The organism is Streptomyces sp. NPDC088197, from assembly GCF_044741185.1.
GTDB lineage: Bacteria > Actinomycetota > Actinomycetes > Streptomycetales > Streptomycetaceae > Actinacidiphila.
Genome location: NZ_JBIUSD010000015.1, coordinates 1 through 189,827, shown reverse-complemented (window position 1 = coordinate 189,827; position 189,827 = coordinate 1). Strand labels below are relative to the sequence as shown.

General features: G+C 72.6%; 152 protein-coding genes, 5 tRNA genes, 1 other RNA gene and 3 pseudogenes. 89 read left to right on the top strand and 72 right to left on the bottom strand.

Going from position 1 to position 189,827, the window contains the following annotated elements; translation table 11 throughout:
• Nucleotides 1-132: 132 nt before the first annotated feature.
• Together ACIOC1_RS29290 and ACIOC1_RS29285 are read right to left on the bottom strand one after the other, a co-directional pair.
• Nucleotides 133-1,533: an extracellular solute-binding protein gene (locus tag ACIOC1_RS29290; RefSeq protein WP_355342949.1), complete on the bottom strand. Its 1,401-nt coding sequence runs from the start codon at nt 1,531-1,533 to the stop codon at nt 133-135.
• Between the two features lie 524 nt (nt 1,534-2,057).
• Complete coding sequence (locus tag ACIOC1_RS29285) at nt 2,058-5,324, bottom strand: FtsK/SpoIIIE domain-containing protein (protein ID WP_401856917.1); 3,267 nt, start codon at nt 5,322-5,324, stop codon at nt 2,058-2,060.
• Between the two features lie 686 nt (nt 5,325-6,010).
• Here ACIOC1_RS29285 and ACIOC1_RS29280 point away from each other — a divergent pair.
• From ACIOC1_RS29280 to ACIOC1_RS29265, 4 genes and pseudogenes are all read left to right on the top strand, one after another.
• Nucleotides 6,011-7,705 carry a protein kinase gene (locus ACIOC1_RS29280; protein ID WP_401856915.1) on the top strand — a complete coding sequence of 565 codons (1,695 nt, stop codon included), beginning with the start codon at nt 6,011-6,013 and terminating at the stop codon, nt 7,703-7,705.
• 2,035 nt (nt 7,706-9,740) lie between these two features.
• Nucleotides 9,741-11,063: pseudogene (locus ACIOC1_RS29275) on the top strand (serine/threonine-protein kinase); the annotation flags it as partial.
• Between the two features lie 1,023 nt (nt 11,064-12,086).
• A complete protein-coding gene (gene prfB, locus ACIOC1_RS29270) occupies nt 12,087-13,205 on the top strand; it encodes a peptide chain release factor 2 (RefSeq protein WP_355342958.1) in 1,119 nt (372 codons plus the stop codon).
• Nucleotides 13,206-13,490: 285 nt separating this feature from the next.
• The gene (locus tag ACIOC1_RS29265; protein WP_391163983.1) at nt 13,491-14,132 is read left to right on the top strand and encodes a hypothetical protein; all 642 of its coding nucleotides are present in this window, start codon (nt 13,491-13,493) and stop codon (nt 14,130-14,132) included.
• A 143-nt stretch (nt 14,133-14,275) separates the two neighbouring features.
• On the opposite strand, the gene ACIOC1_RS29260 is transcribed toward ACIOC1_RS29265, so the two are convergent.
• Nucleotides 14,276-14,467, bottom strand: coding sequence for a hypothetical protein (locus ACIOC1_RS29260; RefSeq protein WP_355342964.1), 192 nt, complete (start codon nt 14,465-14,467; stop codon nt 14,276-14,278).
• 331 nt (nt 14,468-14,798) lie between these two features.
• On the opposite strand from ACIOC1_RS29260, the gene ftsE reads away from it, so the two are divergent.
• From ftsE to smpB, 4 genes are all read left to right on the top strand, one after another.
• Nucleotides 14,799-15,488 carry a cell division ATP-binding protein FtsE gene (gene ftsE, locus ACIOC1_RS29255; RefSeq protein WP_188284086.1) on the top strand — a complete coding sequence of 230 codons (690 nt, stop codon included), beginning with the start codon at nt 14,799-14,801 and terminating at the stop codon, nt 15,486-15,488.
• Between the two features lie 72 nt (nt 15,489-15,560).
• A complete protein-coding gene (gene ftsX, locus ACIOC1_RS29250) occupies nt 15,561-16,478 on the top strand; it encodes a permease-like cell division protein FtsX (protein ID WP_188284085.1) in 918 nt (305 codons plus the stop codon).
• A 159-nt stretch (nt 16,479-16,637) separates the two neighbouring features.
• Nucleotides 16,638-17,921 carry a S41 family peptidase gene (locus tag ACIOC1_RS29245; RefSeq protein ID WP_401856911.1) on the top strand — a complete coding sequence of 428 codons (1,284 nt, stop codon included), beginning with the start codon at nt 16,638-16,640 and terminating at the stop codon, nt 17,919-17,921.
• An 18-nt stretch (nt 17,922-17,939) separates the two neighbouring features.
• Nucleotides 17,940-18,419 (top strand): SsrA-binding protein SmpB, encoded by a 480-nt coding sequence (gene smpB / locus ACIOC1_RS29240; RefSeq protein ID WP_355342970.1) that lies wholly within the window; start codon nt 17,940-17,942, stop codon nt 18,417-18,419.
• 126 nt (nt 18,420-18,545) lie between these two features.
• On the opposite strand, the gene ssrA is transcribed toward smpB, so the two are convergent.
• Nucleotides 18,546-18,915, bottom strand: a transfer-messenger RNA (tmRNA) gene (gene ssrA / locus ACIOC1_RS29235).
• Nucleotides 18,916-19,192: 277 nt separating this feature from the next.
• On the opposite strand from ssrA, the gene ACIOC1_RS29230 reads away from it, so the two are divergent.
• The 7 genes from ACIOC1_RS29230 to ACIOC1_RS29200 all read left to right on the top strand — a co-directional run bounded on the left by ACIOC1_RS29230 (nt 19,193) and on the right by ACIOC1_RS29200 (nt 31,545).
• On the top strand, nt 19,193-23,104 hold the full coding sequence (locus ACIOC1_RS29230; protein ID WP_401856909.1) for a S8 family serine peptidase: 3,912 nt from the start codon (nt 19,193-19,195) through the stop codon (nt 23,102-23,104).
• 224 nt (nt 23,105-23,328) lie between these two features.
• Nucleotides 23,329-24,333: a helix-turn-helix domain-containing protein gene (locus ACIOC1_RS29225; RefSeq protein ID WP_391117364.1), complete on the top strand. Its 1,005-nt coding sequence runs from the start codon at nt 23,329-23,331 to the stop codon at nt 24,331-24,333.
• Nucleotides 24,334-24,836: 503 nt separating this feature from the next.
• On the top strand, nt 24,837-26,012 hold the full coding sequence (locus ACIOC1_RS29220) for a uroporphyrinogen-III synthase (protein WP_401856907.1): 1,176 nt from the start codon (nt 24,837-24,839) through the stop codon (nt 26,010-26,012).
• A gap of 108 nt (nt 26,013-26,120) precedes the next feature.
• Nucleotides 26,121-26,738 (top strand): ABATE domain-containing protein, encoded by a 618-nt coding sequence (locus ACIOC1_RS29215; protein WP_355342982.1) that lies wholly within the window; start codon nt 26,121-26,123, stop codon nt 26,736-26,738.
• Nucleotides 26,739-26,899: 161 nt separating this feature from the next.
• Nucleotides 26,900-29,164 (top strand): HelD family protein, encoded by a 2,265-nt coding sequence (locus ACIOC1_RS29210; RefSeq protein ID WP_401856905.1) that lies wholly within the window; start codon nt 26,900-26,902, stop codon nt 29,162-29,164.
• Nucleotides 29,165-29,595: 431 nt separating this feature from the next.
• Nucleotides 29,596-31,041 carry a malic enzyme-like NAD(P)-binding protein gene (locus ACIOC1_RS29205; protein ID WP_391047160.1) on the top strand — a complete coding sequence of 482 codons (1,446 nt, stop codon included), beginning with the start codon at nt 29,596-29,598 and terminating at the stop codon, nt 31,039-31,041.
• Nucleotides 31,042-31,263: 222 nt separating this feature from the next.
• Nucleotides 31,264-31,545 carry an HU family DNA-binding protein gene (locus tag ACIOC1_RS29200; RefSeq protein ID WP_355342991.1) on the top strand — a complete coding sequence of 94 codons (282 nt, stop codon included), beginning with the start codon at nt 31,264-31,266 and terminating at the stop codon, nt 31,543-31,545.
• A gap of 63 nt (nt 31,546-31,608) precedes the next feature.
• Here ACIOC1_RS29200 and murA read toward each other — a convergent pair whose 3' ends face one another.
• On the bottom strand, nt 31,609-32,958 hold the full coding sequence (murA, locus tag ACIOC1_RS29195; protein ID WP_355342994.1) for a UDP-N-acetylglucosamine 1-carboxyvinyltransferase: 1,350 nt from the start codon (nt 32,956-32,958) through the stop codon (nt 31,609-31,611).
• A 279-nt stretch (nt 32,959-33,237) separates the two neighbouring features.
• Here murA and ACIOC1_RS29190 point away from each other — a divergent pair, with 279 nt between their 5' ends.
• The 7 genes from ACIOC1_RS29190 to ACIOC1_RS29160 all read left to right on the top strand — a co-directional run bounded on the left by ACIOC1_RS29190 (nt 33,238) and on the right by ACIOC1_RS29160 (nt 42,585).
• Nucleotides 33,238-33,816: a YqgE/AlgH family protein gene (locus tag ACIOC1_RS29190; protein WP_188284071.1), complete on the top strand. Its 579-nt coding sequence runs from the start codon at nt 33,238-33,240 to the stop codon at nt 33,814-33,816.
• 11 nt (nt 33,817-33,827) lie between these two features.
• Nucleotides 33,828-34,127: a DUF3039 domain-containing protein gene (locus ACIOC1_RS29185; protein WP_093716639.1), complete on the top strand. Its 300-nt coding sequence runs from the start codon at nt 33,828-33,830 to the stop codon at nt 34,125-34,127.
• A 36-nt stretch (nt 34,128-34,163) separates the two neighbouring features.
• Nucleotides 34,164-35,435 (top strand): hypothetical protein, encoded by a 1,272-nt coding sequence (locus tag ACIOC1_RS29180; RefSeq protein ID WP_355343000.1) that lies wholly within the window; start codon nt 34,164-34,166, stop codon nt 35,433-35,435.
• A 312-nt stretch (nt 35,436-35,747) separates the two neighbouring features.
• On the top strand, nt 35,748-37,379 hold the full coding sequence (locus ACIOC1_RS29175) for a beta-N-acetylhexosaminidase (protein ID WP_401856901.1): 1,632 nt from the start codon (nt 35,748-35,750) through the stop codon (nt 37,377-37,379).
• Between the two features lie 267 nt (nt 37,380-37,646).
• Complete coding sequence (locus tag ACIOC1_RS29170; RefSeq protein WP_355343006.1) at nt 37,647-38,519, top strand: FAD binding domain-containing protein; 873 nt, start codon at nt 37,647-37,649, stop codon at nt 38,517-38,519.
• Nucleotides 38,516-40,279 (top strand): 2Fe-2S iron-sulfur cluster-binding protein, encoded by a 1,764-nt coding sequence (locus ACIOC1_RS29165; protein WP_401856899.1) that lies wholly within the window; start codon nt 38,516-38,518, stop codon nt 40,277-40,279. Before ACIOC1_RS29170 ends, ACIOC1_RS29165 begins: the two co-directional genes overlap by 4 nt.
• Complete coding sequence (locus tag ACIOC1_RS29160; protein WP_355343012.1) at nt 40,276-42,585, top strand: xanthine dehydrogenase family protein molybdopterin-binding subunit; 2,310 nt, start codon at nt 40,276-40,278, stop codon at nt 42,583-42,585. The genes ACIOC1_RS29165 and ACIOC1_RS29160 overlap by 4 nt, the downstream gene beginning before the upstream one ends.
• Nucleotides 42,586-42,779: 194 nt before the next feature.
• On the opposite strand, the gene ACIOC1_RS29155 is transcribed toward ACIOC1_RS29160, so the two are convergent.
• The 4 genes and pseudogenes from ACIOC1_RS29155 to ACIOC1_RS29140 all read right to left on the bottom strand — a co-directional run.
• Complete coding sequence (locus ACIOC1_RS29155) at nt 42,780-43,535, bottom strand: isocitrate lyase/phosphoenolpyruvate mutase family protein (RefSeq protein WP_401724182.1); 756 nt, start codon at nt 43,533-43,535, stop codon at nt 42,780-42,782.
• Between the two features lie 44 nt (nt 43,536-43,579).
• Nucleotides 43,580-44,026 carry a carboxymuconolactone decarboxylase family protein gene (locus ACIOC1_RS29150; protein WP_355343018.1) on the bottom strand — a complete coding sequence of 149 codons (447 nt, stop codon included), beginning with the start codon at nt 44,024-44,026 and terminating at the stop codon, nt 43,580-43,582.
• A 109-nt stretch (nt 44,027-44,135) separates the two neighbouring features.
• Nucleotides 44,136-44,819, bottom strand: a complete 684-nt coding sequence (locus ACIOC1_RS29145; RefSeq protein WP_401856896.1) for an NADPH-dependent F420 reductase — start codon at nt 44,817-44,819, stop codon at nt 44,136-44,138.
• 231 nt (nt 44,820-45,050) lie between these two features.
• Nucleotides 45,051-45,206, bottom strand: a pseudogene (locus tag ACIOC1_RS29140) (protein-L-isoaspartate(D-aspartate) O-methyltransferase); the annotation flags it as partial.
• A 201-nt stretch (nt 45,207-45,407) separates the two neighbouring features.
• Between ACIOC1_RS29140 and ACIOC1_RS29135 the strand changes: the two are divergent.
• Complete coding sequence (locus ACIOC1_RS29135; protein WP_401856894.1) at nt 45,408-46,388, top strand: twin-arginine translocation signal domain-containing protein; 981 nt, start codon at nt 45,408-45,410, stop codon at nt 46,386-46,388.
• A 132-nt stretch (nt 46,389-46,520) separates the two neighbouring features.
• Here the strand turns inward: ACIOC1_RS29135 and ACIOC1_RS29130 are convergent.
• Nucleotides 46,521-46,595 (bottom strand) — tRNA-Cys (locus tag ACIOC1_RS29130).
• A gap of 312 nt (nt 46,596-46,907) precedes the next feature.
• On the opposite strand from ACIOC1_RS29130, the gene ACIOC1_RS29125 reads away from it, so the two are divergent.
• The 4 genes from ACIOC1_RS29125 (at nt 46,908) to ACIOC1_RS29110 (ending at nt 52,542) form a co-directional block, all read left to right on the top strand.
• Nucleotides 46,908-48,320 carry an MFS transporter gene (locus ACIOC1_RS29125; protein ID WP_401856923.1) on the top strand — a complete coding sequence of 471 codons (1,413 nt, stop codon included), beginning with the start codon at nt 46,908-46,910 and terminating at the stop codon, nt 48,318-48,320.
• Between the two features lie 180 nt (nt 48,321-48,500).
• Nucleotides 48,501-50,291 (top strand): DEAD/DEAH box helicase, encoded by a 1,791-nt coding sequence (locus ACIOC1_RS29120; protein ID WP_355343030.1) that lies wholly within the window; start codon nt 48,501-48,503, stop codon nt 50,289-50,291.
• Between the two features lie 242 nt (nt 50,292-50,533).
• Nucleotides 50,534-51,274, top strand: a complete 741-nt coding sequence (locus tag ACIOC1_RS29115; RefSeq protein WP_355343033.1) for a helix-turn-helix domain-containing protein — start codon at nt 50,534-50,536, stop codon at nt 51,272-51,274.
• A gap of 473 nt (nt 51,275-51,747) precedes the next feature.
• Nucleotides 51,748-52,542, top strand: coding sequence for a S16 family serine protease (locus tag ACIOC1_RS29110; protein ID WP_355343036.1), 795 nt, complete (start codon nt 51,748-51,750; stop codon nt 52,540-52,542).
• Nucleotides 52,543-52,549: 7 nt separating this feature from the next.
• Here ACIOC1_RS29110 and ACIOC1_RS29105 read toward each other — a convergent pair whose 3' ends face one another.
• From ACIOC1_RS29105 to ACIOC1_RS29075, 7 genes are all read right to left on the bottom strand, one after another.
• Complete coding sequence (locus tag ACIOC1_RS29105; RefSeq protein WP_401856892.1) at nt 52,550-53,875, bottom strand: MFS transporter; 1,326 nt, start codon at nt 53,873-53,875, stop codon at nt 52,550-52,552.
• Between the two features lie 176 nt (nt 53,876-54,051).
• Complete coding sequence (locus ACIOC1_RS29100) at nt 54,052-54,663, bottom strand: helix-turn-helix domain-containing protein (protein WP_188284047.1); 612 nt, start codon at nt 54,661-54,663, stop codon at nt 54,052-54,054.
• A gap of 143 nt (nt 54,664-54,806) precedes the next feature.
• Entirely contained in the window at nt 54,807-55,778 is a 972-nt protein-coding gene (locus ACIOC1_RS29095) for a glycine betaine ABC transporter substrate-binding protein (protein WP_391163964.1), read from the bottom strand.
• Complete coding sequence (locus ACIOC1_RS29090) at nt 55,775-56,722, bottom strand: ABC transporter permease subunit (RefSeq protein WP_391163963.1); 948 nt, start codon at nt 56,720-56,722, stop codon at nt 55,775-55,777. The genes ACIOC1_RS29095 and ACIOC1_RS29090 overlap by 4 nt, the downstream gene beginning before the upstream one ends.
• Nucleotides 56,719-58,014: a betaine/proline/choline family ABC transporter ATP-binding protein gene (locus ACIOC1_RS29085; RefSeq protein WP_355343048.1), complete on the bottom strand. Its 1,296-nt coding sequence runs from the start codon at nt 58,012-58,014 to the stop codon at nt 56,719-56,721. Before ACIOC1_RS29085 ends, ACIOC1_RS29090 begins: the two co-directional genes overlap by 4 nt.
• Entirely contained in the window at nt 58,007-58,654 is a 648-nt protein-coding gene (locus tag ACIOC1_RS29080) for an ABC transporter permease (protein WP_355343051.1), read from the bottom strand. Before ACIOC1_RS29080 ends, ACIOC1_RS29085 begins: the two co-directional genes overlap by 8 nt.
• A 41-nt stretch (nt 58,655-58,695) precedes the next feature.
• Complete coding sequence (locus ACIOC1_RS29075) at nt 58,696-59,166, bottom strand: Lrp/AsnC family transcriptional regulator (RefSeq protein ID WP_093716663.1); 471 nt, start codon at nt 59,164-59,166, stop codon at nt 58,696-58,698.
• A 124-nt stretch (nt 59,167-59,290) separates the two neighbouring features.
• Here ACIOC1_RS29075 and hppD point away from each other — a divergent pair, with 124 nt between their 5' ends.
• Both hppD and ACIOC1_RS29065 read left to right on the top strand, forming a co-directional pair.
• Nucleotides 59,291-60,406: a 4-hydroxyphenylpyruvate dioxygenase gene (hppD, locus tag ACIOC1_RS29070; protein WP_355343054.1), complete on the top strand. Its 1,116-nt coding sequence runs from the start codon at nt 59,291-59,293 to the stop codon at nt 60,404-60,406.
• A 67-nt stretch (nt 60,407-60,473) separates the two neighbouring features.
• Nucleotides 60,474-61,844: an FAD-linked oxidase C-terminal domain-containing protein gene (locus ACIOC1_RS29065; RefSeq protein ID WP_355343057.1), complete on the top strand. Its 1,371-nt coding sequence runs from the start codon at nt 60,474-60,476 to the stop codon at nt 61,842-61,844.
• Nucleotides 61,845-61,869: 25 nt separating this feature from the next.
• Here ACIOC1_RS29065 and ACIOC1_RS29060 read toward each other — a convergent pair whose 3' ends face one another.
• Nucleotides 61,870-62,349, bottom strand: a complete 480-nt coding sequence (locus ACIOC1_RS29060; protein ID WP_355343286.1) for an SsgA family sporulation/cell division regulator — start codon at nt 62,347-62,349, stop codon at nt 61,870-61,872.
• Nucleotides 62,350-62,668: 319 nt separating this feature from the next.
• On the opposite strand from ACIOC1_RS29060, the gene ACIOC1_RS29055 reads away from it, so the two are divergent.
• The 3 genes from ACIOC1_RS29055 to ACIOC1_RS29045 all read left to right on the top strand — a co-directional run bounded on the left by ACIOC1_RS29055 (nt 62,669) and on the right by ACIOC1_RS29045 (nt 65,274).
• Nucleotides 62,669-63,856, top strand: coding sequence for an RDD family protein (locus ACIOC1_RS29055; protein ID WP_401856887.1), 1,188 nt, complete (start codon nt 62,669-62,671; stop codon nt 63,854-63,856).
• Nucleotides 63,857-63,973: 117 nt separating this feature from the next.
• The gene (locus tag ACIOC1_RS29050; protein ID WP_355343063.1) at nt 63,974-64,726 is read left to right on the top strand and encodes an RDD family protein; all 753 of its coding nucleotides are present in this window, start codon (nt 63,974-63,976) and stop codon (nt 64,724-64,726) included.
• A 74-nt stretch (nt 64,727-64,800) separates the two neighbouring features.
• Nucleotides 64,801-65,274, top strand: coding sequence for an RDD family protein (locus ACIOC1_RS29045; protein ID WP_355343066.1), 474 nt, complete (start codon nt 64,801-64,803; stop codon nt 65,272-65,274).
• Between the two features lie 160 nt (nt 65,275-65,434).
• On the opposite strand, the gene ACIOC1_RS29040 is transcribed toward ACIOC1_RS29045, so the two are convergent.
• Nucleotides 65,435-65,779, bottom strand: a complete 345-nt coding sequence (locus ACIOC1_RS29040; RefSeq protein ID WP_391047125.1) for a hypothetical protein — start codon at nt 65,777-65,779, stop codon at nt 65,435-65,437.
• Between the two features lie 316 nt (nt 65,780-66,095).
• Here ACIOC1_RS29040 and ACIOC1_RS29035 point away from each other — a divergent pair, with 316 nt between their 5' ends.
• Complete coding sequence (locus tag ACIOC1_RS29035) at nt 66,096-68,504, top strand: immune inhibitor A domain-containing protein (RefSeq protein WP_401856884.1); 2,409 nt, start codon at nt 66,096-66,098, stop codon at nt 68,502-68,504.
• A gap of 159 nt (nt 68,505-68,663) precedes the next feature.
• Nucleotides 68,664-68,987, top strand: a complete 324-nt coding sequence (locus ACIOC1_RS29030; protein WP_391047122.1) for a hypothetical protein — start codon at nt 68,664-68,666, stop codon at nt 68,985-68,987.
• 17 nt (nt 68,988-69,004) lie between these two features.
• Here ACIOC1_RS29030 and ACIOC1_RS29025 read toward each other — a convergent pair whose 3' ends face one another.
• Nucleotides 69,005-69,595, bottom strand: coding sequence for an isochorismatase family protein (locus tag ACIOC1_RS29025; RefSeq protein WP_355343078.1), 591 nt, complete (start codon nt 69,593-69,595; stop codon nt 69,005-69,007).
• Between the two features lie 163 nt (nt 69,596-69,758).
• Nucleotides 69,759-71,087: a nicotinate phosphoribosyltransferase gene (locus ACIOC1_RS29020; RefSeq protein WP_355343081.1), complete on the bottom strand. Its 1,329-nt coding sequence runs from the start codon at nt 71,085-71,087 to the stop codon at nt 69,759-69,761.
• Nucleotides 71,088-71,240: 153 nt separating this feature from the next.
• Between ACIOC1_RS29020 and clpS the strand changes: the two genes are divergently transcribed.
• The 8 genes from clpS to ACIOC1_RS28980 all read left to right on the top strand — a co-directional run bounded on the left by clpS (nt 71,241) and on the right by ACIOC1_RS28980 (nt 76,709).
• Entirely contained in the window at nt 71,241-71,552 is a 312-nt protein-coding gene (gene clpS, locus ACIOC1_RS29015) for an ATP-dependent Clp protease adapter ClpS (RefSeq protein ID WP_391047118.1), read from the top strand.
• A complete protein-coding gene (locus ACIOC1_RS29010; protein WP_391047204.1) occupies nt 71,552-72,109 on the top strand; it encodes a DUF2017 family protein in 558 nt (185 codons plus the stop codon). The genes clpS and ACIOC1_RS29010 overlap by 1 nt, the downstream gene beginning before the upstream one ends.
• Before the next feature lie 124 nt (nt 72,110-72,233).
• Entirely contained in the window at nt 72,234-73,721 is a 1,488-nt protein-coding gene (locus tag ACIOC1_RS29005) for an amino acid permease (RefSeq protein ID WP_401856881.1), read from the top strand.
• Between the two features lie 84 nt (nt 73,722-73,805).
• On the top strand, nt 73,806-74,216 hold the full coding sequence (locus ACIOC1_RS29000) for a M67 family metallopeptidase (protein WP_355343087.1): 411 nt from the start codon (nt 73,806-73,808) through the stop codon (nt 74,214-74,216).
• 59 nt (nt 74,217-74,275) lie between these two features.
• Nucleotides 74,276-74,380, top strand: a complete 105-nt coding sequence (locus tag ACIOC1_RS28995) for a putative leader peptide (protein WP_317452711.1) — start codon at nt 74,276-74,278, stop codon at nt 74,378-74,380.
• Between the two features lie 101 nt (nt 74,381-74,481).
• Nucleotides 74,482-74,760, top strand: a complete 279-nt coding sequence (locus ACIOC1_RS28990) for a MoaD/ThiS family protein (protein WP_188282154.1) — start codon at nt 74,482-74,484, stop codon at nt 74,758-74,760.
• Nucleotides 74,760-75,710, top strand: a complete 951-nt coding sequence (locus tag ACIOC1_RS28985) for a cysteine synthase (protein ID WP_355343092.1) — start codon at nt 74,760-74,762, stop codon at nt 75,708-75,710. The genes ACIOC1_RS28990 and ACIOC1_RS28985 overlap by 1 nt, the downstream gene beginning before the upstream one ends.
• A gap of 246 nt (nt 75,711-75,956) precedes the next feature.
• Nucleotides 75,957-76,709 carry an MBL fold metallo-hydrolase gene (locus tag ACIOC1_RS28980; protein ID WP_355343095.1) on the top strand — a complete coding sequence of 251 codons (753 nt, stop codon included), beginning with the start codon at nt 75,957-75,959 and terminating at the stop codon, nt 76,707-76,709.
• Nucleotides 76,710-76,788: 79 nt separating this feature from the next.
• On the opposite strand, the gene ACIOC1_RS28975 is transcribed toward ACIOC1_RS28980, so the two are convergent.
• Nucleotides 76,789-78,048 (bottom strand): PTS transporter subunit EIIC, encoded by a 1,260-nt coding sequence (locus ACIOC1_RS28975; protein WP_355343098.1) that lies wholly within the window; start codon nt 78,046-78,048, stop codon nt 76,789-76,791.
• A 211-nt stretch (nt 78,049-78,259) separates the two neighbouring features.
• On the bottom strand, nt 78,260-79,558 hold the full coding sequence (locus ACIOC1_RS28970; protein ID WP_355343101.1) for a PTS transporter subunit EIIC: 1,299 nt from the start codon (nt 79,556-79,558) through the stop codon (nt 78,260-78,262).
• A 216-nt stretch (nt 79,559-79,774) separates the two neighbouring features.
• Here ACIOC1_RS28970 and ACIOC1_RS28965 point away from each other — a divergent pair, with 216 nt between their 5' ends.
• The 3 genes from ACIOC1_RS28965 (at nt 79,775) to rdgB (ending at nt 81,654) form a co-directional block, all read left to right on the top strand.
• Complete coding sequence (locus ACIOC1_RS28965; protein WP_188282159.1) at nt 79,775-80,008, top strand: glucose PTS transporter subunit EIIB; 234 nt, start codon at nt 79,775-79,777, stop codon at nt 80,006-80,008.
• A gap of 156 nt (nt 80,009-80,164) precedes the next feature.
• Nucleotides 80,165-80,896, top strand: coding sequence for a ribonuclease PH (rph, locus tag ACIOC1_RS28960; RefSeq protein WP_355343104.1), 732 nt, complete (start codon nt 80,165-80,167; stop codon nt 80,894-80,896).
• Nucleotides 80,897-81,048: 152 nt separating this feature from the next.
• The gene (gene rdgB, locus ACIOC1_RS28955) at nt 81,049-81,654 is read left to right on the top strand and encodes an RdgB/HAM1 family non-canonical purine NTP pyrophosphatase (RefSeq protein WP_355343107.1); all 606 of its coding nucleotides are present in this window, start codon (nt 81,049-81,051) and stop codon (nt 81,652-81,654) included.
• A 52-nt stretch (nt 81,655-81,706) separates the two neighbouring features.
• Here rdgB and ACIOC1_RS28950 read toward each other — a convergent pair.
• A tRNA-Leu gene (locus ACIOC1_RS28950) sits at nt 81,707-81,793 on the bottom strand.
• A gap of 84 nt (nt 81,794-81,877) precedes the next feature.
• Nucleotides 81,878-82,345: a thioredoxin-dependent thiol peroxidase gene (bcp, locus tag ACIOC1_RS28945; protein ID WP_355343110.1), complete on the bottom strand. Its 468-nt coding sequence runs from the start codon at nt 82,343-82,345 to the stop codon at nt 81,878-81,880.
• Nucleotides 82,346-82,457: 112 nt separating this feature from the next.
• Here bcp and ACIOC1_RS28940 point away from each other — a divergent pair, with 112 nt between their 5' ends.
• Together ACIOC1_RS28940 and ACIOC1_RS28935 are read left to right on the top strand one after the other, a co-directional pair.
• On the top strand, nt 82,458-82,790 hold the full coding sequence (locus ACIOC1_RS28940; protein WP_355343113.1) for a DUF3618 domain-containing protein: 333 nt from the start codon (nt 82,458-82,460) through the stop codon (nt 82,788-82,790).
• A gap of 61 nt (nt 82,791-82,851) precedes the next feature.
• Nucleotides 82,852-83,154 (top strand): co-chaperone GroES, encoded by a 303-nt coding sequence (locus tag ACIOC1_RS28935; protein WP_188282170.1) that lies wholly within the window; start codon nt 82,852-82,854, stop codon nt 83,152-83,154.
• A 110-nt stretch (nt 83,155-83,264) separates the two neighbouring features.
• Here the strand turns inward: ACIOC1_RS28935 and ACIOC1_RS28930 are convergent, their stop codons facing one another.
• Nucleotides 83,265-85,556, bottom strand: a complete 2,292-nt coding sequence (locus ACIOC1_RS28930; protein ID WP_391163951.1) for a transglycosylase domain-containing protein — start codon at nt 85,554-85,556, stop codon at nt 83,265-83,267.
• A 328-nt stretch (nt 85,557-85,884) separates the two neighbouring features.
• Between ACIOC1_RS28930 and ACIOC1_RS28925 the strand changes: the two genes are divergently transcribed.
• From ACIOC1_RS28925 to ACIOC1_RS28915, 3 genes are all read left to right on the top strand, one after another.
• The gene (locus tag ACIOC1_RS28925; protein ID WP_355343119.1) at nt 85,885-86,688 is read left to right on the top strand and encodes an ABC-2 family transporter protein; all 804 of its coding nucleotides are present in this window, start codon (nt 85,885-85,887) and stop codon (nt 86,686-86,688) included.
• A gap of 208 nt (nt 86,689-86,896) precedes the next feature.
• The gene (locus ACIOC1_RS28920) at nt 86,897-87,661 is read left to right on the top strand and encodes an ABC transporter permease (protein ID WP_355343292.1); all 765 of its coding nucleotides are present in this window, start codon (nt 86,897-86,899) and stop codon (nt 87,659-87,661) included.
• A gap of 145 nt (nt 87,662-87,806) precedes the next feature.
• Nucleotides 87,807-88,757 carry an ATP-binding cassette domain-containing protein gene (locus ACIOC1_RS28915; RefSeq protein ID WP_391117272.1) on the top strand — a complete coding sequence of 317 codons (951 nt, stop codon included), beginning with the start codon at nt 87,807-87,809 and terminating at the stop codon, nt 88,755-88,757.
• Nucleotides 88,758-88,871: 114 nt separating this feature from the next.
• On the opposite strand, the gene ACIOC1_RS28910 is transcribed toward ACIOC1_RS28915, so the two are convergent.
• Nucleotides 88,872-90,014, bottom strand: a complete 1,143-nt coding sequence (locus ACIOC1_RS28910) for a N(5)-(carboxyethyl)ornithine synthase (RefSeq protein WP_355343125.1) — start codon at nt 90,012-90,014, stop codon at nt 88,872-88,874.
• A gap of 213 nt (nt 90,015-90,227) precedes the next feature.
• Nucleotides 90,228-91,361 carry an aminotransferase class V-fold PLP-dependent enzyme gene (locus tag ACIOC1_RS28905; RefSeq protein ID WP_401856875.1) on the bottom strand — a complete coding sequence of 378 codons (1,134 nt, stop codon included), beginning with the start codon at nt 91,359-91,361 and terminating at the stop codon, nt 90,228-90,230.
• 365 nt (nt 91,362-91,726) lie between these two features.
• Between ACIOC1_RS28905 and ACIOC1_RS28900 the strand changes: the two genes are divergently transcribed.
• The 4 genes from ACIOC1_RS28900 to rox all read left to right on the top strand — a co-directional run bounded on the left by ACIOC1_RS28900 (nt 91,727) and on the right by rox (nt 96,975).
• Entirely contained in the window at nt 91,727-93,298 is a 1,572-nt protein-coding gene (locus ACIOC1_RS28900; RefSeq protein WP_401856920.1) for a DUF445 domain-containing protein, read from the top strand.
• 33 nt (nt 93,299-93,331) lie between these two features.
• The gene (locus ACIOC1_RS28895; protein ID WP_401856873.1) at nt 93,332-94,228 is read left to right on the top strand and encodes a class E sortase; all 897 of its coding nucleotides are present in this window, start codon (nt 93,332-93,334) and stop codon (nt 94,226-94,228) included.
• A gap of 204 nt (nt 94,229-94,432) precedes the next feature.
• Nucleotides 94,433-95,287, top strand: coding sequence for a fumarylacetoacetate hydrolase family protein (locus ACIOC1_RS28890; RefSeq protein ID WP_355343134.1), 855 nt, complete (start codon nt 94,433-94,435; stop codon nt 95,285-95,287).
• A gap of 260 nt (nt 95,288-95,547) precedes the next feature.
• The gene (gene rox / locus ACIOC1_RS28885; protein WP_391047084.1) at nt 95,548-96,975 is read left to right on the top strand and encodes a rifampin monooxygenase; all 1,428 of its coding nucleotides are present in this window, start codon (nt 95,548-95,550) and stop codon (nt 96,973-96,975) included.
• Nucleotides 96,976-97,087: 112 nt separating this feature from the next.
• Here rox and ACIOC1_RS28880 read toward each other — a convergent pair whose 3' ends face one another.
• Entirely contained in the window at nt 97,088-97,570 is a 483-nt protein-coding gene (locus ACIOC1_RS28880; RefSeq protein WP_355343140.1) for a heme-degrading domain-containing protein, read from the bottom strand.
• Nucleotides 97,567-98,631 (bottom strand): Gfo/Idh/MocA family oxidoreductase, encoded by a 1,065-nt coding sequence (locus ACIOC1_RS28875; protein ID WP_401856870.1) that lies wholly within the window; start codon nt 98,629-98,631, stop codon nt 97,567-97,569. Before ACIOC1_RS28875 ends, ACIOC1_RS28880 begins: the two co-directional genes overlap by 4 nt.
• Before the next feature lie 56 nt (nt 98,632-98,687).
• Here ACIOC1_RS28875 and ACIOC1_RS28870 point away from each other — a divergent pair, with 56 nt between their 5' ends.
• From ACIOC1_RS28870 to ACIOC1_RS28820, 11 genes are all read left to right on the top strand, one after another.
• Complete coding sequence (locus ACIOC1_RS28870; protein ID WP_401856868.1) at nt 98,688-100,232, top strand: ROK family transcriptional regulator; 1,545 nt, start codon at nt 98,688-98,690, stop codon at nt 100,230-100,232.
• A gap of 69 nt (nt 100,233-100,301) precedes the next feature.
• Entirely contained in the window at nt 100,302-101,066 is a 765-nt protein-coding gene (locus ACIOC1_RS28865; RefSeq protein ID WP_355343149.1) for a GntR family transcriptional regulator, read from the top strand.
• A gap of 132 nt (nt 101,067-101,198) precedes the next feature.
• A complete protein-coding gene (locus ACIOC1_RS28860) occupies nt 101,199-102,317 on the top strand; it encodes a TIGR03364 family FAD-dependent oxidoreductase (protein WP_401856866.1) in 1,119 nt (372 codons plus the stop codon).
• 5 nt (nt 102,318-102,322) lie between these two features.
• Nucleotides 102,323-103,093: a phosphonatase-like hydrolase gene (locus ACIOC1_RS28855; RefSeq protein ID WP_355343155.1), complete on the top strand. Its 771-nt coding sequence runs from the start codon at nt 102,323-102,325 to the stop codon at nt 103,091-103,093.
• Entirely contained in the window at nt 103,090-104,247 is a 1,158-nt protein-coding gene (locus ACIOC1_RS28850; RefSeq protein WP_401304888.1) for an ABC transporter ATP-binding protein, read from the top strand. The genes ACIOC1_RS28855 and ACIOC1_RS28850 overlap by 4 nt, the downstream gene beginning before the upstream one ends.
• Nucleotides 104,231-105,238: a 2-aminoethylphosphonate ABC transporter permease subunit gene (locus ACIOC1_RS28845; RefSeq protein WP_401856863.1), complete on the top strand. Its 1,008-nt coding sequence runs from the start codon at nt 104,231-104,233 to the stop codon at nt 105,236-105,238. Before ACIOC1_RS28850 ends, ACIOC1_RS28845 begins: the two co-directional genes overlap by 17 nt.
• Nucleotides 105,225-106,022 (top strand): ABC transporter permease, encoded by a 798-nt coding sequence (locus ACIOC1_RS28840; RefSeq protein WP_401856861.1) that lies wholly within the window; start codon nt 105,225-105,227, stop codon nt 106,020-106,022. Before ACIOC1_RS28845 ends, ACIOC1_RS28840 begins: the two co-directional genes overlap by 14 nt.
• A gap of 60 nt (nt 106,023-106,082) precedes the next feature.
• Complete coding sequence (locus ACIOC1_RS28835; RefSeq protein WP_401856859.1) at nt 106,083-107,171, top strand: 2-aminoethylphosphonate ABC transporter substrate-binding protein; 1,089 nt, start codon at nt 106,083-106,085, stop codon at nt 107,169-107,171.
• Nucleotides 107,172-107,437: 266 nt separating this feature from the next.
• Nucleotides 107,438-108,217 (top strand): HAD-IIA family hydrolase, encoded by a 780-nt coding sequence (locus ACIOC1_RS28830; RefSeq protein WP_355343169.1) that lies wholly within the window; start codon nt 107,438-107,440, stop codon nt 108,215-108,217.
• Between the two features lie 192 nt (nt 108,218-108,409).
• Nucleotides 108,410-109,024, top strand: coding sequence for a hypothetical protein (locus tag ACIOC1_RS28825; RefSeq protein WP_391163940.1), 615 nt, complete (start codon nt 108,410-108,412; stop codon nt 109,022-109,024).
• A gap of 5 nt (nt 109,025-109,029) precedes the next feature.
• Nucleotides 109,030-109,710: a class F sortase gene (locus tag ACIOC1_RS28820; RefSeq protein WP_188283612.1), complete on the top strand. Its 681-nt coding sequence runs from the start codon at nt 109,030-109,032 to the stop codon at nt 109,708-109,710.
• Nucleotides 109,711-109,899: 189 nt separating this feature from the next.
• On the opposite strand, the gene ACIOC1_RS28815 is transcribed toward ACIOC1_RS28820, so the two are convergent.
• Together ACIOC1_RS28815 and ACIOC1_RS28810 are read right to left on the bottom strand one after the other, a co-directional pair.
• Nucleotides 109,900-110,454 (bottom strand): hypothetical protein, encoded by a 555-nt coding sequence (locus ACIOC1_RS28815; protein ID WP_401856856.1) that lies wholly within the window; start codon nt 110,452-110,454, stop codon nt 109,900-109,902.
• A gap of 198 nt (nt 110,455-110,652) precedes the next feature.
• A complete protein-coding gene (locus ACIOC1_RS28810; RefSeq protein ID WP_401856854.1) occupies nt 110,653-111,537 on the bottom strand; it encodes an ANTAR domain-containing protein in 885 nt (294 codons plus the stop codon).
• Between the two features lie 296 nt (nt 111,538-111,833).
• Here ACIOC1_RS28810 and ACIOC1_RS28805 point away from each other — a divergent pair, with 296 nt between their 5' ends.
• Nucleotides 111,834-114,830, top strand: coding sequence for an FAD-linked oxidase C-terminal domain-containing protein (locus ACIOC1_RS28805; protein WP_391163937.1), 2,997 nt, complete (start codon nt 111,834-111,836; stop codon nt 114,828-114,830).
• On the opposite strand, the gene ACIOC1_RS28800 is transcribed toward ACIOC1_RS28805, so the two are convergent.
• From ACIOC1_RS28800 to ACIOC1_RS28785, 4 genes are read right to left on the bottom strand one after another with little or no spacing between them, the layout of a single operon-like run.
• The gene (locus ACIOC1_RS28800; protein WP_355343183.1) at nt 114,817-115,968 is read right to left on the bottom strand and encodes a PP2C family protein-serine/threonine phosphatase; all 1,152 of its coding nucleotides are present in this window, start codon (nt 115,966-115,968) and stop codon (nt 114,817-114,819) included. The two genes, ACIOC1_RS28805 and ACIOC1_RS28800, sit on opposite strands and share 14 nt — an antisense overlap.
• Complete coding sequence (mnhG, locus tag ACIOC1_RS28795; RefSeq protein WP_355343185.1) at nt 115,965-116,336, bottom strand: monovalent cation/H(+) antiporter subunit G; 372 nt, start codon at nt 116,334-116,336, stop codon at nt 115,965-115,967. The genes ACIOC1_RS28800 and mnhG overlap by 4 nt, the downstream gene beginning before the upstream one ends.
• On the bottom strand, nt 116,333-116,788 hold the full coding sequence (locus ACIOC1_RS28790; RefSeq protein WP_401856851.1) for a monovalent cation/H+ antiporter complex subunit F: 456 nt from the start codon (nt 116,786-116,788) through the stop codon (nt 116,333-116,335). Before ACIOC1_RS28790 ends, mnhG begins: the two co-directional genes overlap by 4 nt.
• Nucleotides 116,785-117,327 (bottom strand): Na+/H+ antiporter subunit E, encoded by a 543-nt coding sequence (locus ACIOC1_RS28785; RefSeq protein WP_401856849.1) that lies wholly within the window; start codon nt 117,325-117,327, stop codon nt 116,785-116,787. Before ACIOC1_RS28785 ends, ACIOC1_RS28790 begins: the two co-directional genes overlap by 4 nt.
• A gap of 235 nt (nt 117,328-117,562) precedes the next feature.
• On the opposite strand from ACIOC1_RS28785, the gene ACIOC1_RS28780 reads away from it, so the two are divergent.
• Together ACIOC1_RS28780 and ACIOC1_RS28775 are read left to right on the top strand one after the other, a co-directional pair.
• Nucleotides 117,563-118,972, top strand: a complete 1,410-nt coding sequence (locus ACIOC1_RS28780) for a M1 family metallopeptidase (RefSeq protein WP_401304875.1) — start codon at nt 117,563-117,565, stop codon at nt 118,970-118,972.
• 14 nt (nt 118,973-118,986) lie between these two features.
• Nucleotides 118,987-119,802, top strand: a complete 816-nt coding sequence (locus ACIOC1_RS28775; protein WP_401856847.1) for a pentapeptide repeat-containing protein — start codon at nt 118,987-118,989, stop codon at nt 119,800-119,802.
• A 128-nt stretch (nt 119,803-119,930) separates the two neighbouring features.
• On the opposite strand, the gene ACIOC1_RS28770 is transcribed toward ACIOC1_RS28775, so the two are convergent.
• The 5 genes from ACIOC1_RS28770 to ACIOC1_RS28750 all read right to left on the bottom strand — a co-directional run bounded on the left by ACIOC1_RS28770 (nt 119,931) and on the right by ACIOC1_RS28750 (nt 129,227).
• Entirely contained in the window at nt 119,931-121,610 is a 1,680-nt protein-coding gene (locus tag ACIOC1_RS28770) for a Na+/H+ antiporter subunit D (protein ID WP_391163933.1), read from the bottom strand.
• A complete protein-coding gene (locus tag ACIOC1_RS28765; RefSeq protein ID WP_355343203.1) occupies nt 121,607-122,092 on the bottom strand; it encodes a Na(+)/H(+) antiporter subunit C in 486 nt (161 codons plus the stop codon). Before ACIOC1_RS28765 ends, ACIOC1_RS28770 begins: the two co-directional genes overlap by 4 nt.
• Nucleotides 122,089-125,190: a Na+/H+ antiporter subunit A gene (locus ACIOC1_RS28760; RefSeq protein ID WP_401856845.1), complete on the bottom strand. Its 3,102-nt coding sequence runs from the start codon at nt 125,188-125,190 to the stop codon at nt 122,089-122,091. The genes ACIOC1_RS28765 and ACIOC1_RS28760 overlap by 4 nt, the downstream gene beginning before the upstream one ends.
• A gap of 133 nt (nt 125,191-125,323) precedes the next feature.
• Nucleotides 125,324-125,397 (bottom strand) — tRNA-Lys (locus ACIOC1_RS28755).
• Between the two features lie 83 nt (nt 125,398-125,480).
• Nucleotides 125,481-129,227, bottom strand: a complete 3,747-nt coding sequence (locus ACIOC1_RS28750; protein ID WP_401856843.1) for a S8 family peptidase — start codon at nt 129,225-129,227, stop codon at nt 125,481-125,483.
• A gap of 127 nt (nt 129,228-129,354) precedes the next feature.
• Here ACIOC1_RS28750 and ACIOC1_RS28745 point away from each other — a divergent pair.
• Nucleotides 129,355-129,428, top strand: a tRNA-Lys gene (locus tag ACIOC1_RS28745).
• 130 nt (nt 129,429-129,558) lie between these two features.
• Here ACIOC1_RS28745 and ACIOC1_RS28740 read toward each other — a convergent pair.
• Entirely contained in the window at nt 129,559-130,314 is a 756-nt protein-coding gene (locus ACIOC1_RS28740; protein ID WP_355343212.1) for an IclR family transcriptional regulator C-terminal domain-containing protein, read from the bottom strand.
• A 299-nt stretch (nt 130,315-130,613) separates the two neighbouring features.
• Here ACIOC1_RS28740 and ACIOC1_RS28735 point away from each other — a divergent pair, with 299 nt between their 5' ends.
• The gene (locus tag ACIOC1_RS28735; protein ID WP_401856841.1) at nt 130,614-131,897 is read left to right on the top strand and encodes an LLM class flavin-dependent oxidoreductase; all 1,284 of its coding nucleotides are present in this window, start codon (nt 130,614-130,616) and stop codon (nt 131,895-131,897) included.
• 270 nt (nt 131,898-132,167) lie between these two features.
• Nucleotides 132,168-133,916 carry a glycosyl hydrolase family 18 protein gene (locus tag ACIOC1_RS28730; RefSeq protein WP_355343298.1) on the top strand — a complete coding sequence of 583 codons (1,749 nt, stop codon included), beginning with the start codon at nt 132,168-132,170 and terminating at the stop codon, nt 133,914-133,916.
• Between the two features lie 124 nt (nt 133,917-134,040).
• On the opposite strand, the gene ACIOC1_RS28725 is transcribed toward ACIOC1_RS28730, so the two are convergent.
• Nucleotides 134,041-135,864 (bottom strand): EAL domain-containing protein, encoded by a 1,824-nt coding sequence (locus tag ACIOC1_RS28725; protein ID WP_391047035.1) that lies wholly within the window; start codon nt 135,862-135,864, stop codon nt 134,041-134,043.
• 252 nt (nt 135,865-136,116) lie between these two features.
• Here ACIOC1_RS28725 and ACIOC1_RS28720 point away from each other — a divergent pair, with 252 nt between their 5' ends.
• Both ACIOC1_RS28720 and ACIOC1_RS28715 read left to right on the top strand, forming a co-directional pair.
• On the top strand, nt 136,117-137,460 hold the full coding sequence (locus tag ACIOC1_RS28720) for a M6 family metalloprotease domain-containing protein (protein WP_391047032.1): 1,344 nt from the start codon (nt 136,117-136,119) through the stop codon (nt 137,458-137,460).
• A 4-nt stretch (nt 137,461-137,464) separates the two neighbouring features.
• The gene (locus tag ACIOC1_RS28715; RefSeq protein WP_355343224.1) at nt 137,465-138,763 is read left to right on the top strand and encodes a M6 family metalloprotease domain-containing protein; all 1,299 of its coding nucleotides are present in this window, start codon (nt 137,465-137,467) and stop codon (nt 138,761-138,763) included.
• Nucleotides 138,764-138,783: 20 nt separating this feature from the next.
• On the opposite strand, the gene ACIOC1_RS28710 is transcribed toward ACIOC1_RS28715, so the two are convergent.
• The 11 genes from ACIOC1_RS28710 to ACIOC1_RS28660 all read right to left on the bottom strand — a co-directional run bounded on the left by ACIOC1_RS28710 (nt 138,784) and on the right by ACIOC1_RS28660 (nt 153,310).
• Entirely contained in the window at nt 138,784-139,212 is a 429-nt protein-coding gene (locus ACIOC1_RS28710; protein WP_355343227.1) for an OsmC family protein, read from the bottom strand.
• A gap of 70 nt (nt 139,213-139,282) precedes the next feature.
• On the bottom strand, nt 139,283-140,335 hold the full coding sequence (locus tag ACIOC1_RS28705) for a polysaccharide deacetylase family protein (protein WP_391047029.1): 1,053 nt from the start codon (nt 140,333-140,335) through the stop codon (nt 139,283-139,285).
• A gap of 130 nt (nt 140,336-140,465) precedes the next feature.
• Nucleotides 140,466-143,759, bottom strand: coding sequence for a bifunctional lysylphosphatidylglycerol synthetase/lysine--tRNA ligase LysX (gene lysX, locus ACIOC1_RS28700; RefSeq protein ID WP_391047027.1), 3,294 nt, complete (start codon nt 143,757-143,759; stop codon nt 140,466-140,468).
• A gap of 86 nt (nt 143,760-143,845) precedes the next feature.
• On the bottom strand, nt 143,846-146,458 hold the full coding sequence (locus ACIOC1_RS28695) for a phosphatidylglycerol lysyltransferase domain-containing protein (RefSeq protein ID WP_391047024.1): 2,613 nt from the start codon (nt 146,456-146,458) through the stop codon (nt 143,846-143,848).
• 44 nt (nt 146,459-146,502) lie between these two features.
• Nucleotides 146,503-146,576: transfer RNA gene (locus tag ACIOC1_RS28690), tRNA-Lys, on the bottom strand.
• A gap of 55 nt (nt 146,577-146,631) precedes the next feature.
• Nucleotides 146,632-147,240 (bottom strand): bifunctional DNA primase/polymerase, encoded by a 609-nt coding sequence (locus tag ACIOC1_RS28685; protein WP_391047021.1) that lies wholly within the window; start codon nt 147,238-147,240, stop codon nt 146,632-146,634.
• A 246-nt stretch (nt 147,241-147,486) separates the two neighbouring features.
• Nucleotides 147,487-147,864 (bottom strand): hypothetical protein, encoded by a 378-nt coding sequence (locus tag ACIOC1_RS28680; RefSeq protein WP_355343241.1) that lies wholly within the window; start codon nt 147,862-147,864, stop codon nt 147,487-147,489.
• An 81-nt stretch (nt 147,865-147,945) separates the two neighbouring features.
• The gene (locus ACIOC1_RS28675; RefSeq protein ID WP_355343301.1) at nt 147,946-149,226 is read right to left on the bottom strand and encodes an AAA domain-containing protein; all 1,281 of its coding nucleotides are present in this window, start codon (nt 149,224-149,226) and stop codon (nt 147,946-147,948) included.
• 110 nt (nt 149,227-149,336) lie between these two features.
• Nucleotides 149,337-150,995, bottom strand: coding sequence for a hypothetical protein (locus ACIOC1_RS28670; RefSeq protein ID WP_401856836.1), 1,659 nt, complete (start codon nt 150,993-150,995; stop codon nt 149,337-149,339).
• Nucleotides 150,986-152,188: a hypothetical protein gene (locus ACIOC1_RS28665; RefSeq protein WP_401304852.1), complete on the bottom strand. Its 1,203-nt coding sequence runs from the start codon at nt 152,186-152,188 to the stop codon at nt 150,986-150,988. The genes ACIOC1_RS28670 and ACIOC1_RS28665 overlap by 10 nt, the downstream gene beginning before the upstream one ends.
• A 21-nt stretch (nt 152,189-152,209) precedes the next feature.
• Nucleotides 152,210-153,310 carry a phosphatase PAP2 family protein gene (locus ACIOC1_RS28660; protein ID WP_401856834.1) on the bottom strand — a complete coding sequence of 367 codons (1,101 nt, stop codon included), beginning with the start codon at nt 153,308-153,310 and terminating at the stop codon, nt 152,210-152,212.
• Nucleotides 153,311-153,635: 325 nt separating this feature from the next.
• On the opposite strand from ACIOC1_RS28660, the gene ACIOC1_RS28655 reads away from it, so the two are divergent.
• Entirely contained in the window at nt 153,636-154,325 is a 690-nt protein-coding gene (locus tag ACIOC1_RS28655) for a TetR/AcrR family transcriptional regulator (RefSeq protein ID WP_355343253.1), read from the top strand.
• A gap of 63 nt (nt 154,326-154,388) precedes the next feature.
• Nucleotides 154,389-154,982, top strand: coding sequence for a histidine phosphatase family protein (locus tag ACIOC1_RS28650; protein ID WP_391047011.1), 594 nt, complete (start codon nt 154,389-154,391; stop codon nt 154,980-154,982).
• 53 nt (nt 154,983-155,035) lie between these two features.
• Here the strand turns inward: ACIOC1_RS28650 and ACIOC1_RS28645 are convergent, their stop codons facing one another.
• The 4 genes from ACIOC1_RS28645 to ACIOC1_RS28630 form a co-directional block, all read right to left on the bottom strand.
• Nucleotides 155,036-156,310: an alpha/beta hydrolase gene (locus tag ACIOC1_RS28645; protein WP_401856831.1), complete on the bottom strand. Its 1,275-nt coding sequence runs from the start codon at nt 156,308-156,310 to the stop codon at nt 155,036-155,038.
• A 224-nt stretch (nt 156,311-156,534) separates the two neighbouring features.
• Nucleotides 156,535-157,179, bottom strand: coding sequence for a response regulator (locus tag ACIOC1_RS28640; protein ID WP_391047006.1), 645 nt, complete (start codon nt 157,177-157,179; stop codon nt 156,535-156,537).
• Nucleotides 157,176-159,161, bottom strand: coding sequence for a sensor histidine kinase (locus ACIOC1_RS28635; protein WP_401856829.1), 1,986 nt, complete (start codon nt 159,159-159,161; stop codon nt 157,176-157,178). The genes ACIOC1_RS28640 and ACIOC1_RS28635 overlap by 4 nt, the downstream gene beginning before the upstream one ends.
• A gap of 840 nt (nt 159,162-160,001) precedes the next feature.
• Complete coding sequence (locus ACIOC1_RS28630; RefSeq protein ID WP_401856827.1) at nt 160,002-161,372, bottom strand: tetratricopeptide repeat protein; 1,371 nt, start codon at nt 161,370-161,372, stop codon at nt 160,002-160,004.
• Nucleotides 161,373-161,591: 219 nt separating this feature from the next.
• Between ACIOC1_RS28630 and ACIOC1_RS28625 the strand changes: the two genes are divergently transcribed.
• Nucleotides 161,592-162,059: a hypothetical protein gene (locus ACIOC1_RS28625; RefSeq protein ID WP_401715727.1), complete on the top strand. Its 468-nt coding sequence runs from the start codon at nt 161,592-161,594 to the stop codon at nt 162,057-162,059.
• 85 nt (nt 162,060-162,144) lie between these two features.
• Complete coding sequence (locus tag ACIOC1_RS28620) at nt 162,145-163,014, top strand: spermidine synthase (protein WP_401856825.1); 870 nt, start codon at nt 162,145-162,147, stop codon at nt 163,012-163,014.
• 34 nt (nt 163,015-163,048) lie between these two features.
• On the opposite strand, the gene ACIOC1_RS28615 is transcribed toward ACIOC1_RS28620, so the two are convergent.
• Nucleotides 163,049-163,591: a hypothetical protein gene (locus ACIOC1_RS28615; RefSeq protein ID WP_355336930.1), complete on the bottom strand. Its 543-nt coding sequence runs from the start codon at nt 163,589-163,591 to the stop codon at nt 163,049-163,051.
• 261 nt (nt 163,592-163,852) lie between these two features.
• Between ACIOC1_RS28615 and ACIOC1_RS28610 the strand changes: the two genes are divergently transcribed.
• The 3 genes from ACIOC1_RS28610 to ACIOC1_RS28600 all read left to right on the top strand — a co-directional run bounded on the left by ACIOC1_RS28610 (nt 163,853) and on the right by ACIOC1_RS28600 (nt 167,687).
• Nucleotides 163,853-164,590 (top strand): response regulator transcription factor, encoded by a 738-nt coding sequence (locus ACIOC1_RS28610; protein WP_401856823.1) that lies wholly within the window; start codon nt 163,853-163,855, stop codon nt 164,588-164,590.
• Nucleotides 164,587-165,954 carry a sensor histidine kinase gene (locus tag ACIOC1_RS28605; RefSeq protein ID WP_401856821.1) on the top strand — a complete coding sequence of 456 codons (1,368 nt, stop codon included), beginning with the start codon at nt 164,587-164,589 and terminating at the stop codon, nt 165,952-165,954. Before ACIOC1_RS28610 ends, ACIOC1_RS28605 begins: the two co-directional genes overlap by 4 nt.
• Nucleotides 165,955-166,211: 257 nt before the next feature.
• Nucleotides 166,212-167,687 (top strand): cellulose binding domain-containing protein, encoded by a 1,476-nt coding sequence (locus tag ACIOC1_RS28600; RefSeq protein ID WP_401856819.1) that lies wholly within the window; start codon nt 166,212-166,214, stop codon nt 167,685-167,687.
• A gap of 117 nt (nt 167,688-167,804) precedes the next feature.
• On the opposite strand, the gene ACIOC1_RS28595 is transcribed toward ACIOC1_RS28600, so the two are convergent.
• The 4 genes from ACIOC1_RS28595 to ACIOC1_RS28580 form a co-directional block, all read right to left on the bottom strand.
• Nucleotides 167,805-169,286, bottom strand: coding sequence for a beta-glucosidase (locus ACIOC1_RS28595; protein ID WP_355336938.1), 1,482 nt, complete (start codon nt 169,284-169,286; stop codon nt 167,805-167,807).
• A 101-nt stretch (nt 169,287-169,387) separates the two neighbouring features.
• A complete protein-coding gene (locus ACIOC1_RS28590; RefSeq protein WP_355336940.1) occupies nt 169,388-170,323 on the bottom strand; it encodes a carbohydrate ABC transporter permease in 936 nt (311 codons plus the stop codon).
• Nucleotides 170,324-170,327: 4 nt separating this feature from the next.
• A complete protein-coding gene (locus ACIOC1_RS28585) occupies nt 170,328-171,332 on the bottom strand; it encodes a carbohydrate ABC transporter permease (protein WP_401856816.1) in 1,005 nt (334 codons plus the stop codon).
• Nucleotides 171,333-171,502: 170 nt separating this feature from the next.
• Nucleotides 171,503-172,849: an extracellular solute-binding protein gene (locus ACIOC1_RS28580; RefSeq protein WP_391163913.1), complete on the bottom strand. Its 1,347-nt coding sequence runs from the start codon at nt 172,847-172,849 to the stop codon at nt 171,503-171,505.
• A gap of 297 nt (nt 172,850-173,146) precedes the next feature.
• On the opposite strand from ACIOC1_RS28580, the gene ACIOC1_RS28575 reads away from it, so the two are divergent.
• Together ACIOC1_RS28575 and ACIOC1_RS28570 are read left to right on the top strand one after the other, a co-directional pair.
• The gene (locus tag ACIOC1_RS28575) at nt 173,147-174,193 is read left to right on the top strand and encodes a LacI family DNA-binding transcriptional regulator (RefSeq protein WP_401715871.1); all 1,047 of its coding nucleotides are present in this window, start codon (nt 173,147-173,149) and stop codon (nt 174,191-174,193) included.
• 727 nt (nt 174,194-174,920) lie between these two features.
• A complete protein-coding gene (locus ACIOC1_RS28570) occupies nt 174,921-175,889 on the top strand; it encodes a protein kinase family protein (protein WP_401856814.1) in 969 nt (322 codons plus the stop codon).
• On the opposite strand, the gene ACIOC1_RS28565 is transcribed toward ACIOC1_RS28570, so the two are convergent.
• The 3 genes from ACIOC1_RS28565 to ACIOC1_RS28555 all read right to left on the bottom strand — a co-directional run bounded on the left by ACIOC1_RS28565 (nt 175,859) and on the right by ACIOC1_RS28555 (nt 178,043).
• Nucleotides 175,859-176,293, bottom strand: coding sequence for a hypothetical protein (locus ACIOC1_RS28565; protein ID WP_355336948.1), 435 nt, complete (start codon nt 176,291-176,293; stop codon nt 175,859-175,861). The two genes, ACIOC1_RS28570 and ACIOC1_RS28565, sit on opposite strands and share 31 nt — an antisense overlap.
• Before the next feature lie 69 nt (nt 176,294-176,362).
• The gene (locus tag ACIOC1_RS28560) at nt 176,363-176,635 is read right to left on the bottom strand and encodes a hypothetical protein (RefSeq protein ID WP_401856812.1); all 273 of its coding nucleotides are present in this window, start codon (nt 176,633-176,635) and stop codon (nt 176,363-176,365) included.
• 151 nt (nt 176,636-176,786) lie between these two features.
• Complete coding sequence (locus ACIOC1_RS28555) at nt 176,787-178,043, bottom strand: class I SAM-dependent methyltransferase (RefSeq protein ID WP_401856810.1); 1,257 nt, start codon at nt 178,041-178,043, stop codon at nt 176,787-176,789.
• Between the two features lie 248 nt (nt 178,044-178,291).
• Between ACIOC1_RS28555 and ACIOC1_RS28550 the strand changes: the two genes are divergently transcribed.
• Nucleotides 178,292-178,996: an alpha/beta fold hydrolase gene (locus tag ACIOC1_RS28550; protein WP_401856808.1), complete on the top strand. Its 705-nt coding sequence runs from the start codon at nt 178,292-178,294 to the stop codon at nt 178,994-178,996.
• 66 nt (nt 178,997-179,062) lie between these two features.
• Here ACIOC1_RS28550 and ACIOC1_RS28545 read toward each other — a convergent pair whose 3' ends face one another.
• The gene (locus ACIOC1_RS28545) at nt 179,063-179,935 is read right to left on the bottom strand and encodes a TetR/AcrR family transcriptional regulator (RefSeq protein WP_401856806.1); all 873 of its coding nucleotides are present in this window, start codon (nt 179,933-179,935) and stop codon (nt 179,063-179,065) included.
• Nucleotides 179,936-180,155: 220 nt separating this feature from the next.
• Between ACIOC1_RS28545 and ACIOC1_RS28540 the strand changes: the two genes are divergently transcribed.
• The 4 genes from ACIOC1_RS28540 to ACIOC1_RS28525 all read left to right on the top strand — a co-directional run bounded on the left by ACIOC1_RS28540 (nt 180,156) and on the right by ACIOC1_RS28525 (nt 185,499).
• Nucleotides 180,156-182,516, top strand: a complete 2,361-nt coding sequence (locus ACIOC1_RS28540; RefSeq protein WP_401856804.1) for an MMPL family transporter — start codon at nt 180,156-180,158, stop codon at nt 182,514-182,516.
• Between the two features lie 352 nt (nt 182,517-182,868).
• The gene (locus ACIOC1_RS28535) at nt 182,869-184,233 is read left to right on the top strand and encodes a glycoside hydrolase family 16 protein (RefSeq protein ID WP_401856802.1); all 1,365 of its coding nucleotides are present in this window, start codon (nt 182,869-182,871) and stop codon (nt 184,231-184,233) included.
• 189 nt (nt 184,234-184,422) lie between these two features.
• The gene (locus ACIOC1_RS28530; protein ID WP_391160552.1) at nt 184,423-185,157 is read left to right on the top strand and encodes a D-Ala-D-Ala carboxypeptidase family metallohydrolase; all 735 of its coding nucleotides are present in this window, start codon (nt 184,423-184,425) and stop codon (nt 185,155-185,157) included.
• A gap of 150 nt (nt 185,158-185,307) precedes the next feature.
• Nucleotides 185,308-185,499 carry a hypothetical protein gene (locus ACIOC1_RS28525; RefSeq protein ID WP_401856800.1) on the top strand — a complete coding sequence of 64 codons (192 nt, stop codon included), beginning with the start codon at nt 185,308-185,310 and terminating at the stop codon, nt 185,497-185,499.
• Between the two features lie 66 nt (nt 185,500-185,565).
• On the opposite strand, the gene ACIOC1_RS28520 is transcribed toward ACIOC1_RS28525, so the two are convergent.
• The 3 genes from ACIOC1_RS28520 to ACIOC1_RS28510 form a co-directional block, all read right to left on the bottom strand.
• A complete protein-coding gene (locus ACIOC1_RS28520) occupies nt 185,566-186,315 on the bottom strand; it encodes a VOC family protein (protein ID WP_401856798.1) in 750 nt (249 codons plus the stop codon).
• 135 nt (nt 186,316-186,450) lie between these two features.
• On the bottom strand, nt 186,451-186,624 hold the full coding sequence (locus tag ACIOC1_RS28515) for a nuclear transport factor 2 family protein (protein WP_401715692.1): 174 nt from the start codon (nt 186,622-186,624) through the stop codon (nt 186,451-186,453).
• Between the two features lie 9 nt (nt 186,625-186,633).
• Nucleotides 186,634-187,377, bottom strand: a complete 744-nt coding sequence (locus ACIOC1_RS28510) for an alpha/beta fold hydrolase (protein ID WP_391160546.1) — start codon at nt 187,375-187,377, stop codon at nt 186,634-186,636.
• A 123-nt stretch (nt 187,378-187,500) separates the two neighbouring features.
• On the opposite strand from ACIOC1_RS28510, the gene ACIOC1_RS28505 reads away from it, so the two are divergent.
• Entirely contained in the window at nt 187,501-188,322 is an 822-nt protein-coding gene (locus ACIOC1_RS28505; protein WP_401856795.1) for an AraC family transcriptional regulator, read from the top strand.
• A gap of 126 nt (nt 188,323-188,448) precedes the next feature.
• Here the strand turns inward: ACIOC1_RS28505 and ACIOC1_RS28500 are convergent, their stop codons facing one another.
• Nucleotides 188,449-188,865: an RDD family protein gene (locus ACIOC1_RS28500; RefSeq protein ID WP_401856793.1), complete on the bottom strand. Its 417-nt coding sequence runs from the start codon at nt 188,863-188,865 to the stop codon at nt 188,449-188,451.
• A gap of 395 nt (nt 188,866-189,260) precedes the next feature.
• Here ACIOC1_RS28500 and ACIOC1_RS28495 point away from each other — a divergent pair, with 395 nt between their 5' ends.
• Entirely contained in the window at nt 189,261-189,431 is a 171-nt protein-coding gene (locus ACIOC1_RS28495; protein WP_401856791.1) for a hypothetical protein, read from the top strand.
• A 310-nt stretch (nt 189,432-189,741) separates the two neighbouring features.
• Here ACIOC1_RS28495 and ACIOC1_RS28490 read toward each other — a convergent pair.
• Nucleotides 189,742-189,827 (bottom strand): annotated as a pseudogene (locus ACIOC1_RS28490) (IS5/IS1182 family transposase); the annotation flags it as partial.

The following is a 189,827-nucleotide window of genomic DNA, read 5'->3' as shown; positions in this document are numbered from 1 at the left end:
CGTGGGGGTGGGGGGGGGGGTGGGGGGGGTGGGGGGGGGGGTGGTGGGGGGGGGGGGGGGGGGCCCCCCCCCCCGGGGGGCCCCCCCGCCTCCCGCCCCCGCGGCGGAGTCAGCCATCGGGGGCATCTCGCCTCAGTTCCCGTACGCCTTGGCGGCGTCCGCTTCGAGCTTGGCCTGCACGCCCGCGACATCGGACGGCTTGGAGAGGAAGTCCTGGAGGTCCTTCCACTCGCCCTGGCCCTTGGTCCCGCCGAAGGCGGCCGGAGCCTGGTCCGACATGTCGAAGCGGAAGTCGTCGCCCGCCGCGATCAGCGCCTGCGCGATGGACCGCTGCACGTCGTCCGGGTACGCCGCGAAGTCCAGCGACTTGTTCGGCGACAGGTAACCGCCGCCCTGCGCCCAGATCTTGGCCGCCTCCGGCGTCGCGATGTACGTCAGCAGCGCCTGCGCGGCCGGGCTGTCCTTCAGCGCCACGCCCACGTCACCGCCGCTGACCACCGGCGCCTTGCCGCTGCCCACCGCGGGGAACGGGAAGACCTTCGCGTCCGTGCCCACCTTCGCCTTGGTGTTGGCGGCGATGAACGCGGAGACGAAGTCGCCCTCGTAGACCATCGCGCCGGCCGGCGGGTTGCCGGTGAAGACCTGCGTCACCGACTTCGGGAAGTCGGCGGCGAGCGCGCCGCTGTTGCCGCCCGCGAGCAGGTCCTTCTTGCCGAAGAGCTGCCCGAGCGTGGTGAGCGCGTCCTTCACCGACGGGTCGGTCCACTTGATGGTGTGCGCGGCGAGCTGGTCGTACTTCTCGGGTCCGGCCTGCGAGAGGTAGATGTTCTCGAACCAGTCGGTGAGCGTCCAGCCGTCAGCGCCGCCCACCGAGACCGGCGCGGTGCCCGACTCGAAGACGGTCTCCGCGGTCTTCAGGAAGTCGTCCCAGGTCTTGGGCACCGAGGCGCCCGCGGTCTCGAAAGCCGCGCTGTTGTACCAGATCAGCGACTTGTTGGAGACCTTCGCGTAGATGCCGTACTGCTTGTCCTTCCACGCCCCGAGCTTCTGCCATCCGGGCGAGAAGTTCTTCTGGAGTTGCGCGGTCGCCTCGGGGCCCAGCGGCTTCAGCCAGCCCTTGTCGGCGAATTGGTGCAGCACGCCGTTCTGCGCGAGGAAGGCGACATCCGGCGGGGCGCCGCCCTCGATCTTCGTGCCGAGGAAGGTGGACTGGCTGTCGCCGGTCGGGACGAACGTCGATTTCGCTCCGGTGAGCTTGTCGAACTCGTCCAGCACCTTCTGGAAGTTCTTCTGCTCCGGCCCCGTCCACACGGCGGCCACTTCGAGCTTCTGCCCGTGCAGATCGGGCAGCTTGACCCCCGAGGCGGAACTCGTGGCGGACGCGCTCGGCGATTTCCCGCCGTCGTCCTTCTTGTCGCTGTCACCGCCGCACGCGGCGGCGGTCAACGCCAGCGCGGTCGCCGTCACTGTGGCGAGCGCTATGCGCGTAGTGCGGTTGTTTCGGCTGGTGCGCGGATTCTTCAGCGTACGCATCTGGCCATCCCCTCAGTCCCGTGGCGTCTGTCCTATGCCTTCGCGAACCCCAGCCGCAAGGGAGTACGGGGCTCCGTGACAGCTATCGTGACCATGACGTGATCTTGAGCCAAACGCTTTAACAGGGACGGCTGTTGGAATATCGCCGCTTGTCCGTCACGCGCCTCCCGAATGCCGGGGCACGGGTGTGCCGCATGACGGGGCGTTGGCCAACGCCCCGTCAAATCGGCCTATCCGCACGGGAATCGACGGACGGCGTGCGCGATGACCGTTGGAACATCGCAGATCAGCCGTCTGACGCGGGCCAGTTGACCGCCGTCGGCCACCTGACCGGTTCAGACCAATGACGGTTTCCGCCCGCCGGACGGAATCGGATCGCCGTGCGGGTACGAATTGGCGGACGGGGCAGGATCAGGGCATCCGCGTGAAATCCGCGCGCGGACGCCTCGGACGCTTCCGACGCGTCGGTACGGGCGGATTCGGCGGGATGCCCGTCCGACGGGCCGTCCGACGGGCGCGCGATGTCAGATCAGCGGGCCGGGGGCGGAACCCGGCGCGCTCGCGGACGCGGCGCCTTCCGCGGCGCGCGCGCCCGCCTCCTCGGGCGCCGACTCCGCCGCCCGCTGCAAGGCACTGGCCAGCAGGGCGAGATCGGTCGGGCCGTTGCCCAGCTCGCGGACCTGGCGGCGGGCCGGAGGATCGCCCATCCGCTCCCACTCCAGCGCCACGACGGTCGGCCGGAGCGTCGCCGTACGCGGGATACGGCCGCTGACCCGGCCCGCCTGGAACGCCGTCACCGCGCCGCCGGGCCGCCGCAGATAGCCGCGCCCCGGCACCGTGTCGTCGAGCCCCGCCGGGTCCTCGACATGCACCAGCAGCGCCGCGGACTCCGCGTCCGGCATGCGCAGCGCGATCCGCAGCCGGGACCGCTCGTCGGCCTCGGTGGCCGCCGTACGCTCCGGGCGGCCGGTCGACGCGATGAGGTGCACACCGAGCCGCGCGCCCTCCCTGGCGACCGCCTCCAACGCCCGGACGACACTGCCCGCCGCCGGTCTGCCGGTGCTGCCGAGACCGGGCGCGACCAGCTCGTCGAAGTCGTCCACGACCACCACGAGCCGGGGCAGCACGGGCTGGGTCCGCGCCGTCACCGCGCCCTGACCGGTGGGCTTGCGCGCCCCCGTCTCACCGGCGCGCGCCTCGTTCCGCCCGTCGGACCGGCCGCCTTGGTGCGGCCCGCCCTGGTGCGGCACGGTCGCGGCGACCAGCCGGTCCCCGTGCCAGGCCGCGAAGTCCTGCCCGTCGAGCAGCTCCGCGCGCCGCTTCAGCTCCGCGCCGAGCGCCTGCGCGAACTCCCGCATCCGCAACGGGTCCGAGGCCACCAGATGCGTGCTCACATGCGGCAGGTCGGCGCAGGCGCGCAGGCCCTCGCCGCGGTCCTGCCCCGCCCCGTCCACCAGCACCAGGGACAGCCGCTCGGGGCGGTCGCCCGCCGCGAGCGCCGCCGCGACCGACCGCAGCAGCTCCGTCTTGCCCGAGCCCGGCGCGCCGCCGACCATCGCGTGCGGCCCCTCGGTCACCAGGTCCACCGCGACCCGGCCGCCCGCGCCGACGCCCAGGACGGCCGTCGCCGCCCCGACCGCCGCGGGGGCCGCCGCCCACCGGTCGGCGATCTTCGCGGGCGTGGCCAGCGCCAGGTCCAGCTCATCGAGCAGCCGTACGGTGCCGGGCAGCGCGTGCCGCGAACGGGCGCCGGACACCTCGCCGTCGGCCTCGCGCAGCGGCGCCAGGGCGCGCGCGAAATGCTCGGCCCACGCGGCCGACACGGCGTCCAGCACGATCTCGTCGGCGGCCGGTTCCGGCGGCGCGCTCGCGGCGGCCGGGCCCGCGGGCTCGATCCGCAGCGTCGTCGCCACGTCGCCCGACAGCCGGGCCACCACCCCGGTGTCCACAGCGGGCCGCTCACCGCTCTCGGCCAGGCACAGCACATGCACCCCGACCGAGGGTCCGGCGACGGCGATCCGCGCCACGGTCTGCCGCAGCGTCGTGGACCCCGGATCGCCGTCCACCACCAGGAGCGTGAAGGGCCCTTCGTACGAGGCCGCCGCCGCCGAAGCCGCCTCGGGGGTCGCGGCGGCCCAGCCCGCGCCCAGCGGACCCGCCTCCAGACGGCGCGCCAGCTCGCCGGTGCGCGCGTCCGCCTGGTCCCGGTCGAAGGCCAGCAGCAGCCGGCAGTCCTGGCCGTGCGCGGGGCGCAGATGCGGCAGCCAGTTCAGCCAGGACCACTCCTCGGCGCGCTGGTCGGCGGTGCGGGCGCGGTCGGCGCTCAGCATCACCAGCTCAAGAGCGGCGGGGGAGTGCAGCGCGCACAGCTGTGCCAGGACGGCGCGCGCCAGACCCGCCAGCCGCGGCCGGGGCCCGGCCAGGGTCAGCGCGGCCGTCCGCGGCGCCAGCAGGTCCACGGTGAACGGCACGGCCGTCAGCAGCCGCGTCCCGTCCTCGGACGGCAGATCCGCCGTCCCCAGCCGTACGGTCAGCGCGTCCGGATGGCCGGGACCGCGCTCCCACAGCCGCCGTCCCGGGCCCAGCGCCGTCAGCAGGACGGCCGCGGGATCGGGCCACCGCTCCCGCAGCGCCTCGGCCTCCCCGCCGTCCCCGTCGTCCGCGACGCCCTTCGCCGCGCCGAGCCGCCGCCGCGCCCAGGCCCCTATCGACCCGACGACGCCGCCGCCACCGGGGCGCCGCGCGCTGTCGAATCCGGGCGCCCGGCGCTCACCGGTGGCCCGGCGGCCACTGCCCAGGGGGGCGTCGTCCTCGTCGCCGTCGTCGCCGTACACGTCGGCGGGGGCGCCGGGCGCGTCGTACGGGGCGCCGGGCGTACGGCCGTAGCCCTCGGCCTCGGGCGCCGCCGGGGGACGGCTGTGCGCCGTGCCGGACGTACCCGCGCCGGGGAGGCCGTCCGGCCGCGCACCGCCGAAGGCACCGGGGCCGGTGGCGGCACCCGCGCCTGCGTCGACGGCCGCGCCCAGGGCCAGGCCCGCGCCGTGCGTGACGGTGGACGAGGGGTCGGTGACCGGGAGCGGCGCGGAGGGCTCGCGCAGCGAGACGCGCAGGTGCCCGTCGGCGTCGGGCTCGGCGGCGAGCGCGGAGGGCCCGGTGGGGCTTCCCGACTCCAGGCGGAGCGTCGACTCGCCGATCCGGAGCAGGGCGCCCGGGGGCAGCGCGAGGGGGCGGGGGCCGACGGACCGCCCGGCGAGGGTGGTGCCGTTGGTCGAGTCGAGGTCGGCGACGGTGATGAGCCCGTCCGCGCCGAAGGCGACCTCGCAGTGCAGACGGGAGACGTCCGGGTCGTCGAGCGGCACGTCGGCGTCGGCCGAGCGGCCGATCCTGGCCTGGCCGCCCTGGAGCAGGTGCACACCGCCCGCGTCGGGGCCGCCGACCACATGCAGCCTGGCCGTCTCGGCGGGCGGCTGCCCGTACTGCCCGAACCGGCCGTACTGACCGTGGTCCGCGACATGGCCGCCGCGCTGCTCCGCGGGCGCGTGCAGCGAGAGCAGGGCGCCGTCCACCAGGGGCGGCACGCCCAGCGGCGTGGTCGGCGCGAGCCGCAGCGTCCCGGCGAAGAGCGCGACGGACGCCCCGGCGGACCTGCCCGGCTGCCCGGACCCGGCCGCGGAGGCGAGGGCACCGGCCACCGCGCCCAGCGTGGTCCCCGCGGGCGCGGTGATGAGCACGTCGCAGGCGCGCACGGCCCGACCGCTGCGCGGCCCGAGGACGGTCAGCCGGATCTGCATCTCGTCCGCGCTCCCCTTCTGCCCTGACCCGCGGCGGGAAGTCCCCTCCCCGGCCGCGCGCGGGCGCGTCGACACGTACAAGCACGAGCGGTGGAGCCCCCGTTGCCCCAACCGGACCGTACGGGTGCATCCTCCCACCCGCCACTGACACCCCGTCCCCGGTCCCGTCCCGAGTGATCTTGAAAGTACGGCAGATGATCATCCCGCGACGGAAACCGTCCGGAAAGAGCGCCGCATCCGACCGGAAAGCCGCCGCTCGCGGCCGATCGCCGCCACAAACCGGGCGCGGGCCCTCCGTACGCGATTCACCGCGCGCCACGGCACATGCCCGTGACACCACGTGACGCAACCAACAGCCCGGTCCTCGCGTCCTAGGTCGGACAACTGTTCTCGGACGTTCTCGGGCGTTCCCGGACCCTCCGCGGGCCGTCGCCGGGCCGTCGTCCGGCTGGCGGCGGGCCGGCGGCGGGTCGTGGGCGCGACACCGGGCACGGCACGGAACGCCGGACGGAACGCGGCACGGGCCGATTCCCGTGGCGCGGCCAGGACGCGGGTCCGCCCGGCGGCACTACGCTTGGCCGGAATCAGGGCGAGCCCGCCATGAGTACGGCCATGAGCACCGCCGCGCACGTGCCGGCGGCGCGCATGGTCAGGGCGGACACACTACGGAGCAGGGAGCGCATGACGTGCGGCCGGTAGGCAGCAAGTACCTCCTGGAGGAACCGCTGGGACGCGGCGCCACGGGCACCGTCTGGCGTGGCCAGGTGCGCGGCGAGCAGGGCAGCGCCGTCGCCGTCAAGGTGCTCAAGGAAGAGCTGGCCGGCGACCCGGACGTGGTGATGCGCTTCCTGCGCGAGCGTTCCGTGCTGGTCCGGCTGCGCCACCCGCACATCGTCCGGGTCCGCGACCTGGTCGTCGAGGGCGATCTGCTCGCCCTGGTGATGGACCTGATCGACGGCCCCGACCTGCACCGCTACCTGCGGGAGAACGGGCCGTTCAGCCCGGTCGGCGCCGCACTGCTCACCGCGGCCGTCGCCGACGCGCTCGCCGCCAGCCACGCCGACGGCGTCGTGCACCGCGACCTCAAGCCCGCCAATGTGCTGCTCGCCACGGTCACCGGCGAGGATGGCAACCCGCAGATGCACCCGATGCTGACCGACTTCGGCATCGCGCGGCTCGCGGACTCGCCGGGCCTCACCCGTACCCACGAATTCGTCGGCACCCCCGCCTACATCGCGCCGGAGTCCGCGCAGGGCCGCCCGCAGACCTCGGCCGTGGACGTCTACGGCGCGGGCATCCTGCTGTACGAGCTGGTCACCGGGCGTCCGCCGTTCCGCGGCGACAGCGCCATCGAAGTGCTCCAGGCGCACCTCAACCAGGAGCCGCGCCGCCCCACGACCGTGCCGGAACCGCTGTGGACGGTGATAGAGCGCTGCCTGCGCAAGGAGCCGGGGCAGCGGCCCAGCGCCGAGAACCTGGCCCGCGCGCTGCGCGTCGTCGCCGCGGGCATCGGCGTGCACTCCTCGCCCGCCGCGGCCGAGGCGGCCTTCGCCGTCGGCGGCCTCCTGGCGCCCGACGCGACGCCGACGCTGGTCCCCGGCACCGGCCAGGGCTCCGCCTCCGCCTCCGGAGACGCGGAGCCGACCCAGGTGCTGCCCTCCCGCCAGGGCGCGACGCCTTCCACCTACGACCCGAACGCCTCCACCACCGAACTGCCCGGCGACCCCGGCCCCGGCGGTGCCGCCGCCGAGGGCACCCGCGTCCTGCCGCCCATCCCGGACGAGGGCCCCGGCACCCCCCAGGGCCCGCACCCGTGGGAATCCCAGCTCAGCGCCCTGCGGCACCGCAACGAGCAGACCGAGCTGCGCTACCTTTCCCCCGAACAGGACCCCCTGCGCCGCGAGCCGCGCCGCCGCCCCCAGCCCCAACCCCCACAGCCCCCGCGCCAGCCGCACCAGGGGCAGGGCCAGGGCCAGGGCCAGGGCCAGGGTCGGGGTCGGGGGCAGCAGGGCGGACAGGGCTACGCGCAGCCGTACCAGCAGCCCCAGCAGCAGCGCCCCCAGCCCCCACAGCCGCGCTACCAACAGCCGCAGCCGCAACGCTACGAGCCCCAGCGCCCGCCCGCCCCCGCGCCCGAGCCCCGCCAACGCGAGCCCCGCCAGCGCAGCGCCAACCCCATGAAGATCCCGGGCCTCGGCTGCCTCAAGGGCTGCCTCACCGTCATCCTCGTGATCGTCGTCATCTTCGTCGTCGTCTGGTACACCACCCCCCTCCCCGACTGGGTCAACAGCACCCGCAACCTCTGGGACGCCTCCTCCGGCTGGGTCAGCACCGTCTACGACAAAATCTCCTCGATCACGGGCGACTCCAACGGCAACTAACGGGCTCCGCCCGCCGGTTGACGCCGGTGTGCGCCGCACGACGTCCCTGTAGGAGACGGCCCTGTGGGACAGGGCGGTCCGCCGCTGGGTGCGGCTGCGGGGGAGGGTGCGCCGCGAGGCCAGCGCTACGGGGTGGGGTTCGCTGTTCGGTGCGGCTGCGGGGGAGGGTGCGCCGCCGGGGTGCGGTTGCGCAGGGGGGTTCGCCGCCGGGGTGCGTTTGCGCGGAGGCTGCGCCCTTACGGCACTGCTGCGCGGTGGGGTTCGCTGCTGGGTGTGGTTGCGGGGGGAGGGCGTGCCGCGAGGCCAGCGCTACGGGGTGGGGTTCGCTGCTCGGTGCGGCTGCGGGGGAGGGTGCGCCGCAGGGGCGCGGTTGCGCAGGGGGGTGCGCCGCCGGGGTGCGTTTGCCCAGGGGCTGCGCCCTTACGGCACCGCTGCGCGGTGGGGTTCGCCGCTCGGGTGCGTTTACGCAGATGGGTTCGCCGGTAGCCATGGAGCCGAAGGCGGCGCCGGTGTTGAAAGGGAGAACGCGCACAGTGACCGAGGAACGAGGGAGCGAGCACGATCGACTGTCGACACCGGGTTTAAGCCGCCGGAGGCGAGAGGGCGGCAAAAAAAGGGGATCGCGGTGAGCTGACGCAAGAGGGCTCCCACGCGCGGTGAGGATGCGCGAGGCGGCTAGCCGCACGGTGGGCTCACGCAGGACGGCTCACACGCACGTGTTCGCCGTGGGTGGGTCCGTCTCGCGTGAGGTCGCCGTGGGGTGCGTGCCCTCCGGGGTCAGTTGACCGTGGTGGGTGCCGTCTCGCGCCAGTTCATCGTGCGTGGGTGCCCTCTCGGGCGCCTGAGCGTTGCGGGTGAACGTGGGTGGGTGCCGTCTCGCGCAAGCTCACTCTGCGCGGGTGTCGTCCTGCGTGAGGTCACCGTCGTGCGAACCGTCTCGCGCAAGCTCGCCCTGGGGGTGCCGTGTCCGGTGGGGCCACCATGGTGGGTGCCGTCTCGTACTAGTTCACCGTGGTGCGAACCGCCTCGCGCGAGCTCGCCGTACGTGGGTGCCCTCTCGGCGGGGCCGTGCGCGGGTGCCGTCCTGCGCAAGCTCACCCTGCGCGGGTGCCCTCCCGCGTGAACTCACCGTCGTGCGAACCGCCTCGCGCATGCTCGCCCTGGGGGTGCCGTGTCCGGTGGGGCCACCATGGTGGGTGCCGTCTCGCGCAAGCTCGCCGTGCGCACGAACCCCCTCCCGTCGGCTCAGCGTTGCGGGTGAGGTTAGGTGGGTGCCGTCCCGCGTGAACTCACCGTGGTGCGAACCGTCTCGCGCAAGCTCCCCCTGCGCGGGTGCCCTACCGCGTGAACTCACCGTCGTGCGAACCGCCTCTCGCATCCTCACCCTGCGGGGGAGCCGTCCTTTCTATGCGCACCCCGATCCCCTTTTTTTGCCGCCCTTCCGCCTCCGGGCGCTTAGACCCGGTGTCGACAGTCGATCGTGCTCGTTCCCTCGTTCCTCGGTCACTGTGCGCGTTCTCCTTTTCAACACCGGCGCGCCCTTCGGCTCCATGGCTACCGGCGAACCCACCTGCGCAGCAGTGCCGCAGGGGCGCAGCCTCCTGCGCAACCGGACCCCAGCGGCGAACCCCTCCTGCGTAGCAGCGACCTTGGGGCGCAGCCCCTCGCGCAACCGGCCCCCAGCGGCGAACCGCCCTGCGTGGCGGTGACCTGGCGGCGAACCCTCCTGCGCAGCCGCACCCAGGCGGCGAACCCTCACCCCGCACCCGCACCCGCGCCCCAGCGGCGACCCCCCTGCGCACACGCCCCCCGGCACTCACCCCCTGCGCACCCCCGCACCCGCCCCCGAAGGCGGTGCCCTCTCGGCGAGGCACCCTTGCACCGGTGGGGTGCTTGGGGTGGGGATTTGTCGACTTCTGGAGGGTGATTTCTGTGGCGGAACGGCGCGTGAGGGGGCTCGCGTACCCCGAACGGCCCCTGATCCGCGTAGCTTTGTCGCCAACACGACGGACTGTCGGAGGAGTCGGAGCAAGCCTTGGCCAGGAAGATCGGCAGCCGGTACACCGCGCACCAGGTGCTCGGGCGGGGGTCCGCGGGCACGGTGTGGCTCGGCGAGGGCCCCGAGGGCCCGGTCGCCATCAAGCTGCTGCGCGAGGACCTCGCCTCCGACCAGGACCTCGTCGGCCGCTTCGTGCAGGAGCGCACGGCGCTGCTCTCCCTGGACCATCCGCACATCGTCGGCATCCGCGACCTCGTGGTGGACGGCACCGACCTCGCCCTGGTGATGGACCTGGTCCGCGGCACCGACCTGCGCTCGCGGCTGGAACGCGAGCGGCGCCTGGTGCCGGAGGCCGCCGTCGCCATCGCCGCGGACGTGGCCGACGGGCTGGCCGCCGCGCACGCGGCGGGCGTCGTCCACCGCGACGTGAAGCCGGAGAACGTGCTGCTGGACTCGGCCGTGGCCACGGGCCCCGGCGGCGCGCCGCCCGCGTTGCTCACCGACTTCGGCATCGCGCGGCTGGTCGACACCCCGCGCCGCACCCGTGCCACGCGGATCATCGGCACCCCCGACTACCTGGCCCCGGAGATCATCGAGGGCCTGCCGCCGCGCGCGTCGGTCGACATCTACGCGCTGGCCACCGTGCTGTACGAACTCCTCGCGGGATTCACGCCGTTCGGCGGCGGACACCCCGGCGCGGTGCTGCGCCGGCACGTCACCGAGACCGTCGCGCCGCTGCCCGGTCTGACCGACGACCTGTGGCGGATTCTCGCGGCCTGCCTGGCCAAGGCCCCCGCCTCGCGGCTGACCGCGGGCGAGCTGGCCACCCGGCTGAGGGACCTGCTGCCGCACCTCGCGGGCCTGCCCGCGCTCGATGTCGCCGCCCCCGGCACCGACGACGGCGGACCGGGCGCGGACGACCAGGACGCGTACGACGACGGCTTCGCCGACCTGCCGCCCGGTGCCCCGGAACCGCCCCGCGGCCCCGGCGCCGACCGCCCGCGCGGCGCCGTACCGCTGGTCAGGGGCGCCGCGCCGGACTCCAGCCGGGACACCCACACCAGCATCAAGCTGCCCACGGCGGAGGAGCTGGCCGGTTACGGCGCCGCCTCCCGCAACGGCAAGGGCAGCAAGGCGGCCCGCGACAGCCAGCGCCGCGCCTCGGCGCCGGGCCGCCCGGCCAGCCCCCGGCACCGCGCGGTCTCCGACGCCGTGCGCCAGCGCCGGATCAAGTTCGCCGCCGCGGCCGCCGCCGCGCTCGCCGTCGCGGGCATCGGCGGCTGGGGGATCGCCACCGCGGGCTCCGGCTCGGGCAACGACTCCGGCGGCACCTCGCGGGACGACGCCCCGCCCAGCCCGACGCCGACCGCCACCCGCGGCACCCCGACCGCGCCCACCGCGGGCGCCGCCTCCCCGCAGGGCCGCACCGGCGCGCCGGTCACGCTCCCGCAGTGGTCGTCGTACAAGGACGTACCGGCCGCGGGCGTCAAGCTGCTCGGCGGCCCGCGCGCCCTCACCATGGACGGCGCCACGTACGTCTTCGCCCGCGGCGCCGACAAGAACGTCTGGTACGTAATCCGGGACGGCTCCGGTTACGGCGCGTGGCACAAGCTCACCGGGATAAGCGTGGACGACGACCCGGCGGTGGCGTCCGCGCACGCCGGGCGGATCGACCTGTTCGGGCTCGGCACCGACGGGCTGCTCTACCGCCGCACGCTGACCGACGGCTACTGGAACGCCTGGTCGCAGGTGGACGAGCGGACCCGCTTCGACGCGGCGCCCGCCGCCGCGTCCTCGGAGCCCGGCCGGATCGACCTGGTCGGACGGGTCGGCGGCGACCTGGTGACCGCCTCGCTGGTCGGCGACCGCTGGAACGCCTGGGCGCTGGTGCCCACCGCGGGCCGGATCACCTCGGCCCCCGCGCTGATCTCCCGGTCCCGCGGCTCCCTGGACGCCTTCGTGGTCCGCAAGGCCGACGGCGCCGTGCTGCGGCTGCCGTACTCCGGCGGCGCCTGGCGGCCCAGCGAGGTCATCAAGGGCCTGGACACCTCCGCGCGCCCCGACGCGGTCGCCGCCTCGGGCCGGCTCTTCGCCTTCACGCCCGGCACCCAGGCCGCCGCCGCGCTCGACGGCGACGCCGCCTCGCTGGAGGGCGACTGGGCCACCGCGCCCTTCACCGCGCCCACCGACGCGGCCCTGGGCGCCGCCGCCTCCGCGCACACCCTGGAGCTGTACTCCAGGACGCCGTCGGGCACCCTCACCCGCACCACGGCCCACATCTGACGCGATCCGGCCCGCCCGGCACCGGATCGCGGGCCCTCCCGGCGGCCGGCGGGCTCCCGGCCGGGGCGGGTCCGCTCGACCAGCCGGTAGGCTGGAGCCGTGGCGATCGTCGATGTTTCCGAAGAGCTGAAGTCCCTGTCCTCGACCATGGGGTCGATCGAGGCCGTCCTCGACCTCGACCGGATGCGGGCCGACATCGCCGCGCTGGAGGAGCAGGCCGCGGTGCCGTCCCTGTGGGACGACCCGGAGAACGCGCAGAAGATCACCAGCCGGCTCTCCCACCTCCAGGCGGAGCTGCGCAAGGTCGAGGCGCTGCGCGGCCGGATCGACGACCTGTCCATCCTCTTCGAGCTGGCCGAGAGCGAGGACGACGCCGACGCGCAGACCGAGGCCGAGGCCGAGCTGGAGTCGGTGCGCAAGGCGCTGGACGAGATGGAGGTCCGCACCCTGCTGTCCGGCGAGTACGACGCCCGTGAGGCGCTGGTCAACATCCGCGCCGAGGCGGGCGGTGTCGACGCCGCCGACTTCGCGGAGCAGCTCCAGCGGATGTATCTGCGCTGGGCCGAGCGGCACGGCTACCCGACGGAGGTCTACGAGACCTCGTACGCGGAGGAGGCCGGCATCAAGTCGACCACCTTCACCGTCAAGGTCCCCTACGCCTACGGCACCCTCTCCGTCGAGCAGGGCACCCACCGCATGGTGCGGATCTCGCCCTTCGACAACCAGGGCCGCCGCCAGACGTCCTTCGCGGGCGTCGAGGTGCTGCCGGTCGTGGAGCAGTCCGACCACGTCGAGATCGACGAGTCCGAGCTGCGCGTGGACGTCTACCGCGCCTCGGGCCCCGGCGGCCAGGGCGTCAACACCACCGACTCCGCGGTGCGGATCACCCACATCCCGACCGGCATCGTCGTCTCCTGTCAGAACGAGCGCTCGCAGATCCAGAACAAGGCGAGCGCGATGAACGTCCTCCAGGCCAAGCTGCTGGAGCGGCGCCGCCAGGAGGAGCAGGCCCTGATGGACTCCCTCGGCAAGTCCGACGGCGGCAACTCCTGGGGCAACCAGATGCGTTCGTACGTCCTGCACCCGTACCAGATGGTCAAGGACCTGCGCACCGAGTACGAGGTCGGCAACCCGCAGGGCGTCCTGGACGGCGACATCGACGGCTTCATCGAGGCGGGCATCCGCTGGCGCAAATCCCGCGAGAAGGCCACCGCGTAATCGGGAGAAGGCCACCGCGTGATACGGCCCCGCGCCGTACGGCTGAGAGGGCGATACGGCCCCGCCGTACGGCCGTTGCCTTGATCCCATCTGTCTGCCGTGTCACAGACGTGTGCTGAAGTGCCGGGCAAGACGGGACAGTTGGGGCACTTTGCGCTTAATGACCTTGACGCTCCCGGTGAATGCCACAAAGGTGATGTCCGGCATGCGCGCGAAAGCGGCGTAATCGACCGTGCCCGCAGCGGCGCGTGCTTCAAGCCGACGTCTACCGGGGGTAGTTGAGACATGACCAAGCAGAGCACGAGGGTACGCGTCACGCGCGTGGCGGCCGTCGCGGTGATCGCGGCCGGTGCGTCCCTGACCGTGGCGGGGGCTGCTCAGGCGGCGGTGAGCAGCGACGCGCCGCCGTCGGCCGCCGCGGTGGTGGACCCGCCCACGACGGACCCGACGGACGAACCGACCACGCCGCCGACCGACGAGCCGACGACGCCCCCCACCACGCCCCCGACGACGCCTCCCACGACGCCGCCGACCACGCCCCCCACCACCCCGCCGACGACGCCTCCCACGACGCCGCCGACCACTCCGCCCACCACGCCTCCGACGACCGCGCCCGGCTCCATCGCCGGTGTCAGCGGCGGCAGCGACGACGGGGGTCCGAGCGGTTCGCCGAGCCCCAGCGTCAGCCCGAGCGCGACGGGCAACAGCAACACCTGCACCCTGACCGGTGACAGCGTCGACTGCGGGAACAACAACCCCGGCACCGACAACACCCAGCAGGTCCCGCAGAGCCAGACGACGCAGCAGCTCGCCGAGACCGGCTCCGACGGCACCACGTACATGCTCATCGGCGCCGCGGCCCTCGTGGCGGGCGGCGTCGGCTTCAAGCTGGCCCCGCGCCTGAAGGAGCGCCGCGACGCCTCCTGAGGCGCCGCGCGACCGCACCTGACGCGCACGACGAAGGGCCCGGAACGCGATGCGGTCCGGGCCCTCCGTGATGTCTCAGCTCGCCCACCCGTGAATGTGACGTACCTCTCACGTATTTCTCACGTGCCGCCCGCGGGACTGCTCTACGCGGTCGCGTGCTCCACCACGAGCACCACCGTCAGCAGGGCCACGAGCAGGGCTATCAAGGTGGCGGGGGAGATGTTGGACCAGGGATTCTCCCGCTCCAGGCGGGCGCGGTTCGCCCGGCAGACGGGGCAGCGGCCCTCGCTCACCGGACCCGCGCAATTGGCGCACACCAGCCGGTCGCACGTCATGCGATCTCCTCCTCGTCCGGTGAACGCCCCGGGAGGCCGAAGTGTTCCTTGTTCCACTGTGCCAGCTTCCGCCGGATTCGGCGCGGCCCCCGGTGGACCGGCGGCCCGTACGGCGGCTCCGGCGGGGTCCACGAGAGCGGCGCGGGCGGGGGAGCGGACCTCCGGTGGCGGCCGGCCGCGCTGAGGTGTAAGGGGTCAATGACGGGTTTGTCCGCGTGTGCCCTGTGGGCAAGCCCACCAACCCTCCCCGGCGACTGCGCACCCCTGGCTCGGTCGCGTAGTGTCGCCCCCACATCCCCTGTCCACCCGTCCCCGCAAACCTGGTGCGAACGTGATCCGATTCGACAGCGTCACCAAGACCTACCCCAAGCAGAACCGTCCTGCACTTCGGGACGTCTCGCTGGAGATCGAGAAGGGTGAGTTCGTCTTCCTGGTGGGCTCGTCCGGCTCGGGAAAGTCGACCTTCCTGCGGCTGATCCTGCGCGAAGAGCGCACGGACACGGGAATGGTGCACGTCCTCGGCAAGGACCTCAACCGGCTGTCGAACTGGAAGGTGCCGCAGATGCGGCGCCAACTCGGCACCGTGTTCCAGGACTTCCGGCTGCTGCCCAACAAGACGGTCGCGGAGAACGTGGCGTTCGCCCTCGAAGTGATCGGCAAGGCCCGCGGCACCATCCGCAAAACCGTGCCCGAAGTGCTCGACCTGGTCGGCCTCGCGGGCAAGGAGGACCGGATGCCCGGCGAGCTGTCCGGCGGTGAGCAGCAGCGCGTCGCCATCGCCCGCGCCTTCGTCAACCGGCCCATGCTGCTGATCGCGGACGAGCCGACCGGAAACCTCGACCCGCAGACCTCGGTCGGCATCATGCGCCTGCTGGACCGGATCAACAGGACCGGCACGACCGTGGTGATGGCCACCCACGACCAGAACATCGTCGACCAGATGCGCAAGCGCGTCATCGAGTTGGAGAAGGGGCGGCTGGTGCGCGACCAGTCGCGCGGTGTCTACGGCTACCAACACTGAGAGCCGCGCGTACGGCGTACGTACTGCCGTACAGCAGTAGTCACCACCCCCCTGAAAGGACAACCAGAGACCATGCGCGCCCAGTTCGTCCTGTCGGAGATCGGCGTAGGACTCCGCCGCAATCTCACCATGACCTTCGCGGTGATCATCTCCGTCGCGCTCTCCCTCGCCCTGACCGGTGGCGCCCTGCTGGCCAACAAGCAGGTCAAGTCCATGAAGGGCTACTGGTACGACAAGGTCCAGGTCACCATCTACATGTGCAACAAGGGCGACGCGTCGACGACGCCCAGTTGCGCCAAGGGCGCCGTCACCGACGACCAGAAGGCCCAGATCAAGGCCGACCTGGAAAAGCTCCCGATCGTGGAGAAGGTCTACTTCGAGAACGCCGAGCAGGCGTACAAGCACTACCAGGAGCAGTTCAAGAGCTCCCCGCTCGCGGCCTCGATCACCCCGGACCAGATGCAGGAGAACTACCGGGTCAAACTCAGGGACCCGACGAAGTTCACCGTCGTCGCGAGCGCCTTCGACGGGCGTCCGGGGGTGCAGTCCGTTGAGGATCAACGGGCCGTGCTGAAGAACCTCTTCTCGCTGCTGAACGGTATGACGCTGGCCGCCTGGGTGGTGCTGGCCTTCATGCTCACCGTCGCGATGCTGCTGATCGTGAACACCGTGCGCGTGTCCGCCTTCAGCCGCCGCAGAGAGACCGGCATCATGCGGCTGGTCGGCGCCTCCAGCTTCTACATCCAGATGCCGTTCATCATGGAGGCGGCCTTCGCCGGACTCGTGGGCGCGGGGCTGGCGTGCGGAATGCTGCTCGGCGGCCGGTACTTCATGATCGACGCGGGTCTGAAGCTCCAGGAGAAGATCCCGCTGGTCTCCTTCCTCGGCTGGGACTCGGTCGTCGCGGTGCTGCCGCTGGTGCTGCTGATCGGCGTCGTGATGCCGTCGATCGCCGCCTTCATCGCGCTGCGCAGGTATCTGAAGGTCTGACGCCCGCGGGCCGGGCCCGGCCGTCGCGCCGGGCCCTTCGCGGGGCCGTACGGCGGGGGACGGGTCCCAGGGGGGCGGTGTACCGGGTTGCGGATCATGCCCCGCCGAGGTAGCGGCAACTATCCGTATGCCGCCCGTTTCTGTCCTAGACTTCCGGCCATGTCCGGCCCGTCGCTGTTCGGGACGCCCCGCCGCTTGCGCCGCGGGGCCACTCTGACGTTGGTGTTCAGCACTCTGCTGGCCACCGGTGCGGCGGCCAGCGGACTCACCGCGCCGGACGCGCGGACCGCCGCCCGCGCCACCCGTATCGCCGCCGCGCCGGTCGCCGACGGGCGGCAGGACGACGGCAAGCCGCCGGCCCCGCCCCACGGCGGCGAGCCCGCCCCGTCGTCCCCCGCGGCCTCCGAGACCCCCACGGGCTCGCGGGCGAAGCCGGACGGGACGAACGGCGACCACGTCGACACCGGCCGGATCGCCGAGGAGATCCAGGACGGCAAGGTCGGCCCGCTCGCCGCCGCGAAGCTCGTCAGCCGCAGCGGCGACCGCTGGTCGTCCTTCTACACCGCCCGCGAGTACGCGGGCCTCCAACAGGCGCTCGACGGCCGCTACGTCGGCGTCGGCCTGTCCGTGCGGCGGATCGACGACGGCCGGATCCAGATCGCCCGCGTCCAGCCCGGCAGTCCCGCCGACCGCGCGGGCCTGCGCGAGGGCGACCTGCTGGCCGCCATCGGCCCGGTCAAGTGCACCGGCCTCGCGGTCACCGAGGTCGTCGCGGACCTGCGCGGCGACAACGTCCCCGGCAGCGTCGTACAGCTGGGAGTCCAGCGGGCGCAGCGTAGTTGGACGGTCACGGTACGCCGCGCCACGCTCGACACCGACGCCGTCACCGTGACGCGGTCCGCCGACGCGCCCACGGTCGTCAAGATCGACGCCTTCACGCTCGGCGTCGGCGACCAGGTACGCGACGCGGTACGGGACTCCGAGCACGGCGTGCTGCTCGACCTGCGCGGCAACTCCGGCGGCCTGGTCACCGAGGCGGTCGCGGTGGCCTCCGCCTTCCTCGACGGCGGCCTCGTCGCCACCTACGACGTCCACGGCGAGCAGCAGGCCCTCTACGCGGCCGAGGGCGGCGACACCACCGTCCCGCTGGTCATCCTGGTCGACGGCGGCACGATGAGCGCCGCGGAACTGCTCACCGGCGCCCTCCAGGACCGCGGCAGGGCCGTCGTCATCGGCTCGCGCACCTTCGGCAAGGGCTCGGTCCAGATGCCCAGCACGCTGCCCGACGGGTCGGTCGCCGAGCTGACCGTCGGCCACTACCGGCTGCCGGACGGGCGCAGTGTGGACGGCCGCGGCATCGACCCCGATGTGACCGTCCCCTCCGGTGAGGACCCGCTCGCCGAGAGTCACGAGGTATTCGCTGGCCTCGGACCCCCCTCCTAGTGGGACAATGGCCCGGTTATGGCAAAAGAGACGGGTCGCAAACTGATCGCGCAGAACAAGAAGGCGCGGCACGATTACCTCATCCTGGACACCTTCGAGGCCGGGCTCGTGCTGACCGGCACCGAGGTCAAGTCCCTGCGCCAGGGACGCGCCTCCCTGGTGGACGGCTTCGCGCAGCTCGACGGCGGCGAGGCGTGGCTGCACAACGTGCACATCCCGGAGTACACCCAGGGCACCTGGACCAACCACTCCGCGCGCCGCCGCCGCAAGATGCTGCTGCACCGCGCCGAGATCGAGAAGCTGGTCCACAAGACCCAGGAGACCGGGCACACGATCGTGCCACTCGCCCTGTACTTCAAGGACGGCCGCGCCAAGGTCGAAATCGCCCTGGCCAAGGGCAAGAAGGAGTACGACAAGCGGCAGACCCTGCGCGAGAAGCAGGACCGCCGCGAGTCCGACCGCGCCATCTCGGCCGTGCGCCGCAAACAGCGCGGCTGAGCCGCCCCCGGCCGCCGGCCTCGACGCGTCCGGGGGAGACGCGGGTGACACGACGTCACGACGTCGGCTCGCCCTGAAACGACGAAACGGCACCCTCCCGAAGGAGGGTGCCGTTGTCACATGGGGTGGTGGAGATGGCGGGAATCGAACCCGCGTCCTGTGGTGCGGAATCAGGGCTTCTCCGAGCGCAGTCCGCTGTGCTTTTCTCGGCCCCGGCTGTCACGCGGACAAGCTGCCGACGGGCTCAGTCACTGTTTGATTTCCTTCTGGGGCCCGTGACCGGCCCTAGAAGTTTAGATCCCTTGATGATGCCAGGATCCGGGTCGGGATCACCCCCGGGCTGACACTTCGCAAGTCGCTACTTAGGCAGCGAGGGCGAAGGAATCGCGCTTGGTGTTGGCGATTATTGGTTGCGACATATGGTTAACGAGATCATTGCCGCTTCCTCGGCTCGCTTCCCCTGCTTCGACATCCCCAGTCGAAACCGATCATCCCCATGTTGATTTTTCAAGGTGCACCACCCGAGGGTGGCGGCTGGTTCCATCGTACGGGATCAACGGTCACACGGGCCAGCGCATTCCCCCGTGGGTGGCCCGGCGCACGCCCGGGAGCAAGCGCGCGGCCACCCGGCCGTCACCGGGGAGGGGGCGGCGGCGCGGGTGGCGCCGTTGTGCCACGTCACATCCGTGCCACCGGAAACGGGTGACACACCCTCCGGCCCCACCGGATTCTTTCCAGCATCGCGTGCACATGCATGGAAAGGGGCTGGACCGATGAGACGAACCCGCTTCGCGGCGGTCGTGTCGACAGGGCTGATCCTGGCCGTCTCCGCCGCCGTACCCACCGCGGCCGTCGCCGTACCCGGCGCCGAACCCGTACCGACATCGGGCGCACAGCCGGGGACAACCCCCGACAGCACCGCCACGGTTCGGCTGATCACCGGCGACCGGGTGCGGGTGACGACGACCGCGGACGGCCGGCACACCGCCTCCGTCGAGCCGGGCGCCGGACGGGAGCGCGTCGTCTTCCACACCTCGGACGCCGACGGGCGGCTGACCGTGCTGCCGTCGGACGCCGACCCCCTCGTACGGTCGGGGCGGCTTGACCGGCGGCTGTTCGACGTGACGGCGCTGGTGGACCAGCGGTACGACGAGGAGCACCGGGCCTCGCTGCCGCTGATCGTCGCGGGGTCCGGGGGAGCGGCGGCCGACCGGCTGACCGCGCTGGCCGCGCCCGGCGCCCCCACCCATGACCTGGGCAGCATCGGGGCCCACTCCCTCACCGTCCCCGACGCGAAGCTCGCCGCCTTCTGGCAGCAGATCGTGCCCGCGGGAACGGACACCGGGAAGACCGGCACCGCGGCGGCCGGCACCGGGCCGGCCGACACCGTGAAGGCCGCCGCCGTCCCGAAGATCTGGCTCGACGGCCGGGTCCGGGCGGCGGCGGACAGCATGGACCAGATCGGCGCGCCGCCGCTGTGGAAGGCGGGATACGAGGGCACGGGCGTCAAGGTCGCGGTGCTGGACACCGGCGTCGACCAGACCCACCCCGACCTCAAGGACCGCGTCGCGAAGGCCGAGGACTTCACCGAGAGCCCGACCGGCACCGGCGACCACTTCGGACACGGTACGCACGTGGCGTCCATCGTCGGCGGTACGGGAGCGGCCTCGGGCGGTGCCCGCAAGGGCGTCGCCAAAGCCGCGAACCTGCTGGTCGGCAAGGTCCTCGGGGACGACGGCTACGGCTACGACTCGCAGGTCATCGCGGGCATGCAGTGGGCGGCCGACCAGGGCGCCAAGGTCGTCAACATGAGCCTGGGCGCCGACGACGAGAGCGACGGCACCGACCCGATGAGCCTGGCGCTGAACGAGATCAGCGAGGCCAGCGGCACCCTCTTCGTCGTCGCGGCGGGCAACAACGGCGAGAACGGGCAGCGGACCGTGGGCATCCCGGGCGTCGCCGACGACGCGCTGACCGTCGGCGCGGTCGACGGCAAGGACGCGCTGGCGAACTTCTCCAGCCGCGGCCCGCGCTACGGCGACGGCGCCGTCAAGCCCGATGTCACCGCGCCCGGCGTGGACATCGTGGCGGCCCGCGCGAGCGGCACGACGCTCGGCGACCCGGTCGACCCGTACTACGTCAGCCTGTCGGGGACGTCGATGGCGACCCCGCACGTGGCGGGCGCCGCGGCCCTGTTGGCGCAGCGGCACCCGGACTGGACCGCGCGCCAACTCAAGGACGCGCTGATCAGCACCGCGCACACCGTGGACGGGCAGGCCGTGACCGACCAGGGCGGCGGCCGGATCGACGTGTCGGCGGCGGCGCTCGGCACGCTCACCGCGACCGGCACCGTCTTCCTCGGCGACATCCACGCGACCGACCCGAAGGCCACCTACCCGGTCACGTACACCAACACCTCCGCCGCGCCGGTCACGTTGACGCTGGGCCTGGCGCTCAGGACGTCGGGCGGCCGGGCGGTGAACGCGGGCGCGGTACGGATCGGCGACGGTTCCGCCGCCGCCACGAAGGTCACCGTCCCCGCCCACGGCACCGCCCGCGCCGACCTCACCCTCGACCCGGCCAAGGTGACGTACGGCTCCTACTACGGCTATCTGACGGCGACACCGGCCGGGGGCACGGCGGGAGCGGCCGTCCACACCACGCTCGGCCTGGTCGCCCACGGCCCGCTGCACACCCTGACCGTCACCGCCTACGACGCGCACGGCGCTCCGGCCCACCCCACCATCAGCATCTGGGGCGCGAGCGGTCTGCTGTACCCGTCGGGCGACAGCAAGGGCACCTCCGCCTCCGACCTCGAAGAGGGCACGTACCAAGTCCGCGCGTCCTTCCAGGAGATGACGGACGACGGCATGGAGGAACGGCTGGTCGTGCTGCCCGAGGTGAGGCTCACCAAGGACACGGCCGTGACCGTGGACGCCCGCAGGACCACGCAGGTCGAGATCCGTACGCCGCGGCCCGCCGAACAGAGCGGCATCCCCTACTACCAGACGTACCGTCAGATCGAGGGCAGGGGCCTCACCGAGAGCGAGGAGTTCTTCACCGGCATCCTCAGCAAGCTCTACGTCAGCCCCACGACGAAGGTCACCGACGGCGACTTCGAGTTCTCCTCCCGCTGGCAGCTCGCCGCGCCGCAGCTCACCACCGAGGCGCCGGGCACGGGACTGAGGCTGAAGAGCTACTACACCTCGTACTCACCGCTCTTCGACAGCAAGGGCGTGAATCTGACGGCGGTCGACGCGGGCTCCCTGGAAGCGCCGGACTTCAGCGGGGCGCGCGGCAAGCTGGCCGTCATCCGCAACGAATCCGGCGAGGGAGAAAGGGAGTTGGCGGCAGCCGCGGCCAAGGCGGGCGTGCGCGGACTGATGATCGTGCACTTCTCCGACTTCGGCTGGACCCGCTGGTACCCGACCGGCGAGCGCAACGCGGTGCCGACGATACGGATCGGGAAGGCGGCCGGTGACGCGCTGCTGGCGCGACTGGCGAAGAAGCCGGTGAAGACCGTCACCGTACGGATCGGCGGCACGGCGGTCAGCCCGTATCTGTACGACGTGTTCCAGACGTCCACGCAGCAGATCCCGCAGCGCGTCGTCCACACCGTCACCGCCGCCAACAGCGCGGTGATCAGGACGACGTACGCCGAGAACGGCGGCGCCCCGTGGGCCGCCGAGCAGCGCTTCGCGTGGCGGCCGTACCAGAACTTCGCGTGGGAGGCGACGCGGAACGTGCCGACGGGCGTGACGCGTACCGAGTACGTCAGCGCCAACGGCACCTGGTGGATGCACCGGGTCAACCAGGAGACGACCTTCGACATCGACCAGCCGCTGCTGGCCGGCATGGTCGACACCACCACCACCTACCGGGCGGGCAAGCAGCCCGACCAGGCGTGGCAGCAGGCCGTGGTGCGGCCCTCGATCCCGCGCGGCACGCGCAACCCGAGCGTGCGCAACGGCGACGTACTCGACCTGCGCATACCGGAGTTCACCGACTCCGGCGCCGGACACTGGGCACGCGCGGCGGTCGGCGGCGACTTCGGCGGCTTCGGCACGGCGGCCGGTACGAGCCCGGCCTCCGGTACGCGTACGGCCTCCGGCACGAGCGGCGGGCGGGACGCCCCCGTCGAGGGCGACTCCGCCAAGGCCACCCTCTTCCGCGACGGCCGGCGGATCGCCGCCGCCGACTCCCCGTGGGCCGACCTCGAAGTGCCCGCGGGCACCGCCGACTACCGCCTGGACGTGGCGACTTCACGGGTCTCCCCGGAGTGGCGCTACGCCACCGACACCAGCACCTCGTGGTGGTTCCGCTCCGGCACCGCGGCGCGACCGACGCTGCTGCCGCTGCTCCAGGTCGACTACGCGGTACCGGTCGACGCCTGGAACGCGGTGCGCAAGGGCAGTTCGCACACCGTGGGTCTCACCGTCCGCGCCCAGGACGGGGCGGCCGTGCCGACCGGCGTGAAGGTCGAGGTCCAGGCGTCGTACGACGACGGGCGGACCTGGACCGGCGCGCGCGTGGACGGCCGAGGTCACAACACCTTCGACGCCCGGCTCACCAAGTCGGCCCGCTCCAGGGGCGATGCGTACGTGACGCTGCGGGTCACCGCGCGCGACGCCGCGGGCGACCAGGTGCGGCAGACCGTACGCCGCGCGTATCTGTGGCGGGGGTGAACGGGCACGTGAGCCGGTGGCGCTGATCCGACGCCACCTCGACAGCCGGGGCGAGCGGGCCAGTGGGGTGCCCGCTCGCCCCGGCGCGTGGTTCCGGCGCGTGGTTCCGGCGCCCGTGGTTCCGGCGCGTGCTCCCGGCACGGGCTTCGCCGGGCCGCGGTGGTGATCTCCGCTCGTAGTACGGTGGCTGCTCACCCAGCCCCCGTACCCGCGAGGAGGGTGCCATGGCCCTGGAGGCCGCCGGGATCACCGACGCCGAAGAGGCCGCGTACCGGCTGCTGGTGACGATGGACAGCGCCTCGGCGCGGGAGATCGCGGAGTACTCGGGCCTGAGCCCGGACACCGCGCTGTCGGCGCTGACCGGTCTCGTCGCCAAGGCCATGGCCAGCGCCTCCGACGGCCGGCCGCCGCGCTACCGGGCCTACCCGCCGGATGTGGCGCTGCTGCCGCAGCTCAAGCACCGGGCCGACGCCCTGGACCTGGCGCGCTCGGCGGCGGCCGACCTGCTGGAGAGCTACCGGGCCACCGCGCGCCGCCGGGACGCCGGGCTGCTGATCGAGGTCATCACCGGGGCGGAGGCGCTGCGCCAGCGGCTGCGGCAGATCCAGGCGGACGCGCGCGACGAGATGCTGTGGTTCTGCAAAGCGCAGTACGTGGCGATGCCGTCGGGCAGCAACACCGCCGAGTTCGACGCGCTGGAGCGCGGGGTCCGCTACCGGGTGCTCTACGAACGGGACTTCTTCGACGACGAGAGCGCCGTCGGCAACATCGCGGCGGCCGTGCGGAAGGGCGAGATCGCCCGCGCCGTCCCGCACCTCCCGCTGCGGCTGGCCGTCGCCGACCGCTCGGTGGCGATCTTCCCGCTGGTCCCCGGCGGCCCGCACGGCAGCCCCGAGGAACCGTCCACCGCGCTGGTCCGCGACAGCAGCCTCCTCGACGCGCTCATCGCGCTCTTCGAGCGCTACTGGGAGGACGCCGTACCGCTGCACGTCGACGCCTCGGGCGCGGTCACCGGCGCGGCCGACGTCGGCCCCGCGGACCCGTTGTCGTCCACCGACCGGCGGCTGCTGTCGCTGATGGTCGCCGGGGTCGCGGACAAGGCGATAGCCACCCAGATGAACCTCAGCCGCCGCACCCTCCAGCGGCGCGTGCAGAGCATGATGGAGCTGGCGGGCGCCACCACCCGCACCCAGCTCGCCTGGCAGGCGGCCCGCCGCGGCTGGCTCTGAGACCCGGCCCCGGCACCAAGCCCTGACACCAAGCTCAGGCACCCAGACCTGACTCCCCCCCACGAGGGCCGGCGCACAGCCGGGCGCGGACGCGGGCGAGCGCATGGTTGCGCTCGTGTCACCTCGGGGCGCGGGGCGGTCATGCGGCCGTTTCCAGGGTCGGGCCCGACAGTCCACCCCCGCCTTCGTCTCCTTCCCCGCCTTCGTTCTCCTTCCTCGCCTCCTCCGCGCTCTGTTACGCCGTCACGTGGGCCGTATACCTGCGGTGACCGGCGCGGGCGGTGGACGGGACCGGGCGGACGGCGCCTGCCGGGACCGCCGTCCGCGCGCGGGTGTGAGCGGCGGAGGCGTCCGTAACATCCGGGTCATCCCGGTGAATCGAACCCGTCACCCCGTCTTGGGACGATGCGGCTCCGGCGGGGTGGCCGGGAGGGCGGCGGCGGATCAGGGACGGTCCGCCCGCCGTCCGGCACGCGTAACTCCAGCAAAAGTGGGGCGGAGCCATGCAGGCGCAGGCGACCAGGAACAGCGATCCGGGCCCGGGCGGCGGGGTGCCGCCCCTGGCCGGGTTCACCGTCGGGGTGACGGCGGCCCGCAGAGCCGACGAGCTGGCCGCGCTGCTGGAGCGGCGCGGCGCGGTCGTGCTGCGGGCGCCCGTCCTGCGCATCCTGCCGCTGCCCGACGACACCGAACTGCTGGAGACCACCAGGCGACTCGTCGCCGACGCACCCGACATCGTGGTCGCCACCACCGCGATCGGCTTCCGCGGCTGGATCGAGGCCGCCGACGGCTGGGGCCTGGGCGAGGCTCTGCTGCGCAGGCTCGGTGCGGTCGAACTCCTCGCCCGCGGGCCCAAGGTGCGCGGCGCGGTGCGCGCGGCCGGGCTGCGCGAGGCGTGGTCACCGGCCTCGGAATCGATGGCCGAGGTCCTGGAACGCCTGCTGGAGCAGGGAGTCGAGGGCCGCACCGTCGCCGTCCAGCTGCACGGCGAGCCGCTGCCCGGCTTCGTCGAGTCGCTGCGGGCGGCAGGGGCGACCGTCGTGGCGGTGCCGGTCTACCGCTGGATGCCGCCCGAAGACCTCGGGCCCGTCGACCGGTTGCTCGACGCCGTCCTTTCCCGGTCGGTCGACGCGCTGAGCTTCACCAGCGCCCCGGCCGCCGCCTCCTTCCTCGACCGGGCCCGGCAGCGCGGCCGTTGCGACGCACTCCTCGCGGCGCTCCGCCATGACGTCATGACCGCCTGCGTCGGCCCGGTCACCGCGCTGCCGCTCCAGGGCCACGACGTGCCCACCCGGCACCCCGAACGCTTCAGGCTCGGACCGCTGGTGCAGCTCATCGCCAGCGAACTGCCCGGCCGCGTAAGGCCGTTGCCCGTCGCCGGGCACCATGTCGAGATCCGCGGGCACGCCGTCGTCGTGGACGGGACGCTGCGGCCGGTGCCGCCCGCGGGCATGGCCCTGCTGCGGGCGCTGGCCCGCCGCCCCGGCTGGGTCGTCGCCCGCGGCGACCTGCTGCGCGCCCTGCCCGGCTCCGGCCGCGACGAACACGCCGTCGAGACCGCGATGGCCCGGCTCCGTACCGCGCTCGGCGCCCCCCAGCTGATCCAGACCGTCGTCAAACGCGGCTACCGGCTCTCCCTCGACCCGCACGCGGACGACAAATACGGCTCGGCGCCGTAAGCCGGTCAGGCAAGCGCGGCCACAGCGGTCCTGACACGCCCTAGACCCCGCGACGGCCGCCGGGCACCCTGGGGGGAAGGTGACGGGCGGGCGGGAAGGCGGCTGACCATGAGTGGAACGAGCCCGCTACGGTTCGACACCGGCCGGCTGTGTCTCGATCTCGTCGCCACCCGCACCGGCCGCCCCGAGCGGGAGCGGCTCGGCACGCCCGACCGGCTGGCGGCGTGGCTGTACGGGACCGGCCTGGTGCCGCGCGCGCCCGGGGAGGCGGCGCGGCCGGACCTCGCCGTGGACGACGGCTGGCTGAGCGGATTCCGCGGCCTGCGCGCCGTCGTCTGCCGGGTCGTGACCGCCGAGGTCGCCGGTGAGCGGCCCGCTGCCGCCGACATCGCCGAGCTGAACGCGACGGCGCTGGCCGCCCCGCCCGCCCCGCGCGCGGTCACCGGCGAGGGCGGCGCCCTGATCCGTACGCTGGCCGCGCCCCCGGAGCCCGCGGGACTGCTCGCGGCCGTCGCCCGCGACGCCGTCGCGCTGCTGACCGACCCGCTGGCCCGTACGCAACTGCGCCGCTGCGAGGGCGAGAACTGCTCGCTGGTCTACCTCGACACCTCCCGCGGCCGACGCCGCCGCTGGTGCAGCAGCGAGATCTGCGGAAACCGCGAGCGCGTCGCCCGGCACCGCCGTCGCACCACCACGCGCGGGACTCTCACCTCGCCCCAGGGCTGACCCGCCGGGGTCCCCGGCCCGCCGGAAAACTGACCGCGCCTCAGACCCGACCGCACGGCGGAGTGTGCAGAAGCCCGCAGGTCGCGTACGGTTGCAGGCTGCCCCACGTGCCCCGTCACGTACGTGGGCGGCGCATGACGCAATGAAGAAGGGGGTCCTGCGTGGCCGCGCAGACCACAGCCCACCTGGGGGTCCGGGATCAGGAGATCGCCGTCGAGCAGGCGCATCTGGACCGGGTGTACCACCGCCTCGAAGAGAAGATCGACGAAGCCGAGTTCCTGATGAAGGACGCCGCCCAGCGCGGCCACGTCGGCACGCCGGGCGCGCTCGCCGAACGCGACGCGCAGGTCTTCCGCGCGGGGGTCCACCTCAACCGGCTGAACAGCGAGTTCGAGGACTTCCTCTTCGGCCGGATCGACCTGCTGCGGGGCAAGGACGGCAAGAAGGGCGCCGACGGCGCCTTCACCTCCGTCGAACCCGCCGACGACGCCGTCCGCGAGGACCGGACCGCCGACATCGCCGAGACCCTGCACATCGGCCGGATCGGCGTCCTGGACAGCGAGTACGCGCCGCTGGTCATCGACTGGCGGGCCCCGGCCGCCGCGCCCTTCTACCGCTCCACCCCGGTCGCGCCGGGGCGCGTGGTGCGCCGCCGGGTGATCCGCTCCAAGGGCCGCAAGGTGCTCGGCGTCGAGGACGACCTGCTGCGCCCCGAGCTGACCACCGGGCTGCCGGTCGTCGGCGACGGCGCCCTGATGGCGGCCCTCGGCCAGGCCCGCAGCCACACCATGCGGGACATCGTGGCGAGCATCCAGGCCGAGCAGGACATGGTGATCAGGGCGCCCGCCGCGTCCGTTACCGAGGTGACCGGCGGCCCCGGCACCGGCAAGACCGCGGTCGCCCTGCACCGGGCCGCGTACCTGCTCTACCAGGACCGGCGGCGGTACGCGGGCGGCATCCTGTGCGTCAGCCCGACCCCGCTGCTGGTGTCGTACACCGAGGGCGTGCTGCCGTCGCTCGGCGAGGAGGGCCAGGTAGCGATCCGCGCCGTCGGCTCGCTGGTCGACGGCGTCTCCGCCGATCTGTACGACGAGCCCGCGGTCGCCCGGATCAAGGGCTCGCTGCGGATGCAGAAGGTGCTGCGCAACGCGGCCCGCGGCGCGCTCGACCTGACGCCCGGCCGCCCGGCGACGCTGCGCGTGGTCGCCTTCGGCCGCCGCGTGGAGCTGTCCGAGCAGGAACTGGCGGGCATCCGCCACAACACCCTCGGCGGCACCGCGCCCGTCAATCTGCTGCGCCCGCGCGCCCGCCGCCTGCTGTTGGACGCGCTGTGGCGCAAGACCGGCCGCCGCTTCGACGATCCGGAGCTGGCCGCGGAGGAACGCCAGGGCTTCGACGAGGACATCAGCACCGAGCAGGACTTCACCGACTTCCTCGACGCCTGGTGGCCGGTGCTCCAGCCGCGCGCCGTGCTGGCCGCGCTCGCCGACGAGAAGCGGCTGACCCGCTGGGCGCGCCGGGTGCTGTCCCCGCCGGAGGTCCGCCGGGTGGCGCGCTCGCTGCGCAGGACCGGCGCCACCGCGCACGACGTGGCGCTGCTGGACGAACTCGACACGCTGCTCGGCCCGGTGCCGCGCCCCAAGCGCCGCGAGGCCGACCCGCTGGACCAGCTCACCGGCCTGGACGAGGTCACGACCTTCGCCGACCGGCACGACGCGGGCCGCCGCAGCCGAGCCGAGCGGCTGGACGAGGAGCGCACCGAGTACGCGCACGTCATCGTGGACGAGGCGCAGGACCTGACGCCGATGCAGTGGCGGATGGTCGGGCGCCGCGGCCGTACGGCCACCTGGACGATCGTCGGCGACCCGGCGCAGAGTTCCTGGACGGACGTGGACGAGGCGGCGCGGGCGCGCGACGAGGCGCTCGGCACCCGGCCCCGGCGGCGCTTCACCCTCACCGTCAACTACCGCAACCCCGCCGAGATCGCGGAGGTCGCCGCCACCGTGCTGGCGCTCGCCATGCCCGGCATGCAGTCGCCGCGCGCCGTGCGCTCCACCGGTGTCCTGCCGCAGTACGCGGTCACGGGCGACGACCTCGGCGCGGACGTACGCCGGTGCGCCGCGCGGCTGTTGGAGGAGGTGGACGGCACGGTCGGCGTCGTCGTCGCCATGAACCGCCGCGCCCAGGCCCGCGGTTGGCTCGAAGGGCTCGGCGAGCGCGTCGTGGCGCTCGGCAGCCTGGAGGCCAAGGGCCTGGAGTACGACGCCACGCTCGTGGTGTCCCCCGCCGAGATCGCGGAGGAGTCGCCCGCGGGGCTGAGGGTGCTGTACGTGGCCCTGACGCGGGCGACGCAACGCCTGATGGTCCTCGCGGCCGAGGGCGATTTGCCGGACGCCGAGGGAGTGCCGGACCTGCTGCGCCCCTGACCGGGCGGCGGGGTCCGACAACGGGTCCGGGAACGGGTCCGAGAAGCGGGTCCTGGCACGGGTTCGGGAACGGGTCCTGGCACCGTTCCGAAAACGCCGTGGGCGCCCCCTCCGGAAGAGGGGGCGCCCACGTGACGTTCACGACACCGGCCCGCCATGCTCGCCTCGCGGCAAGTGGGCGCTCGAAGCGCCTAAGGTTGGGCCCGGGGGCTTGGATCGAGCCGGTGCCGTACTCAGGCTAACAAACGGCTACGGGAACCTCTTCCCGGCGGACGAAAATCTCTTCTTCGGTCCACCCGGTTGCGCCGCTCCCGCATCGCGGAAGTATTCTTCCAATCTTCACCCCACGCGGGTTTACGCGTACCCGTCGGTAGGTGCAACGATCGACGGGCAGCACCACCAGCAGCAGAGGAACCGGAAGAAGGTCCGTCATGGCAACGGCGCCAAGCGTCTCGTACTCGATCACGGTACGGCTGGAGGTCCCCGCCAGCGGGACCGCGGTCAGCCAGCTCACCACCGCGGTGGAGTCCTCGGGCGGTTCGGTCACCGGCCTGGACGTCACCGCGTCGGGCCACGACATGCTCCGCATCGACGTCACCGTCGCCGCCAGCTCCACCGCGCACGCCGACGAGATCGTCGGCAAGCTCCGCGGCATCGAGGGCGTCGCCGTGAGCAAGGTCTCCGACCGTACGTTCCTCATGCACCTCGGCGGCAAGATCGAGATGCAGTCCAAGCACCCGATCCGCAACCGTGACGACCTCTCCATGATCTACACCCCCGGCGTCGCCCGGGTCTGCATGGCCATCGCGGAGAACCCCGAGGACGCCCGCCGCCTGACCATCAAGCGCAACAGCGTGGCCGTCGTCACCGACGGCTCCGCCGTCCTCGGCCTCGGCAACATCGGCCCGAAGGCCGCGCTGCCGGTCATGGAGGGCAAGGCGGCCCTCTTCAAGCGCTTCGCCGGCATCGACGCCTGGCCGCTGTGCCTCGACACCCAGGACACCGACGAGATCGTGGCGATCGTCAAGGCCATCGCCCCCGGCTTCGCGGGCATCAACCTGGAGGACATCTCCGCGCCGCGCTGCTTCGAGATCGAGGCCCGGCTGCGCGAGGCGCTGGACATCCCGGTCTTCCACGACGACCAGCACGGCACCGCCATCGTGGTGCTCGCCGCGCTCACCAACGCGTTGCGCGTGGTCGGCAAGCAGATCGGCGACGTACGCGTCGTCATGTCCGGCGCGGGCGCGGCCGGTACGGCCATCCTCAAGCTGCTGCTGGCCGCCGGAGTGAAGCACGCGGTGGTCGCCGACATCCACGGCGTGGTGCACTGCGACCGCGACGACCTGGTGGAGGCGTCGCCGGACTCGCCGCTGCGCTGGATCGCCGACAACACCAACCCCGAGGGCGTCAGCGGCACCCTGAAGGAGGCCGTGACCGGCGCCGACGTCTTCATCGGCGTCTCCGCGCCCAACGTCCTGGACGGTACGGACGTGGCGCGGATGGCGGACGGCGCGATCGTCTTCGCGCTCGCCAACCCCGACCCCGAGGTGGACCCGGGCGTGGCCCGCGAGACCGCCGCCGTGGTCGCCACCGGGCGCAGCGACTTCCCCAACCAGATCAACAACGTCCTGGTCTTCCCCGGCGTCTTCCGCGGCCTGCTGGACGCCCAGTCCCGCACCGTGAACACCGAGATGATGCTGGCCGCCGCGCACGCCCTCGCGGACGTGGTGGGGGAGGGCGAGCTGAACGCCAACTACATCGTCCCCAGCGTCTTCAACGACAAGGTCGCGGGCGCGGTCGCCGACGCCGTACGCGACGCGGCCAAGGCGCAGGGACCGGCGGTGGCCGCCGCGGCGACCGCGCCGGGGGCGGTCTGACAATCCGTCCGACAAACGGATTCGATGCGTCGACCATGTGACGACAATCCGTCATCCCCGTGGTGTCCCCGTGCAATCGCATCGTTTTTTGTGCGACTCGCGCGGTCGGTGGATTGGCTTTCCCCCCATATATGGGGGCAGGATGCACACCTGGGCAGTGAGGCACACAGCAACAGCTTCGAGCTCGCGCCCCCATGGCAGAAAGAACACGGGAGTACAGATATGAACCGCAGTGAGCTGGTGGCCGCTCTGTCCGAGCGCGCCGAGGTGACCCGCAAGGACGCCGACGCCGTACTGGCCGCGTTCGCTGAGACCGTCGGTGAGATCGTGGCCAAGGGCGACGAGAAGGTCACCATCCCCGGCTTCCTGACCTTCGAGCGCACCCACCGTGCCGCTCGGACCGCGCGTAACCCGCAGACCGGTGAGCCGATCAACATCGCGGCTGGCTACAGCGTGAAGGTTTCGGCGGGCTCCAAGCTCAAGGAAGCCGCCAAGGGCAAGTAATCACATCGCCAAAGGGCGGCTTCTCCCGGGGGAGAAGCCGCCCTTTCGCATGGGGCGTACCGCTCAGGAAGCGACCGCGCCCGCGGGCTGGGGCAGCTCGATGTGGGCGCCCAGGCCCTCCAGCTTGGCGAGGAAGTTCTCGTAGCCCCGGTTGATCAGGTCGATGCCGTGCACGCGCGAGGTGCCCTGCGCGGCCAGCGCCGCGATCAGGTACGAGAAGCCGCCGCGCAGGTCGGGGATGACCAGGTCGGAGCCCTGGAGCTTGGTCGGGCCCGACACGACCGCGGAGTGCAGGAAATTGCGCTGCCCGAAGCGGCAGGCGGAACCGCCCAGGCACTCGCGGTAGAGCTGGATGTGCGCGCCCATCTGGTTGAGCGCGGAGGTGAAGCCGAGCCGGGACTCGTACACCGTCTCGTGCACGATGGACAGCCCCGACGCCTGGGTGAGCGCCACCACCAGCGGCTGCTGCCAGTCGGTCTGGAAACCGGGGTGCACGTCGGTCTCCAGCGCGATGGCGTTGAGCGGGCCGCCCGGGTGCCAGAAGCGGATGCCGTCGTCGTCCACCTCGAAGGCCCCGCCGACCCGGCGGAAGGTGTTGAGGAAGGTCATCATCGACCGCTGCTGGGCGCCGCGGACGTAGATGTTGCCCTCGGTGGCCAGCGCCGCGCTCGCCCAGGAGGCGGCTTCGAGGCGGTCGGGGAGCGCCCGGTGGTTGTAGCCGCCGAGCTTGTCGACGCCGGTGATCCGGATCGTCCGGTCGGTGTCCATCGAGATGATCGCGCCCATTTTCTGCAGGACGCAGATCAGGTCCTCGATCTCCGGCTCGACCGCCGCGTTGGACAGCTCCGTGACGCCCTCGGCCAGCACCGCGGTGAGCAGCACCTGTTCGGTCGAGCCGACCGACGGGTACGGCAGCCGGATCTTGCAGCCGCGCAGCCGCTGCGGCGCCTCCAGGTACTGGCCGTCGGCGCGCTTCTCGATCGTGGCGCCGAACTGCCGCAGCACGTCGAAGTGGAAGTCGATCGGCCGGCCGCCGATGTCGCAGCCGCCCAGGCCCGGGATGAAGGCGTGGCCGAGCCGGTGCAGCAGCGGGCCGCAGAACAGGATCGGGATCCGGGAGGAGCCCGCGTGGGCGTCGATGTCGGCCACGTTGGCGCTCTCGACACGCGTCGGGTCGAGGACCAGCTCGCCCGGTTCCTCACCGCTCTGCACCGTCACGCCGTGGAGCTGGAGCAGCCCGCGTACGACGCGTACGTCACGGATGTCGGGGACATTGCGGAGTCTGCTCGGTCCGCTGCCGAGCAGGGCGGCGACCATGGCCTTGGGCACGAGGTTCTTCGCACCGCGGACACGGATCTCGCCCTCGAGGGGGGTTCCGCCATGAACAAGCAGTACATCGGCGATGTCGGTCATGGATCTCGCGATCTTCGGAACGGTTGGTACGGGGGAGGCCGGGCGCGGCCGGGGTGCTCGCCGCGCGGAGCGCAGGAAGAAATGGTAATGCGCCTACTGACCCGTCCCGGCTGCCGTGAACCTCGGCCAGTGTCATGACTTCGCTACAGCGCGGTGCGTGGCGGACCGCACACCGTCCGCTGCCGCGCGCGCCGTACCGCGTGTCGCGCCGTAGCGGCGGATGTCCGGGAGTGGCGGTTGCCGCTCCGCCCAGCGGGTTTGTGCGGGATCATGTGTCCCATGACCGAGGTGTCCTCGCTCACCGGAAGACTGCTCGTCGCCACACCGGCGCTCGCCGACCCCAACTTCGACCGGGCGGTGGTGCTCCTCCTCGACCACGACGCGGAGGGGTCGCTCGGCGTCGTCCTGAACCGGCCCACGCCGGTCGGCGTCGGCGACGTCCTGCTGCCCTGGGCGCCGCTGGCGGGCGCGCCCCCGGTGGTCTTCCAGGGCGGCCCGGTCTCGCTGGACTCCGCGCTGGGCCTGGCCGTGGTGCCGGGCGACGTCCGCGAGGGCGAGGACGCGGACCCGCTGGGCTGGCGGCGGGTGCACGGCGCGATCGGCCTGGTCGACCTGGAGGCGCCGCCCGAACTGCTCGCCGCCGAGCTGGGCTCGCTGCGGATCTTCGCCGGATACTCCGGCTGGGGGCCCGGCCAGCTGGAGAAGGAACTGGTCGACGGCGCCTGGTACGTGATCGAGTCCGAGCCGGGCGACGTGTCCTCGCCCGATCCCGAACAACTGTGGCGCTCGGTGCTGCGCAGGCAGCGCAATGAGCTGGCCATGGTGGCCACGTATCCCGACGATCCGTCTCTCAACTAGTCTTGAGTCTTATGAGCACTCTTGAGCCCGAGCGCGGGGCGGGCACCGGCACTCTGGTCGAGCCGACCCCGCAGCTCTCCCATGGTGACGGCGACCACGAGCGCTACGCGCACTATGTCCAGAAGGACAAGATCATGGCGAGCGCGCTGGAAGGCACGCCCGTCGTCGCGCTCTGCGGCAAGGTCTGGGTCCCGGGACGCGATCCGAAGAAGTACCCGGTCTGCCCGATGTGCAAGGAGATCTACGAGGGCATGCCGCTGGGCGGCGGGGACAAGGACAAGTCCGGCAAGGGCAGCGGCGGCAAGAGCTGACGTCCGCGCTCCTCGCCGGCGGAAACAGGGGCGGACGTGGACAGCGGTCAGGGTGACGACGGCGCGTTCGGCGCGGCGGACGCGCCCGGCGACGACGACGCGAGCGACGGCGAGCGGGTGCACTCGCTCGTCGCGCAGAGCCGGTTCGCCGAGGCGCACGCCCTCGTCAGCGATGCCTTCGTGGAGCGCAACGGCAGCGCGGGCTACCTGCTGCGCGCCTGGATCCTCGCGCAGGAGAAGCGGCGCCCCGAGGCCCGCGAGTCGGTCGACTGGGCACTGGCGCTCGCCGGGCCCGCGGAGGCGGCCGACGTCTTCGTGCTGGCCGGGGTCGTGCTGCTCTCGCTGGACGAGCCGCACGCGGCGCTGACCGTCGCGCTGCGGGCCACCGGCGCCGACCCCGACGGCTGGGAGCCGTCGGTGCTGCTCTCCGACGTCTACCGGCGGCTCGGCCGGGTGCCCGACGCGGTGGCCGCCGCCCGCCGCGCGGTCGCGCTCGCCCCGCAGGAGGCCGAGGCGCAGGTCGCGCTGGCCCGTTCGCTGACCTCGGGGCGCGGGCTGCTCGGCCGGGTGCCCAAGCGGCACCGCGCCGAGCACCAGAGCGCGGTGGAGCGGGCGCTGATGCTCGGCGCCGACCCCAGCCAGCTCACCGCGCCGCGCGGCGGGGCACTGGCCGGGATCATCGCCGTGGCCCTGCTGGTGGGCGTGCAGCTCTTCCGGATCGCGACCGGTGACGTGTGGCAGATCATCGCCACCGCCGCCGGGGCCGCGGCGGCCCTGGTCCTGATCGTGGTCCTGCTGACGGTGGCCGGGCGCCGCTCCGGTACGCCGTTGCCCGCCCGGCTGCGGGGCATCCGTGCCACCGTCCGTACGGAGCTGGCCGCCGATCCCTGGCTGCGGCGGGTCCGGGAGATCAACGCCGTCGCCGTACTCCCGCTGGTGCCGCTGGTCACCACCGTGCTGCCCTGCGACAAGGAACGGCAGCGCGCGCCGTGGCCGCTGTGGGCGGTCTCCGCCGTGACCGCGGCCGGTCTGGCCGCCGTGGTCGTCGTCGGCCTCGCCGTCCGCTGGTGGTACGGCGGGCCCTTCGCCGAGCGCGCGTTCCTGCGGAGCTGGAACGGGCGTGTGCAGCTCGCGGCCGTGTTCGCGCTGCTGGGCGCCACCCTCGCCCTGGCCTCCGCCCCCGACGTGCCCCACTCCGCGTGGCAGGCCCTCACCATCGCCCACTTGGCGTGGCTGCTCCTCGGTGTGACCCTCACCGTGCTGCTGGCCGTGCGCGCCCAACGCGAGAGGGCGGCTGCCGCCTTCTAGTCTTTCCCGGGCCGGGTACGCGGTGCCCCGCTCCGGCGGCCCCCGCACTCCCGGCCGGTGGGGGCTGGCCGCGCAGTGCCTCCCCCCAGCTACCGCTGGGAGGTGCCCCCGGCGCCCCTCGGGGCCCGTGCCCGTCGTCTTTGCCCGCGCCCGGGCGGGGCAAGTCTGCCGCGGGCGGGTGAGCCGAGCGCTTCAGGGGCGCGGGAACTGCGCGACCAGGCATGACGCTTCCGCGGTCGGAGAACGGTCCTCGGCCAGGCAGCTGCGGGATTGGTCTATGCCAATCGCGGATTACGGGTCAGGATGGCCCCCATGGACCTCATTCCGGCCCCGCGCCATCAGACCCCGTACGGCACCGACGACGCCTTCGTCCTCGGGCCCGAGACGACCCTCACCGCGACCCCCGGCGCCGAAGGCGCCGCGCGCTGGCTGCGCGGAGTGCTCGCGGCAGCGACGGGCCTGCCGCTGGCGCCGGTGGAGCCGTCCGGGAAGGACGTGATCCGGCTGGCGGTGGACGACGCGGTGGCCAGGGAGCTGGGCCCCGAGGGCTACCGCATCATGGCCGCGCCCAACTCCGGCGTGCACGTCTTCGGCGGGAGCCCCGCCGGCGTCTTCTGGGGCGCGCAGACCCTGCGCCAGCTCCTGGGGGCCGACGCCTTCCGCCGGGCGCCCCTGGGGGAGCGCGAGTGGCGCGTGCCGACCTGCCAGATACAGGACGCCCCCCGCTTCGCCTGGCGCGGCTTCATGCTCGACGTGGCACGGCACTTCATGCCGAAGGACGTCGTGTTCAAGTACCTCGACCTGATGGCCGCCCACAAGCTGAACGTGCTGCACTTCCACCTCACCGACGACCAGGGCTGGCGGGTGGAGATCAAGCGCTACCCGAAGCTGACCGAGGTCGGCGCGTGGCGCGAGCGCACGAAGATCGGGCTGCGCGAGTCGCCGCTGTGGGACGAGCGCCCGCACGGCGGTTACTACACCCAGGACGACATCCGCGAGATCGTCGCGTACGCCGCCGAGCGGCACATCACCGTCGTCCCCGAGGTCGACATTCCCGGCCACTCGCAGGCGGCCATCGCCGCGTACCCGGAGCTCGGCAACACCGACGTCGTCGACACCTCGGCCCTCTCCGTGCTGACCACGTGGGGCGTCAACCCCAATGTGCTCTCGCCCGCCGAGAGCACCCTGCGCTTCTACGAGAACGTCTTCGCCGAGCTGCTGGAGCTGTTCCCCGGCGAGTTCTTCCACGTCGGCGGCGACGAGTGCCCCAAGGACCAGTGGCGCGCCTCGCGTTCGGCGCAGGAGCGGATGCAGGAGCTGGGCCTGGAGGACGAGGACGAGCTGCAGAGCTGGATGATCGGCCACTTCGACCACTGGCTGACCGAGCGCGGCCGGCGGCTGATCGGCTGGGACGAGATCCTGGAGGGCGGCCTCGCCGAGGGCGCCGCCGTGTCGTCGTGGCAGGGATACGCCGGCGGCATCGCGGCGGCCAAGGCCGGGCACGACGTGGTGATGTGCCCCCAGACCCATGTCTACCTGGACTGGCGGCAGTCGGAGGACCCCGAGGAGCCGGTGCCGATCGCGCACGCCCGCGGCCTGGAGGACGTCTTCCGCTTCGAGCCGGTTCCGCCGCAGCTCACCGAGGAGGAGGCGGCGCACGTCATCGGCACCCAGGCCAACATCTGGACCGAAGTCATGGACTCCGTACGGGTGCTGGACTACATGGCCTTCCCGCGGCTCGCCGCCTTCGCCGAGGTCGCCTGGTCGGACCTGCCCGCCGCCGACGAGCGCGACTGGCCGGAATTCGAAGCCCGGATGCGGACCCACTACGCCCGACTGGACGCCCTGGGCGTGGAGTACCGGCCGCCGGGCGGCCCGCTGCCGTGGCAGCGCCGCCCCGGCGTCCTCGGCCGTCCCAAGGACGGTCCGCCCCCGATCGTGTGACTGATTCCGCAACTTCCGCACCCGGCGCGGGCGGAGCTGGCACGGTGGAGTGGCGTACCGTCGCAACACACCCGAAGGATGGCAATTCCGGCACAGCGGTTGATTCCGTCAGAGCCGTACGATCGCGCCCGTGACGGACGGATCGGTACTTCGTGGACCCTCGCGTTGACCACCGTGGAACATGTGCCAGAGTTGCCACGTCCAGGCTGTGAGCACGTACGGTACGGCTACCGCGCGACGGAGGAAGGCCGGGAAGGGGCAGGCTGCGTGAGCACGTATGCACGGCGGACGGCGGAGAACGTGACGCTGCCGTCCTCGCTCGACGAGGCGGTGGAGGCGCTCGCCGCCATGCCCAGCGCCGTGCCCGTCGCAGGCGGCACCGACCTGATGGCGGCGGTGAACTCCGGGCTGCTGCGCCCGGACGCGCTGGTCGGCCTCGGCCGGATCAGTGAGATCCGCGGCTGGCAGTACGCGGACGGCGCGGCGCTGCTCGGCGCCGGACTGACCCACGCGCGGATGGGGCGGCCGGACTTCGCCGCCCTCATCCCCGCGCTCGCCGCCGCCGCCCGCTCCGCGGGACCGCCGCAGATCCGCAACGCGGGCACCCTCGGCGGCAACATCGCGACCGCGGCCCCGACCGGCGACGCCCTCCCGGTGCTCGCCGCGCTGGAGGCCAGCGTCATCGTCGCCGGACCCGAGGGCGACCGCGAACTCCCGGTCAGCCACCTGCTCACCGGCATGGACCCGCTGCGCCCCGGCGAACTCCTCGCCTTCGTGAGGATTCCGCTGCTGCACGCGCCGCAGACCTTCCTCAAGGCCACCGGGCGCACCGGGCCGGGGCGCGCGGTGGCCTCCGTCGCGCTCGTGGTCGACCCCGCGCGCCGCCAGGTGCGCTGTTCGGTGGGCGCGGTCGCGCCGGTGCCGCTGCGGCCCCTGGAGGCCGAGCAGTGGGTCGCGGGCCTCATCGACTGGGACGGCGACCGCAATCTCGCCCCCGAGGCGTGCACGGCCTTCGGCGAGTACGTGGCCGCCGCGTGCATCCCGGACCAGGAAGGTGTCGAACTGCCGCCCGCCGCCGTCCAGCTACGCCGTACCGTGGCCGCACTGTCCCGTCGAGCGCTCGGGAGGGCACTGGCATGACCGACCAGCCGCAGCCGCAGCCGGGCGCACCCGGCACCGACGACAGGTCGGGCACGTCCGGCGGGTCCGGTGCGTCGCCCGGCACGTCGGGGACCTGGCAGCCGGTGCCCGGCGGCGGGGACTACGACCCCGACCAGACCATGCACGTCTCCTTCGCGGCCCAACTGCCGCCGGAGCCGCGGCCGGGCGAGGACCCGCTCGGCGCGCACGGCCCGGCGGGACCGCCCGTCACCGGTGAGGGCGACCCGGTCACCCAGTGGTCGATCCCGGTCATAAAGGACGACGCGGACGGCGACTCGGGGGAGTTCTCCGTCGGCTCCTTCGCCTCGCCGTGGGACCAGGCGCCGTCGCCCGCGCCCACGCAGTCCTTCCCCGCCGGGATGTTCGGGCAGGGCGCGGCGGCCGCCGCGCAGGCCCAGGCGGCCGCTCAGGCCGCCGCCCAGGCGCAGGCCGGGCAGGGCGCACCGCAGGACCAGCTCACCGGGCAGTGGGACTTCAGCGGCGTCGGCACCGGAATCGACCCCGGTACGGGCCTGGGCACCGGCCTGGGCGCGGGAGTTGACGAGGGGCTGCCCTGGCCGCCCACCCAGGCCGCCTGGTCCGCCGCCGTCGACGACCCGGAGGGCCCGCCGCCCGGCGCGGGACACCAGGCCACCGCCGACAGCGCGTTCACGCACACCGGCCACGACGCCGACTACGGCACCGGCCACGACCCGGCGGCCAGGACGCGCGCCCCCGGCGATCCCGAGAGCCCCGGCAGCGCGGGCGCGCTGCACGACCCCGAGGGCCTGTCGGACGGCCTCACCCCGCTCACCGGGATCGGCGCGCTCGACGGCGTCGACGGCCTGTCCGCGCTCGACGGTCTCAGCGGCCTCGACGCCCTGCCGGGCGGCCTGGGCGGCCTGTCCGCGCTGCCCGCGCTCGACGGCGGCGAGGAACTGGTGGCGGACGGCCACGTCCCGGACGGCCTCGCGCCGGACGGCCACGTACCGGACGGCCACGTACCGGACGGCCTCGCGCCGGGCGAACTGCCCCCGGCCGGGCCGCTCCCCGACGCCGTGGACGGCCCCGCGCCCGACGGCCTCGCCCCCGACCCCCTCGCCCCGGATTCCGGTACGGCGGAGGCGGACGGCGACCTCGCGGCCGACGAGGCCGAGCGGGAGCCGGAACCCGTCGAGGAGACCCACAGCGAACACCCCCTCGCCTCCTACGTCCTGCGCGTCAACGGCGCCGATCGCCCGGTGACCGACGCCTGGCTCGGCGAGTCGCTGCTCTACGTGCTGCGCGAACGCCTCGGCCTCGCCGGCGCCAAGGACGGCTGCGAACAGGGCGAGTGCGGGGCCTGCTCCGTCCAGGTCGACGGCCGTCTGGTCGCCTCCTGCCTGGTGCCCGCGGCCACCGCGGCGGGCAGCGAGGTCCGTACCGTCGAGGGCCTGACCGTGGACGGCCGCCCCTCCGACGTCCAGCGCGCGCTCGCCGAATCCGGCGCCGTACAGTGCGGCTTCTGCATCCCCGGCATGGCGATGACGGTGCACGACCTGCTGGAGGGCAACCACAAACCCACCGACCTGGAGACCCGCCAGGCGCTGTGCGGCAACCTCTGCCGCTGCTCCGGCTACCGCGGCGTCCTCGACGCCGTCGACCAGGTCATCGCCGCCCGCGAGGCCGCCGCCGACGACCCCGACAACCCGGCGTCCGCGGCCTCCTCCACCCCCGCCCGCGTCCCGCACCAGGGCGGCCCCTCGGGAGGCGCCGTATGACCGGCATCATCGACGGACCGGGGCCCGTCGCGGAGACCCTGGCGGGCGCCGGGGCGGTACGGGGGATCGGCGCGTCGCTGCCCTCGGCCGACGCGCTCCAGAAGGCGCAGGGCACCTACCCGTACGCGGCCGATCTGTGGGCCGAGGGGCTGCTGTGGGCGGCCGTGCTGCGCTCGCCGTACCCGCACGCGCGGATCACCCGGATCGACACCAGCGAGGCCGTCGCGATGCCCGGCGTGCGGGCCGTCGTCACGCACGAGGACGTGCCGGGCGACGCGATGCACGGCCGCCGGGTCGCGGACCGCCCGGTCTTCGCCGAGGACCTGGTGCGGCACCACGGCGAGCCGATCGCCGCCGTCGCCGCCGACCACCCCGACACCGCCCGGCTCGCCGCCGCCGCGATCCTCGTCGAGTACGAGGTGCTGGAGCCGGTCACCGACCCCGAGAAGGCGTTCGCCGCCGAGCCGCTGCACCCCGACGGCAATCTGATCCGGCACATCCCGCTGCGCTTCGGCGACCCCGACGCGATCGGCGACGTCATCGTGGAGGGCCTGTACCGGGTCGGCCGCCAGGACCCGGCGCCGATCGGCGCCGAGGCCGGACTCGCCGTCCCGCGCCCGGACGGCGGCGTCGAGCTGTACGTCGCCTCCACCGACCCGCACGCCGACCGTGACCTGGCCGCCGCCTGCTTCGGCCTCGAACCCGACCGCGTCAAGGTCGTCGTCACCGGCGTGCCCGGCGCGATGGGCGACCGCGAGGACTCCGGCGTCCAGCTCCCGCTCGGCCTGCTCGCGCTCAAGACCGGCTGCCCGGTCAAATTCGTGGCCACCCGCGAGGAGTCCTTCCTCGGCCACGCCCACCGCCACCCCACCCTGCTGCGCTACCGGCACCACGCCGACGCCGAGGGCCGCCTGGTCAAGGTCGAGGCGCAGATCCTGCTCGACGCGGGCGCGTACGCCGACGCCTCCTCCGACGCGCTCGCCGCCGCCGTGGCCTTCGCGGCCGGTCCCTACGTCGTCCCGCACGTCTTCGTCGAGGGCTGGGCCGTACGCACCAACAACCCGCCGTCCGGCCACGTACGCGGCGAGGGCGCGCTCCAGGTCTGCGCCGCGTACGAGGGCCAGATGGACAAGCTCGCCGCGAAGGTCGGCCTGGATCCGGCCGAGATCCGGATGCGCAACGTCCTGGCCACCGGCGACCTGCTGCCCACCGGCCAGACCGTCACCTGCCCCGCGCCCGTCGGCGAGCTGCTGAAGGCCGTACGCGACGCCGAGCTGCCCCCGCTGCCCGACGGCGACGACGAGTCGCAGTGGCTGCTGCCCGGCGGCACCTCGGGCGCGGGCGAGCCGGGCGCGGTACGGCGCGGGGTCGGCTACGCGCTCGGCATGGTCCACGTGCTCGGCGCCGAGGGCGCCGACGAGGTGTCGACCGCGACCGTACGCGTCCACGACGGCCGCGCCACCGTCATCTGCGCCGCCGTCGAGACCGGCCAGGGATTCACCACGCTGGCCCGGCAGATCGTCCAGGAAGTCCTCGGCATCGACGATGTCCAGGTGCTGCCGTCCGACACCGACCAGCCGCCGTCGGGACCCTCCGCGCGCGGACGCCACACCTGGGTGTCCGGCGGCGCGGTCGAGCGCGCGGCCAAGATGGTCCGCACCCAGCTGCTCCAGCCGCTCGCCGCCAAATTCGGCATGTCCGTGGAGCTGCTGTCCATCGCCGACGGCAAGATCACCTCGTACGACGGTGTGCTGTCCACCACCGTCGCCGAGACCCTCGACGGCAAGGAGCTGTGGGCCACCGCGCAGTGCCGCCCGCACCCGACCGACCGGCTCGACGACACCGGCCAGGGCGACGCCTTCGTCGGCCTCACCTTCTGCGCGATTCGCGCCGTGGTCGACGTCGACATCGAACTGGGCGCCGTGCGCGTGGTCGAGATGGCCGTCGCCCAGGACGTCGGCCGCATCCTCAACCCCCGCCAGCTCGCCGCCCGCATCGAGGCCGGGATCACCCAGGGCGTCGGCCTCGCCCTGATGGAGGACCTCCGCGCGCCCCGAGGCATCGTCAAACGCCCCAGCCTCACCGGATACTCCCTGCCGACCGCCCTCGACGCCCCCACGGTCCGCATCATCCGGCTGGTCGAGGAGCGCGACGTCCTCGCCCCCTTCGGCGCCAAGGCCGTCTCCGCGGTCCCCGTCGTCACCGCCCCCGCCGCGGTGGCCGCCGCCGTCCGCGCCGCCACCGCCCGCCCCATCCCCCGCCTCCCCATCCGCCCCCAGGCCGCGGTGGTCAAACCCCAGAACTAGCGCCTGTCCGGCGGATCATGGGCGGTCCAGGCGGTGCCCGGTACGTGCGAGCGCAAGGCGCCGGGGCGGCCTCGTAGCGGAGCTGTCCCGGGCGGGTTGAGCTTGTCAGGGGCGCGGCCGCGGCTGAGCGTGCCGGTCCACCGCGCCCCTGGACAACGTGGCCCGGCGCCTTTACGCGGCGCGCGCCAGGCGGGTCACAGGCGCATGCCGGTCGCCATGTCGCGGACGGCTTCCAGGGCTTGTTGCTGGAGGCCGCCGCCGAAGGTGACGCGGGTGGCGCCGAGGAAGGCCAGCTCGCGGGGGGAGGGCCCGCCGGGACGGCAGAGGGCGTTGAGGGGGAGCGGGACGGCTTCGGCGATCTCGGCGAGGAGGGCGGGCGGGGCGAGGATCGGGTAGACGCAGTCGGCTCCGGCGGCGGCGTAGAGCAGCCCGCGCTCGACGGCGGCGCCGGTCGTACGGTCGCCGCGCAGAAACGTGTCGATGCGCGCGTTGACGACCAACGCGTCCCCGGCGGCGGCGCGTACGGCCGCGAGCCGGTCCGCCTGCCGCCGGGGCTCGACCAGCCCCCTGGACCCCGGCTCGGAGTCCTCCAGATTGCACCCGACGGCCCCGGCCTCCAGCAGCCGCTCGACCAACTCCTCGGGCGCCAGCCCGTATCCGGCCTCGACGTCGGCCGACACGGGGACGTCCACGGCGCGGGTGATCCGCCGGATCGCGGCGAACATCTCGTCGGCGGGCGCCTCGCCGTCCTCGTACCCCAGCGACGCCGACACCCCGGCGCTGGGCGTCGCCAGCGCCGGGAAGCCCGCGTCCGCGAACACCCGCGCGCTGGCCGCGTCCCACGGCCCCGGCAGCACCAACGGATCGGCGGCGTCCCGCCCGTGATGCAGCGCCAGCAGCGCCTTCGCGCCCCCCGCCCCGGCCCCGGCCACGCCCCCCGCCCCGGCCACGCCTCCCGCCCCGGCCCCGACCTCGGCCCCGGCCCCCGCGCCGCTCACGCGCTCGCCGCCGGCTGCGTCCTGAACGTCACGTTGAACCGGTTCCACGCGTTGATCGCCACGATCGCGGCCCCCAGGCGCGCCAACTCGTCCGCGTCGAAGTGCTCCGCCGCCCGCGCGTACACCTCGTCCGGCACGAACCCGTCCGTCAGCAGCGTCACCGCCTCCGTCAGCGCCAGCGCCGCCCGCTCCTTCTCGCTGTAGACGCCGTCGACCTCTTCCCACGCGCTCAGCAGGAAGATCCGCTGGTCGCTCTCCCCGGCCTTCCGCGCGTCCTTGATGTGCATGTCCAGGCAGAACGCGCACCGGTTGATCTGCGACGCCCTGATCTTCACCAGTTCCGCGACCACGGGGTCGAGCCCCTTCGCCGCCGCCTGGCTGAACCCCAGCATCGCCCGGAACGCGTCCGGCGCGTGCTTCGCGTAATCCACTCGCTCACTCATACCGACGACGCTACGGCCTGATCGCCCCGCGCCGTTGTACCACTCCCGCCCCAAATCCCTGGGCCAATCGCGGCGGGAGCGGACGGGCGGCCCGGCTTCGGGCCCGGTTTCAGCTCTCCGCCGCCGCCAGGGCCGCCTCGATGTCGGCGACGGAGGCCGGCGCGGGGGGCTCGGCCATGAAGTCGGCGACCGACTTGTCCGCGTAGGGCAGCCCGTACGCCGCCGTGCCGGGCTGGAACCGCCGGCCCTCGGCGAGCGGCCCGGCGTCCACCGTGTCGAAGCCGAGCAGATCGAGCAGCTCAGCGGCGTGCGCCTTCGCGTCGGCGTCGTCACCGGCGATGGGCAGGGCGCTGCGGTCGGCCGCTCCCGCCGGACGCGGCAGCGCCGCCAGGTGCTTGAAGAAGATGTTGTTGAACGCCTTCACCACGTGGGCACCGTCCAGATACCCCTGGAGCAGCCCGCTGTCGGTGGTCTTCTTCTCGACCAGCTCGGCGATCTCGCCGTCGCGCTGCGGGTAGTAGTTGCCGGTGTCGATCACGGTCTTGCCCGCCAGCGGCTCCCGCGGAATCCGCGGATACGCCTTGACCGGGACCGTCACCACCACCCAGTCCCCGGCGGCGGCGGCCTCCGCCGCCGTGCCCGCGCGGGCTCGTGGACCGAGCTCCGCGACGAGGTCCGCGAGGGTTTCCGGCCCCCGGGAGTTGCTGAGCACCACATCGAGCCCGCTGTCGACCGCCAGCCGGGCCAGGGTGCCGCCGATGTTTCCGCTGCCGATCAGTCCCAAAGTCGCCATACCGGCGGCAACCGCCACGGCCACGTCAGTATTTCCGCCGGTCCGGTCGTTCACCCTGTCAGCGGCGCCGGTGCGGCCCGAGTGCGAGGAGCACGTCGCCGAGCCGGGCGGCGGTCAGGGGTGGCGCGGGCAGGGTTTTCGCCTTCGGCGGCGTCTTCGGCAGGGGCTCCGGCCCGGCCCGGAAGCCGTCCAGGAGCCTCTCCCCGCTTCGTGCCTGGAGAGTGATGTCGCTCAGATACCCCAGGACTCGGCCGGATCGTCCAGCCACACGTACTGCCCGTCGGCGTCGACCGTCAGCCCAAAGCGCTCGACCCCCGGCTTTCCCCGGCCCGTCCACCAGCGGAAGGCGGCCTCCACCTCGTCCCACAGCCGACGCGGCCCGTACTGGACGGCCGCTGGTTCGACCGGGAGAACCTCAAACGCTGGGAAACCGAACGCCGTTTACCCGTCCCCGCCTGGCACCCCCTGCTGGCGAAGGCGTACGGCCTGCCGGTGGAGAAGATCGTCCGGGCGGTCGCGGCGAGTAAGCAGTGGCGCAGACTTCGGAACCGCCCGGATAGTGGTGAGGGGGGAGAGGAGGGCACGGAGGTGGACCGACGACAGTTCCTCGGCGCGGCGGCAGCGGCGGCGACGGGTGCGGTGGCTCTGCCCGGCATCGCGGAAGCGCGCCAGGGCATCAACGCGGCGCTCAGCGGCTCCGATGCCGGCGACCTCGCCTATCTCGACGGTGCTTTCGAGCGGCACCGCGGCGGCTATCGCGGCCGTCCTCCCACCGTTGTCCTGACGCAGATGCGCGACGACCTCGACCTGCTGCGGGACGTCCTGAGCCGTCCGCACGCGGCTGCCGCGCGAGCCGACCTTGCCCGGACAGCGGCCGGGATCACCGGCCTGGTGGCGATCATCCAGCACGACCGCAGCGACCAGCGCGACGCGCACGGTTGGTTCACCACCGCCGAGCAGGCCGCCCGCGAGTCCGGCGACCGGCAGATGCTCGCCTGGGCACTGGCACGGCACGCGATGGTGCCCCTCAACTACGGTGCTCCGAAAGCCGCCGCCGATCTCGCGGGTCGTGCCCGCGCCGAGGCCGGGCAGAGTCCGTCCGCCGCGGCGGCCCTGGCAGCGGCCGTCAACGCGCGGGCGCTGGCCGCGATCGGAGACCAGCAGGGAGCGCTCCGCTCCGTCGCCGACGCGCGTCTGATCGCCGAACATCTGGACGGCACCCACGCCGCCGACACCTGGTTCGGCTACCCGCTCCAGAAGCACCACGTTCACCTCTCCCAGGCGTTCACGCTCCTCGGCCGCACACGGGAGGCGTACGCCGAGCAGGAGGCCGCCCTCGCCCTCACCCGGACCCCGTCCGTCATGACCCGCGCCCTGCTGGAGATGGACGCCGCGCTCTGCCTTCACACCGACGGCGACCCGACCGCGGCCGCCGACAAGGCGGTCGCCGTCTGGGAACGGCTCCCCGAGGCGTACCGCGACGGCCTCGTCCGAGCCCGCGCCGAGACCTTGCACCAAGTGCTTCCCGGCGCCGCCCACACCAGGCTCGGCGAAGCACTCGCGAGCTGATGACCGGGAGACGTGGCCGAGAGGCTGAGACGTTCGGCGGGTCCGGGACTGAGACGGGAACTGAGACGGACCACCAAAAGGGCGGCACCCTCATCGGGTGCCGCCCTTCTGATTTGCCTGGTCAAAGGCGACTGGAGGCCGTGACCGGAATCGAACCGGCGTAACTCGCTTTGCAGGCGAGTCCCTCAACCACTCGGGCACACGGCCAGGTGTGTGTGCGGTGTGGTTCGACCTTCGCGGGTGGGGCGGGGGTGGGTCAAGGGTGGGGGAGGGGGTGCAACGGGACTGCCATACGGCGTTCATGAACGGGGGTGCGGGCCGGGGCGGGAAGGCGGCCGGGACGAGGGCGGGACGAGGGCGGGGCGTAGGGCGAAAGGCGGAGGGAAAGGGGGTCGCAGGGCAGGGGTGAAAGGGGCTGATGCCCCTTACCCTTGGCTGGTGACTGCCTCCGACACTCGCCGTGACCAGCGGCTTCCTGGAATCGACCCCGATACCGCCCCGGCCGCGCCGGAAGGCGTGATGGGGCGGTCGTACCGCGCGCTGACCCTGGGCATCGTGTCGGTGGTGCTGATGATCGCGTTCGAGGCGACCGCGGTGGGGACGGCGATGCCGATCGCGGCGCGGGAGCTGGACGGTCTCGGGCTGTACGCGTTCGCGTTCTCGGGGTATTTCACGACGTCGCTGCTCGCGATGGTGGTCAGCGGGCAGTGGTGCGACCGGTCGGGGCCGCTGCCGCCGCTGGCGGCGGGCATCGGCGGCTTCGCGGCGGGACTGGTGATCAGCGGGACCGCCCAGTCGATGTGGCCGTTCGTGCTCGGCCGGGCCGTGCAGGGGCTCGGCGGCGGGCTCGTGATCGTCGCGCTGTACGTGGTGGTCGGCCGGGCGTATCCGGAACGGCTGCGGCCCTCGGTGATGGCCGCCTTCGCGGCGTCGTGGGTGGTGCCGTCGATCGTCGGGCCGCTGGTGTCGGGGACGGCCACCGAACACCTCGGCTGGCGCTGGGTGTTCCTGGCCATCCCGGTCCTCGTGGCCCTGCCGCTCGCCGTCATGCTGCCGCCGCTGCGGCGGGCCGCGCACGCCCCCGACCCGGCCCCCGAGACGCTGCCCGAGGCCCCCGAGCCGGTCGCGCCGCCCGTACGGGACGGGCGGCGGATCTGGTACGCGGTGGCGCTCGCGACGGGCGCGGCGCTGTTGCAGTACGCGGGCCAGGACATCAGCCCGCTCTCGGTGATACCGGCCGTCGCGGGCATCGTGCTGCTCGTACCGTCCGCGCTGCGGCTGCTGCCGCCCGGCACCTTCCGCGCGGTGCGCGGGCTGCCCACGGTGATCCTGATGCGCGGGATCGCGGCGGGCACCTTCATCGCCGCCGAGAGCTTCATCCCGCTGATGCTGGTCACCCAGCGCGGCCTGTCCGCGACCATGGCGGGTCTGTCGCTGGCGGGCGCCGGGCTCACCTGGGCGCTCGGCTCGTACGTCCAGGCCCGCCCGCGCCTGGCGCCGGTCCGCGAACGCCTCGCGCAGTTCGGCATGGTGCTGTCCGCCGCCGCCATCTGCGGCGCCTCCCTCGCCCTCGTCCAGTCCGTACCGGTGTGGATCGTGGCCGTCGCCTGGTGCGCGGGCGGCCTCGGCATGGGCCTGGTCATCTCCACCCTCAGCGTGCTGATGCTGGAGCAGTCCGCCCCCGCGGAGGCCGGCGCCAACTCCGCCGCCCTCCAGGTCTCCGACGCCCTCTCCAACGTCCTCCTGGTCGCCGCCGCCGGCACCGTCTTCGCCGCCCTCGGCGGCGGCACGGTCGGCGCCGCGGCCGACGCGAGCACCACCACGACGGCACACCCCGCCGCCTTCGCCGCCGTCTTCCTCCCCGCCGCCGCCCTGGCCCTCGTGGGCGCCTTCGTAGCGGCCCGCCTGCGCCCCCACCCGAAATCGGCGTGAGACCGACCGCCTGCGCCCGGGACTGCGTATCACCGTACGAGACGGCGTCCGCGCGCCCGTATGTGAGCTGAGTCGCACACGGGCGGCGCGGTGGCGTCGGGACGGGGGTGAGGGGGTGCGGCCGGTAGGCTGAGGCGGTTTTCGTACCGACCCGCCGCGAGACGAACCTCAACGGAGACCGTGACTACCACCGCCGCATCGCACCCGCACCATCTGTCTCCCGCCTTCCCCGGGCGCGCGCCCTGGGGGACGGCGAACAAGCTTCGGGCCTGGCAGCAGGGGGCCATCGACGCGTACGTCGCCAAGCAGCCGCGGGACTTCCTCGCGGTGGCGACACCCGGCGCCGGGAAGACCACCTTCGCGCTGTCGCTGGCGTCGTATCTGCTCCACAACCACCTGGTGCAGCAGATCACGGTGGTGGCGCCCACCGAGCACCTGAAGACGCAGTGGGCGGACGCGGCGGCGCGGATAGGGATCAAGCTGGACCCGGAGTACAGCGCGGGCCCCGTCGGCAAGGAGTACCACGGCGTCGCCGTGACGTACGCGGGCGTCGGGGTGCGGCCGATGCTGCACCGCAACCGCTGCGAGCAGCGCAAGACGCTGGTGATCCTGGACGAGATCCACCACGCGGGCGACAGCAAGTCGTGGGGCGAGGCGTGCCTGGAGGCGTTCGACCCGGCGACGCGGCGGCTGGCGCTGACCGGGACGCCGTTCAGGTCGGACACCAACCCGATCCCCTTCGTGGTGTACGAGGAGGGCAACGACGGCATCCGCCGCAGCGCCGCCGACTACACGTACGGGTACGGCAACGCGCTCAACGACGGCGTCGTGCGCCCGGTGATCTTCCTCAGCTACAGCGGCAACATGCGCTGGCGCACCAAGGCGGGCGACGAGATCGCGGCGCGCCTGGGCGAGCCGATGACGAAGGACGCCATCGGACAGGCGTGGCGGACCGCGCTCGCGCCGACCGGCGACTGGATCCCGAACGTGCTGAAGGCCGCCGACCAGCGGCTGACCGAGGTCCGCAAGGGCATCCCGGACGCGGGCGGCCTGGTGATCGCCACCGACCAGGACTCGGCCCGCGCCTACGCCAAGCTGCTCAAGGAGATCTCCGGGCACAAGCCGACCGTCGTGCTCTCCGACGACCCCGGCTCCTCCAAGCGGATCGAGAAGTTCAGCGAGTCCGAGGACCGGTGGATGGTCGCGGTCCGGATGGTGTCGGAGGGCGTCGACGTGCCCCGCCTCGCGGTCGGCGTGTACGCCACGACGATCTCGACGCCGCTGTTCTTCGCGCAGGCCGTGGGCCGTTTCGTACGGTCGCGGCGGCGCGGCGAGACGGCGTCGGTGTTCGTTCCGACCATCCCGATGCTGCTGGAATTCGCCAACGAGATGGAGGTCGAGCGCGACCACGTGCTCGACAAGCCCAAGAAGCAGGGCGAGGAGGACCCCTTCGCGGAGGAGGACAAGCTCCTCGCGGACGCGGAGAAGGCCGAGGACGAGGCCACCGAGGAGGACATGCTGCCCTTCGAGGCGCTGGAGTCCGACGCGGTCTTCGACCGGGTGCTGTACGACGGGGCCGAGTTCGGCATGCAGGCGCATCCGGGCAGCGAGGAGGAGCAGGACTACCTCGGCATCCCCGGACTCCTCGAACCGGACCAGGTCCAGATACTGCTGCAGAAGCGGCAGGCCCGACAGATCGCCCACAGCCGGAAGAAGCCGGACGAAGAGGCCGATCTGCTCGAACTCCCCGCCGAGCGGCGCCCGATCGTCACCCACCGCCAACTGCTCGAACTGCGCAAGCAGTTGAACACGCTCGTGGCCGCGTACAACCATCAGAGCGGTAAGCCGCACGGGGTGATTCACACCGAATTGCGCCGTGCGTGCGGCGGGCCGCCGAGCGCCGAGGCGACGGCGGGACAGCTCGGCGAGCGGATCAAGAAGGTGCAGGAGTGGGCGACCCGAATGCGATGATGTCGGCCGTATTGTAGAGGGTGGATCTCCAAAGTCGGGTCAAGCCGACGCCCGGATTGTGGACGACCCCTTCCGCTGAGCGGTACCCGCTCGCTACGGTGCCGGTCACGCACGCGCCGTGGCAGTGCAGCCGCGGAGCGCAGCCGGTATGACGACTACCGGCGGCCTCTCCGCGCACTGCCGCGGGACCGGCAGTGCGTTACCGCCGTGGAGATGGCCGCCGCCTACGAGGAGGGGGCGTCGTGACCGCGGAGACGTCTCAAACGCTTGACCGGGGCCTGCGGGTTCTCAAGCTGCTCGCCGACACCGACCACGGCCTGACGGTGACCGAGCTGGCCGCCAAACTCGGTGTGAACCGGACGGTGGTCTACCGCTTGCTGGCCACGCTGGAGCAGCATTCGCTGGTCCGCCGTGACCTCGGCGGCCGGGCGCGCGTCGGACTGGGCGTGCTCGGTCTGGCCCACCAGGTGCACCCGCTGCTGCGCGAGGCCGCACTGCCCGCGTTGCGCTCGCTCGCCGAGGAGATCGGGGCGACCGCCCACCTGACCCTCGTCGACGGCAGCGAGGCGCTGGCCGTCGCCGTCGTGGAGCCGACCTGGACCGACTACCACGTGGCCTATCGCACCGGCTTCCGGCACCCGCTGGACCGCGGGGCCGCGGGGCGCGCCATCCTCGCCGGGCGGGGCATGCAGCCGACGCCCGACGGGTCGCGCTGGGAGCGGTTCGTCGAGGAGGAGTCCCTGGGCGCCCGCCCGGCCGAGGGGCCGCCCGCCGCCCATACCGTCACCGCCACCGAGCCGGTCCGGTACGTCCTCACCCACGGCGAGCTGGAGGCCGGTGCCAGCGGGGCCGCCGCGCCCCTCCTGGGCGTCCCCGGCATCGAGGGGAGCGTCGGCGTCGTCATGCTCGCCGACTCGGTCCCCGAGAGGGTGGGTGCGCGCGTCGTGGAGGCCGCCACGGAGGTCGCCGACGCCCTGCGCTAGGGCGCTGAGCCTCCCCACAAGGGTGCGCCCCCAGACCCCCGGGCCCGTGGCGGGTCCTTTGCCGGGACGCCGGCTACGCGTCTTCACGGGCGCGGCCCAAGGGGAGTTCCTTTGCTGGGACGCCAGCTACGCGTTTTGGGGCCGCTGCCCCGGGGCGCGGGGGTCTGCGCGGCCAGCCGCAGGTCACCGCCGGTCCCGGCGGGGCTGTTCGGTTGGGTCCGGGCCACCGGCCGGTGGTGGGTTGCTCGCGCAGTTCCTCGCGCCCCTGGCGGGGCACTGGTCGTGCGTGCGTGCGGGGAGCTGGGGCCCGGCCCCGGGGCGGTTGTTTTGCCGGGGGCGGCGGGGCGGTTCGGTTGGGTCCGGGCCACCGGCCGGTGGTGGGTTGCTCGCGCAGTTCCTCGCGCCCCTGGCGGGGCACTGGTCGTGCGGGGGCGTGGCCGCGAGGGCGGGGGGTGTGAAATAGGGTCGGCGGCATGCGTAGAAGCAGCGTCTCCCGGCGGACCGTGACTCTGGCCGTCTGCGGAGCAGTCACGGCCGGGCTGCTGGCCGTCGCGGCCCTCGCCCCGCTCCCGATCTCGATCGTGGAGCCGGGGCTGACGGCGAACGTGCTGGGGGCGGACCAGGGGACGCAGGTGATCACGGTGAGCGGGACACCGGTGCGCAGGACGAGCGGGCAACTGCGGATGGTGACGATCCAGGCGACGTCACCGGACGCCTCGGTGCACGTCACCGACGTGCTGAAGGCGTGGTTCAAGAAGGACCAGGCGGCGATGCCGCGCGACTCGGTCTACCCCACCGGCGGCTCGGTGAAGGAGATCGAGAAGGCGAACCGCAAGGAGATGACCGACTCGCAGGACGCGGCGACGACGGCCGCGCTCAAGCACCTCGGGCTCTCACCGTCCAAGGTGAAGGTCGATCTCCAGCTCGCCGACGTCGGCGGCCCCAGCGCCGGGCTGCTCTTCGCACTCGGCATCATCGACAAGATCAACGGCGACGGCCACGGCGGCGACCTCACCGGCGGCCGGACCATCGCGGGCACCGGGACCATCGACGCCTCGGGCAAGGTCGGCGCGGTCGGCGGGGTGCCGCTGAAGGAGCAGGCCGCCCGCCGCGACGGCGCGACCGTCTTCCTCGTACCGCGCGGTGAGTGCTCCGACGCCAAGGCGGAGCTGCCCGACGGGCTCAGGCTGGTCCCGGTCAACGACCTGGACGGCGCGCTGGCGGCCCTGGCCGCCCTGGACAAGGGCGGAAAGCTGCCGACCTGCTAGACGGCGGCTAGACCGACGCCCGCGCGGCGCCCGGCGACACGGCGGGCTCGTCGCCGGGCTCGTCGTTCCAGTGCCGGAAGGCGGGCAGGACGAGCGGGCTCAGCGTCGTGAGCAGATAGACGGCGCTGACGGTGGCCATGGCGGTGCGCAGGCCCGCGTACTGGACGAGGAAGCCGCCGAGCAGGCCGCCCAGCGGCACGGCGACCAGGACGCCGGAGGTGACGGCGCCGAAGACGCGGCTGCGCAGCCGCTCGGGGACCAGGCGGACCATCTCGGTGCCGATCATCGGGTTCAGGACCCCGGCGGCCAGCCCGCACACCGCGCAGGTGACCAGGAGCGGGGTCAGACCGGGCACGAAGGCGGCCACGGCCGTCCGGGGGAAGCCGCTGATGAGGAACGCGCCGATGTAGAGGCCGCGTTGCGACACCCGGTGGCCGACGACGCCGTACGTCAGCGAGCCGATCAGCGCGCCGCCGCCGAAGGTCCCGGCGACCAGGCCGACGCTCACCGAACCGCCCAGGTGCTCGCGGGCGTCCACCGGCAGCAGCACCGCCGACCACGCCTGGTCCAGCGCGTTGGTCACCATCACCATCACCACGATGGCGAACAGCAGCCGCGCGGCCACCAAGTAGGCGAATCCCTCGCGCAGTTCGGCCCGGTAACTGCCGGCGGACTCCTTCGGCGGCTCCGGCGCCTCCGCCGGCGTCCGGTCCCGTACCCCGATCCCGATCAGCACCGCGGACACCGCGAAGGTCGCCGCGTCGACCAGCAGCGTATTGGTGGCGCCCATCACCGAGATGAGCACGCCCGCCAGCGGGGCGCCGAGCATACGGGCGCCGCGCGACGCGCCCTCGTACGCGCTCGACGCCCGCGCCACGGTGGTGTCGGCGCGTGCGGCGAGGCGGGGCATCAGCACCTCGCGGGCGGTCTCGCCGGGGGCGTGGAAGAGGCCGCTGACGCCGACGAGCGCGAGCAGTTCCCAGTAGCGCAGCCCGACGGTCAGATGCAGCAGCGGTACGGCCGCCATGGCCGCCGCGCACACCACGTCCGACACGACGCTCGTGACCGCGTAGCCGAGCCGGTCGATCAGCGGGCCGCCCAGGATCGCGGCGAGCACGACCGGCAGGGTGGCCGCGAAGGCGACCAGACCGGCCCGCGCCGGGCTCCCGGTGGTCTCCAGCACGAACCACGGGACGGCGACGACGGTGAGCATGTTCCCGGCGATCGAGACCACGTTGGCGGCCAGCAGCACCCCCAGCGGGCGCCGGTCGCGGGCCGGTCCCGACCCGTCGGGCCGGTGGTGGGCGTGCGGTATCGCGGTGTGTGCGGGCATGGCGAATTCCCCCGTGACGATGGGTCGTTGATACGGAGTGACGGAGCTACGGAATTACGGGCCGGTACGGACAGGGAGGCGGTACGGACAGAGAGCCGGTACGGGTACGAGTACGGATACGGATACGGATACGGCTGCGCGTGCGGTGACGGCGCGCGCGGCGCGGGGGAGCGGGGTCAGTCGGACGCGATCGGGAACTCGTGGAACTGCACCCGGACCCGCTCACCCTCCGGCCCGTCCGTCTCCCGCTCGCGGAAGGACTCCACGAGCGCGTGCACCCGCTCGCTCAGCTCCACCGCGTCCTGCGGCGTGAGGCGCAGCGTGAAGCGGCTGGAGTCCCACGCCTCCTGCCAGACCTTCGGCCAGGTGTGCATCGTGCTCATCCAGGTCGCCACCTGCTCGGCGCTGCTGGTGGCGTGCTCGACCAGGAAGGTGCTCATCGCGGCGCGCACCTCGGGGTCGGGGTGCCGGACGAACTCCCCGATGCTGTCGAAGCGTTGGCCCCGGTGCACCGCCTTCCACCAGCGCTCGCGCGCGGTGCCGCGGCCGGGGTCGTCCTCGACCAGGCCGAACGAGGCGAGCTGGCGCAGGTGGTAGCTGGTCGCACCGCTGGACTCGCCGAGCCGGTCGGCCAGTTGGGAGGCCGTGGCGGGGCCGCGGTCGCGCAGCGCGGCCAGCAGCCGCATCCGCAGCGGGTGGGCGAGGCCGCGCAGCGACCTGGCGTCGAGGGTCAGCAGATCCTCGTCCGAGATCGGGCCGATCGGCACCGCGTCCTTCTTGTCCGTCATGGACACCACCTTAAGCGCGTGCAAAGCACCTTTGCAACGCTCTTTTGCAAAACAGCTTTGCATCCACCCCAGAGTCGTACCCCAGAGCCGTACCCCCGGCCCGTGCCCCGCGAGCCGTACCCCCCGAGCCCCGCAGGGCCCCCTCACCCGTTCTTGATGAAGCCCTCCGCGATCAGCCACTTCTTCGCCACGTCGTGCGGGTCCTGCCCGTCCACGTCCACCTGGGCGTTCAGCTTCTGCGCGACCGCCGTGTCCAGCTTGGCGCTGATCGGGTCGAGGAGCTTGGCGATGGCCGGGTACTTCTTGAACGCCTTGCTGTAGATGACGGGCGCCGCGTTGTAGTTGGGGAAGAAGTGCTTGTCGTCCTCCATGACGGTCAGGTGCATCGACTGGATGCGGCCGTCGGTGGTGTACACCTCGCCCAGCAGGCAGGAACCGCTCTTGTTCACCTGGGTGTAGATGATCCCCGCGTCCATCTTCTGGATCCGCGAGCTGGGGATGTCCATGTCGTACGCCTTCATCATGCCGGGCAGCCCGTCCTGCCGGGAGGCGAACTCGTTCTCCACGCACAGCGTCACGGCCTTGGGGTCCTTCTTCGCCAGCGCGGCCACGTCGGAGAGCGTCTTGAGGTGGTACTTCGCGTTGTTGCGCTGGCTGACGGCGAGCGAGTACGTGTTGTTCAGCGTGGACGGCGGCAGCCAGGTCAGGCCGTTCTTCAGGTCCGCGTCGTGCACGGCCTGCCACTGCGCCTGGGGGTTCTTGATGGGTTCCGTGTGCCCCAGATACGTGATCCAGGCGGTGCCGGTGTACTCGTACATCGCGTCCGCCTGACCGGACTTGACCGCCTCGCGGGCGCCGATCGAGCCGGTGATGTTCGTCCGGTCCAGCACGCTCGCGCCCGCCGCCTTGAAGGCGAGGCCGATCATCTCGCCCAGGATGATGTTCTCGCTGAAGTTCTTGGACGTGATCACCAGGTGGGCGCCCTTGAGGGGTTCGCCCTGCCCGATCGAGCCCGGCTTGACGTTGTCCACCAGCGGGCTGCCGCTGGTCAGCCCGCAGGACGCCAGCAGGGCGGCGCCGCAGAGCGCCACGAGCCCCGTACGCCGCCGCGTCACGCCGTCACCTCCAGGCCGCGGGGCCGCATCAACTGCTCGGCGACCGAGGCCAGCCAGTCCACGAACAGCGCGAGCACCACCGTCAGCACCGAGCCGAGGATCAGCACCGGCATCCGCTGGTTGACGATGCCGGAGGTGATCAGGTCGCCGAGGCCGCCGCCCCCGCCGAAGGTGGCCAGCGTGGCGGTGCCGACGTTGAGCACCAGCGCGGTCCGCACGCCCGCGAGGATCAGCGGTACGGCGAGCGGCAGTTCGACCTTGGCGAGCACGCCGGGCGCCGACATGCCGATGCCGCGCGCGGCCTCCACCAGCGTCGGGTCGATGGCCTTGAGCCCCGCGACGGTGTTGGAGAGCACCGGCAGCACCGCGTAGGCCACGATGCCGATGATCGCGGTGCGGGCGCCGATGCCCAGCCAGATCACCAGCAGCGCCAGCAGGCCGATCGCCGGGGTGGCCTGGCCGATGTTGGCGAGCGCGGTCACGAACGGCGCGACCCTGCGCAGCCGCCGCCGGGTCAGCGCGATGCCGACGGGGATGGCGATCACCAGCACCCAGAAGGTGGAGATCGCGGTCAGCTTCACGTGCTGCCAGAGCCGGAGCTGCACATTGCCGTCGTCGAGCGAATTCTTCTCGATCGCGTCCAGGTGGATGTTGGTGATCCACAGATACGTGGCGAGCAGCACGGCGGCCAGCACGACCGGGGTGAACACCAGCTTCCGCCAGGTCAGTTTGGGCTTCGGCCTGGTCGCGGCGGGCGCGGGCCCGCCCTCGTGCTCCTCGTGCTCCGTACCGCCGTCGTCGTCGCGGAAGGCCAGGCCGCGCACGTCGTGCTCGCCGGGGGGACGGCGCTCCCCGGCGTCGCGGGTGTCCCGGCCCGACGGGTGGGACCGGCCGCCGTCGGCGCGGCTGGCCCCCGTCGCGCGGTCCGGGCTGTCCGGGCTCATGACGCCGGCTCCGCGCCCGCCGCGCCCTCCTGCTCGGCGCGTGCCCGCTCCTCCTCGTGTCCCTGCCCGGCCTGCGACTCGGCCAGTTCGTGCTGGTGCTCCATCGCGGTCAGCCGGTCGGCCTCCAGCATCTCCTGCACCGAGTTCATCAGCGTCTCCATGTCGACCACGCCCACGAATTCGCCGCGCCGCCCGGTCACCGCCACCCGCCCGCCGCTGTCGGTCAGCACCGCCTCCAGCGCGTCCCGCAGCGTCGCGTCCCGCGTCACCGTGTCGTGCACGACCGTGCCCGCCCGCGCCAACGACCCCTTGGCGCGCATCAGATCGCCGCGCCGCAGCCACTTGTACGGGCGCCGCCGCCGGTCGAGCAGCAGCAGTTCGTTGTGCTGGCTGGTGCGCAGCCGCTCGAAGACCGACTGCAACGGCTCGTCGACGCCCACCGCGGGGAAGTCGGCGATGCCGACATCGCGCACGCGGGTGAGATTGAGCCGCTTGAGCGCCGCGCCGGCGCCGACGAAGCCGGACACGAAGTCGTCGGCCGGGTTGGTGAGAATGGCCTCCGGCGTGTCGAACTGGGCGATGTGCGAGTGCTCGCGGAGCACCGCGATCCGGTCGCCCAGCTTGATGGCCTCGTCGAAGTCGTGCGTGACGAAGACGATCGTCTTGTGCAACTCGTGCTGGAGCCTGATCAGTTCGTCCTGGAGGTGGTCGCGGGTGATCGGGTCGACCGCGCCGAACGGCTCGTCCATCAGCAGCACCGGCGGGTCGGCCGCCAACGCCCGTGCCACGCCCACGCGTTGCTGCTGTCCGCCGGAGAGCTGGCGCGGGTAGCGGCCGTGGAACTCCCGCGGGTCCAGGCCCACCAGGTCGAGCATCTCCTCGACCCGGTCCTTGACCCGCGACTTGCTCCAGCCGACCATCTTCGGCACCAGCGCGATGTTCTCCGCGACCGTCATGTGCGGGAAGAGACCGGACGACTGGATGGCGTACCCGACCTTGCGGCGCAGCTTGACCGGGTCGATCGCGGTGACGTCCTCGTCGTTGATCCTGATCCGCCCGGACGACGGCTCGATCAGCCGGTTGATCATCTTCAGCGTGGTGGACTTGCCGCAGCCGGAAGGGCCCACGAAGATCACCGTCTCGCCGGCCTTGATCTCCATGCTGACGCTGTCCACGGCCGGGTCCTGGCTGCCCGGATAGCGCTTGGTCAGGTTCTCCAGCTCGATGGTCGCGCCCGCCACCCCGGCGGGCGCCGGCTGCTCCCGGTCCTGCGGTGACCACTGCTCAGACACGGATCCCCCTCGGAATGGTCAGACGGCCGATGCCCACGTACGCGGCGTCGAAGAGCAGCGCGAGGACGATGATGCCGAGCGTGCCGGACAGCACCTCGTTGAGCGCGTTGGCGCTGCCCAGCGACGCGATGCCGCGGAAGATCTCGTTGCCGAGGCCGGGGCCCGAGGCGTACGCGGCCACCGCCGCGATACCCATCAGCATCTGGGTGGCGACCCGGATACCGGTCAGGATCGGCGGCCAGGCCAGCGGCAGCTCCACCCGTAGCAGCCGGGCCACCCGCGACATGCCGATGCCCTTGGCCGCGTCCACCAGCGCCGGGTCCACACCGCGCAGCCCGACGATGGAGTTGCGGACGACCGGCAGCAGCCCGTACAGCGTCAGCGCGGTCACCGTCGGCGGCACGCCCAGGCCCAGGACCGGGATCAGCAGACCGATCAGGGCCAGCGACGGGATGGTGAGGATGGTCGCGGTCGAGGTGACCGCGAGATTGCCCGCCCAGTCGCTGCGGTAGGTCAGGACACCGATCAGGACGCCGATCACGGTCGCGAGCACCATGCACTGGAACACGGCGCTGGCGTGCTGGAAGGCGTCGGTGAGCAGTTGCTGGTGCCGGTTGGAGAGGTACTGCCAGAAGCTCACCGCGCCGCCACCTCCCCGTCTCCTTCGACCGCGTGGCGCGTCTACGTGTCGCGCGCCGCCTGCTCCACCAGCGGGATGATCCGCAGCGGGACCGGGTTCTCCATGACGATGGCCGTGGCGGCCCGGACAATCCCATCAAAGCCGACAACGCGGTCGATCACCCGCTGGAGATCGGCGTTGGAACGCGCCACCAGACGGCAGAGCATGTCGCCCTGACCGGTCGTGGTGTGCAGCTCCAGCACCTCCGGCACGGTGGTCAAGTGCGCCCGTACGTCGGCCCCTTGGCCCTGCTTGATCTCCAGCGTGGCGAACGCCGTCACCGGATAGCCGAGCGCCGCCGGGTCCACCTGCGGGCCGAAGCCGCGGATCACCCCATTGGCCCTCAGCCGGTCGAGCCGCGCCTGCACCGTGCCGCGCGCCACCCCCAGCCGCCGGGACGCCTCCAGCACGCCGATCCGCGGCTCCCGGTCCAGCAGCGTGATCAGCCGCCCGTCCAGCGCGTCGATCCCCATACCCCGCCGCCTTCCGTGGTCATGCTGCACAGATTGACCCGTCGATCCTCGCTTCCGCTGTGCAGACTGTCCACTGAAATCCGGAACTATTGCGCACCCTGACAAGCGGCGGGACGCTTTTGTCATGACTGAGACCCAGGATGCTTTCCCGGTAAAGGGCATGGACGCCGTCGTCTTCGCCGTGGGCAACGCCAAACAGGCCGCGCACTACTACTCCACCGCTTTCGGCATGCGCCGCGTCGCCTACTCGGGACCCGAGAACGGCAGCCGCGAGACCGCCTCCTACGTCCTGGAGTCGGGCGGCGCGCGCTTCGTGTTCACCTCCGTCATCAAGCCCGCCACCGACCACGGCCGCTTCCTGGCCGACCACGTCGCCGCCCACGGCGACGGCGTCGTCGACCTCGCCCTGGAGGTCCCCGACGCGCGCGCCGCGTACGCGTACGCCGTCGAGCACGGCGCCACCGGCCTCACCGAGCCGTACGAGCTGAAGGACGACCACGGCACCGTCGTGCTCGCCGCCATCGCCACGTACGGCCAGACCCGGCACACCCTGGTCGACCGCACCGGCTACGACGGCCCCTACATGCCGGGCTTCGTCGCCGCCGAGCCGGTGGTCGAGCCCCCGGCGCGGCGCTTCTTCCAGGCCATCGACCACTGCGTCGGCAATGTCGAACTCGGCCGGATGAACGAGTGGGTGGCCTTCTACAACCGGGTCATGGGCTTCACCAACATGAAGGAATTCGTCGGCGACGACATCGCCACCGAGTACTCGGCGCTGATGTCCAAGGTCGTGGCCGACGGCACGCTCAAGGTGAAGTTCCCGCTCAACGAGCCGGCCGTCGCCAAGAAGAAGTCCCAGATCGACGAGTACCTGGAGTTCTACGGCGGCCCCGGCGTCCAGCACATCGCGCTGGCCACCAACGACATCGTCGCCTCCGTACGCGCCATGCGCGCCGCCGGTGTCGAATTCCTCGACACCCCCGACTCCTACTACGACACCCTCGGCGAATGGGCGGGCGAGACCCGCGTCCCCGTCGAGACACTGCGCGAACTCAAGCTCCTCGTGGACCGCGACGAGGACGGCTACCTGCTCCAGATCTTCACCAAGCCGGTCCAGGACCGCCCGACCGTCTTCTTCGAGATGATCGAGCGCCACGGCTCCATGGGCTTCGGCAAGGGCAACTTCAAGGCCCTGTTCGAGGCGATCGAGCGGGAGCAGGAGCTGCGCGGCAACCTCTGATCTCACCCTGTGGTCTCGCGGGGGTCCCGCCCTTGAGGGCGGGGCCCCGGCCTGTCAGGGTGAACACATGCACGATGAACTGATCACCGCACTGCGCGGCGGCCTGCCGCCGGAGGCGGTACTGACCGACCCCGACGTCGTCGCGGCGTACTCCCAGGACATGGCGAGCTTCTCCGCCGTCGGCACCCCGGCGGCGGTCGTGCTGCCCCGCAGCACCGAGGACGTGCAGCACGTCATGCGGACCGCGACCGCGCACCGGGCGCCGGTCGTACCGCAGGGGGCGCGGACCGGGCTGTCCGGCGGCGCCAACGCGATGGACGGCTGCATCGTGCTCTCGCTCGTGAAGATGGACCGCATCCTGGAGATCGACACGGTCGACCGGATCGCCGTGGTCGAACCGGGCGTCGTCAACGCCGTGCTGTCCAGGGCGGTCGGCGAGCACGGCCTGTCCTACCCGCCGGACCCGTCGAGCTGGGAACAGTGCACGATCGGCGGCAACATCGGCACCGGCGCGGGCGGCCTGTGCTGCGTGAAGTACGGGGTGACGGCCGAGTACGTCCTCGGCCTCGAGGTGGTGCTGGCCGACGGGCGGCTGCTGACCACCGGGCGGCGCACCGCCAAGGGCGTGGCGGGATACGACCTCACGCGGCTCTTCGTCGGCTCCGAGGGCACCCTCGGCATCGTCGTGAAGGCGGTCCTCGCGCTGCGGCCCGCACCGCCGCGCCAGCTCGCCATGGTCGCCGAATTCCCGTCGGCCGCCGCGGCCTGCGCCGCCGTCTGCTCGATCATGGAGAGCGGCCATGTGCCGTCGCTGCTGGAGCTGATGGACGGCACGACCATCCGCGCGGTCAACGCGATGGCGAACATGGGCCTGCCCGAGACCACCGAGGCCATGCTGCTCGCCGCCTTCGACACCGCCGACCCGGCCGCCGACCTCGCCGCGGTCGGCGAGCTGTGCACGGCGGCGGGCGCCACCGACGTGGTGCCCGCGGAGGACAGCGCCGAGTCCGAGATGCTGCTCCAGGCGCGCCGCCTGTCGCTGACGGCGCTGGAGACGATCTCGACGGCCATGATGATCGACGACGTGTGCGTACCGCGCGCGAAGCTCGGCGAGATGCTGGACGGCGTCGCGGACATCTCGGCCAAGTTCGGCCTGACGATCGGGGTGTGCGCGCACGCGGGCGACGGCAACACCCACCCCGTGGTCTGCTTCGACGCGCACGACCCCGACGAGGCCCTGCGGGCCCGCGAGTCCTTCGACGAGATCATGGCACTCGGTCTCGCACTCGGCGGCACCATCACCGGCGAGCACGGCGTCGGCCTGCTCAAAAAGGACTGGCTGGCCCGCGAACTCGGCCCCACCGGCGTCGAGTTGCAGCGCGGCGTGAAGGCCGTCTTCGACCCGCTCGGGCTGCTGAATCCGGGCAAGCTGTTCTGAGGGCCGCGCCGGGCGTGCCCGGCCCTCACGCCCCCGCGTCCGGCGTCTCGTCCTTCCCCGACCACGGATCGCTCAGCCACAGCTCGTCCCGCGTGGTCGGGGCGAGCAACCGGCTGAGACCGTCGTCCATGCCGAGCTGCTCGTGCTCGGTGCCCGGCGGCACCACCCGCAGCGTCCGCTCCAGCCAGGCCGCGACCGGCGACGAGGGCGCCTCCAGCAGCGCGTTGCCGTCGGGGGAGCTGAGGGCCAGACAGATCACGCTGCGGCCGTTGACCTTCGTCGGCCAGATCCGCACGTCACCGTGACCGCACGGCCTGAACACCCCCTCCACGATCAGCTCGCGGGCGAAGGTCCAGTTCACGGGGGCGTCGGAGCCCACGTGGAAAGTGATGTGCACGGCAAAGGGATCATCCGTGCGATAGGCCAGCCTGGCGGGTACGGGGATGCTCCGCTCCGGCGACAGCACTAGCTGCATTTCCAGTTCGCGTTCCACCACGGTGTGCATCGACTCGACATCCTTTCCTCGGCGCGGCAGCCCCATTTCGCGTTCCGCGTGTTCCGCGGTGTCTTCGGTGACGCGCAGCGGGTGCTGCGCCGGGGCCTGCACCAGGAGAGAGCGCGTACCACTCCAACCATTACGCGGGTTCGCGGGATTCGGTTCAAATTTCCTGAAGCACGGGCACGAGGGGGCGCGTACGGGTAAAGACAAGTACGCCCTCCGAAGCCGGGCGGTGCGGGGAACGGCGGTCACGCCGGGCCCGCGCGTCTGGTAGATGTGGACGTCACAAACCCCCCAGACCGAGCAGATACGGATTCCGTGAACCATGAGCGCACCCACTTCTGGCTCCTCCGGTTCCTCCTCCGCGTCCCCGGCCCCGGGCTACTACCCTGACCCCTCGGTCCCGAACTACATCCGCTACTGGAACGGCTCCACCTGGGTGCCGGGTACGAGCCGGCCCGCCCCCGCCGCGGGTGAGGCGCCGGTTCCGTCCCCGTCCCCTTCTTCTTCCCCTCCGCCCGCCCCGGCGATGGACGAGTCCGGGCCAATGTTCCTCGACGAGGACCCGGGGGCGCCGCACTCCGACTTCGGTACGCCGGCGCCCGCTGCGGCCCCGGCGTCCGCCCCGGAGCCCGCTCCTTCCTGGCCCCGGCCCGCCGGGCAGGAGCCCGGCGCCGAGCCGCCGCGGATCTCCTGGGGCGCCGCGGGCACGGCCGCCGCGCCGGGCGTGCCCGCGCAGCAGCCCCCGCCCGCCGCCGAGCGGCCCCAGCCGCGGACACCGCCCCACCAGCCGCAGGCCCACGCCCAGCCTCAACCGCACGCCCAGCCGCAGCCGCAGGCCGCCCCCCAGTCTCAACCGCAGCCGCAGGCCCAGCCGCAGCCTCAACCGCAGGCCGCGCCCTGGGCGCAGCAGGTGCACCATCTGGCCCGGCAGTCTGCGGGGGAGCAGGAGCGGCCCGCGGGCGAGGAGCGCCCGGCGCCGTGGCGGCCCCCGGCCGGTGACCCGTTCCTGAGCATGATCTCGGCGCAGGGGCGGCCGGGCGCGCTGGTGCGGCGGTTCGCGGCGCGCGTGCTCGACACGGTGCTGTTCTGCGCGGTGACCGCCGCCGCGGCCGTACCGCTGGGCACGGCCGCGTACCACCACATCCACACGAAGGTGGACGACGCGAAGCAGAGCGGCGAGACCGTGAAGGTGTGGCTGATCGACGGCACGACGGGCCTGGAGCTGGCCGTGGTGCTGCTGGTGGCGGTCCTGGCGGGCCTGCTGCTCGAAGTACTGCCGACCGTCAAGTGGGGGCGCACGCTGGGCAAGAAGCTGGTGGGCCTGCGGGTGCTGGACGTCGAGGCGCAGATCCCGCCGGCCTTCGGCCCGAGCCTTCGCCGCTGGCTGACCCACACCGTGCTGGACGTCCTGGTCGTCGGCGTCGTCGGCCTCGCCTGGTGCCTCTTCGACCGCCCGTGGCGCCAGTGCTGGCACGACAAGGCCGCGCGGACGTTCGTGGCGGCCGACTGAGGTCACGTCCGGGGGCGGGCCGTCCGTCCGCGCCGATGCCGTACGTCCGGGGCGGCGCCGTACTCCGAACGGAGTCCGCAGCGGGCGGGCGGCCGGTGTCCGGGTTTGACTCGGGACATGAGTACCGATCAGCCAGCGCCCGGTTCCCCCCAGGACCCCTTCGCCAAGCCGCCAGGCGACCAGGCCGGCGGCCCGTACAACGGCGCCCAGGGCACCCCGCCGCCGGGCAATCCGTACGGCGGCGACCCGTACGGCGGCGGTCCCGCCACTCCGGGCGGCCCCGGCGGCTCCGACAACCCCTACGGCGGCGGTCCCGGTGGCCCGGCGAATCCGTACGGCGGCGGCGGTCCCGGCGGCCCGGGAAACCCGTACGGCGGCGGTCCCGGCGGGCCCGGTGACCCCAACAACCCCTACGGCGGCGCCCCGCAGGACCCGCTGGCCGGGATGCCGCCGCTGGCGGACGGCGGCAAGCGCGTGCTGGCCCGCGTCATCGACGTGATCATCGTGCTGATCCCGGCCGGTCTGCTGGACTGGGCGGCGGGCGGCACCGACAACTTCAGCAGCGGCAAGTCGGCGGTCGGCGGCGCCTTCTTCGCGGTGCTCGGCTTCCTCTACGAGTGGTTCATGACCCGGTCCACCGGCCAGACGGTGGGCAAGAAGCTGATGAAGCTGCGCGTGGCGATGCTGGAGAACGGCAGCGTGCCCACCTCCGCGGCGGCGGGGCTGCGCGCGCTCGTGCTGTGGCTGCCCGCCTTCTGCTGCAGCTGCGTCTGGTTCGTGATCCTCGGCATCACGGTGCTGTTCGACAAGCCGTACAAGCAGGGGCTCCATGACAAGGCCGCCAAGACGGTGGTCGTCCAGACCGCCTGACGGGCCGGCGGCCGGGCGGATGGGCGCCGCACACGCCCTGTACCGCCACCCGGATGGCTGATTGACTGAGCGTCATGAGTGCAGACCAGCCGTCCGGGATGGCCCCGCTCGCCTCCCTCGGCCAGCGGTTCCTGGCCCGGGTCGTCGACACCGCGATCCTGATCGTCCTCGACGTGCTGCTCAGCGCGGCGGTGTTCGGCGGTGATCTGTCCAATCCAGGTGACGCGGGCCGCGGCAAGGAGATCCTCGCGGGGGCGGCGACCTTCATCGCGTACTTCCTCTACGAGGGCGCCATGACGGCCGCCCGCGGGCAGACCCTCGGCAAGATGCTGCTGCGGATACGCGCGGCGCGCCTGGAGGACGGCGCGGTCCCCGGCGGCGTCGGCTGGACGCGGGCCGCGGTCTACGCGCTGCCCGGCGTGCTCGTCACGATCCTGATCGGCCCGCTCTTCTGGCTGCTCAACTCCCTGTGGTGCACCTGGGACAAGCCGTTCCGGCAGTGCCTGCACGACAAGGCGGCCAGGACCGTGGTCGTGGCCGCCGTCTGACGCGGTGCAGCGGTGCAGCGGTGCAGCGGTGAAGCGGTGAAGCGGTGCAGCGGACGAGCGCTGGAGCGATGAAGCGGTGGCGCCGTGAAGTGCCGAAGTGCCGAAGTGCCCTCAGTGGTGACATGCGGTGCGGGTCTTCCGCGCGGGTCCGCGCCGGGCCTCAGCGTCGTAGTGACGCCTCGCCGACCCGCGACGACTCGCGTACGCCGCGACCGCCGGCGGCCCGTGGGAGCGGGCGCTGTGCGGGGGACGGTTGGGCGCCGGACTCGGCGGCGGGAACGGTGGAACCGGTGGACGCGCTGGGCCGGGCCTGGGCGGACCGCACCCGGGCGACGAAGGGCAGGGTGACGGTCACCGCGACGAGCAGGCCCAGGATCAGTCCCGCCGCGCAAATGACGGCGACTCCCACGCCGGACCGTGCGTCCGACAGCAGGAGCATCGCGAAGGTGGACAGGACAACGGTCAGGGAACCGTAGGCGAGTTGCGCGGTCGTAGGACGTGGCATTGGGGGAATCCGTCCTCGGTAGCGGGCTGGCTCTACGCTTCGGCATGCCCGGCCCGAACATGGGGTAAGCGTGACCTAACCCACGGTGCGGAGCACGAGGGGGCGCACGGGGTCGCAAGCGTGTCAGGCGTCTCATCCTGCGGACGCCGGTGTCCGTCAACGCCCGGACGGCGGCGGCCGGTTGGTGTGACCTGTGGGTCCGCTGAGCGGTGCCGGGAAACCGGTAAACGTACTGGCCTGCCATGCTCAAGTCAAGATCTGTTTTTTCTCCCGTCACTCCGATGCAATGGCCTTTCCCAAGGGGAGGTCAAAAATCTTGAAAACGCAGCGGAGGATCACCACACCCGCCGCCCTGGCCCTCGCGATAGCCGTGTTGGGCGTCACCGCGGTCACCACCGCGGGGGCGTACGCGGCTCCCGCCGAGAAGGGGCAGCCCGCACCCGTGGCCAGCCACGATCCGGCGGAGAACCAGGCCCACGATCTGCCGGGCCCGTTCAGCGAGAAGCAGTCGGCCGAGCGCACGGCCGCGCTTCAGCAGGTCGTGAACGGCGACGCGACCGTGCAGCAGCGCGGCGGCTCGAAGGTCGTCCAACTCGGCTCCGGCAAGGGCAAGAAGAGCAAGTACGTCGAGCTGGGCCGCGAGCAGACCGACAAGATCTTCACGATTCTTGTCGAGTTCGGCGACCAGGTCGACAACACCACGACGTACGACCCGGACGGCCCCGACGGCCCGCAGCCGCCGGTCGTGAAGTACGGCGGCGACCCGGGCCCCGCGCACAACACCATCGCCAAGCCGGACCCGAAGAACGACAACAGCACGGCCTGGCAGGCGGATTACAACCAGCAGCACTTCAACGACCTCTACTTCTCGCACGACGCGAAGAAGGAGTCGCTGGCGAAGTACTACGAGAAGCAGTCCTCGGGCCGCTACTCGGTGGAGGGCGAGGTCTCCTCCTGGGTCAAGGTGCCCTGGAACGAGGCCCGTTACGGCTCCAACTACTGCGGCGCCAGCACCTGCTCCAGCGCCTGGGACCTGATCCGCGACGCCACCACCGCGTACGTCGCCGACCAGAAGGCCCAGGGCCGCACCGACGCGCAGATCAAGGCGGACCTGGCCCAGTACGACCAGTGGGACCGCTACGACTACGACGGCGACGGCAACTTCAACGAGCCCGACGGCTACATCGACCACTTCCAGATCGTGCACGCGGGCGAGGACGAGTCCGCGGGCGGCGGCGCCCAGGGCACGGACGCGCTGTGGGCGCACCGGTGGTACGCCTACGGCACCGACGCGGGCCGCACGGGCCCGGCCGACAACAAGTCCGGCGGCACCCAGATCGGCAACACCGGCGTCTGGATCGGTGACTACACCCTCCAGCCGGAGAACGGCGGACTCGGCGTCTTCGCGCACGAGTACGGCCACGACCTCGGCCTGCCCGACGAGTACGACACCACGTACGTCGGCGAGTCCAGCGTCGGCTTCTGGTCGCTGATGTCCTCCGGCTCCTGGATGGGCACCGGCAAGGACTCGATCGGCGACCTCCCGGACGACATGAGCGCCTGGGACAAGCTCCAGCTCGGCTGGCTCAACTACGGTACGGCCAAGGCCGCTTCGCGCTCGACGACCAAGCTGGGCGTCGCCGAGTACAACACCAAGGACAAGCAGGCGCTGATCGTCTCGCTGCCCGACAAGGCGGTCACCACCGCCATCACCGCGCCCGCCGAGGGCAGCAAGCAGTGGTGGAGCGGCAGCGGCGACAACCTGTCCAACACCCTGACCCGCTCGGTCGACCTGACCGGCAAGTCCTCGGCGTCGCTGGCCCTCAAGGGCTGGTGGGACATCGAGGAGGGGTACGACTACCTCTACACCGAGGCGTCCGCCGACGGCGGGGCCACCTGGACCGCGCTCGACGGCACCGCCAACGGCAAGTCCATCCCGCGCGACGGCGGCGGCACCCCGGCGCTGACCGGCACCAACGGCGCGTACCAGGACCTGTCCTTCCCGCTGAACGCCTACGCGGGCAAGCAGATCCAGCTCCGCTTCCGCTACCTGACCGACGGTGGCGTGGCCCAGCAGGGCTTCGCGGCCGACGCGATCTCGGTCACCGCGGACGGCGCGACCGTCTTCACCGACGGCGCCGAGACGGACGACAACGGCTGGACCGCCAAGGGCTTCTCCCGGATCGGGGCGTCGTTCACCAACGACTACCCGCAGTACTACATCGCGGAGAACCGGCAGTACGTCTCGTACGACAAGACGCTGAAGACCGGCCCGTACAACTTCGGCTGGACGAGCACCCGGCCGGACTGGGTCGAGCACTACCCGTACCAGAACGGTCTGCTGGTCTGGCTGTGGGACACCTCGCAGGCCGACAACAACGTCGGCATCCACCCCGGCGCGGGCCAGATCCTGCCGATCGACGCCCACGCCAAGGCGGAGAAGTGGTCGGACGGCAGCGTGATGCGCAACCGCATCCAGGCGTACGACTCGCCGTTCAGTTGGTTCCCGACCGACGGCTTCACCGTGCACACCAACGGTGTCGCCACCAAGGTCAAGGCGAAGCTCGGCAACCCGGTCTTCGACGACCACTACGGCTCCTACTGGGACGCCGCGAACCCGACCGGCGGGGTGAAGGTGCAGGACACCAACACCCGGATCACCATCGTCGGTGAGGCGCTCGACGGGAGCACGATGACCCTCCAGGTCGGGCCGGCGCACCGCTGATCACCGGGACGATCACCGGGCTGATCACCGGGACGGTCACCGCACGAAGATCGTCCTGATCGGGTCGCACCCGCTGTGACCTGCTGTTTCATCCGGGTTCATCCCGCGTTCGGCCGTCGTCCTCTGGTGGGCGGCGGCCGAACGGCTGATGATGTGACCATGGCGGTCGGTGGATTCACCAAGCTCCCGGGCGGCACGGTCGTCGTCGCACTCGGCCTGCCGCATCCGGCGTGCCCCGAACGCACGGTACGGGTCGTGGTGCACGCCCAGAACCGGCAGCGCGCCCTCACCCGGCTCAGCAACCTCGGCTTCCGCGGCGCCCGGCTCACCGGCAACGCCGAGCCGCCCACGCCCGACGAGGTCACCGCGGTCCTGCACCACCCGGACGGCCTGGTCTGGCGCGAATACCGCGGCAAGGGGGACGTCGGCGCCAGCACCGAGCTGTGGCACCCGATCTCGGCGCTGAACCGTACTCCGCACTAGCTGAACCGTACTCCGCGCTAGCCGGCCACCACCGGGGCGCCGGTCAGCTCCACGCCCGCCTCGCGCAGCTCCACCAGCGCCCGGTCGGTCGTCGTGGGCGCCACGCCCGCGGTCAGCGAGAGCAGCACACGGGTCGTGAAGCCGTCGCGTACGGAGTCCAGCGCGGTCGCCCGCACGCAGTGGTCGGTGGCGATGCCCACCACGTCCACCTCCGTGACGCCGCGCTCGCGCAGCCAGCCGGTCAGCGCCGCGCCGTTCTCGTCCAGGCCCTCGAAGCCGCTGTACGCCGCCGCGTACGCCCCCTTGTCGAAGACCGCGTCCACCGCGCCGGAGGCGACCGCGGGCGCGAAGTTCGGGTGGAACCCCGCGCCCTCCGTGCCCGCGACGCAGTGCACCGGCCACGACGTCACGAAGTCCGGCCGGTCCGAGAAGTGCGAGCCCGGGTCGATGTGGTGGTCCCTGGTGGCGACGACGTGCCGGTAGCTGCCCGCCGACTCCCCGATCAGGTCCGTGATCGCCGCGGCCACGTCGGCCCCGCCGGTCACCGCGAGGCTGCCGCCCTCGCAGAAGTCGTTCTGCACGTCGACGACGATCAATGCGCGGTGCATTTTGCCCTTCCGGCGGAAAGTGTGGAAACGGTCCCGAGCCTAGGGGTGCGCTCCCCCCAACGTAAGACGTTGCCCTCCCCGCTGCGCGGGGAACCGCGCGCTCAGCCGTCGACGGGCCGCTCGCGCGGTTCCTCGCGCCCCTGAGGGGGCGCCCCCGCAGGGGTCACATCAGTTCGGTGGGGAGGACGGGCTCGCCGCGGGAGAGCTGGGTCGCGGAGAGGGGAAGGCCCGCGCGAGCGGTGATGTGGCGGGCGCGGGCGGAGTCGAGGGGCTCGCGGCCGATGACCTCGCCGTGGCGGACGAGGGGGACGAGGAGCTGGCGGTCGGCGAGCTCGGGCGGCACGGCCCCGGTGCCGACCACCTCGGCGGCGGCGACGCCGTCCTCGTCGAGCCGCCGGGCGGCCCACTTGCGGCCGCCGACGCTCGTCTTGCCGCCGAGGGACTTCTTGGCGACGGAGACCAGCGGCTCGTCGGGGTCGTCGGAGGTGGCGCGGGCCACGAGCTTGTAGACCATCGAGCAGGTGGGGTGCCCGCTGCCGGTGACCAGGGAGGTGCCGACCCCGTAGGCGTCCACGGGCGCGGCGGCCATCGAGGCGATGGCGTACTCGTCCAGATCGGAGGTCACGACGATCTTCGTGTCCTTGGCGCCGAGGTCGTCGAGCTGCTGGCGCACCCGGTAGGCGAGCAGCAGCAGGTCGCCGGAGTCGATCCGGACCGCTCCCAGCTCGGGCCCGGCGATCTCCACGGCGGTGCGCACGGCGCTGGTGAGGTCGTACGTGTCCACCAGCAGCGTCGTGCCGCGGCCAAGCGCGTCCACCTGGGCGGTGAACGCGTCGCGCTCGGTGTCGTGCAGCAGCGTGAAGGCGTGCGCGCTGGTGCCGATGGTCGGGATGCCGTACCGGAAACCGGCGGCGAGGTTGGAGGAGGAGCCGAAGCCGCCGATGTACGCGGCCCGCGAGGCGGCCACCGCGGCCAGCTCGTGGGCGCGCCTGGCGCCCATCTCCATCAGCGGACGGCCGCCCGCGGCCACCGCCATCCGGGAGGCCGCCGCGGCGATCGCCGAGTCGTGGTTGAGGATCGACAGGATGACCGTCTCCAGCAGCACGGCCTCGGCGAAGGTGCCCTCGACGCGCAGGATCGGCGAGCCGGGGAAGTACACCTCGCCCTCCGGGTATCCCCAGATGTCGCCGGTGAAGCGGTAGCCCGCCAGCCAGTCGAGGGTCGCGGAGTCCACCACGCCCTCGCGCTCGAGGAATTCCAGCACGGGTTCGTCGAAGCGGAAGTTCTCCACCGCGTCGAGGACCCGGCCGGTGCCGGCGACCACTCCGTAGCGGCGCCCCTCGGGCAGCCTGCGGGTGAACGCCTCGAAGACCGAGCGGCGCTGCGCGGCGCCGCTGCGCAGGGCGGCCCGCAGCATCGTCAGCTCGTACCGGTCGGTGAACAGGGCGGTGGACGGCACGTCCACCGGCAGTCCCAGGTCTGCTGTGCTCATGGCGAGGATGCTACCCCCAATACTCGTCAGAGTGACGATTTCTCGGGGCAAGTGTGCGGCGCCGCACACCGGCGGATTCCGCGCGGGCGCAAAACCCCCCATTCGGCGGTGCCGCGCACGCCCATTTGTGCGAGGCACCACAGGAGCGGCAGCATGGAACCTGTGAGTGTCGCGCCAGTAGAAGTCGAGCGTCCCGAAGCGAGCGAAGCGCCTTTCGAGGTTCCCGCGCCGGACGTGCCGTGGGTGACCCTCGTCCACAACGACCCCGTCAACCTCATGAGCTACGTGACGTATGTCTTCCAGACCTACTTCGGGTACTCGAAGGGCAAGGCCAAGAAGCTGATGGAAGACGTCCATTACAAGGGCCGCGCCGTGGTGTCGACCGGCACCCGCGAGGAGATGGAGCGCGACGTGCAGGCGATGCACGGATACGGCCTGTGGGCCACCTTGACGCAGGACCGCTGATGGGCCGCCGCGCCCGTGCGGGCTACTTCGAGCGGGTCCGCGGCGGCGGCGCCGCGATCGAGCTGGACACGGTGGAGATCTCCATCCTCCGCAGCCTCACGGCGCAGTTGCTCGAACTCGTCGGTCCGGGCAGCCAGCCCGCGGAGGCCGACGACGACCCGCTGGCCGCGCTCTTCGCCGACGGCCCCACCAAGCCCCCGGAGGACCCGGCGCTGGCCCGGCTCTTCCCGAGCGCGTACGAGGAGACCGCCGACGCCGCCGAATTCCGCCGCTTCACCGAGAACGACCTGCGCGCCCGCAAGCGCGAGGACGCCCTCGCCGTGCTGCGCGCGCTGGACGCGGGCGGCCCGCTGATCCGGCTCAGCGCCGACGAGGCCCGCCAGTGGCTCGGCACGCTCAACGACCTGCGGCTGTCCATCGGCGCCCGGCTGGAGGTCAGCGAGGACGAGCGCAGCGAGCTGTACCACCTGCCGGACGAGGACCCGCGCAAGCCGCTGATGCTCGCCTTCCAGTGGTTCGGCCTGCTCCAGGAGACCCTGCTCGAAGCCCTCACCTGAGCCGGGCCCGAGCCGCGCCCACCCGCCCCCGGCCCGTGTCCGCCCCTCTTCCGGCCCGCACCCGACCTGACGGACCGTCGGCCGCCGACGGGCGGCGCCGTACCGCGCGTGGTACGAATCCGGCATGACGGACGTGTCGGACGTGACGGGTGGAACGGACGGGCGGGACGGGGCGGGCAAGGCCCCGGCGGGGGACGAGGGGTACGCGCGCGGCCTCGGCAGCCGCCAGATCCAGATGATCGCCATCGGCGGCGCGATCGGCACCGGCCTGTTCCTCGGCGCGGGCCGCGCCATCCACCAGGCGGGCCCCGGCCTGGTCCTGATGTACGCCGTCGCGGGCGTCGCCATCTTCGTCATCATGCGCGCGCTCGGCGAACTCCTCACCTACCGCCCGGTGTCCGGCTCCTTCGCCGACTACGCCCGCGAATTCCTCGGCCCCTTCGCGGGCTTCGTCACCGGCTGGACGTACTGGCTGATGTGGGTGGTCACCGGCATGGCCGAGGTCACCGCCGCCGCCACCTACCTCGCGTACTGGTGGCCCTGGATTCCGCAGTGGACCGCCGCCCTCGGCTTCCTCGTCCTGCTCTTCGCGGCCAACCTGATCTCCGTGCGGCTCTTCGGCGAGGTCGAGTTCTGGCTGTCGATGGTGAAGGTCACCGCCATCGCGGGCATGATCCTCATCGGCGTCGGCGTCCTCACCCTCGGGGTGTCCGCGGCCGGTGACACCGCCTCGGTCGGCCACCTGTGGCGCGACGGCGGGGTCTTCCCCAACGGCGTCGGCTCCTCGCTGCTCACCCTCCAGATCGTCATGTTCGCCTATCTGGCCGTCGAACTCGTCGGCGTCACCGCGGGCGAGGCCGAGAACCCCCGCGAGACGCTGCCCAAGGCCATCAACACCCTTCCCTGGCGCATCGGCCTGTTCTACGTCGGCGCGCTCGCCGTCATCCTCTGCGTCGTCCCCTGGACCGAATTCCGGCCCGGCGTCAGCCCGTTCGTGGCCGCCTTCGCCCGGATCGGCATCCCCTTCGGCGCGGGCATCGTCAACTTCGTGGTGCTCACCGCCGCCCTGTCGTCCTGCAACTCCGGGATGTACTCCACCGGGCGCATGCTCCGCGACCTCGCCGTCAACGGCCAGGGCCCGCGGGTCTTCACCCGCCTCACCGCCCGCCGCACCCCGGCCACCGGCACCCTGGTCTCCGTCGCCCTGATGGGCACCGGCGTGTGGCTCAACTACGTCGACCCCGCAGGCGCGTTCACGTACATCACCGCCTTCGCGACCGTCGCCGCCGTCTGGACCTGGGGGGTGATCCTCGCCTCGCACATCCGCTACCGCGCCGCGGTCAAGGACGGGCGCGCGGCGGCGGCCTGGTTCACCGCGCCCGGCGGCGCCGTCGCCAGCTGGCTCGCGCTCGCCTTCCTCGTCCTGGTGCTGGTGCTGATCGGCGCCGACGCCGACGCCCGGATCTCGCTGTACGGCGTCCCGCTGTGGCTCGCGCTCCTGGCCGGCGGCTACGCGCTGCTCAAGCGGCGCAATCCGGCCGCCTTCGCCCGCAGGGCCCACCTGGCGCCCGCCCCCACCCCCGCCGCCGCGACCGCGACCACCGGGCCGTGAGCGCCGCGACCGCGACCACCGGGCCGTGAGCGCCGGGCCCCGACCACCGGCCCGTGACCGCGCGGCCCCTGTTATTTTTCCCGCATGCTCACCATCACCCAGGACCTGTACGACCGGATCGTCGCGCACGCCGAGGCCGACGCCCCCGACGAGGCGTGCGGGGTCGTCGCGGGCCCCGAGGACAGCGACCGCCCCGAGCGGTTCGTGCCCATGCTGAACGCGGCCCGCTCACCCACCTTCTACGAGTTCGACTCGATGGAGCAGCTCCGGCTCGACAAGGAGATGCGGCAGCGCGGCGAGGAGCAGGTGGTGATCTACCACTCGCACACCGCGACCGAGGCGTACCCCTCCCGTACCGACATCTCGCTCGCCCAGGAACCCGGCGCGCACTACGTGCTGGTCTCGCTCGCGGAGGAGTTCCAGTTCCGCTCGTTTCGCATCGTGGACGGTGTCGTCACCGAAGAACCCGTACAGGTCGTGGACTCCTACGTCTGACGGTCCGGATCGTGGGACGGCCGTCTCGGCCCACCAGGGGGAATCGATACGATGACCCCATGGTTCTCTTCGACGTGAGTGACAAGGCGCCGGGCACGCTGCTCGTGGCGCGGCTGCACGTCGACCTGTGCCGCCGCACCAGCGCGGCGTGTCAGGGCGCCTGACCACCCGCGCCCGCTTCCGCACGCACCCCGCACGACCGCTGAAGCACCGCAGCCCCGCCCCGCCCCTGTCGTCGTACGCACGCACTCACTGGAGCGCAGTCATGGCCATCGAGGTCCGCATCCCGACCATCCTCCGCACCTACACCGACGGCCAGAAGGCCGTCGAAGGCGCCGGGACCACCCTGGACGAGCTGTTCGCGGACCTCGACACCCGGCACGCGGGCCTGCGCGACCGCGTCGTGGACGGCGGCGAGCTGCGCCGCTTCGTGAACGTCTACCTCAACGACGAGGACGTCCGCTTCCTCGACGGCATCTCCACCAAGGTCGCCGACGGCGACAGCGTGACGATCCTCCCGGCAGTGGCCGGCGGCGCGCGCTGATGCGTTACGACAGTTCGCTGGCGGCGGTCGGCAACACCCCGCTGGTCCGCCTGCCGCGCCTGTCGCCGTCCGACGAGGTGAGCGTCTGGGCGAAGCTGGAGGACCGCAATCCGACCGGCTCGGTCAAGGACCGCCCGGCCCTGCACATGATCGAGCAGGCCGAGGCGGACGGCCGCCTCACGCCCGGCTGCACCATCCTGGAGCCCACCTCAGGCAACACCGGCATCTCGCTGGCCATGGCCGCCCGCCTCAAGGGCTACCGGATCGTCTGCGTCATGCCGGAGAACACCTCCTCCGAGCGGCGCGAGCTGCTGGCCATGTGGGGCGCGGAGATCATCTCCTCACCGGCCGCGGGCGGCTCCAACACCGCGGTCCGGGTCGCCAAGGAACTGGCCGCCGAGCACCCCGACTGGGTGATGCTCTACCAGTACGGCAACCCCGCCAACCCGGCCGCGCACTACGCCACCACCGGCCCGGAGATCCTCGCCGACCTCCCCACCATCACCCACTTCGTCGCCGGTCTCGGCACCACCGGCACCCTCATGGGCGTCGGCCGCTTCCTGCGCGAGAAGGTGCCGGGAGTCTCCGTCGTCGCCGCCGAGCCGCGCTACGACGACGTCGTCTACGGCCTGCGCAACCTCGACGAGGGCTTCGTGCCCGAGCTGTACGACGAGTCCGTGCTCACCACCCGCTTCTCCGTCGGCTCCGAGGACGCGGTCCGCCGCACCCGCGAACTCCTGTCGCAGGAAGGCATCTTCGCCGGGGTCTCCACCGGCGCGGCCCTGCACGCCGCCCTCGGCGTGGCCGCCAAGGCGCACCGCGCCGCCCAGCGCGCCGACATCGTCTTCATCGTCGCCGACGGCGGCTGGAAGTACCTCTCGACCGGCATCTACACCGCCGAGTCCACCGAGGCCGCCGTCGCGGCCCTGCACGGCCAGCTCTGGGCCTGACCGCTCGTCGGCCGGCCCGTCCGGCGTTCCAGGACACCCCCCGGTGCGCGGGGGCCCGCGTTGGTGTTCGGCAACCGGCCCCGCGGCCCCCCGTACTGGTGATTCCGCCCACAACGAGGTGCGGGAGAGGCGCGTGAGGACCCCCCGCGCCTTACCCTCTCAAGACATGGCGGACCGTCCCGCCAATCCCCCCACTCCAGCCGGAATGGGGTGATCTGTGGCGCGCCCACGGAGGTGTTTCCAGGAATGAAGCTCACCGTCGTCGGCTGCTCGGGGTCGTTCCCGTCCGCGGAATCGGCTTGTTCGAGCTACCTCGTCGAGGCCGACGGCTTCCGGCTGCTGATCGACATGGGCAACGGCGCCCTCGGCGAACTGCAGCGTCACTGCGGCCTGTACGACCTGGACGCCGTACTGCTCAGCCATCTGCACGCCGACCACTGCATCGACATGTGCGGCTACTTCGTGGCCCGCTACTACCGGCACGACGGCGGCCCCGCCGCCCCGATCCCGGTCTACGGCCCCGAGGGCACCGAGCGCCGTCTGAGCATCGCCTACGGCGACGTGCCGGACGAGAAGTGCATGAGCGAGGTCTTCGACTTCCGCACCCTGGAGCCCGGCGCCTTCCGCCTGGGCCCGTTCGGCATCACCACGGACCTGGTCAGCCACCCGGTCGAGGCGTACGGGTTCCGTATCGAGTACGAGGGCAGCACGCTGGCGTACTCCGGCGACACCGGCCCCTGCGCCGCCCTGGACGGGCTCGCGGACGGCGCCGACCTCTTCTTGTGCGAGGCGTCCTTCACGCACGGCAAGGAGGACATCCCCGAGCTGCACCTCAACGGCCGCGAGGCCGGGGAGGCCGCCGCGCGCGCCCGCGCCGGACGCCTGGTCCTCACCCACATCCCGCCGTGGACCAACCCCTCGGTCAACCTGCGTGACGCCAAGTCCGCCTTCGAAGGTCCGGTCGAACTCGCCGTCTCCGGCGCGGTCTACGAACTCTGACCGGAACGCGGACGGCGGGCCCGTAACCGTATCCGGTCCCGGACCCGCCGCGGGTGGCTGAACTGTCAGCGCCCGTACGTCACTTGGTGATGTCCTCGATCTCCTCCTCGGGCTCGCGGCCCGGGGTGGGGATGTTGAACTTGACGATCGCGAACCGGAAGACGAAGTAGTAGATCGCTCCGAAGACCAGGCCGATCGGGATGATCAGATACGGCTTGGTGGCGAGGTTCCAGTTCAGCGCGTAGTCGATGAAGCCCGCGGAGAAGGTGAAGCCCGCGTGCACGCCCAGCGCCCAGGTGATGGCCATCGACGCGGCGGTCAGCACGGCGTGGATCGCGTACAGCAGCGGCGCGATGAACATGAACGAGAACTCGATCGGCTCGGTGACGCCGGTCACGAACGAGGTCAGGGCGAGCGAGAGCATCATGCCCATGACGGCCTTGCGGCGCTCGGGGCGCGCGGTGTGCGCCATGGCCAGCGCGGCGGCGGGCAGGCCGAACATCATGATCGGGAAGAAGCCCGCCATGAACTGGCCCGCGGTCGGGTCGTGGGCGAAGAACCGGGTCAGGTCGCCGTGCACGATCGTGCCGGAGGCGTCCTTGAAGTCGCCGATCTGGAACCAGGCGACGGAGTTCACGAACTGGTGCATGCCGACCGGGATCAGACCGCGGTTGATCAGGCCGAACAGGCCGGCGCCGACCGCGCCGAGGCCGGTCATCCACTCGCCGAAGTTGCTGATGCCCTCGCCGATCGGCTTCCAGACCAGGCCGAAGAAGACACCCATGCCGGTGCCGACGAAGGCCATGATGATCGGGACGAGGCGGCGGCCGTTGAAGAAGCCGAGCCAGTCGACCAGCTTGGTGCGGTGGAAGCGCTGCCACAGCACGGCGGCCAGCAGACCCATCAGGATGCCGCCGAGGACACCGGGGTTGTTGTACGTGGCCGCGACGTCGACGCCCTTGTTGGCGGTGGTGTTGACGACCGCGTCGGTGACCGGGAACGCCTGGAGGACCCGGCTGTAGACCAGGAAGCCGACCAGGGCGGCCAGCGCGGTGGAGCCGTCGGACTTCTTCGCGAAGCCGATGGCGACGCCTATGCAGAACAGCAGCGGCAGGTTGTCGAAGACCGCGCCGCCGGCCTCGGCGAAGACGGTCGCGACCTTGCCCCAGCCCAGACCGTCGGCGCCGAAGACGTCGGGCTGGCCGAGCCGGAGCAGGATGCCCGCGGCCGGCAGGACGGCGATCGGGAGCTGGAGGCTCCGTCCCACCTTCTGCAGACCCTGGAACAGGCCGGAGCCCCGCTTCTTCGCGGGAGCCGCCGTGCCGGTGGCCGTACTCATCAGATTCCTCCTGGTGAGGCGGGCGCATGGAAGGGGACGGCCCGCCGCCGTGGTCTATACCACTCAGTGGTGTAGACCAGTTTTAACACGTGAGGGAGGCGTAAAGGAATCCATGATTCCGGATCGTTGCGTGTGCCGTGAGTCACACGCTGGGTGACATGACAAAAGCCCCCAAGTCCGGGGACTTGGGGGCTTTTACGACGCCGAATCGTTACTTTACGTTGCCCTGCTCCAGCTCGGCCTCGATCTCGTCCGGCTCCCGGCCCGGCGTGGCCAGGTTGAACTTCACGATCACGAAGCGGAAGAGCGCGTAGTAGACCACGGCGAAACACGCGCCGACGATCAGCAGCAGCCAGGGTTTGGTGGCCAGGTTCCAGTTCAGGCAGTAGTCGATCAGACCGGCCGAGAAGCTGAAGCCGTCCTTGGCGCCCAGCCCCCAGCAGACCGCCATCGAGACGCCGGTCAGCACCGCGTGGAAGGCGTACAGCAGCGGTGCGATGAACAGGAAGGAGTACTCGATCGGCTCGGTGATCCCGGTGACGAACGACGTCAGGCCGACCGAGAGCATCATGCCGCTGATCTCCTTGCGGCGGTGCGGCTTGGCGGTGTGCGCGATGGCCAGCGCGGCGGCGGGCAGCGCGAACATCATGATCGGGAAGAAGCCGGTCTGGAACTGCCCGGCCGTCGGGTCGCCCGCCAGGAAGCGCGGGATGTCGCCGTGCACGACCGTGCCGTCCGGCTTGGTGAAGTCGCCGAACTGGAACCACACGAAGGTGTTCAGGAACTGGTGCAGACCCACCGTGAGCAGCGCGCGGTTGGCGACACCGAAGATGCCCGAGCCGATCGCGCCGAGGTCCACCAGCCACTTGCTGAAGCTGGTCAGCGCGTCGCCGATCGGCGGCCAGACCCAGGTGCAGATCACCGCGAAGACGATCGCGACCCCGGCCATCATGATCGGCACCAGGCGACGGCCGTTGAAGAAGCCGAGCCAGTCGACGAGCTTGGTGCGGTGGAAGCGCTGCCAGAAGTACGCGGTCAGCAGCCCGAGCACGATGCCGCCGAAGACACCGGGATTCTGGTACGTGGCCGCCGCCGCCGTACCGTCCTTGGCGATGCACGCGCCCGCCGACAGTACGGTGCCGGGCCCGCAGTCCTTGGGGAACTGGTGCAGCACGCCGTTGTAGACCAGGAAACCGGCCACCGCGGCGAGCGCGGTCGAGCCGTCGGACTTCTTGGCCATGCCGATGGCCACACCCACGCAGAACAGCAGCGGCAGACCGATCGAGCCGTCCAGCAGCGCGCCGCCCGCGCCGACGAAGACCTTGGCCACCCGGTCCCAGCCGAGGCCGTCGGCGCCGAAGACGTCCGGCTGGCCCAGCCGGTTCAAGATGCCCGCGGCGGGCAGGACGGCGATCGGCAGCTGGAGGCTGCGGCCCATCTTCTGGAGCCCTTGGAACAGCACGCTCAACCAGGGTTTGCGGGGCGCCGCGGACGCGGTGGCCGAACTCATTCGGTGTCCTCCCTGACTGCTGCCTGCGGGCGTTCGCGTACAGTGGCCGTACATTGGTTTAGACCACTTGTACGCAGGCGGCGCCCGTCCGGCAGGGGGGCGCCGCTGAGCGCCATGGTGGTCCACCCGGGGGTCAACCGCCCGTGAAGTTGGGCCAACCGTGCGTTACCGTGACATATCGGACTCACGGTGGGTCAGGGAAACAGGAGACAAGAGATGGCCAGCAAGGCTGAGAAGATCGTCGCCGGTCTCGGCGGACTCGACAACATCGAAGAGGTCGAGGGCTGCATCACCCGGCTGCGCACCGAGGTACGGGACCCCTCCCTCGTCGACGAGGCCGCCCTCAAGGCCGCGGGCGCCCACGGCGTCGTCAAAATGGGCACCGCCATCCAGGTCGTCATCGGCACCGACGCGGACCCGATCGCGGCGGACATCGAAGACATGATGTGACGCGGCGCCCGCGCTGAACGTCCGAGGACCGCGTCACTCCCGTGGCGCGGTCCTCCCCGTTCCCGCCGACGGCCGCGGGCCGCGCCCCCCGACGGGCCCCGCGGTCCCGGACCCACCCGGTCTGCGCGGCGGCCTCACCCGGATAGGCTCACGCGCATGTCACGATTCGACGGCCGCACCCCTGACCAGCTCCGCCCCGTCACCATCGAGCGCGCGTGGAGCAAGCACGCCGAGGGCTCCGTCCTCGTCTCCTTCGGCGACACCCGCGTGCTCTGCACCGCCAGCGCCACCCAAGGCGTACCCCGCTGGCGCAAAGGCAGCGGCGAGGGCTGGGTCACCGCCGAATACTCCATGCTCCCGCGCGCCACCAACACCCGCGGCGACCGCGAATCCGTCCGCGGCAAGATCGGCGGCCGCACCCACGAGATCTCCCGCCTGATCGGCCGCTCGCTGCGCGCCGTCATCGACTACAAAGCCCTCGGCGAGAACACCGTCGTCCTCGACTGCGACGTCCTCCAGGCCGACGGCGGCACCCGCACCGCCGCCATCACCGGCGCCTACGTCGCCCTCGCCGACGCCGTCACCTGGATGCAGACCAACCGCCTCATCCGCGCCAAGGCCCAGCCCCTCACCGGCACGGTCGCCGCCGTCAGCGTCGGCATCGTCGACGGCGTCCCCCTCCTCGACCTCGCCTACGAAGAGGACGTCAAGGCCGAAACCGACATGAACGTCGTCTGCACCGGCGACGGCCGCTTCGTCGAGGTCCAGGGCACCGCCGAAGGCCAGCCCTTCGACCGCGCCGAACTCGACGCCCTCCTCGCCCTCGCCGTCAACGGCTGCGCCGACCTCACCGCCGCCCAGCAAGCCGCCCTGGCGGCCACCGCCTGAACCCCGCTCGACCACCCTCCCGGCGGCTGCCGCGTGTTGACAGCTCCGCGCGCCGCACCCGCCGGGAGGCGCGGCCACGGGGGAGGGGGCGCGTGAACCGTCGTCACACGACCGCCTCAACGGCCCGGCATCCGGCCGGAGATAATTCCCCCATGACCCGCCGCCTCGTACTCGCCACTCGCAACGCACACAAGGTCACCGAACTCCACGCGATCCTCGCCGACAGCGGCCTGGACGTGGACCTCGTCGGGGCCGACGCCTACCCCGAGATCCCCGACGTCAGGGAGACCGGCGTCACCTTCGCCGAGAACGCCCTGCTCAAGGCGAGGGCGCTGGCGGCCGGTACCGGGCTGCCGGCCGTCGCCGACGACTCAGGGCTCTGCGTCGACGTACTCGGCGGCGCCCCCGGCATCTTCTCCGCCCGCTGGGCGGGCAAGCACGGCGACGACGCGGCCAACCTCGACCTGCTCCTCGCCCAGCTCGGTGACATCGACACCCCCCACCGCGCCGCCCACTTCACCTGCGCCGCCGCCCTCGCCCTCCCCGACGGCACCACCCGCGTCGTCGAAGGCCGCCTCCGCGGCACCCTGCGCACCGCCCCCGCCGGCACCAACGGCTTCGGCTACGACCCCATCCTCCAGCCCGACGGCTCCACCCTCACCTGCGCCGAACTCACCCCCGCGGAGAAGAACGCCATCAGCCACCGCGGCCAAGCCTTCCGCGCCCTGACCCCCCTGGTCGCGGAGCTCCTGGCCTGACCCCGCGCATGACAATGGCCTGCGATTCGACCTTTGAATCGCAGGCCATACATGGTGCGGCCGGTGGGATTCGAACCCACACGGGATTTCTCCCACTGGGATCTAAACCCAGCTCGGCTGCCTGTTACGACACGGCCGCGTGCAACCTCACCATGATATCGACCCGGTGTGGTCTGCGGTACGTGGTCACACGCGCCCCCGCGTCCGTGGATATGTGGTCACGTCAGACGGCGAGGTCCTTGAGGAGTTTGGCGACGTGGCCGGTGGCCTTGACGTTGTAGAAGGCGTGGGCGACTTTGCCGGATTCGTCGACGACAACGGTGGAGCGGATGACGCCGGTGACGGTCTTGCCGTAGAGCTTCTTCTCGCCGAAGGCGCCGTAGGAGGTGAGCACGGCCTTGTCGGGGTCCGCCACCAGGGTGACCTTGAGGGATTCCTTCTCGCGGAATTTGGCGAGCTTTTCCGGCTTGTCGGGGGAGACGCCGATGACGTCGTACCCGGCGGAGGCGAGGACGTCGAGATTGTCGGTGAAGTCGCACGCCTGCTTGGTGCAGCCGGGGGTGAGGGCGGCCGGGTAGAAGTAGACGATGACCTTGCGGCCGCGGTGGTCGGCGAGGGAGACGGGCTTGCCGTCGGCGTCCGGAAGGGTGAAGTCGGGGGCGGTGTCGCCGGGGGCCAGGCGCTCGGACATGAGGGAAACTCCTTGGGCAATGGGGCGCATTCGGGGGTGCCGACGGGGCGCGGGCCGCGTCGTACTGACAGACTGTCCGAACGCTACCGAATCAGGCGATGGAGGAACCGCGGTGTCGGAAGGGTCGGAAGTCAGGACGGCCGCCCAGATCGAGGCGGAGATCACCCGCAGGCGGCAGGATCTGGCGTCGACGCTGGACGAGATCGCGGTACGGGTGCACCCGGTGACGATTGTCCGGGACACCAAGGCCAAGGCCGTTTCCGCGGTGGACCGCAGTGTCGGGCAGGCGTTTGTGGCGGCGAACCGCGCGGTCGGCAGGACGCGTGCGCACTTCGTCGACGAGAAGGGCGCGCCCCGCCCCGAGCGGGTCATTCCGGCGGCGGTCGCCGGGGTGGCGCTGGTCGCCGCGGTGGCCGGTCTCACGGTGTGGCGGCGCCGCCGGTAACGTCGTGGCCGTGAGTTCGAAGAGTTCGAAGAGCGAGCAGCACGACAAGCTGCCCATCCGCATGCTGCACGACCGCGTTCTGGTGCGCCAGGACAGCGGTGAGGGCGAACGCCGCAGTGGCGGCGGGATTCTGATTCCGGCGACCGCGGCCGTCGGCAAGCGCCTGGCGTGGGCCGAGGTCGTGGCCGTCGGGCAGAATGTGCGGACCGTCGAGGTCGGCGACCGGGTGCTGTACGACCCGGAGGACCGGGCCGAGGTCGAGGTGCGCGGGGTCGCGTACGTCCTGATGCGGGAGCGCGATCTGCACGCGGTCGCCGCCGAGCGGCTCCAGGGCTCGGAGGATTCCACCGGGCTGTATCTCTGAGACCGGTGGATGACGGAATCCCTGAGGCCGGTGGTTCCCCGGAGCCGGGCCGCTGAGGCCCCTGCCCGCGGCCCGGCCCCGCCCATGCCGGGCCCCCGCGCCCGGCCTCCTCACCCGCCCGGTGAACTGTTCCCGTCCGGCCCCGCCGTACCGCTCCCGTCACCGCCCCCGCCGCCACTGCTCCCGCCGCCCGGACTCGTCCCGCCCGTCACCCCGCCGATCGGGTTGAACGTGTCGGACGGGGTCGGCTCGGTGGTCGGGGGCTGCGTCGTGGGCGGTTCCGTGGTCGGCGGCTGCGTGGTGGGCGGCACGGTGGTCGTCGGGGGAGGGGTGGTCGGCGGCTCGGACGTGGGCGGCGTCGACGTCGGGGTGTCGGTCGGGCTCGCGGTGGTCGCCGGCGGCTGCGTGGGCAGGCCGCTCTGCACGTCCAGCGAGAAGTTCTGCTTGGGCACGCCCTTGAGCGCCGCCGCCGTGTAGTCGGCCCACACCGAGCCGGGCGGCCCGCCGCCGTTGATCCGCGGCAGATTCATCGCGCCGTACAGCTTCTCCTGTTTGCCGTTGTCCGGGTTCATGCCCAACACGGCGACCACGGTGGCGAGTTTGGGCGTGTAGCCGGCGAACCAGGCGGCGATGTCGTCGTCCGCCGTACCGGTCTTGGCGGCCGAGGGCCAGCCGGAGTCCTGGGCGACGGTCGCGGTCGCGCCGGGGCTGTCGACGACGCTGCGCAGGATGGACGTCGTGGTGTCGGCGGCCTGGCGGGGCACGGACTGGACGGCGTCGCGCTTGGGCAGGCTCACGTCGTTGCCGTCCTTGGTGATCTTCAGGACGAGCGAGTACGGGATCTCCTTGCCGTGGTTGGCGAGCGTGGCGTACATCTGCGCCATGTCCAGCGGGCTGGCCCCGAAGGCGCCGAGCGCCATCGCGGGTGTCTCGGGGATCTTGACGTCGTCCGGCATGCCCAGGTCGTGCGCGGTGTCGATCACCTTGCGGGTGCCGACGTCCTGCGCCATCTGCGCGAAGACGGCGTTGACGGACTTGTCCATGGCGCGGGTGACGGTGATGTCGGGGTAGGACCCCTGGTCCTCGTTCTCCGGCTTGTAGCCGGTGGGCCCGTCCGGGCCGATCACCTCGCGCTTGTTGGTGCCGTCGTAGACCGTCTTGGGAGTGATCGGCTCCTTGTCCTGCGTCGAGGACTCGTGCTGGACGGCGGAGGCGAAGATCACCGGCTTGAAGGTCGAGCCGGGCGGATACGTGGCGTTGGTGGCGCTGCTGACGTACTGCTTGGTGTAGTCGATGCCGCCGTAGAGGGCGACGACGTTGCCGGTGGCCGGGTCGATGGACGCGCCGCCCGCGCGGACGTACTTGTCGACGGTCTTGTGGCCGAGTTGGTCGTAGATGTTCCTCTGGGCGGCGGCGACGAAGGCGTCTTCCTTGGGCTTCTGGATCGTGGTGACGATGCGGTAGCCGCCCAGGCGCAGGGTGTCGGCGTCGACGATGTGGTTGTCGGAGAGATAGCGGTTGACGGCTTCGATGATGTAGCCGCGCTGTCCCGCCTTGCTGGCGACGGGCTTGGGCTTGTCGATGCCGGGGAAGACCGTCGCGTTGCGCTCGGACTGGCTGAGCCAGCCCTCCTTGACCATGCCGTCCAGTACGTAGTTCCAACGGCCTTTCGCCGCCGGGGCGTTCTCCGGGTGGGCGACCAGATCGTATTCACTGGGCGCGTTCAACAGCGTTGCCAGATAGGCGCCTTGAGCGGTCGTCAATTCGCTGGCGTTGACGCCGAAGTACGCCTGGGAGGCGGCCTGGATGCCGTACGCGTTGCGTCCGTAGTAGCTGGTGTTGAGATAGCCCTCGAGGATCTGGTCCTTGGTCTCGTTGCGGTCCAGCTTGATGGCGATGAAGAATTCCTTGACCTTGCGGACCGCGGTCTGCGACTGGTTCAGGTAGTAGTTCTTCACGTACTGCTGGGTGATGGTGGAGCCGGATTGCCTGCCCTTGCCGGTGGCGGTGTTCCAGGCGGCGCGGAGCATGGCCTTGGGGCTGACGGCGGACTCGTGGTAGAAATTCCGGTCCTCCGCGGAGAGCACGGCGTGCTGCGCGGTCTTGGCGACGCCGCTGAGGGTGACGTTCTCACGGTTGATCGCGCCGTCGCGGGCGATCTCCGTCGTGCCGTCGGCGTACACGTACACATTGCTCTGCGCGGTGGCGGCGGCGTTCGGGTCGGGGATGGAGACCAGCGCGTAGCCGAGGAAGAAGCCGCCGATGAGGACGATCAGGACGGCGAGTACGCCGCCGGTGACCATGCGCCAGGTCGGCAGCAGCCGGCGCAGGCCGGTACGGCGCGGCCGTCCCCTGCGGTCGGTGAGCGTCGGGCGCGGTCCCCAGCCCTGCCCGCCGGTCATGCCCGCTCGCCCGTCGTCGGTTTCGGCTCGTGGCTCATATCTGTTGGGACTCCTCCGCCGCTGCCGGGGTTGGTCCGCGGCGGAACATGATGGACCAATCGTTACGTACGCTTACGTAGGCCGCCGCCAAACACTGTCGCACCATTAGCCCGCCGGGGTTCAACGCCGCGCATCCGTGACAGGGCTGTGACAGGCCGGACGGCGCACGCGTGTCACCCGTTGGGGTGGGTCGCCGGGGTGCGGAACGCCGCGGAGAAAACCGGTGGTGGGTGGGGTTCGCCGCGTACTAGGCTCGCCGACTTGCGTCTTTTTCGGGGGTGAGTGAGTGATGGGCGGCTTCTACGGGGCCGTGGTGGTGCGCGGTTTCCGGCGTTACGCCACCTACCGGACGGCGACCGCGGCGGGTGTCTTCACCAATACGGTCTTCGGTTTCATTGTCGCCTACAGCTATGTGGCGCTGTGGGGTCAGCGCCCGCACCTCGGCGGTTACACCGAGGCGCAGGCGCTGACGTATGTCTGGATCGGGCAGGCGCTGCTCCAGACGATGGCGTTGATGGGCGGCGGCTTCGAGGACGAGCTGATGGAGCGGATCAGGTCGGGTGACATCGCGGTGGACCTGTACCGCCCGGCCGACCTCCAGGGGTGGTGGCTGGCGGCGGATCTGGGCCGGGCCTCTTTCCAGCTGATGGGGCGCGGTGTGATGCCGATGGTGTGCGGGGCGCTGGCGTTCGATCTGGCGCTGCCGACGCGGCCGGTGACCTGGCTGCTGTTCCTGGTGTCGGTGGCACTGGGGGTGGTGGTGAGTTTCGCGGTGCGGTTCCTGGTGGCGCTGAGCGCTTTCTGGCTGCTGGACGGGGCGGGCGTCAGCCAGGTCGCCTTCCTGGCCGGGCTGTTCTTCTCCGGGATGCTGCTGCCGCTGACCGTCTTCCCGGGCTGGCTCGGCACGCTCGCGCGGTCGATGCCGTGGGCGGCGATGCTCCAGGTGCCCGCCGATGTGCTGCTGGAGCGGCACCGGGGGACGGACGCGCTGCTCGCGCTGGCCTTCCAGGCGGGCTGGGCGGCGGCGCTGCTGCTGACCGGCCGCGCGTTGCAGGCCGTCGCGGCGCGCAGGGTGGTGGTGCAGGGTGGCTGAGGAATCCACGGTCCGCGACGGCGCCGGGCGCGCCGAGGACGGCCGGAGCCTCGGGGGCTCCCGTGGCTTCGACGGCGCCCAGGGCGTCGGGGGCTTCGGGGGCTTCGGCTCCGTCGAATCGGTCGGGGCCGTCGACCCGTACGACACCGCCGGCGGCGCGTGGTTCACCGTCCGTGAGACGTGGCGGACCTACCGGCTGATCGTCGGCATGTGGGTGCGGTCCACGATGGCGTACCGGACGTCCTTCGTCCTCACCGCGTTCGGCAACTTCGCCGCCACCGGCCTGGACTTCGTGACGATCCTGCTGATGTTCTCGCACATCACCGTGCTCGGCGGCTTCACCCTCGCCGAGGTGGCGTTCCTGTACGGCACCACGAGCACGTCCTTCGGCGTCGCCGATCTGGTGCTGGGCTCCATGGACCGGCTCGGCCGCCGGATCAGGGACGGCACGCTCGACACACTGCTGCTGCGCCCGGTGCCGGTGCTCGCGCAGGTCGCCGCCGACCGGTTCGCGCTGCGCAGGCTGGGCCGGATCACCCAGGGTCTGATCGTGCTCGGCTGGGCGGTCGCGCACGCGGACATCGACTGGTCGCCGGTCACCGTCCTGCTGCTGCCCGTGACGGTGCTGTCGGGCGCGGTCATCTTCTGCGCGGTGTACGTGGCGGGCGGCGCCTTCCAGTTCTGGGCGGGCGACGCCTCCGAGGTGCAGAATTCGGTGACCTACGGCGGCAACACGATGCTCCAGTACCCGCCGGGCATCTTCGCCCGCGACCTCGTGCGCGGCGTCACCTTCGTGGTGCCGCTCGCCTTCGTCAACTGGCTGCCCGCCCTGCGCATCCTCGGCGAACCCGACCCGCTCGGCCTGCCCGGCTGGGTCGACTTCGCCTCCCCGCTGGTCGCCGCGCTCTGCTGCGGCCTGGCCGGGCTCGCCTGGCGCGCGGCCCTTCGTACGTACCGCAGCACAGGGAGTTGAGACGGCCGTGATCGAGCAACGCACAGGAGCAACCGGAGCAACCGGAGGAACGGGAGCAACCGGAGGAACGGGAGCCGCGGGAACGGGAGCCACCGGAGCAGGCGTCACAGGTGCCGGGGGCGGGCCGGGACCCGGCACAGACACCGTGATCGCGCTGGACGGCGTCGAGAAGGTCTTCGACGTACGCCGCAAAGCGGGCGCGCTGCGCAGGGTGCGCAGCCAGGTGCGGGCGGTGGACGGGATCTCCTTCACCGTGCCGCGCGGCGAGATCGTCGGCTACATCGGGCCCAACGGCGCGGGGAAGTCCACGACGATCAAGATGCTCACCGGCATCCTCAACCCCAGCGGCGGCCGGATCAGGATCTGCGGCCTGGACCCGACGCGCGACCGTACCCGGCTGGCCCGCAGGATCGGTGTCGTCTTCGGCCAGCGCACCACGCTCTGGTGGGACCTGCCGCTGCGCGACTCGTACCAACTGGTCCGCCGCATGTACCGGATCGACGACGCCCGTTACACCCGCAATCTCGCGGCCTGCGTCGAACTCCTCGACCTGGGGCCGCTGTTGGACGTGCCCGTGCGCCAACTCTCGCTGGGGCAGCGGATGCGCGGCGACATCGCGGCGGCGCTGCTGCACGATCCCGAGGTGCTGTACCTGGACGAGCCGACGATCGGGCTCGATGTGATCAGCAAGTCCAAGGTGCGCGACTTCCTGCGCACGGTGAACGCCGAACGCGGCACGACGGTGCTGCTCACCACGCACGACCTCACCGACATCGAGCAGTTGTGCCGCCGGGTGATGGTGATCGACCACGGCCGCCTGATGTACGACGGGGACCTCGGCGGACTGCACGCGGTCGGGGAGAGCGAGCGGACCCTGGTGGCGGACTTCGCCCGCGAGCTGCCCCCGGTCCAGGTCGAGGGCGCCCGCTGCGTCAAGGTCGAGGGCCCCCGCCAGTGGCTGGCCTTCCCCGCGCAGGCCAGCGCCGCCCCGCTGGTCGCCGCGGTCGCCGCCGACTACCCGCTGGTGGACCTGTCGGTCCGCGAACCGGCCATCGAGGACGTCATCGCCCGGATGTACGGCGCGGACCGCACCTGAACGGACCGCACCTGAAGCGGTCCGCACCTGACGGGCGCACCTGAAACGGACCGCCCCCGACCGGCCGGGGCGCGGACGACCGCGAGGCCGTACGCGCCCCGGCCGGCGATACGGCTACGGCCGTGCCGGGACGTGGTCGTGCGGATACTCCTCGGCGCGGTGCTGGAAGGCCAGCACCTTGGGGTTCTGCACGGTCCCGCCGCGGATCTCGATCGCCCGCCGCAGGGTGTCGTCCGCGTCCCAGCCCGCCGGGCCCTCCAGGACGCGCCGCAGATACGGCAGCAGCGCCTCGCTGATCTCCCAGGTGGCCGAGTTCCACAGGTACGACGGGCTGTGGTCGACGCCGTAGTACTGGACGTGGTCGCCGACGGTGAACATCGGGTCGGTGAAGGTGGTGGGCCTGGCCCACGCGAAGCCCATGCCCTCGTCGCAGGACACGTCGATGATCAGCGTGCCGGGCGCGAGGCTGGGCAGGTCGTCCTCTATCAGGAACATCAGCGGCGCGTCGGTGTCCTGGAGCACGCAGTTGACGATGATGTCGTGCCCGGCGAGGAATTCGGCCAGCGGCTGCGGGCCGTCCTCGGTCAGGACGACGCTGCGCCGCGGGTCGAGGGTGTCGTCGGCCTCGTCGTGGTCGAAGTGCACGATCCGCGCGGAGTGGATGGGCGAGCTGACGGCCGTCACACCGCGGGCGGTGAGCACGTCCACATCGTGCACGCCCAGCGCGCTGAGCGCGGTGACCGCGCCGCGGGCGGTCGCGCCGAAGCCGATCACGACCGCGCGCTGCCGCCGCCCGTAGTCACCGGTGACCCCGGTGAGCTGCATGGCGTGCAGCACCGAGGAGTATCCGGCCAGCTCGTTGTTCTTGTGGAAGACGTGCAGGTTGAACGAGCCGTTGCGGTGCCAGTGGTTCATCGCCTCGAAGGCGATCAGGGTCAGCCGCCGGTCGATCGCGGCCTGGGTGACCTTCTCGTCCTGCACGCAGTGCGGCCAGCCCCACAGGACCTGGCCCTCGCGCAGTTCCGCCAGGTCCTCGTGGAGCGGCTTGGCCAGCAGGACGACATCGCACTCGGCGATCAGCTCCTCGCGCCGCCGGAAACCGGCGACGAGCGGCGCGAGCTGTTCGTCCGGCACACCGAAGTGCTCGCCGTAACCGGTCTGGAGATAGATGCTGCCGAGCAGGTCGGCGTCGATGCGTTCGAAGTGGGCCGGATGGATGGGCAGACGGTGCTCGTTCTCCTTGCGCGTCTGCGCCATGATTCCGAGCGTGAGGTGCGGCTGCTGCGGGTTCTGCCTGTGCTGCTTGAGCTGCTGCAAAATGCCCCTTTGGTTACTCCCTGTGTAGCACACGGGGAGTGGGCGCGACGCCCCCCGCGTCAGGGGCGGCACGGGGGACGCGGGGGACGTCGGGGGACGTCGGGGGGACAACCGCTGTGGGCGGCACGCGTGCGCGGGGCCGCCGCCGCCGGATCAGCGCAGCGACGTCAGGGCCGCGCGGACGCGATCGACGGCCGCGAGCCGGGTGGAGGCGTGCGCGGACAGCCGTACCGAGTCCGTACGGACCGACGGCGTGACCCCGTGCGCGTGCAGGGCCTTCGCCACGTGCCGCGGGTCGGTGCCGGGCAGCCGGAAGGAGACGATCCCGGCCCGCTCGGCCGGATCGGTGGGGGACAGGACGTCGCCGCCGCAGGACCGGACGGCGTCGATGAACTGGCCGACCCGCGCGCGGATGTGCGCCTCGACGGCCGGTACGCCGACGCCCTCCACCAGCTCCAGCGCCGTGGCCAGCGCGGCGGCCGTGACCGGGCTCAGATTGGTGGTGCTCCAGCGCTGGGCGCCGGGCGCGGGCGGGTGCTCGACGTCGTCGAAGACGCCCGCGTCCTCGACGCCGGTCCAGCCGCCGAGCGTCGGCTCCAGACGGTCGAGCGCGAGGTCGGAGAGGATTCCGAAGCCGGTCGCCCAGCTCGCCCGCAGCCACTTCTGGCCGCCCGCGACCACCACGTCCGCCGCCGCCCACGGCAGATCCGCCACCCCGAAGCCCTGGATGGCGTCCACCACCAGCAGCCGGTCCTGGCCGATCACCTCGCGCAGCGCCGCCAGATCCGCCCGGTAGCCGGTACGGAAGTCCACGGCGCTGACCGACACGGCCACGACGTCGTCGGTCAGCGCCGCCCGTACGGCGTCCGCGGTGATCCGCCCCCGCGCGTCCGGCTCCAGCACGCGCGGTACGGCGCGGCCCAGCTCCGCGCTGCGCCGCCACGGGTAGTGGTTGGCGGGGAACTCGCCCGCGGGCACCAGCACCGTGCCCGCCGGGAGGCCGAAGGCCGCGTGGAACAGGCCGGTCGAGGTGTTCGGCAGCAGCACCGTGTGCGCCGCGTCGGTGCCCGCCAGCCGGGCGGCGGCCTCCCGCGCCCTGGGCTCGGCGCGCATCAGGTCGTTCACCGTGTCCTGGTCGGCGTGGGCCGACCTCTCCAGCGCCTCGGCCGTCGCGGCCAGCACGTCCCGCGAGGGCGGACCGTAACGGGCGAAGTCGAGATAGCCCTCCGGCTCCTCGAAGTGCTCGGCGTAACCGGGCAGCCCTCCGGTGGCGTGCGGCGCTGTCATCGCGGTGTGCTCCCTGTCGCTGTCTGTCGCTGTCTGTCGCTCGTACGTGGCGGTGCCGTGCGGGGGTATGCGTGCGTCGTGGGCCGTTCCCGGTGCCGGGAGGCACCGGGAACCCGCCGTTCGTTCCCCCATTGTCGGCGCGGGGGGAAAGCGCCGGCACGACGGGTACGGGCGCGCGGACGAGGAGGCGCACGGGAGCGGGAAGCGGGAGCGGGTAGGGGCAGGCGTACGTGCGCGCGTACGGGCAGGCGTACCGGAGCGCGTACGGGCTGGCGTACGTGCGCGCGTACGACAAGGATCACCGGGCCGTGACGGCCGCGGGCGGCGACAATACCCGGGTGGACACGCGGGCGGAGCGGGAGCGGATGGAAACGGCGAGCACGAGCGGCGGGACCGGTACGGGCGGGGCGGCGGGTGCGGGCAGTGCGGCCCCGGCGGCCCATGGCCCCGCGGCCAACGGCGCACGGCCGGAATCAGGCGGACGGATCGCGCTCGGGCCCGAGGCCGGGGACGCTGCGCCGACGGCCGACGGCTCGGGCCCCGGCGGCGCGTCCCGGAACGGCTCAGGCGGCGGGGGCCACGGCGGCTCCGGGGGCTCCGGCGGCTCGGGCTCCGGCTCCGGGCCGGGTTCCGCCCCGCGCGGGCGGCCCTCACCGCGCGGCGGACTGGCCGACGCGCCCGGCGGCGCCGCGGCCGAGGAGGAGCGCCGCAGGGGCCTGCGCCGGATGAAGCTGATCGCGACCGGCTTCCTGCTGGTCGCGACCGTCGTCTACGCGCTCGCGAAGTGGGCGGACTCGCGGGGCGCGGGCGGCTGGGCCGGTTACGTGGCCGCCGCCGCGGAGGCGGGCATGGTCGGCGCGCTCGCCGACTGGTTCGCGGTCACCGCGCTCTTCCGCCGCCCGCTGGGCCTGCCCATCCCGCACACCGCGATCATCCCGACCAAGAAGGACGCCCTCGGCGCCAGCCTCGGCGACTTCGTCGGCGAGAACTTCCTGTCGGCCGAGGTCGTCCGCACCCGGCTGCGGGCGGTCGGCGTCGGCACCCGGCTCGGCGGCTGGCTGTCGGAGCCCGCCAACGCCGACAAGGTCACCGAGCAGGCCGCCGCCGCGCTGCGCGGCATGTTCACGGTGCTGCGCGACTCCGACGTGCAGGCCGTGGTCAGCGAGGCGATCACCCGGCGCGCGGAGGCCCAGGAGGTCGCGCCGGGGCTCGGCAAGATGCTGGAGCGGATCGTCGCCGACGGCGGCCACCGCCGCATGGTCGACCTGGTCTGCGTCCGCGCCCACGACTGGCTGGTCGAGCACGGCGACTCGGTCATGGACGCGGTGCAGGGCGGAGCCCCCGGCTGGACCCCGCGCTTCGTGGACCGCAAGGTCGGCGAGCGGGTCTACAAGGAACTGCTGCGCTTCGTCACCGAGATGCGCGATTCCCCCGGCCACCCGGCGCGCGGCGCCGTCGACCGCTTCCTCGGCGACTTCGCCGTCGAGCTCCAGTCCGACCCGGACACCCGCGCCCGCGTCGAGCGGCTGAAGAGGGACCTGCTGGCGCGCGGCGAGGTGCAGGACCTCATCGCGTCCGTGTGGGGCGCGGTGCGCACGATGATGGTCGCCGCCGCCGAGGACGAGCGCAGCGAGCTGCGGATGCGCGCCCGCGCCTCCCTGCTGTCGCTCGGCCGCAAGCTGGCCACCGACCCGCGGCTCCAGGAGAAGGTCGACGTCTGGCTGGAGGACGCCGCCACGTATCTCGTGACCACCTACCGCGACGAGATCACCTCGCTGATCTCCGAGACCGTCGCGGGCTGGGACGCCGACCAGACGTCCCGCAAGATCGAGAACCACGTCGGCCGCGACCTCCAGTTCATCCGGATCAACGGCACCGTCGTCGGCGCCCTCGCGGGCCTGGCCATCTTCGCCATCTCCCGCCTCGCGGGGGGCTGACGGGCGGCGCCGTACCGCCGTATCGTTGCCGATGTGACGGTTCGTCAGATACGGCACGGTCGGCGGGGTGCGACGTCCAGGCGGGGGTCGGGCCCGCCCCGGCGGCGGCGCGTCGTCGCCTACGGGCACGGCTACGGCCGCCGCTACGGGCAGGCGTACGGCCCCGGTTACGGCCGCGGGCCCCGTCCTCGGCGCTCGCTGACCGGGCGGCTGCTGTGGGCGGCGGCCGAACTGGCCATGACCGCGGGGGTGCTCGTACTCCTGCTCGTCGTCCACCAGTTGTGGTGGACCAATGTGCAGGCGCACGCGGCGGCCCGGCGCGAAGTCGCCGCGCTGGAACGGAGTTGGGGCACGCCGTCGCCCTCTCCCGCGGCGCCCTCGCCGGGGGCCGGCGCGCCGAGTGACGATCCGGCCGTCACGCCGAGCGGCCCGGCCCCGTCCGCCGCCGCGCCGCCGCCCTCCTCGAAGGGCGGCACCCGCGATCCGGGCTTCGCCGTCATCCACATTCCCCGGATCGGGATCACCGCGCCGATCGCCGAGGGCATCAGCAAGTCCGCGATCCTCAACCACGGTTACGTCGGCCACTACCCCGGCACCGCGGGGCCCGGCGCCACCGGCAACTTCGCCCTCGCCGGGCACCGCAACACCCACGGCGAGCCGTTCCGCTACATCAACCGGCTCCGCGTCGGCGACACCGTCGAGGTCGAGACGGCCGCCTATCGCTACACGTACGTGATCCGCGAAGTCCTTCCCCAGACGTATGCCTCCGACGGCACCGTCATCGCGCCCATTCCCTACAGCTCCGTCCACTCCTCCGCCCGTATGCGCGGGGTCGCGCACTACATCACGCTCACCACCTGCACTCCCGAATTCACCTCCCGCTACCGCCTCGTCCTCTGGGGCACCCTCCAATCCACCGCCTCCCGCTAGGGCCTGTCCGGGGCCCGGGCCCGTGCTGTTCTCCCGCCGGGGCGGCTGTCCCACGGGGTGGGCCGGGGGTTGCGCGGGCCGGGGGCGGAGTTGGAGGATCGGACAAGACATCCGATGACCGTTCCCACCGGGTGCCGACCGATGACCGAGCCCCGGACCGGGGCAGGCCGCCCAGAGGCGACCGGAAAAAATGGGAGTACCCACGTGAAGCTGCTGCGAGTCGGCCCCGCCGGGGCGGAGCGCCCGGCCCTGCTCGACGGAGACGGTGTCCTGCGTGACCTGAGCGGTCTGGTGACCGACATCGACGGGAAGCTCCTCGCCGATTCGGCGGCGCTCACCGCGGTGGCCGAGGCCGCGGCCGACGGCTCGCTCCCGTCGCTCGACCCGTCGCTGCGGGTCGGCCCGCCGCTGTCCCGGATAGGCAAGATCGTCTGCATCGGGCTCAACTACCACGACCACGCGGCCGAGACCGGCGCCCAGGCGCCGGGCGAGCCCGTCGTGTTCATGAAGGCCCCGGACACGGTCGTCGGCCCCGACGACACGGTGCTGGTGCCGCGCGGCAGCGAAAAGACCGACTGGGAAGTGGAGTTGGCCGTCGTCATCGGCCGCGAACTGCGCTATGCCGCCTCGCACGAGGAGGCGCTGGCCGCCGTCGCGGGGTACACCATCGCGCACGACGTCTCCGAGCGCGCGTTCCAGATCGAGCGCGGCGGCCAGTGGGACAAGGGCAAGAACTGCGAGACCTTCAACCCCCTCGGCCCCTGGCTCGTCACCGCCGACGAGGTCCCCGACCCGCAGGCCCTGCGCCTCCGGCTCTGGGTCAACGGCGAGCTGAAGCAGGACGGCTCCACCGCGAGCCAGATCTTCCCCGTCGCCGAAGTCGTCCGCTACCTCAGCCACTTCATGACGCTCTACCCCGGCGACGTCATCAACACCGGCACCCCCGCCGGTGTGGCGATGGGCCAGCCCGAACCCAAGCCGTACCTCCGGCCCGGCGATGTCGTCGAGCTGAGCATCGACGGACTCGGCACGCAGCGCCAGCAGTTCACGTCCGCCTGACCCCACCGCGCGGCCGTTGACCGGCACGCGCACAGCGGGCCCGCCCCCCGGGCGGGCCCGCCCCGAAGCCCGTCACGCCGTGACGGGCGGAGGCCGGGCATGCGAATGGGCAAGGAGAGTGGGTACTCCTTGCCCTTCTTAAGGTATAGCGCAAGGGGGGCCTTGCGGCAAGGGGGTGCTGGGGTCGCACAATGGGCGGCCGGAGGCCAGAGGTGCGGTGAATCTGGCGGAATGCACGGCTTTGTGGACGGGGATATCTGATGGTGGACGTGACCGTCGTCGGCAGTGGGCCGACGGGGTTGATGCTGGCGAGCGAGCTGCGGTTGCAGGGCGTGGACGTCGTGGTGCTGGACCGGGAGGCGGAGCCGACGTCGTTGGTGCGGGCGCTGGGGCTGCACGCGCGGAGCATCGAGATCATGGACCAGCGCGGGCTGCTGGAGCGGTTCCTGGCGCTGGGGACGCAGCACCGGGTCGGGGGATTCTTCGGGGGGCTCGGCAGGGAGTGGCCGCGGCGGCTGGATACGGCGCACGGATACGTGCTGGGGATCTTCCAGACGGTCACCGAACGGCTGCTGACCGAGCACGCGCGGGAGCTGGGCGTGGAGTTCAGGCGCGGCTGCGAGGTCGTGGGGCTGAGCCAGGACGACGAGGGGGTGACGGCGGAGCTGGCGGACGGGTCGCGGCTGCGGTCGCGGTACCTCGTGGGGTGCGACGGCGGCCGGAGCACGGTGCGCAAGCTGCTCGGCATCGGATTCCCGGGGGAGCCGAGCAGGGTGGAGACGCTGATCGGCGAGATGGAACTGGACGTCGACCAGGAGACGTTGGCGGCCGTGACGGCCGAGGTGCGCAAGACCGAGAAGCGCTTCGGGGCGATGCCGCTCGGTGACGGGACGTACCGGGTGGTCGTGCCCGCGAAGGGCGTCAGCGAGGACCGGGCGGTCCCGCCGACGCTGGAGGACTTCAAGGAGCGGCTGACGGCCTTCGGCGGCACCGACTTCGGCGTGCACTCACCGCGCTCGCTGTCGCGGTTCGGCGACACGACCCGCCTGGCGGACAGCTACCGCGTGGGCCGGGCGCTGCTGGCGGGGGACGCGGCGCACATCCACCCGCCGACCGGCGGCCAGGGCCTCAACCTCGGCGTGCAGGACGCGTTCAACCTCGGCTGGAAGCTGGCCGCCGCCGTCAACGGCTGGGCCCCGGAAGGGCTGTTGGACACCTACGAGACCGAGCGCCGCCCGGTGGCCGCCGCCGTACTGGACAACACCCGCGCCCAGATGGAGCTGATGTCCACGGAGCCGGGAGCCATGGCGGTGCGCCGACTGCTGTCGGAACTGGCCGAGTTCGAGAACGTCAACACGTATCTGATCGAGAAGATCACCGCGATCGCCATCCGTTACGACGTCGGCGAGGGGCACGAACTGCTCGGCCGGCGGCTGCGCGACGTGGAGTTGAAGCGCGGCCACCTCTACGGGCTGATGCACCAGGGGCGCGGTCTGCTGCTCGACCGGACCGGCGCGCTCTCGGTCGACGGCTGGGCGGACCGGGTCGACCACGTGGTCGACGTCAGCGAGGAACTGGACGTCCCCGCCGTCCTGTTGCGCCCGGACGGCCATGTCGTGTGGGTCGGCGAGGACCAGGCGGACCTGCGCGCCCTGATGCCGAAGTGGTTCGGGGCCCCCGCCGACTGAGCGATCACGCCGACTGGGCGATCACGGCGACCATGAAGCTCACGGCGACCGTCAAACTCACGGCGACCGACCGTCAAGCTCACGGCGATCACGGCCACCCACCCGCTCGCCGTCAGGCGCCCGCCTCCGCCAGATAGCGGGTGAGCGCCGCCACGACCAGCGCGTGGTCCTCGACCTGCGGGAGGCCGGAGACGGCGACGACCCCGACCACGCCGACTCCCGCCACCCGCAGGGGGAACGCGCCGCCGTGCGCCGCGTACAGGTCGGGGTCGAGCCGCGAGGACTCCTCGAAGCTGCCGCCCTTGGCCCGGAACCGCTCGCCGACCAGCAGTGACGAGGCGTGGTAGCGCTCGACGACCCGCGCCTTACGGGCCAGCCAGGCGTCGTTGTCGGGGGTGGTGCCGTCCAGGGCGTGGTGGAAGAGCTGCTGACCGCCGCGCCGGATGTCGACGGTGACGGCGGCGCCGCCCTCGCGGGCCATCTCGACCAGCAGGGAGCCGAGCCGCCAGGCGTCGTCGTGGGTGAACCGGGGGAACACCAACTCCGCTTCCTGCGCCACGAGTTCGGCGACCCGCTCGCCACCGGGCGCGGTCACAGCGCCACCGTCCGGCCCTGCGCGGCCGAGAGCTTCGCGGCCTCCAGGACGTCCAGGGCGGCGGCGGCCTCCAGCGCCGTGACCGGCGGCGGGGTGCCGTCGCGCAGGGAGGCCAGGACACCGGCGTAGAAGGCGGGGTAGTCGCCGGGCACGGACGGCACCCGGCGCGAGTTGTCGTCGGTGCCGACGGTGCCCCACGAGGACTCCGGCTCCGCGCCCCACGCCGTGCCCTCGCCGGGGCGCAGGCCCTCGCGCAGCGCGGCCTCCTGGGGGTCAAGACCGTAGGTGACGTAGCCGCCGAGGCTGCCGAGGACGCGGAAGCGCGGCCCGAGGCGGGCGGTGGTGGCGCTCATCCACAGGTGGGAGTGGACGCCGTTGGTGTGGGTGACGGCGATGAAGGTGTCGTCGTCCGCGGCGGCGCCGGGCCGCTGGACGTCGGACTCGGCGTACACCAGGGCGGCCGGGCCGAACAGCGCGAGCGCCTGGTCGACGAGGTGGCTGCCGAGGTCGTACAGCAGGCCGCCGATCTCGGCAGGGTCGCCGGACTCGCGCCAGCCGCCCTTGGGCTGCGGGCGCCACCGCTCGAACCGCGACTCGAAGCGCTGCACCTCGCCCAACTCGCCCTTGTCCAGCAGCCCTTGGAGGGTGAGGAAGTCGCTGTCCCAGCGCCGGTTCTGGAAGACGGAGAGCAGCAGGCCGCGGCGCTCGGCGAAGGCGGCCAGTTCGCGCGCCTCGGCCGCGGTGCCCGCGAGCGGCTTGTCCACCACGACCGGCAGCCCGGCGTCCAACGCGGCGGTGGCCAGCGGCACATGGGTGCGGTTGGGGGAGGCCAGGACGATCAGGTCCAGCTCGGACGCGCGCGCCCACAGCTCGTCGGCCGCCGCGGCGAAGCGTACGTCCGGGTGCTCGGCCAGCGCCTGGGCGCGGCGCTCGGGGCTGCCGGTGACGATCGTGTCGAGGACCAGGCCCTCGGTGGCGGCGATCAGCGGGGCGTGGAAGAAGGAGCCGGCTGGGCCGTAGCCGACGAGGCCGACGCGAAGGGGAGTGCCGGGGGTGCTCATGCGCTCCACTTTGGCAACAGTGTTGCCAAAGTGCAAGCGCGCGGGACAATGGCGGGGTGAACCCGTCCGCGCCCGGCGCCAACCTCCCCGCCCTCCGCAGCCACAACGCCGCGCTCGTCCTCGGCCTGCTCCGTACGGCCACGCTGTCGCCCGCCGACGCAGGCACGGACAGCGGCGGTACGGACAGCCGGGGTACGAGCGGCGGCGGCACGGACAGCGGGGGTACGAGCGGCGGCGGAACGGACAGCGGCGGTACGGACAGCCGGGGTACGAGCGGCGGAGGCACGGACAGCGGGGGTACGAGCGGCGGCGGTACGGGCAGGGGCGGAACGGGCAGCGGCGGTACGGACGGCCGCGCGCGGGGCATCAGCCGTCTGGAGCTGGCCGAGCGGACCGGCCTCACCCCCCAGGCGGTCAGCAAGATCACCGCCCGGCTGCGGGCCGAGGGACTGGTCGAGGAGGCCGGGCGGCGCGCCTCGACCGGCGGCAAGCCGCGCACCGAACTGCGGCTCGTCAGCGGCGCCCGGCACGCCGTCGGCGTCCACCTCGACGGGGAACGGCTCACCGCCGTCCTCACCGACCTCACCGGCCGTACCGTCGCCGAACGCGAGGCGCCGCTGGACCTCGGCCTGCCCGTGGAGTCCGCGCTCGCCGCGATCGTCCACGAAGTACGGCTCATCGCCGCCCGCGCCCCCGGCGCCGTCCTCGGCGTCGGCGTCGGCATGCGCGGCCCCCTCGACCACCGCACCGGCACCCTCCACCGCGTCACCGGCTTCCCGCACTGGCAGGGCGTCCCGCTCCGCGCCCGCCTGGCCGCCGCCCTCGGCCTCCCGGTCGCCCTCGACAAGAACACCAACGCGGCGGCCCTGTCGATCCTGGCCGAGGCCGTCCCGGCGGGAAGCGCCCCGACCGGGGCCGTTCTGGCCGGGACCGGGGAGGGCTCACCGCCCCCGGCCGCCGCCCCCGGCGGGTGGTCCGCACCGACGGAGTCCGCCCCGGCCCCCGTCACCGCCCCGGCCCCCGGGGCCGGTCGTCCCGCGTCCGGAGCCGGCGGTCCCGCGACGGAGTCCGCCCCCGCCCCTGGCGGCGAGCCGCCGACGACCGCGGAGTCCGCAGCCGCCCGTCCCCGCCCCGCCGCAGGCGGCCCCCCGGCCTTCGCGTATCTGCACCTCGGGGCCGGGCTCGGCGCCGGGCTGGTGCTGGGCGGGGAGGTGTACCGGGGCGGGCGGACCGGGGCGGGGGAGTTCGGGCACCAGGCGGTGGAGCTGGGCGGGGTGCTGTGCGAGTGCGGCAACCGGGGCTGCCTGGAGGCGCTGTGCCTGGCGGCGGCCGGGCGCGGCGACACCGTGGGCGCGGCGCGGCTGCTGGGCGTCGGGGCGGCGAATCTGGTCGCGCTGCTCGACATCGACCGGGTGGTGCTGGGCGGCAGGACCGTACTGGCCGCGCCCGCCGTCTTCGCGGAGCAGGTCGCGGCCGTGCTGGCCGAACGCGGCCGGAGCGTGCCCGTGGGATTCGCCGCGGCGGGCCCCCGCGCGGTGGCCGAGGGCGCCGCCCTGCTCGTCCTGGCCCCGCTCTTCGGCAATGTCCTCACCCACGCCTGACGCGTCCCCGCCCGCCCGTGAGCAGGGCTCCGGGACCGGGCACCCCGTCCGGTCTGCGAGGATCGGGCAATGGCCGACGCAGATCCGCAGAGCCCGATCCGGGCGGGCATCCCGGAGCACGGGCGGGTGCCGAAGTACTTCGCCGTCAAGACCCGCCTCGAAGTCGTGCTCGACGAGTTGGGCGAGGGCGGACTGCTGCCCACGGAGCGGGAGTTGGCGGCCCGCTTCGAGGTGGCGCGGGAGACCGTACGGCAGGCGCTGCGCGAACTGCTGATCCAGGGCCGGGTGCGCCGCAGGGGCCGCGGCACCGTCGTGGCCGGGCCCAAGCTGGAACAGCCGCTGTCCACCGACAGCTACACCGAGGGCGTACGGCGGCAGGGCCGCGTCCCCGGCCGTAATCTGATCGCGCTGGAGCGGCTGCCCGCCGACCCCGGTCTCGCCGCCGAACTGCGGCTCGCGCCCGGCGACCCGGTGTGGCACATGGAGCGCGTGCTGCTCGCCGACGAGGAGCGGGTCGGCCTGGAGAGCACGTATCTCGCGGTGGCCCGACTGCCGCACCTGGAAAGGGACTTCGCGCCCGACACCTCCTTCTACGCCTTTCTGCGCGAGCGGATCGGCGTCGAGCCGGTCTCGGTGGACGAGCGGATCGAGACAGTGCTGGCCACACCGCGCGAGGCGCTGCTGATCGGTACGCCGCCCGCGCTGCCGATGCTGCTGCTGCACCGGTCGAGCCGGGACGAGGCGGGCGAGCCGCTGGAGCGGGTGCGGTCGCTCTACCGCGGCGACCGCTTCAGCTTCACCGTCCACATGGAGAAGAGCGACCGGCGGGGCTGAGGTCCCCGGTGGCCGACGTCCCCTTTTTAGTCACGAAATGATAACGGGTCTAGTCCAAGCTTGGAGACCTGTTCACCCGGACGTCGGTAGCCGGACGCGAGACGGCCACCCTCCGCCGCGAATCTCGACGGCGTGAGAGTCACTGTCGTAGGAGCCGGAGCGCTGGGCACGATGCATGCCTGGCACGCAGTCAACCGCGGCCACGAGGTCGTCCACCTGGAGCGCGAGCGGGAGGCCCGCGGCGCGTCCGTGCGCAACTTCGGCCTCGTGTGGGTCGGCGGCCGGGCGGCCGGTGCCGAACTGGAGACCGCGCTGCGCGCCCGCGAGCTGTGGGAGGAGATCGGCGCCCGCGTGCCCGGCGTCGGCTTCCGCGCCAACGGCTCGCTCACCGTGGTCCGCACCCCGGCCGAGCGGGCCGTCGCCGAGGACGTCCTGGGCCGCCCCGACGCCGCCGAGCGCGGCTACAAGTGGCTGTCGCCCACCGAGGTCGCCGCCCACAACCCGGCCCTGCGCGGCGAACTCCTCGGCGCCCTGCTCTGCGAGCGCGACGCCGCCGTCGAGTCGCGCGTCGCCCTGCCCGCCCTGCGCGCCCACCTCGAAGCGACCGGCCGCTACACCTTCGTCGCCGGCCGCGAGGTCCGCGACGTCGACACCGGCCTGGTCCGCGACGACCACGGCACGTCGTACGCCTCCGACAGCGTCGTCGTCGCCACCGGCGCCTGGCTGACCGGTCTCGTCAAGGAACTCGCGCCGAGCCTGCCGGTACGCAGGGTCCGGCTCCAGATGGCGCAGACCGACCCGCTCGGCGAACCGCTGACGACCTCCGTCGCCGACGCCGACAGCTTCCGCTACTACCCCGCCTACGACGGCGCCGCGCTCGACGCCCTGCGCGCGGGCCAGCCGCAGCCGCCGGTCGCCGCCGAGCACCGTATGCAACTGCTCATGGTCCAGCGCCTCGACGGCGGCCTCACCATCGGCGACACCCACGAATACGACGAAGCCTTCGCCTTCGACGTGATCGAGGACCCGTACGACCACCTGCTGGAACGGGCCGCCGAACTCCTCGGCCGCCCCCTGCCCAAGATCCGCCGCCGCTGGGCCGGGGTGTACGCGCAGTGCGCCGACACCACCCGGGTCGTCCACCGCGAGCAGGTACGCGACGGCGTGTGGCTGGTCACCGGCCCCGGCGGTCGCGGCATGACCTGCTCCCCGGCGATCGGCGAGGACACCGCGAACGAGATCGGCTGGTGAACGACATGACCGAGACCACGGCGGCTGCCGCCGCCCCCGCACCCACGGAGCCGGGACCCGCCGCCTCCGCCTCCGCCCCAGGCGATACGTCCGACCTGCGGCTCGTCGTCCTCGACATGGCCGGGACCACCGTCGCCGACGACGGCCTGGTCGAACTGGCCTTCTCGCGGGCGGCCGAGGAACTGGGGGTCGAGCCCGGCAGCGCGGACCACAGCGCCAAACTCGACTACGTACGCGCCACGATGGGCGAGTCCAAGATCACCGTCTTCCGCGCCCTGTTCGGTGACGAGCGGGCGGCACGGCGCGGCAACGCGGCGTTCGAGACCGCGTACGCCGCACTCGTCGACGGCGGCCGGTGCGCGCCGCTGCCCGGCGCGCGCGAGACGATCGACGCGCTGCGCGAGGCGGGCCGCAAGGTCGTCCTGACCACCGGCTTCTCCCGCGTCACGCAGGACGCGATCCTCGACGCGCTCGGCTGGCGCGATGTCGCCGACCTCACCTTGTGCCCGGCCGACGCGGGCCGTGGCCGCCCCTACCCCGACATGGTGCTCACCGCGCTGCTGCGCACCGGCACCGACTCCGTCCGCCAGGTCGCGGTGGCCGGCGACACCGCCTACGACATGCTCAGCGGCGTCCGCGCGGGCGCCCCGCTGGTCGCGGGCGTCCTGACCGGCGCTCACACCGAGGCTCAGCTCATCGCGGCGGGCGCCACCCACGTCCTGGCCTCGATCGCCGAACTCCCCGCCGCCGTCGCCCGCCGGGAGACCCCGCGATGACCGCCGCCGACCACCCGGCGGCGGAGCCGACGCCCGCGCCCCCGCGCGCGGGCACGACCGGCCCCGCGGGCATCCGGTTCGCGCAGGTGACCGTCGCCTACCACGGCCAGACGGTGCTGGACTCGCTCGACCTGACCGTCGAGCGCGGGGAGGTCATGGCGCTGCTCGGCCCGTCGGGGTCGGGGAAGACGACGGCGCTGCGGGCGGTGGCGGGGTTCGTGCGGCCGGTCAGCGGGCGGGTGGCGATCGGGGGACGGGACGTGACGGACCTGCCGCCGTACCGGCGGGGCATCGGGATGGTGGTGCAGCAGTACGCGCTCTTCCCGCATCTGCGGGTGGACCAGAATGTGGCGTTCGGGCTCAAGGCGCAGAAGGTGCCGCGCGGCGAGGTGCCCGGGCGGGTGGCGGACGCGCTGGAGATGACCGGCATGGCCGCGTACGCCCGGCGCTATCCGCGGGAGCTGTCCGGCGGGCAGCAGCAGCGCGTGGCCATCGCCCGCGCGCTGGCGATCAGGCCGGGGGTGCTGCTGCTCGACGAGCCGCTGTCGGCGCTCGACGCGCAGCTCCGCTCCGGGATGCTCACCGAACTGGCCCGGCTGCACCGCGAGTTGCCCGAGGTCTCGATCCTGTACGTCACCCACGACCAGATCGAGGCGCTGACGCTCGCCGACCGTATCGCCGTCCTGGACAAGGCCAGGCTCCGGGACTGCGGCACCCCGCGCGACCTCTACCGGCACCCGCGCACGGCCTTCACGGCCTCCTTCGTGGGCAACGCCAATCTGCTGAACGTCAGCGCGGGGGAGGACGGCGCCGTACGGCTGGCGGACACCACCCTCCAGGTGGCCGCGAGCGGTACGGACGGCCCGGCGCCTGGCGCCGAGGCGACGCTGTGCGTCCGCCCGCACGCGCTGCGGCTGGCCGCCGCATCCGAGGAAGGCGGCGGCAACGTCCTGCGCGGCACCGTCACCGCCGTGCAGTGGCGCGGCCACACGCACCGGCTGCTCGTCGCGGCGTACGGGCACGAACTGCGCGCCGACGTAGGGGACTTGCGGCAGCCGCCGCGGGCGGGCGACGAGGTCGGGCTGACCTTCGCGGCCGAGGACGCGGTGCTGCTGCCCGCGGGGCTCGGCGCGGGAGGTGTCGGCGTTGGCTAGGACGACGCAGGCGCCGCTCGTACCGGAGGCGAAGCCGGACGCCCCACCGGACGCGAAGCCGGACGCCCCACCGGCCGCGCGCACCGCCACCTCCGCCGCGGACAAGGGCGGTTCGCGGCGGCTGACCGTGCCCGGCCCGCTCTGGGCCCTGCCGCCGCTGGCCGCGATCGGCTTCTTCTTCCTCTATCCGCTCTTCCTGGTCGGCAAGCAGTCCCTCTCACCGGACAGCGGCGGCCACTCCGTGTCCGCGTACACCGACGTGTTCACGGAGGAGTCGTTCCGCGAGGCGCTGTGGAACACCGTGTGGATCGCGGTCGGTTCGACCGCGGGCTGTCTGGTCCTCGGCTTCGTCCTGGCCCTGGTGATCGCCTTCGTGCCGTTCCCCGGCGGCAAGGCGCTCAGCCGCTTCATCGACATCTTCCTGGCCTTCCCCTCCTTCCTGATCACCCTCGCGCTGCTGTTCCTCTACGGCACCGTCGGCATGGCCAACGGCCTGTGGACGGACGTGACGGGCGGCGCGAGCGGCAGCGGCCCGATCGACTTCCTGCGCACACCGTGGGGCGTACTCCTGGCGGAGATCACGTACTTCACGCCCTTCGTGATGCGCCCGCTGCTCGCGGCCTTCTCCCAGGTGGAGACCGCCCAGTTGGAGGTCGCCTCGTCGCTGGGCGCGCGGGCGCCGCGGATCGTACGGCAGGTGATCCTCCCCGAGGCGCTGCCGTCGCTCGCGGCGGGCGGCAGCCTCGTCCTGGTCATGTGCCTCAACGAGTTCGGCATCGTGCTCTTCACCGGCGCCAAGGGCGTCACCACCCTGCCGATGCTCGTCTACAGCAAGGCGATCCTCGACGGCGACTACCCGGGGGCGTGCGTCGTCGCGGTCGTCGCCGTCGTGCTGTCGGTGACGCTCTACGGCCTCTACCGGGCTGTCGTGGCCCGTACCACCACCCTCGCAGGAGGCTTCACCGGAGGTGCCCGCCGTGCTGGTGCATAGCCGCAGCGGTCGCTGGACGGCCTGGGCCGTCTTCTTCGTCCTGTTCCTGCCGGTCTTCGCGCTGCCCTTCCTCGTCGTGCTGATGGCGTCCTTCGCCACCAACTGGAGCGGCGCCTTCCCGTCCCACCCGACGCTGACGCACTATCAGGACATCACCCAGGGCGACTCGGCGCACGCCCTGACCACCAGCCTGTGGACGGCGCTGGCCGCCAGCGTGCTGGCCCTGCTCGTCGGCGGCTGGGCGGCGCTCGCCGCCGAACGCCTGCGCGGCTGGCAACGGCGCCTGCTCGACACCCTGTTCATGCTGCCCGTCGCCGTGCCGTCCGTCGTGGTCGGCCTGTCCCTGCTGGTCGCCTTCTCCAAGCCGCCGCTGCTGCTCAACGGCACCCGCGAGATCGTGATCCTGGCCCACACCGTCCTGGTCACCGCCTTCGCCTACCAGTCCGTGAGCGCCGCGCTCGTCCGCCTCGACCCGGCGTACGAGCAGAGCGCCGCGAGCCTGGGCGCGCGGCCCGCGTACGTGCTGTGGCGGATCAGGCTTCCGCTGCTGCTGCCCTCGCTCACCGCCGCCGCCGGACTCTGCTTCGCCCTGTCCATGGGCGAGTTGAGCGCCACGATGATGCTCTACCCGCCCGACTGGCTGCCGCTGCCGGTCCAGATCTACGGCGCGACGAACCGCGGTTCGCTCTACTCGGGCGCCGCCCTGGCCGTCGTCCTCATGGTGACGACCCTGCTCGTCCTGCTCGGGATGTCCCGCGTCCGCACCCGGGCCTCCTACCGCTGACCCCCCTTTTCCCCTTTCTCCTTCCCGATTGACCACACCCAGCAAGGAGTTCGACCTGCCATGCGCAAGCGCAGCCCCATCACCCCGCTCACCGCCGTCGCCGGCACCCTCACGCTCGGTCTCGCCCTCGCCGCCTGCGGCGGCTCCTCCGACTCCGGCTCCGGTTCCTCGGACGGCAAGGCGTCCACCGAGGTTACCGTCTACAGCGCCGACGGCCTGCACAACGAGGCCGGGGACGGCTTCTACGACAAGGTGTTCAAGGACTTCACGGCGAAGACCGGCATCAAGGTCAACTACGTCGAGGGCGGCTCGGGCGAGGTCGTGCAGCGCGTGATCCGCGAGAAGTCCAACACCAAGGCCGACCTGATCGTCACGCTGCCGCCCTTCATCCAGCAGGCCGACGCCAAGGGGCTGCTGACCACGTACAAGCCCGCCGGTTCCGACAAGGTCGACGCCGCCGACAAGGGCGCGGACGGCAACTGGACCTCGATCGTCAACAACTACCTGTGCTTCATCTACAACACCAAGGAACTGCCGACCCCGCCCAAGACCTGGAACGACCTGCTGGACGGCAAGTTCAAGAACAAGCTCCAGTACTCCACCCCCGGTGTCGCGGGCGACGGCACCGCCGTCGTCATCAAGGCCATGCACGACTTCGGCGGCCAGGCCCCGGCGATGGAGTACCTGAAGAAGCTCCAGGCCAACAACGTCGGCCCGTCCGCCTCCACCGGCCAGCTCGCCTCCAAGGTCGACAAGGGCGAACTGCTGGTCGCCAACGGCGATGTGCAGATGAACTACGCGGACCAGGCGACGATGCCGCACCAGGGCATCTTCTTCCCGGCCGCCGACGCCTCGGGCAAGCCGACCACCTTCGCGCTGCCGTACGCGGCCGGGCTGGTGAAGAACGCGCCGCACGAGGACGCGGCCAAGAAGCTGCTCGACTACTTCCTGACCACCGAGGTCCAGCAGGAGGTCTCCTCGATCGGCGGCGGCTTCGCGGCCCGCACCGACGTGACCGCGACCGACGCCAACGCCGCCAAGCTCAAGCAGATCATGTCGGGCGTGGACGTCTTCACCCCCGACTGGTCCGACATCGACGCCCACCTGACCGACTACGTGGACGCGTGGAAGACCGCCACCGGAAGCTGACTCCTGGCCGAGCGGCAGGTCACCGGTCAGCCGGCCGTTGGCTGACCGGGGGACCGCCGTGACGCGGCGGCCGACCAGCACGCGAGACGGCCGGGGCGGGTGCCATCCGCCCCGGCTACGCTGGTGAGTGAAGCCGTGGGCAGAAGCGGCGTGCTGAGGCCGTGGGCAGAAGCCGGCGTGCTGAAGCCGTGCGCGGAAGCGGCGCGCGGACGCCGCGAGCGGATGCCCCGGGCGCGAGCTGTGCGAGGAACAGGAGAGCGGAACCCGTGTCGACACGCAGGCCCATCGAGTCGTGGCTCACCGACATGGACGGGGTGCTGATCCATGAGGGCACGCCCATCCCGGGCGCCGACGCCTTCATCAAGGGGCTGAAGGAGTCCGGCAAGCCCTTCCTGGTGCTCACCAACAACTCCATCTACACCCCGCGCGACCTGCACGCCCGGCTGACCCGCATGGGCCTCGACGTACCGGTCGAGAACATCTGGACGTCCGCGCTGGCCACCGCCAAGTTCCTGGACGACCAGCGCCCCGGCGGCACCGCGTACGTGATCGGCGAGGCGGGGCTGACCACCGCCCTGCACGACGTCGGCTACATCCTCACCGACACCGACCCGGACTACGTCGTCCTCGGCGAGACCCGCACCTACAGCTTCGAGGCGCTCACCAAGGCGATCCGGCTGATCAACAACGGCGCCCGCTTCATCGGCACCAACCCCGACGAGACCGGGCCGTCCCCCGAGGGCGTGCTGCCCGCGACCGGCTCGGTGGCCGCGCTGATCACCAAGGCCACCGGCAAGGACCCCTACTTCGTGGGCAAGCCCAACCCGCTGATGATGCGCGCCGGGCTCAACGCGATCGGCGCGCACAGCGAGACCAGCGCGATGATCGGCGACCGGATGGACACCGACGTGCTGGCCGGCCTGGAGTCCGGCATGACCACGTTCCTGGTGCTGACCGGCCTCACCGCGCCCGCCGACATCGACCGCCACCCCTTCCGCCCCTCGCGCGTCGTGAACTCGATCGCGGACCTCGTGTCGGAGATCTGAGCCCCGGCGCGCAGCCCCCGGAGCCCCGGGTCCGGGAAGTCCGAGCCGACACACCGATCCGTCACTCTCCGTAGAGCGTCCCTCACCCTGATGGACGATTGAGGCGCCCCTCGGGGTGCGGGCGGCGGCCGTCGCAGGGATGTTCGTAAGCACCGGGCGCGAGTCCCCGCTCCCGGACGAGCGGAGGTCTCCATGTTCGGTCTGAAACTGCCCGTCATCGCCGCAGCCGGTGCCGTCGGAGTGTTCGCGCTCGGTGGCGCCTCGGGGCTGCCCAGCCAGGCGATCGCCGACTCGGGCGGAGGGGGATCGTCGTCCTCTTCCTCCTCGTCGTCGTCCTCGTCCTCGTCGTCCAGCTCCTCGGACTCGATGGACGTGTCGCCCGCCAGCGTGGCGCCGGGTGGTGTCGTGAGCCTGCACCTGGAGACCTCCTGCAAGTCCGGCGGCAAGGCCCGCGCCAGCGCCGAGGTCTTCGTGGACACCGTCACCCTCGCCCCGGCGAGCGACGGCTCCCACTCGCTCGAAGGCACCGCGTTCATCAAGTCCGACGCGGTCGACGGCTCGTACGAGATCTCCGTCGAGTGCAACGGCTCCTCCAGCTCCGCGTCCGCGTCCGTGACGGTCACCGGCGCCAGCACCTCGCTGCCGATCGCGCCCGTCCCCGCGGGCGGCGGCGGTACCGCGCAGCTCGCGGCCGGGCCCGGCACGGCCGGTTCCGACACCAGCGCGCTGCTGGTCACCGGCGGCTTCGCGGCCATCGGCCTGGCGGGCCTCGTGATCCACCGGCGCCGCAGCTCCGACCGCGGCTGACCGGGATGGCGGAAGGGGCGGAGGCCGCGGGCGGCGGCGAGGACGGTCCACGGCCCGACAACAGGACCTGGACGACCGCGGCCGTCGCCCTCGTGCTGCTCGCGGCCTGGCTGTTCGGACACGACGGCGGCGGCAGCGGTACGGAGGCCACCCCCGGCGGCCGGGCGCTGGCCGCCGCCGCTGCCGACCGCCCGCGCGAGGTCTACGCCCCCCACCTGCCGATGCCCGCCTCCACGCCGCTGCGCATCGACATCGCCTCGATCGGGCTGCACGCCAAGCTCGTCGGCCGCGGCCTGAAGGACGGCGCGGTCGACCCGCCGCCGTACGCCACCCCGGACGTCGCGGGCTGGTACCGCGACGGACCGTCGCCGGGAACGGCGGGCGCGGCGCTGATCGTCGGCCACGTCGACACCGAGACCCGCGCGGCCGTCTTCTACGGGCTGAGCACCGTCGAGCCGGGCGCGCTGGTGGAGGTGACCCGCGCGGACGGAACGGTCGCCGAATTCTCCGTCGAGGGCGTCGAGGTGGTGGAGAAGGACCACTTCGACGCCAACCGGGTGTACGGGTCCTCCGGGCGCCCGGAACTGCGGCTGATCACCTGCGGCGGCTCCTTCGACAAGGAGAAGCAGGCGTACTCGGCGAACGTCGTGGTCTTCGCGGCGCTGACCGGCAACCGCACGACCTGACGCACGCAGTACGGCCCGAGGCGCGTGCGCCCGACGCACGTACGGCCCGACGGCGTACGACCTGACGCACGTACGGCCCGGCACACCGACGGCCTGACGCGCGTGTCGAGACCCGCATCCCTCCCGGGGTGCGTACCGCGCCCGGCCGGTGGCTCGCCTCCCCCGCGAAGCCGCCCGGCCGGGCGCTCCTCACCCTCGGGCGCCTGGACTGCGGGAGGCGTCCGGCGCGGCCGGGGGAGTGGGGGGAACCGTGGGGGCGTGGGGCAGTTGGGCCCTGAAGCGGATGAGCACGGCGCCGTCCACCGCGTGGTGCACCTGGACCCCGTCGATCGTCACCGGGTGGGCCGCGGCCCCGGCGAGCCGCCTGCACAGGTCCCTGGCCTCGTCGCGGGCCGGTTCCGGCACCGGCACCGGCTCCGCGCCGTCGCCGGGCAGCCCGTGGTCGTAGCCGTAGTCGGTGACCGCGACCGCGCAGTGCGCGCCGTCCACGCCCAGGGTGACGCGGTAGCGCCGGGCCAGGCTGTGGGCGACCAGGTAGGCGCACGCCAGTGAGGTGGCGTCGGTGATCAGGGCGCCGATCCCGCCGTACGGGCCGCCGAGCGTGTCGAGGGCGGCGCGGGTCATACGGGCCGCCAGTTCGTCGCTGCCGGGCAGGCGGCCGACGGAGAAGGTCCAGGACACGTCGAGCACCGGGCGGTCGGCTTCGCGTGGGGGGAGGTACGCGGATGCCGCGAGCTTGACCATGGGCAAACCAAGTCCTGGCGTCGTCGGGCCGTGCCTGAGCGGACGGGAGAGTACGGGTCTGAGCGTCGCGACCGGGGTCGCGGGCCGCGAAGTGCCCCACACCCTAGAACACCGAACTCCCGCGCACCAGAGGGAATATGACGGTTGGTTACACGTTCTCTACGCAATGCGACGTCACCGGCCGCGGCATGGGCGGCGTCACCGGCCCGGGCCCCCGCGCAGCTCCGCCGCGTCCACCGTGCTGTCGAGCAGGCCCTGCGCCAGGTCGGACAGCCGGATGCGGCGCGTCCTGGCGTGGCTGCGCAGCGCGGTGAAGGCGGCGTCCACGCTCACCTGCCAGCGCTCGGCGAGCAGCCCCTTGGCCTGCTCGACCAGGACCCGGCTCTCCAGCGCGGACTGGAGCTGGTCGGCGAGCTGTTCGCGCTGCCGTCTGACCCGGCGCTGGAGCACCCCGATGGTGGTGACGTCGGCGAGCGCCTGGGCCAGCTCGGCGTAGCCGTCGGGGAGCGGGCCGGGCGCCGTACGGAACAGCGTCAGGGCGCCGATGGTCTCCTCGCGCCAGCGCATGGGGACGGCGAGGACGGCGCCGTAGCCCGCGGCCAGCGCGGCCCCGGTGAAATCGGGCCACCGGCCCGCCGCCGCGCCCAGCACGTCGGCGCGCACCGGCGCGCCCGCGCGGTGGCACTCCCGGCCGGGGCCCTCGGCGGCGACCAGCGCCCGTACGGCCTCATCCGTGACCGCGACCACCTCAAGCTCCGCGCTCCCGCGCGATTCCGCCACCAGCAGCAGCCCGGCCGCCGCCGCCCCGAGCACCCCGACACACCGCCCGACCAGCACGTCCCCGACCGCGCCGCCCCCGTCGAGCGTGTCGGCCACGGCCACGAAGGCCGCCCCGAGCGCGGCGGCGTACGGCTCGGGCGCCGGGGAGTCGGCGGGAGCGCCGGGCCGGACACCGGAAGGGCCGCTCGTGGCGGGACCGTTCGAGGCGGGACCGTTCGAGTCGGGGCCGTTCGAGGCGGGGCCGCTCGTGGCGGGACCCTTCGTGGGAGGGCCGGAAGGATCACCTGGCGCGCTGTGGCTCATTCTCGCTGCTCCCCGTTCGTGCCCGGCCCCCGTTGCCGGACTCGCAGCCGAGTATCCGCCGTCGGGTCGGCGCGGCGCCTCCGCCGTAGGTCGGAGACGGCGGAGCAGCGCGGGGCCCGCGGGGCGAGCGGGAACGCGGAGTCCGTCATACCTTGGCAATCGGTGGGCTCCTCCCGAGCACCGAGAGCCGAGTACCGAGCACCCGGAGCCGCCGACCCGAGAACCGCCGCGAGCCCAGCGCCCACGACCGAGAACCGGAAGCCACCACGTCCCACGGTCCGCCCGAGGAGGTCCGGATGCCCGTGCCCGATCCGAAGGGCGAGGCACTGCGCCCTGTGCCGCCCGCGAGCGCCGCGCCCGACCGGGTGGAGGAGTCGCGGGCCACCGGCACACCGCAGGGCCTCAAGGCCGCGCTGACCGAGCTGCTGGGCGCGGACAAGGTCCTCACTGGCGTCTCCGACCTCGTGCGCTACGCCTCCGACGCCAGCCCGTACCGCTTCGTGCCGCAGGCCGTCGTCCTGCCCGAGAGCGCGCAGGACGTCGTCAGGCTGCTGGCCTACGCCCGCCGCGAGCGCCGCCACCTGGTCTTCAGAGCCGCGGGCACCAGCCTGAACGGCCAGGCGCAGGGCGAGGACATCCTGGTGGACGTGCGCCGCCACTTCAGCGGCGTCGAGGTCGAGGCCGACGGCGCGCGGGCCCGTATCCTGCCCGGCACCGTACTCGCGCGGGCCAACGCCACCCTGGCCCGGCACGGCCGGGTGCTCGGCCCCGACCCGGCCAGCGCCGTCGCGTGCACGGTCGGCGGAGTCGTCGCCAACAACGCGTCCGGGATGGCCGCGGGCACCAGCCGCACCTCGTACCGCACCGTCACCTCGATGACCGTCGTCCTGCCGTCGGGCACCCTCGTGGACACCGGCGACCCCGACGCCGACGCGGCGCTGGCCGCCGCCGAGCCCGAGCTGTGCCAGGGCCTGCTCGACCTGCGGGACGAGATCGAGGCCGACGAGGAGCTGACCGCCAGGATTCGCGCGAAGCACGCGATCAAGAACACCAACGGCTACCGGCTCGACGCCTTCCTCGACGCCGAGACGCCCGCGCAGATCCTGCGCGGTCTGATGGTCGGCTCGCAGGGCACCCTCGGCTTCGTCGCCGAGGCCGTCTTCGAGACGCTGCCGATACGCGCGGCGGCCACCGCCGCCCTGCTGTTCTTCCCGACGCTGCCCGCCGCCGCCGCGGCCGTGCCGCTGTTCAACCAGGCGGGGGCCGAGGCCGTCGAGCTGATGGACGGCAACACCCTGCGGGCCGCCGTGGGCGTGCCCGAGGTGCCCGGGGAGTGGGCCGTGCTGCCGCGCGAGACGACCGCGCTGCTCGTGGAGTTCCGGGCCGCCGACGACACGGAGCTGGCCGCGTACGAGCGGGCCGCCGTCCGGGTCTGCGACGACCTCGGCCTGGTCACGCCCGTACCGTCCGCGGACAACGCCTTCACCCGCGACCCGGCGCGGATCGCCGGCCTGTGGCGTATCCGCAACGCCTTCGTCGCGGCCGTCGGGAGCGCCCGCCCGTCGGGCACCACACTGATCACCGAGGACTTCGCCGTACCGCCGGAGCTGCTCGCCGACGCCTGCGCCGAGCTGCTGGAACTCCAGGAGCGGCACGGCTTCGACGCGGCCGTCGCGGGCCACGCCGCGCACGGCAATCTGCACTTCCTGCTGACCTTCGACGCGGCCGACCCCGCCGACGTGGAGCGGTACGCCGCCTTCATGGACGACTTCTGCCACACCGTCGTCGAGCGCTTCGACGGCTCGCTGAAGGCCGAGCACGGCACCGGCCGCAACATCGCGCCCTTCCTCGAACTGGAGTGGGGCGCGAAGGCCACCGCCCTGATGTGGCGGGTCAAGCGGCTGCTCGACCCGGACGGCGTCCTCGCCCCCGGCGTCGTCCTCGACCTGGACCCGCGCGGCCACCTGCGCGGCCTCAAGACGATTCCGGCCATCGAGGCCGTCGCCGACGCCTGCATCGAGTGCGGCTTCTGCGAGCCCACCTGCCCCAGCCGCGACCTGACCACCACTCCCAGGCAGCGGATCGTGCTGCGCCGCGAGATGCTCCGCCAGCCGCCCGGCTCCCCGGTCCTCCAGGCGCTCCTGGACGCGTACGGATACGACGCCGTCGACACCTGCGCGGGCGACTCCACCTGCGCGCTGGCCTGCCCGGTCGGCATCGACACCGGCGCGATGATGCGGGACTTCCGGCACGCAGGGCACTCCCGTACCGAGGAGCGGGTCGCCGCCTCCGTCGCCACCCACTGGAAGGCCGCGGAACGCGCCGCCCGCGCCGCGGTGGCCGCCGCCGACGCGGTACGCGACCGGGTCGGCGACCGCCCGCTGACCGCGGGCACCGGCCTGGCCCGCAGAGCCGTACGCCCGGACCTGATACCCGAATGGCTCCCCGAGATCCCCGGCGCCGCCCCCCGGCTGCCCCGCACCGAGAAGGACGGCGCTACCGCCGTGTACTACCCGGCGTGCGTCAACCGCGTCTTCGGCGTCCCGGCCACCCGGTACGGGTCGCTGCCGCAGGCCGTCGTCAGCGTCTCCGCGCGGGCCGGCCGCCCGGTGTGGATCCCGGACGACGTCACGGGCACCTGCTGCGCCACCATCTGGCACTCCAAGGGCTACCTGGCGGGCAACGCGGTGATGGCCAACCGGATCGTGGAGGCGGCCTGGCTGTGGACCGGCGGCGGACGGCTGCCGATCGTGGTCGACGCCAGCTCCTGCACGCTCGGCCTGGCCCGCGACGTCGTGCCGTACCTCTCCGACGCCAACCGTGAGCTGCACGGCGAGCTGACCGTCATCGACTCCGTCGTCTGGGCCGCCGAGCACCTGCTGCCGCGGCTGACGGTCACCGACACCGTCGCGTCCGCCGTCCTGCACCCGACCTGCTCGATGCGGCACCTCGGCGACACCGGCGCGCTGGAGACCGTCGCGCGGGCCTGCGCCCGCGAGGTCGTCGTGCCCGACGACGCGGGCTGCTGCGCCTTCGCGGGCGACCGCGGGATGCTGCACGAGGAGCTGACCGAGGCCGCGACGCGCCCCGAGGCCGAGGAGGTCGCGGCGCGCGGCTACGACGCGTATCTGTCGGCGAACCGGATGTGCGAGCTGGGCATGGAACACGCCACGGGCGAGGCGTACGAGTCGGTGCTGATCGCGCTGGACCGTGCGACACGCGGCCTGCCGGTCACCCACGCGGCGCCCGCGCCGGACGCCCGGGACACGACGACAGCGGTCACACCGGATTGAGCGGCGGGTCCTGCGGGTGGGCCGGCAGGGGCCGTTGCTGGGGCGCGAGCAGCAGCAGGACCACGTCGTCGGTGAGCGAGCCGCCCGCGTGCTCCAGCAGATCGCTGTAGACGCGCTCCACGGCGTCGTCCAGGTCGTACGAGGCACCGGCGACCAGGCGGCCGACCCGCTCGGCCAGCGGGTAGAAGGAGTTGTCCCGCGGGCTGCGCGCCTCGATCACCCCGTCGGTGCACAGCACCAGCACGTCGCCCGGCATGAGCGGCACCCGCCATGGGGTGGGCCCCTCGGCCACCATGTCGGCCAGGCCCAGCGGCAGCCATGGCTCGTTCGGGTACAGCGTCTCCACCTCGCCGTCCCGCGAGACCCGCAGCGGCGGCACGTGGCCGTAGTGCAGCAGTTCCACGCTGTCCGGCTTGTCGAACTGCGCGAACAGCGCCGTGATGAAGTCCCCGCCGGTCACATGCCGGCCGACGCTGATGTCCACCCGGCGCGCCACCCGGTCGAGTCCGCCCTCGTCGAACGCGGCCTCGCGGAAGGCGCCGAGCACCACCGCCGAGGTCTGCACCGCGCCCAGGCCCTTGCCGCGCACGTCGCCGATCAGCGCCCGCACGCCGTACGGGGTGTCGAGCACCGCGTACAGGTCGCCGCCGATCTGCGCCGCGTCGGCCGCCGACACGTACCGCACGGCTAGTTGGATACCGCCCACGCGCGGGGCGGGCGGGCGCATCAGGGCGTGCTGGGCGGCCTCGGCGACGGAGGTGATGGCGCTGAACGCCTTCGCGCCGGTCTCGCGGCGCCAGGCGATGTAGATGCTGAAGAGGGTCACCGAGCCGTACGCGAAGACCTGGCCGAAGAACACGTCGTGATCGGGGATCTCGGCGATGCCGTCGTAGGGCGCGAGCGCCGCCTGGACGATCAGGCCCAGCACGCCGATGAACAGGGTCCGCCGCCAGTTGACGGTGATCGCGGCCAGCGGCGGCGCGGCCACGATGCCCGGCGTGATGAAGTGGTCCCGGCCCGCCGCGAGATCGGCGATCACGACCAGCGCGATGACCAGCAGGGGGAGCGACATACCCATACGTGACAGGTATTCGTCCTCCACATGCTGTAGCGCCCTGACCACGCGGACATTCTTCACACGGTGAACCTATCTGGCCTTTCCGGCCGGGTCAGCCGCTCGTCCAACTCGTCAAGGACCAGCCGGTCGCCGTCCACCTGGCCCGTGCGGTACGCCGCGCGGCCCACGATATGAGCCGCGACCGGCACAGTCATCAGCTGAAACGTGCCAATCAGTACCAGCGTTCCCAGATCCACCCAGGAACGCAACCGCAGGGCGACCCCGAGCAGCACCAACAACAGCCCGAGCACCTGCGGCTTGGTCGCCGCGTGCATACGGGTGAGGGTGTCGGGCAGCTTCAGCAGCCCGACCCCGGCCACGAAGCTCAGCCCCGCGCCGAGCAGCAGGCACACCGCCGCGGCCCAGTCGCCCACCGCGGTCCAGCTCATCCGCCCGTCTCCTCACCGTCAGCGGCCGTGCCCTCCCGGCCGTCATCCCTTTTCGGCCGCTCGGTCCACTCGGTCCGCTCAGGCCGCTCAGGCCGCTCGGCCCCCTCGGGCTCCACCGGCTCCACCGGCCGCCCCGGCCCTTCTGGCTCCCCTGACCCCGCCGGCTCCTGCCCGCCCGGCCGCTCCGGTGGCTCCGCGCCGCGCACCGCGATGAAGCGGGCGCTGGCCACCGAGCCGGTGAAGCCGAGGAAGGCCAGGACCAGCAGCACCGGCAGGGTGTACGGGGTGCGCGCCTCCGCGGCCCGCGCGCCGAGTCCGGCCACCACGACCGCCAGCAGCGCGTCCACCGCCACCGCCCGGTCCAGCATCGAGGGGCCGCGCGCCAGCCGGACGAAGACCATCACGCCGGAGGCGACCAGCAGCGCGAGCACCACCCCCGTCACCCAGTTCACGGCGCACCCGCACCCGGCTCGGGGGCCGTCAGGTCCGCGATCTCCGCGCGGGTGCCGAACGCCCGTACCACCAGCTGCTCCAGGCGTCTGACCTCGGCGCGGGCCTGGTCCGTGCCCGCGCTGTCGGAGCCCATGACGTGGACGAAGAGCGTGCCGGTGGAGCGCTGGATCTCCAGTACGGCGCTGCCCGGCACCGCGCAGACCGCCACGGCCGTCGCGGTCAGCATCAAGTCGCTGCGGGAGCGCAGCGGTACGGCGAGCACCGCGCAGGGCAGCGGCGACGGGGTGAGGATCTGCCAGACCGTACGCAGCCCGGCCACCGTCAGATCGGCCAGGAAGTAGGCGGCGAAGCGGACCAGGCCCACCGGGTGCAGCCGCAGTTCGAGTTCGAGCGGCGGGAGGGGGAAGGCCAGGCAGAGCACGACGCCGACGGCCAGGCCGGTCAGCACATTGCCCGCGGTGACCTTTCCCCACAGCAGCACCCAGACCACGGCCAGCCAGAGCACCAGCGGCCACTGGATTCTCCGCAGGGTACGCACCCGCCGAATGCTCGCAGACCGGACACGTGTGACGCGCCTACGACACGGGTGTCACGTTCCGGCCGTTGTGTTGCGCCGGGTGAACGTTCTGCGACAGCAGTGAGTACAGGGGTGGCTGGGACGGTTGGGGCTCCTTAGGGTCGCCGTGTACCTGCCACTCGGCCGCCGCCACCCGCCTCGCGGCGGCGGCCACTTGGCACCTGCCGCTTGTCGTTCACCGTGCTGGAGGACCCCTGTGCGTAAGAGAGTCATCGCGTCCACTGCCGCCGCCCTCGGCCTGCTGCTGGCGATCCCGGCGGCCGCTGCCGACACGGGGCCGGGCGCGCCCGGTATCGGCGACCCGTACTACCCGACCTACGGGAACGGCGGCTACGACGTCTCCCACTACGACCTGAACCTCGACTACCAGCCCAGCACCGACCTGCTGTCGGGCACGGCCGTCATCACGGCGACCGCCACCCAGGGACTGACCAGCTTCGACCTGGACTTCGCGCTGACCGTCAGCCGGGTCACCGTCGACGGGAAGCCCGCCGCCTTCGCCACCAGCGGCGAACAGGAACTGGTCATCACCCCCGCCAGGCCGATCGCCAAGGGCCACCGGATCACCGTCGCCGTCACGTACTCGGGCGTCCCCTCCACCGTGAAGCGCTACGGCTTCACGTCGTGGCAGCGCACCCCGGACGGCGCAGTCGCCGCCAACGAACCCGAGTCCGCGTGGTGGTGGTTCCCCAGCAACGACCACCCGGCCGACAAGGCCACCTACGACGTGCGCGTCAAGGTCCCCGACGGCGACCAGGCGATCAGCAACGGGCTGCTGGTCTCGCGGAAGTCCGAGGACGGCCGGACCAGCTACCACTGGCGCGAGACCAAGCCGCAGGCCACATACCTCACCACGCTGGCCGTCGGCCACTTCGACATCACGCACAGCCGCACCCGCACCGGCGTCCCGGTCATCAACGCGTACAGCGCCGACCTCCCCGCGGCCACCGCCGCCAACGCCCGCGCCAGCGTGGAGCGGACCGCCGAGATCGTCGACTTCCTCAGCGGCTGGTTCGGCCCCTACCCCTTCGACGCGGCCGGCGGCTACGTGCCCAACGTGACCTCGCACTTCGCGCTCGAAGCGCAGACCCGCGTCTTCTACAGCCCCAGCTCCTTCGCCACCAAGGCCAACACCAACGTCGTCTCGCACGAACTGGCCCACCAGTGGTGGGGCGACGACGTGTCGCTGGAACGCTGGTCCGACATCTGGCTCAACGAGGGCTTCGCCAGCTACGCCCAGTTCCTGTGGGCCGAGCACGAGGGCACCGGCACCCCGCAGCAGCTCGCCCGGGACATCTACGACGCGCACCCCGCCGACGACCCGTTCTGGACGGTCAAGCCGGGCGACCCCGGCCCCGACAACCAGTTCGACGACGCCGTCTACGACCGCGGCGCCGTCGCCATCCAGGCGCTCCGCGACACCATCGGCGACCGCGACTTCCGCACCCTGCTCAAGGCGTGGCCCGCCCTGCACCGCTACGGCAACGCCACCATCGCCGACTTCCAGCGGCTCGCGGAGCGGATCTCCGGGCAGCGCCTCGGCACCTTCTTCCAGACCTGGCTCTACACCGCCGCCAAGCCCGCGGTCTTCCCCTCGGCGCCGTGAGGCACCATTGACCGGTGGACACGCCGACGGGTGAGACGAGTGAGCTGCGGGCCGACTGCGGCGACTGCTTCGGGCTGTGCTGCGTGGCCCTCGCCTTCACCCGCTCCGCGGACTTCGCCGCGGACAAGGCCGCCGGGGAGCCCTGCGGGCACCTCGGCGGCGACCACCGCTGCGGCATCCACCGCGAACTGCGGGGCCGCGGCTACCGGGGCTGCACCGTCTACGACTGCTTCGGCGCGGGCCAGAAGCTCTCCCGGATCACCTTCGGCGGGCAGGACTGGCGCGACGCCGCCGACGGGGGGCGGTCGATGTTCGCGCTGCTGCCGGTCGTCCGGCAGCTCCACGAACTCCTCCGCTACCTCGGCGAGACACTGGCGCTGCCTTCCGCCGGGCCCGTGCACGCCGCCGCCGAGGCGGCCGTCGCCCGGATCTCCGGGCTCACCCTCGGCACCCCCGAGGCCCTGCTCGCCCTCGACGTCGCCGCCGAGCGCGCGCCCGTCAACGAGATCCTGCTCCGCGCCAGCGCCCTGGCCCGCGCCGGCACCCCCGGCCGCGACCGGCGCGGCGCCGACCTCATCGGCCGCGGGTTCCGCGGGGCGGACCTGCGCGGCACCGACTTCCGCGGGGCCTATCTGATCGCCGCCGACCTGCGGCGGGCCGACCTGCGCCTCGCCGATCTCATCGGTGCCGATCTCCGCGACGCCGATCTGCGCGGGGCGGATCTGCGCGGGGCCCTCTTCCTCACCCCGCCCCAACTCACCGCCGCCCGCGGCGACTCCACCACCGTCCTTTCGCCAGGTGGCCCGCCCCGCCCCTCCCATTGGACCTGACGCCCGGGGCAGGACGCGCCCCGTCGGGGGCATGGGGAACCGCGCGCTCAACTACCGCGTTCCCGCGGGTCACCACCCGCCCCGGCGGGCAGTCCGGTTGTCTCCGGACCACCGGCCGGTGGGGACCGTCAGTGGCGGAGGACCGCCGAGACGTACGGGGTTCGGGACAGGAGCTCGCTCGCGGAGCGATCGGCGAGGCCGGTGAGGGGCCCGGCCAGGACGGTGAACGACAGACCGAGCGCGACCATGGCGCAGGTGGCGAGAAGCATCGGCGCGGGGAGGGCCGCCGTGGTGGTGATGGGCCGCCCGCTGAGGGACGCGGCGTGGGCGGCCCCGGCGGGCAGCGGCACGGCGGTCGCCCCGGAGTCCTCCCCGGGCGACGGGGGCGACGGGGGCGCGGGTGCCGGCCCCGAGCCGCCCTCCTCCGCGTCGGCGGAGTCCTCGTCGGATTCCAGGACGGTGCCGTCCTCGCACAGATCGGGCGGGGCGGCACGCCAAAAGGCCAAGTTCCAGACCTTGGCCAACGCGTACAGCGTCAGCAGGCTGGTGACGATGCCGCCCGCGACCAGGACGTACGCCCAGCCGCCCCCGTTGGCGATGCCGGCGCGCAGCAGGCCGAGTTTGCCGAGGAAACCGGACAGCGGCGGAATACCGGCGAGGTTCATGGCGGGGACGAAGAAGACGACGGCGAGCAGCGGCGAGATCCGGGCCAGGCCGCCCAGCCGCAGCAGATCCGTCGTGCCGCCGCGCCGTTCGATCAGCCCCGCGACGAGGAAGAGCGTGGTCTGCACGGTGATGTGGTGGGCCACGTAGAAGACGGAGCCCGCGATGCCGCCGCGTGAGGCGAGCGCGATACCGAAGACCATGTACCCGATGTGGCTGACCAGCGTGAAGGACAGCAGCCGCTTGAGGTCGGTCTGGGCGACCGCGCCCAGGATGCCGATCACCATCGACAGCAGGGCGACCAGCATCAGCGGGTCGGCGAGCCGCCCGCCGGGGAACAGCAGCGTCTGGGTCCGCAGTATCGAGTAGACGCCGACCTTGGTGAGCAGACCGGCGAAGACGGCGGTGACCGGCGCGGGCGCGGTCGGGTACGAGTCCGGCAGCCACGCCGCCAGCGGGAAGACGGCGGCCTTGATGCCGAAGACGGTCAGCAGCGCCAGTTGCAGCAGCAGCCGTACGCCGGAGGGCAGTTCGGCCAGCCGCCCGGCGAGCAGCGCCAGATTCACCGTCCCGGCCGCCGCGTAGACCATCCCGATCGCGACGAGGAACAGCACCGACGACAGCAGCGACACCACCACGTACGTGGCGCCCGCCCGCATGCGGGCCGCCGTACCGCCGAGCGTCAACAGCACATAGCTGCTGGTCAGCATGATCTCGAAGCCGACATAGAGGTTGAACAGGTCGCCCGCGAGGAAGGTGTCGCAGACCCCGGCGACCAGGATCAGATACGCCGGGTGGAAGACGGACAGCGGTGTCGCCGCGTCCTGGTCGGCCATGCCCTGGCCGATCGAGTAGATCAGCACGCACAGCGTGACCGCGGCCGACACCACCAGCATCAGCCCGGACAGCCGGTCGGCGACCAGCGTGATGCCGACCGACGCGGGCCAGGTGCCGGTGTGCATGACCTGCGGCCCGTCCCGGTCGGCGGCCACCAGCAGGGCGAGCGACGCGCCGAGCACCGCGCACAGCACGCCCGCGCTGATGAACCGCTGCGTACGCGGCAGCCGTTGGCCGATCGCCAGCTTCACCCCGGCCGCGAGCAGCGGCAGCGCCACCGGCAGCGGCAGCAGGTCGGACGCGGTCACCGGTCGGCCCCCAGTACGTGGTCCCAGACCTCGTCGTCGAGGTCCTCGGTCTCCTCCGCGCGGGCCTGCCGCACCCGGTCCGCCCGCAGCACGGCCCGCAACTCCGCCCGCGTGCCCTCGTGTTCGGCGCGCAGCGCGATCCGGATGTCCTCGACGTCGTCCTGCACGTCGTCGTTCCCCGACAACTGCCAGCTCCGGTACGCCATCGCCAGCAGGAACGCCGTCAGCGCCAGCGTGATGACGATCGCGGTGAGCGCCATCGCCTGCGGCAGCGGGTCGGTGACGTCCTTCGGGTCGGTGCCCGGATACAGCAGCGGCGGCTTCCCCGCCTTGCCCGACGTGGCGAGCACCAGCAGATTCGCCCCGTTGCCGAGCAGCACCGCGCCCAGCAGGATCCGGGTCAGCGGTCTGGACATCAGCAGCGCGGTGCCGCAGCCGAACAGCACACCGCCCACCGCGATGAGCGCGATCGTCGCCTTCACGTGACCTCCCTCTCCCCGCGGCCGTCCCGTTCGATCTGGAGGTCGATCTCGGCGCCCAGGCCGCGCAGCACGTCCAGGACGACGCCGAGCACCAGCAGGTACACCCCGAAGTCGAAGAGCACCGGGCTCGCCAGATGGACCGAACCGAACAGCGGCAGCCGCGCGTGGTACGTGCCCGCGTCGAGCACCGCGCGCCCGAACACCAGCCCGCCCAGGCCCGTACCGACCGACACGACCAGGCCCGCGCCCAGCAGGAAACCGGCGTCCACCGGGGCCGCGGCGGCCAACTCGTACCGCCCGCCCGCCAGATAGCGCACCACCAGCGCCAGGCCCGCCACGAGCCCGGCCGTGAAGCCGCCGCCGGGCAGATTCTCCGCGTTGAACAGCAGGTAGAGGGAGAGCACCAGGATCGGGTGGAAGGTCAGCCGGGCCACCACCTCGAAGACCACCGAGCGGCGCTCCCGCGCGAGGGTGCCGCTCGCCGACAGCCAGGTCCGCTCGGGGGCCAGTGACGCCGGGCCCGGCGCCTCGCGCGGCCCCGCCCGCCATACGGTGCCCGGCTCCTCGCCGTCCGCTGCCCGTGGCAGCGAGCCCGCGCGGCGGCGCAGGAACAGCAGACTCGTCACGCCGACCGCGGCGACCGCCAGCACCGCGGACTCGCCCATCGTGTCCCAGGCGCGCAGATCCACCAGGATCGTCGCCACCACGTTCTTCACGCCGTCGTGCTCGGTCGCCTCGATCAGCGCGGCGCGGGCGTCGCTCGCCCGGCGGGCCGCCGCCGTCAGATACGTCAGGCCCGCGACGAGGGCGCCCGCGGCGGCGCCCACCGCGTAGTTCGCCGCGCGGCGGCGCGGGGCGGTGCGCGGGAAGCGCGCCGGTAGGCGGCGCAGCACCAGCACGAACACCACGATGCTGGCCGTCTCCACGGTGAACTGCGTCAGGGCCAGGTCGGGGGCGCCCTGGAGCACGAACAGCACCGCCGTGCCGTAGCCCGTGGTGCCCGCCAGCACCACCGCCTTCATCCGCAGCCGGGCCGTCACGCACAGCACCGCCGCCGCCATCACCGCGACCGCCACGGCGGCCTGCGCCGCGTCGTCCGCCAGGCGGGGGCCGCCGCCGGGGGTGTGCCAGGGGGCGTCGTGGACCAGGGCGTACGACTCGGTGCCGGTGAACACGAGGAGGGCGGTGGTCAAGTAGACCGCGAGGGAGCCGCGTTGCACCGTGCCGGTGAGCTGGAGGGCGAACCATTCGGTGCCGCGGATCATGCGGGCGAAGGCCGCTTCGGCGGTGGGGAGGGCCGTTTTCCGGGCGAGCCGGATCAGGGGGGTGTTCGCCGCGAAGAGGGCTGCGCCCAGGGCCCAGGCGACCAGGGACAGGGCCAGGGGGGTGCCCCAGCCGTGCCACAGCGCCAGGTGGTACGGCGTGGCGCCGTCCGCTTCCGGTACGGAGTGGGCGTACTGCCCGAGCAGCGGTTCGAGGCGGGTGACGTAGGGGCCGAGGACCGTCCCGGCGAGTGCCAGCGTTCCTACGGGCACCGCCTTTTCCCAGCCCTTCAGGTGTGCGCTTGCCGTGTGTGCGCCTGCCGTGCGTGGGCGGGTCGGTCCCGGGCCGGGGTACCTCCTCGAGCTGCGTGCTGCCTGCTCCCGCGCATCCGTCGCCGCCCTGTCGGCACGCAAATCTGCGGGGGCACCCCGGCCCGTCCCCTCCGGTACGTCGGCGGCTGCGGGGGGAGGGGCGGCAAGGGGCTCCGGTGCGTCGGCGGCTGCGGGGGGAGGGGCGGCAGGGGGCGCGCTCGCGCTTGACGGTGCCTCGCGGACCGCCTCGCTCGGTCCGAAGGCGCCCCACAGGAAGCGCAGGGTGTATGCGACGGTCAGGGCGGAGCCGAGGACGGACAGGGAGAGGGGGAGGGGGGTCAGGGCGTCGAAGGCGGCTTCTTTGGCGGGGAAGCCGAGGAAGGGGGGGAGGCCGGTCATGGAGGCGGCGGCGAGGGTGGCGGCGGCGCACAGGAGGGGGGAGGTGCGGGCCAGGCCCGACAGGCGGCGGATGTCGCGGGTGCCGGTGGTCTGGTCGACGGCGCCGACGACGAGGAAGAGGGCGGCCTTGAAGAGGGCGTGGGCGAACAGGAGGGTGACTCCGGCGAGAGCGGCGTTGTGGGAGCCGGTGCCGACCAGGGCGGTGAGGAAGCCGAGTTGGCTGACGGTGCCGTAGGCGAGGATCCGTTTGAGGTCGAATTCGCGCAGGGCGCGCCATCCGCCGAGGAGCATGGTGGCCAGGCCGAGGCCGACGGTGAGGGCGCGCCAGGGGCCGACGGGGGCGAAGGCGGGGGAGAGGCGGGCGACGAGATAGACACCGGCCTTCACCATGGCCGCCGCGTGCAGGTAGGCGCTGACGGGGGTGGGCGCGGCCATCGCGCCGGGCAGCCACAGGCTGAAGGGCCACACGGCGGACTTGGACAGGGCGCCCGCGAGGACCAGGACGAGGGCGACGCGTACGGCGGGACCGGTGGCGGGCGGGTGGGCGATCAGCGCGGACAGCCGGTAGGTGCCCGCGAGGTGGCCGAGCATCAGCAGCCCGACGAGCATGGCGAGGCCGCCCGCGGTGGTGACCACCAGGGCCTGGAGGGCGGAGCGCCGGTTGGCCTTCTTCTCGGCGCTGTGGCCGATCAGCAGGAAGGACAGGACGGTGGTCAGCTCCCAGAAGACGTACAGGAGCATCAGGTCGTCGGCCAGGACGAGGCCGAGCATGGCGCCCGCGAAGGCGGTCAGGGTGCCCGCGAAGCCGCCGAGTCCCGGCTCGTCGTCGCGGAAGTACCCGGCGCAGTAGACCAGGACGAGGGCGCCGACGCCGCCCGCGAGGACGGCGAGCAGCAGGCTCAGCGCGTCGAGGCGCAGCGCGATCTCCAGGTCGAGGGCGGGCGCCCAGTGCCAGGTCTGTTCGCGGACCCGGCCGTTGGCGACCGCGTTCCACTGGAGGGCCGCCCAGACGGCGGTCGCGGCGGGCGCGGCGGCGAGCACGAGGAAGGCCCGGCGGCCCCACCACCGCGTGAACACCCCCGCGAAACCCGCCAGCACGAAATGACCCACGATCAGCCCCAGCACGGGCCGACCTTCCTCCGCCCGCCCCGCCCCGTACGCCTGCCGCGCCCGCCGCCGCCCAGGACCACCCGTGCGGAGCACACCGGCGGGCACACGGAGAAGGCCCCCCGCTCGCGCGGAGGGCCTTCTGGGCAAGTGCGCCGCCAGGGACTCGAACCCCGGACCCGCTGATTAAGAGTCAGCTGCTCTAACCAACTGAGCTAGCGGCGCTTGCGGGGACCATCATACGTGGTCGGAGGGGGTGGTCTCGACCACCCCCTCCGACCATCCCCTCCGCCCGGTGGGTCAGCCGGTCACCTCAGGCCGAAGGCCCTGATGATCTCCTGGCTCACCGAGCCGCCCGCTCCGTCGGACGCGCTCGCCTTCAGCGACACGGAGCCGCCGGGGTCGCGCGGAGTCCGGATCAGCGTCGTCCAGTGGCCCTTGCGGTCCTTGATCAGCAGCGTCGGCAGCCAGGTCCTGCCGTCGTCGTAGGAGACCGACAGCTTCGCCGAGGCCGCCTTCGTCGCGCCGTCCAGCCACTCCTGCGTGGTGGACCCCAGACCGACCGGGATCAGCCGGCCGCCGGGCACATCGCCCGCGGTGTCGGTGGGCACGTCGTAGTCGAGCTGGAGCAGCTTGACGTCGTCCTGGCCGACGCCCTCGGGCAGCGGCCCCGAGACGAAGTTCCACTCGGTGTGCGTACGGATCGAGGTCCGCCACTCCTTGGCGTCCCGCGCCGAGTCGAGCACCAGCCGGTAGGGCAGCTTCTTCGCGGGCTGGTCCCAGATGCCGCCCGCCCGGCCGACTCCCTGGGCGACGAGGGTGTCGCCCTGGTAGGCGGCGTAGGTGGTGCGGCCGTCGTACTCGTCGGCGGGCATGTCGCCCGAGTGGCCCGCGCCGCCGTCCGTCCACGGCGTGATGTTGAACTGGATGTCGTTGTACGACGAGCGGTTCGGCCCCCAGAAGGCGGAGCCAAGGCGCGGCCGGAAGATCCCGCCGAACCAGGAGACCGCGTACGAACGGCCCGGTGTGAACGAGTCGTTGCCGCCGCGCTCCTCCAGGAGCTGGTTGCTGTAGTCCGCGTCGTAGACGGAGTGGTCCTCGTACCAGAATCCGGCGCCGTGCTCGGGCGAGACGTACTCGGTACGGGTGCCCGGGTAGGACTCCTGCTCGGCGAAACCGATGCCGTAGCCCCAGGCGGGGATGTCGTAGCGGAAGCCGGCGCCCGCGCGGGCGCGGTCGCCGTTGTAGGTGGCGGTGACCTTGGCCAGGTCGCGCCCGGGGTCGGGGGTGTAGGCCAGGGAGCGGTCAGGGATGGTGCCGTCGTGCTGGTCGAGCAGGTCGTAGACGACCCGGGTGTACTCGCGCTGTTCGACGCTCAGCGAGAGCTTGCCGCCCTTGGCGTCGGCGACGAGCTTCGCGCCCGCGCCCTGCTGGACGGAGACTACGGTCAGCGGCGTGTCCTGGTAGCCGTTGTCGGGGTCGGCGTAGGACTCCAGCAGCCTGCCGCGGCCGTCGTTGACGACGATCAGCAGCTTCGCGCCCGCGGCGGTCGCCGCCGCGGCCCGCTGGACCGGCGTGACGGCGTCGGAGCGCTCGACCACCACGACCTTGCCCCTGGCGTCCAGACCCCGGTAGCCGGCCGCGCCGCCCTGCCCGGCGTAGACCGCGCGGAGCGTGCCCTTGCCGTCGGTGACGGTGGCGCCGGGCTGCGGGGTGGTGTCCAGGTCCTGCCCGCGCCCGGTGACGGCGACCTGCCGCTCGCCGAGCCGCCAGCGGGTCAGGAAGTCGAAGGTGCCGTTGCCGACCTTGGCCGTCGGCGACGCGTACAGCGTGTCGTACGTCAGCGGCAGGACCGCCGCGTCACGGACGACCTCGCCGTCGGCGAAGGTGCGGGCGATGTCCACGTGGAGCTGCCGCGTCTGGGTCCGCTGACCCGGCACGGCCGCGCTGACCTTGCGCGCCTTGCTCGCGTCGAGCGTGACGGTGGTGTCCTTGCTGAGCACCGTCTCCGGGTTGATCAGCACGGCCAGGCCCAGCGAGTCCGGCGCGTCGCCTGCCACGTCGATCTCCGCGTACGCCATGTACGTGCCGGGCGCCAGCCGCAGCGTGCGCTCGCCGTCGACCGCGACCGGCGACGGGTTGGGGTTGCCCTCCTGCGCCAGCACGACGGTGCCCGCGGCGGGCTTTCCGTCCCGGCCGCGCAGCTTGACCGTGTAGTCGTACAGCTCCTGTTCCTTCTCCAGCGCGAAGCCGGTGTGCGCGACGACGTGTCCGGTCGCCGCGTCGGTGGCCAGCACCTGGCCGGAGAAGGTGGTGGCCGACGGCACCCCGGCCGGGTCGAGCGTCAGCGTGACGTCCGCGCTGCCGCCCGCGGCGACGGTGACGGACGGCGCCGACAGCGTGTACGCCGGGTCCTTGGTGTCCGTCGCCAGATCCAGCGTGACCGGGGCCTTGCCGCTGTTGCGGTACGTGATCACGCGGGTGGCCGGGGCCGCGCCGTCGTGCGGCCAGGAGTAGACGGCCGTGTCGACCGAACCGGTGGCCTGGACCGGGGAGTCGACCGCGGCCAGTACGTCGACCCGGCCGGTGCCCTGCTCGAACGGCGTGTAGTCGGCGAGCACCTTGGACGTGCTCATCAGCGCGTCCTTGAGCCGCGCCGCGGTCCAGTCGGGGTGCCGCTGCTTGAGGATCGCGGCGGCGCCCGCCACGTGCGGGGTGGCCATCGACGTACCGGACATCGTCTGGTAGCCGCCGCCGGGCATCGCCGCCGTGATGTCGACGCCGGGCGCCGACAGGTCCGGCTTGAGACCGTAACCGCCGCTCAGCGGGCCCATGCTGGAGAAGTCGGCGCGCTGGTCGGACTTGTCGACGGCGGCCACGGTCAGCGCGTCGCGCGCCGAGCCGGGGGCGCCGATGGTGCCCGCGCCGTAGGAGTTGCCCGCGGCGATCACGTACAGCGGACCGCCGTTCGCCGACAGGGAGTTGACGGCCTGGGCCATCGGGTCGGTGCCGTCGTCGGGTATCGGGGAGCCGAGGCTCATGCTCACCACATCGGCGCCCTGGGCCTTGGCCCACTCCATGCCCGCGATGATCCAGGAGTCCTGGCCCTCGCCCTCGTTCGAGAGCACCTTGCCGACCAGCAGCTTCGCGCCCGGCGCGACGCCCTTGTAACTGCCGTCGGAGGCCGCGCCACTGCCCGCGATGGTGGAGGCGACGTGCGTGCCGTGGCCGTTGCCGTCGGTGACGGTTTGGCCGGGCACGAAGCTCTGCTCGGTGGCGATCCGGTCCTTCAGGTCGGGGTGGGTGTCGTCCACGCCGGTGTCCAGGACGGCGACCTTCTCGCCCGCGCCGTCGTAGCCCTCGGCCCACGCCTGCGGCGCGTTGATCTGCGGCACCGAGTCCTTGAGGTCGGCCGTCACCCGGCCGTCGAGCCACAGCTTGTCGATGCCGGTGGCGCCATTGAGCGAACGGGCGTCGCCCGCCGGGCCCGCCAGGCCGGTCCAGAAGGCGCGGGACCGCTTCTTGTCGGCCTTCAGGGCCGCGCCGCCGATGCTCGGCAGCGTCCGTACGGTGCTCGCGCCGGCCGGAGCCGCGGGCTGTGACCGTGCCGTGCGGGCGGCGTCGGTCCAGGTGGCGATCAGCGGCAGTCCGGCGCTGTGCGCGTCGTCGTAGCCCATCGCGGCCAGGGCGGACACGTCGAACAGCCGCCGGTCCAGCTTCCCCGCGGCCAGCAGCGGCTCCGCCTCGTCGGGAATGACGTACGTGTCACCGCCGTACTGCTGGATCCGTACGATCCCCCGCGCTCCGGGCGCGCGGTCGACGGTGACGGTGTCCTGCTTGCCGGGGCCGTCGGCGATGTGCACGACATCGCCGGTGAGCAGGGTGACGGTGGTCGAGGTGGCGGAGGGGGTGGAGTTGGCTGACGAGGGCGCGGACCGCGGGGCCGCCGCGGGGGTCGCCGCGGCGGCGGGGCCCGTGGGCAGCAGGAGTGCGGTACCGAGGGCGAGCACGGTGGTGCCCGCCGGTACGGTGATCCGGCGTCGAGTCGAAGTCATGCACATGATCTACCGGCCGTACGCCCGCCACCGCACGGATCGGCGGTGGCGCGATTCCGCCTGGCGGCAATCCGCCGCCGCTTTGAGCCCGGCCCCGACCATCGGGTACGATCTCCCACGTCAGCAGGCGCCGCTAGCTCAGTTGGTTAGAGCAGCTGACTCTTAATCAGCGGGTCCGGGGTTCGAGTCCCTGGCGGCGCACATGCCCACGAAGGCCCTCCGTACACGCGGGGGGCCTTTGTCGTACCGAACCTTTGTCGTACCGAACGCTCGCCGTGCCGGGTCTTCGCCGTGCCGGGCTTTCGTCGTGCCGAGCCTGTGCCGTGGCGGATCAGATGCTGAAGGAGAGCAGGACCGGGGCCGCGCGGGTGTGGAGGGTGTCCACGGCGGGCTTGAGGCGGTGGGCCTGGGCGTACGGCATCGACAGCGCGAGGCAGGCGACCGTCTTGCCGATGGTGACCGGGATCGCGGCGCAGACGGTGCCGACCGCGTATTCCTGGAGGTCGAGGGTGGGCACCGAGGTCGGCTGGCGTTCGAGCTTGGTCAGCAGGACGCGGTCGTCCACGACGGTGCGCGAGGTCAGCCGGGCCGGGCGGTGCCGCGAGAGGTGTTCCATCCGGCCGTCGTGGTCGAGCTGCGAGAGCAGGCACTTGCCGACCGCGCTGGCGTGGGCGGAGGAGCGGAAGTCCACCCACTCGTTGACCTTCGGCGCGTTGGGGCCGTCGGCGAAGTCGATGACGTGCACCTCGCCGTCGTCGTACCGGCTGAAGTACACGGCCGCGCCCACCTCGTCGCGCAGTTCGGCCAGGACCGTCTGGAGCTTCTCCGCGAGGGCGTGGTCGCGGTTGGCGGCGCCGAGGAGCACCATGGACTCGCCGATGACATATCCGCCGCCGGGCAGAAATCCGAGATAACGCTCGCGGCGCAGCATTGCCAGCAGATGGGAGAGATAGTCCAGCGGCACACCGATTTCGCGAGCCAACTGTTCGGCGGTGACGCCGTGCCGATGGGTGTCGACGGATTCGAGCACGCGCAGCGCGTACTGGACCGCGTACACCGGCTCGATCTGTCGGTGTTCAAGCGCCACGGTAGCCCCCTGCAGGTATGACCGTTTGCGTCCTGGCTGTCGCCGCCGGTCACGGACGGGTATCCGAGACGACCGGACCCGGCGGCTGGGCCGGTCTCCACGATAGCCCCAATCCCGTTTCAGGTAGAGGCGGTTGGCCGGTTATCCGGGGCTCTTCAAGCGTATATGCAGGACGGGGCCACCCTGGCATATGCCGAAGTCATTACCCGAAAAGGAAACGGCGGGGGAACCGTACAATCCGCGCCCGGGAATAACCGGACGCGGGCTCCGGTTGTCGGTCGGGCAGGGGTGGGGCAGACATGGGCACGGAGACGATCGAGGAGGCGCCCGCCGTGGGTGACGAACGACAGGGCGAACAGCAGGGCGAACGAACGGACGGGCGGTCCGCTACGGACGGCCGGTCCCGTACGGACGGCCGGGACGGCGACACCGGTACGCTCCGCGGCCGGGGCATCCGCGGCCCGGTCCGCGGCACCGCCCCCGTACCGCTGTCCGTACTGGATCTGGCCACCGTCGGCAGCGGCTTCACCGCCACCGACGCGCTGCGCACCAGCGTCGAGATCGCCAGGACCGCGGAGACCCGCGGCTACCACCGGATGTGGGTGGCCGAGCACCACTCGATGCCGGGCGTCGCCAGCTCCTCGCCCGCGGTGATCCTCGCCCACCTCGCCGCCCACACCCGCACGCTGCGGCTCGGCTCCGGCGGGGTGATGCTGCCCAACCACGCGCCGCTGGTGATCGCCGAGCAGTTCGGCACCCTGGAGGCGCTGGCCCCCGGCCGGATCGACCTCGGTCTCGGCCGCGCGCCCGGCACCGACGGCGCGACGGCCGCCGCGCTGCGCCGCACCGACCGGCTGCACGAGGGTGCGGACGAATTCCCGCAGCAGCTCGCGGAGTTGACCCGGTTCCTGGACGACGACTTCCCCGACGGGCACCGCTACGCGCGCATTCACGCCATTCCCGGCCCGGTGCAGGGCACGGCGCCCGGCGGCGTCCAGTCGGCGGGCCGCCCGAGCGTGTGGCTGCTGGGCTCCTCCGGCTTCAGCGCGCGACTGGCGGGCACGCTCGGCCTGCCGTTCTCCTTCGCGCACCACTTCTCGGCCGCCAACACCGTTCCCGCGCTGGCCCTTTACCGCGAGTCCTTCCGGCCCTCGGAGATCCTGGACCGCCCCTACGCCTCGATCGGCGTCGCCGCGCTGGCCGCCGACGACCCGGCCGAGGCGCGCCGCCAGGTGCTCTCCGGCGCGCTGAGCATGCTGCGGCTGCGTACCGGACGCCCCGGCCTGGTGCCGACGCCCCAGGAGGCCGAGGCGTACGAATTCAGCCCGGCGGAACGGGACTTCGTGGACTCGTGGCTGGCGAACATCATCCACGGCGACCCGGACACGGTGCGTACCGGACTCGACCAGCTCGTGGACCGCACCGGCGCCGACGAGTTGGTGATCACCGCCAACGCGCACACGCCGTCGGTCCGGCTGCGTTCCTACGACCTCATCGCGGACGCGTACGGCTTCCCGAAGGACATCGCGACGGCCTCCGCCGAGGCCCCGTCGGGTGTCTCCTCCGAGGTCGCCGCCGGTTAAAGACTCATTTCCGGCCGGTGCGTGGTCCAACGTCGCGCGACGGCCCCTGACCAGCCTTAAGTCAGCGTTAAAGCCGCTTGTCACCCGGTTGACGAGCGGCTTTGCCGTTGTCGCGGAACGCTACCGGCCGGTCGCCTTCCGCAGGATTGGTCTAGTCCAAGTCTGGTTCAGACCATTGACGTGCACTTGACGAGGGGTTATCCATTCACCAGCCCCCTGTTGTTCCTCCCTCTCCCCCCGGAGGTACTCGTGCAGTCCAGGAAGAGAGCGATCGTGGCAGCCGTCACGACCGCCGCCCTCACCGCCGGAGCGCTCACCGCGCTCGTCGCCGGAGTGGGCACAGCCCAGGCGGACACCACCGCCGCCGCCAAGCCCGCGGCCGCCGCCGCGAGCAGCGGCGGCGTGAAGATCGCCTATTACGACCAGTGGAGCGTGTACGGCAACGCCTACTACCCGAAGAACCTCGACACGTCGGGGGTGGCGGGCAAACTCGACATCCTCAACTACTCGTTCGAGAACATCGACCCCTCGAACCTGACCTGTTTCGAGGCCACCAAGGCGTCGGACTCCACGAACGAGTCCAACCCCAACGCCGGTGACGGCGCGGGCGACTCCTTCGCCGACTACCAGAAGTCGTTCGGCGCGGACATCAGCGTGGACGGTGTCGCCGACACCTGGAACCAGCCGATCGTCGGCAACTTCAACCAGCTCAAGAAGCTGAAGGCGAAGCACCCCAACCTGAAGATCGTCGCCTCGATCGGCGGCTGGACCTACTCCAAGTACTTCTCCGACGTGGCGGCCACGGACGCCAGCCGGAAGAAGTTCGTCAGCTCCTGCATCGACATGTTCATCAAGGGCAATCTGCCCGTGCAGGGCGGCTACGGCGGCCCCGGCAGCGGTGCCGGGATCTTCGACGGCTTCGACATCGACTGGGAGTACCCCGGCTCGCCCAACGGCCACGTGGGCAACCACTACAGCCCCAACGACAAGGCCAACTTCACCGCGCTGCTCGCGGAGTTCCGCACCGAGCTGAACGCGTACGGCACGGCCAACGGCAACAAGAAGATGCTGCTGACCGCCGCGCTCCCGGCCGGCCAGGACAAGATCGCGCAGATCGAGACCAACAAGGTCGGGCAGTACCTCGACTACGCGAACATCATGACGTACGACATGCACGGAGCCTGGGACGCGACCGGTCCGACCAACCTCCAGGACCCGCTGTACCAGTCGCCGACCGACCCGTCCACGGCGATCCCGCCGGGCACCGAGAAGTACAGCACCGATCACGCCATCAACGCGTGGATCAACGGTAATTCGGCCTACGGCATCGCGGGCGGCTTCCCGTCCACGAAGATCACCATGGGCTACCCGCTGTACTACCGCGGCTGGACCGGCGTACCCGCGGGCAGCAACCACGGCCTGTACCAGTCCGCTTCGGGCCCCGCCCCGGCGCGCGGCATCAGCCAGGTCGCGGGCACCGCGTACTACAAGGAGCTCACCGGGCTCGTGGACAACGCCTCCACGACGTTCTACGACCCGAGCACCCAGGCCAACTGGTTCTACAACGGGACCGAGTTCTGGACCGGCCTCGGCGCCCAGGCGATCCAGGCCAAGGCGGACTACGCGCACTGCCACAACCTGGCCGGCTCGATGATGTACTCGCTGCTCGACCTCGATCCCGCTGCCACCCTCTTCAACAAGATCGTGACGGCGACCAACGGGTCCGCGTCCGGCTGCGGCACGACCACCACGCCGCCGACCACCCCGCCGACCACGCCTCCCACCACCCCGCCGACGACGCCCCCCACGACGCCGCCGACGACCCCGCCCACCACGCCTCCGACCACCCCGCCGGGCGGCACCTGCACCCTGCCGTCCTGGTCCGCCTCCGCGGTCTACGTCGGTGGCAACCAGGTCTCCTGGAAGGGCCACAAGTGGAACGCCAAGTGGTGGACCACCAATGAGGAGCCCGGTACGACCGGGGAATGGGGCGTGTGGCAGGACCTCGGGGCCTGCTGACGCGGCTCACCTCCTGACCGCATGACCCGGGGCCCGCGTCCTTTCTCCCCCCAAGGACGCGGGCCCCTTCCGCGTGCCGCCGTCCCGCGGCGCGTACCGCCCCGGTCCCGCGGCGCGTGCCGCCTCAGTCCAGCAGCGCGGAGATCGCCGCCGCCGCCACGGGGCGCGAGTAGTGCCAGCCCTGGCCCGTGTCGCAGCCGATCCGCCGCAGGCGCTCCGCCTGCTCCGCGTTCTCCACGCACTCCGCCGTCACCGTCAGACCGAGCCGGTGGGCCAGTTCGACCAGCGCCTCGACGATCGTCTCGTCGGCCGGGTTGGGGTGTTCCGCGGAGCGGAAGCCCTGCACGAAGGAGCCGTCCAGCTTCAGGGCCGAGACCGGGAGGCGGCTCATGTAGGCGAGGTTGGAGTAACCGGTGCCGAAGTCGTCGATGGCGATCCGTACGCCCATCTCGTCCAGGGCGTGCAGCGCCTGGAGGGGGCGGCCGGCGGAGCCCATCACGGCGGACTCGGTGAGTTCCAACTGGAGCAGCCGCGGCGGCAGACCGGTGTCGGCGAGGATCGCGGCGACGTCGGCGACCAGGTCGGAGTCCCAGACCTGGCGTACGGCCACGTTGACACTGACCACCAACGGCGCCTCGGGGTGGGCCAGTTGCCAGGCGCGGGCCTGGCGGCAGGACTCGGCGAGCACCCAGCGGCCGAGCTGGACGATGGAGCCGTCCTCCTCGGCGAGACCGATGAAGCGGTTGGGCGCCAGCCGCCCGAAGTGCGGGTGCTCCCAGCGCACCAGCGCCTCGACACCGCGCAGCTCGCCCGAGTCGAGGGCGACCAACGGCTGGTAGTCCAGGACGAATTCGCCGCGCTCGACGGCCTGCCGCAGCGTACGGGACAGGGCCTGACGGGTCATCCGGTGCTCGTTGCGCTCCGGGTCGAAGAGCGTCCAGCGCGCCTTGCCGTCGGCCTTGGCCCAGTACAGCGTGGTGTCGGCGGCCTGCATCAGACCGGTGGCCGACGTGCCCGCCGCCTCCCGTTCGACCACGCCGATGCTGGCGGAGACCGCGAGCCGGTGGCCGCCCACGTCGAACGGCGGCTGGAGCGCGGCCAGTACGGCCTCGGCCAGATCCGTCGCCTGCCCTGTACCGGTGGAGTCCCGTACCAGCAGGGCGAATTCGTCGCCGCCGAGCCGCGCCACCAGGTGCCCGCCGGGCTCGGCGCAGGCCAGCAGGCGACGGCCCACGGCGGCCAGCAGTTCGTCGCCGACGCGGTGGCCGAGCGTGTCGTTGACCGCCTTGAAGCCGTCCAGGTCCAGATAGCACAGGCCGATCCGGCCGGTCCGGCTGCCGTGGTCGCCGACGGCGGCCGACAGCCGCTCGAAGAACAGCGCGCGGTTGGGCAGTCTGCTGACCGGGTCGTGCATGCGCAGGTGCCGCAGCTCCTCGCGCAGGGTGTCCCGCTCGCCGACGTCCTCGACGGACAGCAGCAGCGGGCGCGCGCCGGTGCGCGAGAGCGTGATCTCGGCGTGCACGGTGCTGCCGTCCGGCCGGGTGATGCCGCGCGTGCAGCGCAGCCGTTCGCGGCGGCCGGTGAGCACGTCGTGGAAGGCGGCGCGGGCGTGCCGGTCGCCGCTCAGGCCGAGGAGCGCGGCGGCGCCCGTGGCGCTCATCCGCTCGGGCGAGGCGCCCAGCAGCGCGCCGAGCGCGCCGTTGGCCTCCAGGACCGTGCCGTCGGGGGCGAGCAGCGCCATCGCGGTCTGGGCGATGGCGAAGGCGGCCCGGTAGTCGCGCAGGTCGGCGTCGCCCGGCCGCGCGGCCGTACTTCCCTGCCCCGCCGTCCGTCCGGCCGGCTGCGGTTCCCCGCCGCCGCCGGAGTGTGGGGCAGAGGTGTGACTGTGCGTGATGACTTGTGCTGTGCTTTCGGGCTCGACACCTGGGCCGCCCGAGGGTCCGCCCATGGCCCGCTCCCCGCTTCGCGCTCGTCTCGATCGCGATCATATGGGCTGGCGGAGTTGGTGTTCCAGCGCCCTGGTGGTGATTCTCCGCACGTGTGCTGACGGATCGACCGAACGTGTCCGAACGGATCGCTCATGTGATCGCATCCCTGGGGACATTACGCACCGTAGTGACCGCTGTGCGACGCCCGTACGCCTCCCGCACACCGCCCGGCTGGAGCAGTCGGACAGGACATATCGTCACATTCCATAGCAATGTGGGGGAGGTGTCCCGAACGGGTTCACGAATCCTCCCCGGAGGTCCATGTGCGGCGGTCAGCCAGCTCGTCAGGCTCCTCAGGCGTCTCGATAGGCGTACCGCCCCGCGCGCGGCGGCGTGTCCTGCGCTCCGCCGCGGCGGCGCTCAGCGTCTTCAGCGCCGTGGTCGCCTGGACGCTGACGACCGGCCCCGCCGCGTCCGCCGCCGTCGGCAGCGCCTGCCTCCTGCCGCGCACCGGCGCCCACCACTCCGAGGGCGTCGACACCTGGGAGAGCGGCTACACCCGGCCGACCGGCCACATGAAGGCCCTCATGGTCTTCCTCGACTTCCCCGGCACCGCGCCCGACCTCACCACCCAGCAGGTCGCCGCCGACCACTTCCCGGCCACCACCCGCTTCTTCGACCGCGCCTCGTACGGCCGCTTCGACCTCGGCGTCCACCCCGTCACCCGCTGGCTGCGCATGCCGCGCCCGGCCACCGACTACGCGATCAGCCGCGACTGGAACGCCGCCGACCGCACCGCCTACCTGCGCGACGCCATCGCCGCCGCCGACCCGGTGGTCGACTTCCACGGCTACGACGTCGTCTACCTCGTCGCCGACCCCGACGCGCCCGGCGTCGACTCCGACGCCACCAAGGTCGTCAACCTCTCCACCCCGATCACCGTCGACGGCACCCCGCTGCGCCGGCTCGTCACCGTCTTCGAACGGCACCCGCCGGACCGCAACGTGCTCGCCCACGAGACCGGCCACGTCTTCGACCTGCCCGACCTGTACTACCGGCCGCCCGCGGGCAGCAACGCCGACTGGGACACCCACGTCGGCGACTGGGACCTGATGGGCAGCCAGTTCGGCCTCGCGCCCGACCCCTTCGCCTGGCACAAGTGGAAGCTCGGCTGGATCACCTCCGACCAGGTCGGCTGCGTCACCCGCGCGGGCACCACCTACCAGGACCTCAGCCCCGACGAGACCCCCGGCGGCACCAAGCTGATCGTCGTACGCACCGGGCCCGACACCGCCCTCGCCATCGAGGCGCGCACCGCCACCGGCAACGACCACGCCGCCTGCCGCCAGGGCATCCTGCTCTACAAGGTGCGCTCCGACATCGAGTCGGGCGACGGACCCATCGCGGTGATCGACGGCCACCCCCACACCTCCGCGTGCCGGGCCACCTCCGTCTACCCGCCGCTGGCCGACGCGCCGCTGGGCGTGGGGGAGTCCTACGCCGTACCCGACGGCTCCACCCGCGTGACGGTCTCCGCCCACAATTCGGACGGCACCTGGACGGTCAAGATCGTCGAGGGGTCGCCCGTCGGCGACGACACCGGCCACAGGAGCTAACGCCATGGCCTCCACCAAGGGGTCTGGACCGCGCCGCCCGGCCACGACGGGGTCGGGGCCGCGCCGGCTGACCCGGACCGGACTGCGCTGCACCGCGCTCTTCGCGCTCGGGCTGCTCGCCGTCGGCAGCACCGTCTCCGCGGGCCCGCGCACCCCCGCGCTCAACGCCTCGCCGCCGCCCGCCGCCCGGCCCTGCGCCCTGCGGGCCGTCCCCGGCGTCGCCATGTCCGAGGGCTTCCCCGACAGCTCCAGCCGCGGCCCCAACGCCGAATTCGCCCCCTCCACCGGCACCCTGCACGCCCTGACCCTGCTGATCGACTTCCCCGACGCGCCCGCCCAGTACAGCGCCGCCGACCGCTACGGCGAGTTCTTCCCCGCGGTCAAGAAGTGGTACGCCGTCAGCTCGTACGGCCGCCTCGACTACGAGTCCACGCCGGTGCTGCGCTACATACGGATGCCGCGGCCCTTCAGCGCGTACGGGATCGGCCGCGGCTACGGCTGGGACGCCCACACCGAGATGATGCGCGACCTGCTCAAGGTCGCCGACCACTCCATCGACTTCCGCGGCTACGACCTGGTCAACATCCTCGTCACCCCCAACGCGGGGCCGCCCGCCGACGAGGCGGTGCTCTCGGTCACCTGGACCGGCGCGTCCGCCGCGACCACCGACGACGGCGCCCACCTCGACAAGGTCTCCCTCATCTACGGCCACGACCAGTCGGGCCCGCGCGTCCTCAGCCACGAGAACGGCCACGCGCTCGGCCTGCCCGACCTCTACGCCGCCGACGACTTCCCGCGCACCGACACACTCGCCGGGCAGTGGGACAGCATGTCCCTCGACTGGGGACTGCAGGGCGACCTGTTCGCCTGGCACAAGTGGAAGCTCGGCTGGCTCGACGACAGCCAGATCGCCTGCGTCACCGGCCGCACCGACACGACCTACGAACTCGGCGCCGTCGAGATCCCCGGCGGACGCAAAGCCGTCGTGATCCCGTACAGCCGCACCGGGGTCTTCGTCCTGGAGGCCAGGCAGCAGCTCGGCAACGACAAGGACGCGTGCCGCGCGGGTGTGCTCGCCTACCGGGTCCGCACCGACGTCGACTCGGGCAAGGGCCCGGTGACCGTCGTGGACGCCCATCCCCGCACCTCCGCCTGCGACTTCAGCAGCGGCGCCTTCAACTCCCTGAACGACGCGCCCTTCAGCGTCGGCGAGGGCTCCACCGACAAGGCGTCCGGGCTGACCTTCAAGGTGCTGGGAAGGACAGCGGCGGGCGCGTGGAAGATCCACGTCACCCGCCGCTGATCAGGCGTCAGAGACCGTGCTCAGTCCAGCAGTTCGGCGTTGAGCGTGATCGTCGTGCCCGCGAGCGCCTTGCTGACCGGGCAGTTCTCCTTGGCGCCCTGCGCCGCCGCCTCGAAGTCACCGGCGGAGATGCCGGGGACACGCGCCTTCACCGTCAAGACGATGCCGGTGATGCCCTCACCCGGCTGGAAGGTCACGTCGGCCTGCGTCTGCACCGACTCGGGCGGGGTGCCCGCGCCCGCCAGACCGTGCGAGAGCGCCATCGAGAAGCAGGAGGAGTGGGCCGCGGCGATCAGCTCCTCGGGGCTGGTCTTGCCGTTCGCCTCCTCCGCGCGGGAGGCCCACGTCACGTCGTACGAGCCGACGCCCGAGGTGTCGAGCGAGACGGTCCCGGCGCCGCCCATCAGCGGGCCCTTCCACTGGGTCGTCGCGGTGCGGGTGGTTGCCATGGTGAAGCCTCCAAGAGGTACCGACGGATGGCGGGAACGCCTCCTGAACGCTACCTCGCGCGCGCCACGATCAGCGCGCGGGGAAGCTGTATGTCCAGCCCTGCGCGTCGAGCCTGTCCAGCAGCCGCGACAGCGCCCGCACCGTCTGGGCGCGGTCGCCGCCGCCGTCGTGCATCAGCACGATGGAGCCGGGGCGCAGTTGACGGTCGATGTTCGCCAGCACCTTGGCGGTGCCGGGCCGCTCCCAGTCGCGGGAGTCCACCGTCCAGCCCAGCGGGCGCAGCCCGTGGCCGGCGGCGATGTGACGGATCGTCGGGGTGAAGTCGCCGCCGGGCGCCCGGTAGTACCAGAGCTTCGCGCCGGCGCCCGCGGCTTTGGTTATCTCGCGCTGCGCGTCGACTATCTCGTGCGTGTTGTACGCCGCGGACCTGCTGCTCTGCCGCTCGTTGTGGTGCACGGAGTGGTCGCACAGCCGGTGGCCCGCCGTGGTGATCTGCCGGACCAGGTCGGGGTGGGCGGCGGCGTTGGGGCCGATCTCGCAGAAGGTCGCCTTCGCGTGGTGCGCGGCCAGCAGAGCCAGGACCTGCGGGGTCCAGCGCGGGTCGGGGCCGTCGTCGAAGGTCAGCGCGACGGACCTGCCGCCGTCCTCGGTGGAGTGCTGGATCGACTCGCCGGCCGGGGCGCCGGTGGCGGGGCTCCCCGAGGGGTCGGCGGGACCGGCCGAGGGCTCCAGGGGCCCGGTCGGCTGCCCGGGGACCGTCTGCGACGGGACGGTCCCGGACGGATCGGTGGGCACGGGACCCGTCCGCGACGGATCGGTCGGTGCGGGACCGTTCTGCGCGGGACCCGGTCCGGACGGCTGCGAGCCGGACGGATCGCCCGGCGGAGAGGTCCGCTGGGACGGGATGCCCGCGGCCGGGCCGGACGCCTCACCCGACGCGGTCGAGGACGGCGCGCGCGAGGAGGCCCGCGCGTCGTCCGCCCCGCTCGCCGCGGCCCCGCCGTGCTGTGTGCCGCACGCCGCGAGCGCGGTCCCGGCGAGCGCCGCGGTGGCCACCGCGGCGGCGGTCCGCCGTACGGCCGTGCGGCTCAACATCCCAGATCGTCCGGTTTTGTACGTCATGCGGACCACCGTAAACATGCTCCGAACGGGTGATGCAAGGCCCCCCGCCCCGCGCCCGGCCCCGGGGAACCCGCCCCGCGCCCCCGCGAATCCGGCCGCGCACCCCCCCGCGACCCGCCGCGCGGCACGGTCAGCGGCGACGTACCAACGGGAAAGGCAGCGTCTCACGGATCGTCCGGCCCGTGAGGAACATCACCAGCCGGTCCACCCCGATCCCCAGCCCGCCGGTCGGCGGCATCGCGTACTCCAGCGCCGTCAGGAAGTCCTCGTCCAGCTCCATCGCCTCCGGGTCGCCGCCCGCCGCCAGCAGCGACTGCCGGGTCAGCCGGGCCCGCTGCTCCACCGGATCGGTCAGCTCGGTGTACGCCGTGCCCAGCTCCGTGCCGTACGCCACCAGGTCCCAGCGCTCGGCCAGCCGCGGATCGGTGCGGTGCTGCCTGGTCAGCGGCGAGACCTCGGCCGGGAAGTCCTTGTAGAAGCACGGCGTGGTGGTGCGCTCCTCCACCAGCCGCTCGTACATCTCCAGCGCCACGTCGGCCGGGCCGTCCTCCGGGCCGTACGGCACCCCCGCCCGGTCGCACAGCGCGCGCAGCCGCGCCAGCGGCGTCCCCGCGTCGACCTCCTCGCCCAGCGCCAGCGAGATCGCCCCGAACACCGTCCGCACCGGCCACCGCCCCGACAGGTCGACCTCCGCGCCGTCCGGCCGCCGGGCCGTCTGCCCGCCGTTCGCCGCGACGGCCGCCGCCTGGATCAGCTCCCGCGCCAGATCGAGCATCACGTCGTAGTCCGCGAACGCCTGATACGCCTCCAGCATCGTGAACTCGGGGTTGTGCTTGTACGACACACCCTCGTTGCGGAAGGTCCTGCCCAGCTCGAAGACCCGCTCCACCCCGCCGACGCACAGCCGCTTCAGATACAGCTCGGGCGCGATCCGCAGATACAGGTCGAGGTCGTAGGCGTTGATGTGCGTGGTGAACGGGCGGGCGTTCGCGCCGCCGTGCACCGGCTGGAGCATCGGCGTCTCGACCTCCAGGAAGCCGCGGTCGGCCAGCGTCGTACGGACCGCGCCGACGGCCGCGCTGCGGGCGGTGAGCAGGGAACGCGCCTCGGGGGAGACCACCAGCGCCAGATAGCGCTGCCGCACCCGCGCCTCCGGGTCGGTCAGGCCGCGCCGCTTGTCCGGCAGCGGGTGCAGGCACTTGCCGGTCAGCGTCCAGGAGTACGCCTCCGCGGTCGGCTCACCGCCGCGGCTGACCGTCATCGCTCCCTCGACCCGGAGCAGGTCGCCGAGGTCCACGCCCGACTCGAACTCCCGCAGACCGTCCCGTCCGAGACGATCCCTGGTCAGCATGATCTGGAGGTCGCCCGACCAGTCCCGCAGCGTCACGAAGACGACCCCGCCGTGGTCGCGCACCCGCAGCACCCGGCCCGCGAGCGCCACCGCGCTGCCCGCCCCCGCCGTACGCGCCACCGCCAGCGTGTGCGTCGGCCCCGCGCTCACCGGATACGGGTCGACGCCGTCGCGCCGCATTCCCTCGACCTTGGCCAGGCGCACACGGACCTGCTCGGCGGGGCCGTGCGGGTCCGCGGGGGCGTGACGGCCGCGCTCGGCCGCGGCGGCCGTCACGCTCGCCGTCGTCATCCCCGCCGCCGTACCGCCCACCACGGCCGCCGTCGCACCGGCCACCGCCGTACCGCCCACCGCCCCCGCTCCCGTACCGCCCGCCGCGGACCGGCGGCGGCGCCGGAAGCGCAGGCTCGGGAGTTCCACGAAACCCTCGGCGATGCCCGAGGCCAGGCCGATCCTGGCCATGTCCTTGCCGTCGGCGTAACACAGGTACCGCGGGTACCAGTGCGGCTGGTACTTCACGTTCGAGCGGTACATCGCCTCAAGCTGCCACCAGCGGGAGAAGAACAGCAACAGCCGCCGCCACATCCGCAGGACGGGCCCCGCGCCGATCCGGGCGCCCTCCTCGAAAGCGGACCTGAACACCGCGAAGTTCAGCGAGACCCGCCGGACACCCAGCGCGCCCGCGCCCGCGGCCAGCTCGGTGACCATGAACTCCATGATCCCGTTGGGCGCCGTACGGTCCCGCCGCATCACGTCGAGCGACACCCCGTCGTGCCCCCACGGCACGAACGACAGCAGCGCGGTCACCCGCCCCTTGTCGTCCAGCGCCTCCACCAGCAGGCACTCGCCGTCCGCCGGGTCGCCGAGCCGCCCCAGCGCCATCGAGAAGCCGCGCTCGGTGTCGGTGTCCCGCCAGGCGTCCGCCAGCCGTTCGACCTCCCGCAGCTCCTCGGGCGACAGGTCGTGGTGCCGCCGGATGCGGGTGGTCGCCCCGGTCCGCCGCACCCGGTGCACCGCCTGCCGGATACCGCGCATCTCGCGGCCCGCCAGGTCGAAGTCCGTCACGTCGAGAATCGCCTCGTCGCCCAGCTCCAGCGCGCCGAGCCCCGCCCGCGCGTACGCCTTCGCGCCCTCCTCGCCCGCGCCCATCACCGCCGGCACCCAGCCGTACGCCCCCGCGTGCGCCAGCCACGCGTCGATCGCCGGACCCCACGCCTCCGGGTCGCCCAGCGGGTCACCGCTGGCCAGACAGACCCCCACCTCCACCCGGAACGTCACCGCGGACTTGCCGCTCGGCGAGAACACCACCGACTTGTCGCGCCGCGTCGCGAAGTAGCCCAACGAGTCCTTGTCCCCGTACCGCGCCAGCAGCGCGCGGATACGGTCCTCGTCGTCCCCCCGCAGCGCCGCCTCCATCCGCTGCGACCTGAACAGCGCCGCCGCCGCGCACAGCAGGGCCGCCGCGCCGAACAGGCCGAGCCAGAAATTCGTCCAGTACGGCGGCCTGCCGATGTCCGGCAGGTCGTTCACCCCGCCGACCACCTTGTTGACCGCCCACCGCAGCCGGTTCCCGCCCTCCAGCGTCCCCGGGAACAGCGTCAGCAGCCCCCACCCCAGCAGCACCCCGATCGCCAGCCCGCACACCAGCACCAGCAGCGCCCGCCAGAACGCCCCCTTGCGCACCCGCGCCGAGAACTCGCCCCGCGCGGCGATCACCGCGCCCAGCACCGTGCCCGTGATCAGCAGCGCCGGGATCGCGCTCCAGTCGCGCACCGCGATCAGCACCAGATTCGCCACCACGGTCAGACCGAGGAAGACCGCCACGATCCAGTACGCCACCCGTTTGCGGGCCGCCATCGCGCCGCCCAGCAGCACCAGGAACGCCGCGTACGCCAGATTCGGCGACGCCGGCACCGTCAGGATCTCCACCCACCGGCGCACCGGGTCCAGCAGGGGCCGCAACGGGGAGACGACGGCCAGGGTGGCGCAGAACAGGGCCAGAATCCCGAAGAATTCTCCGAACCAGCCCGGAATTCTGGGCGCCACCCGCCCCCACGCCACCTTCCCGGGCATCGGCTCCGCCTCTCCTCCCACGCACCTGGCGCCTTCAGCTTTCCCCAACCCGGCGTGACGCGCCTCCCCAGGCGTACGGCTCCGGGCTAGGGAGCACCGTCCTCAGGGGTGAGGAGGGTGCCGCGGTGGCGGAGACGGGGTCCGGTCAGGAACCCCTCGGCGATGGCATTGGCGGCAGCCACCCGCGGAAGGTCGGCTCTCCGCTCGAAGAGCACATAGCGGGCCTGCCAGCGCGGCGCGAACGCCGCGTAGCCCCGCTCGCGGGCGGCGACCTGCCCGAGGCGGGCGAGAAGCCGCAGCGGGGCGCGGCGCAGCCGCGAGGACAGGGCGCCGCGGAAGGCGGTGAAGTTGAGGGACACGCGGGTGACCGCGCCCAGCGGAGCCCTACCGGCGGCGGCGCGCAGCAGCACCTCGGTGAGGAGGAAATCCACCGGGGCCCGCCCGGACTCCCGGTCGCGCCGGATGAGGTCGAGGGTGAGCCCGTCGGGCCCCCAGGGCACGAACGTGACCATCGCGCAGGTCCGCCCGTGCGGATCGAGGCACTCCGCCAGGAGACAGTCCCCGTCGGCCGCGTCACCGAGCCGCCCGAGCGCCACGGAGAAGCCGCGCTCGGCGGGGTGCCGCCGCCACCTGTCGGCCAGATGCGCCAGCCGCCGCAGTTCGTCCGGGGCGATCTCCCGGTGCCTGCGCAGCACCACCGAGTAGCCCGCGCCGCCGAGCACCCCGTGCGCCTGCCGCAGCGCGCTCAGCTCGGCGGAGCCCGTATCGGCGAAGACGGCGGCGAAGGAGGCCGCCTCCACCACCGCCTCGTCACCGGACGGCAGCGCGCGGAAACCGGCCGCCTCGTACACCACGGCCGCCGCGGGCCCCGCGCTGGTGACGGCCGGGACCCAGGCGTGCCGCCGCGCCGTGTCCAGCCAGTGGTCGACGGCCCGCGGCCAGGCCGCCCGGTCGCCGACGAGGTCACCGGAGGCGAGCGCGACCCCGTTCACCACGCGGTAGAGGACGGCCGCGTCCCGCTCCGGGGTCCAGGACACCGCCTTGTCGCGGCGCAGCGCGAAGTAGCCGAGCGAGTCGCGCCGCCCGTACACCCGCAGCAGCGCCCGCAGCCGCCGCTCGTCTGCGGGCAGCAGCCGGTCCCGGCCGCGCGGCGAGCGGAAGAAGGCGAGCAGGATGAGCAGCATCAGCGCGACGCTCAGGACGTTGATCGCCAGGTCCGTCCAGCCGGGCACCCGGATCTCGGGCAGGTCGAAGAGACCGGACACCGTCAGCACCCGCACCAGCGTGTACCGCGTACTGGCCCCCCACTGGCGCGGCGGCAGCTCGTCCGTCGCGTGCACCAGCAGTGTGCCGAGGCCGATCGCCACCGCGCCGCCGACGACGAAGGTCGTCAGCCCCAGCGCCACATTGCCCCGCTCGCCGCGCACGTTGAACACCGTCCTGGACACCAGCAGCGCGAACAGCACCAGCCCGGTCACCCCCAGCGACACCCAGTTGAACGGATGCCCGCGCGTCACCGGCAGCGCCGCCACACCCGCCAGGCACAGCAGTGTGTATCCGCCGGTCAGCACGGTCGTGACGATCCAGGCGGCCCGCTTGCGGCGGCGCAGGCTCACCGACAGCACCAGCGCGAGCACCGCGCCGGTGAAACCGGGGCTGACCAGGAAGGCGGTGAAGAACTCGCCGTTCGAGGCGGCCCGCACCCGGTCGCGGAACGGCGCGATCACCCCGGTCACCGCGTTGACCGCGCACACCACCCGCAGATACCAGACGGTGAAGGCCGCACCCGGCTGCCGCAACGGCCGCAGCACGCGGGCCAGCAGCGTCTCGATCCTGGACGGCGGCAGCTCCACGATCGTCGGCCGCCGCGCGGGCTTGCGCGCGGGCGTCGTCGACGGCAGCGGCGCGCCCGCCACCGCGTCCATCATGGCCGTCTTCATCGCGACCATCCGCCGGTGGATCCGGTCCTCGCGCCGCTCGGCCCTGGCCATCCGGCGCGGCCGGGAGGTGTACCGCCAGCGCGCCCACGGACTGGCCGGGCGGGCCAGCCGCAGCGCGCCGACGATCGCCAGCACCGGCACCATCACCCCGAGCAGCCCCGTCCAGACCTTGCCCTTGGACAGGCACACCACCACGAAGCCGATCAGCACCCCGGCGCTCAGATACTGCTGGTACGACTCCCCGACGGCGAATCCGCCCAGCGGGGCCTGGCCGATCAGCAGCAGCCCGATCACCGACACCGCGAGGATCACCGCGTCGACCGACTGGCGGCCCTGCTCGCTCCAGTAGACGTCCTTCAGGTGCAGCACCAGCGCGAACTCGTCCAGCACCAGGCCGCAGCCGATCCCGAAGACCAGCGCGAGCACGTCGTGCACCGCCGGGCCGCCGCGTACGGCGAACGACCCGATGCCGCCGATCAGCATCATCGCCTGGCCGAACACCACATGGTGGATGTGCAGGCCGCCGGGCTGCACATTGCCCGGCCACCACTTCACCCCGCGCCGGATCATCCGCACGCTGAACCGGATGAACAGGAAGGAGCCGATCAGTCCGACCAGCAGCAGGAAGAGCGGCTCACGGCCGGTGTCCGCGATCCGCGTCCGGTACGCGTCGGCCAGCCAGTCCACCATGGCTCCAGGGTCGTCGTGGTGCGGGCCGTCGGCCACCCGGACGGCGCGTCCGCATGCCTGGACGTTCATACGAAGAAGGCCCCCCGCTTCCGCGAGGGGCCTTCGACCGTCTGTGCGCCGCCAGGGACTCGAACCCCGGACCCGCTGATTAAGAGTCAGCTGCTCTAACCAACTGAGCTAGCGGCGCCTGCTGACGTCGTAGACCTTAGCATCCGGCCACGGGGAGCGGAAATCGATATGACTCAGGCCGTTCCAGGGGTGCTGACCAGGGCGGGAACGGTCTTCGCGGGCGCCGACCTGGCCGCCCGCACGCACGCCCAGAGGACCACGTCCGCGCCCGGCAGCCAGGGGTGCCGGGTGTCGGGCGCCACCAGCCAGCGGGACAGCCCTGCCCCCGGATCGCAACCGGAGTCCTGGCCGGCCTCGGCGCCGTCCTGCGGCGCGTACAGCGGCGGTACGGTCACCGCGTCGCCGCTGCCGTGACAGAGCATCGGCGGCACCGCCTGGCCCCACTCCTCCCAGTCCAGCAGGTACGGGAGCCGCTGCGCCGTACCGGGCGCGACGAGCAGCAGCAGCCGGCCGCGGTGCACGGCCACCGGGCCGCTGCCGGGGCCCGACGCCCATAACTGCTCCAGGAGTCTGCGGCCGAACAGCGCCGACAGGTTCACCACGTCGAACGCCGTACCGCACGGCAGCACGCTCGGCGCCGTCGGACGGGCCGACCACAGCGCCCGCACGCTGCGCGGGAAGGCGCTGGCCGAGGCCAGCCACTCGGCGCCCTCCGGGGTGACGTACGACGTGTGCCGACGCCGCTGGGCTTCGGTGACGACCTCGGTGACGGCATGCGTCACGGCCGCGATGCTTCCGGTCCCTTGCCATTCGTCCATGGCATCTACAGGTACCGGCCGCTTCCGGCGCGGTCGGCGCAATCGGACGAATTCGGGACAGGAGGGTGGGAGAGGGGGTACCTTGCCGCGACGCATATGCGGGGCACGGTTGCGGCGGCCCCCGGCGGCGTGACAGTCACGGCAGCCGCCAGGGGAGCCGGAAGCGCCCGCGGACACGTCCTAGGGGGCGCCGCCGCCCGCGATCAGGCGCTAGGGGGCGCCGCCGCCCGCGATCAGGCCCTCGCCGTACTCGACCATCCGCTTCGCGTAGTCCTCGGTCCACCCCGCGCGCTCGGCCAGGCCCGCGTACGTCAGCCGGTCGAAGCGGCGCGGATCGGTGAGCTGCGCGGCGGCTATCGCCTGGAAGTCCGTGGCCCGGTCGGCGGCCGTACGGAAAGCCGTCGCCAGCTCCGTCGCCCGCGCCAGCATCCGCCCCGGATCGTCCATCGACTCCAGGTCGAAGAAGTGCTCCGGATCCTCCACCGTCGCGGCAGGCTCGAAGCTCAGCGACGCGGGCCGCCTGGGCCGCGGCGCCGCCTCCCGCGACCCACCGCCCTGCGCGTTCTGAGCCGACTGCGGCTCTGACATACGGCTACCTCCGGAATCGATCACGCACACCATTGTCCCGCGCCCACGCAAGACCCCCTCCATTCGGGTGAGCGACCGCGCTCACGGCCGCCAGCTCACCCGGTGTTCCGCGAGGTGCGCCAGGACCGCGTGGTTGGCCTCCCAGCCGTCGGGGAACTTGACCGTGACACCGAGCTGGACCGGTTCGGAGGACGGGTGCTCGTCGAGGAGTTCGGCCACGCCCGCGCGGCACACCACGATGCACGCGTGCCGGTGCCGGGAGGCCAGCACGCACAGCCGCCCGGTCTCCAGGTGGAACGCCGTGGCGTCGGGGCGGCCGGACAGCGGGTGCAGCACCACGGTCACGTCGAACTCGCGGCCCTGGAGACGGTTCGCGGTGTCCACCGTGACCCCGGCGACGCCGACGTCGGCCAGGGCGGCGCGCACCGCCGCCGCCTGGTCCCGGTGCGCGGTGCCGACCGCGATCCGGTCCGCGGTCAGCGCCGCCGGGCCGGGATCGGGCGCGGAGTACGTCAGACCCCCGCGGTCCAGCAGCCGCCGCACCACCGCGGCCACCGCGCGTACCGCCTCAGGGTCGGTGCGCGGGGTGTGCCGGGCGGGCAGCTCCAGCAGCCCCCAGCCGCTGGCCGCCGCCTCGTCCAGGACGCGGTCGGGCCCGCCGCCGTCGCCCGGCACCCCGAACACCAGCCGCCGGTCGCCGTGGTCCGTACCGCTCCTGAACGGGGTGTACGGGTAGAAGGCGCGCGACACCAGGGGCGCCGCCGACGCGGGCAGCCGCCAGGACACCGGCAGCCGGTGCTGCGGCAGCCCCGGATTGTGCGCGAGCAGCGTCACCACCGCGCTCGCCGACGGGTCGTAACTCAGCCCCGCCCACTGCTCCGCGCCGACCACGCTGAACGGGTCCAACTGCCCCGGGTCGCCCACGAACAGCGCCCGCTCGAAGAGCCCCGCCACTTGCAGCAGCGCGTCCGACCGCATCTGGTACGCCTCGTCCACGATGGCGTGCCGCCACGGCTCGGTGTCCTTCACGTACGCCCACTTCGCCGCGGTCGCGATCACCACCTCGCAGGCCCGCAGATCCGCCACCGAACTGGACTTCATCAGCGCCGGGTGCCGGTCGAGCGCCTTGTCGGGCGGCGACTCGGCGCCGTGCAACCGGCCCACCGGCAGGTCGGGCTCGGCGGTGGCGAGCCGGTCCGCGAGGTCGTCGACCTGCGCGTTGGTCTGCGCGACGATCATCAACGACTCGCCCGCCGCCGCCAGTTCGCGTGCCGCGCGCACCACGAGCGTCGACTTGCCCGCGCCGGGCGGCGAGTCGACCACGACCCCGCGGGCGGTGCCGTGCAGCGTGCTCTCCAGGATCGCGGCCGTCGCCTCGGCGGCGGCCCTGCCCGCGTCGAACCCGTCCTTTCTGTCCCACCTCTCCGGTACGTGTCCGTCCGTGTCCGGGCCGTCGGCTCGCACGGGCTGCGTCACAGGTAGTCCTCCGCGGTCACGGGGTCGGGCGGGTCAGCGGTCGGCGGTGTGCCGGGCGGCGTCCCGGCGTCGGGCGGGCCGCCGTGCGTCCACGGTGTCTGCTCCGGCTCCGGCAGCCCGGGGCCGCCGCGCGGATCGTGCTCGAAGAAGGTGAAGTCCACCCGGTCACCGGCCCCCGGCACCGACCCCTCCTTCGGCGTCCGCCCGCTCCCCATCCCCCCGGTGAGCCGCACCACCACCACGAACCGGCCTTCCGGCCCGGTCGCAGGACCGCCGTCCGGCGCGGTGGCGCCGCTGCCGTCCGGGGCCACCGAGACCACTTCGGCGCTCTGCGCGGACTTGGCGCCCGGCACGGAGCGGTACGCCTTGGTGCCGGGCTCGGCCTGGGGGAGGTCGTGGGTGCGGATGGTCAGGAGGGGGCGGGGCATGGGCCGCTTGCCCTCGGAGTACGTCATCTCGACGCCGATCACCTCGCCCGCGAACGCCTCGCCCGCCAGCCGCCTGGCCGCCATCGTCAGGGGGTCGTCCAGCGCCTCCTGCGCGGAGACCCGCGCCTGGGCCGTCTCGCGGCCCGCGAGCTTCTGCGCGGCGGCGATGGCGCCGTCCCGCTTGGGCTGCGGCGGCTCACCCGCGCGCAGCCGGTCGCGGTGCCCGGTGAACGACCAGCGGTCGCGCTTCCACCGGTCGGCCACATGCGCGCCCTCGGGCAGCGCCCGCAGCAGGTCGAGGCCGCGCCACACGTCGTCCCAGGTCGGCCGGAGCTGGGAGCCGACCAGCCGCCGTACCTCCGCCTCGGCCGCGGCCAGCTCCGCGGCGGCCCCGGCCGGGTCCGCCTCCGCCGCCGTACGCGCCGCGTCGTAGCGGGCCATCGCGGGGGCCAGCACACGGTTGTCGAAGACCGGGTCGGTCGCGGGACCCGCGGGCGGGCTCAGCAGCAGCCCGTCGGCGGCGCGGTCGGTCTGCGCGCGCTCGGCGGCGACCGCCCCGTCCAGCCCGTCCGGCGGGTCGATCCAGCCGAGCAGGCCGCCCAGGTGCTGGTCCTCCATCGAGCTCTGCCCGGTCGCCCAGTGCCGGGTCAGCAGCTCCGTCATGGCCACCAGCAGCGCGCTGCCCGGCGTACGCGCCCGCTCCCCGTAATGCGTCAGCCAGCGGCCGAGCAGCGGCACCGGCACCGGGACGGGGTGCGGCGCGTCCGGGTCCTCGACCGTCCGCAGGAAGCGCGTGGACCGGCCGAGCAGGCGGACGTACTCCAGCGCCGCGCTGTTCGGCACCACGATCTGCGGCGCGTCCGCGCAGACCTCCGACTCTCCCCCAGCCCGGCGGCTGGGAGGTGCCCCCACGCGGTTGCGGGTCGCGGGCTCCACCTCGACGTCGTCCGCGTACGCGTCCATCAACGGCAGTACGGCGCCCGCGAGTCCGGCGAAGAAGCCGAAGCGCAGCTCCCGGTCCAGCGGCTGCGGCACCACCAGCAGCTCGGGCGCCGCCCGGTCCGTGCCCACCATCGCGCCCAGCGGCGCGCCCGCCTCACCGGCCGTCGTCAACGGCACCAGCACCAGCGGCCGTTCGGCCAGGTGCCGGTGGCGTACGGTCGCCGCGGGCACGGCCCGGCCCGTCGCGACGGCCTCGGCCCGCGCGAGCGTGTTCATCAACGACATGCGGCACCGTCCCGTACGGCGGCGTCGTCCGGTGCCTGGTCCCGTACGGCCGCCTGGGCGGGCAGCGCGGGTGCCTCTTCCCGGGCGGACAGCGCCTCGGCCCGCAGGGCCGCCGCCCTGCGCAGGGCCGCCACCGCCGGGTCGGCCGGGTCACCGGCCTCACCGTGCGCGGCCGACAGCACCGCCTCCACCGTCGTCAGGGTGCCCAGCTCGCCGCGCAGACTGCGGCCGAGCGACTCCACGCAGCCGTCCGCCCGGGACCGGTCACGGCAGTGGTACGCCAGCTCGCAGGTCGACAGGCACTCGGGCGCGTACGCGGCGGGCACCGCGTCCACGGCGGCGGTCAGGTCGATCCGCGGGCGGGTCGGCGTACTGCCGTCCGCGCCGTACCGCAGGTCGAAGGTGGTGCCCTCGGGGAGGGCCGCCGCGATCTCCTCGATCCGGGTCAGCCGGGCCAACTGCCGCCGGGTGACCGAGAGCTGCTTGCGGACGTCGACCCACTCGGCGGTCGGCAGATTCGAGAAGTCCTTCGGGCAGACCAGCAGGACGTCGGGCCGGGTCCGGCCGGCCGCCACCTCGTCGAGCGCGAGCACGTACACCGCGGACTGCCGGGCCGCCGCGCCGACCTTCAGCGCGTCCGCGCCGCCGTCCAGGATCGGGAAGGACTTGATCTCCACCACCGTCCAGGACCCGTCGGGCCGCACCGCCACCGCGTCCGGCTCCAGATACGCCAGCGACCCCGCGACCTCGAGGGCCAGCAGCGGATGGTCGAGCAGCGTCCAGGAACCGGCCGGTGCCTCGGCGAGCGCCAGCCGCGTACGGGCCGCCCGGCCCTCGGGCCCCGCCGCCGACAGATCGGGGACCTCGGCGGACTCCGGAATCCCCGCCGCCGTCTCCGCCGCGCCCAGCAGCCGCAGCAACTCGGCGCAGCCGTCCCGTTTGACGCGGGCCTCGAAGGCGTGGCCGCGCGAGAAGGCGAAGCGGGACTGGCCGAACCGGGCGGGCGCGCCCAGCACTTCGGCGACCGCGCCCTTGTCGACCCCGGCGGCGTCCAGCAGCGCGCGGCGGCGGCAGCCGGGGTTGGCGGCCAGCGCGGCCAGCGCCCGTGCGTCGAGCGGCCGTGGCGCGGTGTCGGGGCCGCGCAGCGCGGCCAGCCGTTCCCGCAGCGAGTGGTGGTGGTGCGTAGTGCTCACCCGCGAAAGTGTGGCACTCGGCTACGACATCCGGCTCTGTCCGGCGTGTTCGCCCGCCGCACGCGGGTCGTCGGCGTCGTCCGGCCCGTCCGCGCCGGGCGGTACGGACACGGTCCGCGGCTTCGGTACGGAGGCGCCGCCACCGGGCGCCGGAATGCTCGCGGCGACACCGCTGACACCCGTGGCATGCGCGCCGTTGGACACCTGCGTGCCGTTGGACACGTGCGTGCCGTTGGAGACCTGCGCGGTATTGGAGACCTGCGCCGTATTGGCGACGTGCGCGGCGACCACCGCGGACGACGCACCGGACACCGGTTCCGTCTCCTCGGCCGTCTGCCTGCCCAGGGCTTCCTTCACGCGCGCCAGCAGCCGGTCGGCGACCCGCAGCGCGGGCTTCGCCAGCAGATAGCCCAGGCCCATCACGGCGACACCGGCCACCGCGTCCAGCAGATAGTGGTTGGCGGTGCCCATCACGACACACGCCGTCGTCACCGGGTAGAGCACGCCCAGGGTGCGCACCACCCTGTTCCGCCCGTAGCGCCACAGGATGATCCCGCACCACAGCGACCAGCCCACGTGGAGGCTGGGCATCGCCGCGTACTGGTTGGTGAGATGTCCCATACCGCGCGGCGCGCTCGCGTCGGTGCCCCACCAGCCGTAGGAGCCGTACTGCGCCATCGTGTCGATGAAGCCGTGCCCGCCGCCGATCAGCCGCGGCGGCGCGGTGGGCGCCACGGTGAAGCCGACCAGACCGATCAGCGTCGAGATCATCAGCCACGTGCGCGCCACCCGGTAGTGCGTCGGGCGGCGGCGCCACAGCCAGATCAGGATGCTCGGCGTCACCACATAGTGCAGCGACGCGTACGCGAAGTCCGCGGGCACGCCCAGGAAGGCGTGCTGCGTGAAGAGCTTGTTGAACCAGCGCTCCGGATCGATGTGCAGGAGCTGCTCGAAGTGCAGGATGTCCGCGCCGTGTTCGACGGCGTCGTCCACATCCCCCCTGACCAGCAGGCGGGCGCCGGAGTAGAGCGCGTAAATCACCGCGATGAGCGGCAGCTCGGTCCACCAGCGCAGCTTCCCCCGGTAGGCGGCGGCGCGCGGCGCGGTGGCGGTGATCGTCATGCGGGCGTCTCTCCAGGTTCTCCGAAGGCCGCGGGCGGGCGGTCATGGTCTTGGCGCGTACCCTCTACCGTACGACGTACGCTAAACGCCACGTACACCGGCCCAGAACTACGGAAGAAACTCCGACATCGTACGGTGTTCAACGTTCCGTAGCAGGGGTATGTGCAGTCGAGGACGCCCGGTCCGCTCTCCGGGTTGCCTTCCTCGGCGTATTCCTCGACGTGTTGGCGACGTTCCGGCCTCGGCGTACCCCGTCGCACGAGGCACCCCAGCGTGACTGTTGTACGACTGAAGTACGACTGAGTACGAGAAACAAGAGAATCGGATGTCCGTCACCCAGCCGGTCCGCTCCCCACGGCGCCGCGCTCCCCGCAACTCGCTCAACCCCGACCGTATCCTCGACGCCGCGATCACCCTCCTCGACCGCGAGGGCGCCGAGGCGTTCACCATGCGCGCGCTCGCCCAGGAACTCGGCGTCGGCACCATGGCGGTCTACTCCCACTTCCGGGGCAAGGACGAGATCAGCGACGCCGTGGCACAGCGTCTGATGGACACGATAGAGCTTCCGCCCACCGGCACGGGCGACCCGCGAGGTGAGCTGCGGGAGGTCTGCCGCGGCGTCTACGGGCTCTTCACCGAGCACCCCTCCGCGCTCCAGCTCCTCACCATCAGGCCGCTGCGCGGCGACGACGCCATAGCCGTCATCGACCGCATGCTCGACCTGCTCAGGCGCGCCGGGCTCGGCCGCGCCGACGCGGCCCACGCGCACGTGGCCCTGATGCAGTACACCGTCGGCTCCGCCCTGTGGAACACCCGGCGGGCCCGCGCCCTGTGCGAGGACGGGGTACGCGACCGGGTCCGCGCCAAGATCGACGCCCTGCCGCCCGACGTCTACCCCGCCCTCGTCAGCCTCGCGCCCGAACTCCTCTGCGCCCAGGACCAGGGGTCCGCGCAGTACGAATTCGGCCTCGAAGGGCTGCTGGAGGGTCTGCTCGGCGGCGGCCAGGGGCTCTGAGGGCGGGGACGGCGGGGCCGTGAGCGATGATGGGGGCCCGTTTCCTAGGAAAGGCACCGCCGCATGGCTCCGCGCATTCTTCTGGTCAGACACGGCCAGACGGAATGGTCCCTGTCCGGGCGGCACACCGGCCGTACCGACATCCCCCTCACCGAGGAGGGGCGGCGCACCGCCCGGATCCTCGGGGAGCGGCTCGCGCGCGGGCCCTGGAACGGACTTCCCGACGTCGAGGTCCGCACGAGTCCGCTGCTGCGGGCCGCCGAGACCTGTGACCTCACCGGTTTCGGCGGCGCCGCCAAGGAGTGGGACGCGCTGGTCGAGTGGGACTACGGCGACTACGAGGGCCTGACGCCCGCCCAGCTCCAGGACCTGCGGCCCGGCTTCACCATCTGGCGCGACGGCGTGCCGGGCGGCGAGGCGCTGGCCGAGGTCGCCGCGCGCGCCGACCAGGTCGTCTCCTGGGCGCGGTCCGCCGAGCGCGACGTCCTCGTCTTCGCCCACGGGCACTTCCTGCGCGTCCTCGGGGCCCGCTGGCTCGACCTCGCCCCGTCCTTCGCCGGCGCCCTCCGCCTCGACCCCGCCTCCCTGTCCATCCTCGGCTGGGCCTACGGCGCCCCGGCGATCGAGCGCTGGAACGACACCGGTCACTTGGCGTGAGGCCCTGACCGCGCCCCGCACCGTCCCCGCGCCGTCCCCTCCGCGTCCTCGGCTCAGGAGGCGGGCGTCGGCAGGGGGCGGTCCAGGAGGAAGGACCGCAGGAGGGCGGTGTAGAGGGCGGGCTGGTCGTGGGAGATGGCGTGGCCCGCGTCCTTGACGCGCACGAGGCGGGAGTCCGGGAGGGTCTGCCGGTACTCCTCGGTCACGGCGGGCTTGATGAAGTCGCAGCTTCCCCGCATGACCAGGGACGGAACGCGGATCGCGCGCAGCCTCGGGCGCGGGTCGGGGAGCTGCTCGAAGTCCTTGACGGTCATCTGGTTGCTGTAGAAGCCCTGGGGGTTGGCGTGCGCCTCCGAGGCCGCGGCGTCCGCGCAGGAGGTGGTGTCCTTGCCGAGCAGGGCCACCTCGTGCATCCAGTGGTCGAGTTCGCCGTCGCCCACCAGGGCGTGCGCGGCGCGCGCGTTGATCTGGAGCAGCAGACTGGCGGCGATCAGCCGCGGCTTGCTGTCCAGCCGGTCACGGGCCGCCCGCTGGGCCGGTGTCAGGTGGTCCCAGGGGTCCCCCGCCGCGGAGCCGGGGAATTCGTGGCCCCACAGCGCGCCGGGCGAGGTGAACACGGCCTTGGCGACGTGCGTGCCGTGCGCCAGCAGGTACTGGGCGGCCAGCGAACCGCCCCACGACTGGCCGACGACGATGATCCGGTCCGCCCCGATCGTGCGGCGGATCGCGTCGAGGTCCGCGACCTGGCGCGCCACCGTGTACCCGGTGACGTCGGAGAGCCGGGTGGAGCGTCCGGCGCCCACCTGGTCGTACGCGTAGACGTCGAAGCCGTCCGCGGCCAACTCCCGGCCGCCGGTGGGGATGCCCTCCGACGGGGTGCCGGGGCCGCCGTGCAGGAAGACGACCGGGGTCGGCCTCGGGGTGCCGACGGCGGGTGCGTGCACATAGGCGATCCGTGAGCCGGTCGGCAGATTCCAGAATCTGACGTCCGCCGGGACCGGGGCCGAGGCGGAGGTCGGCATCGGGCGGAAGACCGTACCGGCGGCGAGCGCGCAGACGCCGAGGAGCAGGACGCCGGTGAGGACGCAGGTCGCCCGCAGGCCGCCCTTGCCGAGCAGGGCGAACGCCCCTCGGCCGAGCGCCGCGGCCGTCCCCGCGGCGACCACCAGGCCGCACAGGGCGAGCAACGGGACGTTCGCGGTCGCGAACGCCGCCGCGAAGAAACCGGCGGTCGCGGTGACGGGCGTCAGCGCCACCGTGACGACGAGGAGGACGCCGCCGAATATGCGGCGGGCGAGCGGGGGAAGCGGGGGAAGTCTCAGTGCCATGCCGCCGAGGCTAGGTACGCGCGGGTCACCCGGTCGTCGTGCGCCCGGACGACCGGCGTTCGGCGAAATCCGCTGGTCGGCGGGGTCCCGACCCCCGCCGCGCGGCGGGGGGCCCGACCGGCCGCGGCGGCTCAGATCTGTCTCGTACGGGGGCGGGGGCGGCGGGCTCAGCCGGCTCCGGGGCGGGTCAGACCTGTCTTGTACGGGGGCTGCGGGCGGCGGATTCAGCCGGCTCCGGGGCGGACCAGACCCGTCTCGTACGCGGCGATCGTCGCCTGGACCCGGTCGCGTACGCCCAGCTTGCCGAGGACCACGGCGACGTGATCCTTGACGGTGGCCGGGCTGATGCCCAGGACGGCGGCGATCTCGGCGTTGGCCAGGCCGCGCGCCACGTGCCGCAGGACCTCGGTCTCGCGCGGGGTGAGGCGCGCCAGCCGCGCCGGGTCGGCGGGGACGGGCCCGGCGGCGTACCGCTCGATCAGCCGTCCGGTCACCGCGGGGTCGAGCAGGGCGGCCCCGCCGGCCACCACCCGCACGGCGTCCACGACCCGTTCCGGCTCGGCGTCCTTGAGCAGGAAGCCGACGGCCCCGGCGCGCAGCGCGGCGAACACGTACTCGTCGAGGTCGAAGCTGGTGAGCACGATGACACGGGTGGCGGGGGCGCCCGCGACGATCCGGGCCGTGGCGGCCAGACCGCCGGTGCCGGGCATCCTGATGTCCATCAGCGCGACGTCCGGGCGCAGTTCGAGGGCGAGCGCCACCGCCGACTCCCCGTCGTCGGCCTGGCCGACGACCGACAGGCCGGGCTCCGCGTCGACGATCGCCGCGATGCCCGCGCGTACGACCGCCTGGTCGTCGGCGACCGTCACCCTGATCGTGATGGGAACACCTCCGGCAGCCACACGCGCACCGCGTCGTCGTCGGTCCTGGTGAGCGTACCGCCCACCGCGTCGGCCACCGCCCGTACCCGGCGCAGGGCGCCGGGGCCGCCGGGCGGCGGCGCGGTGAGTTCGACACCCGCGTCCAGGCGCAGCACGGTGAGGGTCACGCCCTCGGCGAGCAGCAGCGCCGCGACCCGGTACGCGGCCACCCCCACGACGACGGTCACCGCCCGGTGCGGCCCCCGGTAGCGGACGGTCGCGCCGTACCGGCCCGCCAGCGCGGCGATCCCCGCCACCGTGGGCGGCGGAGTGCTCACGCCGTCCCGGCCGCGCAGGTCACGCAGGAGTTCGCGGAGCGCGCCCAGGGCCGCGCGCGCCTCGTCGAGAACGGTGTCGAGCCGTCCCGCGTCGGCCGCGTCCGCCACATTCGCCGCGTATTGCCGGGCGGTACGCAGCAGGCCCGCCGCGATCAGGCGGCGCTGGTCGCGTACGGCGGCGTCGGCGTCCCGTTCGAGCCGTTCCCGCCCCCGCGCCGCCACCGCCCCGCGCCGCTCCCGCCGCCGGGCGGCGGCCAGACCCAGCCACCACAGCGCGAACGACGGCACCGCCAGCAGCCCGGTCAGCGCCGCCCAGGCCGCCGTCCTGCTGCCGGTGATGCCGTCCGCGCTGGCCAGCGCGAGACCGCCGGTCACGGCCACCGCCACCGGCGCCATCAGCCCGCGCCGCACCGCCAGATACGCGCCCGCGCTGAAGACGAACGTCAGCTCGACCCACCAATAGACCAGGAAAATGTCACTGACCGGCGGCCGGGTCCACCCGGCCCTGTCGCACCCCCACCACAGCACCAGCGCCGACAGCACCGCCACCAGCCCCGCCCCCGGCGCCCGCGACCGCCACCCCAACGGCACCGCGTGCAGCCCGGACAGGACCACCACCGACACGCTCGGCAGCAGCCCGCGAAACGAGTCGGGCACGTCGTCCGAGAGCAGGCTCGCGCCGAGCGACAGCGCGACGGCCAGGACGACCAGCGCCCAGTCGAGCGCGGTGGGTCCCCGCCACAGGGGGCGGCGGCGGTCGGGTGTCCCGCCGGGTGTCCGGCCGGACGCTGCTTGTGCGACCGGGAGTTCGGCCCGCACCGTCCAGCCGGGGCCGTCCGGGCCGTAACGGAGCGTGCCCCCGGCGGCGGCCACGGTCGTCCGCAGACCGGCCAGGCCGTGGCCCGTGCCGAGGCGGGGTTCGAGCGCCGTGCCGCCGCTGTCGCCGACCGTGACCGTGACCACGTCGGGGGCGGCCTCGACGGCGATACGGATCGCCGAACCGCGGGCGTAGCGCGCCGCGTTGGTCAGGGCCTCGCGCACGACGCGGTACGCGAGGGCGGCGGTCGGCGCGGGGACCGCCGCGGCGGTGCACTCGTAATGGGCGCCGGCCTCGGCGGCGAGGGCCGCGACGGCGTCGAGGTCCGCCGCTCTTTCGTCCTCGTGGTCGGTGAGGACGTCGAGTTCCGCGATCGCCTGGCGGGCGGCGGTGCCCGCGTGGCGCAGCGCGGCCGCCGTGCGCTCGGGGTCGGCGAGGCGGTGCGCCGCCGCGGCGGAGACCACGATTGCCGTCAGGCGCTGGGCGGCGACATCGTGCAACTCGACCGCGAGCCGGTCGCGTTCCGCGAGGGCCGCGAAGCGGGGGATCTGGGGTGCGCCGGTACGGTACGCGGCCAGGGCCGAGCGCTCGGCGCGCCTGCGTTTCCGCGAGCGGCCCAGGGCCCATGCGACGGCCGCGGCGCCCGCCGCCACGAGGGCGGTGCCCGCGACGTTCCACGGCCTCAGGCCGGCCGCGGCGGCGGTGGCGGTGGCCATCGCGACGGCGCCGGCCGCGGCGGCGGCGGCGAGGCCGGCGGTGCGGTGGCTGGCGAGCAGGTGCAGCGTCAGCAGCGCCGCGGTGGACGCGGCGACTCCTGCGACGGTTCCACCGTCCACCGCCCCTCACCCCCTCCCCGCACCCTAACGAACCCGCCTCCGCCCTTCGTTGTCCTGCTTCCTTTTCCCGCCCGCCCACCCGTGCGGGTGTGTTGTCGTCTGCGGGTGCCGCTTGTGCCTGGTCGGTGCCGGTCCGGGGTACCTCCTCGAAATCCGTATCACCTGGCCTTTGCGCATCCGGCACCCGGCCGTCAACGTATTTCTGCGGGGGCACCCCGGCCCGTCCCCTCCCGGTCCGTCGGCGTCCGACGGTCCGGTGGGGGTGGCGGAGGGGGGTGGGTGGGTTCGGGTGCGTCGGCGTCCGCCTGCCGGCGGGGGTGGCCGGGGAGGGGGTGGGTGGGGCCGGGTACGTCGGCGGCTGACGGTCCGCTGTGGTGGTGGTGGAGGGGTGGGTGGGAGCCCGGCCCCTGTGCGCCCCGACCTTCCGGCGGGGTGGGCAGGGGCTTCGTTGGGCGCTTGGAGGAAGGGCCCGAGCATTCCGACTCACCGGGAGGGGGCACCGGCGCAGGGCGGCTCGCCGAAAAGGCCCCCTACCCTCCCCGGCCACCCCCACCGACCGTCGGACGCCGACGTACCGGGAGGGGACGGGGCGGGGTGCCCCCGCAGAAATGCGGTGACAAGAAGGGTGCCGGATACGCGGGGCCAGGTAGCCGCATTTCGAGGAGGTGCCCCGGACCGGCACCGACCCAGGCACAAGCGGCACCCGCAGACGACGAAAGCACCCGCACGGGTGGGCGGGCGGGCAAGACAAAGGGCAAGAGGGCTAGCGGCCAGGCGGGCGGCGGGCGAGCACGGGACGCTGTCCCTCGTCTACGACCGGGTCCGCTGAGGTGCCGCGTGCTACGCCACCAGCATCGCGCGGATGCGGGAGGAGCGGACCTGTCCGAGGAGACGCAGCGCGCGCGAGCGCGCCGCCTGGGCCTCCTCGGGCTGGCCGGACGCGACCAGATTGAGGGCGAGTTCGGCCTCGTACAGGGCGATGTTCCGGGTGAAGTGCGGGTCCTGGAGGCGGACGGCCTCGCGGGCGGCGGCAGCGGCGCGGGAGTGGGCGCCGAGGGCGGACCATGCCTGGGCGGCGAGGCCGGAGAGTTCGGCTTCGCCGAAGAAGGTCATCCAGGCGGGGTCGGCGTCGCGCGGGCCGGAGGCGAAGAGGGAGTGGGCGCGGGATAGGGCGAGTTCGCAGCCGCGCCGGTCGCCGAGCCCGGCGCGTCCCCCGGCCTCGCGCAGGGCGAGCAGGGAGAGCAGCCGGGGGGAGCCGAAGAAGCGGGCGAGGAGCTGGGCGGCCTGGGCGGCGCGGACGGCCTCGCGGGGGCGCCCGGCGTCGCGGGCGAGGAAGGCGGTGTTGCAGAAGGCGTGGGCCTCCAGGGCGGAGTCCCCGGCCATCCGGGCGGTGGCCAGCGCCTCGGCGTAGTACGAGCGGGCCTCGGTGAGCCGCCCGGAGTCGTGGGCCAACCAGCCGACGGAGATGGCCAGTTCACCGGCGCCGGAGGCGAGCCCGGCGGCGACGGCGGGCCCGTGGCTGCTCTCGTCCAGGAGCCGGTAGGCCGTGCGCAGGGCGTCCCCGGCGTCGTCGTAGAGGCCGTCGGCGCCGTGCCGGTCGTCGTGCAGCCGGATCTGCCGGACGGACTCGTGGACGGCGCGTACCTCGGAGGAACCGGCGCGGCCGGTCGTACGGCCTCGGTCCCGGCCGCCCTGCGCGGGCACCAGCGTGCTGGCGAGGGCGGCGGAGCCGCCGGTCATGAATGCGCGACGCAGCACGTCGCTCTCCTCGTACGTCGGATCGGGAAGGCCGGCGGAAGCCGTGGGGCCGGAAGGGCCGGTGGGGCCGGTGGGGGAGGGCAGGACGGAGAGGGCGGGCGGACCGGCGGCGCCGGACTCGGGGGAGCGGCGGGCGCGGCCCCGTACCGCCCGGCGGGGCGCGAAGCCCATGTCCGCCGAGGTCAGGTCGGGGAACAGATGGCGGAAGACCCGCTGGTAGGCGTAGTTGGGGCAGCGGATCTCCCCGCTCTCCAGCCGCCCGATGTACCGCGCGTCGCAGCTCACGTGCTCGCCGATCTCGCGGGCGGCGCGCCGTACCGCCGCCGCGAATTCGCCCGGCGACCGGTCGCCGCGCAACTGACGGAAGGCGGTGTTGGGCGTGTACGGGGAAGCGGACGCGGCGGCGGACGACCCGGTGGCGCGGGGGAGAGGGGGCAGGGGGAACGACGTCATGACGGACTCCCGGACGGACGGTGCCGCTCGGCGGCGGGGACGACCGTACCGGGGAATCGGGCCCGCGAAATACTCAATTTGCCTACAAAACGGATATCTCACGCGCTATCCGCCATGAAACGCCACCCCTTACGGCGTCATTCACGCGTAGCCGTTGACGCCGGGGCGCGTTGATACGGGTGTGGTGCCGATCCCATCGTGAGCGTGAGGAGAGTTGCCTTGTTGGACACCAGCGGGTCACACACGTCGGGTCCGAGCACGGAGAGCAGCCAACTGCCGCCGCCGTGCGACCTGGTCACCGTGCCGACCAGGCAGGGTCTGGAAGCGGTCGACATCCTGCGGCTGAGCAGCGGAGTCGGTCCCGTACTGCACGACAACTCCGGGCACAGCCTCGGCTTCCTCGTCCCGCCCGGCACCGCGGACTGCTGGGACGTCCCCGGCAGCTCGTGTACCAGCACCGACGGCCGCGGTCTGGTCATCGGTGACGAGCCGCCCGTCGAGGACACCGGCTGGCTGGTGCCGCCGCACACCGACACGGTCGTCACCGACCCGGCCGTACTGCGCGCGGCCCTCGGCATGGCGGCCCGCACCATCGAGCTGGCCGACGGCTTCTGCCCGTCCGCGGACCACCACCGCCCGGCCGAGTCGGTCCTGCGGACCGCGGACGCGACCCCGGGGTACCGCTAGGGCCTGTCCAGCGGATCACGCACGGCCCCTCCGGCCTCCCCGCCCCTGACCCGCCCGGCCGCCGGCCGTCCCCGATAATCGGGGGATGGCAGGCAAGCGGCAGAGCGGCGGCAGGGCGCGTACCCCGGACACGGTCGAGGCACAGGTGGGCGGCGGACTCGCCGCGCTCGTGCCCGACCGGGCGCGCCCCGGCGGCTGGACGCTGCTGATCGACGGCGCCCCGCAGTCGCATGTGGACCTCGCGGACCCCGCGCACCTGGACTTCTCCTACCAGCGCAGGCTCGGCCACCTGATCGACCTGGCCGCGCCGCCCGGCCGCCCGTTGCAGGTCCTGCACCTGGGCGGCGGCGCCCTGACGCTGGCCCGCTACACCGCGCACACCCGCCCGCGCTCCACCCAGCAGGTCGTGGAACTGGACATCGCGCTGGTCGAGTTGGTCCGGGCCGAACTGCCCTGGGACCGTGGCTGGCGGATCAAGGTACGCGGCGGCGACGCCCGCGCGGGCCTGGCCAAACTGCCCGACGGCTGGGCCGACCTGGTCATCGCCGACGTCTTCGGCGGCGCCCGCACCCCCGCCCACCTCACCAGCGCCGAATTCCTCACCGAGGTCCGCCGGGTGCTGCGGCCCGACGGGCACTACGCCGCCAACCTCGCCGACGGCGGGCGGCTGGACTTCCTGCGCGCGCAGATCGCCACCGTACGGGCCGCCTTCGCCGAGGTCTGCCTGGCCGCGGACCCCGCCGTGCTGCGCGGCAAGAGATTCGGCAATCTCATCCTCTACGCCGCCGACCACCCGCTGCCGGTCGCCGAACTGACCCGCAGGGTCGCCACCGACCCGCACCCCGGCCGGGTCGAACACGGCCGCGAGCTGGCGGACTTCGCGGGCGGCGCGCCCGTCGTCACGGACGCCACGGCCGCCGACTCCCCGGCGCCACCGCCCGGCGTCTTCACGTAAGCCCGCGGCCTGCCCCGTAGCGGCGGGCCGGGCGTCAGTCCTCGAAGGCCTGGACCGTCGGCGCGTGGCCGTTCCAGGTGCAGAAGACGGAGGACGAGCCGCTGCCGGAGGTCTCGGTGAAGGTCACCCGCAGCCAGCCGTCCTGCGTCCAGACCTGCATCTGCCAGCCCGGATTGGGCGTCGCGGAGACCAGCGACGCCGAGTCGGGGCCCAGGTCGAGGGCGACCCGGCCGCCCTCCACGGTGTAGCTGTGCACATGGCCGGTGTCGCCGCTCGCCGTGGCGGTCGCCTTCGGCGTGCCCGGCGGCGTCTTCGGCGGCACCTTGGCCTTGCCGGTGACCGGGGGCGGGGCCGTCGCCCTGGTGTGCGTGGCGGTCGGCGTCGCGGGCGGCGTCGGCTTCGGGCGGTGCGTGGAGGACACGACCGGCGGGTCCCCGTCCGAGATCGGCAGGGCGCGCGGCGGGTCGTACGCCGTGCGCAGCACCGAGTGCACGCCGAACCACGACAAGGTCACGGCCGCCGCGGTCGCCAGCGCCCAGGCGCCGACATGGAACAGTCCTCTGTGCACGCGCGCCATACTGCCGCACCCGCCCGCCGCCCGGAACACGTACCGGAACGCCCGGCTCAACGCCCGGCTCAACGCCCGGCTCAGCGTCCGGCTCAACACCGGATTCGGCACCGTGCCCAGCGGCTGGCCGAAGCACCGCCGTCCGCGAGGCCGCCCGCCCCGCCGCGCGTCCGATGCGCCCCTTTACGCACCTCCGGCCGCGCCCCGTACGCACCTCGGATCGCCGGGCGGGCCGGTGCCCGGTCCCCCGGATGGGCTAGGTTGCGGCGCATGGCAAGTGTGCTCGTGGTCGAGGACGACCAGTTCGTGCGGTCCGCCCTCATTCGGCACCTCACCGAGGCGTCCCACACGGTACGCAGCGTGGGGACGGCTCTTGAGGCGTTGCGGGAGGTCGCGCAGGTCGGCTTCGACGTGGTCATCCTCGACCTCGGCCTGCCCGACCTCGACGGGTCCGAGGCGCTGAAGATGCTGCGCGGCCTCAGCGACGTACCGGTGATCATCGCGACCGCGCGGGACGACGAGGCCGAGGTCGTACGCCTGCTCAACGCCGGGGCCGACGACTACCTGATCAAGCCGTTCTCCGTCGAGCACCTGTCGGCGCGGCTCTCCGCCGTCCTGCGGCGCGCCCGCAGCCGGTCCGCCGCGCCCACCGCGGACGCCCTGATCCACGTCGGCGGCCTGCACATCGACGTACGCCGCCGCCAAGCGGTCCTGGACGGCGCCGTCCTCGACCTGACCCGCCGCGAATTCGACCTGCTGGCCTTCCTCGCCGCCCGGCCCGGCGTCGTCGTCGCCCGCCGCGAACTGCTCGCCGAGGTCTGGCAGCAGTCGTACGGCGACGACCAGACCATCGACGTCCACCTGTCGTGGCTGCGCCGCAAGCTCGGCGAGACCGCGGCCAGTCCGCGCTATCTGCACACCCTGCGCGGCGTCGGCGTCAAACTCGAACCGCCCGCCACCCTGCCGCCCACCGCGATACCGCCCGCCCCCGCGGTGCCGCCGTCATGAGATGGGCGCTGATCAAGGTGAGCCTGGCGGTGACGGCGATGGTCGTCATCGCCTTCGCCGTACCGCTCGGCCTGGTCGTCAAGGAACTGGCCCGCGACCGCGCGCTCACCAACGCCGAACGCCAGGCCGCCGCGATCGGCCCCGCCCTGGCCATCACCACCGACCGGGGTGAGCTGGAACGCGCCATCGCCAGCACCCAGGCGGGCGCCGAGTCCCGGATCGCGCTGCGCATACCGGCCACCGCGCAGTCCCCGGCCGTCGGCATCGGCACCCCGCACGCCACCGACGCCGCGCTGCACACCGCCTCGGCGTACGGCGAGGCCGCGACCGTACGCGTCCCCGGCGGATACGCGCTGCTCCAGCCGACCGCCGTCAGCTCGGGGACGGTCGCGGTCGTCGAGGTGTTCGTGCCCGACGACGACATCAACCGCGGTGTCCCCACCGCCTGGCTGGTGCTGGCCGCCGTCGGAATCGGCCTGATCGTCGGCTCGGTCGCCATCGCCGACCGGCTCGGCACCCGCATGGTCCGCCCCGCCGCCCGGCTCGCGGGCGCCGCGCAGCGCCTCGGCGAAGGCGACCTGGCGGTACGGGTTCCCGAGGCCGGTCCCAGCGAACTGCGGTCCGCCGCCGCCGCGTTCAACGCCATGGCCGACCAGGTGGTCGAACTCCTCGCCAGCGAAAGGGAGTTGGCGGCTGATCTATCGCACCGGCTGCGCACCCCGCTCACCGTGCTGCGGCTCAACACCGCGTCCCTCGGCGAAGGTCCGGCCGCCGACCAGACCCGAGCGGCCGTCGCCCAGCTCGAACGCGAGGTCGACCAGATCATCCGCGCCGCCCGCGAACAGCGCGGCGCCCACACCGCGACCGGCGCCGCCGGGTGCGACGCCGCCGAGGTCATCCGCGAACGGATGGCCTTCTGGTCCGCGCTCGCCGAGGACGAGGGCCGCGAGGTCCGCTCCGCGGGGGCCGACCGGCCGGTACGGGTCCCCGTCGCCCGCGCCGAACTGGCCGCCGCCCTCGACGCCATGCTCGGCAACGTCTTCCGCCACACCCCGGAGGGCACCGCCTTCGCCGTCGACGTCCACCGCGGCGACGACGCCGTCATCGTCCTCGTCTCCGACGCCGGACCCGGCGTCGCCGACCCGGCCGCCGCCCTGCGCCGCGGCCACGGCGCGGGCGGCCAGGGCTCCACCGGCCTCGGTCTCGACATCGTCCGCCGCGTCGCCGAATCCACCGGCGGCGACCTCGCCGTCGGCCGCAGCGTCCTCGGCGGCGCCGAGATCCGCCTCTGGCTCGCCCTCTCCCCCCACACCTCCACCCCCCACCCCACCCACCGCGGCACCCCCCTCAACCGCCACCGCTGAGCGCGCAGCGCGCCCGGCGCGTGTGCCGGAAGCCAGGATTCAGCCCGTCCGGCGTCTGTGGGGGCACCTCCCCGCGCTGGCTGGGGGCGACGAGCCCCGCCGGCGATGAGGCCCCACCTTTAACGGCTCCCTTGCGCCGCCTTAAGCGCGCCATAAGAACCCCGTCCGCAGCCCGGACCAGCCAATTTGTCCCCTCTCCGCGCGCTAGCGTGCCAACGCGTCCCCCTCCCCCCAACCCCCAAGAGGCAGGCTCGAACATGGCAACAACGCACCGCCGTCGCCCCAGCCGGAAGGTCCAACTGATAGGCGGCCTCACCGCCGTCGCCGCCGTAGCCGGAGGCGCCTTCGCACTGGCGGGATCGGCGAGTGCCGCGTCGGTCGGGGCGGTGTACTCCAAGACCAGCGGGTGGGACGGCGGTTACACCGGCCAGTACGAGATCACGAACTCCGCGAGCAGCGCCCTCACCGGCTGGACGCTGAAGTTCGACCTGCCTGCGGGAACGAAGATCAGCTCGCTGTGGAACGGCAGTTACCAGGTGTCGGGCCAGACGGTCACCGTCACCGCGGAGAGCTGGAACGGCACGATCGCCCCCGGCGGCAAAGTTGACGTCGGCTTCGTGACGAGCGCGTCCGGCGCGGCGGGCGACCCCGTCAACTGCCTGATCAACAACGCGAAGTGCTCGGTCTCCGATGGCCCCACGCAGACCCCGACGGGCCACCCGACGCAGACCGCGACCCCCACGGCGACCCCGACGCAGAAGCCCACGCAGACCCCCACCCAGAGCCCGACGCCCACCCCGACCCCGACCCCGACCTCGGGCGGCGGCGGCACCACCGCGTCCAGCGGCTTCGCCCCCTACGTCGACACCTCCCTCTACCCGGCGTACGACCTCGTCGCCGCGTCGAAGGCCAACGGCGTCAAGGAGTTCAACCTCGCCTTCCTCGTGTCCGGCGGCGGCTGCGTCCCCAAGTGGGGCGGCGTCACCGACCTGGGCGGTGACGCGGTGGCCGCGCAGATCGGCGCGCTGCGGGCGGCCGGCGGCGACGTACGCGTATCGTTCGGCGGCGCCAACGGCACGGAGCTGGCCTCGGCGTGCTCCTCGGCGTCGGACCTGGCGGCGGCGTACGGCAAGGCCATCGACCAGTTCAAGCTCACGAAGGTCGACTTCGACGTGGAGGGCGGCGCGCTGCCGGACACCGCCGCCAACACCCGCCGCGCGCAGGCCATCGCCCAACTCCAGAAGAGCCACAGTGGACTTGAGGTCTCGTACACGCTGCCCGCGATGCCGACCGGGCTCACGCAGGACGGCATCAATCTGCTGAGCAACGCCAAGAGCAACGGGGTGGACATCCACGCCGTCAACATCATGGCGATGGACTACGGTTCCTCGTTCAGCGGCGACATGGGCCAGTACGCGATCGACGGCGCGACCGCCACGCAGGCGCAGGTCAAGAGCGTGCTCGGGATCTCCGACGCCGCCGCGTGGAAGAAGATCGCGGTGACGCCGATGATCGGCGTCAACGACGTCGCCACCGAGATCTTCACCGTCGAGGACGCCACGCAGTTGGTGACCTTCGCCAAGTCCAAGGGCCTGGCGTGGCTGTCGATGTGGTCCGCGACCCGCGACAAGCAGTGCGCGGGCGGCGCGCAGAGCTGGGCCGACGCCTCGTGCAGCTCGATCGTGCAGAGCGCGGGCGCCTTCTCCAAGGCGTTCGCCGCGTACACCGGCTGACGGCACGTCACCTGTGAACGCCCCCTGAACCGTGCCTCTCCCACCCCCACGGGAGAGGAGCGCGGAGCGGTACGGACAGCACCCTCGAGCTGTCCGTACCGCTCCTTTTCCGTTCCCTCAGGAAGCCCCGTCCTCCTCCGCGACTCCCTGAAGGACGTTCTCGCGGGCGACGGCCGCGTACCAGTGGGCGCTCTGCTTGGGGATGCGGCGCTGTGTGCCGAAGTCGACGTAGACCGCGCCGAAACGCTTGCTGTAGCCGTACGCCCACTCGAAGTTGTCCATCAGCGACCACAGGAAGTAGCCGCGTACGTCCACGCCGTCGGCGATCGTGCGGTGGATCGCCGCCAGGTGGCTGCGCAGATACGCGATCCGCTCCGGGTCGTTGACCGTGCCCTCGGGCGAGATGTAGTCGTCGTAGGCGGCGCCGTTCTCGGTGACCATCATCGGCAGCCCCGGGTGCTCGCGCGCCACCCGGTGGATCAGGTCGTACAGACCGGTGGCGTCCACCGCCCAGCGCATCGCGGTGGTCTCGCCGGGCGGCAGGTGGAAGGCGACGTGCTCGGAGCCGGGCCACGGCGAGTGGTCGCTGGCGCCGTGCCCGTCGTTGCGGGGCACGTCGGGTCCGTCGGCGCGCTGCTTGCCGTCCGAAACCAGCGTCGGCGTGTAGTAGTTGATGCCCAGCAGGTCGATCGGCCGGGAGATCTCCGCGAGGTCGCCCTCCCGTACCAGCGACTCCCAGTCCACCAAGTGGGCGGTGTCCGCGAGGAGATCGGCCGGGTAGTCGCCGCCGAGGATCGGGCCGAGGAAGACCCGGTTGCCGACCGCGTCGATCCGGCGGGCCGCGTCGAGGTCGCCCGGTGAGGTGGTCAGCGGGCGGATCTGGTGCAGATTGAGGGTGATCGAGGTCTGCGCGGCGGCGGGCAGCGCGGAGCGCAGGGCCCCGATCGCCTTGCCGTGCGCGAGGTTGAGGTGGTGGACGGCCCGCAGCGCCGACTCCGGCTCGGTGCGGCCCGGCGCGTGCACGCCGGAGCCGTAGCCGAGGAAGGCCGAGCACCAGGGCTCGTTGAGGGTCGTCCAGTACGGCACCCGGTCGCCGATCGCGCCGGCCACCAGCGCCGCGTAGTCGGCGAACCGCTCGGCGGTGTCGCGTACCGTCCAGCCGCCGACGTCCTCCAGATCCTGCGGCAGGTCCCAGTGGTAGAGGGTGGCCACCGGCGTGATGCCGCGGTCGAGCAGTTCGTCGGTGAGCGAGCGGTAGAAGTCGAGGCCGCGCTGGACGGCCGGGCCGCGCCCGGTCGGCTGCACGCGCGACCAGGAGACGGAGAACCGGTACGCGCCCAGGCCCAGGTCGGACATGAGCGCGACGTCGTCGCGGAAGCGGTGGTAGTGGTCGGCCGCGATGTCACCCGTGTCCCCGTTGTGGACGCGGCCGGGCGTGTGGCTGAAGGTGTCCCAGATCGAGGGGGTGCGGCCGTCCTCGGCCGCGGCGCCCTCGATCTGGTAGGCGGCGGTGGCCGCCCCCCAGACGAAGCCGGGGGGAAAGCGGAGCGAGGCCGAGACATTGGCGCTCTCGGCGCTCTCGGAGCGGACAGCGGTCATAACGGGGGACTCCAGGGGAATCAGGGGTAAGCGGGGGAGGGGGCCAACAGGACGCTGCTCAGGGGGAGTTCAGGGGAGGCATGGGGGAGTTCACGAAGGGTTCAGCTCTTGACGGCACCTGCCGTGATGCCGCCGACGATGTGCTTGCCGAGGACCGCGAAGACCAGCAGCAGCGGCAGCGTGGCGACCAGCGCGCCCGTCACCACGATCGAGTGGTCGATGGTGTGGTCACCGGAACCCAGACCGGCCAGCGCGACCTGAACCGTCGGGTTCTGCTGGTTGAGCGCGATGAACGGCCAGAAGAAGTCGTTCCACGACTGCACGAACACCAGCATTCCCAGCACGGCCATCGCGGGCCGCGCCACCGGGAACACCACGTGCCAGATGATCCGCAGACTGTGCGCGCCGTCCACCCGCGCCGCCTCGACCAGTTCGATCGGCAGCGCCTCGGACAGGAACTGCCGCATGAAGAACACGCCGAAGGCGGCCACCAGCGACGGCAGGATGACGGACTGGATGTGCCCGACCCAGCCCAGGTTGGTGATGATCTGGTAGAGCGGGATCACGCTGAGCTGCGGCGGGATCGTCATCGTCGCGACCACCAGCATCAGCAGCGCGTTACGGCCGCGGAACTGGAGCTTGGCGAAGGCGAATCCGGCGAGCGTCGCGAACATCACCGTGCTGAACGACACGAAGCCCGCCACGATCGTGGAGTTGATCAGGGCCTTGCCCATGTCGACCTGGTCCCACACGATGTGCAGGTTGTCGATCAGATGGCTGCCGGGCAGCAGCGGCATCGGCGGCGTGACGATCTCGGCGTCCGTGCGCGACGCCGCCACCACCGTCCAGTACAGCGGGAACAGCGAGATCAGCGCCGCGACGACGAGAATCACGTACGCGACCGGGCCCGCGTGCTCCTGCTTGCCCGCCCCGCTCCTGCGCAGGAACCGGCGACGCGGGGGCTTGGGCGGCGGTACGGCGGCGGACCGCCGCGACGGCGCGGCCCCGAACGCTTGCGTTTCGGTTGTCTGTGCCATGAGGTCAGCCCCCGAGCTTCCGGCGGTTGGCCCGCACGATCAACAGTTGGACGGCGCCGATGAGCAGCAGGATCAGCAGCATCACCCAGGCCACGGCGGAGGCCTGGCCCAGCGCGCCGGTCGCCCAGCCCTTCTCGTACATGTAGAGGCTCAGCGTCTGGTACTGATGCGCGGAGCCGCCGCTGACGCCGACTCCGCCGCCGTAGATCAGCGGCTCACCGAAGAGCTGTGTGGCGCCGATCGTCGAGACCACGATGGTGAAGAGAATCGTCGGCCGGATCGAGGGGATCGTGACGCTGATGAACTGCCGCCAGCGCGAGGCCCCGTCGAGCGCCGCCGCCTCGTACAGGTCGGACGGCACGGCCTGCATCGCGGCCAGGTAGATCAGCGCGTTGTAGCCGGTCCAGCGCCAGGTCACGATCGCCGAAATGGCGATCTGCGCGGGCCACTTGGACGACTGCCAGTCGAGGTTGTGCACCCCGAAGTGGGCGAGGATCTGGTTGACCATCCCGTAGTCGGGATTGAAGAGCTGGACGAAGACCAGCGACGCCGCCGCGATCGAGGTGGCGTACGGCGCGAGCACCGCGACCCGGAAGAAGCCGCGCGCCCTGAGCTTGAAGTTCAGCAGGTGCGCGAGGCCGAGCGCCATCAGGAGCTGCGGCACGGTCGAGATCACCGCGAGCGAGAAGGTGTTGCGCAGCGCGTTCCAGAAGAACTCGCTGTCCCACAGGCGGGTGTAGTTCCGGAAACCGACCCAACTGGCGTCGCCGCCGAGCTGCACCTGGTTGAAGGAGAGGTAGCCGGTGTAGATCAGCGGAAAGAGGCCGAAGGCCGCGAAGCAGATGAAGAACGGGGCGATGTACGCGTACGGCGACGCCTTGGTGTCCAGCCGGTACAGCCTGGAACGCCAGCCCGGGGGGCGGTGGGCGCCCTTGCCGGGCGAGCGGGGGGCGGCGGGCGGGGACGACGGAGGACTGCCGTCGGACGTCGCCCTGACGGAGGTGGCCACGAGTGGCGTCCTTCCCGTAGGGGTTCGGGCGAGGGTTGTGCGGTGACTGGAGGAGTGCCGCGGTCGTCCGGGGTGGTCCGGCCGCGGATGCGGGGGCGGTACGAGGTGCGGGGAGACGAGGTGCGGGCCGCCCGGCAGGTGGGAGACACTGCCGGGCGGCCCCGTCCGCGCTACTGGTCGATCTTGTCCTTGACCAGTGCCTTCACGTTCGACCACGCCTTTTCGGCCGAGGTGCCGTGCTGCTCCATGTCGAGGATTCCGTTGTCGGTGATGAAGGTCTTCACCTGACCGTCGTACTGGCCGATGGGCGCGGGCTGGATGCTCTCCGCGGTGGCCGAGTAGATCTTGCCGACGGGGGTGTCACCGAAGTACGGGTTCGTCGCGTTCTGCACGGCCGGGTCGGCGAGACCCGCCTTGGTCGACGGGATGTTGCCGTTCTTCGCGAAGACCTTCGCCTGCTGGGCGGGCGCGGTCAGCCAGGCGGCCAGCGCGGTCGCCTCCGCTATGTGCTTGCCGGCCTTGGGCACCGACAGGAACGAACCGCCCCAGTTGCCGGCCTGCGGCGGCGCGGCGATGTCCCACTTGCCCTGGTTGGCGGGGCCGGCCGAGTCCTTGATGATGCCGATCATCCAGCTCGGGCAGGCCACGGTCGCGAACTTGGAGTTCTTGAACGCCGCGTTCCAGGTGTTGGCGTCGAACTGCCGCAGCTTGTCGGTCAGTCCGTCCTTGACGGCCTCGGTCGCCAGGTCCCACGCCGTCTTCACACCGGGGCTGGTGTCGTAGATCAGCTTGCCGGACGCGTCGGAGTACTGCGTGGTCTGGCTGGAGACCACCGCGTTGAACAGGCCGCTGCCGGAGTCGGTGAAGGCCACACCCGAGGGCGCATTCGCCTTGAACTCCTTGCCGACGGCCAGGAACTTCGACCAGTCACCGGCCCACTTGGCCGCGACCGCCTCGCGGTCGTCGGGCAGACCCGCGGCCTTGAAGAGGTCCTTGCGGTAGCAGACCGCCATCGGGCCGATGTCGGTGCCCAGGCCGATCACCGAACCGTCGGTGGTGGTGGCCTGCTTCTCCTTGTAGTCCAGCCAGTCGCCGACGTTGACGCCCTTGGCCTTGCCCAGGTCCACGAACTTCGACGCCAGCGTCGGGCCGGTGGCCTCGGCGATGTAGCCGATCTCGATGGCCTGGATGTCGGAGAGGCCGCTGCCCTGGGAGAGGTGGAGCTTCAGGGCGTCCCAGTACTGCTGCCCGTCGGCGACGTTGTCCTCGACGATCGTGATGTTGGGGTGCAGCTTGTGGTACTCGGAGAAGAGGGCCGCGCCCGTCTTGTCGTCGTAGCCGAACGATCCGAAGTCACCGACGTGCAGCGTGATCTTCTCGGTCGAGGAGGCGGTGCTCCCGTTGCCCGAGTCCTTGCTCTTGCTGTCGCTGCTGCATCCGGTGATCAGGGTCGCGCAGGTCGCGAGACCCGCGACCGCGATGACTGCGGCCTTGCGGGTTCTGCCGGAAGTGCGCATTCCACTCTCCTTGTCAGGGTGGGTCTGGCGTGCGGTGGTGCGAGTGAGGGTGTGGGAGCGCTCCCACTAAGCTTGCCGGAACAATCCGGCCTCGGAGGGGTCAGTGTCAAGATGTGAAGTCGATTTCGTTGCCGGAACGTGTCCGGACCGGACCGATGGTCACTTCTTGAACGGATCGGACGCCGCGGGGCGGGTACGGTGAACACAGCGTGGGAGCGCTCTCAAGAGATCCTGCTGTCCAGAGCGGGCCGGGCGCTAAGGTGGCGCGACAGTGGAGCACAGGAGGCGGAAGTGGCCATGAACGGGCGGCACAGCGGACGGCCCACCCTGGAAGAGGTGGCTGTACGCGCCGGGGTGGGACGCGGCACGGTCTCGCGCGTCATCAACGGGTCGCCGCGGGTCAGCGACCGCGCGAAGGCCGCGGTCGAGGCCGCCATCGCCGAACTGGGGTACGTGCCCAACCGCGCGGCCCGCGCGCTGGCCGGAAATCGCACCGACGCGATCGCTCTGGTCATCCCCGAGCCGGAGACGCGGCTCTTCGCCGAGCCGTACTTCTCCGACATCATCCGGGGGATCGGGGCGGAGCTGGCCGACACCGACATGCAGCTCCTGCTCACGCTGATCCGTACGCCCAAGGAGCGGGCCCGTTTCGGCCAGTACCTGGCCGCGCACCGCGTGGACGGCGTCCTGCTGGTCTCCGTCCACGAGGACGATCCGCTGCCCGACCTTCTCGAACAGCTCGACATGCCCGCCGTTCTGAACGGGCGGCGCAGTGACCTGGAATCCGTCTCGTACGTGGACGCCGACAACGTCGGCGGCGCGCGTGCCGCCGTCGCCCACCTCTTCGCCCGCGGGCGGCGGGCGGTCGCGACGATCACCGGGCCGCCGGACATGTACGTGGCCCGCTGTCGCCTCGACGGGTATCGGCAGGCCGTGGAGGCGGCGGGGATTTCCGCCGGGGGTTCCTCGGGGGGCTCCTCGGACTCGGAGCTCGTCGCCCGGGGCGACTTCACCGAGGAGGGCGGGCGGCGGGCCATGCGCGAGCTGCTCGCGCGGCGGCCGGACATCGACGCCGTTTTCGCCGCCTCCGACCTCATGGCGGCCGGCGCGCGGCAGGTGCTGCGCGAGTCGGGGCGGATTGTGCCGACCGATGTCGCGCTCGTCGGTTTCGAGGACTCGGCCATCGCGCGCCACATGGATCCGGCGCTCACCAGTGTTCGGCAGCCGACGGAGGAGATGGGGCGGACGATGGCGCGGGTGCTTCTGGAGGAGATCGCCGAGCGGGATTCGGTGCGACGCCATGTCGTTCTGGCCACTGAGCTCATTCAACGCGACTCTGTTTAGGGCTCGTTGTCTTGTCTTTGCCCGCCCGCCCACCCGTGCGGGTGCTTTGTCGTCTGCGGGTGCCGCTTGTGCCTGGTCGGTCCCGGTCCGGGGCACCTCCTCGAAATGCGGCTACCTGGCCTTTGCTTATTCGGCACCCTTCTTGTCACCGCATTTCTGCGGGGGCACCCCGGCCCGTCCCCTCCCGGTCCGTCGGCGTCCGACGGTCCGGTTGGGGTTGCCGGGGAGGGGGTTCTTTTCGGCGGGCCGCCCTGCGCCGGTGCCCCTCCCGGTGAGCCTGCGCCGGTGCCCCCTCCCGGTGAGTCGGAATGCTCGGGCCCTTCCGCCAAGAGCCCAACGAAGCCCCTGCCACCCCCCCCACTCCCCAGCACCCGCACCCCGCCCACCCCGGCTGGACGTTGGTGGCTCGGGTCCCGGGCTCCCACCCACCCCCTTGCGCCCACCCCGCCGGAGGGTTGGGCGTCGCAGGGCCCGCACCCCCTCCCACCCCTCCCTCCTCAGCCACAGCGGACAGGCGGACGCCGACGGGCGAGGAGGGGACGGTGCGGGGTGCCCCCGCAGGGGGACGAACGGAAAGGGGCTGGACGTTTTCGAAGTGGGTGCACGTTCGTCGCCCGAGGAGGTGCCCCGGGCCGGGACCGACCAGGCACAGGCGGCACCCGCAGACGAAGAAAGCACCCGCACGGGTGGGCGGGCGGGAAAGACAGGACGGAGGGAAGGACAGGACGTGAAGAAGCGGACGGCGGTTTACGGGGAAGTGGCGACAGAGCTGGCGCTGAGAAGTGACGCGGAACTGCGCGAGCTCGTGGAGAGGGGTGAACCCCTCGGAGAAGGCATCGGCGGACAGACCTCAAAGGTGCTCCTCGCGGGAACCCCCGTCTTCGTGAAGGAGATCCGCCTCACCGACCTCGAAAGGCGCCCGGAGAACACCCACTCGACGGCGAACGTCTTCGACCTCCCGGCGTTCTGCCACTACGGCATCGCCACCCCCGGCTTCGGCGCCTGGCGCGAACTGGCCGTCCATGCCATGACGACGAACTGGGTCCTGGCGGGAGAGCACGACGGCTTCCCCATGACGTATCACTGGCGGGTGCTGCCGAGCACGAGAAGGCCCCTGCCGAAGGAACTGGCCGATGTGGAGGCGGCGGTGGCGTACTGGGGCGGCAGCCCCGGAATGAGGCGCCGCATCGAGGGTGTGCGGGACGCGACGGCGAGCGCGGTGGTCTTCATGGAGTACATCCCGCAGAATTTGCAGAATTGGCTGCGGAACCGTCTCGCGGAGGCGGACGAGGAGACGACGGAACGCGTCTGCGAGTGGATCGAGCGCGAGCTGCTGGACGGCGCGGATTTCATGAACGACCGCGAACTGCTGCATTTCGACGCGCACTTCGAGAATATCCTGACCGACGGCCACCGCCTGTACTTCGCGGACTACGGCCTGGCGGTGTCGACCAGGTTCGAACTGTCCTCGGCGGAGGCCGAGTTCTACGAGCGGCACCGGACGTACGACCGCGATTACATCCGTACGCACTTGGTGCGCTGGCTGGAGCGCAATACGGGGAAGGTCCCGGCTCCGGTGCTGGCCCGGCACGGGCAGTTGGCCGAGGAGATGGGGGAGTGGCACAGGGCGTTGCGGACGGAGAGCCGGGAGACGCCGTATCCGGTTCAGTCGGCGGGCCGCCATCTGACGCGGTAGTCGACGCCGTCGGGGCGGTAGCGGGGGCCGGGGGTGGAGCGCCACTGGGCGGTCAGGACGCGCGGCTCGGCGGGGGTGTCGCGGTGGGGGAGGAGCAGCGCGGTGAGTTCGTCGTAACGGGCGTCGACGCCGCCCGTGCCGGGGTGGGTGTCGGGCTCGGCCGTACCGGCCTCGTAGCGGGCGTGCCAGGCCGCGAAGAGGGCCCACCGCTCGCGCTCCAGGGCGAGTTGGGCGGCGCCGACGGGCCACACGGCGTAGGTGTCCTCGTACACGAGCCGGAAGTAGTGCGGCTCCCCTTCGACCTCGGCGAGGCCGAAAATCGGGGCGTCGTATCGGTCCAATTCGGCAAAGACCCGCTCGAATCCCTCGCCGATCAGCTCCTGTTCATCCCAGATCTCGGCCATGAACGGAGGCTACGACCTCGGGCCGCCGAGGCGCGTACGTTTCTTGAACGCGGGCCCTCGTACGCGCTCTCAGAACGCGCTGCCGACGCCGTTCACCGCCGTCACAGGCGCCGCCACACCGGCACTCCCGGCGCGGCGCGGGAGGGCGACGACAGCACCACGTGGGGCGGGGACGGCTGCGTCCGGGACGTCGGGCAGCTCCAACTCCGGTACGGCGAGGTGGTGGTGAGGGTGCTCCCGGCGGTGGCCGGAGGACGCGGCGGGGCGGTCGCACCAGGCGATGAGGAGTTCTCCGTGGACGTCGGCGGCCTCCCGCACCCGGTCGCGTACGTACGCGTACAACTCGCCGAGCGTGATCAGCCCGTCGCGGACGCCGTCCGCCTCGCCCGTCCGCAGGCCGTGCGCCAGTGCGTGGGTGAGGCCCGCCGTGCACCGAATACGTTCGGGAACACGCTCCCGGAGACGTTTCGGGACCGCGTTCGCCGGGATCGGTTCAGGCCGCGTCCTCGGGCGCGGGCGGGCGGCAGGCGAGGATCTGGTCGACGCCCATGCGGTTCTCTCCGAAGGACAGGGCGCTGCCGATGAGGTAGAGCCGCCACACGCGGGCGGTCTCCTCGCCGACGAGGGCGACGAATTCGGCCCAGCGGTCCTCCAGCGTGCGGTGCCAGGCCAGGATGGTGCGGACGTAGTGCTCGCGCATCGCGGTGACGGACCGCACTTCGAGACCGGCCTGTTCGAGCAGGCCGACGGTCTCGCCGAGCGGGCGCATGTGCATGTCGGCGGCGATGTAGGTCTCGATGAAGGCGCCGCCGCCCGGCGCGTTCCGGCCGCGTGACATCTGCTGGACCATCACCCGGCCGCCCGGCCTGAGCCGGTCGTGCAGGGCCGCGGCGAAGGCCGGGTACTCGGCGTCGCCGACGTGCTCGCCCATCTCGATGGCGGCCACAGCGTCGTAGCCGCCGCCCCGGATGTCGCGGTAGTCGCGGCACTCCACGTCGACCAGGTCGCTGAGCCCGCGCGCCTTCACCTCCTGTCGTACGTACGCCGCTTGCTCGGCCGCGAGGGTGACGGCGGTGACGCGGGCGCCGTACCGCTCGGCGGCGTGCAGGGTCAACGAGCCCCAGCCGCAGCCGATGTCGAGCAGCCGGGCCTCGGGCCCGAGCCCCAACCGCGTGCAGATCAGGTCGAGTTTGTCGCGCTGCGCGTCGGCGGACGTGTAGTCGGGGGCGTCGCTGGTCCACCAACCGCAGGAGTACGCCATCGTCTCGTCGAGCAGCAGCGCGTAGAAGTCGTTCGACAGGTCGTAGTGGTGGTGGATCGCGGCCCGGTCGCGGTCCTTGCTGTGCAGGCGTCCGCTCAGCCGCGCCGGAGCCCCCGGCGGCGCGGGGCGCGGCCCGATCGCGCCGATCCGTACCGCCGCCGCCAGCGCGCGCGCCCGGTCGGCCGCCGACAGCCGGGCCGGCCGCAGCTTCTGCTGCCGGATGGCCGCCCACACCGTGCGCAGCGCCTCCCCGACATCGCCCTCGACGTCGATCTCCCCGGCCACGTACGCCTCCGCGAGGCCCAGCTCGCCGGGCTGCCAGACCAGCCGCCGCAGCGCCCGCCGCCGCCGTACGACCACCAGCGGTCCGTCGCCCGAGCCCAGCTCGCTCCCGTCCCACAGCCGCACCCGCAGCGGCGGTTCCCCGCCGAGCGCCTGGTCCAGGTGGGGGCGCAGCCGGTCGGCCGCGGTGGGTGTCACGGAGGGCATGGACGCGCTCGCTTTCCGCGGTGCCGGCCGGTGAGGCGGCGGCTCCGCTGTGCTGTTCCGGGCTGTGCCGGGCTGTTCCGGTCGGGGCTCTCACCCTGTATTCGGCGCGGTACGGCGTACGGATTGGCGCGGGTGCCGCCCGTCTGCCGGGGGCTGTCGCACGGCTGTCGTACGGATGTCGTACGGATGTCGCGCGGCGGCGTGCGGGCCTCGGCGGGATTGTCGTGCCCCTCGGATACGTTGCCGTCATGGCTGAATTCGTACTGGTCGCGGGGGCGTGGCTCGGCGCGTGGGCGTGGGACGAGGTGGTGCCCGAGCTGCGGGCGGCCGGGCACGGCGTCCATCCGCTGACGCTGTCGGGGCTCGCCGAGAAGCGAGGCGCCGCGCCGGACGCCGGGCAGCGGACGCATGTCGAGGACATCGTGGCCGAGGTGGAGCGGCTCGATTTGCGGGACGTGGTCCTGGTCGGACACAGCTACTCGGGGATTCCGGTCGGCCAGGCCGCCGGGCGGATCGGCGACCGGCTGGCCCGTATGGTCCTGGTCGACTCCGAAGTGCCGGTCGAGGGCGGGTCGTTCGCGTCCGGCTGGTGGGAGGGGCAGGCCAGATTCGAGGCGATCCTGGCCGAGGGGGACGGCGTCTGGCCGCCGCCCGCCGCCGGGGAGTTCGAGGGCCAGGGCCTGACCGACGAGCAGATCGCCCGGATCGTCGCGGGCGCGACCCCGCATCCGGCTGCCTCGCTCACCGAGCCCGCCGCGCTGTCCCGCCCGCTCGCCGACCTCCCGACGACGTATATCAAGTGCCTTCTGGACGGCCCGGAGCCGAACAGTGACGTGGCCGCGCTCCTGGACGGCAAGCGGTGGCGGCTGGTGGAGATGAACACCGGGCACTGGCCGATGTTCTCCGAGCCGCGCCAGCTCGCCGCGATCCTGGGGGCCGAGACCGCCCCCTGATCCCTGCCGGGCGCGCGTGGGCCTCGGGCCCGCGCGGGTGTCGGGCCCACTCGCTGCGGGTCCGTCCTACGCCTGCGGCACCATCACGTCCGCCGGGATACGGCGGCGGACGTCCGCGAGCAGATTCCGCATCGCCATGCGGAAGACCTCGGCCTGGTGCTCGCCGAGGAACGAGGTGTGCCCGAAGACCTCCAGGACCACCTGCCCGTGCAGGCGGCCCCACGCCTCCATGAGGAGAGCGACCGCCGGCGGGGGCAGCTCTCCCGGGCCCTCCGGCGGCAGCCGGTCCAGGTGCGCCAGGAGCCGGGGCGAGAGCGCGGGGACGTCGGCCGCCGCGAGCTGCGCGGTGCTGAAGCCGTCGAACAGTTCGCGCTGGAAGAGCACGCTCATCCGGCGGTTGGCCTGGGTGGTGATGCCGTCGTGCGGGGCCGCGTACCCCCGCAGCGGTGTCCCGTAGAGGAGTTGGTACCGCTCGGGGTGGGCGATGGCCCAATGGCGGTAGCCCTCGGCCGCGACCACCAGGCGCGGCAGATCCGGCCAGTCCGCCGCCGCTCGGTCGAGCGCGGCACGTACGGCGGCGGTCAGGTCGTCGTACGCCTTGGTGACGAGCACGGTGACGAGGGCGTCCCGGCTCGGGAAGTAGTGGTAGAGCGCCTGGACGGTCATGCCCAGGCCGCGGGCTATCGCGCGCATCGACAGGCCCTCGGGGCCGTTCTCCCCGATCAGGTGCTCGGCGGCGTCCAGGATCTCCTGCGTCGCCGCCGCGCGCCGCCGTTCACGCAGAGAGGGCGGGGAGGGCGGGGAGGGCGGGGACGACGGTGGCGGCGGCGTTGCTGGTGTCGGCGGTATTCGCGGTGCCGACGGTGTCGTCCGTGGTGTCGGCGGTGGTGTCGGCTTGGAGACGTCCGGTGGCGCTGGCGGGTGTTCCTCGGCGGGCATGCGCCCACCCTACGACGGCTTCCTTGGCGTGTATCCGGAATTTGAACACTGTCAGGTAAATCTCGCACTGCCAAAGTCTGTTGTGTGCTGTCTACGTTCGTCACGGCGACGTCACTCCCGTCGCATCCGCCGCACGGCGCGACTCCGCGGGCCCCGCACACCCGCGACTGCGCCGGTACGCGCGTCCAGAAGGCCCGCAAGTCCGCAGAGGAGATCTCGCGTGTTCGAACGCATAGCCGAACTGGCGATCCGCCGGTCCCGGCTGGTACTCATCGTCGCCATCGTGGCGACGGCCGTCATGGGTGCCGTGGGTGCTGGCGCCTTCACCAAGCTACTGGGCGGCGGCTTCGACGATCCAGCTTCCCAGTCCACCCGGGCACGCGACCTCATCGACAAGAGATTCGGCGGCGAGACGAATCTGGTGCTGCTCGTCCGCACCGCGGACGGCCGTATCGCCGACGGCCGCGTGGACGCCCCGGCGGCCGAGCGGAACGGGCGGGCCCTGGTCGCCGAGCTGAAGAGCGAGAAGACGCTGGCGAACGTCGTCTCGTACTGGGACACGCGGAGCACCGAACTGCGGTCCAAGGACGGCCGCGAGGCCATGGTGCTCGCCCACGTCAAGGGCGACCCGACGCAGCAGCAGAAGAACGCCGAGAAGCTTCTCGACCACTTCGGCGGTACGTACAAGGACGCGCTCACGGTCCGGGCCGGCGGTGTGGCCGCCGTCGGCAACGACATGTCGACGCAGGTCGTCAAGGACCTCGAACTGGCCGAGCTGATCGCGATCCCGCTGACCCTCGTCCTGCTGCTGTTCGTCTTCGGCAGCGCGGTGGCCGCCCTGCTGCCGCTGGCCATCGCGGTCATCGCCATCCTCGGCTCGTTCGCCGAGCTGTCCCTGCTCGCGGACGTCACCAGCGTCTCGAACACGGCGACCAATCTCACCACGGCCCTCGGCCTCGGACTGGGCATCGACTACGGCCTGTTGATGATCAGCCGGTTCAGGGAGCAGCTCGCGACGGGCGCGAGCGTGGACGACGCCGTCCGCCGGACCGTCCACACCGCGGGCCGCACCGTCGCGTTCTCCGCGGCGACCGTGGCCGCCGCGCTCGCCGCGCTCCTGGTCTTCCCGCAGTACTTCCTGCGCTCGTTCGGCTTCGCGGGCGTCGGGGTCGTCGCCATCGCGGCCGTCAGCGCGCTGTTCGTCATGCCGCCGCTGCTCGTCGTCCTGGGACACCGGGTCAACAGCGGGCGGATGCCCTGGATGAAGGCCGCGAGCGCCGCGAACGACACGAAGGCCGTCAATTCCGCGAGCGCCGCGAAGGCCGTGAGTTCCGCGAGCGACACGAGGGCCGTGAATTCCGCGAGCGCCGTGAATTCCGCCAGCTCCACGGATTCCGCCGACTCCACCGCCCGCGTCTCCGTGTGGGCGCGGCTGGCCCGTACCTCCATGCGGCGGCCCGCGCTCACCGCGCTGCCCGTGCTCGTGGTCCTGCTGGCGGCGGCGAGCCCCCTGCTGGGCATCGTCTTCGGCACCCCGGACGAGCGCGTGCTGCCCAAGGACGCCGAGAGCCGCCAGGTCTCCGCGACGCTCAGGAGCGACTTCACCGGCAGCGACGACTCCGCCCTCCAGATCGTCTTCGGCCAGGCCGTGGACAAGGGCCCCCTGGGGTCGTACGCGCAGCGGCTGTCGCAGCTCAAGGGTGTCGTACGGGTCGAGACCAGCACCGGGACCTACGCCGACGGGCAGGCTTCCGCCGCCGGGCCGGGCAGCGCCAACCTCGGCCGCCCCGACGGGCAGCGGATCAGCGTGACCAGCTCCCTGACGCCGAGGTCGGACGCGGCCCAGGACCTGGTCGGCGCGGTACGGGACCTCGCGCCGCCCGCCGGAACGCACCCGCTGGTCGGCGGCACCGACGCCGAACTGGTCGACACCCGGCACTCCATCGGCGGCCAACTCCCGCTCGCCATCGGCCTGGTCGTCCTCACCACCTTCATCCTGCTCTTCCTGTTCACCGGCAGCGTCGTGCAGCCGCTGCGCGCCCTGCTGCTCAACGCGATCACCCTGGTGGCGACCCTCGGCGTCATGACGTGGATCTTCCAGGACGGCCATCTCTCCTCCCTGCTCGGCTTCACCGCGCAGCCGATGGAGATGTCGATGACCGTGCTGATGTTCTGCATCGTCTTCGGACTCTCGATGGACTACGAGGTCTTCGTCACCAGCCGGATCAAGGAACTCCACGACCAGGGCGAGGACACCGAGTCGGCCGTCGTCAACGGCCTCGGGCACACCGGGCGCATCGTCACCGCGGCGGCCTGCCTGCTGGCCGTGAGCTTCTTCGCCTTCGGCACGGCCAAGCTCAGCTTCATGCAGATGTTCGGCCTCGGCAGCGGACTGGCCATCCTCATCGACGCCGTGGCCATCCGCGGTGTCCTCGTCCCCGCCGCGATGCGCCTGCTCGGCGGATCGGCCTGGTACGCGCCGGGCTTCCTGCGCAGATTCCACGACCGCTTCGGGCTCAGCGAGGGCGAGCCGGCCTCCGGTCCCGACCTGGACCGCGAGCCGGTCGCCTCGCAGAGGTGATCGAGCGGGCCCCGCGGCCCCGATGCCTGTGACGGCCTCCGCCCTCCCCGGGCGGGGGCCGTGGCGCGTGCCCGGCCCCGTCCGCCGCCGCCCCCCACCCGGCGGATCTGTGTGCGATGCCTTGACGCCCCCGCCGTTCCGCCCGACACTCCATTCGCACGCAGCTCTGAGAGCGCTCTCAAGATTTCCGACATGTCATGCGCGCATCAGGCATATCGAGTACGGCATCACGGGCGGCGGGTCGCGCACGAGCAGGACGGACCACGCGCCACGCACCACGCACCACGGCTCACGCTCAGCGCCCCGCCCCCACGGCAGCTGTCCCCCCACGACCGAAAGGCAGCACCTGCCCATGACGACATCCCCTCCATCGGCCGCCCGCCGCCTCGTCAGCGGACGTCCCACGGCCGTGCTCAGCGCCCTGCTCCTCCTCGTGACCGGCATCACCGGCCTTGTGCTGTCCGGCGGTTCGGCGTCGGCGGCCGTTCCCGGACCCGCGGCGGGCTGGACGACCGTGTTCAGCGACGACTTCAACGGGGCGGCGGGCAGCGGCCTCAACCGGTCCAACTGGCTCTACGACATCGGCACGAGCTACCCCGGCGGCGCGGGCAACTGGGGCACCGGCGAGATCGAGACCTCCACCGACTCGACGCAGAACGTCTACCAGGACGGCTCCGGCCACATGGTGATCAAGCCGGTCAAGGACGCCTCGGGGCACTGGACTTCGGGCCGCGTGGAGACCCAGCGCACGGACTTCGCGGCCCCCGCGGGCGGTCAGCTCGAAATCAGCGCCTCGATCCAGCAGCCCAACCCCCAGAGCGGGCTCGGCTATTGGCCCGCCTTCTGGGCGATGGGCGCCGCCGCCCGCCCGGTCAGCGCCACCAACTGGCCCAGCATCGGCGAGATCGACATCATGGAGGACGTCAACGCCCTCAGTAAGCACTCCACCACCTTCCACTGCGGGCAGTGGGCGGGCGAGTGCCACGACCCCGACGGCATCACCAGCGACCTCCAGCCGTGCGCCGGTTGCCAGACCGGCTTCCACAAGTACTCGGCCGTCATCGACCGCACCAACACCTCCGCCGAGCAGCTCCGCTTCTACCTCGACGGCAATCTGACCTACACCGTCAACGAGAACCAGGTCTCCGTCGCCACCTGGCAGGCCGCCGTCGACCACGGCTTCTTCGCCATCTTCGACGTCGCCATCGGCGGCTCGTACCCCAACAAGGTCTGCGGCTGCACCTCCCCGTCCGCCGACATCAGCTCCGGCGCGGGCATGAGCGTCGACTGGTTCGCCGTGTACCAGACGACCGGCGGCAGCAGCGGCACGGTCGGCGGCACGAACAACGGCGGTACGTCGTCCGGTACGAGCACGGGTACGAGCTCCGGTACGAGTTCCGGCACCAGCTCCGGTTCGAGCGCGGGCAGCACGGGCGGCAGCACCACCACGCCCGACTACACCGCCGGTGTCACCTCCACCAGTTCCACGCAGGCCCGCATCTCCTTCACCCCGACCACCCCGGCCGCCTACGTCGACGTCCACTACCTCGTCAACGGCGCGGGTCAGCAGAATTTCCGCATGACCAACTCCTCCGGCACCTGGACCCAGACCGTCAACGGCCTCTCCACCGGCAGCGTTCTCACGTACTGGTTCACGTACGAGAAGAACGGCCCCCAGTACGACTCCCCGCACTACACGTTCACCCAGGGGTCCTGACCCTCGGCCCGCGTGCCTGCTTCGGCTGTGCCTGCTTCGGCGGGGCCGCCCGGACACCGTGTCCGCGCGGCCCCGCCGGCGTTCGCGGGCGAGGTGCGCCAGGCGAATATGCCAGGTCAAGGAGTGGTTGACGCGCATAGACAAGGTCGGGCAGTCTCATGAGTCCGTGAACCCCCCATGGGAGGCGTGATGTTGAGACGGTACGTCCGTGCATTACTCGCTATTGTCATGTTTGCGTCAGCTATCCTCGTCGGAACCGCCGTGACGGCGGGCAGCGCCCATGCGGCCGGCTGCTACTCCTGGGGCCGCACCCTCAGCCAGGGCGCGAGCGGTGAGGACGTCCGCCAGCTCCAGATCCGGATCGCCGGATACCCCGGCTACGGCGCGGTGCTGGCGACCGACGGCCAGTTCGGGCCGGCGACCAAGTCCGCCGTCGTGCGTTTCCAGCAGGCGTACGGCCTCACGGCGGACGGCATCGCCGGGCCGCAGACCTTCGCGAAGATCGGCGCGCTCCAGGACACCGACTGCACCCCGATCCACTTCACCTTCGGCGAGATGAACCGCTGCAACACCACCTGGGCGGGCGGCGCGGTCAGTGCGGCCACCGCCCGTGACAACGCCCTGCGGCTCATGTGGAAGCTGGAGGCGCTGCGCCACGCGCTGGGCGACCAGCCGCTCAACACGAGCAGCGGCTTCCGCTCAGCCTCGTGCAACAGCGCCGTCGGCGGGGCCGCGAACAGCAACCACATGTACGGCCGTGCCGTCGACCTGATCGGCTCGCCGAGCTACTGCCGCATCGTGCAGGAGGCCCGCTACCACGGCTTCAACGAGATCCTCGGCCCCGGCTACCCGGGCCACAGCACCCACGCCCACCTCGGCGACCAGAGCTCCCGCTACTGGAGCGCCTCCTCCTGCGGAATCTGACCCCCGCGCCCCGTGGCCGACGCTCCCCCTCCGCCTCGGCCACGGGGTTCCGCCCCGCCCGGATCCGGCGGCGGCGTTCCGGGCCGAGCAGGAGCGCGAACTCTCCGAGGACGACCACGGGTTCGGGACCATGACGAGGAGGGGCCGTTCATGCGCCCCTTGACCGACGCGGAGGTCCGCGCCTGGTGCCCCGGCGGCCGTCCCACCGAGGCCGAGTGGACCGCCGCGGTGTCGGACCGCGGCGACCTCTACCCCGACCGCGCGGCGGGCAACTGCACCGTCCTCTACCACGCCGACGGCCGGCCGGTCTCGATCGGCTACTGGGGCGTCACGGCGGACTGACCGCGGCGGGGCGGGGGCCGGGCCGGGGCAGGCTCGGGCAGGACGGCTTCATCCGGGCAGGACGGCCTATCGGGGCCTCCGGACGGAGAACTCGTTGCCGTCGGGGTCGAGGAGCAGGACGTGGGCTCCGCCGTCGGTCTCCGCGGCCTCGGGGCGCGTGGCGCCCAGGGCGAGGAGGCGGTCGACCTCGGCGGAGCGGTCGGCGCCGGCGGGGAGGGCCAGTTCGAAGGAGAGGCGGTTGGTGCCGGTCTTGGGGGCGACGGGCGGCCCGCCCCAGGTGATCTTCGTACCGCCCTCGGGGGACTGGATCGCGGTCTCCTCGTCCTGGTCCCAGACCAGGGGCCACCGCAGGGCCTCGCTCCAGAAGCAGCCGACCTCGCGGGTGCCGTCGCAGGCCAGGGCGCCGATGACGCCGGTGTCGGCGAGGAATGTGTTGCCGGGCTCGATGACGCAGAATTCGTTGCCGTCAGGATCGGCGAGCACGATGTGCCCCTCTTCGGGGAGTTGGCCGATGTCGATGTGCTGTCCGCCCAGTTCCAGCGCCCTGGCCACCGTCTGCCGCTGGTCCTCGGCGGAGGCGCTCGTCAGGTCGAAGTGCGCTTGATTCTGGCGGGACTTGGGCTCCTGGCTCGGCAGGAAGCGGATACGGAAGCCGCCGGTCGCCCCGTCCGCGGCGGGCGGCACGATCGCGACACCGCCCTGCGCGTCCTCGTCCTCACCGGGGATCACCTCCCAGCCCAGCACCCCGGACCAGAACCTCGCCAGCCCCGTCGGCCGCGTCGCGTTGAAACAGATCGCGAACAGTTCACTGCTCATACCCCGTACCTCTCCGATCCCTCGACGTCCGAGCCGCACCCTAGACACGCCCGTCCGGCCCCCGCACCTAAGTTTCCGCCCCGGGCGGCGACGCCGCGCCCCGGCCCGAAGGACCCCCTCCGGCCCACCGGCGGGTCAGGAACTCAGGTGCTCGTGCAGCATCTTCCACGCCCCGTCCCGCTTCACGATCACGTTCGTGCCCCGCCCCTCCCCTGACCGGGGCTGCACCACGCGTGCGATGTCGTGGCTGTTGTTGGCCTGCTCATACCGCGCCATGAACGCCGTGAGCTCGGCTGCGGGATGCGACACGCGCCGGGCTCAGGCGCTCGGGTGGGCGGTGGCAGCGGTGTCGGCGGCGGTGTGCGCGTCGGCGTCGGCCTCGGCGTCGGCGTCGGCGTCGGCGAGGAGGATCGCGGCGACGGCGTCCGGGGCCTCGTGCATGGCGTCGTGGCCGGTCGGGAGGTCGTGCACCCGCCAGGCGGGGTCGGCCTGGAGGCGGGCGCGGAGGCCGGCGAAGGGTGTCCGGTTCTCCCAGCCCGAGCAGTAGACGAACTCGCGGCGGGGGACGCGGGCGACCGCGCCGGTCAGCCGGACCGTCTGGAGGAAGGCGGCGAGGGGATGGGGGCGGCGGCGGGGATCGCCGCCGTCCGGCGGCCGGACGGAGTAGCCGGTGGCCGCGGCACCGGCGGCGAACACCTCCCGGAAGTGGTCGTTCGTCGACGACCAGCACGAATCACCGTCACGCGGTACGTAGGCGTCGAGGTGCACCAGCCGGGAGATCCGGCCCTCCGCGCGGTCGGCCGCGGCGGCGACCACCATCCCGGCGTAGCTGTGGCCGACCAGCGTCGCGCCGGTGACGCTGTGGCGGTCCAGGCACCGCAGCACGTCGTCGGCGTGCGTGTCGAGACCGGCGGTCGCGACCGTCGCGCTGTCGTCGTCCGGCCGCAGACCGGTCAGGGTCAGGGCGTGCACGGTGTGCCCGGCGCGCTCCAGCAGCGGGACCACCGCCTCGAACGACCAGGAGCCCTTCCACGCGCCGGGTACGAGGACGAACGTCGCCATGTGCTTCTCCTTCTCCGGGTGACACGCGGCCCGGTCGGGCGCTCGCCGCGCCGCGGGACCGCTGCGTACAGAGCCAGTCTCACGGGGGCAGGCGGTGGCGTGGTACCGCTACGATGCCAAGTCATGCCCGTTTGCCGCCAACCTCGCCCGGCCGCCGGTGTGACGTCCCATGTGTGGCCGTCCGGCGGGCGCCACCTCTGGCCGTCCGGCGAGGAGAGCGAGGCGCGGTCGCACCCGCGCGGGCACCTGGTGTACGCGGCCAGCGGCGTCCTGGCGGTCCACACCGAGCGCGGCACCTCGATCGTGCCCGCCGACCGAGTCGCCTGGACCCCGGCGGGGTTCACGCACCACCACCGCGCCCACGGCGTCACCGACATGCGGATCGTCTTCCTCACGCCGTCCCTCGCCCGGCTCCTGCCCGGCCACCCCGCCGTGTTCCTCGCCTCCGGCCTCGCCCGCGAGGTCCTGCTCGCCCTGACCGGACCCCGCGCGCACGACGCCGACGTGCCCGCGCACAGCCCCGCCGCGCGCGCCCGCCTCCTGCGCGTCCTCGTCGACGACCTCCAGGAAGCGCACGAACAGCCCCTGCACCTGCCGCAGCCCGCGGACGACCGGCTGCGAGCCGTCGCCCGGATCCTCTACGAGAACCCGGCGGACAACTCCACGCTGGCCGAACTCGGCAGGACGATCGGCGCCAGCCCCCGCACCCTCAGCCGGCTCTTCCACGACGAACTCGCCATGACCTTCTACGAGTGGCGCACCCAACTGCGCATCCACCACGCCCTCGTACTCCTCGCCGACGGCCACGACACCCTCCGCACCGCCGCCGCCTGCGGATGGGCCAACCCCAGTGGCTTCATCGCCGCCTTCACCGCCGTCCTCGGCACCACCCCCGGCCGCTACCGGACCAACCGCCCCGCCCCCAGGCCGCCTTCGGCGTCGTGAAGCGGAGACTCGTCATCGCGACCAAGCTCGTCGCCACGGCTCGATTCCGGCCCCGGCTCGTCACTCAGGCCCGGCGTCGCGCCCACGGCGGCATCGCCGTGGCCCCCGCTGTCGCGCCTGCGGCTGTCAGGGCTTGATGACGACGGAGCGCACGATCTTGTCGGCGAAGGTCTGCCGCTTTTCGTCCCACAGCGGCCACAGATAGCCGAGCCCGCAGCAGACGGCGTCGAGGATGTGCAGGAGCCAGCGGCCGAAGGCCCTCCCGACGCCGAGGACTTGCCCGTCGGCCTCGCGTAGGAGGTGGATGCCGACCACCTTCTTTCCGGGGGTCTGCCCGGTGGTGCCCGCCACGTAGCTCAGGCCGATGGCAATCAGGAGGACGAGAAGCGCGCCCCACTGGGCGGCTGCCGGCGTGCTGCCCAGCGCGTACCAGACGATGCGTTCGGGCACGTACATGATGATGCCGTCGATCAGTGCCGCCGCTACCCGTCGGCCCCACGACGCCAGTGGCGGCATCGCGCCCACCGGCACCTGCCCGTACACAGTCTGATCCGTAGGCCCCCCACGGGGATATTCCGGCAACTCATTTCCCGAGCCCGGTTGTTGCGGCGCAAGCACCCCGTCCACATCCGTTCCGCCGCTACTTCCACCGCCAGGCTGAGACGCCCCTCTGTCATCCACGGAGTGGAGTAAAGCAGATCATGCCCACGAGCGATCACCCCCTCCGCATGGAAGGACTCCCTCCGGATATGCCCGTGGTCTCCATCGTCCGCCCACCCGCCAGAAGACCCCTTTATGCACCCTTGACCTGAGCATGTACATCACATGTAAGATCTGCGAACTTGTGGGAACTCTGTGGCTCTGGGTGGGGACTTTGGGGCTGGGGTGGGGAGAGCTCTGTGCTGAGCAGACATGCGCGCAGGTCGTTGATTGCTGCCGTGGCGGCGGTAATGGTGACGGGCGGCCTCGCGCCCTTGGGTGCGGGCGGGCAGGCGTTCGCCGCTCCTCCTTCGCAGACGGCGGAGAAGTCCCCGCAGGGAAAGGCCGCTTCGGCCCTCACCGAGGACGCCGCGACCGACGCGGGCACCCGCTTCCCGGTGTTCAGATGAGTAATTGGACTCCGGTGGTGTACCGAGGGGACGGGGCATGGATTGGGATCATGCCTGACGGCCGTATTGGGGTCGGGGTGGATTCGGAAGGGCGAGCTGCGCTTGTGAGCTCCGGTTTCGTTCCCATGTGGCCCTACCTGGAGCGTGATCTGCCCGAATCCCTGGCTGAATATGCCCGCTCGTGGGAGCAGCTCAGTCGGGGCGGCGTATCGACTCCCGAGAGGCTAATTGAGCTGACGGTCGAGTCGGCGTGGAGGTCTGGCCGTTCGTATTGGATGCAACTGGCTGCTCCGTGGGTCATTGAGCTTCTTCAGCGTTGCCGCTCCAGGGTGAGGACGGCCTTGGCGATTGACGTCATGCGGTTGGGGCTGCACCGAGATCTGCGGAAGATCCGCC

What these genes read in the sequence shown, in the direction of transcription:
- ACIOC1_RS29075 (WP_093716663.1), bottom strand. Translation starts at nt 59,166, where the DNA reads ATGGGGATCGACGCGCTGGACGGGCGGCTGATCACGCTGCTGGACCGG.
- ACIOC1_RS29045 (WP_355343066.1), top strand. Translation starts at nt 64,801, where the DNA reads ATGAGTGCAGACCAGCCGTCCGGGATGGCCCCGCTCGCCTCCCTCGGC.
- rox (WP_391047084.1), top strand. Translation starts at nt 95,548, where the DNA reads ATGGTGGACGTGACCGTCGTCGGCAGTGGGCCGACGGGGTTGATGCTG.
- ACIOC1_RS28850 (WP_401304888.1), top strand. Translation starts at nt 103,090, where the DNA reads ATGACCGCCGCCGACCACCCGGCGGCGGAGCCGACGCCCGCGCCCCCG.
- ACIOC1_RS28525 (WP_401856800.1), top strand. Translation starts at nt 185,308, where the DNA reads ATGCGCCCCTTGACCGACGCGGAGGTCCGCGCCTGGTGCCCCGGCGGC.
- ACIOC1_RS29040 (WP_391047125.1), bottom strand. Translation starts at nt 65,779, where the DNA reads ATGCCACGTCCTACGACCGCGCAACTCGCCTACGGTTCCCTGACCGTT.
- ACIOC1_RS29150 (WP_355343018.1), bottom strand. Translation starts at nt 44,026, where the DNA reads ATGAGTGAGCGAGTGGATTACGCGAAGCACGCGCCGGACGCGTTCCGG.
- ACIOC1_RS29055 (WP_401856887.1), top strand. Translation starts at nt 62,669, where the DNA reads ATGAGCGCACCCACTTCTGGCTCCTCCGGTTCCTCCTCCGCGTCCCCG.
- ACIOC1_RS29260 (WP_355342964.1), bottom strand. Translation starts at nt 14,467, where the DNA reads ATGACGTGCGACCGGCTGGTGTGCGCCAATTGCGCGGGTCCGGTGAGC.
- ACIOC1_RS28930 (WP_391163951.1), bottom strand. Translation starts at nt 85,556, where the DNA reads ATGACCGGCGGGCAGGGCTGGGGACCGCGCCCGACGCTCACCGACCGC.
- clpS (WP_391047118.1), top strand. Translation starts at nt 71,241, where the DNA reads ATGGAACCTGTGAGTGTCGCGCCAGTAGAAGTCGAGCGTCCCGAAGCG.
- ACIOC1_RS28715 (WP_355343224.1), top strand. Translation starts at nt 137,465, where the DNA reads ATGGCCTCCACCAAGGGGTCTGGACCGCGCCGCCCGGCCACGACGGGG.
- ACIOC1_RS28965 (WP_188282159.1), top strand. Translation starts at nt 79,775, where the DNA reads ATGGCCAGCAAGGCTGAGAAGATCGTCGCCGGTCTCGGCGGACTCGAC.
- ACIOC1_RS29065 (WP_355343057.1), top strand. Translation starts at nt 60,474, where the DNA reads ATGCACGATGAACTGATCACCGCACTGCGCGGCGGCCTGCCGCCGGAG.
- ACIOC1_RS29165 (WP_401856899.1), top strand. Translation starts at nt 38,516, where the DNA reads ATGACCGACCAGCCGCAGCCGCAGCCGGGCGCACCCGGCACCGACGAC.
- ACIOC1_RS28995 (WP_317452711.1), top strand. Translation starts at nt 74,276, where the DNA reads ATGGTTCTCTTCGACGTGAGTGACAAGGCGCCGGGCACGCTGCTCGTG.
- ACIOC1_RS28535 (WP_401856802.1), top strand. Translation starts at nt 182,869, where the DNA reads ATGACGACATCCCCTCCATCGGCCGCCCGCCGCCTCGTCAGCGGACGT.
- ACIOC1_RS29110 (WP_355343036.1), top strand. Translation starts at nt 51,748, where the DNA reads ATGCGTAGAAGCAGCGTCTCCCGGCGGACCGTGACTCTGGCCGTCTGC.
- ACIOC1_RS28750 (WP_401856843.1), bottom strand. Translation starts at nt 129,227, where the DNA reads ATGACTTCGACTCGACGCCGGATCACCGTACCGGCGGGCACCACCGTG.
- ACIOC1_RS29160 (WP_355343012.1), top strand. Translation starts at nt 40,276, where the DNA reads ATGACCGGCATCATCGACGGACCGGGGCCCGTCGCGGAGACCCTGGCG.
- bcp (WP_355343110.1), bottom strand. Translation starts at nt 82,345, where the DNA reads ATGTCCGAGCGCCTGGCCCCCGGCGACACCGCCCCCGACTTCACCCTT.
- ACIOC1_RS29290 (WP_355342949.1), bottom strand. Translation starts at nt 1,533, where the DNA reads ATGCGTACGCTGAAGAATCCGCGCACCAGCCGAAACAACCGCACTACG.
- ACIOC1_RS28530 (WP_391160552.1), top strand. Translation starts at nt 184,423, where the DNA reads ATGTTGAGACGGTACGTCCGTGCATTACTCGCTATTGTCATGTTTGCG.
- ACIOC1_RS29000 (WP_355343087.1), top strand. Translation starts at nt 73,806, where the DNA reads ATGCTCACCATCACCCAGGACCTGTACGACCGGATCGTCGCGCACGCC.
- ACIOC1_RS29105 (WP_401856892.1), bottom strand. Translation starts at nt 53,875, where the DNA reads ATGCCCGCACACACCGCGATACCGCACGCCCACCACCGGCCCGACGGG.
- ACIOC1_RS28735 (WP_401856841.1), top strand. Translation starts at nt 130,614, where the DNA reads ATGGGCACGGAGACGATCGAGGAGGCGCCCGCCGTGGGTGACGAACGA.
- ACIOC1_RS29215 (WP_355342982.1), top strand. Translation starts at nt 26,121, where the DNA reads ATGAGTGGAACGAGCCCGCTACGGTTCGACACCGGCCGGCTGTGTCTC.
- rph (WP_355343104.1), top strand. Translation starts at nt 80,165, where the DNA reads ATGTCACGATTCGACGGCCGCACCCCTGACCAGCTCCGCCCCGTCACC.
- ACIOC1_RS28910 (WP_355343125.1), bottom strand. Translation starts at nt 90,014, where the DNA reads ATGGCGCAGACGCGCAAGGAGAACGAGCACCGTCTGCCCATCCATCCG.
- ACIOC1_RS29005 (WP_401856881.1), top strand. Translation starts at nt 72,234, where the DNA reads ATGACGGACGTGTCGGACGTGACGGGTGGAACGGACGGGCGGGACGGG.
- ACIOC1_RS29050 (WP_355343063.1), top strand. Translation starts at nt 63,974, where the DNA reads ATGAGTACCGATCAGCCAGCGCCCGGTTCCCCCCAGGACCCCTTCGCC.
- ACIOC1_RS28680 (WP_355343241.1), bottom strand. Translation starts at nt 147,864, where the DNA reads ATGTCAGAGCCGCAGTCGGCTCAGAACGCGCAGGGCGGTGGGTCGCGG.
- ACIOC1_RS28835 (WP_401856859.1), top strand. Translation starts at nt 106,083, where the DNA reads ATGCGCAAGCGCAGCCCCATCACCCCGCTCACCGCCGTCGCCGGCACC.
- ACIOC1_RS28925 (WP_355343119.1), top strand. Translation starts at nt 85,885, where the DNA reads ATGGGCGGCTTCTACGGGGCCGTGGTGGTGCGCGGTTTCCGGCGTTAC.
- ACIOC1_RS28630 (WP_401856827.1), bottom strand. Translation starts at nt 161,372, where the DNA reads ATGACGTCGTTCCCCCTGCCCCCTCTCCCCCGCGCCACCGGGTCGTCC.
- ACIOC1_RS28555 (WP_401856810.1), bottom strand. Translation starts at nt 178,043, where the DNA reads ATGCCCTCCGTGACACCCACCGCGGCCGACCGGCTGCGCCCCCACCTG.
- hppD (WP_355343054.1), top strand. Translation starts at nt 59,291, where the DNA reads ATGACTGAGACCCAGGATGCTTTCCCGGTAAAGGGCATGGACGCCGTC.
- mnhG (WP_355343185.1), bottom strand. Translation starts at nt 116,336, where the DNA reads ATGAGCTGGACCGCGGTGGGCGACTGGGCCGCGGCGGTGTGCCTGCTG.
- ACIOC1_RS28595 (WP_355336938.1), bottom strand. Translation starts at nt 169,286, where the DNA reads ATGACCGCTGTCCGCTCCGAGAGCGCCGAGAGCGCCAATGTCTCGGCC.
- ACIOC1_RS29285 (WP_401856917.1), bottom strand. Translation starts at nt 5,324, where the DNA reads ATGCAGATCCGGCTGACCGTCCTCGGGCCGCGCAGCGGTCGGGCCGTG.
- ACIOC1_RS28875 (WP_401856870.1), bottom strand. Translation starts at nt 98,631, where the DNA reads ATGAGCACCCCCGGCACTCCCCTTCGCGTCGGCCTCGTCGGCTACGGC.
- ACIOC1_RS29200 (WP_355342991.1), top strand. Translation starts at nt 31,264, where the DNA reads ATGAACCGCAGTGAGCTGGTGGCCGCTCTGTCCGAGCGCGCCGAGGTG.
- ACIOC1_RS28980 (WP_355343095.1), top strand. Translation starts at nt 75,957, where the DNA reads ATGAAGCTCACCGTCGTCGGCTGCTCGGGGTCGTTCCCGTCCGCGGAA.
- ACIOC1_RS28655 (WP_355343253.1), top strand. Translation starts at nt 153,636, where the DNA reads ATGTCCGTCACCCAGCCGGTCCGCTCCCCACGGCGCCGCGCTCCCCGC.
- ACIOC1_RS29225 (WP_391117364.1), top strand. Translation starts at nt 23,329, where the DNA reads ATGGCCCTGGAGGCCGCCGGGATCACCGACGCCGAAGAGGCCGCGTAC.
- ACIOC1_RS28510 (WP_391160546.1), bottom strand. Translation starts at nt 187,377, where the DNA reads ATGGCGACGTTCGTCCTCGTACCCGGCGCGTGGAAGGGCTCCTGGTCG.
- ACIOC1_RS28825 (WP_391163940.1), top strand. Translation starts at nt 108,410, where the DNA reads ATGTTCGGTCTGAAACTGCCCGTCATCGCCGCAGCCGGTGCCGTCGGA.
- ACIOC1_RS28590 (WP_355336940.1), bottom strand. Translation starts at nt 170,323, where the DNA reads ATGGCACAGACAACCGAAACGCAAGCGTTCGGGGCCGCGCCGTCGCGG.
- ACIOC1_RS29100 (WP_188284047.1), bottom strand. Translation starts at nt 54,663, where the DNA reads ATGACGGACAAGAAGGACGCGGTGCCGATCGGCCCGATCTCGGACGAG.
- murA (WP_355342994.1), bottom strand. Translation starts at nt 32,958, where the DNA reads ATGACCGACATCGCCGATGTACTGCTTGTTCATGGCGGAACCCCCCTC.
- ACIOC1_RS28905 (WP_401856875.1), bottom strand. Translation starts at nt 91,361, where the DNA reads ATGACAGCGCCGCACGCCACCGGAGGGCTGCCCGGTTACGCCGAGCAC.
- rdgB (WP_355343107.1), top strand. Translation starts at nt 81,049, where the DNA reads ATGACCCGCCGCCTCGTACTCGCCACTCGCAACGCACACAAGGTCACC.
- ACIOC1_RS28900 (WP_401856920.1), top strand. Translation starts at nt 91,727, where the DNA reads ATGGAAACGGCGAGCACGAGCGGCGGGACCGGTACGGGCGGGGCGGCG.
- ACIOC1_RS28725 (WP_391047035.1), bottom strand. Translation starts at nt 135,864, where the DNA reads ATGGGCGGACCCTCGGGCGGCCCAGGTGTCGAGCCCGAAAGCACAGCA.
- ACIOC1_RS29090 (WP_391163963.1), bottom strand. Translation starts at nt 56,722, where the DNA reads ATGAGCCCGGACAGCCCGGACCGCGCGACGGGGGCCAGCCGCGCCGAC.
- ACIOC1_RS28975 (WP_355343098.1), bottom strand. Translation starts at nt 78,048, where the DNA reads ATGAGTACGGCCACCGGCACGGCGGCTCCCGCGAAGAAGCGGGGCTCC.
- ACIOC1_RS28650 (WP_391047011.1), top strand. Translation starts at nt 154,389, where the DNA reads ATGGCTCCGCGCATTCTTCTGGTCAGACACGGCCAGACGGAATGGTCC.
- ACIOC1_RS28805 (WP_391163937.1), top strand. Translation starts at nt 111,834, where the DNA reads ATGCCCGTGCCCGATCCGAAGGGCGAGGCACTGCGCCCTGTGCCGCCC.
- ACIOC1_RS29205 (WP_391047160.1), top strand. Translation starts at nt 29,596, where the DNA reads ATGGCAACGGCGCCAAGCGTCTCGTACTCGATCACGGTACGGCTGGAG.
- ACIOC1_RS29185 (WP_093716639.1), top strand. Translation starts at nt 33,828, where the DNA reads ATGAGCACTCTTGAGCCCGAGCGCGGGGCGGGCACCGGCACTCTGGTC.
- ACIOC1_RS29030 (WP_391047122.1), top strand. Translation starts at nt 68,664, where the DNA reads ATGGCGGTCGGTGGATTCACCAAGCTCCCGGGCGGCACGGTCGTCGTC.
- ACIOC1_RS28520 (WP_401856798.1), bottom strand. Translation starts at nt 186,315, where the DNA reads ATGAGCAGTGAACTGTTCGCGATCTGTTTCAACGCGACGCGGCCGACG.
- ACIOC1_RS28605 (WP_401856821.1), top strand. Translation starts at nt 164,587, where the DNA reads ATGAGATGGGCGCTGATCAAGGTGAGCCTGGCGGTGACGGCGATGGTC.
- ACIOC1_RS28575 (WP_401715871.1), top strand. Translation starts at nt 173,147, where the DNA reads ATGAACGGGCGGCACAGCGGACGGCCCACCCTGGAAGAGGTGGCTGTA.
- ACIOC1_RS28820 (WP_188283612.1), top strand. Translation starts at nt 109,030, where the DNA reads ATGGCGGAAGGGGCGGAGGCCGCGGGCGGCGGCGAGGACGGTCCACGG.
- ACIOC1_RS28670 (WP_401856836.1), bottom strand. Translation starts at nt 150,995, where the DNA reads ATGTCGTTGATGAACACGCTCGCGCGGGCCGAGGCCGTCGCGACGGGC.
- ACIOC1_RS28600 (WP_401856819.1), top strand. Translation starts at nt 166,212, where the DNA reads ATGGCAACAACGCACCGCCGTCGCCCCAGCCGGAAGGTCCAACTGATA.
- ACIOC1_RS29220 (WP_401856907.1), top strand. Translation starts at nt 24,837, where the DNA reads ATGCAGGCGCAGGCGACCAGGAACAGCGATCCGGGCCCGGGCGGCGGG.
- ACIOC1_RS28935 (WP_188282170.1), top strand. Translation starts at nt 82,852, where the DNA reads ATGCTGCACGACCGCGTTCTGGTGCGCCAGGACAGCGGTGAGGGCGAA.
- ACIOC1_RS29145 (WP_401856896.1), bottom strand. Translation starts at nt 44,819, where the DNA reads ATGGCGACTTTGGGACTGATCGGCAGCGGAAACATCGGCGGCACCCTG.
- ACIOC1_RS29265 (WP_391163983.1), top strand. Translation starts at nt 13,491, where the DNA reads ATGACCAAGCAGAGCACGAGGGTACGCGTCACGCGCGTGGCGGCCGTC.
- ACIOC1_RS28710 (WP_355343227.1), bottom strand. Translation starts at nt 139,212, where the DNA reads ATGGCAACCACCCGCACCGCGACGACCCAGTGGAAGGGCCCGCTGATG.
- ACIOC1_RS28705 (WP_391047029.1), bottom strand. Translation starts at nt 140,335, where the DNA reads ATGACGTACAAAACCGGACGATCTGGGATGTTGAGCCGCACGGCCGTA.
- ACIOC1_RS28550 (WP_401856808.1), top strand. Translation starts at nt 178,292, where the DNA reads ATGGCTGAATTCGTACTGGTCGCGGGGGCGTGGCTCGGCGCGTGGGCG.
- ACIOC1_RS28645 (WP_401856831.1), bottom strand. Translation starts at nt 156,310, where the DNA reads ATGGCACTGAGACTTCCCCCGCTTCCCCCGCTCGCCCGCCGCATATTC.
- ACIOC1_RS28815 (WP_401856856.1), bottom strand. Translation starts at nt 110,454, where the DNA reads ATGGTCAAGCTCGCGGCATCCGCGTACCTCCCCCCACGCGAAGCCGAC.
- ACIOC1_RS28615 (WP_355336930.1), bottom strand. Translation starts at nt 163,591, where the DNA reads ATGGCGCGCGTGCACAGAGGACTGTTCCATGTCGGCGCCTGGGCGCTG.
- ACIOC1_RS28970 (WP_355343101.1), bottom strand. Translation starts at nt 79,558, where the DNA reads ATGAGTTCGGCCACCGCGTCCGCGGCGCCCCGCAAACCCTGGTTGAGC.
- ACIOC1_RS28855 (WP_355343155.1), top strand. Translation starts at nt 102,323, where the DNA reads ATGACCGAGACCACGGCGGCTGCCGCCGCCCCCGCACCCACGGAGCCG.
- ACIOC1_RS29060 (WP_355343286.1), bottom strand. Translation starts at nt 62,349, where the DNA reads ATGCACACCGTGGTGGAACGCGAACTGGAAATGCAGCTAGTGCTGTCG.
- ACIOC1_RS28660 (WP_401856834.1), bottom strand. Translation starts at nt 153,310, where the DNA reads ATGACGATCACCGCCACCGCGCCGCGCGCCGCCGCCTACCGGGGGAAG.
- ACIOC1_RS28985 (WP_355343092.1), top strand. Translation starts at nt 74,760, where the DNA reads ATGCGTTACGACAGTTCGCTGGCGGCGGTCGGCAACACCCCGCTGGTC.
- ACIOC1_RS28610 (WP_401856823.1), top strand. Translation starts at nt 163,853, where the DNA reads ATGGCAAGTGTGCTCGTGGTCGAGGACGACCAGTTCGTGCGGTCCGCC.
- ACIOC1_RS28580 (WP_391163913.1), bottom strand. Translation starts at nt 172,849, where the DNA reads ATGCGCACTTCCGGCAGAACCCGCAAGGCCGCAGTCATCGCGGTCGCG.
- ACIOC1_RS28920 (WP_355343292.1), top strand. Translation starts at nt 86,897, where the DNA reads ATGTGGGTGCGGTCCACGATGGCGTACCGGACGTCCTTCGTCCTCACC.
- ACIOC1_RS28565 (WP_355336948.1), bottom strand. Translation starts at nt 176,293, where the DNA reads ATGGCCGAGATCTGGGATGAACAGGAGCTGATCGGCGAGGGATTCGAG.
- ACIOC1_RS28990 (WP_188282154.1), top strand. Translation starts at nt 74,482, where the DNA reads ATGGCCATCGAGGTCCGCATCCCGACCATCCTCCGCACCTACACCGAC.
- smpB (WP_355342970.1), top strand. Translation starts at nt 17,940, where the DNA reads ATGGCAAAAGAGACGGGTCGCAAACTGATCGCGCAGAACAAGAAGGCG.
- ACIOC1_RS29245 (WP_401856911.1), top strand. Translation starts at nt 16,638, where the DNA reads ATGTCCGGCCCGTCGCTGTTCGGGACGCCCCGCCGCTTGCGCCGCGGG.
- ACIOC1_RS29025 (WP_355343078.1), bottom strand. Translation starts at nt 69,595, where the DNA reads ATGCACCGCGCATTGATCGTCGTCGACGTGCAGAACGACTTCTGCGAG.
- ACIOC1_RS29125 (WP_401856923.1), top strand. Translation starts at nt 46,908, where the DNA reads ATGGGGCGGTCGTACCGCGCGCTGACCCTGGGCATCGTGTCGGTGGTG.
- ACIOC1_RS28695 (WP_391047024.1), bottom strand. Translation starts at nt 146,458, where the DNA reads ATGAACGTCCAGGCATGCGGACGCGCCGTCCGGGTGGCCGACGGCCCG.
- ACIOC1_RS29190 (WP_188284071.1), top strand. Translation starts at nt 33,238, where the DNA reads ATGACCGAGGTGTCCTCGCTCACCGGAAGACTGCTCGTCGCCACACCG.
- ACIOC1_RS28865 (WP_355343149.1), top strand. Translation starts at nt 100,302, where the DNA reads ATGGCCGACGCAGATCCGCAGAGCCCGATCCGGGCGGGCATCCCGGAG.
- ACIOC1_RS29020 (WP_355343081.1), bottom strand. Translation starts at nt 71,087, where the DNA reads ATGAGCACAGCAGACCTGGGACTGCCGGTGGACGTGCCGTCCACCGCC.
- ACIOC1_RS29175 (WP_401856901.1), top strand. Translation starts at nt 35,748, where the DNA reads ATGGACCTCATTCCGGCCCCGCGCCATCAGACCCCGTACGGCACCGAC.
- ACIOC1_RS28505 (WP_401856795.1), top strand. Translation starts at nt 187,501, where the DNA reads ATGCCCGTTTGCCGCCAACCTCGCCCGGCCGCCGGTGTGACGTCCCAT.
- ACIOC1_RS28545 (WP_401856806.1), bottom strand. Translation starts at nt 179,935, where the DNA reads ATGCCCGCCGAGGAACACCCGCCAGCGCCACCGGACGTCTCCAAGCCG.
- ACIOC1_RS29010 (WP_391047204.1), top strand. Translation starts at nt 71,552, where the DNA reads ATGGGCCGCCGCGCCCGTGCGGGCTACTTCGAGCGGGTCCGCGGCGGC.
- ftsX (WP_188284085.1), top strand. Translation starts at nt 15,561, where the DNA reads ATGCGCGCCCAGTTCGTCCTGTCGGAGATCGGCGTAGGACTCCGCCGC.
- ACIOC1_RS28620 (WP_401856825.1), top strand. Translation starts at nt 162,145, where the DNA reads ATGGCAGGCAAGCGGCAGAGCGGCGGCAGGGCGCGTACCCCGGACACG.
- ACIOC1_RS28720 (WP_391047032.1), top strand. Translation starts at nt 136,117, where the DNA reads ATGTGGGGGAGGTGTCCCGAACGGGTTCACGAATCCTCCCCGGAGGTC.
- lysX (WP_391047027.1), bottom strand. Translation starts at nt 143,759, where the DNA reads ATGCCCGGGAAGGTGGCGTGGGGGCGGGTGGCGCCCAGAATTCCGGGC.
- ACIOC1_RS29230 (WP_401856909.1), top strand. Translation starts at nt 19,193, where the DNA reads ATGAGACGAACCCGCTTCGCGGCGGTCGTGTCGACAGGGCTGATCCTG.
- ACIOC1_RS28810 (WP_401856854.1), bottom strand. Translation starts at nt 111,537, where the DNA reads ATGAGCCACAGCGCGCCAGGTGATCCTTCCGGCCCTCCCACGAAGGGT.